Annotated in this window: 166 protein-coding genes, 3 tRNA genes and 5 pseudogenes (1 of these 174 running past the window's edge); 81 read left to right on the top strand and 93 right to left on the bottom strand. The window is 66.6% G+C overall.

Translation table 11 applies throughout. The features are described 5' to 3' along the window. Positions 1-124: pseudogene (locus AC5Y4H_RS03630) on the top strand (cutinase family protein); the annotation flags it as partial. A 22-nt stretch (positions 125-146) separates the two neighbouring features. Here the strand turns inward: AC5Y4H_RS03630 and AC5Y4H_RS03625 are convergent. The 4 genes from AC5Y4H_RS03625 to AC5Y4H_RS03610 all read right to left on the bottom strand — a co-directional run bounded on the left by AC5Y4H_RS03625 (position 147) and on the right by AC5Y4H_RS03610 (position 4,719). Continuing rightward, the gene (locus AC5Y4H_RS03625; protein ID WP_499978655.1) at positions 147-1,511 is read right to left on the bottom strand and encodes an aldehyde dehydrogenase family protein; all 1,365 of its coding nucleotides are present in this window, start codon (positions 1,509-1,511) and stop codon (positions 147-149) included. A gap of 35 nt (positions 1,512-1,546) precedes the next feature. Beyond that, positions 1,547-2,650, bottom strand: coding sequence for an acyl-CoA synthetase family protein (locus AC5Y4H_RS03620; RefSeq protein ID WP_499978599.1), 1,104 nt, complete (start codon positions 2,648-2,650; stop codon positions 1,547-1,549). Between the two features lie 160 nt (positions 2,651-2,810). After that, a complete protein-coding gene (locus tag AC5Y4H_RS03615; RefSeq protein ID WP_499978597.1) occupies positions 2,811-3,608 on the bottom strand; it encodes an SDR family oxidoreductase in 798 nt (265 codons plus the stop codon). A gap of 151 nt (positions 3,609-3,759) precedes the next feature. Beyond that, complete coding sequence (locus tag AC5Y4H_RS03610; protein ID WP_499978596.1) at positions 3,760-4,719, bottom strand: oxygenase MpaB family protein; 960 nt, start codon at positions 4,717-4,719, stop codon at positions 3,760-3,762. 173 nt (positions 4,720-4,892) lie between these two features. Between AC5Y4H_RS03610 and AC5Y4H_RS03605 the strand changes: the two genes are divergently transcribed. Together AC5Y4H_RS03605 and AC5Y4H_RS03600 are read left to right on the top strand one after the other, a co-directional pair. Then, the gene (locus AC5Y4H_RS03605; protein ID WP_499978653.1) at positions 4,893-5,510 is read left to right on the top strand and encodes a TetR/AcrR family transcriptional regulator; all 618 of its coding nucleotides are present in this window, start codon (positions 4,893-4,895) and stop codon (positions 5,508-5,510) included. Between the two features lie 187 nt (positions 5,511-5,697). Beyond that, positions 5,698-6,444 carry a methyltransferase domain-containing protein gene (locus AC5Y4H_RS03600; RefSeq protein WP_499978594.1) on the top strand — a complete coding sequence of 249 codons (747 nt, stop codon included), beginning with the start codon at positions 5,698-5,700 and terminating at the stop codon, positions 6,442-6,444. Positions 6,445-6,475: 31 nt separating this feature from the next. Here the strand turns inward: AC5Y4H_RS03600 and AC5Y4H_RS03595 are convergent, their stop codons facing one another. Both AC5Y4H_RS03595 and AC5Y4H_RS03590 read right to left on the bottom strand, forming a co-directional pair. Beyond that, entirely contained in the window at positions 6,476-6,925 is a 450-nt protein-coding gene (locus tag AC5Y4H_RS03595; RefSeq protein WP_499978651.1) for an SRPBCC family protein, read from the bottom strand. A gap of 243 nt (positions 6,926-7,168) precedes the next feature. Next, positions 7,169-7,864, bottom strand: a complete 696-nt coding sequence (locus AC5Y4H_RS03590) for an SDR family oxidoreductase (RefSeq protein ID WP_499978592.1) — start codon at positions 7,862-7,864, stop codon at positions 7,169-7,171. A gap of 148 nt (positions 7,865-8,012) precedes the next feature. Here AC5Y4H_RS03590 and AC5Y4H_RS03585 point away from each other — a divergent pair, with 148 nt between their 5' ends. Next, positions 8,013-8,558: a CGNR zinc finger domain-containing protein gene (locus tag AC5Y4H_RS03585; protein ID WP_499978649.1), complete on the top strand. Its 546-nt coding sequence runs from the start codon at positions 8,013-8,015 to the stop codon at positions 8,556-8,558. Positions 8,559-8,598: 40 nt separating this feature from the next. Here AC5Y4H_RS03585 and AC5Y4H_RS03580 read toward each other — a convergent pair whose 3' ends face one another. From AC5Y4H_RS03580 to AC5Y4H_RS03560, 5 genes are all read right to left on the bottom strand, one after another. Then, a complete protein-coding gene (locus tag AC5Y4H_RS03580) occupies positions 8,599-8,763 on the bottom strand; it encodes a hypothetical protein (protein WP_499978591.1) in 165 nt (54 codons plus the stop codon). A 153-nt stretch (positions 8,764-8,916) separates the two neighbouring features. Beyond that, positions 8,917-9,762, bottom strand: coding sequence for an SDR family oxidoreductase (locus AC5Y4H_RS03575; protein WP_499978589.1), 846 nt, complete (start codon positions 9,760-9,762; stop codon positions 8,917-8,919). 60 nt (positions 9,763-9,822) lie between these two features. Further along, a complete protein-coding gene (locus AC5Y4H_RS03570; protein WP_499978588.1) occupies positions 9,823-10,587 on the bottom strand; it encodes a DUF2127 domain-containing protein in 765 nt (254 codons plus the stop codon). A gap of 57 nt (positions 10,588-10,644) precedes the next feature. Next, positions 10,645-12,033, bottom strand: coding sequence for an MmgE/PrpD family protein (locus AC5Y4H_RS03565; protein ID WP_499978647.1), 1,389 nt, complete (start codon positions 12,031-12,033; stop codon positions 10,645-10,647). A gap of 95 nt (positions 12,034-12,128) precedes the next feature. Then, positions 12,129-12,995: a helix-turn-helix domain-containing protein gene (locus tag AC5Y4H_RS03560; RefSeq protein ID WP_499978586.1), complete on the bottom strand. Its 867-nt coding sequence runs from the start codon at positions 12,993-12,995 to the stop codon at positions 12,129-12,131. 248 nt (positions 12,996-13,243) lie between these two features. Between AC5Y4H_RS03560 and AC5Y4H_RS03555 the strand changes: the two are divergent. From AC5Y4H_RS03555 to AC5Y4H_RS03535, 5 genes and pseudogenes are all read left to right on the top strand, one after another. Beyond that, positions 13,244-13,525 (top strand): annotated as a pseudogene (locus AC5Y4H_RS03555) (zinc-binding dehydrogenase); the annotation flags it as partial. After that, positions 13,522-13,935, top strand: coding sequence for a nuclear transport factor 2 family protein (locus AC5Y4H_RS03550; protein ID WP_499978584.1), 414 nt, complete (start codon positions 13,522-13,524; stop codon positions 13,933-13,935). The pseudogene AC5Y4H_RS03555 and the gene AC5Y4H_RS03550, both read left to right, overlap by 4 nt. After that, positions 13,936-14,754, top strand: a complete 819-nt coding sequence (locus tag AC5Y4H_RS03545) for an SDR family NAD(P)-dependent oxidoreductase (protein WP_499978581.1) — start codon at positions 13,936-13,938, stop codon at positions 14,752-14,754. Positions 14,755-15,000: 246 nt separating this feature from the next. Continuing rightward, entirely contained in the window at positions 15,001-16,305 is a 1,305-nt protein-coding gene (locus tag AC5Y4H_RS03540) for a calcium:cation antiporter family protein (protein WP_499978580.1), read from the top strand. A gap of 47 nt (positions 16,306-16,352) precedes the next feature. Beyond that, complete coding sequence (locus AC5Y4H_RS03535; protein WP_499978578.1) at positions 16,353-17,189, top strand: SDR family oxidoreductase; 837 nt, start codon at positions 16,353-16,355, stop codon at positions 17,187-17,189. 25 nt (positions 17,190-17,214) lie between these two features. On the opposite strand, the gene AC5Y4H_RS03530 is transcribed toward AC5Y4H_RS03535, so the two are convergent. The 3 genes from AC5Y4H_RS03530 to AC5Y4H_RS03520 form a co-directional block, all read right to left on the bottom strand. After that, a complete protein-coding gene (locus AC5Y4H_RS03530) occupies positions 17,215-18,780 on the bottom strand; it encodes a flavin-containing monooxygenase (RefSeq protein WP_499978577.1) in 1,566 nt (521 codons plus the stop codon). Then, a complete protein-coding gene (locus AC5Y4H_RS03525) occupies positions 18,777-20,576 on the bottom strand; it encodes a flavin-containing monooxygenase (protein ID WP_499978576.1) in 1,800 nt (599 codons plus the stop codon). Before AC5Y4H_RS03525 ends, AC5Y4H_RS03530 begins: the two co-directional genes overlap by 4 nt. A 92-nt stretch (positions 20,577-20,668) precedes the next feature. Beyond that, positions 20,669-21,286, bottom strand: a complete 618-nt coding sequence (locus AC5Y4H_RS03520; protein ID WP_499978573.1) for a TetR/AcrR family transcriptional regulator — start codon at positions 21,284-21,286, stop codon at positions 20,669-20,671. A 129-nt stretch (positions 21,287-21,415) separates the two neighbouring features. Between AC5Y4H_RS03520 and AC5Y4H_RS03515 the strand changes: the two genes are divergently transcribed. Then, on the top strand, positions 21,416-22,048 hold the full coding sequence (locus AC5Y4H_RS03515; protein ID WP_499978572.1) for a TetR/AcrR family transcriptional regulator: 633 nt from the start codon (positions 21,416-21,418) through the stop codon (positions 22,046-22,048). Here AC5Y4H_RS03515 and AC5Y4H_RS03510 read toward each other — a convergent pair. Both AC5Y4H_RS03510 and AC5Y4H_RS03505 read right to left on the bottom strand, forming a co-directional pair. Further along, complete coding sequence (locus AC5Y4H_RS03510) at positions 22,010-22,495, bottom strand: DUF417 family protein (protein ID WP_499978570.1); 486 nt, start codon at positions 22,493-22,495, stop codon at positions 22,010-22,012. The genes AC5Y4H_RS03515 and AC5Y4H_RS03510 overlap by 39 nt on opposite strands. A gap of 67 nt (positions 22,496-22,562) precedes the next feature. After that, positions 22,563-23,177 (bottom strand): TetR/AcrR family transcriptional regulator, encoded by a 615-nt coding sequence (locus tag AC5Y4H_RS03505; RefSeq protein ID WP_499978645.1) that lies wholly within the window; start codon positions 23,175-23,177, stop codon positions 22,563-22,565. Between the two features lie 159 nt (positions 23,178-23,336). Here AC5Y4H_RS03505 and AC5Y4H_RS03500 point away from each other — a divergent pair, with 159 nt between their 5' ends. Then, positions 23,337-23,897, top strand: coding sequence for a pyridoxamine 5'-phosphate oxidase family protein (locus tag AC5Y4H_RS03500; protein WP_499978568.1), 561 nt, complete (start codon positions 23,337-23,339; stop codon positions 23,895-23,897). Here AC5Y4H_RS03500 and AC5Y4H_RS03495 read toward each other — a convergent pair whose 3' ends face one another. Beyond that, positions 23,898-24,368, bottom strand: a complete 471-nt coding sequence (locus AC5Y4H_RS03495; RefSeq protein ID WP_499978566.1) for an SRPBCC family protein — start codon at positions 24,366-24,368, stop codon at positions 23,898-23,900. 14 nt (positions 24,369-24,382) lie between these two features. Then, on the bottom strand, positions 24,383-24,553 hold the full coding sequence (locus AC5Y4H_RS03490) for a hypothetical protein (RefSeq protein WP_499978565.1): 171 nt from the start codon (positions 24,551-24,553) through the stop codon (positions 24,383-24,385). Between the two features lie 66 nt (positions 24,554-24,619). Between AC5Y4H_RS03490 and AC5Y4H_RS03485 the strand changes: the two genes are divergently transcribed. The 6 genes from AC5Y4H_RS03485 to AC5Y4H_RS03460 all read left to right on the top strand — a co-directional run bounded on the left by AC5Y4H_RS03485 (position 24,620) and on the right by AC5Y4H_RS03460 (position 31,621). Then, on the top strand, positions 24,620-24,832 hold the full coding sequence (locus tag AC5Y4H_RS03485) for a heavy-metal-associated domain-containing protein (RefSeq protein ID WP_499978563.1): 213 nt from the start codon (positions 24,620-24,622) through the stop codon (positions 24,830-24,832). Beyond that, positions 24,829-27,108: a heavy metal translocating P-type ATPase gene (locus AC5Y4H_RS03480; protein WP_499978561.1), complete on the top strand. Its 2,280-nt coding sequence runs from the start codon at positions 24,829-24,831 to the stop codon at positions 27,106-27,108. The genes AC5Y4H_RS03485 and AC5Y4H_RS03480 overlap by 4 nt, the downstream gene beginning before the upstream one ends. 174 nt (positions 27,109-27,282) lie before the next feature. Beyond that, positions 27,283-28,674 (top strand): alpha/beta hydrolase, encoded by a 1,392-nt coding sequence (locus AC5Y4H_RS03475; protein WP_499978560.1) that lies wholly within the window; start codon positions 27,283-27,285, stop codon positions 28,672-28,674. 260 nt (positions 28,675-28,934) lie between these two features. Beyond that, positions 28,935-29,744 (top strand): polysaccharide deacetylase family protein, encoded by an 810-nt coding sequence (locus AC5Y4H_RS03470; protein ID WP_499978559.1) that lies wholly within the window; start codon positions 28,935-28,937, stop codon positions 29,742-29,744. A gap of 135 nt (positions 29,745-29,879) precedes the next feature. Next, entirely contained in the window at positions 29,880-30,506 is a 627-nt protein-coding gene (locus AC5Y4H_RS03465; protein WP_499978557.1) for a TetR/AcrR family transcriptional regulator, read from the top strand. Next, positions 30,503-31,621: a glycosyltransferase gene (locus AC5Y4H_RS03460; RefSeq protein WP_499978555.1), complete on the top strand. Its 1,119-nt coding sequence runs from the start codon at positions 30,503-30,505 to the stop codon at positions 31,619-31,621. The genes AC5Y4H_RS03465 and AC5Y4H_RS03460 overlap by 4 nt, the downstream gene beginning before the upstream one ends. Before the next feature lie 47 nt (positions 31,622-31,668). Here the strand turns inward: AC5Y4H_RS03460 and AC5Y4H_RS03455 are convergent, their stop codons facing one another. Then, positions 31,669-32,127, bottom strand: coding sequence for a MarR family winged helix-turn-helix transcriptional regulator (locus AC5Y4H_RS03455; protein ID WP_499978553.1), 459 nt, complete (start codon positions 32,125-32,127; stop codon positions 31,669-31,671). A gap of 75 nt (positions 32,128-32,202) precedes the next feature. Here AC5Y4H_RS03455 and AC5Y4H_RS03450 point away from each other — a divergent pair, with 75 nt between their 5' ends. Next, entirely contained in the window at positions 32,203-33,147 is a 945-nt protein-coding gene (locus AC5Y4H_RS03450) for an extracellular catalytic domain type 1 short-chain-length polyhydroxyalkanoate depolymerase (RefSeq protein WP_499978551.1), read from the top strand. A gap of 19 nt (positions 33,148-33,166) precedes the next feature. Here the strand turns inward: AC5Y4H_RS03450 and AC5Y4H_RS03445 are convergent, their stop codons facing one another. Beyond that, the gene (locus tag AC5Y4H_RS03445) at positions 33,167-33,856 is read right to left on the bottom strand and encodes a TetR/AcrR family transcriptional regulator (RefSeq protein WP_499978550.1); all 690 of its coding nucleotides are present in this window, start codon (positions 33,854-33,856) and stop codon (positions 33,167-33,169) included. 210 nt (positions 33,857-34,066) lie between these two features. On the opposite strand from AC5Y4H_RS03445, the gene AC5Y4H_RS03440 reads away from it, so the two are divergent. Beyond that, positions 34,067-37,087, top strand: coding sequence for an MMPL family transporter (locus tag AC5Y4H_RS03440; protein ID WP_499978549.1), 3,021 nt, complete (start codon positions 34,067-34,069; stop codon positions 37,085-37,087). On the opposite strand, the gene AC5Y4H_RS03435 is transcribed toward AC5Y4H_RS03440, so the two are convergent. Beyond that, entirely contained in the window at positions 37,088-37,693 is a 606-nt protein-coding gene (locus AC5Y4H_RS03435) for a TetR/AcrR family transcriptional regulator (RefSeq protein WP_499978547.1), read from the bottom strand. Positions 37,694-37,760: 67 nt separating this feature from the next. Here AC5Y4H_RS03435 and AC5Y4H_RS03430 point away from each other — a divergent pair, with 67 nt between their 5' ends. The 3 genes from AC5Y4H_RS03430 (at position 37,761) to fadD1 (ending at position 41,537) form a co-directional block, all read left to right on the top strand. Then, a complete protein-coding gene (locus AC5Y4H_RS03430) occupies positions 37,761-38,591 on the top strand; it encodes an alpha/beta fold hydrolase (protein ID WP_499978545.1) in 831 nt (276 codons plus the stop codon). Positions 38,592-38,651: 60 nt separating this feature from the next. Further along, on the top strand, positions 38,652-39,422 hold the full coding sequence (locus tag AC5Y4H_RS03425; protein WP_499978543.1) for an SDR family NAD(P)-dependent oxidoreductase: 771 nt from the start codon (positions 38,652-38,654) through the stop codon (positions 39,420-39,422). A gap of 393 nt (positions 39,423-39,815) precedes the next feature. Next, positions 39,816-41,537, top strand: coding sequence for a fatty-acid--CoA ligase FadD1 (fadD1, locus tag AC5Y4H_RS03420; RefSeq protein ID WP_499978541.1), 1,722 nt, complete (start codon positions 39,816-39,818; stop codon positions 41,535-41,537). Here the strand turns inward: fadD1 and AC5Y4H_RS03415 are convergent. From AC5Y4H_RS03415 to AC5Y4H_RS03390, 6 genes are read right to left on the bottom strand one after another with little or no spacing between them, the layout of a single operon-like run. Next, complete coding sequence (locus tag AC5Y4H_RS03415; protein WP_499978539.1) at positions 41,476-42,126, bottom strand: PadR family transcriptional regulator; 651 nt, start codon at positions 42,124-42,126, stop codon at positions 41,476-41,478. The two genes, fadD1 and AC5Y4H_RS03415, sit on opposite strands and share 62 nt — an antisense overlap. Continuing rightward, a complete protein-coding gene (locus tag AC5Y4H_RS03410; RefSeq protein WP_499978538.1) occupies positions 42,123-42,557 on the bottom strand; it encodes a Zn-ribbon domain-containing OB-fold protein in 435 nt (144 codons plus the stop codon). The genes AC5Y4H_RS03415 and AC5Y4H_RS03410 overlap by 4 nt, the downstream gene beginning before the upstream one ends. Further along, entirely contained in the window at positions 42,554-43,708 is a 1,155-nt protein-coding gene (locus AC5Y4H_RS03405) for a thiolase family protein (RefSeq protein WP_499978643.1), read from the bottom strand. The genes AC5Y4H_RS03410 and AC5Y4H_RS03405 overlap by 4 nt, the downstream gene beginning before the upstream one ends. A gap of 31 nt (positions 43,709-43,739) precedes the next feature. Continuing rightward, complete coding sequence (locus AC5Y4H_RS03400) at positions 43,740-44,081, bottom strand: hypothetical protein (protein ID WP_499978536.1); 342 nt, start codon at positions 44,079-44,081, stop codon at positions 43,740-43,742. A gap of 1 nt (position 44,082) precedes the next feature. After that, on the bottom strand, positions 44,083-46,416 hold the full coding sequence (locus AC5Y4H_RS03395; RefSeq protein ID WP_499978535.1) for a CaiB/BaiF CoA-transferase family protein: 2,334 nt from the start codon (positions 46,414-46,416) through the stop codon (positions 44,083-44,085). A gap of 2 nt (positions 46,417-46,418) precedes the next feature. Next, the gene (locus AC5Y4H_RS03390; RefSeq protein ID WP_499978533.1) at positions 46,419-47,774 is read right to left on the bottom strand and encodes an amidohydrolase family protein; all 1,356 of its coding nucleotides are present in this window, start codon (positions 47,772-47,774) and stop codon (positions 46,419-46,421) included. Positions 47,775-48,073: 299 nt separating this feature from the next. Here AC5Y4H_RS03390 and AC5Y4H_RS03385 point away from each other — a divergent pair, with 299 nt between their 5' ends. Beyond that, positions 48,074-49,051 carry a LacI family DNA-binding transcriptional regulator gene (locus tag AC5Y4H_RS03385; protein WP_499978531.1) on the top strand — a complete coding sequence of 326 codons (978 nt, stop codon included), beginning with the start codon at positions 48,074-48,076 and terminating at the stop codon, positions 49,049-49,051. A 1-nt stretch (position 49,052) separates the two neighbouring features. Here AC5Y4H_RS03385 and AC5Y4H_RS03380 read toward each other — a convergent pair whose 3' ends face one another. The 3 genes from AC5Y4H_RS03380 to AC5Y4H_RS03370 are packed head-to-tail and all read right to left on the bottom strand — an operon-like array spanning position 49,053 to position 52,912. Continuing rightward, positions 49,053-49,445 (bottom strand): Zn-ribbon domain-containing OB-fold protein, encoded by a 393-nt coding sequence (locus tag AC5Y4H_RS03380; RefSeq protein ID WP_499978641.1) that lies wholly within the window; start codon positions 49,443-49,445, stop codon positions 49,053-49,055. A 21-nt stretch (positions 49,446-49,466) separates the two neighbouring features. Then, positions 49,467-50,675 carry a thiolase family protein gene (locus AC5Y4H_RS03375; RefSeq protein ID WP_499978530.1) on the bottom strand — a complete coding sequence of 403 codons (1,209 nt, stop codon included), beginning with the start codon at positions 50,673-50,675 and terminating at the stop codon, positions 49,467-49,469. A gap of 8 nt (positions 50,676-50,683) precedes the next feature. Further along, a complete protein-coding gene (locus tag AC5Y4H_RS03370; RefSeq protein ID WP_499978528.1) occupies positions 50,684-52,912 on the bottom strand; it encodes an acyl-CoA dehydrogenase family protein in 2,229 nt (742 codons plus the stop codon). A gap of 166 nt (positions 52,913-53,078) precedes the next feature. Between AC5Y4H_RS03370 and AC5Y4H_RS03365 the strand changes: the two genes are divergently transcribed. From AC5Y4H_RS03365 to AC5Y4H_RS03350, 4 genes are all read left to right on the top strand, one after another. Further along, positions 53,079-53,675: a TetR/AcrR family transcriptional regulator gene (locus AC5Y4H_RS03365; protein ID WP_499978527.1), complete on the top strand. Its 597-nt coding sequence runs from the start codon at positions 53,079-53,081 to the stop codon at positions 53,673-53,675. A 58-nt stretch (positions 53,676-53,733) separates the two neighbouring features. Further along, entirely contained in the window at positions 53,734-54,831 is a 1,098-nt protein-coding gene (locus tag AC5Y4H_RS03360; RefSeq protein WP_499978526.1) for a DUF1214 domain-containing protein, read from the top strand. Continuing rightward, the gene (locus AC5Y4H_RS03355) at positions 54,828-56,000 is read left to right on the top strand and encodes a sulfotransferase family protein (protein ID WP_499978524.1); all 1,173 of its coding nucleotides are present in this window, start codon (positions 54,828-54,830) and stop codon (positions 55,998-56,000) included. Before AC5Y4H_RS03360 ends, AC5Y4H_RS03355 begins: the two co-directional genes overlap by 4 nt. A gap of 79 nt (positions 56,001-56,079) precedes the next feature. Next, the gene (locus tag AC5Y4H_RS03350; RefSeq protein ID WP_499978523.1) at positions 56,080-57,153 is read left to right on the top strand and encodes a DUF190 domain-containing protein; all 1,074 of its coding nucleotides are present in this window, start codon (positions 56,080-56,082) and stop codon (positions 57,151-57,153) included. Between the two features lies 1 nt (position 57,154). Here the strand turns inward: AC5Y4H_RS03350 and AC5Y4H_RS03345 are convergent, their stop codons facing one another. The 3 genes from AC5Y4H_RS03345 to AC5Y4H_RS03335 all read right to left on the bottom strand — a co-directional run bounded on the left by AC5Y4H_RS03345 (position 57,155) and on the right by AC5Y4H_RS03335 (position 59,880). Further along, on the bottom strand, positions 57,155-58,048 hold the full coding sequence (locus AC5Y4H_RS03345) for a fructose bisphosphate aldolase (RefSeq protein ID WP_499978522.1): 894 nt from the start codon (positions 58,046-58,048) through the stop codon (positions 57,155-57,157). 153 nt (positions 58,049-58,201) lie between these two features. After that, positions 58,202-58,741, bottom strand: coding sequence for a cytochrome b (locus tag AC5Y4H_RS03340; protein WP_499978520.1), 540 nt, complete (start codon positions 58,739-58,741; stop codon positions 58,202-58,204). Then, complete coding sequence (locus tag AC5Y4H_RS03335) at positions 58,738-59,880, bottom strand: catalase family peroxidase (RefSeq protein ID WP_499978517.1); 1,143 nt, start codon at positions 59,878-59,880, stop codon at positions 58,738-58,740. Before AC5Y4H_RS03335 ends, AC5Y4H_RS03340 begins: the two co-directional genes overlap by 4 nt. 356 nt (positions 59,881-60,236) lie before the next feature. Between AC5Y4H_RS03335 and AC5Y4H_RS03330 the strand changes: the two genes are divergently transcribed. The 7 genes from AC5Y4H_RS03330 (at position 60,237) to AC5Y4H_RS03300 (ending at position 66,878) form a co-directional block, all read left to right on the top strand. After that, entirely contained in the window at positions 60,237-60,614 is a 378-nt protein-coding gene (locus tag AC5Y4H_RS03330) for an STAS domain-containing protein (RefSeq protein ID WP_499978515.1), read from the top strand. A gap of 59 nt (positions 60,615-60,673) precedes the next feature. Next, a complete protein-coding gene (locus AC5Y4H_RS03325; RefSeq protein ID WP_499978639.1) occupies positions 60,674-61,117 on the top strand; it encodes an ATP-binding protein in 444 nt (147 codons plus the stop codon). Between the two features lie 203 nt (positions 61,118-61,320). Continuing rightward, entirely contained in the window at positions 61,321-61,941 is a 621-nt protein-coding gene (locus tag AC5Y4H_RS03320) for a TetR/AcrR family transcriptional regulator (protein ID WP_499978514.1), read from the top strand. A 102-nt stretch (positions 61,942-62,043) separates the two neighbouring features. After that, positions 62,044-63,180 carry a phosphotransferase gene (locus AC5Y4H_RS03315; RefSeq protein ID WP_499978513.1) on the top strand — a complete coding sequence of 379 codons (1,137 nt, stop codon included), beginning with the start codon at positions 62,044-62,046 and terminating at the stop codon, positions 63,178-63,180. 139 nt (positions 63,181-63,319) lie between these two features. Then, entirely contained in the window at positions 63,320-65,080 is a 1,761-nt protein-coding gene (locus AC5Y4H_RS03310) for an N-acyl-D-amino-acid deacylase family protein (protein ID WP_499978511.1), read from the top strand. Between the two features lie 12 nt (positions 65,081-65,092). Next, complete coding sequence (locus AC5Y4H_RS03305; protein ID WP_499978510.1) at positions 65,093-66,433, top strand: aromatic ring-hydroxylating oxygenase subunit alpha; 1,341 nt, start codon at positions 65,093-65,095, stop codon at positions 66,431-66,433. A 184-nt stretch (positions 66,434-66,617) separates the two neighbouring features. After that, on the top strand, positions 66,618-66,878 hold the full coding sequence (locus AC5Y4H_RS03300) for a hypothetical protein (RefSeq protein WP_499978509.1): 261 nt from the start codon (positions 66,618-66,620) through the stop codon (positions 66,876-66,878). A gap of 4 nt (positions 66,879-66,882) precedes the next feature. Here the strand turns inward: AC5Y4H_RS03300 and AC5Y4H_RS03295 are convergent, their stop codons facing one another. Continuing rightward, positions 66,883-67,554 (bottom strand): response regulator transcription factor, encoded by a 672-nt coding sequence (locus AC5Y4H_RS03295; protein WP_499978637.1) that lies wholly within the window; start codon positions 67,552-67,554, stop codon positions 66,883-66,885. Then, a complete protein-coding gene (locus tag AC5Y4H_RS03290) occupies positions 67,536-68,753 on the bottom strand; it encodes a sensor histidine kinase (RefSeq protein WP_499978507.1) in 1,218 nt (405 codons plus the stop codon). The genes AC5Y4H_RS03295 and AC5Y4H_RS03290 overlap by 19 nt, the downstream gene beginning before the upstream one ends. 134 nt (positions 68,754-68,887) lie before the next feature. On the opposite strand from AC5Y4H_RS03290, the gene AC5Y4H_RS03285 reads away from it, so the two are divergent. Both AC5Y4H_RS03285 and AC5Y4H_RS03280 read left to right on the top strand, forming a co-directional pair. Then, positions 68,888-69,268: a hypothetical protein gene (locus tag AC5Y4H_RS03285; protein WP_499978506.1), complete on the top strand. Its 381-nt coding sequence runs from the start codon at positions 68,888-68,890 to the stop codon at positions 69,266-69,268. Then, positions 69,261-72,116 (top strand): MMPL/RND family transporter, encoded by a 2,856-nt coding sequence (locus AC5Y4H_RS03280; protein WP_499978635.1) that lies wholly within the window; start codon positions 69,261-69,263, stop codon positions 72,114-72,116. The genes AC5Y4H_RS03285 and AC5Y4H_RS03280 overlap by 8 nt, the downstream gene beginning before the upstream one ends. On the opposite strand, the gene eccCa is transcribed toward AC5Y4H_RS03280, so the two are convergent. From eccCa to AC5Y4H_RS03230, 10 genes and pseudogenes are all read right to left on the bottom strand, one after another. Further along, a complete protein-coding gene (gene eccCa / locus AC5Y4H_RS03275) occupies positions 72,097-76,311 on the bottom strand; it encodes a type VII secretion protein EccCa (protein WP_499978504.1) in 4,215 nt (1,404 codons plus the stop codon). The two genes, AC5Y4H_RS03280 and eccCa, sit on opposite strands and share 20 nt — an antisense overlap. Positions 76,312-76,314: 3 nt before the next feature. Further along, entirely contained in the window at positions 76,315-77,802 is a 1,488-nt protein-coding gene (gene eccB, locus AC5Y4H_RS03270; protein ID WP_499978502.1) for a type VII secretion protein EccB, read from the bottom strand. 2 nt (positions 77,803-77,804) lie between these two features. After that, positions 77,805-78,653 (bottom strand): transglycosylase SLT domain-containing protein, encoded by an 849-nt coding sequence (locus AC5Y4H_RS03265; protein WP_499978501.1) that lies wholly within the window; start codon positions 78,651-78,653, stop codon positions 77,805-77,807. Between the two features lie 287 nt (positions 78,654-78,940). Further along, positions 78,941-79,774: a hypothetical protein gene (locus AC5Y4H_RS03260; protein ID WP_499978633.1), complete on the bottom strand. Its 834-nt coding sequence runs from the start codon at positions 79,772-79,774 to the stop codon at positions 78,941-78,943. A gap of 191 nt (positions 79,775-79,965) precedes the next feature. Then, complete coding sequence (locus AC5Y4H_RS03255) at positions 79,966-80,616, bottom strand: DUF5631 domain-containing protein (protein WP_499978500.1); 651 nt, start codon at positions 80,614-80,616, stop codon at positions 79,966-79,968. Between the two features lie 1,507 nt (positions 80,617-82,123). Beyond that, on the bottom strand, positions 82,124-82,675 hold the full coding sequence (locus tag AC5Y4H_RS03250; RefSeq protein ID WP_499978498.1) for a hypothetical protein: 552 nt from the start codon (positions 82,673-82,675) through the stop codon (positions 82,124-82,126). A gap of 1,107 nt (positions 82,676-83,782) precedes the next feature. Then, positions 83,783-84,112, bottom strand: coding sequence for a DUF2563 family protein (locus AC5Y4H_RS03245; RefSeq protein ID WP_499978496.1), 330 nt, complete (start codon positions 84,110-84,112; stop codon positions 83,783-83,785). Positions 84,113-84,223: 111 nt separating this feature from the next. After that, positions 84,224-86,199 (bottom strand): annotated as a pseudogene (locus tag AC5Y4H_RS03240) (putative alpha/beta hydrolase). A 26-nt stretch (positions 86,200-86,225) separates the two neighbouring features. Further along, a complete protein-coding gene (locus AC5Y4H_RS03235; RefSeq protein WP_499978495.1) occupies positions 86,226-86,735 on the bottom strand; it encodes a pullulanase in 510 nt (169 codons plus the stop codon). Positions 86,736-86,759: 24 nt separating this feature from the next. Next, a complete protein-coding gene (locus AC5Y4H_RS03230; RefSeq protein ID WP_499978493.1) occupies positions 86,760-88,202 on the bottom strand; it encodes a CCA tRNA nucleotidyltransferase in 1,443 nt (480 codons plus the stop codon). Between the two features lie 170 nt (positions 88,203-88,372). Here AC5Y4H_RS03230 and AC5Y4H_RS03225 point away from each other — a divergent pair, with 170 nt between their 5' ends. The 11 genes from AC5Y4H_RS03225 to AC5Y4H_RS03175 all read left to right on the top strand — a co-directional run bounded on the left by AC5Y4H_RS03225 (position 88,373) and on the right by AC5Y4H_RS03175 (position 101,716). Next, a complete protein-coding gene (locus tag AC5Y4H_RS03225; protein WP_499978492.1) occupies positions 88,373-89,854 on the top strand; it encodes a putative alpha/beta hydrolase in 1,482 nt (493 codons plus the stop codon). Positions 89,855-89,989: 135 nt separating this feature from the next. Then, positions 89,990-90,217, top strand: coding sequence for a hypothetical protein (locus AC5Y4H_RS03220; RefSeq protein ID WP_499978631.1), 228 nt, complete (start codon positions 89,990-89,992; stop codon positions 90,215-90,217). Between the two features lie 91 nt (positions 90,218-90,308). Continuing rightward, the gene (locus AC5Y4H_RS03215) at positions 90,309-90,536 is read left to right on the top strand and encodes a hypothetical protein (protein WP_499978490.1); all 228 of its coding nucleotides are present in this window, start codon (positions 90,309-90,311) and stop codon (positions 90,534-90,536) included. Positions 90,537-90,650: 114 nt separating this feature from the next. Continuing rightward, positions 90,651-91,385: an NUDIX hydrolase gene (locus AC5Y4H_RS03210; RefSeq protein WP_499978489.1), complete on the top strand. Its 735-nt coding sequence runs from the start codon at positions 90,651-90,653 to the stop codon at positions 91,383-91,385. Continuing rightward, positions 91,382-93,772, top strand: a complete 2,391-nt coding sequence (locus tag AC5Y4H_RS03205) for a hypothetical protein (RefSeq protein ID WP_499978487.1) — start codon at positions 91,382-91,384, stop codon at positions 93,770-93,772. The genes AC5Y4H_RS03210 and AC5Y4H_RS03205 overlap by 4 nt, the downstream gene beginning before the upstream one ends. Further along, the gene (locus AC5Y4H_RS03200; RefSeq protein ID WP_499978486.1) at positions 93,769-97,413 is read left to right on the top strand and encodes a lipid II flippase MurJ; all 3,645 of its coding nucleotides are present in this window, start codon (positions 93,769-93,771) and stop codon (positions 97,411-97,413) included. The genes AC5Y4H_RS03205 and AC5Y4H_RS03200 overlap by 4 nt, the downstream gene beginning before the upstream one ends. Before the next feature lie 66 nt (positions 97,414-97,479). Beyond that, the gene (gene sigM / locus AC5Y4H_RS03195; protein WP_499978483.1) at positions 97,480-98,067 is read left to right on the top strand and encodes an RNA polymerase sigma factor SigM; all 588 of its coding nucleotides are present in this window, start codon (positions 97,480-97,482) and stop codon (positions 98,065-98,067) included. A 72-nt stretch (positions 98,068-98,139) separates the two neighbouring features. Beyond that, complete coding sequence (locus tag AC5Y4H_RS03190) at positions 98,140-98,910, top strand: RsmA family anti-sigma factor (protein WP_499978480.1); 771 nt, start codon at positions 98,140-98,142, stop codon at positions 98,908-98,910. A 93-nt stretch (positions 98,911-99,003) separates the two neighbouring features. Further along, on the top strand, positions 99,004-100,014 hold the full coding sequence (trxB, locus tag AC5Y4H_RS03185) for a thioredoxin-disulfide reductase (protein WP_499978478.1): 1,011 nt from the start codon (positions 99,004-99,006) through the stop codon (positions 100,012-100,014). Continuing rightward, the gene (gene trxA, locus AC5Y4H_RS03180) at positions 100,011-100,364 is read left to right on the top strand and encodes a thioredoxin (RefSeq protein WP_499978476.1); all 354 of its coding nucleotides are present in this window, start codon (positions 100,011-100,013) and stop codon (positions 100,362-100,364) included. The genes trxB and trxA overlap by 4 nt, the downstream gene beginning before the upstream one ends. A gap of 131 nt (positions 100,365-100,495) precedes the next feature. Further along, positions 100,496-101,716: an N-acetylmuramoyl-L-alanine amidase gene (locus AC5Y4H_RS03175; RefSeq protein WP_499978474.1), complete on the top strand. Its 1,221-nt coding sequence runs from the start codon at positions 100,496-100,498 to the stop codon at positions 101,714-101,716. Here the strand turns inward: AC5Y4H_RS03175 and AC5Y4H_RS03170 are convergent. From AC5Y4H_RS03170 to rpmH, 9 genes are all read right to left on the bottom strand, one after another. After that, positions 101,713-102,492, bottom strand: a complete 780-nt coding sequence (locus tag AC5Y4H_RS03170) for an acetyltransferase (protein WP_499978472.1) — start codon at positions 102,490-102,492, stop codon at positions 101,713-101,715. The two genes, AC5Y4H_RS03175 and AC5Y4H_RS03170, sit on opposite strands and share 4 nt — an antisense overlap. Positions 102,493-102,756: 264 nt before the next feature. After that, a complete protein-coding gene (locus AC5Y4H_RS03165) occupies positions 102,757-103,743 on the bottom strand; it encodes a ParB/RepB/Spo0J family partition protein (RefSeq protein WP_499978471.1) in 987 nt (328 codons plus the stop codon). Positions 103,744-103,760: 17 nt separating this feature from the next. After that, positions 103,761-104,777, bottom strand: a complete 1,017-nt coding sequence (locus AC5Y4H_RS03160; RefSeq protein ID WP_499978469.1) for a ParA family protein — start codon at positions 104,775-104,777, stop codon at positions 103,761-103,763. Further along, a complete protein-coding gene (gene rsmG, locus AC5Y4H_RS03155) occupies positions 104,774-105,514 on the bottom strand; it encodes a 16S rRNA (guanine(527)-N(7))-methyltransferase RsmG (protein WP_499978467.1) in 741 nt (246 codons plus the stop codon). Before rsmG ends, AC5Y4H_RS03160 begins: the two co-directional genes overlap by 4 nt. A 77-nt stretch (positions 105,515-105,591) precedes the next feature. After that, the gene (locus AC5Y4H_RS03150) at positions 105,592-106,158 is read right to left on the bottom strand and encodes a Jag family protein (protein WP_499978464.1); all 567 of its coding nucleotides are present in this window, start codon (positions 106,156-106,158) and stop codon (positions 105,592-105,594) included. Positions 106,159-106,239: 81 nt separating this feature from the next. After that, positions 106,240-107,334: a membrane protein insertase YidC gene (gene yidC / locus AC5Y4H_RS03145; protein WP_499978462.1), complete on the bottom strand. Its 1,095-nt coding sequence runs from the start codon at positions 107,332-107,334 to the stop codon at positions 106,240-106,242. Further along, on the bottom strand, positions 107,318-107,629 hold the full coding sequence (gene yidD / locus AC5Y4H_RS03140) for a membrane protein insertion efficiency factor YidD (protein ID WP_499978629.1): 312 nt from the start codon (positions 107,627-107,629) through the stop codon (positions 107,318-107,320). Before yidD ends, yidC begins: the two co-directional genes overlap by 17 nt. 32 nt (positions 107,630-107,661) lie before the next feature. After that, the gene (rnpA, locus tag AC5Y4H_RS03135; protein WP_499978460.1) at positions 107,662-108,021 is read right to left on the bottom strand and encodes a ribonuclease P protein component; all 360 of its coding nucleotides are present in this window, start codon (positions 108,019-108,021) and stop codon (positions 107,662-107,664) included. Between the two features lie 22 nt (positions 108,022-108,043). Then, complete coding sequence (rpmH, locus tag AC5Y4H_RS03130; protein ID WP_003874369.1) at positions 108,044-108,187, bottom strand: 50S ribosomal protein L34; 144 nt, start codon at positions 108,185-108,187, stop codon at positions 108,044-108,046. Positions 108,188-108,786: 599 nt separating this feature from the next. Here rpmH and dnaA point away from each other — a divergent pair. The 13 genes from dnaA (at position 108,787) to AC5Y4H_RS03065 (ending at position 130,225) form a co-directional block, all read left to right on the top strand. Beyond that, positions 108,787-110,322, top strand: coding sequence for a chromosomal replication initiator protein DnaA (dnaA, locus tag AC5Y4H_RS03125; protein ID WP_499978459.1), 1,536 nt, complete (start codon positions 108,787-108,789; stop codon positions 110,320-110,322). A 565-nt stretch (positions 110,323-110,887) separates the two neighbouring features. Then, entirely contained in the window at positions 110,888-112,087 is a 1,200-nt protein-coding gene (dnaN, locus tag AC5Y4H_RS03120) for a DNA polymerase III subunit beta (RefSeq protein WP_499978458.1), read from the top strand. Beyond that, positions 112,088-113,239, top strand: coding sequence for a DNA replication/repair protein RecF (recF, locus tag AC5Y4H_RS03115; protein WP_499978456.1), 1,152 nt, complete (start codon positions 112,088-112,090; stop codon positions 113,237-113,239). Further along, entirely contained in the window at positions 113,236-113,793 is a 558-nt protein-coding gene (locus tag AC5Y4H_RS03110) for a DUF721 family protein (protein ID WP_499978455.1), read from the top strand. Before recF ends, AC5Y4H_RS03110 begins: the two co-directional genes overlap by 4 nt. Before the next feature lie 257 nt (positions 113,794-114,050). Further along, positions 114,051-116,084: a DNA topoisomerase (ATP-hydrolyzing) subunit B gene (gene gyrB / locus AC5Y4H_RS03105; protein ID WP_499978453.1), complete on the top strand. Its 2,034-nt coding sequence runs from the start codon at positions 114,051-114,053 to the stop codon at positions 116,082-116,084. A 41-nt stretch (positions 116,085-116,125) separates the two neighbouring features. Beyond that, positions 116,126-118,642 (top strand): DNA gyrase subunit A, encoded by a 2,517-nt coding sequence (gene gyrA, locus AC5Y4H_RS03100; RefSeq protein WP_499978451.1) that lies wholly within the window; start codon positions 116,126-116,128, stop codon positions 118,640-118,642. Between the two features lie 89 nt (positions 118,643-118,731). Further along, positions 118,732-119,625 (top strand): DUF3566 domain-containing protein, encoded by an 894-nt coding sequence (locus tag AC5Y4H_RS03095; RefSeq protein WP_499978449.1) that lies wholly within the window; start codon positions 118,732-118,734, stop codon positions 119,623-119,625. Between the two features lie 70 nt (positions 119,626-119,695). Further along, positions 119,696-119,769 (top strand) — tRNA-Ile (locus AC5Y4H_RS03090). Positions 119,770-119,917: 148 nt separating this feature from the next. Continuing rightward, positions 119,918-119,990, top strand: a tRNA-Ala gene (locus AC5Y4H_RS03085). 398 nt (positions 119,991-120,388) lie between these two features. After that, positions 120,389-126,775 carry a sulfolipid-1 biosynthesis phthioceranic/hydroxyphthioceranic acid synthase gene (pks2, locus tag AC5Y4H_RS03080; RefSeq protein WP_499978448.1) on the top strand — a complete coding sequence of 2,129 codons (6,387 nt, stop codon included), beginning with the start codon at positions 120,389-120,391 and terminating at the stop codon, positions 126,773-126,775. 275 nt (positions 126,776-127,050) lie between these two features. Continuing rightward, positions 127,051-128,226, top strand: a complete 1,176-nt coding sequence (locus AC5Y4H_RS03075; RefSeq protein WP_499978447.1) for an acyltransferase — start codon at positions 127,051-127,053, stop codon at positions 128,224-128,226. Then, positions 128,226-129,482 carry a glycosyltransferase gene (locus AC5Y4H_RS03070; RefSeq protein ID WP_499978445.1) on the top strand — a complete coding sequence of 419 codons (1,257 nt, stop codon included), beginning with the start codon at positions 128,226-128,228 and terminating at the stop codon, positions 129,480-129,482. Before AC5Y4H_RS03075 ends, AC5Y4H_RS03070 begins: the two co-directional genes overlap by 1 nt. 11 nt (positions 129,483-129,493) lie before the next feature. After that, the gene (locus tag AC5Y4H_RS03065) at positions 129,494-130,225 is read left to right on the top strand and encodes a GAP family protein (protein ID WP_499978443.1); all 732 of its coding nucleotides are present in this window, start codon (positions 129,494-129,496) and stop codon (positions 130,223-130,225) included. A gap of 7 nt (positions 130,226-130,232) precedes the next feature. Here AC5Y4H_RS03065 and AC5Y4H_RS03060 read toward each other — a convergent pair whose 3' ends face one another. The 3 genes from AC5Y4H_RS03060 to AC5Y4H_RS03050 form a co-directional block, all read right to left on the bottom strand. Next, a complete protein-coding gene (locus AC5Y4H_RS03060) occupies positions 130,233-131,051 on the bottom strand; it encodes a rhamnan synthesis F family protein (RefSeq protein ID WP_499978441.1) in 819 nt (272 codons plus the stop codon). Between the two features lie 140 nt (positions 131,052-131,191). After that, positions 131,192-131,983, bottom strand: a complete 792-nt coding sequence (locus AC5Y4H_RS03055) for a class I SAM-dependent methyltransferase (RefSeq protein WP_499978440.1) — start codon at positions 131,981-131,983, stop codon at positions 131,192-131,194. A 50-nt stretch (positions 131,984-132,033) separates the two neighbouring features. Further along, positions 132,034-133,761 (bottom strand): AMP-binding protein, encoded by a 1,728-nt coding sequence (locus tag AC5Y4H_RS03050; RefSeq protein ID WP_499978438.1) that lies wholly within the window; start codon positions 133,759-133,761, stop codon positions 132,034-132,036. A 76-nt stretch (positions 133,762-133,837) separates the two neighbouring features. Between AC5Y4H_RS03050 and AC5Y4H_RS03045 the strand changes: the two genes are divergently transcribed. Both AC5Y4H_RS03045 and AC5Y4H_RS03040 read left to right on the top strand, forming a co-directional pair. Beyond that, the gene (locus AC5Y4H_RS03045) at positions 133,838-134,647 is read left to right on the top strand and encodes a phthiotriol/phenolphthiotriol dimycocerosates methyltransferase (RefSeq protein WP_499978627.1); all 810 of its coding nucleotides are present in this window, start codon (positions 133,838-133,840) and stop codon (positions 134,645-134,647) included. Between the two features lie 127 nt (positions 134,648-134,774). Next, complete coding sequence (locus AC5Y4H_RS03040) at positions 134,775-137,948, top strand: AAA family ATPase (protein ID WP_499978437.1); 3,174 nt, start codon at positions 134,775-134,777, stop codon at positions 137,946-137,948. 16 nt (positions 137,949-137,964) lie between these two features. Here the strand turns inward: AC5Y4H_RS03040 and AC5Y4H_RS03035 are convergent, their stop codons facing one another. Next, positions 137,965-138,522, bottom strand: a complete 558-nt coding sequence (locus AC5Y4H_RS03035) for a TetR/AcrR family transcriptional regulator (protein WP_499978436.1) — start codon at positions 138,520-138,522, stop codon at positions 137,965-137,967. A 197-nt stretch (positions 138,523-138,719) separates the two neighbouring features. On the opposite strand from AC5Y4H_RS03035, the gene AC5Y4H_RS03030 reads away from it, so the two are divergent. Beyond that, positions 138,720-139,940 (top strand): cytochrome P450, encoded by a 1,221-nt coding sequence (locus tag AC5Y4H_RS03030; RefSeq protein WP_499978433.1) that lies wholly within the window; start codon positions 138,720-138,722, stop codon positions 139,938-139,940. Here AC5Y4H_RS03030 and cwsA read toward each other — a convergent pair. After that, positions 139,937-140,371 (bottom strand): cell wall synthesis protein CwsA, encoded by a 435-nt coding sequence (cwsA, locus tag AC5Y4H_RS03025; RefSeq protein WP_499978431.1) that lies wholly within the window; start codon positions 140,369-140,371, stop codon positions 139,937-139,939. The two genes, AC5Y4H_RS03030 and cwsA, sit on opposite strands and share 4 nt — an antisense overlap. Before the next feature lie 170 nt (positions 140,372-140,541). Between cwsA and AC5Y4H_RS03020 the strand changes: the two genes are divergently transcribed. Next, a complete protein-coding gene (locus AC5Y4H_RS03020) occupies positions 140,542-141,090 on the top strand; it encodes a peptidylprolyl isomerase (RefSeq protein WP_499978430.1) in 549 nt (182 codons plus the stop codon). 27 nt (positions 141,091-141,117) lie between these two features. On the opposite strand, the gene AC5Y4H_RS03015 is transcribed toward AC5Y4H_RS03020, so the two are convergent. Next, positions 141,118-141,543: a PH domain-containing protein gene (locus AC5Y4H_RS03015; RefSeq protein ID WP_499978428.1), complete on the bottom strand. Its 426-nt coding sequence runs from the start codon at positions 141,541-141,543 to the stop codon at positions 141,118-141,120. Positions 141,544-141,698: 155 nt separating this feature from the next. Next, positions 141,699-141,980, bottom strand: coding sequence for a cell division protein CrgA (gene crgA / locus AC5Y4H_RS03010; protein ID WP_499978427.1), 282 nt, complete (start codon positions 141,978-141,980; stop codon positions 141,699-141,701). Between the two features lie 129 nt (positions 141,981-142,109). Between crgA and AC5Y4H_RS03005 the strand changes: the two genes are divergently transcribed. Further along, on the top strand, positions 142,110-142,853 hold the full coding sequence (locus tag AC5Y4H_RS03005) for a DUF881 domain-containing protein (protein WP_499978426.1): 744 nt from the start codon (positions 142,110-142,112) through the stop codon (positions 142,851-142,853). Positions 142,854-142,901: 48 nt separating this feature from the next. Beyond that, positions 142,902-143,588: an aminodeoxychorismate/anthranilate synthase component II gene (locus tag AC5Y4H_RS03000; protein WP_499978424.1), complete on the top strand. Its 687-nt coding sequence runs from the start codon at positions 142,902-142,904 to the stop codon at positions 143,586-143,588. On the opposite strand, the gene pknB is transcribed toward AC5Y4H_RS03000, so the two are convergent. The 7 genes from pknB to AC5Y4H_RS02965 all read right to left on the bottom strand — a co-directional run bounded on the left by pknB (position 143,566) and on the right by AC5Y4H_RS02965 (position 153,412). Further along, positions 143,566-145,446 (bottom strand): Stk1 family PASTA domain-containing Ser/Thr kinase, encoded by a 1,881-nt coding sequence (gene pknB / locus AC5Y4H_RS02995; protein WP_499978423.1) that lies wholly within the window; start codon positions 145,444-145,446, stop codon positions 143,566-143,568. The genes AC5Y4H_RS03000 and pknB overlap by 23 nt on opposite strands. Beyond that, positions 145,443-146,726: a serine/threonine-protein kinase gene (locus tag AC5Y4H_RS02990; protein ID WP_499978421.1), complete on the bottom strand. Its 1,284-nt coding sequence runs from the start codon at positions 146,724-146,726 to the stop codon at positions 145,443-145,445. The genes pknB and AC5Y4H_RS02990 overlap by 4 nt, the downstream gene beginning before the upstream one ends. After that, a complete protein-coding gene (pbpA, locus tag AC5Y4H_RS02985; RefSeq protein WP_499978420.1) occupies positions 146,723-148,201 on the bottom strand; it encodes a D,D-transpeptidase PbpA in 1,479 nt (492 codons plus the stop codon). Before pbpA ends, AC5Y4H_RS02990 begins: the two co-directional genes overlap by 4 nt. After that, positions 148,198-149,604, bottom strand: coding sequence for an FtsW/RodA/SpoVE family cell cycle protein (locus AC5Y4H_RS02980; protein ID WP_499978419.1), 1,407 nt, complete (start codon positions 149,602-149,604; stop codon positions 148,198-148,200). The genes pbpA and AC5Y4H_RS02980 overlap by 4 nt, the downstream gene beginning before the upstream one ends. After that, positions 149,601-151,109 (bottom strand): PP2C family protein-serine/threonine phosphatase, encoded by a 1,509-nt coding sequence (locus AC5Y4H_RS02975; protein WP_499978417.1) that lies wholly within the window; start codon positions 151,107-151,109, stop codon positions 149,601-149,603. Before AC5Y4H_RS02975 ends, AC5Y4H_RS02980 begins: the two co-directional genes overlap by 4 nt. A 52-nt stretch (positions 151,110-151,161) precedes the next feature. Continuing rightward, positions 151,162-151,629: an FHA domain-containing protein FhaB/FipA gene (locus AC5Y4H_RS02970; protein WP_007771646.1), complete on the bottom strand. Its 468-nt coding sequence runs from the start codon at positions 151,627-151,629 to the stop codon at positions 151,162-151,164. Positions 151,630-151,753: 124 nt separating this feature from the next. Then, positions 151,754-153,412 carry an FHA domain-containing protein gene (locus AC5Y4H_RS02965; protein WP_499978415.1) on the bottom strand — a complete coding sequence of 553 codons (1,659 nt, stop codon included), beginning with the start codon at positions 153,410-153,412 and terminating at the stop codon, positions 151,754-151,756. Positions 153,413-153,665: 253 nt separating this feature from the next. On the opposite strand from AC5Y4H_RS02965, the gene AC5Y4H_RS02960 reads away from it, so the two are divergent. Next, a tRNA-Leu gene (locus AC5Y4H_RS02960) sits at positions 153,666-153,748 on the top strand. Between the two features lie 170 nt (positions 153,749-153,918). On the opposite strand, the gene AC5Y4H_RS02955 is transcribed toward AC5Y4H_RS02960, so the two are convergent. The 4 genes from AC5Y4H_RS02955 to AC5Y4H_RS02940 all read right to left on the bottom strand — a co-directional run bounded on the left by AC5Y4H_RS02955 (position 153,919) and on the right by AC5Y4H_RS02940 (position 157,184). Then, a complete protein-coding gene (locus AC5Y4H_RS02955) occupies positions 153,919-154,248 on the bottom strand; it encodes a GNAT family N-acetyltransferase (protein ID WP_499978414.1) in 330 nt (109 codons plus the stop codon). Continuing rightward, on the bottom strand, positions 154,235-155,230 hold the full coding sequence (locus AC5Y4H_RS02950; RefSeq protein ID WP_499978413.1) for a pirin family protein: 996 nt from the start codon (positions 155,228-155,230) through the stop codon (positions 154,235-154,237). Before AC5Y4H_RS02950 ends, AC5Y4H_RS02955 begins: the two co-directional genes overlap by 14 nt. 62 nt (positions 155,231-155,292) lie before the next feature. Beyond that, positions 155,293-156,675, bottom strand: coding sequence for an acyl-CoA dehydrogenase family protein (locus AC5Y4H_RS02945; protein ID WP_499978412.1), 1,383 nt, complete (start codon positions 156,673-156,675; stop codon positions 155,293-155,295). A 92-nt stretch (positions 156,676-156,767) separates the two neighbouring features. Continuing rightward, complete coding sequence (locus AC5Y4H_RS02940) at positions 156,768-157,184, bottom strand: WhiB family transcriptional regulator (RefSeq protein ID WP_499978411.1); 417 nt, start codon at positions 157,182-157,184, stop codon at positions 156,768-156,770. 143 nt (positions 157,185-157,327) lie between these two features. On the opposite strand from AC5Y4H_RS02940, the gene AC5Y4H_RS02935 reads away from it, so the two are divergent. The 6 genes from AC5Y4H_RS02935 (at position 157,328) to AC5Y4H_RS02910 (ending at position 161,607) form a co-directional block, all read left to right on the top strand. Then, complete coding sequence (locus AC5Y4H_RS02935) at positions 157,328-158,110, top strand: helix-turn-helix domain-containing protein (RefSeq protein WP_499978410.1); 783 nt, start codon at positions 157,328-157,330, stop codon at positions 158,108-158,110. Beyond that, positions 158,107-158,937: a C40 family peptidase gene (locus AC5Y4H_RS02930; protein WP_499978408.1), complete on the top strand. Its 831-nt coding sequence runs from the start codon at positions 158,107-158,109 to the stop codon at positions 158,935-158,937. The genes AC5Y4H_RS02935 and AC5Y4H_RS02930 overlap by 4 nt, the downstream gene beginning before the upstream one ends. 48 nt (positions 158,938-158,985) lie before the next feature. After that, positions 158,986-159,345 (top strand): DUF4226 domain-containing protein, encoded by a 360-nt coding sequence (locus tag AC5Y4H_RS02925; RefSeq protein WP_499978406.1) that lies wholly within the window; start codon positions 158,986-158,988, stop codon positions 159,343-159,345. 135 nt (positions 159,346-159,480) lie between these two features. Continuing rightward, entirely contained in the window at positions 159,481-160,932 is a 1,452-nt protein-coding gene (locus tag AC5Y4H_RS02920) for a DUF4226 domain-containing protein (protein WP_499978404.1), read from the top strand. Between the two features lie 49 nt (positions 160,933-160,981). Continuing rightward, a complete protein-coding gene (locus AC5Y4H_RS02915) occupies positions 160,982-161,299 on the top strand; it encodes an ESX-1 secretion-associated protein (protein ID WP_499917397.1) in 318 nt (105 codons plus the stop codon). Continuing rightward, positions 161,296-161,607 carry a DUF2694 family protein gene (locus AC5Y4H_RS02910; protein WP_499978402.1) on the top strand — a complete coding sequence of 104 codons (312 nt, stop codon included), beginning with the start codon at positions 161,296-161,298 and terminating at the stop codon, positions 161,605-161,607. Before AC5Y4H_RS02915 ends, AC5Y4H_RS02910 begins: the two co-directional genes overlap by 4 nt. Positions 161,608-161,632: 25 nt before the next feature. On the opposite strand, the gene AC5Y4H_RS02905 is transcribed toward AC5Y4H_RS02910, so the two are convergent. Continuing rightward, positions 161,633-161,776 carry a hypothetical protein gene (locus AC5Y4H_RS02905; protein ID WP_499978401.1) on the bottom strand — a complete coding sequence of 48 codons (144 nt, stop codon included), beginning with the start codon at positions 161,774-161,776 and terminating at the stop codon, positions 161,633-161,635. Positions 161,777-161,858: 82 nt separating this feature from the next. Here AC5Y4H_RS02905 and AC5Y4H_RS02900 point away from each other — a divergent pair, with 82 nt between their 5' ends. Continuing rightward, positions 161,859-163,568 carry a DUF5632 domain-containing protein gene (locus AC5Y4H_RS02900; RefSeq protein ID WP_499978400.1) on the top strand — a complete coding sequence of 570 codons (1,710 nt, stop codon included), beginning with the start codon at positions 161,859-161,861 and terminating at the stop codon, positions 163,566-163,568. A gap of 66 nt (positions 163,569-163,634) precedes the next feature. Beyond that, on the top strand, positions 163,635-163,955 hold the full coding sequence (locus AC5Y4H_RS02895) for a DUF2710 family protein (RefSeq protein ID WP_499978399.1): 321 nt from the start codon (positions 163,635-163,637) through the stop codon (positions 163,953-163,955). A gap of 241 nt (positions 163,956-164,196) precedes the next feature. Here AC5Y4H_RS02895 and AC5Y4H_RS02890 read toward each other — a convergent pair whose 3' ends face one another. After that, on the bottom strand, positions 164,197-164,970 hold the full coding sequence (locus AC5Y4H_RS02890) for a TIGR03084 family metal-binding protein (protein ID WP_499978398.1): 774 nt from the start codon (positions 164,968-164,970) through the stop codon (positions 164,197-164,199). A gap of 50 nt (positions 164,971-165,020) precedes the next feature. Beyond that, positions 165,021-166,353 (bottom strand): annotated as a pseudogene (locus AC5Y4H_RS02885) (MFS transporter). 91 nt (positions 166,354-166,444) lie between these two features. Between AC5Y4H_RS02885 and AC5Y4H_RS02880 the strand changes: the two are divergent. Next, positions 166,445-167,050, top strand: a complete 606-nt coding sequence (locus AC5Y4H_RS02880; protein WP_499978396.1) for a YqgE/AlgH family protein — start codon at positions 166,445-166,447, stop codon at positions 167,048-167,050. Between the two features lie 20 nt (positions 167,051-167,070). On the opposite strand, the gene AC5Y4H_RS02875 is transcribed toward AC5Y4H_RS02880, so the two are convergent. After that, positions 167,071-167,412 carry a hypothetical protein gene (locus AC5Y4H_RS02875; RefSeq protein ID WP_499978394.1) on the bottom strand — a complete coding sequence of 114 codons (342 nt, stop codon included), beginning with the start codon at positions 167,410-167,412 and terminating at the stop codon, positions 167,071-167,073. 66 nt (positions 167,413-167,478) lie between these two features. Next, positions 167,479-168,612, bottom strand: coding sequence for an LpqN/LpqT family lipoprotein (locus tag AC5Y4H_RS02870; protein ID WP_499978393.1), 1,134 nt, complete (start codon positions 168,610-168,612; stop codon positions 167,479-167,481). Between the two features lie 185 nt (positions 168,613-168,797). Here AC5Y4H_RS02870 and leuS point away from each other — a divergent pair, with 185 nt between their 5' ends. Continuing rightward, the gene (gene leuS, locus AC5Y4H_RS02865; RefSeq protein WP_499978392.1) at positions 168,798-171,707 is read left to right on the top strand and encodes a leucine--tRNA ligase; all 2,910 of its coding nucleotides are present in this window, start codon (positions 168,798-168,800) and stop codon (positions 171,705-171,707) included. Here the strand turns inward: leuS and AC5Y4H_RS02860 are convergent. From AC5Y4H_RS02860 to AC5Y4H_RS02830, 7 genes and pseudogenes are all read right to left on the bottom strand, one after another. Then, the gene (locus tag AC5Y4H_RS02860; protein ID WP_499978391.1) at positions 171,704-172,375 is read right to left on the bottom strand and encodes an SDR family oxidoreductase; all 672 of its coding nucleotides are present in this window, start codon (positions 172,373-172,375) and stop codon (positions 171,704-171,706) included. The two genes, leuS and AC5Y4H_RS02860, sit on opposite strands and share 4 nt — an antisense overlap. Before the next feature lie 58 nt (positions 172,376-172,433). Next, positions 172,434-172,937: a MarR family winged helix-turn-helix transcriptional regulator gene (locus tag AC5Y4H_RS02855; protein WP_499978389.1), complete on the bottom strand. Its 504-nt coding sequence runs from the start codon at positions 172,935-172,937 to the stop codon at positions 172,434-172,436. A gap of 65 nt (positions 172,938-173,002) precedes the next feature. Next, positions 173,003-173,740 carry an amino acid ABC transporter ATP-binding protein gene (locus AC5Y4H_RS02850; protein ID WP_499978626.1) on the bottom strand — a complete coding sequence of 246 codons (738 nt, stop codon included), beginning with the start codon at positions 173,738-173,740 and terminating at the stop codon, positions 173,003-173,005. Between the two features lie 8 nt (positions 173,741-173,748). Beyond that, the gene (locus tag AC5Y4H_RS02845; RefSeq protein ID WP_499978388.1) at positions 173,749-175,563 is read right to left on the bottom strand and encodes an ABC transporter substrate-binding protein/permease; all 1,815 of its coding nucleotides are present in this window, start codon (positions 175,561-175,563) and stop codon (positions 173,749-173,751) included. A 49-nt stretch (positions 175,564-175,612) separates the two neighbouring features. Beyond that, positions 175,613-176,353, bottom strand: coding sequence for a GntR family transcriptional regulator (locus AC5Y4H_RS02840; protein WP_499978387.1), 741 nt, complete (start codon positions 176,351-176,353; stop codon positions 175,613-175,615). A gap of 114 nt (positions 176,354-176,467) precedes the next feature. Next, positions 176,468-177,280 carry an LLM class F420-dependent oxidoreductase gene (locus tag AC5Y4H_RS02835; protein ID WP_499978385.1) on the bottom strand — a complete coding sequence of 271 codons (813 nt, stop codon included), beginning with the start codon at positions 177,278-177,280 and terminating at the stop codon, positions 176,468-176,470. A 201-nt stretch (positions 177,281-177,481) separates the two neighbouring features. Next, positions 177,482-177,744, bottom strand: a pseudogene (locus AC5Y4H_RS02830) (oxidoreductase); the annotation flags it as partial. A gap of 52 nt (positions 177,745-177,796) precedes the next feature. On the opposite strand from AC5Y4H_RS02830, the gene AC5Y4H_RS02825 reads away from it, so the two are divergent. Then, complete coding sequence (locus tag AC5Y4H_RS02825) at positions 177,797-178,813, top strand: NAD-dependent epimerase/dehydratase family protein (protein WP_499978384.1); 1,017 nt, start codon at positions 177,797-177,799, stop codon at positions 178,811-178,813. Here AC5Y4H_RS02825 and AC5Y4H_RS02820 read toward each other — a convergent pair. From AC5Y4H_RS02820 to AC5Y4H_RS02780, 9 genes are all read right to left on the bottom strand, one after another. Next, positions 178,751-179,359, bottom strand: coding sequence for a TetR/AcrR family transcriptional regulator (locus AC5Y4H_RS02820; protein WP_499978382.1), 609 nt, complete (start codon positions 179,357-179,359; stop codon positions 178,751-178,753). The two genes, AC5Y4H_RS02825 and AC5Y4H_RS02820, sit on opposite strands and share 63 nt — an antisense overlap. A gap of 6 nt (positions 179,360-179,365) precedes the next feature. Next, the gene (locus tag AC5Y4H_RS02815; RefSeq protein ID WP_499978381.1) at positions 179,366-180,280 is read right to left on the bottom strand and encodes an Rv0045c family esterase; all 915 of its coding nucleotides are present in this window, start codon (positions 180,278-180,280) and stop codon (positions 179,366-179,368) included. 43 nt (positions 180,281-180,323) lie between these two features. Next, entirely contained in the window at positions 180,324-181,532 is a 1,209-nt protein-coding gene (locus AC5Y4H_RS02810) for a DUF1214 domain-containing protein (RefSeq protein WP_499978379.1), read from the bottom strand. A 2-nt stretch (positions 181,533-181,534) separates the two neighbouring features. Next, the gene (locus AC5Y4H_RS02805) at positions 181,535-182,338 is read right to left on the bottom strand and encodes a sugar phosphate isomerase/epimerase family protein (protein ID WP_499978625.1); all 804 of its coding nucleotides are present in this window, start codon (positions 182,336-182,338) and stop codon (positions 181,535-181,537) included. 1 nt (position 182,339) lies between these two features. Further along, positions 182,340-183,509, bottom strand: coding sequence for a sulfotransferase family protein (locus AC5Y4H_RS02800; RefSeq protein WP_499978378.1), 1,170 nt, complete (start codon positions 183,507-183,509; stop codon positions 182,340-182,342). After that, positions 183,506-184,633, bottom strand: coding sequence for an LLM class flavin-dependent oxidoreductase (locus AC5Y4H_RS02795; RefSeq protein ID WP_499978377.1), 1,128 nt, complete (start codon positions 184,631-184,633; stop codon positions 183,506-183,508). Before AC5Y4H_RS02795 ends, AC5Y4H_RS02800 begins: the two co-directional genes overlap by 4 nt. Positions 184,634-184,802: 169 nt before the next feature. Continuing rightward, a complete protein-coding gene (locus AC5Y4H_RS02790) occupies positions 184,803-185,900 on the bottom strand; it encodes an inositol-3-phosphate synthase (protein WP_499978375.1) in 1,098 nt (365 codons plus the stop codon). A gap of 56 nt (positions 185,901-185,956) precedes the next feature. Continuing rightward, a complete protein-coding gene (locus AC5Y4H_RS02785; protein ID WP_499978374.1) occupies positions 185,957-186,499 on the bottom strand; it encodes a PadR family transcriptional regulator in 543 nt (180 codons plus the stop codon). A 157-nt stretch (positions 186,500-186,656) separates the two neighbouring features. Beyond that, positions 186,657-187,535: a DUF1707 domain-containing protein gene (locus tag AC5Y4H_RS02780; protein WP_499978373.1), complete on the bottom strand. Its 879-nt coding sequence runs from the start codon at positions 187,533-187,535 to the stop codon at positions 186,657-186,659. Positions 187,536-187,655: 120 nt separating this feature from the next. Here AC5Y4H_RS02780 and AC5Y4H_RS02775 point away from each other — a divergent pair, with 120 nt between their 5' ends. The 3 genes in view from AC5Y4H_RS02775 to AC5Y4H_RS02765 are tightly spaced (each overlapping or abutting the next) and all read left to right on the top strand, a layout consistent with a single transcriptional unit that may run on beyond the window. Continuing rightward, entirely contained in the window at positions 187,656-188,090 is a 435-nt protein-coding gene (locus AC5Y4H_RS02775) for a DUF5318 family protein (protein WP_065029591.1), read from the top strand. Then, the gene (locus AC5Y4H_RS02770) at positions 188,083-190,752 is read left to right on the top strand and encodes a transglycosylase domain-containing protein (RefSeq protein ID WP_499978372.1); all 2,670 of its coding nucleotides are present in this window, start codon (positions 188,083-188,085) and stop codon (positions 190,750-190,752) included. Before AC5Y4H_RS02775 ends, AC5Y4H_RS02770 begins: the two co-directional genes overlap by 8 nt. Then, on the top strand, positions 190,749-190,985 hold the start of the coding sequence (locus AC5Y4H_RS02765) for a glycosyltransferase family 87 protein (RefSeq protein ID WP_499978371.1). 1,422 nt of this gene lie beyond the right edge of the window; only the first 237 of its 1,659 coding nucleotides appear in the window; the start codon lies at positions 190,749-190,751; its stop codon lies beyond the right edge, outside the window. Before AC5Y4H_RS02770 ends, AC5Y4H_RS02765 begins: the two co-directional genes overlap by 4 nt.

The raw sequence follows: 190,985 nt of genomic DNA, 5'->3' as shown, positions 1-190,985 counted from the left end.
CGACACCTACGCCGACGACGGCGCCATGATCGACAAGGGAGTCGCCTTCGCCTCCAGCCACCTGGCAATGGGCGGCCCGGGCGCGACGTCGGTCGCGTCGCCCCACGGCGGCTTCGGAGAATAAGGCGGCCAACCGGTCTCGCCGGCTAGTCCCTGATGTAACCCTTGTTGCGCATCAGGGCGTCGGCGAGAAAGCCGTCGTGCGGAATCTGTGGTGCTTGGAACCACGTCGGCCGGTGCCCGCAGTAGACGTTGCCGACGGTCGGCTCGGCGACCAGATCGTCGATCAGCGTCTCGTCGCCGGTGATCGCGGTGACCACCAGCGAATGCCGCAACGGCCCCAATCCAGCCTCGCGCGACCACCCCGACACCCACACACACGGGAAGGCCAGCTCGAGGTTGAGTTTGTGCACGTCGGGTTCGGTCATCAGATGGACGGCCGGACGCAGCGCGGCATAGCCGTCGCCGAGGTCGGCGACCACCTGGTCTGCGCCGAGCAACGGGGTTGACCCGGCGGCCTTGGCCGCCAGGAAGTTCGCCAAGGCCCGCGCCTTCTCGACGGGCTGCGTGGGCAGGCTCGCCCGCTCGTCATCGGTCGGCAGCGGCTCGAGTGCCGCCAATCGTTCGGCGATCGCCCGGGCCAGCGCCGTGGGATCGCCCTCGTAGAGCACCGCCGTGGTGTTGACGCACGCCATGCCGCCGTGGTTGGCGATCGAGTCGACGATGAGGTCGAGATAGTCGCGCCAGTCCCGGTCGGCGGTGATCACGATCTTGGTGCGTCCCGGTCCATTCACGATCACCGCCGGATCGCGGGCGTACTTGTCGACGACCTCCTGGCCGCCGTACACCATCGCGAGGTCAGCGCAGCGGACGATTTCGTCGGCGCCGGCATGGTCGGTTGGCAGATAGGCGGCGTCCTCGGCGCGAAAGCCGGCCTGGCGCAGCGTGCATACCAGGCGATGCGCCGTCAGCGGCTCACGCCGCGAAGGCCGCACCGCGACCCGGTAGCCCAGCGCCAGCGCCTGGGGCCAGAGCCCATGGACACCGGGGCCGTTTCCGGCCGCGTGCACTGCGAACACCTCGCCCCGGCGCACCCACAACGCGGCACCCGCGCGGGTGCGCTCATCGCGCCAATCCAGCGTCGCCCCCGCCGGCTGAGCCGCCCGGACGGCATCGAACGCCCCGGCGACGGCGTCGGCCACACCGCGCGCACCGGCCCGGGTGATCGCGACCGGCATGCCCGAGATCCGGCTGGCCAGCCTGACGTAGGTTTCGAAACTCAGGCCCGCGACCACGCCGTCGACGAATGTCTCGGCTGCCCCGGCGAGCGCGGCCGCACGCCGGGCGACCGGCAGCGGTGTGGCTTTGCGCTGCGCGGCCAGCGTCCGCGAAACGTAGAGCGCCGGAACAATGCTCAACTCGGCGACCGCGGTGCCTGCGGTCGTGGTGATGACCTCGCGTTTACGGGTTCGGTACTCGCCGTCCGCGCCAAGCGCGTCGAGGGATACCACACCGGTTGCGATCGAGCCGTTTTCACCGGCCATGCTCAGTACACGCCTTCGATGACGGCCTCGCCCTCGAAAGCGGTCACCGGTCGCACCTCGCTGACCGAATCGCTGAGGTCGCCCGCTGGGCCGGGCATCCTGATCGCCAGGTCGCGCTCCAGGTTGTTCGGGATGAACATGCCCTTGCTGACGTGGTTCATCACCACCTGACCGTGCTGCCCGTACGGCACGCGTTGCCCGGTATCGGGATCGACCACCCAGAACACCACATACGGGGTGCGCGGGTCGAAGACGAAGGCGTCGCCGTCGGCGGTTCGGGTGACCGCTTGCGACAGCACCATGGTGCTGCCGAACGCCATGGTGATCGTCGTCTCCGGGAAGATGCCGCGCAGCAGGTCGAGCGTGTCGACGTCCACATGCGCGCCGCTGAGCAACAGATAACGGATCTTGGCGTTGACCAGGTCGACCACCCGATCGTCGCGGGCGATCGCCTCCAGCAGCGGCGGGGTGGTGTGCAGGTTCGCGACATGCTGCGTCTGCAGCACGAAGACGGCCTGCTCGACGACGTGGTCGACGTAGGCCGCCACGTCGGCGGCGGCGCCGCGGGCCGCGACCTTCTTGACCCAACGCGGATCGAGGTCGATCGCGTGGAAATTCGCGCCGAGTCGCTGCGACACCAGCCGGGAGAAGTAACCGACGCCGTGCGGCCCGCTCGGCATCAGGCAGAGAAAGCCCTGGCCCCGCCGGAAGCCGCCCGCGGCGAAGTCTTCGGTTTGCCACTCGATGACCTGAGCGATCCAATCCGGCATTTGCACAGTGCGTTTCGGGGCTCCGGTGGTGCCGCCGGATTCGAATATCTGGGGCACCGGTACCGCGCATCCTTCGGCCGCGTAACCGCGAGGGATGAGGTCCTCGACTGCGACACTGCGTAATTCGTTGATCAGGTTCGGAAATCGCCGAAGGTCGGTGAAGGTGTTGATGTCCGTCAACGGGTCGAAGTCCAGCGTGCGGACGGCCCGCAGCCAGAACGGCGAGCCGGTGTCGTCGCCGAAGTGCCAGGCGATCGCGGCGCGTAAGTAGGCCTCGGCATCCTCGACCGGTTCCGCGCGTGGGACGTCCAACAACGAGAAATCGACATCGGCCATGTCCTCGATCCTGTCCCATCGTGGACCGGTACGCCAAGGACGCCGGCCGGCTGGTCCGGCGGCGCATGTCACCTTATGGCCTTATTTCACAGGGAGTTTCATTCGTGTGCACGCGGTGTTCAGCGCGATGACAGTGCGCAGAACCAGTCCGGGCCGCGGCCTAGAGGGTGCGGGCGGCGCCGCGCGGGGTTTGACTGCCGAGCATGGCCGTGATCGTCTCGTTGAAACGGGGATAGATGTCGTCGTAGGTGCCGTCACGCTCGGCGAACCGGAACATCTTGACGCGCTCCACCACGATCTCCTTGGCCTGCGGCTGCGTCTGCAGCAGCGTCATCGTCTCGGTGATGTACTCCTCCAGCGGCATCGCCCGGGGGTCGAATCCGCGCTCGCCCTGCAGCGCGGTCTGGACGTGCGGCGGGATGATCTCGATCACCTGCACAGAGGTGTCACGCAGCTGAAACCGCAGCGATTCGGTGTAGGAGTGCAGCGCCGCCTTGGCGGCGCAGTAGGTCGGGGTGAGGGCGCTGGGCATGAAGGCCAACCCGGACGTCACGTTCAGGATCGTGGCATGCCGCTTGCGCAGCAGCGCCGGCAACAGTGCCGAGGTCAGCCGGATGGGACCCAGCAGATTGATGGCGATGCTCTGTTCGGCCAATCCGGCGCCGCTGCTACCCGTCAGGTCCTCGACCCGCTGAATCCCGGCGTTGTTGACCAGCACGTTGAAGTCCGGGTAGTGGTCGGTGAGCTCGGTGGCGAATCGGCGGATGTCGGCGGGGTCACCCTGATCGAGCGACAGGGTCTGCACGCCCGGGTTGGCCTCTGCCACGGCCCGTAGGTGGTCACCGCGCCGCCCGGCGATGATGACCTGGTTGCCCAACCCGTGGAAGGATTCCGCGAGGCCGCGACCGATGCCGCTGCCGCCACCGGTGACCAGAACGGTGTTGCCCGTCATCTGCATCGCGGTTCTCCTCCGGGGTCGTCCTGCCATCGGCTCCCTCGACCGGCCACTCGGCCGACAGAGCGGAATGCCCCAATGCGGAGCCGGCTAACCACGATGCCCTATCCGCCCGCGCGGTGTCACGCGACAAACGCGCCCACGGACGATTCAGCTACGCGGCCGGGCGGTTGTGCAGCGGGCGCGGGTCGACCCCCGCGCGCCGCCACGCCGCGGCGGCCCAGCTCGTGTAGAGCACCCGGAGGGGCAGCCGATTGAGCAGCGGGTTGAGCGCTCGAATGGCCGCGGCGATGCGCTGGAAACGCTTCTCCTTCTTGGCATCCCAGTGCAGCTCGCACACCTCACGCATCTGCGGCGGCAGGGTTCCGACCACGATCAGCCGGGTGTAAGCATTCAGCGGCGCCGACAAGACCGTCCAGACCGGCTTGGGGATCCGGCGCGGACCAGGTATGCCTTTGCGGATGTAGCCTGTGCCGTACAGCACGGTCTTGTGTGGGACGAACCGGTCGAGCATCTCGTCCCAGTAGGCCACGAAGTCGTCGTAGGTCTGCGGCTGTCCCCGGTCGCTGACGCCGTACAGGCTGTACCAGAGTTTGCCCTCGTTGAAGATTTGTTCCTTCTCGGCGTGGGACAGCCGGCGGATGAACGTGTCCGTGTTGTAGATGACCTGGTCGACGAAGCTGGCGTGCGCCCAGTAGAACAATTCCGGGTTCAGCGCGTGGTATCTCGAGCCGTCGCTGATCGTGCCCTTGATCGCCTTGTGGAAGTCCCGCACCTTGCGGCCCCACTCATGTGGCTCGTCGGAGTAGACGGTGTTCATCAAGGGTGGCGCGGTCCGCTTGGCCCGCCCCAGCGTGTCGCTGAAGACGACGGAGTGGTCCAGCACCCCCTGGCCCAGCTGTTCGATGCAGTTCTCCACCCCGGCGGTGCGCTGGAACCCGAAGAGCTGAGTCCGAACGTCCCCGTAAAACTTCCAGATCAACGAATCCGGCCCCAGCCGCGGGGCGGCCTCGGGTACCTGGTCGTCGATGGGCATGGGCATCGCCTCGCGAACGCCCGTGTCGAAACGCCTCCCAGCGGTCGCCGTGGCCCAGCCGTCGTTCTGGGCGGTCATGCCCACCTCCCGTTGCGCGGCCCATCCACCGGGCGTTGTGAATCATTGACACAAAGTCGTATCTTTGTCCCACACCCTAGCAGCGCTGCCTACCGTCGCCCGTCCCGGGGGCTCGACGCCCGAAAAGTCGGCGCGGTGAACCAGGCCGAGGAGTTGATACGATGCCGCCAATCATGCAGTCCGAACCGGGCTCTCCCTCTGCGTCTGCCGCCGCCGGGGCGCTTACGGATCTGGACCGCACCATCCTGGACACCGCGCGAGGCGTGTTCGAGACCTACGGGGTGCGCCGCGCCAACGTCGACGACGTCGCCGCCCGGGCGGGAATCAGCCGCAGCACCATCTACCGTCGGTTTCCGACCAAGGAGAACCTGTTCGCTCAGGTGGTGCGGCGCGAGGCCGGACTCTTCTTCGTCACTCTGGACCAAGCGACAACGGGCTGTGACCCGCAGCAGGCCGTGGTCGAGGCCTTCGCACTCGGGGTGCGCCTGGTTCAGGATTCACCGCTGTACTCGCGCATCGCCGAAAGCGAACCCGAACTCTTCGGCATGTTTTCGCGGTCGCATGCCTTCCCGATTCGCCAGTTCGCCGACGGAATCGCGCATACCCTGCGCCGCTGCGGCGCCGACCTGCCCGAGCCCGACCTGGACAACGTCGCCGACATCCTGCTTCGCGTCGCCCTGGGCATCATCGTCTTTCCCACCGACCGGCTCGACACCTCGGACCCGGCCGCGGTTCGCGAGTACGCCGCCCGCTATCTGGTTCCGATCATCAGCCGCGACTGGGCCCGCTGACGCTCACATCGCCGGCATCGTGAACTGGCCTCCGTCGCCCATCGGTAACCCACCCGACAAATCGCAGCGGTCGAAGCGCCGGGGTCCTCGGCGTAGGCTGCGAGCGGGGACTTACTCCGAGCCGAAGCTTCGCGGCTTTCCGTTCGATTTCTGGCTTCCGGCTTGACATTTGATTGAAGGAGTACGCATGACCGACGTGCACATCTCGCTTCCTCCCGCGCTCCGGCGGGCGCTGGACCTGCTCATCGACCCTCCGGCCGATCCCGACGTGAGCCACGGTTATCTGGACCTGCTCGGCGCCGACAAGGGCGAGGACGGTGCAGTCGAGAAGAACACCGGCCCAATCCAGGCCGCCTGGGCCTCACCGATCGGATCGATGCTCTATGACAACGCGCAAGCGCTCTCCCGGCGCTGGATCAGCGCATGGCAGCTGCCGCTGGAGTGGTTGGCCGTCCCGAAGGGCGGCGTCGCGCTGGACGTCGGCTCGGGCCCGGGCAACGTCACCGCATCGCTGGCGCGTGCCGCCGGTCCGGACGGGCTGGCCCTCGGCGTGGATATCTCCGAGCCGATGCTTGCCCGCGCCGTGCGCAACGAGGCCGGGCCGCAGGTCGGCTTCATCAAAGCCGACGCGCAACGACTTCCACTGCGCGACAGCACCATTGATGTTGCGGTGTCGACCGCGGTGCTGCAACTGGTGCCGGATCCGGCGGCCGCCCTTGCCGAGATCGCGCGCGTACTGCGGCCCGGCGGCAGGCTGGCCGTCATGGTCCCGACCGCTGGGCGCCTGGCCCGCTATTGGCAGCTGCTGCCGAATGTCGGGGCGCACGCGTTCGACGACGACGAAATCGGCGATGTCTTGGAAGCCAACGGTTTTGCGAGCATAAGGGTGAAGAACCTGGGCACGTTTCAGTGGGTGCGCGGTAAGAAAGGCTGATCCATCGGGCGTCTGACGACACCAGCGAGACCTAGTCCGGCGCTTGCGCTAACACGGCGAGGCGGTCCATCGACTCACGCAACATGTCGGCCGTCGTCGCGCGGGCCCTTTCGACGCGGCTGGGATCGTTGAGCGCCGTCCAATCGTAGGTGTGGGTCACGGTGGTCAGCGTGGGGTTGATCTGGCTGACCTCCCAACGCCACAGGTGGCCCGGCGGCTGTTTCTTGGGTTCCGCTGGGCACCAAGCGATTTTGCTGCATTCGACGAATTCCACAACATGGTTTTCGCGCACCGCGCCATTGGTCAGGGTGGTTTTGAACACATCACCGACCTGATGAACACGCTGCCCCGGGGCGGCCGACGCGAGGTTGTTGTTGCCGTCCCAGCTCGGCTGACGCGACGGGTCGGCGATGAGTTCGAAGATACGAGCGGCGCCGGCCGAGATGACGCGGGTTGCGCTCACAATGCGCTCCTCTTCCATGCCGCTATCCAAACACGTCGGGCCGGTCGGCGCGTTCGTGACTTTGGGCCGGGGCATTGAGGACCTTTGGCCGTCGCGGCGCCGGCGGTGCGGGTGTGACGGTGGTGCTGCCGGGATAACCCGGTGGTCTGTCCGAAGTGCAGAGAGCCCAGTTCTGGGTTCCGAACAAGTGGGCCACCGCAAGGGCCTGCGTGCCCCGTCACGGGTTCGGCCTTCGGACAGACCTTCCACTTCCCAGGCGGTTCAGCCCATCCGGGGCAGCGCCTCAATCGGCCCGGACAGCCCCGCCTTGACGTAGCGGGTGTCGTCGTCGGCCAGCACCTCGGTGTCGTCTCCCTCGATGCCGTCGACGATCGCGCGTGCCACCTGGCGCGGGTCGTTCTTGGGCGCGTCAAAGCCGGAGGTCATATCGGTGTCGGTGAAGCTGAGGTGCGCGGCAACGACCAGGGTGCCCTGCTTCTCGAGCTCGACACGCAGCGAGTTCGTCGCCGACCACAGCGCGGCCTTGGAATCGCCATACCCACCGGATCCGGGCATCCAGGACAGGATCGAGGCGATGTCGACCAGTGCCCCGCCGCCGTTTTCCGCCAGGATCGGCGCGAAAGCCTTGGCCACGCGCAGCGCGCCGAAGTAGTTCGTCTCGAAGACCGCTCGCACCTCTTCGATGTCGCTACCGAGCAGGCTCCGGGCGCCGAGCACACCGGCATTGTTGACGACGATCTCGGCGTCCGACGCTTCGGCCGCCAGCGCGGCCACCGATTCCGGCTTGGTGACGTCCAATTCGACGCTGACCACGCGCGGATCCTGACTGGGCTTGGGTGCCCGCGCTGTCGCGTAGACCTTGGCCGCGCCCCGCTCCAACAACTCCGTCACGATGGCCTTGCCGAGCCCGCGCTGTCCACCGGTGACCACCACCGTCGACCCCTTGATGTTGACCATGATCTCGCTCCTTTGACTTAGGTAAAACATTTTTGCTTACGTCACCGTAGTTGACTGGGGCGACATAGGCAAGTAACATTCGGATATGTCTTCACCGTGGGGTGCGTCACAGCGGTACGGGTGCGCCGCGGCCCCCGGCGGTCTGGGCCTGGTCCAGGACTTCCTGAACACGAGGGCCATCGGCGAGTACGGACCCGACCTGCTGGGAGACCTGGACCTCGCCGGCCACTGGTTTGCCACGGCGGTGCAAGCGTGGTCGTCCCCACGCGACATGGACGTGCAGCCACCCGGGCTGGGCGACGCGGACCTGGTCAAGCTGCGCGGCCTGCGGGCCATCATCGAGCAGCTGGTGGCGGGCGAACCGCCGAGTGGGCGACGCCCACTCGGTGTCACCGCATCATTCAGGCTGTCCGATTCCGGTGAGGTGCGGCTGGATCCCAGCGGCAGCGGCTGGCGCTGGGTGGCGTCGGCGCTGTGGGGCGAGATCCTGTTGAGCCAACAAGCCGACACCTGGCGGCGGCTTAAGCGATGCCACAACCACCGGTGCGGGTCGACGTTCTACGACCGCTCGAAAAACAACAGCGGCGTTTGGCACGACGTCAAGACCTGCGGAAACGCCGTCAATCTGCGCGCCTCCCGGGCGCGGCGGCGCGAACGCGATCGGGCGGCGCAATCGGCCGTTCCGCCACAGTAGGCGGGCTCGGCGACGGACGCCTGCCGGCCCGATCGGCAAGTCAGCAGCGTTCGGCGCCTCTGGGCATCAGGCGCGGACCCGTGGCGGCCGGTCGCCGCGAGCTTCTGAGCACCGCGTGCACGACGTCGAAGGCGCGCGTCTTCAGCGGCGCCACCACGTCGAAAGTGGCGGGAGCCTGGCTGACCCAGGCCGGGAGTGTGGCCACAATGTTTCCTTTGTTCTTTCGGCATGTACGCCGACTCAGTCAATTGCACCGCAGCCGTTTTACGGCGACGCCGCGCCGCGGTAAACGTCACGAAAAGCCCGTTTGTGGCGTACGGCACAAACGTGACGCGACACAGGGTACGCAACAGTGCGTCTAGTGAAAACCCTTGAACCGGCGCAGATAACCCGGCAATCGGTGTGCCGGTACCGCTTTCGGCCAGTCATCGGGGCGGAAATACGCGTCGGTACCGCCGTCCACGAATACTACACTGCCGCAGAGAAAATCGGCGGCGTCCGACAACATGAAACACATCCAGTCGGCCATGTGTCCCGCGTCTCCGAAGCCGCCCAGGGGGACGGGGAACGAGCGGACGGCCTTGGCCTGCCGCGGGTTCGACAACTGTTCCTGCAGCAGCGGTGTCATGATCGCGCCGGGAGACAGCGCGTTCAGGCGCACGCCTGATCCGGCCCATTCCGGAAGCACCGCGTGCCGTCGCACCCAACGGCTGACCGCGATCTTGGACGCCCCATACATCATCGTCGGCGCCGCCGGACCCAACAGTCGCACCGCCCGCACCGCCTTGTCGGCATCATGGGCAAGTAGCGCTTTGACGGCGCGGCGCGGCACTGCGGGAATAGTCGTCGTCGAATTACTGGCAACGACAACGACTTTCGCGCGGCCGGCGGCGGCCAGCGCGGCACGCCAGGCGGCCAGCAGTTCGACAACCCCGAAGTAATTGACCGCGGCGATCTGACGGATGCGCTCGCGACCGGGGCTGGGACCCAAACCGGCCGCGAGGACGGCACCGTCGAGTCTGTTGCCCGAGGCCGCCAGGACGCGATCGGCCGCCGACTTGCGTCCATCGGGCGTCGACAGGTCGGCGACGATATCGGCGTCCTTGATGTCGACACCGATGATGCTGTGCCCGTTGTCCCGGAGGCGCGCAGCGGTCTCGCGGCCCATCCCGGAAGCCGACCCGGTGATGGCATAGGTCCCCATTGATTCCTCCGTTCCGAGGGAAGTATGCCTGTCGCTGCGGTGGGCGCGGCCCCGGGCGGGTCAGTTCGCCGCAGCGGCCTTCTCGACGTCGAGCAGCTGCTCGCCGCGTCGTTCCTCGTCGTAGGCCTTGCGCCCGCCCCGGAGCCCGAACAGTCGTTTCGAGACCAGCAGATAGATCACCGCGGCGACGTTGATGGCGAAGGTCACCGCCCGGGTCATGGTGATGCCCTTGGCCAGGTCGTGGATCTCGAGCGGCAAGAAGATTGAGGTGGCTATCACCGCGAAGTATTCGCCCCAGCGCTTCAGCAGCCAAAGGCCCACCCCTTCGACGACCTCGATCAGCGCGTACCCCACCAGCGCCAAGGTCAGCAGGGTCAGGGTGGACGGCTTGGCCGCGAGCGCCTTTTCCAATTCGTGCACGATCGTCATCTGATCGACCTTGAATCCGGCGGTGCGGAAGATCGGCAGGTCGCGATCGAGGGTGGCCTGGATGGCGCCGCGAGCCCCGCGGAACTTCCACACCGCGTAGGCCGCCAGCGCGATCACCACCGCCCGGAGCAAGCGTTCCACCGCCAATGCACGGATGATGATGGCCTGCCGTAAGGCCTTGCCGCGCATGATCATCGGCGCGTCTTCGGCGCGGCCGCGCCCGTGCGGCTCCCCCACGGTGAATTCGCCGCACCGCAAGCAGCGCCACACTTCGCCCAGTCCGGTACTGCCGCTCAGCCGCTCGGCGAGTGACTTCTCATCGGGTGCATAGGTGGCGTGGCCGGCTACGGCACAGGTGACCAGCTCCCACCGATTGCGGCGATGTTCTTTGCCCATGGCCGGATCATTCATGGCCGACGGTCGGCCACGCAAGGGGGGCGCGCGCAACCGGCGTCAGAAGCGCGGCTTGCTGCGGGCGCACCGCGCGGTGGGCAGCACCGACCCCAGGAGCCCGGTGAGCTCGGCGACCCCGATCTCGTCGAGGCGGGCCACCGCGGCGACGATGTCATCACGCAGCGGCTCGTCGCAGAAGGGTTCGGCGAGCCAGGCGAACTTGTCCACGACGCGTTCCCAGGACATCGGACGCGTGGGCGATCCCTCGTAATCCGACTGCTCGCGGCTGAATTCTCGCCCGTCGCTGGTAATCACGTGTACCCGCGCGGCGGTGCGCTGGGGATAGTCGGCCGTCAGATCGTCGGCCGCCTCGACGTGCACCCGCGACAACAGATCCTGGACGTCTCCTCGCGAAACGCGTTCATTCTCAAGCTGTTCGGGGCCTACGCCGCCGTCGAGCAGGGCGGCCGCGGTCAGGTACTTGAGGTTGTAGTCGGCCTGCTCCTTGGTGAGCGGATGTTGTTTGTCGCCGTACGCACCCCCACCGGCGAAGTCGTAGGCACCCTGAAAGACCTCGAGAACCACCCGCGCGACATCCGCACCGCGCAAACCGTTCTCGCCGCGAACGGCCAGGACCGCGTCGATGACGACCTGGCCGTGGATGAGTGAGCAGTACTGCTTCAAGTAGGTCTGCTCGACACAGGTGAGGCTGTGATCGGCGGTGTGGAGATCGATGGGCTGATCGAACAACTGCACCAACCCGTGCGGGCCCTCGAACAGTGACTTGGGCCCGGTGATGCCACGCGCGGCCAGCATCGTCGTGTACACCGCGCGCATGCCGGTGATCGCCGGCGAGATGCCCTTCCAGTTCGACACCGGTTCGGCATGGACCGTCGCCAGCGAGACGTTGTCGGCCGCCGCGGCGGCGATGGCGTTAGCGGTCTGGTCGGCGGTCAGCCCCAGCAGCCTCGCGCTGCCCGCGGCGACCGACATGGACAGCTGCAGCGCGTGGTTGAGGCCGCGGGCCATCACGGGAACCTGTGCGCTGAAACGGCATTGGACCTCGTAGGCGACAGCCAGTGCCAGCAGGAAGTCGGCTCCGGTGGCGCCGGTGTGCTCGGCCACGGCCAGAACCGCGCCCAGGTTGTCGGCGGGATGGCATAGCCCACCCACGGTCAGATACGTGTCGAGCAGATCGGGGTAGCGCACGAGAACCGCGTTGAAGAACGCGGCCTGGTCCACCGCTGCTCGCCCACCGCCCACCAGGGTGGCCGTCGGGGCGCCACCGAACTGGGCGGTGTGGTCACGAATCGTCGGGATGAGCTCGCCGTCCAGCGAGCCGACGGCGCATGCGACGCTGTCGAGCACGTTGCGTTTCAATAGCGCGCGCGGCTGCCCACTCAGATCGGCCGCCCGCGCGCCGACGACGAAATCGGCCAGCTCGTCCACAACATAGCTATCTGCCACCACTTTTCGCCTCCCAGGCGAGGCTACCCCCACCCGAGCCAGCGGTGGTCGCCCCGCGCGCCGGATCTAGCGCTGCGCTACATGGCGCAATCGGCGGCGGCCGGTCGCGGTGACGATCCGCTGAGTGCGACCGTCTCGTCGGTCATGCGCTTCCCGATGTCGCGGATCTGTCGCGCGCTCAGCGCGCACAGCGGGTGCACGGCCACCATCAGGGCGACGCGGCCCCGGTCGTCGAAGACCGGCGCGGCGATGGTAACCACGGGTTGCTTGCGCCGGCCCGGGTTGTCGTCGGAGAGAAACCCGATAGTCGTGAACTCGACCAGCAGCTGATCCATGATGTGGCGCACCGGCGTCGGCATCTCGCTGCTGTCCAATGTGCCGACCACCTGCACCGCCTGCGCGAGCGCCGGCGTCGTCCAGTCGACGTCGAATCCCCGTTCGCGCGTGTGCGCCAATACCTGCTGCAGACGCTGGGTGCGCTCGGCGTTGTCACCCGCCCCCCGCCGGACCCACGCGCGTTGTTCCTCCTCGGTGTCCCAGGCCGCCATCGCCACCCCGAACGGCGGCGCGTACGGAATGCGATCCCCCGGTATCCCCGATGGCTGTGTGGCCGGTTCGCCCTCGAAGGCGGTGACCACCAAGGAGTCACCGAACTTCTCCACCACCGAACATGCGTAGCCCACTTCGCGGGACAGTCGCAGCGCCGCGGATCGCGCCGCGTGCGCGAGCGGCCGGGCGGTGTCCGTGCGGGCGGCCACCACGGCGAGCGCGGGACCCAGCGCGAACGTCTTCGCGATCGGATCGCGACTGGCCCATCCGCGGTCGCACAACGTCTTCAAGATCGCGTGCGCGGTCGCCTGAGTGAGATCCAGCTCGCGCACGACGTCGGAGAAGCGCAGCCGCGCATTGGGAGACCGCGCCAGCAGCTCGACGACATCGAGCACCCTGGCGGTCGGCGCTGACGTCGAACCGCGAATCGCTTGACTCCTTCACTCCCGCATTTTTACAGTGGTGCGAACATTCGAGATCCTATATCGATTATTCGAGAAGGTTTAACGTTTGCGCGCTGTGGTGTTACGAGACGGCCGGTTGCAGGTCCGCGAGACGCCGCGCCCTGAGCCCGGGCCGGGTGAGTTGTTGCTGCGCACGCTGAGCACCGCGATCTGCGCGTCCGACGTGCATTTCATGGATCGAAATGGGCACCCGCATCTACTGCGCCGGCGGTTGGTACGCCGGCGACACCCTCGACATCACCACCGCCACCCGCCAGGGTGTGACCATTCAGTTCGGCGGCGGTCCGCACCCGCAGGACTGGTACGGCACGCTCGACGCCATCGTCTCGGGCCGGCTGGACCCGCTGCCGAGTGTCGGCAAGATCATCGGCCTTGACCAGGTGCCCGATGCCCTCGATCAAGCCCGCAGGTCCGACGGTCCACCCCGGATCGTCGTCCGTCCGAATGGAGACATCCCGTGAGCGAACGCGATGACCGGCAAGACATCTCCGAACTGCTGGTGCGCTATGCCACGTGCATCGACCGGCGCGACTGGCCGCTGTTTCGCACCGTCTTCACCGACGACTGCCAACTGGACTACGGCGAGATCGGCACTTGGAAGGGCGTCGACGCCGTCGCCGACTTCATGGAGCAGGTGCATGCCCTCGCGGGGCACACCCTGCACCGCCTGACCAACCAGGCCATCGCGCTCGAGGGCGACACCGCAACGGCACGCACCTACATCGACGGCCTGATCATGGCCGCCGACAACAACTCTGGCGTTAACGCCATCGGCTTCTACGACGACGACGTGGTCCGCACGCCGGTGGGGTGGCGCATCGCCCGCCGGCGCTACACCCAGGTCCGGATCACCACGGTCGAGGGCGGATAGATGACCTTCGCGACGAAATACGGGCCGTGGGCGCTGGTGGCCGGCGCCTCGGATGGCGTGGGTGCGGCGTTCGCCGAAGGCCTCGCCGAGCGCGGCGTCAACGTGGTACTGCTGGCCCGCAGGCAAGCAGTCCTCGACCGCGTAGCGGCCGACATCGAGACCAAGACGTCTGCGCAAACCCGCACCGTCGCAATCGATCTCGCGCAGCCCGGTGCGGCCGCGGCGATCGCCGCGGCCACCGGTGACCTGGAGATCGGGATGCTCGTGTACTGCGCCGGCGCCGACCCGAATTTCAAACCGTTCCTTGCCAATCCGATCGAAGCCGCCGAGGCGATGGTGCAACGCAACTGCATGGTGCCCATGCAGCTGTGTCACCATTTCGCGCCCGCGATGGTGGACCGAGGCAGCGGCGGCATCGTCATTTTCGGGTCGGGCGCCGGGCTGGCCGGCGGACCGAACATGGTCGCCTACGGCGCCTCGAAGGCGTTCGACATGGTCTTCGCCGAGGCCCTGTGGGCCGAACTGCACGACAAGGGCGTCGACGTCCTGGGCCTCATCCTCGGCAAGACCAATACGCCGGCACTACGCGAACTCGAATACAGCCGCGGCCAGATAGGTTCCCCCGACGAGGACCCGCCGGACGCGGCGGCCGTGTCCGACGTCATCGCCGAGGCATTCGAGAACCTCGGCAACGGCCCCACCCTGATGGTGGGCGACACCATGCGCGCCGCCGCACAACTGCTCGCGTCGCTGAACCGCAATCAGGCCGTCGAGCTGTTTGCCCAGGCTGCCGTCGCTGCCATGGGTCCGGACACCTAGGGGATGCAACGGGAACCGTGAGCGTTCGCTGTCCGTCGTATTGACTGACGGCGAGGTTTGCCAAAGTTCCAGATCAGGCCAGCCTAACTCTTCCTTCAGCAGCGCCCTGGGCAGCAAATATGGGTTCGCGCGTACGGCGTTCACGGTGGAACCGGTGCGTTGCTGACCGTGTAGGCCCCGCGTACTTTGGGTAACCGGTCGCCGCGGCGACCGAGCCGAAGAACCACCCGATCGCCAGTGCGAAGGATGACGATGCTCGCCATGGACAGGCCCGCCACCACCGTCTCGACGACGACGCGCTGGCGGCGCCGCACCCTGACCCGTTCTGGATTGATCACAGGTGCGTTCGTCGTCCCGGCCGTGGTCGTCCGCGTCGTGGGACTGCATACCGGCGCGGTGCTCGCCCTGCTGATCTTCGGGGCAGCGGTGGTGGCCGCCAGTTTCCTGCTGGCCTGGGCTGCCGAGGCGGCCCAGATCGACGTGTCCGGCGGGCTGGCGACGGCGCTGCTCGCCCTGATCGCGGTGCTGCCCGAATACGCCGTCGACCTCTACTACGCCTACGTGTCCGGCCACAACGCCGATTACACGCAGTACGCCGCCGCCAACATGACCGGGTCGAACCGGTTGTTGATGGGGCTGGGTTGGCCCGTCGTGGTGCTGGTGAGCATCATGGTCGCGCGCAAGTCCGGGTCGGCGAAGTCCACCGGTGTGACGCTGGAGCCAGCAAACCGGGTCGAACTCGGGTTCCTGTTGGTCGCCGGCGTCCTCGCCTTCGTGATCCCGGCGAGCGGCCAGATCCATTTCGGGCTGGGGCTGGCGTTGCTGGCCTGGTTCGGGTTCTACCTGTACAAGATCAGCCACGGTGACGTGGAAGAGCCCGACCTGATCGGCACCGCCGCCGCGTTGGGCGACCTGCCCGACGGCCGGCGGCGCGTCGCCGTTATCGGCCTGTTCTTGGTGTCGGGCGGGGTGATCCTGCTGTGCGCCAAGCCCTTTGCCGATAACCTGGTTGCCGCCGGCACCGAACTCGGCATCAACCGATTCCTGCTGGTGCAGTGGCTGGCGCCCCTGGCCTCTGAAGCGCCGGAATTCATCATCGCGACCATCTTTGCCGCCCGGGGCAAGGGCACGGCCGCCATCGCCACGCTGATCTCCTCCAAGGTCAACCAGTGGACCCTGCTGATCGGGTCGCTGCCGATCGCCCACATGCTGGGCGGGGGTGGATTCTCCCTCCACCTGGACTCCCGCCAGGTGGAGGAGGTGCTGCTGACCGCCACCCAAACAATGATGGGGGTGGCGCTGATCCTGGCGCTGCGGTTCCACCGGTCCGCCGCCTGCACCCTGCTCGGGCTGTTCGTGGTCCAATTCCCGATCTTCTCGACACAGGGGCGGCTGCTGCTCTGCGGTGTCTACATCGCGGTGGCCATCGTCGCGCTGATCATCAATCGCCGGCACCTGGTCGCCACTGTCCGGGCGCCGTTCTTCGGCACCGCGATTCGGCACAGCGGCCACCCCCACCACAACGCGGAACAGGCCGGCCGCCCGCAGTAGCGCCGCCGCCCCGCGCCCGGAATGACGCTGCGTATACGGTCCCAGGTATGAATCGAGTGTCGGTGATCACAGGCGGCGCGGGCGGCATGGGCCTGGCCACGGCGAAAATCGTCGGCCGCGACCACACCGTCGTGCTGTGCGACGTCAGGCGGGACCGGCTGGCGGCCGCGGCCACGACCTTGGAAGACCACGGGATCACTCCGACGGTCGTCGACTGCGACGTGACCGATCGGCGCGCCGTCGCGGACCTGCTGGGCAACGCTAACGACGTCGGGACCGTCGTCTCCGTCATCCACACCGCAGGGGTCAGCCCGAGCATGGGCACCGCCGACTACGTCATGCGAACCAACGCCCTGGGCACCGTGAACGTCAACGAGGAGTTTTTCGCGGTCGCGGGCGGGGGCGCCGTGATCGTCAACGTGGCATCGATGGCGGCCCACATGCTGCCCGCGGAATTCGTTCCAGCAGAACAGTTTCCGCAGGCGATGGACGACGCGGACGCGTTCATGGACGCCATGCTGGCAGTGTGCAGCAGCGCTCCCGAGGAGGCGCGATCCGGTCTCGCCTACGCCGTGAGCAAGACCTTCGTAAAGTGGTACAGCCAATCGCAGGCCGAGCGTTTCAACAGCCGCGGATTGCGTATCGTCTCCGTGTCACCGGGGTCCATCGACACGGAGATGGGCAGGCTCGAGGAGCAGGCGGGCGCCGGCGCGATGGTGGCCAACGCCGCCGTCCCGCGCTGGGGAAAGGCGGAAGAGATGGCCGAGCTGCTCGCCTTCTGCGCCAGCGAAAAGGCCGGATACCTCACCGGCACCGACATTCTCAACGACGGCGGTGTGATCGCCTCGATGACCGAGCGGGCGCGGGTGGCGGCCGGCGGCTAGCTCCGGACGTAGCGAATTGCGTCAGCTAGTCCTCGGCACCGACGACGACTCCCGATACAGCGACGCCGTCGCGCACCCTGCCGTGGGTCCACTCCCGCGCCCGCAGCCGCCAGGTCCGGCGCGCATACTCCAGCTCGGTATAGGGCCATTGGGTGACGATTCGGCCGGACGGCGACCGGAAGTAGCTGTCGCACTGCGTCCAGATGGTGCGTTCCAGGTCCGCGGAAAGTGCCTTGTTGTAGCGTTTTTCGGCCTCGGGCCGCACGTCGAGGTATCCGCCCCGGCGCGCCAGTCGGCTTACCGCGCTGGCGACCAGTCGCGCCCCGGCCTCCAGGATGTAGACGATGGAGTTGCCGCCCTGATTGGTGTTGGGGCCGTAGAGCATGAAGAAATTGGGGAATCCACTGACCGCTACCCCCAGGTAGGCGGACGGGTCCTCGCCCCAATGCTCGTGCAGCCGGCGTCCGCCGACGCCGACGACATCGATGCCGGACAGATAGCGAGACGTCTCGAAGCCGGTAGCCAGCACTATCGCGTCGACGCCGACGTCGGTGCCCGATGTGGTGATCACCGATGCTCGGCCGATACGCGCGATGGGCTCGGTGACCAGCTCGACGTTGTCAAGCTGCAGGGCGCGGTAATAGTCGTCGCCCAGCAGCACCCGCTTGCAGCGGAACGGATAGTCGGGTGTCAGTGCCCGGCGCAGCGGCTCGTCGTCGACGGTGCGCTCCAGGAACGACGTCGCGATCTGCGTGCGCGCCATCACCACGGGATCGTCGGCGAAGGTAGCGGTGTTGTCGTGCTGGAACTTCCAGATCTGCCAGCGGGTGCGGCGCAACGCAAGGAAGCTTCGCCTGAAGCGCGCCAATTCGGTTGCGGTATAGGGGCGGTCGTCCTTGGGCACCATCCAGGGCGGGGTCCGTTGAAAGACCGTGACACGACCTGAAGTCTTCGCCAACTCTGGCACGAGCTGTACCCCGCTGGCCCCGGTACCGATCACCGCGACGTTCCGGGCGGCCAGGTCGAGGTCATGATCCCAGTGCGCGGTGTGCAACACCGGGCCGGCGAAGCCGCTCAGCCCCTCGATGTCGGGAAGCTTGGCCGAACCGAACAGGCCTACCGCACACACGACGACGTCGGCGGTCAGGGCGACGGGTTGCCCGTTCCGGCTTAGTTCGCAATGCCACGCCGCGGTGTGCGGGTCCCATCGCACGGAGTGCACCGTGGTGTCGAGCAGCAGATGGCGCCGAAGGTCGAAGTCGTCCGCCACCGATTCGAGGTAGGCCAGTATTTCCGGCTGCCGCGCATAGGTGCGGCTCCAGGATGCGTTGGGGGCGAAGGAAAACGAGTACAGGTGGCTTTGGATATCGCAGGCGGCGCCGGGGTAGGTGTTGCGTCGCCAGGTACCCCCGACGCCGTCGCTGCCCTCGATGATCACCAGATCATCGATGCCCGCGCGGCGCAGCGCGACGGCCGCGCCGAGCCCACCGAAGCCCGCGCCGATGATGGCCACCTTCGGCCCGCGCCCGCGCCGGGTCGCGGCCCGCATCCGCCCGATGGCGTAGAGCGCGCGGGCTTTTCGGCTTGTCACGGCCGATCCCCGATGCGACGGACCAGCAGTCCGTCCAAATTCCCGTCGGTGCGCCACTGCTGCAGGATGTCGGCGTACTCGGTTGGGGCGCCGAAGAAGAAACTGCCCTGCCGAGTCTTGGCGTCGGCCTTGCCTTCCCGGTTGTAGTAGCCGGGCGTACACGTCTTGGCCCGCTCGGCACTCGCGACCGACCGGGCCACCACCGTGTCGACCCAGGCGGCTTCGGCGTCTGGCGCGGCTTCGATTTCGGTGATCCCGTCGGTGAGTGCGGTCGCGATGATCCAGGCGACGTGGCGAGCCTGCACGTCGAGCAGGTAGGGGAAATTCACCGTCAGCCCGGCCTGGGCGATGCTCTCGATGAAGCAGTTCGGGAAACGGGTCGTGCAGAGGCCTTGAAAAGTGCGCACGCCGTCGTTCCAGTGGTCGGTGAGTGTCACGCCGTCACGACCGATCAGCTCGAATCCGGTGCGGCGGCAGTAATCGGTGCCCACCTCGAAACCCGTTGCGAAGATGAGGCAGTCGAGCTCGTACGCCGCGCCGACGACCACCACGCCGGTTTCGGTGATGCGCTGCACCCCGAGGCCCCGGGTGTCGACCAGGGTGACGTTGTCGCGGTTGAATGTCTGCAGATACTCGTCGTGGAAGCAGGGCCGTTTGCAGAAGTAGCCGTACCACGGTTTGAGCGCCTCGGCGGTGGCGGGATCGGAGACGATCGCAGCGACGCGGGCCCGGATCTCGTCCATCTTGGCGAAGTCGGCCAGCTCGATGGCGCGGCCGCGCTGCTCGGGATCTGCGAGGCCGTCTCCGTTCTGACGCATGACCGGCAGCTTGCGGGTGATGCTCGTCCAGGCGTCCGCGACCAGATCCTGGTCGGCTTGGCCTCCGGCGGTGAGGATCTGAAAGTTCTGTATCCGCTCGCGCTGCCACCCGGGCTGTAAAGTGCTGGCCCACTGCGGGTCCGTGGCTCGGTTGGCGCGGACGTCCACCGACGACGGGGTGCGCTGAAAGACGTAGAGCCGCTGGGCGGCGGCGGCGAGATGCGGTACACACTGGATCGCCGTGGCGCCTGTTCCGATGATGCCGACGCGCTTGTCGGCCAGATTCTGCAAGTTTTCTCCGGTGTAGGAGTAGTCCCAGCGGCTGGTATGAAACGCGTGCCCGCGGAAGGCGCCGAGTCCTTCAATGCCCGGCAATTTCGGTTTGGCCTGATAGCCGTTGGCCATGGAGACAAACCTGGCGCGCATTTCGTCGCCGCGGTCGGTGCGGATGATCCAGCGTGATTCGGCCGAATCCCAACGGATTTCGCGGGCCTCGGTCTGCAGGCAGGCGTCGCGGTAGAGGTCGAAGTGCTCGGCGATGCGCCGGCAGTGCGCAAAGATCTCCGGGCCCTTCGCGTACTTTTCGGTGGGGGTGTAGCCGAGCTCCTCGAGCAGCGGCATGTACACGTACGACTCGACGTCACAAGCGATTCCGGGATAGCGGTTCCAATACCAGGTGCCGCCGACGTCGGCCGCCCGGTCGATCAGCCGCACGCTTCCGACGCCGAGCTGTCGTAGCCGCGCGCCGGTCAACAGGCCGCCAAATCCGGCGCCGATGATGGCGACGTCCACCTCGTCGGTGAGCGGCTCACGGGCCAGGTCTCCGTCCGCCCATGGGTCTTCGGCGTATCGGGCGAACGGGCCGGCCATCTCGACGTACTGGCCGATCCCATCGGCGCGGATACGGCGCGCGCGTTCTTCGGCGTATTTGCGGCGCAGCGCGTCGACGTCAAGCGCCTGGCCAACGGTCTCGGTCACGGCCTCGGGTTCCTCTCCGTGGCCTCGACCCTATAATCAATCGCTTGATCATATCAAGGGCAAGGCCACACAGCTGTCCGGTTTACGGGCGGCTAGGACCTCGGGGCGAGCAGGGTGCCCCTGATCAGCTGCCTGGCCGAGCCCAGCGCCGCGTGATAATCCTCGGGCGGCAGCGTGGCCGCCAACTCGGTGAGGCCGTAGATCAGCGCATAGATCGCCTCGGCAACCCCGCCGCGGTCGGCATGGCCGGCGAGCCCGCCCTCGCGGGATGCGTCGTCGACGATGCCGTCGATGATTTCGCGGAACACGTGAAACCCGCCCGTCGTCGAGGCATCGACGGCGATCGCATTCTCCGCCCTCAGCACCCACTCGAACGCCGCCAGGTCGGGGTATTCGCGCATCAGCCGGCCCGATTCGTCGAGGACCGCTTCCAGTCGCGCGATCGCATTGCCCGGCCGGGCGGCCGCCTGGCGCAGTCGCGGGACCGCGACGTCGGTCCGCGCCGCCACGGCGGCGTTCATCAGTTCTGACTTGTTCGGAAAGTAGTTGTAGAGGCTCGCACTGGTCACGTTCGCGGTGCGCGCTATCTCGCGAATTGTTGCCCGCGCGTACCCCTCCGCGGCCACGCACCGCATGGTGGCGACGATTATCCGCTGGCGAGTCTCCTCGCCGCTGGCACCGATCGGTCGCCCGCGTTGCGCCCGCGTCACGGTGCTGCCTGCACTGGTCGCATCCCGTCCGTCGGCCGTTGACGCCGACGCATCGAATATAATCGGGCGATCGATTCGGTGTTCGGCGCGGAGGTGCCCGGTGCGTGACCGACGGAGCCGCGAGGCGCCATGACCGTCACTCCGCCACCATTGGGTCGCCCGGTGGGCGCCGACGGTGAGCAGACCCGGGCGCGCATCCTCACTGCGGCGATGCGCTGTGTGGGCGAGTTGGGCTGTAACCGCGCGACTATTCGTGAGATCGCCCGTGCGGCCGACATGACCAGCGGCAGCTTGTATCACTACTTTGCGAACAAGTCCGAGTTGCTCGAGGCCACCGTTAGCGAAATGGACCAGATCGCGCTTCCCCGGTTGCGGGCCGCGGCCGCCGAGTCCGGCCACCCCGTCGATCGCCTCGTTGCGGTGTTCGACGAGTCAAGCCGGTTCATGCGCGACCATCCCGGCCTGGCCGCCTTCGAGCGCGCCATGCGCGTGGTCGGCCAGGAACAGCGCGGGGGAAACCGATTGAAGCACCCCGGATTGAAAGCGTTGCGCGACATCATCACTGAGATCGTCGACGATGCGCGAGCGCAGGGCGCGCTGCCCGCCGGTACCGATGTGGCCGCCGCGGTGAATGCGATCCATGCGCTAGCGCGCGGTCTGACGGAACGGGCGGCGAATCTGGGACCGGACGCCTACGCCGCAACGCTCGATTCGGCCAACGGACTACTGCGGGGAGCGCTCTTCGCCGACGGCCAGCAGTGAGTCACCCAGCGTCCACAACGCGACGCCGAACAAGACCAGATCCTTGAGCAAGAATTGACCCGGCAGCGCCGAGAGCACCGGAAAGCCGTGGGCGTAGGCCATCACCACTCCGGGGGTGGTGAACAGAAAGCTCAGTGTGCCGGCGAACAGCACCAGCGCCAGCGCGCTGCCCGCGGCCGAGACCCGCGGCCACCGGGGCCGTAGCGCGATGAGAAGGGCGGCAACGATTTCCATCGTTCCGAGTGCGCGCGCGACGAAGGTGAAGCTGAAAAGGTCGTAGACCCAGCTCATCAGCGGGCTGTGCTGAATGAGCACGCGGGCTTCCATCTTCACGTACTTGCCCACCCCGATCCACGCCAAGACGAGCACCAGGCCATAGCGGCTGACAATCTGGCCAAAGCGGGTTAGCGCCTGCGCCGTCGTTGGCGCAAGGGTGTGACCGATCATCGAGGGACATCCTTTCGCGAGCACAGGCCGGCTTTCACCCAACCCACGTTTCAGAGCCCGATCGCGTTCACTTTCGCATCCGCTCGAGCCCGGAGACGATGAGCCGCAACCCGAAAGCGAATTCGTCCCCCAGCGGGACGGGCAGGTCGTCGGCAACGGTGACCGTCGCGGGAAGGCGGGACGGATCGAGCCGCTGAAAAGCCATGGAGAGTGCGGCGTCCCGTCGATCCCCCTCCGCCGGCGCTGAAGACAGCTGTATCGCAAAACCCAGGACATAGCGGGCCAGCGTCGCGTACGCGCGGGCCGCGACCGCCGGCCGAAAACCACTGTCGAGTAGGACGGCAAGGCAGCGCTCGCGATTGGCCAACGCGTTCGGCCCCATCGGGGTGTACTCGATCAGCAGGGGCGCCACATTGCCGTGCCGGCTCAGCGCGTCAAACATGTGCTGCGCGAACAGGATACAGGCGTCTTGCCAGGACAGGGCGGTCAGCTCGTCCGCGTCGAGGTCGACCTCCCCGAGGATGTGGTCGATCACCAGCGAGACCAGCTGCGACCGGTTGGCGAAGTGACGGTACAGCGTGGCGGTACCCGACTCCAGGCGCTGCGCCAGCGACCGCATGGACAGTGCCTCCGGCCCCTGCTCGTCGACGAGTTCGACAGCCGCGGCCAGGATGCGGTCCACGGGCAGCGCCGGGCGGCCGCGGGAACGGCGCGCCCGGTTGACGTCGCTCACATCACTCAACGTGGCGCTCCCACCGCTTGACACTCCGACACATTTCGGAAACACTGTATCCGTAAATGATACAACCGCCAACCCTCCTCACAGCAAGGAACTTTCGTCATGCTCCTCCCCTTGGCGGCAGAGCCCTTCACCGCTCCCACCGATCGCGACATGCTTCCCTCCGAACGGCGCGAATTCGTGCGCACACACCGCACCTGCGTGTTCGGGTACCGCCGCCGCAACGACGGCCCGGCCATGTCGATCGTCTACTACATCCCCACCGACACCGGCGAATTGCTGGTCTCCACCATGGCCGGTCGCGCCAAAGCCCGCATCGTCGAACGCGATCCCAAGGTGAGCCTGTGCGTCCTCGACGAGCGGTGGCCGTTCGCCTATCTGCAGGTGTACGCCGACGCCACCATCGATCAAGACCGCGATCTGGCGGTCGACGTGATGATGGCGGTCGGCGGTCGGATGTCCGGTCAACCACTCGGCGACGACGCCCGGCCGCACATCCGGGACATGTGCGAACGCGAAGATCGTGTGGTCATCCGCTGCCGGCCGTATTCCACTTTTGCGACGCCGCCGCGCCATCTGCACCGCAACGACCAAGCCCAGGAACTCACCCATTGGGTGTCCGGCGTGATGCCTTGGGACGCGGCAGATCCGGTGACGGGCTGATCAGCCTGCGTAGCGGTCGCGCAGCTTGCTCAGCGTCGCCTCGATGCCCGAGGCATTGGCCTTGGCAAAGCCCATCCGCTCGTAGTAGTTCAGCTTGTTCTTCAGCGCACCTGCATCGCGGTAGTCGAACGTCTCGGTGACCTGGGTCAGCGTCGGCGACAGCTTCTCGAATTCCCACCGCCAGCGGTGACCCAACGGGTGGCGCCATTCGATGAGCTCGTTTTGCGTCAGCGCGGTGATCGTGCTGGTGATCCGGTAGGGAAGCCCGAACATCTTCATATGCGTCGAAAACTTCGAACCCTCAAGCAGTTGTGCCGGCACGGTGATGTTGTCGCGCACCGTGCCCGACCCATCCAGCTCGTGGTGCCGGCGGGGATCGGCGACCAAGGCGAACAGCTCCGCGGCCGGGGCCGCCACCTCGACCCTGCGGCTCACCTGTCGAGGTCCTCGATCGACAACCGTGACGGTCATGATGTCTCCTTCCGCTACCGGGCAGCGTAATCGCCATTGCACAGCCCGAAGACATCGCTGGCGCCGCAGCGTGGCTGGGCTGCGACCAACGCCAGATTGGTCACCGCAAGCCAGGTGCCGGTCGATATCGGCGCCAGCTGCATCGATGTGAGGTCTTTCACCCAGGCGGCGGATCGCACCGTCAACAGGCCGCTCCGCCGAGCAGGCAGAATGGTGTGGTCACGACTGCCGGGGGATCGAAAAGGAGCGGCATGCCCACCAGCGAATATCGGGTGAGCGGAATGAGCTGCGGCCACTGCGAGGCCGCGGTCCGTAGCGAGGTGGGCCAGATCCCGGGCATCGACGACGTGACAGTGAGCGCCGTCACGGGCAAGCTCGTCGTCACCAGCGCCCAACCCATCGACGCGGACGCCGTCCTCGGCGCGGTCGACGAGGCCGGCTACGAGGCCGTCTTGGTCGCATGAGCACGCCCCCGATCAACGAGGGCGCCGTCGGCGACACCGCCGGGTCACCCCGGATCGAGCTGGAGATCACCGGGATGACCTGCGCCTCCTGCGCGGCACGGGTCGAGAAGAAACTGAACAAGCTCGACGGCATCGCCGCGGCGGTCAACTACGCCACCGAGAAGGCCACGATCACGGCTCCTGCCGGTTACGACGCGCAGATTCTCATCGGCGAGATCGAAAAGGCCGGTTACGGGGCCGCCCTGCCCCAACCCGCGGCGGAGCCAGCCGGCGCCGAGGCGACACCCGACCACGAACTCGCCTCGCTGCGCCGGCGTCTGGTCACCGCGATCGTGTTGGCGGGCCCGGTCATCGCCATGGCGATGTTTCCCGCCCTGCAATTCCCTCGCTGGCACTGGGTCTCGCTGGCCCTGACCACCCCGGTCGTCGTGTGGTGCGGCCGGCCCTTCCACGCGGCCGCCTGGACCAATCTCAAACACGGCGTGGCCACCATGGACAGCCTCGTCTCGCTCGGCACCCTGGCGGCATTCCTATGGTCGCTGTACGCCCTGTTTCTCGGGACGGCGGGCCAACCCGGCATGCAGCACGACTTCGAACTGACCGTCGGGCGCGACGGCGCCCCGTGCCACGTCTACTTCGAGGTCGCCGCGGGCGTGACTCTGTTCGTCCTCGCGGGCCGCTATTTCGAACGGCGTTCCAAGCGGACGGCCGGTGCCGCGCTGCGCGAGCTGCTGACACTGGGCGCCAAGGACGTCGCGGTGCTGCGCGACGGCACCGAGTCCCGCGTCCCGATCGAACGGCTCGCGGTCGGTGACGAATTCGTGGTGCGCCCCGGGGAGCGGATCGCCACCGACGGGATCGTCGTCGCCGGTTCCTCGGCCGTGGACGCCTCCATGCTGACCGGCGAGTCTTTCCCGGTCGAGGTCGGCGAGGGTGACGCCGTCACCGGCGCCACCGTCAACGCCGGCGGTCGGCTCGTCGTCCGCGCCACCGGGGTGGGCGACGACACCCGGCTCGCGCAGATGGCCAAGCTCGTCGAGCGGGCCCAGTCCGGCAAGGCCCGGGCACAGCGACTCGCCGACCGCGTCTCGGGAGTGTTCGTCCCCGTCGTCATGGCGCTGGCCGTAGCGACCCTGGCCGGCTGGCTCGCGGCGGGCTTCTCGCTCACAACCGCCCTGACGGCCGCCGTCGCGGTGCTGATCATCGCCTGCCCATGCGCCCTGGGGCTGGCCACTCCCACCGCCCTGCTGGTCGGCACCGGCCGCGCCGCTCAGCTCGGCGTGCTCATCAACGGGCCGGAGGTGCTCGAGTCGACCCGCGACGTCGACACGATCGTGCTCGACAAGACCGGCACCGTCACCACCGGCAGGATGACCCTGGTCGACCTGGCGACCGCTGCCGGCACCGACCCCGCTGCGCTGTTGCGCTACGCCGGCGCCGTGGAAGACGCCTCCGAGCATCCGGTCGCGCAAGCAATCGCGCGCGGCGTCACGGCGCGGCTCGGTGCGCTACCCACAGTCACCGACTTCAGCGGGGTCAACGGCAGGGGCGTGCGGGGCACGGTCGACGGTCGCGCCGTCGTCGTCGGGCGCGAGAGCCTGCTGACCGAATGCGGAATGCGCCTCGACGCCACCCTGTCCGCGGCCAAAGCCCGCGCCGAGAGCGAGGGCAAGACAGCCGTCGCCGTCGGCTGGGACGGCATGGCGCGGGGCATCCTGGTGATCGGCGACACCGTCAAACCGTCGAGCGCGGAGGCGGTGCGGCAACTCATCGGCCTGGGTCTGACGCCGGTGCTGCTGACCGGGGACAACGCCACCGTCGCCGCCCATATCGCAGGCGAACTCGGCATCGCGCGGGTCATCGCCGACGCCACGCCCGCCGACAAGGTCGCCGCCGTCAAACGTCTGCAATCCGAGGGCAAGGTGGTTGCCATGGCCGGTGACGGCGTCAACGACGCCGCGGCGCTGGCCGCCGCGGACCTGGGCCTGGCCATGGGCACCGGCAGCGACGTCGCGATCCAGGCAGCCGACCTCACGGTGATCCGCGGCGACCTACGCGCCGCCGTCGACGCGATCCGGCTCTCCCGTCGAACACTGTCGACCATCAAGACCAACTTGCTGTGGGCGTTCGGGTACAACCTCGCGGCGATCCCCCTGGCCGCGCTCGGCATGCTCAACCCGATGTTCGCCGGCGCCGCGATGGCGGTCTCCAGCCTGCTGGTCGTCGGTAACAGCCTGCGGCTGCGGTCGTTCACCAGCGTCATCGCCGACGCATGATTCAGTAGCCGGACCGGGCACATCTGGTCCGCCCACACGCAGAAACGGTCGAATGACGAGCCGCGATCGTATGGGATAGTTGGTCCGGCCGCCCGCCGCCTTCGGTGACCCCGACCGGCCCCGCGATACTCATCCACCCGCGCGTAGCGATCGATCTAGCAAAGGTCACGACCGTTGGAGCAGTTCTTCGGACAACTGTCCCTGCTGCACGGCTGGTTTCCGCCGGCCGTGCAGGGCCTGGCTCTGCTCGTGTTGATCGTCGCGATCCGCTGGCGTTCGCGGCGCTGGCTCAGGCTGGTGCTGCCGGCGGCGCTGGTCGCGGCCGTAGCTGTGACCGCGCTGGCGTACTGGTACATCACCTGGCTCGGGGTGGCCGGGGATCCGGCACCGACGGCGCTGTGGCTATGGATCGCGCTGGGCGGCTTGGCCGCCGCGGTCACACTGGTGGGCTGGCCAGGTACCCGCTGGTGGCGCCGCGGGCTCGCGGCGCTATCGGTACCGCTGTGCCTCCTGTGCGCGGGCCTGGCACTGAACGGATGGGTCGGCTACTTCCCCACGGTGCTCGCCGCGTGGAATCAGCTGACATCGGTCCCGTTGCCCGATCAGATCGACCGGCTGCGGGTCACCGAGATGCAGATCGCCGGTACCAGGCCGACGAAGGGCGTGGTGGTGCCCGTGGACATCGACGACAATGGCTCCCACTTTCGCCACCGTCGCGAATTGGTCTATCTGCCTCCGGCGTGGTTCAACAGCAATCCCCCGCCCCGGCTCCCAACGGTCATGATGATCGGCTCCGCCTTCAACACCCCGGCGGACTGGCTGGGCCCCGGCGGCGCATTCACCGCGATCGACGATTTCGCCGCCGCGCATCACGGGTTTTCCCCGGTGCTGGTGTTCGTCGACCCCACCGGCTCATTCGACAACGACACCGAGTGCGTCAACGGCGCCCGGGGTAACGCCGCCGACCATCTGACGAAGGACATCGAGCCGTTCATGGTGTCGAACTTCGGTGTAAGCCCGGACCGGGCCAACTGGGGCGTCGCCGGATGGTCGATGGGCGGTACCTGCGCCGTGGACCTGGCCGTCACGCATCCGGAGATATTCAGCGCGTTTGTGGACATCGCCGGGGACCGCGGGCCGAGCATCGGCTCCAAGGAGGCCACCCTCGCCAAGCTGTTCGGCGGCAACACCGCCGCGTGGGCCGACTTCGATCCGATCACCGTCATGAACAGGCATGGCCACTACACCGGGCTGTCGGGATGGTTCGACATTCCCTCCTCATCGGAGGCCCGCAACGTCGCCGAGGAAGCCAGTCCGACACTCAGCGCCGCCATGGCCGATCCGGCAGCGAACCCGGAAGGGCAGGACGCCGCCGCCAACGCGCTGTGCGCCAGCGGTACCGCCCACGGAATCGCCTGCGCGGTCGTCACGCAGCCCGGCAAGCACGACTGGCCGTTCGCCGCTCAGGCGTTTGCCACGGCGCTGCCCTGGCTGGCCTCGACGCTGGGCACGCCCAATGTCGAGACGGTACAGTTGCCGCAACGGGGCGCCGGGGAACCGCATTGATTTCGCTGGTCGCTTTGCGTTCACCAGCTATAACCGAGGAAGATCAGAATTCACAGCTGACCCTCCCGTAACGGAGCCGACATTCGGCCACGGCGAATGGTACGGTTCGCGGCTGTGGCCTCGATGTTGTGCACCAACGGCGGTTCCTGCGGGAACCCGCTCATTGCGCAGCGCGCCGCAATAATCGGGCGAGCATTCGGGCTGGATTCGCCGTTTCTGTCACGCCGCGATCATCTGATCGATGCACTCGCTTGTCAGCCATGAACCGCCGTCAGTTCCTTGGATCGCTCGCCGCGTCAGTCGTCGCCGGCGTCGGTGCTGCGCGGCTCATCGTCGATCCGCAGCCGCGCACGTTTGCCCAAGCCCCGACGGCCGACATACCGACCTCCGGCCCGACCGCCCCGCAGGCCTTGTTACCCCCACCGCCGCTCAGTGCCCGCATCCCGCTGCCCGGCGGCGGTGCCCTGACGAAAATCCCGGGCGAAGGTGACCTGCTTGCGCTCACGGTCGACGACGGCGTCAACAGCGAGGTGGTGCGGGCCTATACGCAGTTCGCCAAGGACACCGGAATACGGCTGACGTATTTCGTCAACGGGATCTATGGCTCGTGGACCGAGAACCTGGACCTGCTGCGGCCATTGGTGGACAGCGGGCAGATTCAGCTCGGCAACCACACCTGGTCACATCCGGACATGACCACACTGTCGAAAGAGCAAGTAGCCGAACAGCTCTCGCGCAACGACGCGTTCTTGAAGAACACGTATGGCATCGGCGCCAAGCCGTATTGGCGGCCGCCGTACGCGAAGCGCAACGCCGCCGTGGACGCGGTGGCCGCCGACCTCGGGTACAAGGTCCCCACCTTGTGGTCGGGCTCGCTGTCCGATTCGACGCTGATCACCGAGGAGTACATCGTGCAGATGGCCGATCAGTACTTCACACCGCAGGCCATCGTCATAGGTCACCTCAATCACCTGCCGGTGACGCACGTCTATCCGCAACTCGTCGATTTCATCCGTGATCGGAACCTGCGCACCGTCACGCTCAACGACGTCTTTCTCAAGACCCCATAGGGGCGGGGTCGTGGCGTGATTGCCGCCCGCACTGCTTGATTGCGGTCCGTCCGCCCTGCCGCCCGCATCACCGAATCGGGCTCAACCGCGTCCGCAAATTGATGTCTATTGCCAGGGACATCAAATGGTGATTTCATGTACATCATCATGGACACGAAAACGCGGCGTTACGACATGCGGGCTCGTCAGGAGTCGACGGCGGCCACCCGCAACACCATCGTGGACGCAGCCATCGACGTGGTCGTGGCGGAACGCTCCCTGGGTATCACGCTCGGCGCGGTAGCCGAGCGCGCCGGCGTCACGGTGAAGACGGTACTTCGGCATTTCGGTAGCCGGGAATCGCTTATCGAGGCCGCATATCTGGCTGTCCGCGAAGCCGTGCTGGCCGAAAGAATTCCGCCACCCGGGGACCGCGCAGCCGCAATGACGGTGCTGATCGAACACTACGAGGCGCGCGGAGACATGGTGCTCGGCCTGCTCGGCGAGGAGGATGACGATCCGCGCGCGCGACTGATGTGCGAGGGCGGGCGGACCCTGCACCGCGAGTGGGTGGCGGAAGCGTTCGGCGCCGAGTTGCCCCTCGAACCCAGAGAACGGGATCGGATCATCGATGCGCTCGTCGTGGCCACCGACGTATACAGCTGGAAGCTGCTCCGGCGTGACCGGGGTTTGACCGTCGCCGAGGTGCGCGACCGCATGCTGCTGATGATCGACGGCATACTCGCGGTGTCTCGGGGCGCCGGCGCGCGGGTGGCGCTATGAAGATCTTGTTTGTCGTATTCGACGGCGGCGGCAACATTCCACCGCAGCTGGCAGTCGCCCGGTCACTGCGCGCCCGCGGCGCCGAGGTTCATTTCCTCGGTCACCACGGCGTCCGCCAGCGTGTGGAGGCCGACGGGTTCCCGTTCGAGACGTTCGCGTCCGGAACCACATTCGACCCGACCGTGCAGCACCCGCTGCTGCGCACGATGGCCAGCATGGTCCGGGTCGCAATGGACCGCCGACTGGGCCGCGAGGCGGTGCGAGCCGCACACCGCCAGCAGGCCGATGTGGTGGTAGTCGACGTGCTATTGACTGCGGCCGTTTACGCAGTTGCGGCGCAGGGCATCCCGACAGTCGTCTTTGGGCACTGCTTCCATCGGACCATCCAAGACCTCGCGGCCGGTCCCATCGGATGGCTGATGCGCCTCAAGGGCCTGCCGCCCGACCGCCTGGAACGAACCGGGGCACTGCACATCGTCACCGCCCGCGCCGAACTCGACCCGATGCGCGGTACCCCCGAAGTCCAACATGTCGGCGTTGTCTGGCAAGGCATTCCGACTGCGGCGTCCCCACTACCGGTGCCACGGATTCTCGTCAGCTTGAGCACCGTCGCCTACGCGGGCCAGCGGCGCATGCTGCAAAGGATCCTCGACGCCATCGAACCGCTGTCCGTGCATGCGACGGTAACGGTCGGACCGGCCATCGAGTCATCCGGGCTCCGCGTGCCGGCGAACTCGTCGCTGCACGCCTGGCTCGACCATGACGAGGTCCTGGCAAACGCCTCCCTGGTCGTCGGACATGGTGGTCACAGCACGGCGATGCGGGCGCTGTCTTTCGGTGTGCCGCAGGTGATCATGCCCGCCAACACATTGATCGACCAGCGGCGCGTTGGCGCCGCCATCCAAAACCTCGGCGCTGGCATCCTGTTGCGCAAACACGCAGGCGTGCGACGTATCCGTGCGGCGATCAGCGAGGTGCTGCGGGATTCGGCCTACCGGGAGGCGGCTGGGATTTACGGTGAGGAGATCCGCCGGTGCGACGGAGCCGACGTGGCGGCCGCTGCGATCAGCCGATTCGCGGCGGCGTCTACTCATGCACTCCGGCAAGGACATTGAGAAGGCCCTTCTGCGAAGCGCCGGTTACCGACGGCATCTGGCGGACGTCAATCACCGGCCGACTGGGCCTCACTCGCGAGCAGGATCTTCAGGGTCTCACGCAACTCCCCCAGTCTCCGCTCGCCTAGCACTTCGGTCCACCGTTTCTCCAAAGCGACCGCGTTGGAACGCATTACCTGCAGCGCCTGCCGACCGCGCGCGGTCAACTCGATGATGCGGGCGCGGGCGTCGCCCGGATCGGGCACCCGGGTCACGTAGCCATGCCGCTCCAAAGCCGCCATCGCCTGGGCCACCGCCTGCCGGCTCACCCTGAGACGGTCGGCGAGATCGGAGGCGTGCAATCCGCCGGCCGCCAGCGGCACCAAGGCGACCGATTGCGCGGGGCGGATCCCGTCGAGGCCGGCCGCGGCGAACGCCGCTCGCAGATGCGGTGCGCCGGCCGCGGTGACCAGGTTCACCAGCGCCGGCACGGTGGGCCCCCACCCGGCGTCCGGTCCGTTTCGCATGCCGATCAGTGTGCCACCCTACGGAGAATTGACAAGCTACTTGTCAAACGTGGAGATCGGTGCCAGGCTGTGCGCATGCGATGGGGATGGGTCCGGGCGGCTGCCGTTTTTCTACTGCCCGTTCTGGTGGTCGTGCTCGCCGGATGCGTCGGCGGCGGTCATGCGTTGGGAACCCCTGGCTTGCAATCGATCCCGGTGGGGCGATCCACGCAGAGCATCGAATCGGGCGGGGCGAGAAGGACTTTCCACCTCTATCGGCCGCAGGGACTGACCGACGCCGTGCCGATGGTGGTCATGCTGCACGGCGGCTTCGGCAACGGCGCGCAGGCCGAGCGTTCCTACCACTGGGACGCCGAAGCCGACAACGGACATTTTCTGGTCGCCTACCCCGACGGCCTCAACCGCGCCTGGAACGCCGGAACCTGTTGCGGCGAGTCCGCACACGTCAACGCCGACGACGTCGGATTCATCAGCGCCATGGTCGGCGCCATCGAACAAGAAATCCCGGTCGATCGCGCGCGAATCTACGTCACCGGCATGTCGAACGGCGCCATGATGGCGCTTCGCCTGGGCTGCCAGTCCGACACGTTCGCGGCGATCGCCCCGGTGGCCGGCACGCTGCTGACCGACTGCGCTAACGCACGGCCTGCATCGGTTCTGCAGATCCACGGCACCGCCGACGACAGAGTCCCGTATAACGGCGGTCCCGGAAAAGCCCTCGCGATCAACGGATCCCCCCGCGTCGACGGCCCGTCGGTGGAATCGGTCAATGCCACCTGGCGCGCCATCGACGGATGTGCAGCGCCGAACTCGACCACCGCCGGTGACGTGACAACGCAGACGGCAAGCTGCGCCGACGGGCGCACGGTGGAGCTGATTTCGGTGGCGGGGGCCGGCCATCAATGGCCCGGTGGTGAGCCGAGTCCGCTGGCGGAAAAGATCGCCGGAATTCCGGCGCCGTCGACGGCGCTGGATGCCACGGACACCATCTGGCAATTCCTCAGCCGGAGTCATCGGTAGCGAACACTGATCCAAGGCGTCATCTCGGGCGTCGCCGAGGTGCGCGGCGCCTAGAGATCCTTGCGCCCGGTGCGGTTTCGGGCGCGAGTTGGCGTTCAAGCGCGCCCGCGATGTCGGTGGTGGTCACGACCAGGGCGGTCATGAACTCGATCAGCCGCGGTTGGCTGACCTTGATCTGGTTTCGGTACCACTGCGTGGTCAACTCGAGCAGGCCGCCGACGACCGTCAGTGCGGTCAGCATGACGTTGTCGTCGGTCCCCGCGGCCTCACCGAGCAGCGCGCGCACCTGCCCGATCATGACCTGGGTGAGGACGTCGATCACCTCGTGCCGGCGCTCGACGAGCGCCTCGGCCGTCTGCAGCTCGATCAGGAGCCGGGGCCGGCGCGGGTCCTCGTCGATGAACGCGAACGCGAACTCGAGGACGGCCCGAACGCGGGGCTTGAGTTCGTGTGGTGACTCCGCGACGGTCGCCATGATCCCCGTCAGTGCACGGTTGAACTGGTCCTCGAAAGTCGCGATCAGCAGTTCGTGGCAGTCGCGAAAGCTCTCGTAGAAGTAGCGGTCGTTGAGCCGGGCCCGCGCGCTGACGGCGCGCACCCGGAGATTGCCCACCCCGTGCTCGGCGATGGCGTCGAAGGCGGCCTCGATCAGCTGCCCGCGGCGTTGCTCACGTCGCTGATCCGCGGTCATGCCGCGATGCACGGCCATACGGGCTGCACCCCCTCCTTGGCGCGCGGACTTGCGCCCGCGCCGATGTTTGGTGAAGTATCTCACCAAATACTTTGGTGAACCTCTTCACCAATCGATCATTGGGGGAACGGTGTCACGGGGGATCCTTACGGGGAGCGGCGTGAGCGGCCGCAGGTACGAACACGTCAATGGCGCTTGTGGGAAGTTGCCCGTCGGCCGGGGACCGCAATGACCACCTACGTCGGCGCGCCACGACGTGCCGGGCCGCCGGGTGAACGCACCGGTGAATTCAGCGCGCGCCTTGCCGCCTTGGGTGGCTTCGCCGTCCGCCACAAGAGATTGGTGATCGGGGCGTGGGTCGGCGTGGCGGTGGCCCTCGCCGTGGCCTTCCCGCAGCTGGAGACCGTCGTGCGCCACCAGTCGGTCCAGCTATTGCCCGGCGACGTGGCGTCGTTTCAGGCGCTCGACCGCATGGCCACCGCGTTCGGCGAGCGAGGCGCGAAGACCTCGATCGTCATCGCGATGGAAGACCCGGCCGGGCTGACCCCACCCGCTCGGCAACGCTATGACGCGCTCGTGGCCGCACTGCGCGCGGACCAAACTCACGTCCTGCTGGTCCAAAACCTCCTCGCAGATCCCACCATCAGGAGCCACGCGTTGAGCGAGGACGGGAAAGCGTGGTTCCTGCCGATCGGTATCGCCGGCACACTCGGCGACCCCACGGCGGCCGCATCGGTCGACGCCGTGCGAGCGCAGGTTTCCTCCGTCTTCACCGGATCCTCGACCATCGCCTACGTCACCGGCCCGGCCGCGACATTCCGCGATCAGATCGCCTCCGGCGAGCACGAACTGCTGTTGATCTCGGTCGCGACCGCCGCCCTCATCGGGCTCATCCTGCTGCTGGTCTATCGGTCGGTGGCCACTGCCCTGCTGCCGTTGCTGGTCATCGGCGCGAGCGTGGCCGTCGGCCGGGGCGTGTTGTCGGCGCTGGGTGAATTCGGCTTTCCTGTATCACAATTCACCATCGCGTTCATGACCGCGGTGCTGTTGGGCGCGGGCACGGACTACAGCGTGTTCCTGATCAGCCGGTATCACGAGCAACGGCGACACGGTAGTCCCCCGGAACAGGCCATCATCCACGCGTGCGGCAGCATCGGGCGCGTCGTATTGGCTTCGGCGGCCACCGTTGCGTTGGCGTTGGCGTCCATGGTGTTCGCGCGCCTGAGCGTCTTTCAAGGCGTCGGGCCCGCCTGTGGCATCGCCGTCTTAATCGGATTCCTGGCCACCATCACACTGCTTCCACCGCTGCTGGCGGTGGCGGCCACCCGCGGCATCGCCGAACCCCGCGCCGACCTGTCGCGCCCCTACTGGAATCGGATCGCGGTCATGGTGGTTCGACGACCAACGCCATTGCTGGTCGCGAGCCTGGTGGCATTGCTGGCATTGGCCGGGGTAGTGACCACCATGACGATCAGCTACGACGACCGCACGGGGCAGCCCGCCGGGACCGCCAGCAATCTCGGGTACCGGCTGTTGGATCGCCACTTTCCCAAAGACACCGTCATCAACGAATTCCTGCTCGTGCAGTCCGGCAGCGACATGCGCACGGCGAAGGGCCTCGCCGACCTCGACGGGCTGGCCTCGCGGGTCGCCCAACTGCCCGGGGTCACCCGTGTCTCCGGCGTCACTCGCCCGACCGGGAACCGACTCGATCAGGCCCAATTGTCTTGGCAGAACGCGCAAATCGGCAACAAGATGGCGGGCGCCGTCGCCGACGGGCAGGCCCACCGGGACGACCTGGCCAAGCTCACCAACGGAGCGGACCAACTGGCGGCCGGCTTGGGCCAGCTCGACGCCACACTGCGCCGCGCACTTGCGCCGCTGACCGATCTCCTGAACCGGGCCCACGGCAGAGGCCAATCGCTGCAGGGCGCCCGGCCCCTGCTGCAACAACTCGACGCCACCGCACCCGCCGTGGATCAGGCCGTACACAACGGCGCGGGACTGCGGCCACTGGCTCAGCAGGCCACCGGGGCCATTGCGGCAATCGAGCCCCTGGTCGACGGCCTTAACACCTCAGCCTGGTGTGCGGCGACACCGCAATGCGGGCAGCTGCGGGACGAGACCCAGGTAATGGTCACGCTACGCAACGGTGGATTCTTTGACCGGGTGGCCGGTCTCAGCGATCAGTTCAACCAGAACGTCTCCCTGGCAAGCACACTCACTGATGTCGAGAGCGCCGCCGCCGCCCTGCAGCAGACGCTCGGCGCGACCGGCGACCCCGGTGACCTTGCGGCCAACGTCCACCGCCTCCAAGACGGTGTGAGCCGGCTCGCCTCGGGCGCCCACGCCCTGGCCGCCGGGGTACATGCCTTGGCCGACAGCAACATTCGGCAGCTCAGCGGCATGAGCCAAATCGCCACCCAGCTACAGAATTCCGCACGCGCCACGGCCGGATCCGACGCCGCCTCCGGCTTCTATCTCCCCCCCGACACATTCGAGAATCGCCAATTCGGTGATCTGGCACGCCAATTCATTTCCTCCGACGGACACACCGCCCGGTTCGCCATCACCTCTTCATTCGATCCCTATTCCGCTGCCGCAATGGACCTGAACCACAAGATCATTGACACGGCCGACGCAGCCCGGCCCAACACCTCGCTGGCCGGCACGACCATTTCCATGGCCGGGTTCACCGCGGTCAATTCCGACCTCCAGCACCTGCTGTCCGCCGATTTCAACCGGCTGGCCACCACCACCCTGCTGATCGTCGGCCTCGTGTTGATCCTGCTGCTGCGCGCCCTGGTCGCCCCGCTCTACCTGTTGGGCACCGTCGTCCTGAACTACTTTGCCGCCCTCGGCCTGGGAGTGCTGGTGTTCCAGTATGGTTTCGGCCACGACATCGCTTGGCCTGTGCCGCTTCTCGCGTTCATCCTGCTGATCGCGGTCGGCGCCGACTACAACATGCTGGTGATCTCCCGCCTGCGCGAAGAATCCGTCCGCAACATGCGCGTCGGCGTCCTTCGCACCGTCACCAGCACCGGCTCGGTCATCACCTCCGCCGGGCTCATCTTCGCCGCCAGCATGTTCGGGCTCATGATCGGATCGCTCGACATGATGATCCAAGCCGGCTTCATCATCGGCTGCGGTCTCCTGCTCGACACCTTCGTGGTGCGAACGCTCACCGTCCCCGCTATCGCCACCCTGTTACAGGAGCGGAGCTGGTGGCCGCAGCGACGAGGCGCGTGATCATCCGTCGAACATCGCATTGATCAGTCGATGCAACACCTGCCCGACCTCGAGGTGGGTCCGCTTCGGGTCGTCGGCGGTCGCGATGACCATCGCCGCCTCGTCCAGCGCGCCGATAAGCACATGCGCCAGCGGCCGCACCGGTTGCTCGGCCAGTTCGCCGGCCCGGATGGCCTCGGTGAGCATCTGCTCGGTCATGCCGAGGCTGTACCGCTGCGCGACATCGCGGAATTCGGCCCAGCCGAGCACGCTCGGTGCGTCCAACAGGATCAGCTGGCGCACCTCAGGATCGCCCGAGACGTCGAGCCACGCGTCCACCGCGGCCCGGACCGCGTCCGCCGGTGTCGTCGCCCCCGACTCGGCCACCATGACGGCCATCCGCGCCATGACGTCCTGCTCGACGGCCTCGACGACCTCGCGGAACAACGCTGCCTTGTCGGCGAATTGGTGGTACATCGCTCCCCGGGTGACTCCGGCCGCGCTGGCAATCTCCGGCGTGCCCACCTCGGCGTAACCCCGCAGTCCCCACAGCTTGCGGGCGGCCGCGATCAGCGCGTCGCGGGTCGCCGCGGAGCGCTGTTCCTGGGTGCGTCTCTTGCTTTCCATACAGCCTGTTGGTAACTTACGAACAGGCAGCCTGTTTGTAAGTGTATCCCTGAATTAGGAGTTTGCTATGTCGACGATCGACATTAGTGCCGGAACCATCCATTACGAAGCAACCGGACCCGAGGACGGCAGGCCCGTCGTCTTCGTGCACGGCTACATGATGGGCGGCCAATTGTGGCGCCCGGTCAGCGAACGCCTGGCCGCTCGCGGATTGCGGTGCATCGCCCCGACCTGGCCGCTGGGCGCGCATCCTGAGCCGTTGCGCCGCGGCGCCGACCGGACCATCACCGGCGTCGCCGGCATGGTCGCCGAGGTACTCGACGCTCTCGACCTGCAGGACGTGGTACTGGTCGGCAACGACACGGGCGGCGTCGTCACCCAGCTGGTGGCCGTGCATCATCGCGAGCGACTCGGTGCGCTGGTGCTCACGAGTTGCGATGCGTTCGAACACTTTCCGCCGCCCATCCTCAAGCCCGTCATCCTGGCGGCGAAGACCAAGGCGACCTTCCGCGCCGTGGCCCAGGCCATGCGCGTGCCGGCCGCGCGCAAGCGGGCATTCGACGGACTGGCGCACCGCAACATCGACGAGCTCACCGAGCTTTGGGTGCGCCCGGGGCTCGCGCTTCCAGCGGTCGCCGAAGACCTGCGGCAGTTCACGCTGTCGATGCGCACCGAGGTCACCATGACGGTGGCGGCGCGGCTGTATGACTTCGACAAGCCGACGCTGATCGCATGGTCGGCCGACGACGTGTTCTTCGAACAGGAAGACGGGGCACGACTGGCGGCGACCATTCCCAATGCCCGGCTCGAAGTCATCGAGGGCGCCCGCACCTTCTCCATGATCGACCAGCCCGACCGGCTCGCCGATCTCCTGTCGACGATCGCGGTCCGCACCTGACCGTCGGGCCTCCAAGACGCTGCCGCTGCCGGGTGCGCCGGTGGCGGTAGCGTCTTGGCCATGTCAGATGCAACGCCGCCCTTGCACGGCCGGCGAATCCTGGTCACCGGCGGCGCCACCGGCATCGGCGCGGCTGCCGTCGAAGTCCTCACGGCGGCCGGAGCCAAGGTGGCCGCGACATATCACCAGACACCACCGCCGAAAGAGTTGGCGGCCGAGTGGATGCAGTGCGACGTGCGCGAGGCCGAGGCCGTCTCCGCGATGGTCGCCGAGGCGGCGCAGCGGCTGGGCGGCCTCGACGTTCTGGTGAATGCCGCGGGTCTGTGGCAGGCAGGGATTCCCGGTTACATCGGCGCCGACGACATCTCATTCCTGTTGGACACCAACATCAAGGCGACCATACTCACCAATCAGGCCGCCTACGCGGTGATGAAGGACCAAGACCCCAAGGGCGGTCGCATCATCAACTTCGGGTCATCCGAAGCCGTGATGGGCAGCCCCATTTCCGCCGTCTACGCCGCGACCAAGGGCGCGGTGCAGGCGTGGACGCGATCGGCCGCCAAGGCTTGGGCCTCCGACCACATCACCGTCAACGCCCTGGCGCCCGCGGTGCACACGGCGGGCGCCGACCGGCTCCGCGATTTCCTCGGTCCGGATGCCGCGGCCCTGATCGACCAGCAGATGCAGATGATGATCCCGCTCGGCGGCACCCTGGGCGAACCCGCCCGCGACGTCGGTCCGATTCTGGTGTTCCTGGCCGGCCCCGGGTCGGCTTTCATCACCGGTCAACTGCTGGCGGTGGACGGCGGCCTGATGATGGTGGGCGGTTAGGCGGCCGCCGAGCGATGGCCTCGACCGCCAAAGACGCTGTGCGGCATCACCTTTGGTCGTTGTCGGTGCATGCGCCTGACTGGTCGCGACGACGACGGCGGGCGGAGACGCCCGCGGACCGCGATTCTGCGACCTCGCGCCGATATTCGCGTGCTCGATTCCTGAGCAGGATCAGCGATCTGTGCAACTCGAAGAGCATGGTCCAATGATGGCCCGTGGACGTGAACGAACCCGCTATACACGCGGTCCCCGATCGGGAATCCTGGGCGAAATGGGCATGAAAAGTTTCACAACGCGAGATGGTGCCCGCGGTTTGCGTTGCTGGACCGGCCGCTACCATAAGACGGACCGTCTCGTCTCGCAGAAGGGGCGGAGTGAGGGTGAATCCGACGGATGACTGACGACACGATTCAAGCGCTGCTGCGCAAGCGCTTATCCGATCCTGGGATCGCGGTGAAATACCGCGAGACGCAATGGACTTGGCGTCAATATCTGACCGGCGCCACGACGCGGGCCGCCGCCCTGTTGGCCGCCGTTGATCCGCAGCGCCCGATGCACATCGGCGCCCTGCTGGGAAACACCCCCGAGATGGTCAGCCAGATGGCCGCCGCCGGGCTCGGCGGCTACGTCCTGTGCGGCCTGAACACCACGCGGCGCGGCGAGGCATTGGGCGCCGACGTTCGGCGCGCGGACTGTCAGTTTGTCGTCACCGACGCCGAACACCGGCCGCTGCTGGACGGCTTGGATCTCGGGGCAACGCAAATCCTCGACTCCTCGACTCCACAATGGAACGAACTCCTCGACGCCGCAGGCGAGCTGAAACCGCACCGCGAGGTCACCCCGACGGACGCGTTCATGATGATCTTCACCTCGGGAACGAGCGGAAATCCCAAGGCGGTGCAGGTATCACACCTCATGGCGACGTTCGCCGGTCTCAACCTGGTCCAGCGCTTCGCCCTCACCGAACACGACACCTGCTATGTCTCGATGCCGCTGTTCCACTCCAACGCGGTCGTGGCCGGATGGGCGCCCGCGGTGTGCTCCGGTGCCGCCATGGTGCCGGCGAAGTTCTCGGCGCGCAGTTTCCTCGACGACATCCGCCGCTACGGTGCCACCTACATGAACTACGTCGGGAAGCCGCTGGCCTACATCCTCGCCACCGTGGAACGCGACGATGACGCCGACAATCCCTTGCGGGTCGCCTTCGGTAACGAGGCCAACGACAAGGACATTGACGAGTTCGGCCGCCGATTCGGCGTGCAGGTCGAGGACGGGTTCGGCTCCACCGAGAACGCCGTCATCGTGATTCGCGAAAACGGCACCCCCAAGGGCTCGATCGGCAAAGGCGTGGACGGGATCGCGATCTACAACAGCGACACCGTCACCGAATGTGCGGTGGCCCGGTTCGATGCCGACGGGGCGCTCGTCAACGCCGACGAAGCGATCGGCGAGTTGGTCAACACGGCCGGTTCGGGTTTCTTCAGCGGCTACTACAACGACCCGGACGCCAACGCAGAACGCATGCGCCATGGCATGTACTGGTCCGGCGACCTCGCCTACCGCGACGCCGACGGCTGGATCTACCTTGCCGGGCGCACCGCCGACTGGATGCGGGTAGACGGCGAGAATCTGGCCGCGGCTCCGATCGAGCGGATTCTGTTGCGCCACAGCGCGATCAGCAGGGTCGCCGTGTATGCGGTCGCGGACGGCCACGTCGGCGATCAGGTGATGGCCGCGGTCGTCCTCAACGACGGTTGCACCCTTGCGCCCGCCGAATTCGAAGCGTTCCTGGACGCGCAGCCCGACCTGTCACCGAAGGCCCGCCCACGCTACGTCCGCATCGCGGCCGACCTGCCCAGCACCGCGACTCACAAGGTGCTCAAGCGCCAGTTGATCGCTCAGGGAACGGATGTCGGGGCGGGCGAGGTGTTGTGGGAGCGCGAACCCCGCGGCACGGCCTACACGGCTCGTGGCGTTCGCAAGGGCGGCGGAGCCGGGCGCGGCGGGTCGGCACCATCGGCTCGTGGCGAGCGCATGGGCGGGTCGCCGTCGGCTACGCCGGATTCTTCGGTGTCCGGCGCCGGATCTGACCCTTCGACCGTCGCACCCGTTTAACAGGGTCTCGCGCTGTGCCGCCAGCGATCTCGTCGCGCAGTTGCGAGATGTTGGAGATCTCCGCGTACAGGCCGCGGATCGCGTAGTCCAACACCGCAAAGGAGTAGCGCTGCTCGGGGTCGTCGGTGATGCCGAGGTCGACGGACCGTTGTCGCGACCATAGCGCCTCGTCCAACCGGGCCCGCGTCGCGTCGAGGTGCCGCTCCAAGGTGTCGATGACGTTTTCCGGGTCCTGGCCGCGGGCCAGCCAGGTCTTGAGAATCACGGGGTGTTTGATCACCACCTGGTCCTGCCCCGGGAAGTGCTGCACCCAGCGACGCAGAGCGTCGAGGCCGACATTGGTGGTCTCGTACAAGGTGATGGCGCGCTTACCCGATTGCGCGCCGGTCTCGCTGACCATGCCCCGCTGCAGCAGCCGGGTCAGTTCGCGGCGCACGTGGCTGACCGATGGAGACCAATAGAAATGGCCGACCGACAGCTCGGCGCGCATCTTGATCTCTCCGGCGGTGAGTTGCTCGTCATTGGCCGCCAGCACCCCGAGGACCAGGTAGGCGGTTACCGGCAGGCCGTTGATGGTTCTGGGACTCACGAACCGTCCGTTTCGGCGCCGGTGAAGTAGGGCAGCGTCACGTCGGGCCCGGTGGCGTGGAACTCCACAGACACCCGCATGCCGACGGCCAGTTCGTCCGGTGCCACGCCGACGACATTGGTCAGCATCTGGTAGCCCTCGTCCAGGGTGATGATGGCCGGCGCATAGGGTGGTGCGAATTCCGGTGTGACTGGCCGATAAACGACCGTCCAGCTGTAGATCTCGCCGCGGCCGCTGCCCTGCTGCCAGCTGATGTCCTCCGAAACGCATTGCCGGCAATGCTCGGTCGGCGGGAAGTTGGCCAATCCACAAGTCGCGCAGCGCTGGTAGCGCAGCTCGCGTGCCCTGCATCCCTCCCAGAACGGACCACTGACGGGGCTGCTCGCGTGCGGGACGGGGCCGTTCTGGGGCCGCAATGGGTCTGAAGTCACCGTGGTTCATCTCCCAGGATCAGGACCGTCGTGAACAGGGCCCCCGCTCCCCCGTTGCTGCACAACGCGACATGGGCATCGGGGACCTGAAGGTCGCCGGCCTCACCGCGCAGCTGTTGCACCGCGCGGATCGCCCGTTGCATCATTTGTGGATTGGCGCCCGCGTGGCTGAAAGACATGGTTCCTCCGTCGGTGGTGATCGGATGGCTGCCGTCGATGGCGACGTGGCCTGCTGCGACGAACGGCCCACCCTCGCCGTCGCCGCAGAAGCCGAAAGCCTCGAGCTGACGGATGATCTCGAACGAGAACGGGTCGTAGAGTTCCAGCACATCGACGTCGTCGCGGCCCAGCCCGGCGTGCTTGAACGCGCCCTCTGCCGCGCGCCGACCCACCACGCCGTTGACGTGGCCGCCACGCCGACCCGAGAGGTCGTACGCCGGGGGGTGCTGGTAGGAGGGGCCGTGAAAATCCGCGCCGCTGCCCAGGACGTAGATGGGTTGACCCGCAACGTCGATGGCGTCGATGTTGGCCACGACGAGCGCGCACCCGCCCTCTGAGGTGGTGGCGCAATCCAGAAGATGGAACGGGTCGGCGATGGGCCGGGACGCGGTGATGTCGTCGGGGCCGAACGGGCCGCGGTCGTAATAGACGGCCTCGGGATTGCGGGATCCGTTGTTGCGAATGGTCGCCGCCACCATCGAAAGCTGTTCGCGCGTCGTGCCATAGACGTGCATGTGGCGCCGGGCGATGAGCGCGAACTCGGCGGCGGTGAACATGCCCCAGGGAGCGACGAATTCGTTTTCGGGCCGGGTCCAGGGCGCGGTGGCCTCGTGATCCCGGTATTCACCGGCCTGGGCCGCGACGAGCACAACGACGTCGGCCATGCCGTGCTCGATGGCGGTGACCGCTTCGGTGATCATGCCGATCCCGAAAGCCAGGCCCTGCCATGCCGGCCCGATACGAAGGTCGTAGATCAACGACGTCGAGTGTGGGCTGGCGCTGATGCCGTCGACGTCGTCGAGGGTCAGCCCCGCATTGTCGAGTGCTCCCAGAATCGCCTTGATCGCCAGGCCGCGCGAGGTTTCGCCGTCCAGGCGGCGCCCCTGGCGGGTGTTATGCACGCCGACGATTGCCGCGGTGCGCTTCCCCACCGTCACCGAGATCTCATTCTGTTCCAGCCCTTCAGTTTTCGTCCGCCACGACGCCCAGGTAGGTGCCGCGGACCTCGTATTGCCGGCCGTCGCGGGTGATGGTGCCGATCGTCCTGGCGCGCGCGTCGGCCTTTCCGGTGCCGGCCGCCGAACCTATTTCCACGACGTCGATTCGCACGTCCACCGGCCGTGCGGTCTGTGGATCGGTGATCTCGACGACCATCGCGACGGCGCGCTCGTCGTCGTCCCATTCGACGCCGGTGATGCGGTGACGGGCGGTCAGCTCCATCACCACGGAGTCCTGGCGCACCAAAAATCGCACCGGTGCACACAGCTCCCCGGGGCGCGGCGGTACGCACAGGCTGACCGCCATGTCACAGACCCGCGGGCCGGGCGCTGATGGTTCCCGACTGCCGCAAGGCGGCCAGCTCGTCGTGGCTGTGCCCAAGGACCTCGGTCAGCACCTCGTCGGTGTGTTGACCGTAGAGCGGCGGAATCCGCCGGATCCAGCGCCGCGGCCTGCCGCGGAACGCGAACGGCATTCCGGTGCAAAGGAAGGATCCCGCGACGGGATGGTCGACCGTCTCCCAGAAGCCGCGGGCCCGCAGCTGCGGATCGGTCAGCAGTGCCGCCGCGGGTGTGACGCGTGCGGCGGCCAGCCCGGCCCCGCGCAGCGACTCGACGGCGTCGGACACCGATTGTCGTGCGGCCCAGGCGGCGATCAGTTTGTCGTAGTCGTCTGGCCGCTCGGCCCAGCCGGATTCCTCCAGCCCGGGCTGGCCGAGCAGGTCTGCCAGCGCCGCGCGGGCGGCGCCGTCCGCGGCGGCCAGCGCGACCCACTCGTCCTCACCGCGGCAGCGGTAGACGCCCTGCGGACTCGCACCTGGGCCACGGTTCCCATTGCGGCGCATCGCGATTCCGTTGCGTGAATACTCGACCAGCATTTCGGCCGCCACATTCAGCGCCGCCTCGACCATCGTCGACTCCACCTGCATTCCGGTGCCCTGGTGGTCGCGGATCGCCAGGGCCGCGACGGCGGCGAAGGCGGCGTGCAGCCCGGCGATCGGGTCGCACACGCCGCGCGGGATCACCGGAGGGCCGTCGGCGTGTCCGGTCATCCACGCCATGCCGGTCGCCTGTTCCATCGTCTGCGCGAAGCCGACCCGATCGCGCCACGGGCCGTCGAGGCCGAAGGCGGGCATCCGGACCATGATCGCGCGCGGGTTGGCCGCGCGCACCGCATCCCATTCCAGACCGAAGTTCGCCATCACCCGGGGGGAGAAGTTCTCGACCACGAGGTCGCTCGCGGCGATCAGCTCGAGGGCGAGCTGTCGTCCGGCGTCGGTCCCGAGTTCGACGCTGACGCCCCGCTTGTTGTTGTTGCTGCACAAGAACACCGGGCCCCATTCCCACCATTGGTCCCAGTCGGGCGGGCGACCGGCGGAGAACCTCATGCCGTCGGGCCGACGCACCCCCTCGATCTTGATGACGTCGGCGCCCAGGGCGCCTAGGAGTTGGGTGGCGACCGGACCGGCCCAGAAGGCGGTGAAGTCGGCGACTCGGACGCCGGACAATGGCAGCTTGCCGGCGTCGTCGCCGCGCGGCGGCTCGGGACGCGCGGGCCATCGCACGCGCCCGTTGTCGGCGCCGAGTTGCGGCGGTTCCGCGGGCGCACCGGTCACCATCGCGTCGCTGCGATACGGCACCCGCGGCACCAACACCCCGGCCTGCGATTCGACGAATACGCCGCGTTGCACGAAGTGGTCGATCTCGGGGAGCATCTCGGGAGTCGCGATGGGGGCGACCGGAATCCGGAATGCCACCGCAAGATCGATGATCTCCTGGGTGGTCCGGCGCCGCGTCCATTCGGTGACGATGCGCAGGAACTCGTCGCGGCGCTCGACCCGCCCCGCGAACGATGCCAGGTCGGCGTCGTCGACGAGATCGGCACGCTCGATCATCACCAGAAAGTCCTGGAATTGCTGCGCGGTAATGGTGCAGAAACCGACCATGCCGTCGGCGGTCGGGACGATCGACGGCAGCTCCAAACTGCGTTCGTGCAGCAGCGAATCGGCACCCAGGACGCTGGCCGACATGGCCGACAGTCCGCCCATGGCGATCGCCATGGCCTCGTATGTCGAGACATCGATGACCTCGCCGCGGCCGCTCCGGGCGGCATGCCAAATTGTCGCCGCAGCAACCGCCGCCGCGAAGGTGCCCGCCAGCCACTCGCCGAGCCTTCCCCCCGCTTGGACCGGTTCGTCGTCGGGCCAACCACGGCCGGCGATCGATCCGCACAACGCCTGGAGGACGAACTCGTTGGCGGCGACCTGGTTTTCGACATACGGGCCGGTGGTGCCGAACGGCGTGACGGCGACCACCACGGCCGACGCGGCGGTGCGTGCCGTGACGGTGTCGAGCGTCCATCCGTCGGTGAGGTCGGTGATTATCAGGTCGGCGCCTGCCAGCAGCGACGCGATCTCGGCCTGGCCGTGATTGACGACGGACTTCTTACCCGCGGCAAGATAGCCGAACAACGCTCCGGGCGGTCCCCCGGCCGACCAACCGCGCACCGAATCACCCTGCGGCGACTCGACTTTCACCACGTCGGCGCCGGCGTCAGCGAACATCTTGCCGCAGTACGACGCCGCCAGGCCGTTGCACAACTCCAGCACGCGCCACTGGGCGAAGGGCGGTTCGGCTCCCACGCTCAGTTGCCCAGGGTGGTGGCGCGTCCGGCGATGCCGGACACCTCGACCGTCACCGGCGCCTGCGCCGAGACCTGTGCCTGCAGCGCGAACTGCGTCATCCGCGTCCACGCGTCACGGTCACGCTGGCTGGCCCGGCGGCCGACATGGGTGACCACATCGACGTCGGTGGCCTGCGCGCGCAGATACCCGGCCCGCGCATGCTCCTTTGGGATGTACCGGAAAGGGTCGAATGAGTATGCGGTCATGGCATTTTGGTGGGTGATCTTGTCGATGACCGAGTCGTCGAGGTGGCCCATGGTGGCGACGATGTCCTCCGGCGCGAAGGGCCAGTTGCTGTCGGAGTGTGGGAAGTCGGACTCCCAGCACAGCATGTCTTCGTTGAACCAGTTCATGTTCTGCACACCGACTTTGTCGCTGATGAAGCACGTGTAGAAGTGCCGCTTGAAAACATCGGTGGGCCCGTCATAGCCGGGTGGGAAGGTCGCCAGCGTCCAGCCCGAGTGCCGGTTATAGACGTGCTCGGCCCGCCAGAGGAAGTACGGGATCCAGCCGACGTCGCCCTCGGTCAGTGAGAACTTCAGCTGCGGGAAGTCGGCCCAGAACTGGGCCCAGATCAGTTCGGTGAAGGTGAACATGCTCATCATCGACGAGGCCGTCATCTGCACGCTGGGCGGGGCGTCCGTCGACACCTGCGGAGACCGCGACGCGGAACCGACATGGGTGCACAGCACCGTGTTGTTCTCGCAGACGGCCTCGAAGAGCGGGTACCAGTACTTGGTGTGAATGCTGGGCATCTCCAGCGCCTCCGGGTTTTCGGAGAACGTGACGGCGTGACAGCCCTTGTCGGCGAGCCGTTTCACTTCCTTGGCGGCCTCGGCCACGTCGAACAGGGGCAGGATGCCGCACGGGATGAACCGGCCCGGGTAGGCCCCGCACCATTCGTCGACATGCCAGTCGTTGTAGGCCTTGATCATCACCAGGTTCGTCTCGCGGTCGGGGCCCTGGTTGAGCACCTGACCGGAGAAGCCAGTGAAGTTCGGGAAGTTCAACCCCGCGAGTTGGCCGCCGGCGTTCATGTCCCGCACCCGCTCGTCCACATTGAAGCAGCCCGGCCTCATCTCGTCGTAGCGTGAGGCGTCGATGTTGTACATCTCGCGCGGTTTACCCGCCACGGCATTGAGGCCCATGTTGCGTCCACGGATCTCGCCGTAGTACCACTGCTGGACACCGTCGGGCTCGAGAACCACCCGGGGGGCGCGGTCCCTATATCGTGCGGGAACGTGCGCGTCGAACATGTCGGCCGGCTCGGCGATGTGATCGTCCACGCTGATCAGGATCAGATCGTCCTTGTTCATGCCCGCGCTCCTCGGTCAACTTTTCAGCGACTAGTAGATAATGGCGTGCATCACAGTGTCAACCAGGCCCGATGCGCGATCACGGGGCGCATATGCGCGAACCCCACTGATACACAATGCGACGCACGCCCCGCTAACCACATCGTCAGGCGAAATACGGATTCCTACGGCTGGCTGGAATTGGCGACTATTAGTCAGCATCGTAAGCACGGCTGTGGCCGTCGGGTGTGATACGGCGCGATGCCGGCGAGGATCGCGTGCCACGATGGAGCATGACCGGGACCGGAGGGTAACGGAAGTTGAGCACGAGTAAGCCTGCGCGTCCGACCACCGCAGACGTCGCCCGGTTGGCCGGCGTGTCGACCGCCACGGTCAGCTATGTGCTCAACAACGCGCGGGGCCGGCGCATCTCTCCGGAAACCCGCGACGCGGTGTACCGCGCGGCAAAACTGCTCGGCTACCGGCCCAACCTCGCCGCCCGCAATCTGGCGCGCGGCAAAAGCGGGGTGGTGCTCTACGTGGTGCCGCACGTCGCCGTCGGCGAGATGCCGATGCAGGCAGGCAGCCGGATGACCACCGCGCTGGCCCGCGAGGGCTTTCTGCAGGTGCAGGTCTTCGAGACCGACGACGACCAGCACGTGGTCGACGCGATCGAGAACCTGGATCCGGTCGCCGTCACCAGCCTGTTCCCGCTGAGCGCGGCCGCGCGGCAGGCGGTGACGACCGCGGGCATCCCCCATATCGAGATCGGCACACTGCCCGCGCTCAAAGACCCGCACCTGTCCGTAGGCGAGATGCGGGTCGAGCACCTGATCGAGCGGGGCCATCGACGGATCGCGTTCGCCTACACCGGGATTGCCCGGTGGAGGCCGCTGGGCGACTACTGGTTCGAGGGAGTTTCGCGAGCGGCGCAGTTGCGCGACCTGCCCGCGGTGCGGGTCGGCGAGGTCACCCTGGACAACGCCGCCGACGTGGTCACTGGCTGGGTGGGCGACGGGGTGACCGCCGTGTGCGCGCAAAGCGACGAGATCGCCTGCCTCGTCCTGTACGGACTTCACCAGGCACGGCTGCGCTGTCCCGGCGACCTCGCGGTGATGGGCGTCGACGCCAGCCCGATGGGAGTGGTCAGCACGCCGCCGTTGACCACCGTGCAATTCGATCCCTGCGCGGTGGCCGACACGGCGCTCGCCGCGGTCTTCGAGCGGCTGGGGCACCCCGCACCACCGTCGCCCGAGCTGACCGACATCGCCCGCCTGGTGGTGCGGTCGTCGACCTAGCTCAGTCGGCGGGCTCGTAACGCAGCAGCGTGACCTCGTGTTCCGGGTAATCGCAGAACACCGGCTTCACCCGCATTCCGACTTTGAGGCGGGCCGGGTCGACGTTGACCATTTCGGTGGAAAACCTTGGGCCCTCGTCCCATTCGACGATGGCCAGCAGCTGGGGCACGGCATCGGCGAAGTGCGGGCTGACCGGCCGGTGGGCCACCGTGTAGGAGTACAGGGTGCCCATCCCGGAGATCTCGCGCCATTCCAGGTCGTCGGCCAGGGTGCGGGGCGCGCGCACCCGCGGGTAGAACACGTAGGCCTGTAGCGATGGCGAGTACTGGATGACGATGCGATGCTGCGCGAGCCCATCCCAAAACGGCGCGCTGGTCGGGGTTTTCACGGGCATCGGTCGTTCGAGTTTCACCTGTCAGTCTCCTTGCAGAATCAAGGTGGTCTGCTCGGACAGGATGCCGCCGTTGCCGGACACGAAGGCCCGGTTGCAGTCGGCGACCTGTGCTGCGCCCGCGCGGCCCATGATCTGCCGGCTCGCGTCGCAGACGTGGTGCATCCCGCCCGCCAATCCCGCTTGGCCGAAGCCCAATTGGCCGCCGGCCGTGTTGAGGGGGAAGTCGCCGCGGAAGGTCAGGTCGTGGTTGTTGACGAATTCCATGCCTTTGCCCTTCTCGCAGAAGCCGGCGTCTTCCAGCGAGAGCAGCACGGTGATCGTGTAGCAGTCATAGATGGAGACCATGTCCATCTGGTCGCGGGTCAGGTCGGTCATGGCGAAGGCGGTGTCGGCCGCGGCGGCGATCGGGGTGTTGAGCAGATCCTGGGCGTACGTCGGGGTCTTGAACGGGACGTGTTCGCCGAATCCCCTTATCCACACCGGACGGTTGCGCGACCTTCTGGCGAGGTCGGCGCTGGCGACGACGACGGCGGCGCCGCCGACGCAGGGCATGACGATCTCGAGCATGTGCAGCGGGTCGGCGATGACCGGGCTGGCGAGTACGTCGTCGGCGGTGAGCGGTTTGTCCTTCCAGATCGCGCCGTCGGTGTGGTTGGCGTTGACCCGGGTGTCGACGACGAGCTTGGCCATGGCCCGCTCGTCGTAACCGTAGACCGCCGCGTAGCGTTGGGCCACCTGGCCGTAGGGCCCGTTCTGGCCGAGATTACCGTAGGGGATCTCGAATTCTGCTTGCGGAGAGCCGTATTGGTTGCTCGATGAGCCAAAGTACAGCGCATCGCCATAGGCTTTGGGCTTCTTACTGGACATCGGCGTGATGTAGCGGGCGGGCAGTGCGCACAGCACCGCGTCGCAGATCCCCAATTCGATGGCCGCGGCGGCGCGCCACACCATGGCGGCCGCACTGGCTCCGCCCAGGTCGACATGTTCGGCGAATCGCGCTCCCACACCGAGGTATTCGGCGATCGTGGAGGGGACGAAGATCTCCGACTCGGCCAGGTGTGATGCGACGATCCCGTTGACGACGTCTCCCGGCAGGCCCGCATCCTCGAGCGCGGCGGCGCTCAGCTCCGCCCATTGTTCGAGGACGAACGGCGCGGGCGAGGCCTTGTTGAGCCGCTCGGGCGGCAGCTCGACGTATCCGACGATCGCGGCTTCTCCACGTAATCCCATGCTGTGCCTTACTTTCGGGGTAGGCCGAGGATCATCTGCGCGATGATGTTCAGCTGGATCTCCCTGGTTCCACCGCCGATCAGCTCGGCCGGCAGATGCAAATAGGGTTCCACGACGGCGGCGTCGGCGTCATCGACCATCGCGACTTGCCCGGTCAACTGCAGCGTGGCCTGAAAGGTGCGGCGCAGCAGCACATTCATCGCGACCTTCGCGATGCTGGACGCCGGACCGGACGCCTGGCCGTCGAGCAGCCGAATGGTTTCCCGTACCCCGAGCGCCCTGATCGCGTTGGTGTAGGCGTCGAGCTCGCCGAGCTCACGCAACGCGTCGTCACGGTCGGGACCGGGTCGAGCGGCGAGCCGGCGCAGGGCGACGGCACGGTCGAACTTGACGTATCCGCCAATGGCCGAACGCTCTTCGGCCATGGTGGCGATCGCGAGGCTCCACCCGTCGGTTGGGCCACCCAACAACATCTCGTCCGGAATAAAGACGTCGTTGAGGAACACCTCGTTGAAGTGCGCCTGCCCGGTTGCCGTCTTGATCGGTTGGATCTCCACCCCGGGGGACCGCATGTCGAGGATGAAATAGCCGATGCCGCGGTGCTTGCTGGCCTCGGGGTCGGTGCGCGCGAGCAGCGCACCCAGGTCGGCGTACTGCGCCAACGACGTCCAGATCTTGTGGCCGTTGATCCGCCAGCCGCCGTCGACCTTGGTCGCCCGGGTGGCCAGCGACGCGAGGTCGGAGCCCGCACCCGGCTCGCTGAACAGCTGGCACCACAGGATGTCGCCACGCTGCGTCGCCGGGATCAGTCGTTCCTGCAATTCTTTTGGTGCGGCGGCCAACACCGAGGGCAGGATCCATTCCGCGATGTTCAACGACGGCCGAACCAGGCCGGGCCGCTTGGCGAACTCCTCGTCGATGATGAGCTGTTTCAACGGATCCGCATCGACGCCCCACGGCGCCGGCCAGTGCGGCGCCATGAGACCTGCGTCGGCGATCAATGTGCGTTGCGGCCCGGTGGCGAGGTGCTCGTAATCGCCGTGCGGTGCGGGCTTGTCGTTGCGCAACTGTGCCGCCGCATCCAGCGTCTCGGCCACCCAGGTACGGAATTCGGATTCCGCGTCGCCGAGATTCACCGACATGTCACGCGTCTGGGTGCAGGTGAGTTCGCCCAGCCGTCGCGCCCAGCGGTTCGCCGGACCTATCGATCCCGCCAGGCTGATGGCCCGCCGCCAGTACAGGTGCACGTCGTGTTCCCAAGTGAAGCCGATGGCGCCGAGCATCGTCAGGGCGTCGAGCACCAGGTCGGGAATCGGCGAGATGGCGATCACCGCCGCGCCGCCCGCTGCGATTCGGTGCTGCTCTCGTGGTTCGTCCACGGCACGTATCGCGTCCCAGGCGGCCGCGGTGGCCAGTTCGCTGTTGACCAACAGCATCGCCGCGTTGTGCTGCAGCGCCTGGAAGGTGCCGATCACCTTGCCGAATTGCTCCCGGATGCGAAGATGCGCGGTGACGGCCTGCACGCACCACTGGACGATCCCGGCCGTCATGCTGGCGACCATTCCGATGACCACACAGCGGGCCCGCTCCGGATCGATGCCGCTGAGCACGTCGGCGTCTTCCGCCCGATAGTCGGCGAGGCGCAGGATTCCGGCGTCGGCGACGAGGTCGGTGCCGGAGATGCCTTCGACTGTGGCCGTTAGCTTTTCGCGGTCGACGAGCGCCCAGACGATGTCGGCGTCCGGCGTGCGGGCGCCGACCAGGATGATCCGCGCGGCGCATACGCCCGCGGTGACCGGTGATGCGCCACTGATCAGCCAGTGCCCGTCCGCGGCCCGGGCCTGCAGGCCGCCGTCGTCGTCGGGTAACACAACCGCCGCGATGAGGCCCGACGCGAGGTCGCGCAGGAACGATTGTGCGCTCGGCGTCGGATCGGCGAGTAGGCCGACTGCGCCGGCCGCCACGGTCGGCAGCAGCGGTCCGGGCAGCAACGACTTGCCCGCCGCTTCGAGCACGCACGCGGCATCGATCGGCCGTCCACCCTGTCCGCCGAGATCTTCTGGCAGATGTACGGCATGAAAACCGTTGGCAACCAGCGCGTCCCACCATCCCGGGATGTGTCCGGCCGCGAGGTCGTCGAAGCTGTCACGCGTCGCGGCGATGGGAGCGTTCCGGGCGGCGAATTGCCCCACGGCGTCGCTGAGCTCCTGCTGCTCCGGGCTCAGTCCCAGGGTCACGAGGACGGCCGAGGGATAACGGGCGTTGGCCGCACGGACTGCTATCCTTTCGCTACAAGACGGACCGTCTCGTCTTGTGGAAGACTACCGGCGCGAATCAAGATATGTAAAGCGCGTCCGCTCACCCGGCTTTCGATCGTCAGTTCGCAGAAGCGAGGACCACCAGATGCCAACCGATCTGAGCGCAGCGGACGCGCAAGCGAATTCGCCCAGGCGGCGCAGCGAGAAGTCCCGCACAGCGATCGTCACGGCCACCCGGGAACTCCTCCTCGAGCGCGGCTTCGACGGCCTGACCATCGAGGCGGTCGCCGCGCGCGCCGGTGTGGGAAAGCAGACCATCTACCGCTGGTGGCCCACTCGCCCCGCGCTGGTCGCCGACGTCATGCTGGAAGACGCCGACAAGCTGCTCGCGTCGGTCACCCACAGTGGCGACCTCAGCGCCGATCTCGTCGCCTGGGTCGGCAGGCTGTTCGCCAGCCTGACGACGCCGCGGGGTTCGGCCATGCTCCGAACCCTGACCGTCGCGTGCATGGAACACGAGGACACCGCCGTCAAACTGCGCGCCGGCTTCAGCGCACCACTGCACGACAGCGTGCGGGCCAGGCTGGTGGCCGACGGCATCGACGAGGCCGCCGCCGAATCGGCAGCGGACGCGATCGTCGGCGGTGTGGTGTACCCGATTCTGTCCGGCGCGCAGCCGTACTCACGACGGCGAGCCGAACGGACCACCCGGCTGATCGTGGCAGCGCTCACCGGAAACTGAGCGGTTCGACCGATCGTGATTGCGGCCAGCCCGCGGCTCACAGATTTAGCATGAGACGATGCCTCAGCCCCCCGATTCCTCCGATCAGCCGGCATCCAAGTCACGGGCCGCGTGGGAGTTCTTCCAGCAGATGCTGACCGACGTCACCACGATCGTGACCGAGGACGCCGAGTCGGAGCGGGAACTGGCCGAGGGACTACGCCTGCTCGCGCGGGTGTCGTCGCTGTGTGCGCAGATGACGGTCGAGTCCGACCCCGAACGGCCGTCGTTCTTCGACATGTGCTCCGAGAACCGGATGGTCGGGGGCCCCAACCCCGACGGCAATTACTACCTCGCGATGATTCGCGGCGACCGCCCGTACCGCATCACCGGAACCCGCGGCACCAGCGCCTACCTGGGATTTCAGATCTTGGCCGGCACCGGCCTCACCCCTCGGCGGATGGCCGGCTACGTCAGCGACGTCGACCTGGCGCTCAGCTCGGGTGAATTCGCGCTCGTGCTCTCGGCGGACGAGCCTTCCGACCTGGCCGGCGCCCAATGGGTCAAGATCCCCGACGACGCCTCGTCGGTGGTCGTCCGGGAATACATCGGCGATCGCGCGAGCGAGGTTTTGGCCACACTTCGTATCGAGGCCGTGGATCCCGGGCCCGTGACGACGCTGACCGACGACCAGCTCGCCGATCAGTTCACCGCGATGGCGTGGTCGCTGATGAAACTCTCGACGCTGCACCGCACCATCAAGCCCGAACTCCTGCGAACGCCGAACACCTTGCTGACGGCCCAGGCCGCCGATCTGGGTGCCGCCGACACCACGCCGGACAACCTGTACATGATGGGTACCTTTCGGCTCGAGCCCGGCCAGGCGCTGATTCTCGACATCGTGCCGCCCGACACCCGCTACTGGAACGTCACGCTGGAAAGCATCTGGCACGAGTGCCTGGAGCCGCGTCGCCGGCACAGCTCCGTGACGAACCGGGGCGTACAGCCCGACGCCGACGGACGGGTGCGGATCGCGGTAGCTGCCAAAGACTTCGGGGTTGGCCATTGGCTCGACACCGGCGGCCGGCACCGTGGCTTCGTCGTGCTGCGCTGGCTGGACAACCCGAGCCCGCCCGAAGTCACCGTATCGGTGCGTGATGTGCAGGAGCGGATATGACATTGCAGGACCGATTCGCCCCGGAAAGGCTGATCGCCGCCGCCTGCGAGGAAGTGGGCAGCGACGATTTCGGCGACGAGGGCTGGCGGCCCGGGCTGCATCGGATCACCGACGGGCTGGTCAACGATGCGCGGCTGTCCGATATCGGCGTCGAGATCGCGCACCTCGACCTCATGCGGGCATTGAAGAACCGGCTCGGCGTAATCGATTGGCGCAAACAACATCCCGAGGTCGCCAGCGAAGCAATCAAGGCGCCGATCTTCATCGTCGGGCAGCCGCGCACGGGCACCACGATCCTCTACGACCTGCTCGCCCAGGATCCCGAGCTACGCGCACCGCTGACCTGGGAGGTGGACGAGCCCTGTCCGGTGCCGCGGCCAGAGACCTACGACAGCGATCCGCGGATCGCCCGGACGCAGTCCAGCATCGATCTCTCCGAACAGATCATGCCGGGCTTTTTGGCCTTCCACCCGATGGGCGCGCTGGTCGGGCAGGAATGCGTGCGCATCACCGCGTCCGAGTTCGTCAGCATGATCTTCTCGGTGCAGTACCGCCTGCCGAGTTACTACCGTTGGCTGATGTATGAAGCCGACCATGCCGGCGCCTATCGATTCCACCGAATCTTCTTGCAGCACTTGCAATCCGGTGTCCCGGGCCAGTGGCTGTTGAAGTCGCCGGCGCATCTGTGGCAGCTGGACGCGTTGCTCGCCGAGTATCCCGACGCGCTGATCGTTCAGACGCACCGTGACCCGCTCAACGTCATCTCGTCGATCGTCGCGCTGACTCACCACCTGCGCCGAATGTGTAGCGACGAATCCAGCATCACCGAATGCGCGGCCCAGTCCTACGAGGAGATCGTCGTCGGCTTGGAACGCGAGATGGCTTTGCGCGACAGCGGTGCCGTGCCCGCGGGCCAGGTGATCGATGTGCAATTCGCCGACTTCATGAATGATCCGTGGACCACCATCAAAGACGTCTACGAGCGCCTGGACCGTGAGCTGCGGCCCGGGGCCGAGCAGCAGATGCGCGACTTCCTCGCCTCTCACCCCTCGGACGGCGGGCGGAGCCGGTACACCTGGGCGGACACCGGGCTGGACGCCGACGAGGTACGCGAGCGGGTGAGCGCCTACCAGGCCCGCTACGGGGTACCGACCGAACTGCTGCGCTGAGGAGTCCGCCTCGAACACCGCTGCGGCGCTTGACGTCTGCGAGCGGGGTAGGCTCGCCGGCAAGGCGACGGGAGCGGCGATGGACGATGATTGCCTGAAGCTCACCACCTATATGGCCGAGCGTAGGCGGACCGGGGGTAGCTTTGTCTCCGATGTCCTGCTCGGCTTGTACGCACAGCACCGAATCGCCTGCGGCATCCTGCTGCGGGGGATCGGCGGATTCGGCACCGGGCACTACTTGCGCACCGACGAGTCCCTGACGCTGTCCGAAGATCCGCCGGTGGCGATCATCGCCGTCGACACGAGAACGAAGATCGAGGCCCTGCTCGACCCGGTCCTGGCCGTCAAGCAGCGCGGCCTGGTCACCCTGGAGCGCGCCCGGCTGCTCCACGAAAACATCGGGGCTCTGCCGCCGGCCGAGGATCTGGGCGACGCCGTCAAGCTGACCGTCTATGTAGGCCGCAAGCAACGCGTCAACGGCTCACCCGCCTACATCGCCATCTGCGATTTGATGCACCGCCGTGGGCTCGCCGGCGCCACGGTGCTTCTCGGGGTGGACGGCGTCGCGCACGGAGAACGCCAGCGTGCCAACTTCTTTGGCCGCAACGCCGACGTCCCGATGATGATCGTGGTCGTCGGGTCCGGTGAGCGGATCGGTCGGGTGTTACCGGAGATCGCCGAATTGCTTCGCAGGCCCCTGATCACTCTTGAACGCGTCCGGGTATGCAAGCGCGACGGCCAGTTCCTGGAGCGGCCGCACGCGCTGCCCGGTGTCGACGAACGCGGCCTGCCGCTGTTCCAGCAGTTGACGATCTACACCTCCGAGGCGGCGCACCACGGCGGCGCGCCGGTTCACCGGGCGATCGTCCAGCGCCTGCGCCAGGCCAAAACCGCCGACGGCGCGACGGTATTGCGCGGCGTCTGGGGCTTTCACGGCGACCACCAACCCCACGGGGACAGACTGTTCTCGCTGACCCGCCGGGTCCCCGTTGTCACCATCGTCATCGACACCCCGGCCAGCATCGCCGAATCCTTCGCCATCATCGACGAATTGACCCAACATGCGGGGTTGGTGACCAGTGAAATGGTGCCGGCGTTGGTCTCCGACGAAGGCGACACCGGGCCACCGCGCATGGCCCGGCACCGCTACTAGGTCAGCCGGCGACCGAGGCGTCGTAGATCGACTGGATCGCCTTGTCCAGGGTGGCGTTGAACTGCTCGTCGGACTGGTCGACGGTGAGGCCCTCGGTCAGGGCGCGGCTGAAGCTGGCGATCAACCCGGTGTTCTTCGCCAGCAGCTCATTGGCTTCCTCGCGCGAGTAGCCACCGGAAAGGGCCACCACCCGCATCACCTTCGGGTGCTCGATCAGGGGACGGTAAAAGTTGACCTCGGTGGGCAGGCTCAGCTTGAGCATGACGCGCTGGCCCTCGGGCACCGCATCGAGCTGCTTGGTGATCTCGTCGCGCAGGATGCCTTCGGCCTCGGCCTTGTCCGAAATCGAGATGGTCACCTCGGGCTCGATGATGGGCACCAAGCCGTGCGAGAGCACCTGGTGGCCGAGCTCGAACTGCTGGGCGACCACGGCAGCGATGCCGTTGGGGTTGGCGCCGCCGATCACCGACCGCTCCTTGGTCCCGAAGACGCCCAGGCCGGCGGCCCTGTCCAGCAGCCCGTCGAGGCCCGGAATCGGCTTCATCAGCTGGACGTCATCCGACGCGTCCGCCAGACCCTTGTCGATCTTGAGAATGGGCACCACGCCCTTGGTCTCCCACAGGTAGGTGGTCGACTGCTTGCCCGCAATCTCACGGTCCATCGTCTGCTCGAACAGGATGGCCGCCAGCACGCGGTCGCCGGTAAACGCCGGAGACGTGATGATCCGCGAACGCATCTGGTGAATGAGGTCGAACATCTCCTCCTCGGAGGAGTACTCGTTGTCCTCGATGCCGTAGAGGCGCAGCGCCTTGGGCGTCGAACCGCCGCTCTGGTCGAGCGCCGCGATAAAGCCCTTCCCCGACGTCATCCGTTCCGCTTGCTGCTGGTTCGACATTGAACTCTCCCAGTTCCTCATTGCCCTCTTGGGCACCGCACGCCCGGCCCGCGCCCGCGCGTCCAAGTCTGGATCGTGCCGATCATATTCGGCCACGCCGAGCCCGAGCAGACAGGTCTTCAGACTGCGATTTCGGTCTCAGCGCCAGTTCGTTCAGCGCCACAGCGCCATGCGGTCGAGGAGCCGGTCACGCAAGACGAGCGTGTGGAAGAGTACCGCCGTCATGTGAGCGGTAAACGCGAGGAAGAGCAGCAGCGCAAAGGCGCCGTGGCATTCCCGAAGCACCGCGAAAACGTCGATTTTGCGCGGCGCGATGCCGGGCAGGGCAACCTGCCCGAGCAGCGTGATCGGGAATCGCGCCGCGGACAACATGGCCCAACCGGTCACCGGCTGCACCAGCAGCAGGCCGTAGAGCAGGTACTCCGACCACGTCGCGATGCGGCGTTCGGTTGCGCTCATGGTGACCAGGAACGCCGGCGGCCTATGCCTGAGCCGGTTCACCAGCCGGACCAGCGCGAAGGCGAGAATCAGCAGGCCTAGGGGCCGATGGATGGCAAGCAGCAGCGGGTAGTAGCTCAGCGCGGCGATCATGGTCACGCCGATCAGCAATTGCGCAACAACCATCGGCGCCATCACCCAGTGCAGAATGCGCGACGGCAGGGCGAAGCGCGCCGGCGCGGCCGCACGCGTCATTGGAGGACCGCTTCCACGTCGACCGCGCTGGCCGCCTTGGGCTCCCGGGCGCGGCGGGTGAACGAGCGCGCATACACCGCCGATCGGGCTGCCAGCAGCGGATCGTCGGAGGCGGCGATGCCGTCGGGCAGCACCAGCGGGTCGAAGTTGATGTCGCGTGCGTTGCCGGCGTCCTCCGTCTGGACCGCGGAGATGGTGACGGTGCCGGCGTCGACGGTGCGCCGCGACGACGGCCAAGGTTTGGTGGCGTCATCGGTCGGATCGCCGGGCTCGCCGACCGTGATCACCAACCGCCAGCTCAGCGACGTGTGCGCCAGCGTGCGGATGAGGGCGTCGAACAGGTAGTCCTTGGCCGGCGGCGATGCCGTCACGTCGACGCCCTGCTGGGGAATCGCGGACCAGCGCACCGGCACCGTCGCACCCCCGCCGTTGGTGAATCGGAAGGCATTCAGCCCGTAGAACGAGCTGTCGGCGAACCCCGCGCTCGGCGGTTCCCGCTTGATCAGGCGCATGGCCGCGACGGTCTCCGGATGGCGCTGCAGGAACGCCGCCATCTGCTGTGGATCGGGCTTGCCCGTGCCGGGTAGCGGTTTGGATGCGAGCAACCGGTCGTAAAAACCTTGCGGCGTGCGGTCCGGAAACACCGGAATGTTGATCATCGCGGTGCGCCATTGCCTGCCTTCGGGCCCGTCGAACAGCAACCCAAGCCCGCGGACGGTGTCGACCTTGTCGGCCTGATCGGGCAGCCCACCGGACAGCGAGAACCGCCCGACCAGCGGAACGCTGCCCCGCCGGAAGACCGCGGCCCGGCATATCGCCGCGGCCGCTCCGTTGCTGACGAACGTCCCGGTGGCGCTCAGACCCTTGGCGTGGTTTCGCCGGAAGCCATCATGGCGGCCGTAGACGTGCTCAAAGCGATCCGCGATCCGGGGCGGGGTCAGCGCGCCGGGGCGCAGCCAGCCGCCGGCATACGCGAACCCGCCCACGTCGACCGCGGCGACTCCGGCTACCGCGCCCATGCCCAGTAGCGCCCGCCGCCGGTTCAGCGCGCCGAATTGCGGCGGCGTGGGCGCGGCCTCCGGCGGGTCGTCTGGCAGCTCTGGACCGTGCTGCCCGCTGCCGTGTTCACCGGGTCCCACGGCCCACCGCCCTTCGCGTTTGTGCAGGCCACGCCGTACAAGCTGAGGACGAAGCCGGTGGAAGCAATTCACGCATGGGCCGAGGCCCCGTGCAACTTCTGCGCTGCCCGTGACGCACATCCGGACCACGGCGCGACGCCCGAAATAGTTCAGCGTTTTGAGCGCGGTACGCCGCGTGTCCTACCATTGACTAAACACTTGTAGCTGTATCTGCATTTATGTAGCGCAGATCGACGGAGTGCGTCTCCTCCGTAGGCAAGCGTGTTCCCGAGGGGTTGAATCAACAGCCCCCGGATATGGCAGTGGCTGTTAAAGCTAGCGGTGTCCCGCACGGGACCGAATGTGAGTGGTAGACCATGGGCGAACAATCCGGCGATTTTGTCGATCCAACCGCTTTTGAAGTAGGCAAACACCAGGTAGATCAGGCGGTTGTGCTCACCGTCTCCGGCGAGGTCGACATGCTCAGCTCGCCGCTGCTGGCTGACGCCATTCAGACCGCGCTGGCCACCAAGCCGGCGGCACTGATCGTTGATCTGTCCAAGGTCGGTTTCCTGGCATCGGCCGGGATGACCGTCCTGGTGACCGCGCAGGCGGAGATCGAGCCCCCGACGCAGTTCGCGGTGGTCGCCAACGGCTCGGCCACGAGCCGGCCGATCAAACTGATGGGAATCGACAGCGTGCTCTCGCTCTACAGCAGCCTTGACGGTGCGCTGAGCGGTATCGCTGGTGAGTGAGCCTCGGCGCAGTGAGGATGCAACTGGGGACGATGGGCCGCTCTGATCAGCCGCAGAACGTGTCGAACATTGATGACCGATCCCGCTTCGTGCGGACGCGAGTGGCCGCCGACGCGCGGAGCGCGGCTTGGACCCGCGCCGAGTTCGGGGTGTGGCTCGAACGATATTTCTCGCTCGACGACGACCGCTTCAGTGATCTGCTGCTCGCGGTGAACGAAGCGATCGCCAACGCCGCGGAATTCGCCTACGTCGACGCCGCGGAGCGTGGGACGGTCGACGTGCGGGCGGCCTACGACGGCGACTCGGACACCCTTGCGGTGTCCGTCGACGACCGCGGCCGGTGGCGACAGAAAAAGCCGGTCCAGTACCAGCAGCAGATGCGCGGCCGCGGCATCCCGCTGATGGAGGCGCTCGCCGACGACGTCACCATCGACCGCACCCAGCAGGGCACCCGCGTCACGCTGACGTGGACCGGCCTGACGAGGCCCGGCTGTAACGCCTGATCAGGTCGACTGCGCTGCTGGGTGCGCTGTTGGCGTGGCAGCACCGGGTGAAGTATTCGTCCGCGGCGGAGTACCCGATTAATCGCGCTCTTCTTAGGCTAAGACGTTGTGCTGCACTAGGATTCATCGGGGAAACTGCCCCCGCCGGAGTCTGCCCGCGTCAGAATGCAAAGCAGCACAACGCATCCCGTAACATCGCCGGCATGGAACCGAGCCGCCGGTGGGGCGACGACCGCGCGATCCTCGACGACGAGGAGGCGCGTGCGCGGATCCTCGACGCCGCGGGACGCTGCATCGTCCGGCGCGGCAACACCCAGTTCCGGGTGGGCGAAGTGGCCGACGAGGCGGGGGTGTCCCGGTCGACGGTGTACCGGTATTTCGCGGGTCGCGACGATGTACTGCTCGGCCTGATGTTGACGCGCGTGGACAGCGCGGTCTCTGAGTTGGTGCGTAAGCTGCCCGCGCCCGACGATCCCGTTCGATCGGTGCCCGAGATGGTGTTGGCCCGGGCGGAATCGGTGGACGGCAATCCGCTGAACGAAGCGTTGTTCGCCGCCGAGAGCACTGCGGTGGCCTCGGCGCTCGAAAAGGGTGCCGAACCCATTGTGGAGTTGCTGCTGCGACATTACGGGCCGCTGCTGAAGCGGTGGAAGGCGGCGGGGTTGCTCTACCCCGACCTCGATTTCCGGTCGGTCGTCCAGTGGTTGCACACCACGACGCTGTTCTTACTGGCGCCTTCGTGGCGATATCGCCCCGCCGCGGACAAGCGAGAATTCGTCGAGCAGTTCGTGGTAAGGGCCCTGGTGCCACAGATCAGACAATAACCGTATATTGTCTGATGTCCATACGATCTGTCGGTTTTGCCCGACGCCACCGGTGTTGAGAACGCAGCACCGCGGCCGACCCGCAAATCAGGATGGATGGACATGAAATCTTCTGTTGGGCAAGCATTCTCGGTTCTCGGTCTAGCCGCCCACCTGGGCCGCGGTGCGGGCCGGGTGGCCACCGACGCAGTAATGGGCGGCAGGTTCGGTCTACCGCGGACGGTCGAAGGAATACGTCGCGCGGCCCTATCCCGGGTCATGGGCACCACCGTGCGGTCGGTCCGCGTTCTGAGCCGGGACGCGGGCACGTCCTCGCGTGGCCGGTTGGTCTTGACCGGCAAGGACGTCCCCGACTCGGTCTTCGTCAAGATCGCGGCGCAGAGCGCCGCCACCCGGATGATGGGCGAACTCGGGCGCCTCGGGCACACCGAGGTGCGGTTCTACCGTGAGCTCGCGCCGCAGGTCGTCGGTGTCCCCTATTGCTACGGCGCGGCATTCGACGCCTGGACTGGTCGTTACCTGCTGGTCCTAGAGGACCTGCCGGCCGAGTCGTGCGAGTTCCCGGACACCTTGCATCCGCTGTCGGCCGATCAGGCGAGCCTGATCATCGAGCTGCTGGCCGAACTCCACGCCACCTTCTGGGGCCGGCTGCCGCGCGATGGACGCGGTTCGATGGGCTGGCTGTACACCCCGTCCGGCGACGTCACGTCGTTGCTGACCGGTTCGCTCATGCACGCCTCGGCCAAGCGCCTCGCGGGGCACACCACGATCCCCGTCGATGCTGGCAACTTCATCGCCGACAATTACCGCGCCGTCGCTGCACTCATCGACCGTCCTCCTCACACCGTCGTGCACGGTGACGCCCACCCGGGCAACATGTACTTCCAGGGCGGCAAGGCCGGGCTGCTGGACTGGCAGGCGGTGCGCCGGGGACACCCCTCGCGGGAACTGGCCTACACCCTGATCACCAGCCTGACGCCGGAGGACCGCCAGGCCAACCAGCGCGAACTCCTCGACGACTATCGGCGGGCGCTGGTGGCGGCCGGCGGGCCCGAGTTGGACCGCGACGACTTGTGGCTGCGGTTCCGCCAAGGAGCGCTCTACGCCTACGTCGCACCCCTGATCACCGCCGGCATGGGCGGGATGCAGGTCGAGAACATCGCCATGGAAGGCCTGCGCCGCGGCGTCGCGGCGCTCGATGATCTGGAAACCGTCGCTGCCCTGAAAGGTTCTCTGTAAGACCGAGTAAGACCGAACCAATTCGGCTGAGGCTATTGCCTGCACCGCGCGAAGAGTTACGCTACTTTCCGTAGCGAAATGCTGCGAGTCTCAGCGCTCAGCCCTCCCGAGACAGCCCACGGCGGCGAAGAGGAGTCTCATGTTCGACCTCAAGATCATCGGTGGAACGGTCGTCGACGGCACGGGCGCGCAGCGCTATGCCGCCGATATCGGCATCAAGGACGGCAAGATCGTCGACGTCATGCGACGCTCAGCCGACAGCCCCGCGATGAGCGGGGAGGCGGCCGAAACCATCGACGCGACAGGGCATGTGGTGGCCCCCGGCTTTGTTGACATCCACACCCACTACGACGGACAGGTCAGCTGGGACAGCCTGCTCGAGCCGTCCAGCGGCCACGGTGTGACCACGATCGTGACCGGCAACTGCGGCGTCGGCTTCGCCCCGGTACGGCCCGGCACCGAGCAGTGGCTGATCGAACTGATGGAGGGCGTCGAGGACATTCCCGGCACCGCGCTCACCGAAGGCATCACCTGGGGCTGGGAAACCTACCCCGAGTACCTCGACGCCGTCGGCAAGCAGAAGTTCGCGGTCGACGTGGGCAGTCAGGTCGCACACGGCGCGGTCCGCGCCTACGCGATGGGCGAGCGGGGCGCCCGCAACGAGCCGGCCACCCCCGAGGACATCGAGGCGATGGGACGGCTGGTACGCGAGGCGGTCGAGGCCGGCGCGCTCGGATTCTCCACGTCGCGCACGATGGGCCATCGCGCGATGGACGGCGAACCGGTCCCGGGCACGTTCGCCGCCGAGGAAGAGCTGTTCGGTCTCGGCCGCGCCATGGCCGCCGGCGGTCAGGCGGTGTTTGAGCTGGCCCCGCAAGGGGCAGCGGGCGAGGACATCATCGGACCCAAAAAAGAACTGGACTGGATGCGGCGATTGAGCGGCGAGATCGATCGGTCGGTGTCCTTCGCTCTGATCCAGGTCGATGCCGATCCGAACTTGTGGCGCGAGATGCTCGACCTCTCCGCGGACGCACACGCCGCGGGCGCCCGCCTCTACCCGCAGATCGCGGCGCGCCCATTCGGCATGATGATCGGCTTCCAGGGCCATCACGGTTTCAGCCACCGGCCCACCTATCGGCGGCTGAAGGCCGAGTGCGACCGCGCCGAGCTCGCGCAGCGGTTGGCCGATCCCGCGGTGAAGGCGGCGATCCTGTCCGAGGACGACCTGCCCGCCGACCCCACGCTGTTGTTCGACGGGATGTTCGCTCTGGTGCAGCACTCGCTGGGAAGGCTGTATGCGCTCGGCGATCCGCCGGACTATGAGCCCACGCCGGACCGCACCGTCGCGGCCATCGCCAAGGCGCGCGGCGAGGATCCGTTGTCCACGCTGTACGACCTCATGCTGGAGTCCGACGCGACCTCCATGCTGATGCTGCCGTTGTTCAACTACGCCGACGGCAATCACGAGGCGATCCGCGAGATGATGCTGCACCCCGCCGGCGTGCTCGGACTCTCCGACGGCGGTGCCCACTGCGGGATGATCTGTGACGCGTCCTACCCGACGTTCCTGCTCACGCACTGGGCACGAGACCGCCACCGGGGCGAGAAGCTGTCGTTGGAATACGTGATCCGCAAGCAATCTCGCGACACCGCCCACCTGTTCGGCCTCACCGACCGCGGCACCATCGAGCCCGGCAAGAAAGCCGACATCAACGTCATCGACATGGACGCGCTGACCCTGCACCCCGCGGCGATGGCGTTCGACCTGCCCGCCGGCGGAAACCGGATATTGCAGGGAGCCAGCGGTTACGCCGCGACCATCGTCAGCGGAACGGTGACCCGCCGCAAAGACGTCGACACGGGGGCCCGCCCCGGCCGCCTGGTCCGCGGAGCTCGCTAAGAGCTCGCCTCGATGGCAACGGTGGCCGGCAATCCGGCGCGGGCCCGCGACGAGGATGCCATCGGCACCCCGCCGGAAAACCCGACGCTGGTGCCCGCCGAGCGCTACTACTCCCCCGCCTTCGCCACGCTCGAGGCGCAGCGGATGTGGCCGAGGGTGTGGCAATTGGCCTGCATGATCGACCACGTGGCGGCGCCCGGCGACTATTTCGAATACCGGTGCGGCCCGTACGGTGTGCTGATCGTCCGTGACGACGACGGGACCCTCCGCGCGTTCCAGAACGTCTGCCGGCATCGCGGCAATTCGCTGTGCACCGGATCCGGTTCGGGCCTGAAAGAACTCAAATGCGGCTATCACGGCTGGACCTGGGACCTGGGCGGGGCGCTCAAACGAGTGCCCAACCGCAAGGGCTTCGGCTCGCTGCGGATGTCCGATTTCCCGCTGATACCTGCGCGGGTGGACACCTGGGCCGGGCTCGTCTTCGTCAACCTCGACCCAGGCGCGGTCTCGTTGGCCGAGTACCTGGAGGCGGTACCCGACGACATCGCCTGGTGCCGCCTGGAGGATTTCCGCTGCTACGCCACGCTCACCGTCGAGGTCGACGCGAACTGGAAAACCATCGCCGACGGATACAGCGAGACGTACCACATCCAGACCCTGCATCCCGAGCTGCTGCGCTGCGTCGACGACATTCATGCGCCGCAACAGATTTGGGGTCACACCGGAAAATCGGATCAGCCCTACGGTGTGCAAAGCCCGCGCTTTGACGGCGCCCTGTCCGACGAAGAGGTCTGGAACGCTTACGTCTACACGCAGGGCGCGCTGATGGGCGCGACCGAAGGTACACCGTTCCCTGCCGACGAACGGCGGCCCGGGCAGACGGTTGCCGACCTGATCGCGGAACGGACCCGGGCGTTCGCCGCGGGGCGCGGGGTCGACCTCGACTGGGCCGATACCGACCGGATGACGCGCTTGCACCAGTACAACGTGTTTCCCAACTTGACGCTGCTGACCAATGCCGATCACCTGACCGTCATGTGCTCACGGCCCGCCCCCGATCCCTCCCCGGACAAGGGCGAGCTCGTCATGTTCTTGATGACACGAATGCCGCCGGGTGCGCCGCGAACAAAGCCGACGGATGTCCGCGTCGACGCCGATGCGGCCGAGCCGGGCGTGGTCCTCACTCAGGACATCGCGGTGCTTCCAGGCTTGCAACGCGGCATGCATCAACCGGGCTTCACACACCTGATGTTGTCCAGCGAGGAACGCCGTGTGATCAACATGCATCGCAACCTGGAGCGCTACCTCGAGCTGCCCGCGTCCCAGCAAATGAGCGGCGGCGCGCCGAAGTGATATCTCGCAACATAATGCGCGTTCACGGCGCGAAAGCGGTGCCTAGCGATTTAGAATCCCGCTTGTGATGACCCCGTCTTACCCCTGGGGGGGCGATCGAGGGCAACTTGCGCGGCACCTTCGGCTGCGGTATTACACGCTCCGGCGGCGGCGGACGCGCCGGCTGTGTGACAGTTTCAATCGGGTGGGCGTTCGAACGGCACCGGAGCGGCTGCGGGAAATGCTCGCGGGCGCGCCGCTGGCCGCGCACGAAATGATCAATGTGAACTTCGCGTTGATCGCGATCCAGCTGGACCGCGAATCTCGCGCCGCCCGCTACAAGCGGCTCAAGAAGCGCGGTGCCCGTTCGCTGATGTTCGCGGGCCTGATCGTGGTGGTGCTGAACTTCCTGATGTGCATGGCCTACGTAATGCTGAACCTGGCAGAGCAGTCGGCGCCCTACTAAGTCTTCAGCGCGGCGCGACGATGCCGTTGTCGTAGGCGTAGACGATCGCTGCGGCCCGGTCGCGCAGATCGAGCTTCCCGAAGATGCGCCCGACGTGGCTCTTGACCGTGACGCCGGAGATGCACAGTTTGTCGGCGATCTCCGTATTCGACAAACCCTGGCCGATCAACGTCAGGACGTCGAGCTCGCGGGTGGTCAGCTCGCCGATTGCGGTGCCGCGGGGACCGGGCGCGGCCTTGCGGTACGTGGTGAGCACGCGCGAGGTGACTGCCGGATCGAGATAGCTGTCCCCCCTGGCGACCGCCCGCACCGCACGGATCAACTCCTCGGCCGAAGAGTCCTTGAGCACGAAGCCGGCCGCCCCGGCGCGCAGCGCTCCCGACAACAGCTCGTCCTCGTTGAAGGTGGTCAACGCGAGCACCGGCGGCCTGCCACCCAACCTGCGCGTAGCCTCGATCCCATCGAGGCGACGCATCCGCAGATCCATCACGACGACGTCGGGCCGGTGCTCGGCGACTGCGGCCGGCACCTCGTCACCGTCGGCGCATTCCGCGACGACAACAAAACCGTCCTTGCGGCGCAGGATCCGGCGCAGGCCCGACCGCACCAGGTCCTGATCGTCGACGAGCAGCACGGTGATCTCGGGCGTTGCGTCGATCACGCCTTGCACCACCATGGGCGCCACGCGGCGTCGCCCTCGTGCAGCGGTATTTCCGCGCACACCGACCACCCGTCGCGGGTGGGGCCGACGTCGATCGCGCCGCCGAGGAGCTCGACCCGCTGGCGCATGCCACGCACGCCGCGTCCCTCGGCCGAAGGCGCCGCCGCCACCGCCGCGGGAAGCAGATTGGTGATGGCGAGCCTCGCCGACATCGGCGAAATATCGAGCACGACGCCGGCTTTCGATTCCGGCGCGTGCTTGGCGATGTTGGCCAGCGATTCCTGGGTGATGCGGTACAGCGCGAGGCCGACCGCCGCCGACACGTGATCGGTAGGCCCTGCGACGCACAGCGCGACGGTCAAACCGGCCCGCTGAAAACCTTCGACCAGCACGGCGATGTCGTCGATGCCAGGTTCGGGAGCGGTCTGCGCGGTCTTGGTCGGCCAGTTGTCGAGCAGCCCGACGGTACGCCGGATGTCGGCCATAGCCTGACGGCCGAGCCGCTCGGCCTGCTCCAGGGCCTCGACCGCGTCATCGACATCGCGGTCCTGCTGCAGCGCCCGGCGCGCACCGGTCACATGCAACAGGGTGATGCTCAGCGAATGTGCGATGACATCGTGCACTTCGCGCGCGATGCGGCGACGTTCGTCCGCGGCGGCGTGCTCGGCCAACATGTCCTGCGCCTCAATCTGTTCCGCCAGCAGCAGCCGCTGGGTGCGCATGAGGTAACCAAGCAGCCATCCCGTGCCGATGAAACCCAGGTACAGCGCCACCCCGTCGAGGCGGTGCAGCGCGGACGCGGTCAGCAACAGCGCGGCCGCCGACATAGCAGCAAGGAATCCGCCCAACACCGACGCCAACGTCGCGACGACCAAGACCATCAGGACCAACAACGCCGGCGCGAAATCGGCGTGGATGGGCGTGGACGTACCGAACAGCGTCAGCGCGGTGGACGCCGTCCAGGTCGCCCACAACGGCCCCGGGGTCATCTTCATGTTGAGAACGACGAACGCGAGCGAGGGCGACAGCGCCAGGGCGAACGCGGCCAGCGCCACGGGCAGATCGGCGGCGGGCCGCTGCAGCGTTCCGATCGTGCCGCCCAGCACGAGTGCGAGATCGACGGCGATCAGCGCAGCCCAGGTGATACCGACGGGAATCAGCTCGCTTCGTCGGCGAACTTGTTCCCGCAGGTAATCCGCTGCGGCATGCAACATCGTCCAATCCTAGAAGAGCTCGCGGCGTCATCACATCCTCCTGCGGTCGGCACCCGCCTCCGCCCGTGGTAGGAGACAAAGACTGCACTTCGGGACGACGCGCCGCGGGCCGCTGCTTTCCTAACGTTCCAGTCATGACATGGACACTGCTGCACGACCGCATGGCCTTCATGGCCGAGGTGATACGAGCCGCGGAGACGGACCCCGACGCGGCACTTGCGTTGATCGACAACTCATCCGAGGTGTCCGAGCTGTTCGGCGACGAGGAGGGCTTGATGCTTTCGCTCGGCCAGCGCTGGATCACGATGCTGGTGGCCAAGCTGGATCAGGCGGCCCACGAGGGCGCACCGACCGAACAGGTGCGTGCCGATCTCGAGACCGCCCATCCCGGGCTGCACGCGTTGGTGAAGATCGGCGCCCGTCGCTCGCTGCGCGTGCGCTCGCTTACCCGCGGCGAGCATGTGGCCGTCGGCTTGTTCGGCGGCCCCACCGGTGATCGGCAGACCGTTGCATGACCGGATGGGCAGCTTTGCGCGGCTGACCAGCCGGTACGCGGTCCTCATCGTCGGCCTCTGGATCCTGGCGGCGGGAATCGCCAATGTCGCGGTGCCGCAACTGGAGCGGGTCGTGGACTCCCATGCCCGGTCCTTCATGCCGCCCAGCGCGCCGAGCGCGACGGCCGCCGCGCGGGCCGCCCGGTTGTTCAACCAGACGCCCAGCAATAACTTCGTTTACGTTGTGCTGGAACGTGTTCAGCGGCTGACATCCCAGGATCGCCAGTTCTACGACGCGCTGACGACATCTCTCGGCTCGGATCAGCGCCACGTGTACGCGGTGACCGACCTGTGGTCGCAGCCGGCCACCGCGGCGGGCGCGCAGAGTACCGACGGCAAGGCGGTCAGCGTGATGGTGCGGCTGGCCGGCATGCTCGGAACCGCCCAGGCGCGCGACTCCGTCAACGCCGTGCGCGGGACCGTCCACAAGCTTTCACCGCCGGCCGGTCTTACAGTCCATGTCACGGGTCCCGGAGCCACGATCGTCGATGAGTTCTCCGCGATCGATCGGCAGATGCTCGGGATCACCGCCGCCACCATCGGACTCATCCTGCTGTTGCTGCTGGTGGTCTACCGATCACCCATCGCGGCGGCGATCCCGTTGATCTCGGTCGGACTCGCGTTGGCCCTGGCCCGCGCCGTCGTCGCGGCCCTGGGCCAGTCCAATGTGGTTGAGGTATCGCTGTTTTCGGTGGCGCTGATGGCGGCCATGACGCTCGGGGCCGGAACCGACTACGCGATCTTCCTGGTCGGCCGCTACCACGAAGGCCGGCGCCGCGGCCTGGCTCCGGCCCACGCCTTGACGCAGGCGTACCGGTCCATCGCACCCGTGGTGATCGGATCGGCACTGACCGTGTCGGTGGCGCTGGCGTGCCTGGTTTTCGCGCAGGTCGGCTCATTCCGCAGCGCCGGGTTGCCGTGCGCCATCGGCATTTTGGCGACCATGGTCGCGGCGCTGACCCTGACGCCCGCGCTCATGAGCTTGGCGATACGCCGCGGGTATCTCGAGCCGCGCCCCTCGAAAACCGCGCGTCGCTGGCGCCGCGTCGGAACGGCGGTGGCGCGCTGGCCCGGGCCGATCCTGGTCACCGCGCTCGCGTTGACCCTGCTGGTCGCCCTGCCGTTGGTCAGCATGCGGGTCGGCTTCAACGAACCCGCCGCCACGCCGTCATCCACCGACTCGAACCGTGGCTATGCCAGCGCCGACCGGCATTTCGCGGCCAACGCGCTGCTGCCCGACGTCATCGCGGTCCAGGCCGACCACGACCTGCGCAACCCGGCCGGTTTGATCGCCATCGAGCGAATCACGCGCCACATCATGGCCGTGCCGGGCGTGCGCGCGGTGCAGTCCGCTAGCCGCCCCGACGGCAAAGTGCCCGAACAGGCGACGTTGAGCTATCAGGCCGGTGTGCTCGGCCATCAGTTCGGTGAGTCCGTGGATTCGCTGACCCAGCGTCTCAAGCGGGTCTCCGAACTGGACAGCGCGCTGGCGCAGACCCAGGCTGCGGTCGACGGGCTGGACAACGGATTGCGCGGTGGCAGTGCCGGATTGGCCGATATGTCGAGCGCCGCTCAAGACATGCGGGCCGGGATGGACGGGCTGCAGAACAACGTCACGACGGTGTCGGCGTACCTCGACCCGCTGCGGGACTTCGTCGGGCGGACCCCAGACTGCGCCACCAATCCGATCTGTTCGACGGTGGACCGTGTGCTCCAGCCCGTCGATAGCTTGGTGCAGACGTCCACGCGCCTGGGTTCGGGCGCGGCGAAACTCACCAGCGGATCGAACACCGCCGCCGCGGCGGTGGCGACCCTGCCTCAGAGCGTCGCGTCGATGAAAGATGCTTTGGCGCAGGCGCGTTCGGCCACGCACGACTTGCTGAGTCTGTCCGACACGCTCGGGCCGCAAATGCGTCAGCTGACCGATTACCTGAACGAGATCGCCACGCAGTTTCAGGGTAGCGCCGCGGCGGACTTCTACATGCCGCAGCGGGCCTTGACCGACCCGCGCTACACCACCGCGTTGGGCCACCTGATCTCCGGGAACGGGCGCGCCGCGTACCTCCTGGTGTATGGCGATGGGTCGGAGTGGGGTGCCGACGGCGCCAAGCGGGCGGGCCAGGTGCGTGCCGCCATCAAGGAGGCCACCAAGGAAGGCACCCTGACACCGACCGAGGTCGACCTCGCAGGGGTCGGCCCGGTGACCGCCGACCTGCAGCGCCTCGTGGCCCGCGACACCACGCTACTGGTGGGTGCCGCGCTCGTCCTCATCTTCCTCATCGTCACGGCCATGCTGCGCAGCCCGGTCGCCGGACTGGTGGTCGTCGGGACCGTCGTCACCTCGTACGCGTCGGCCGTCGGTGCCAGCGTGCTGATCTGGCAACACCTGCTCCATCGCGACCTGCACTGGGCCGTGGCCCCAATCGCCTTCATCGCGCTGATCGCCGTCGGTGCCGACTACAACCTACTGCTCGCGTTGCGCATCAAACAGGAAGCGGCGGCGGGCCTGAAGACCGGCATCGTCCGGGCGTTCGGCGGTACCGGCGGGGTAGTCACGATCGCCGGCATCATCTTCGGGCTGACCATGCTGGCGCTGCTCACTAGCAGCGTGCTCAGCATCGCCCAGATCGGCACGACGATCGCGGTCGGATTGCTGCTGGACACGCTGGTGGTGCGGGCGTTCGTCGTGCCGTCGATCGTGGCCCTGTTGGGCCGCTGGTTCTGGTGGCCGAGTCCGCTCCCGCGCCGCACAGCCGCGTCAGCGGTGAAAGCACCCGAGCCGCAACTGGTTACTGCTGGGGCGGTATGACCGACGACGGCAATCCGACCAGCACGCCTTCGACGTCTCCGTCGACGCTGACCAACAGTCCACGCCCCGGCGGCAGTGTCTGGGCCCGGACGTCTCGGTTGATCCGGTTCTGTGGGTCGTTGTCCATGTAAAGCTGCGCCACCTTCGCCGAGTTCTGGAAGCGCATCCACGGATCCATTTGCAGCGTCGCCCAGTTCGCGCTGTTGCGCGTGGTGAACACGTGCAATCCAATCTGCCGCGCACGCTCCATCAGCTTCCACAGCGCCGCCCCCACCGGGGGTTTGGGCGGGTAGCTCTGATCCGGGCGCAGATCCTGGATGTCGTCGATGAGGACGAAGTGCCGCGGGCCTTCCCAAGGTTTGAGCGCGCGTAACTCCTCCTGGCTCAGGCCTTTCGGAGGTAGCCGGGGCAGCAGGACCTGCTGGGCCAGCGCGGTGATCACCTCGTCGATCTCATCCTGGTCATAGGCGTACGCACGCACATAACCCGGTGCGTGCAGATCGCGCAGACCGTGCGGTGCGGTCTTGGGGTCGATCAGCGTCAGCTGCGCTTCCTCGGGGCTGAATCGGTTCATGACCGCCTCCCCAATGGCCACGAGCGACATAGTCTTTCCGCACCCTTGCCGTCCCAAGATCATCAGCCCGGGACTCTCGCGCAGCTTGATGGGAACGGGCCCCAGTTCGTGACGCTCACCGATGGCGAAGGCGATCGACAGGTCGTCGCCGGTGGGATGTGCGGCCTCATAGTCCAGGATCGCCTTCAGGGCCACCCGCTGCGGCAGTCGCTGCAGGGTGGCGTGCTTGGTGACCCCGGCGACCTCCGCGATGCGGGCGCCGACGTCGACGATGCTCACCACCGCGCCGGTATTCAAATCGGTCAGGGCCGGAACGCCCACCCGCAGCTCGTGCAGGCTGTCCGTCAGACCGAAGCCCGGCCGGTTCAGCGTCCGCCGCGCCGCGTCGCGTGACTCGAGCGACGAGTGGCCCATCTGGCTTTCGCTGGGGTCGGCCAGCCGCAATTGGATCCGCGCCGTGGCGTTTTGCAGCAGGCTCTGCCGCTGGCCGTGAATCCAGCCGCCGGCGCTGCACATCACGTGCACCCCGTATTCGGGGCCGCGGCTGCTCAGCGAAATGATCCGGTCGCCCAGCACGGTGTCCTTCGAGTACAGGTCGTCGTAGTCATCGACCACCACGAACACGTCGCCGAACGGGTCGTTGGCGTCGGTGCCGCCCAATCCGTCGCTGCCCGGAGCGAAGCGGCGTTCACGGAAACCGTCGAGGTCGATCTTCAGGCGCCGGAACGAGTCCTCGCGAGCGTCGATCAGGGCGTCCATGCTGCTCAAAATGCGCTCGAGGCCCTCGGCGTCCTTCGGCGAGACGATGTCGGTGACGTGGGGAAGTGAAGCGACCTGGGCGAGGGTCGCGCCGCCGATGCAGAAGAACGTCACGCGCGACGGGCTGTACATGGTCGCGGCCGAGCACATCAGAGTCATCAGCGTGGTGGTCTTGCCCCGCTGCTTGGCACCTACCACAATAACGTTGCTGCGCAACGCATCCACCGCATGGACAATCTGCTTGGACTCTTCGGGGATGTCCATCACACCGACCGGGAACATCAGCCCCGCGTTGCGCCCATAGTCGACGTGCCAGGGTTTGCCGCGGTACCCCGCAACCAGAGCGTCGATGGACTCGGGTTCCTCCAGCGGCTCCAGCCAAGGCCGGCGCGGCGAGCGATGGGGTACATCGTGCAACGACTCGCGCAGCACGTCGACGATCTTCTTCCGTTTGAAACCGTCGTCGTAGTAGAGGAATTCGTCGGGCTCGGCGTCGACCGCGGCAGCGGCTTCCAATGCCGACGCGTCGGAGGCGTCCAGCGGCTGGAACTGCCAGTTGTACAACCGCGGCTTGGTCAACGTCATGTCGACTGTGGTGGCAACCTCCTTGGTCTTCGGCACCACAAACGGGGCCGAGAGATAGAAGCAGCGGAACGGTTCGAGATCACGCGGTCCCACCTTGAGCAGACCGAAACCGTTTTCCTTCGACGGCAGGTGATACGCGGCGTCCGAGCCGATCACCTCGCGGCTGTCATCACCGGATTCGGCGCGCAACGCGATGCGGAACGCGATGTTGGACTTGACCTTTTGCAGTGACGACAGGTCCAGCCTCTGCCCACCCAGCATGAAGAAAACGTTGGCACCGCGGCCCTCCTGGCCGATGTGGATGATGAGATTGACCCACTTCTCATAGTTGGCGAACAGTTCCAGATACTCGTCGACGATGACGAGCAGGACCGGTACCGGTGGCAGATCGCGTCCGGCAAGGCGGATCTCTTCATAGTCGTTGGCGTCGCGGGCACCCACCGAGGTGAACAGTTCGTAGCGCTGCTTGATCTCACCGTCGATGACCCTGCGCATCCGCTCGGCCAGGTGCCGTTCGTCCTTGCCGAGGTTCGACAGCGCGGCAACCACATGGGGAATGCCCAGAATGTCCTGCGCCGCCGATTCGAACTTCATGTCGACGAAGATGACGTTGAACGTCTCCGGGGAGTGCGTCAGCGCGATGCCGTAGACCAACGACAGGAAGAACTCTGACTTCCCCGAGCCACTGGTACCGATGACCACGGAGTGAAACCCGAAGCCGCCGAAGTCTTTCGCGCGGATGGTGATATTCTGCAGCTCGCCGTTGGGCTTTGCGCCGACCGGTACCTCGCACCAACGCTCGTCACCGCGTCCCCGCCGCTCGGCCCACAACCGGTCGACGTCCAGATCGCGTGGGTCGTTGATGCCCAGGGCCCGCAGGAGTTCGGTTGCGCCGCTGACCGAGTCGGCGATCTCGCTGCGGCTGGTCGGTGACCAACGGGCCATCGCCCGCGCGTACCGGTAGGCACGGTGCACGGAAAGCTGGTCGGCGTGGGCGAAGAATTTGTTGCGCACCCGCAGCAGCGGTGCCGGGCGGTCGTCTTCGCCGTCGGCGTCGGAGCCGTTGCGGTGCAGGGCGATTTTGCCGTCGATCGAACCGTTGGGCGAGCTGTGACGTTCGCTGAGGTCGAACACCTGGTCGTTGGCGAAGCCCACACCGGTGCCCACGCGTGAGGCGATGCGCAGCAAAGTGATTCCCGCCTTGCCGACCTGTCCGACCACGCTCTCCCAGGCATCGGGGCTGCCGGTGTTGTCGTCGATGATCACCAGGTGCGGGCCGAGATCGACCGCGTCGGTGCCGGTTTCCAGCGTCGAGCCCATCGCGGTGGGGCTGGCCGCGGCCAGTGGTGTCCAGGCGCCACGCTTGCCCTTCATGTGCAGCTGGGCTCCGAGGGTTTCCTCGAGCTCCTCGGGCGTGGCGAAGACCAGGCGCCGGAACCCGCACGCGTCGAACAGCTCATCGTGCAGGTTGTGCGGCAGCCACACGATCCACGACCACACCTCGGGGTTGCGGGTCACCACGAGCAACTTGACATCGCGCGGGTTGTGGAAGACGGCCAGGGAGCACAGCACCGAGCGCATCAGCGATCGCAGCCGGTCGAGATCCTCGCCGACGAAGCTGAAGCCGGGCGCCGAGCGCAGGTTGACCACCTTGGCGATGTCGCGAATCTTGCGCTGCTCCAAGATGAAATCGCGAAGGGCCTGCCCGGTGACGGGCTCGAGTTCCTCGTCGGAGGCGATGTCGGGCCACGTCACCGACAGCACCGAGTCCGGTGCGTGCTGCACGCCGGTGCCGAGCCGCACCTCCAAGAAGTCGACGTCGCCGCGCCCGCGTTCCCACATCCGGGGGCCGCCGATGATGGCGCCGAGCCCGCGCGGATCGGAGTGCACGGAGTTCTGCCATTCGCGTTGCGCGCAGACCGCGGTCTGGATCTCATCGCGGTTTCCGTCGAGGTCGCGGAGATAGCGGCGACGGCCCTTTTCCATTTCGCCCCAAGTGATCTTGCGGGCACGACCGAAGCGGCCGGAGAACGCCAACATGCTGAAGGCGCCGATCCCCATCAGCGGGAAGAAGCCGGTGGTGAGGCTGCGCACGCCCGAGACGTAGAGCATGACGATGGTGCCGATCAGCGCAACGATGAGCGCCGGCACTCCGATCATCACCCAGATGTTGCGCGGCTCGCGTTCCGGCAGTGCGATCGGCGCACTGGGCGCTACCCGCACGGGCTTCGGTGGTTCGATCTTTTCGCGGTTGATGGGGAACGCTTTCTTGGACATTCTCTAGCCTCCCGGCTTCGCCGATGTCGTCACTACAGCCACCTTGCCGAGCGCCGGGACGGTGTCCCGCGCCAAAAGCGCTGCCTCCCTTGACAGCGCCGGGCCGGCGGCGAAGGTTCGCAGCAGCGGCCAGGGGGCCTGGACCGCCGATCCCGGATCCAGCCCGAGCGCACGCAACGTCGTGTCGTCATTGGTGATGCCGAACCGCACCCCGTTGTCGGAAACCCAGAACAACGATTCCCGGGAGTCGGAGGTGACTACGCCGCTCGTCGACGTGACGAAGTTCGCCGCGCTTGGCAACACGAGCACCTGGTTGGCGACCACCGAGGCCGGGTCGCGGTCATCACGCACCAGGTGGACGATGCGGTTGTCCAGGTACGACGGTGTCGGAAGCCCGCGGCCGTTGTAGACCACAACACGCGCCTGCGGATCCGTCGAGCCTTTCTCCCATCCCACGCAGGTGGTCGGATCGGCAGCGCTGTCAATGAAATTCAGGCGCTTGGTCGGGTAGTAGTCAACCGCCAACGAGGACACTTCGGGGATGTTGACCAGCACGTCGGGAGCCACCACGCGGGGCGCCGTCGAGCCGTAGGAGTTGGCGCTGCGCAAGAGGTCGGCGACGAAACTGGTGATTTTCTGCACCCCGTCGGGCAGCAGCACGTAGAACTGCTTGCCGCCGCTGGCGGTCTGGGCCTGCAGCACCGCTCCGACCTGTGAGCCCGAGACCCACGTCGAAGGCGTGCCCGCGAGGGGCACCGCGGGCACACCGAGCGGTTCGGTTGCCGGCAATGCGTCGTGAAGGGCCCGCGAAATCTCCACCGGCAGCGTCACTCCCGGATCGAGACCCAGGCTCAGCGTGACCGCCCTGTTCGACGGATCGATCTGCGAGCGTTTGCCGCCCCAGATCACGAAGGTGTTGCCCTCGAACGTGACCAACACCCCGGCGTCATCACCCAGCGGTGTCGCGCGGTCGAAGCCCTCGAGTGGTCCGGCGATCGAGGTCACCACCGGACGCTCCGGGCTGCGCGGTCGCCCCGCCGTGTCGCACACCGCCCACGCCGACGTCGCACCCCGATGAACCGGCATCGCCGCCGGAGCGCCTGGGATGCCGACCAGCGGCCCGGTCGGATACTTCGCTATCTCAGCCGGTTTCACCCACGTCGGCTGATTCGCCGTGCCGGTCGCCAGCCGCGCGGACGTTAAATTCAGCACCGGGTACAGGCGTCCGTCGATCCTGGCGTACAGCGCCCCGGAATCGCGGTCGCCGATGATCGCGGAATCACCCACAATGCCAGTGGGTTTCAGCACATTCAGCAGCAGCATCCAGCCCGACGCGATGGCCACCAGAAGCACCGACAACACCAGCGCGGCCGTCTGCTTGCGATCGTCGTGTTTCATCCGCACCGAAAAGCGGGTGGTCGCTGCGCGCAGCCGCCGGTTGTAGAACAGATGCCCGGAGTTCTGGTCGCGGTTAGACAAACTCAGCGGCATGCTCAGTACCCCTTGGGTGCTCGGTGAGGATCGGCCTGCTGAATCCGATCGGCCAGGTTCGAGGCGTCGAGGGCCACCCCGTAGCGGCCCATCGCATAGTTGATGAACGCGCACGCCTGCGCTACCAGATTGTGAATGTCGCGCGAGGTGCCCGGCTGGTGATACGCCGCGAAGGTCGGCGCGATGAACTGCCAGGCGCCCTTACTCGGTGTGCCGCGTGCCGCGTTGGAATCCCAGTCGTTGACCGCGTTCGCGCTGTAGTTGGACTCGCGGCGGGCCACCAGGTCCATGCCGCGCTCCCAGCGAGCGCGCGCGGCCGGGTCGTGAATACCCTTGATATCCAGAGCTTTACGGATGGCGGCCAACACCGCCGGGCGTCCGCCGGGCTGATTGCTGTGCATCGACCGTCCTCGAAGGTAGTGCAAGCGTCGCAGTCTGCGCGCGAGCAGCTTTGCCCGGCGGCGCGATCCGGCGACGTGGCCGTGTTGGGTCCGCAGCCGCCCCACCATGCGGGCGGCCGCCTCGCGTCGGCCCATCGGCGTATCGGCGGCCGGCGTTGTGTCGGTCAAAGCGGCGTCGAGCACCGTTCGCGTCGCCGCGTGGCCCTGCGTGTGATCGGCACGCGCCGCGGTGATGATCTGCCCCAGCATCCGGTCCGCATGGGCCAAGCGCGTCAACTGCGTTGCCGAGGAACCCGACCGCGTGGCCGCCGCGCCGGAAAGCCCACAGGCGTGACCCGTGATCGTTTCGGCGCGCGCCCGCGTCTGCGCCGGTGCGTCACCGACGCCGTGATCTGTGGTGATGGATCCGAACAGATTGTGGGCGCGAGACAACGCCGTGACCGCTCGCATTTTTAGAGAATCGGTCACCGCTTTCCCCGCCGTGATTCACTTGCGCGCCCTCTTGGCGCCGCATCCTTGCCGGACACTTCGCGCTAGTACTCCCACACCCTTCTGGCCGCGTATTCCGCGGTCGCTGCAGACGTACCAATAGCATGCACGTATCGACAGTTCGGCTGTCAATAACGGGCAACCCAACTTGATCCGTGCGTTGGGATCGGCCGGCCGCGATTACGTAGCGACCTTACTGCGGCGCGAATTGCCCGACCACTCACCTTCCGATGGGCTAAAAAACAGGCCTAATCTTTCGGCTCGCCCTCGGACGGCATGATCACGATCCGGCGATTGGGCCTGTTGGTGACCACGGTCGGCTTAGCCTCACCGGATTTGTTGCCCGGGGCACTCGGCGGGATGGTCAACCGACCTTTGACCGGCTGGCCGTTGGGCACACCCGGGGCAGTGACCCGCTTCTCGACGGGCTTGTCCTTGGTGCCGGCCTCGCCACCGGCGCCCATCGCGCCCGGCGGCATCATCGGCATACCGGTCATGCCGGATTGCCCTGGCATGGCGGGCATCCCACCAGTTGGCGGCATCATGGCCGCCTTCGCGGCGGCGGGCGTGGTGGGCGGGGACGACGTTGGCACCGGCGGCGGACCCAGCGAGCTGGCCGGAGTGGTGCCGCCGCCCCCGAGGCCTCCGCCACCGCCGCCCAGTCCGGAGCCGCCGCCCAGTCCGGAGCCGCCACTGCCGACGTTGTCGACTAGATGCGCGCTGTCGGCAAGCCCGGCTCCGTGGGCGCCCTGCATCGCGCTCATCAGCGGCTGAAGGGCGCTTTGGCCAGCCTGCATCGCCTGCTGTGGCAGCTGCGTCATCGGCCCCATGATGCCGCCGATCGCGCCGCCGATCGCACCGGTCACGCTCTGCAGCATCTGCTGGATCGCCTGCATTTCCTGCTGGCCGTTGGCCTCGTTAGCGGGGAACTTGCCTTCCGCATCGGCGGCGTGGGCGCGCCGATCCGCGTCTGCTGCGGCCGCGTCTGCTGCGTCTTTGGGGACACCGGCGTTTCCTGCTCCCCCTAAGGCCCCCTGCCAACCGTCGGCGAATGAGGTGCCGCCGGGCGGAGCAGGCCCCACGGTCGGCGTTGCCACTGGAACCCCGTCATGCGTCGTGCCGGGGGTGAATTTTGTTTTCGGCTCGCCGGTCACAACCCACCTCCACCCCGTTCGCAGATCCCACAAGAGCTTGAGCCGCTTGGCGCAGCACTCATATGTCGCACTATTTTGTCACAGCGCCGCGAAATCGGTATTCAGGTCGTCATTCGGCCCTAGTGGCCACTCCGACGGTTGATCGCGTCAAACCATGCCAAGTGATAGTTCGCGAGGTATTCATGGCCATCGATCAGCGCCTCGATGGCCGCCAAGAGCATCCAATCTCCGACCACCGCTGGGTCGTGATTGGGATATGCGGCCAGCACCGAGCGCTGAATCGCTGCGGCGCATTCGCGCAACATCTCGGTTTCGCTTTCCAACACACCGGTTTTTCGCACCGCGGGCGCCGCGACGGCCTGAGCGATACGTGGCAGGCCGTCCCGGCGCCGCACCGCATCGACCAGGGTGGGACCCAGCTCATCGACTAAAGGCGCAGCCGAGCGGGCAGGCCGGTCACCGCTGAGTGCGGGCTCGTCCGGGCCCGGCTCGCCGACATATGTGTTGGCGTGATGCGCAGCCGCGACTGTGATCGCGCCTAGCAAGTCCACCACGTTTGCATCATGGCGTCGTGTTGTCGGCTCGAGCAGGGTTACGTGGGCGGGCAACCGGACGTGCGGGGGAATCCAGCCGCCAGCGAGGTCGGTGACCAGCAGCGTCGTGGTGCCGTCGTCCCGTAGCCCCGCCGCCCACGACAGGCGCGGTTCCTGACGGGCGACCGCGTCGACGAGGCGCTGTAAGCGCTGCTGCTCGGCCGTCCGTGCTGACACCGTGCCGGCGGTCGCGCCCGTCGCCGCGGAAGCTGCCGATGCGCCAGCCATTGTCGATGGCCCTGCGCCGGCCTGACCCGCCGCGGCCCCGGAGGCCGTCCGTTCCACCGGAGAGACAAGTGGCCCACCCGTCCCGCCTGCCCCGCCTGCAGAGGGGGATGATGCCGGCGAAGACGCTACCGGCGCACCCGACACAGGACCAGCCGGCGCAGAAGGCACTGATGGGGGCGCCACCACCGGCGGACGCAGGTCAGAACCGTAGGCGGGCAATGGTCCTGAGGGAATGGACGACGCGCCACCAAGCGTCGGTGCGGGCGACGACCATGAGCCGCCGGTTACTACTGGCGCAACTGATGTGGCGCCCCCGGTGGCTACTGGAGAGGGTGACGGCGGCGGGGGCGCGTCGACCGGTGTACCCGTTGGGATGAATGCTCCCCCACTGGGTACGGTCGGCGTCACTGACGGCGCCGCTGGAGGAGTTTGCGGCCCCCCGGCCTCCATCGCTTGTATCGGACCGGCCGTAAAAGCTTGCCCGCCAGGCCCTGTCGCCTGCCCGGTCGCCAAGCCGGATGTGAAGGCTTGTCCTAGTCCGGGCTGAAGTCCCTGTCCCATACCGACCGGTGAGGTCGAGATAGGCGCGCCGTGTACGCCGGGTATCGCTGGCGATACGGGTCCGCCACCGCCGGGCATTTGCACGCCTGTCGACGGGGCTGCTGGTGGTGCGCCTGGCGCGGGTCCCCCACCGCTCCAGTTAGCACCACCTGCCGCCGGAATCGCCTGTTGCCCACCCGCGCCGTGGATGCTGCCCGGGTTGATTCCACCACCGCCCCTATTGACGGTGCCTCCCGCCGGCGGTGACTGGGGTCCACCGCCGCCCGCACCGCCACCGCCACCACGATTGCCACCACCCACACCGCCGCCAGCCGAATTTAAGTCATGCTGGCTGATCGGTTTCGGCGGTGAGGCATCCTCGACATTGAAACCATTTGCCTTCGCCCAACTCCGAGCGTCTCCCCCGCCTTCAGCATCGAGGATCTTCTGCGTCGCGGCCATGAGCTTGTCGGCCGCGTCCCGACTAGCATTCGCCGCATCGGCGTTGCAGCGCGCCTGGATAGCTTGCACTTCTGCCAATTGCTCGGGGGGCGGCTTCTTCGAAGCAAGGATATCGTCTATCTCCTTGTTGCCCGTATTCGCAATCTCCGACAAGCGGCTGCGCAAATAATCGATCGCGTCCGCGCCTAAATTAAAGGCCGCCGCCTTCGTCTGGTACTTCTCCGCGAGATCAAGGTGGAACTTCTCGCCCTGTTGATATCGGGATATAAGGTCGTCAGCCGTGTGGCCCTCGTTGTGGGCCGTGATCTTCGTCCATAGATTACGCAAGTGTTGCGAATAACCCTGCTGCTCCGCAGAAGCATGGCTCCAGTGTTGTGCGCCTGCGCGCAAAGTCGTCGACGGCGTTGGCCACCATGCACCGACGAGCGCAGCTGACCACTTGCCAGGCGGAAGATCAACCGCCACCGCATACCTTTTTCATCGCGGCATCCTTGGCGTTCACGTCGGCGACCGCCTCTTGGAATTCCGACTCAGTAGCGGCTCCTTCGCTGCTTTTCGCCGTGTCCGTCAGGTATGCCGTCGCTAAAGCCTGGGCGGCGCTCCGATGCTGGTCGTCGAGAGCCGGGTCATTAGAAACGTTGTAGAGCAAGACGGCGGAATTCGTAAGCGCGATGCGTGCGAACGCTTTATCGCTGCCATTGGTGTCAACTTGCACAGCCCGCGCGGCCACCCTGTAAGTGTCACAAAGTCGCTGTTGCGCTGCGGCGGTCTCCGCCTGCGTATGGGTGGGCGTCGTAGTGGTAGTGGCTGACGACTGCAAAGCCGTCGGCCGTGTGAGTGCTACGACCAACGCAGCAACAGCTACTGCGGCGGTCACAACTACCGCGATCGCCATCCATGGGCGTGGACGGGATACTGGCTGCGAAGGATGCGGCGGCGGCCAGCTTCCAGCTGGCTTCGGGACCGATGGCCCTTCACCATGGCCCGAAGGCCGGTCTCCCATCATATGTTCTCCTCTAGTCGGCAAGCCCGTGTGCGCCACCATTGTTCAGGCGACCTTTGCCTTTCCTTCAATAGTGGAGCAGGCGGCCGCACATCAGCAATTCACTGTGGGGCGTTTTCCTTCGCTGGGTTCGTATTCTGACGGAGCACTTTCTCATGGAGGCTGAACGACTTGACGAATGATCTTGCCAGCGCACGACTTACACCGAGTCGCTAAGAGCTTAGCCATCGAGCTGCTACCGGCCATGCACCGAGCCGTCTAGCGGGCTAAGGGAGGACGGGCCGCCGGGCGATTGTTGGCCGGCGGCGCAGGTCCGAAGTCAGCCACCGCACACCTTCGTCATCGCAGCGTCCTTCGCATTGATGTCGTCAAGTGCGGCTTAAAACCGTGTACCGGTGACAACGTCCCTATTTCCCATAGCCGTTCCCTCGCGATATGAAGCGGCTAACGCGTGGGCGGAATCGCGAATCGCTGCGCCGAGGGCTGGATTGCCGGCCGCATCATCGAGCATTGCCGCAGCATTAGTAAGTGCGATGCGGCCTAATGAAACATCGTGGCCGTTCGTATCAGCTTGCACTGACCGCGCGCCGACCGTTTATGTGTCGCACAATTGGCGTTGCGCTGCAGTCGTCTGGGCCGCACTGAAGGTCGGTGGACTAATTGCAGGTGTTGGTTTCGTAGCTATTGGTCGATTTAGAGCCACTATCGTGGCTAGCCCAGCCAAGACCACCGACGGCCATGTCCGCGAGCGTAGTTGCGGCTAAATCGGAAATCCGGCTGACCATTGCGCTGGGCTGGGAGCGCTTGCGGCTGGTCCATTTCCAGGAGTTGGAGGCAAACCGGCCGCCATAAACCCTCCTTCAATCGCCGCGTAGCTTTCAAAACAGTATCCCGAGTATGGGGATACACGAGCCGACTACCTATTGAACAGTTCGCCAATCACCGAGATTTTGCGAGTCGGATCGCTACCAGCGCACCCACAGCGATCGCCGGCCACATGCGTGAACGTGGCTGCGGCGCGGTATGGCCCGGCACCCATTGCCGCACAGGCGGAACGACATGCGACCCCGAGTCCGGATGTGAAGGTGGGTCCTCCGTCACTGGCGCTCTCTACACGCTCCGTGTGGAAGGACCAGCATTCGGTCGCAACGCCTGCATTTCGGTGGCGTTGTTCTTATCCATGTTGGTGAATCCGTTGGCCGCATGGTGTGCCTTGGTGCCGACGCCTGTGAGCGTTTCACTGTGGGCTTGCAACGTTTTCACATGGTGCCCGTGCGCGGCCGAAACCGCCCCGTGAAAGGCATTGGCCGCGTCGAAGTCCCCGAACATTCCCGATGCCACGGTTCCGCCTGCCAGCTGATCCGCCCCTTCCTGGGCGTGCCCTCCCGCGCGGTGGGACTGGTTGCCTCCGGAATGCAAAAGCTCCGTATCGACGAACATCGGCACTCCTTCCGAGTCTCAACTGCCTGCTGACGAGGCTAAATGCCGGTTCAGGGGTGGTCAATTCACCACCGGCGACCCCGGCCAGCACCGGCCCGCGGCAAAGGCGCACTAGAACCCATGACCGTTGGTGACCGCCCGCGCGGGTCGGTCCCATTCCGGGTCGACAGTGACGGGCACCTGGATCCCGACACGCGGCAGCGAAACCGTCCCCAAGGGCGTGCGCACCTCGAGAGGAAAGGCGATCCGACCTGCGGCTCGATCCCGCGCCAGCATCCCTTCGCCAGCAAGGCGATCGCCGTGCCCGATGACGATCTCGGTCACGTTGTGCAGCGACTCGCTGCCCACGTCGTAATAATGCGAGTGGTCGGTGAACCATGGAATGACGCTGTGCGACCCGGCGACCTCGGCGTGGAACCGCACCGCCCCGAAACCCGCATGCGCCGGGTCAGTGCCTAAGCCGGCCAAAGGCCCCACCGGTCCGCCGAGCGCCTCGTTCAGTCCGTTCGGGAGGCCGCTGCGCGCCTCGCCGATCCAGCTGATCGCATCGGTCGAAGCGGCACCCACATACACCCTGCCGCCATCGAGATGAAAGTCTGCGGCGCGATTCGCCAAATCTGTTCCCGGGCAACCGGTTAGCACCGCATCGTGGGCGCGCATGCCGCTGTTCGCGAACGCATCGGCCACGGTCGTGGAGCCGTAGGAATGTCCGAGGACTGTGACATGCGCCGGCGTCGGTCCGTCATGCGTCGCAGCCAGGCCGTTGACATCGGCGGCCAGCAGTGCACCCGCTTGCCTCGCCCGCCAAGGGGTTCCGACCTGTTCCAATGCGGAGGGGTCGGTAATGGCTTGTTGCCAGTGCGGTTGACCGAATTCGGGTGCGTCATAACCCATCCAGGCCAACACCGCGGTGGAACGCTGCGGGTCGGCCCTCGCAGCCTGTTCGTACAGGTTGGTGGCGTCGTCGGTCCCGTCGGACATCCACCCTCCCCGCACGCTGCTGTTGGTGCCGGGGACGATCACCGCCGTGTTGCGGGATTTGTCCGGGTTGCCGATCGCCACGGCGGCCCTGCCCTTGCCGTTGAAAGCCAGCGGGTCGTAGGCCCACAACATGACGGGTAGCCCGCCCGGTAGCTCGGATCTTTCGTCGCGCTCGAGGAAGTCACTGGTTTTCACCGCGTTTTGGTATCGGGTGATATCGGCGGCGCACAGTCCGTAATCGCCGGGATTGGTGAACACATCAGCGTTCCGGTTGTTGAGCGCGTCGTCGCGGAGCGTCGAGGGGATTAGCCCGCGCCGACGCGCGGCGTCTTCGACCCGGCACAGGTCGTCTTCCATCGCCGCCCGATTCACCGAGTCGCGCACGTCGGCCGGCACGCCGTTGAGGTTGCCCAACTCGTCGGGGTGTTGGTCGATCAGCAGGCGCTTTTGGTTGGCCCTCAACGAGTCCCACCATCGCCTGACTTCCTCCGGATCGCCCGACCACGGGATCAACAGTTCGTCGACGCCGCGGATCTCGGCCGGGTCCGCCCCGTCGGCACGCAGATCTGCTAACCCGGCCGTGAGCACGGCCGAGTACCGGTCGCGAACCTGGCTCAGCACCAGCACTATCGCCGTCGTCTCGGTAACCGCGTCCACGCGCAAATCGTCGGCCGCGCAGCGGTCGTCGTCTGCGAGGGCATCGCAAAGCTCGTAATCGATGTCCTCGAGGTCGTACTCCAGCGCTGCGAGGTACCACGCGGACGCACGTTGAGCCTCGGCCAGTGCGGCGGCGATATTCTCCAAACCGATTGCGATCTTTGGCAGTTGCTCGGCCTGCAGACCCAATGACCGGGCGACCCGCTGTACCTCGTCGCCGTCGTTGATCGGATGCTCGCCGTTCTGCTGGTTCCAAGACGCCTCGAACCGGCGCCGGGCGTTCTCGAATTCGTGGCCGGCCTCCGCCGTACTTAACCCGGCGTCACGGAACGCCTGCGCCAGCGCGAGATCTGTGCGGGGCGACCGGCTTGCAGGCTGGCGTTGGTCGACCATGGATCGCCGCGCGCCTCGGCGACGAGGAAGGGAATGCTCAAGTGGCGCAGTAACATGCGCCGTCGCTAGGTCGACACCATCCTCACAGGGAACTTGCGCCGTCGGCGAGACCGTCGGCGTCGGTGTCGGTCAGCCGGACGTTCCATTTGCCATCGCCATCGGTGTCGACATATCCGGTCACGCCGTTGTCATCAGATCGCAGGACACGGTCCGCCAGCCCATTGCCGTCCGTATCGATGAGGCGCGCGTCGGTGCGCCCATGCCCGTCGAAGTCAACCAGGGGACCGCCGGTGTGTTCGACGCCGTCGAGGCCGAACCAGCGCAATTGACCACCGCGGTCCATGGCCACAGCCCACGTCCCGGAACCGTCGTCGGTGAAGTACGCCTCGGGGCTGCCGTCGTTGTTGAGATCGAGCACCGCATGATCCACGAGGCCGTCGCCGTCGAGATCCGCGAGCGCGTCGTCGCGCAGACCGTCGTGGTCGAAATCCAGCCCGATCGATTCGAATCGACCGTCGCCGTTCAGATCAAGGTCGGGTTGCGCGTGCCAAATGGCGGCAGCGCCGCTATCGCTTGCCATGCAGTAATCCATGCGTATTCCGACGCGTGGATGCCGCTACTCGTTCCCCCGAGATCGCCACCACGCCAACAGTTCCGCGGCGGCCTCGTCGCTGTCGAGCGGTCCGCGCTCCAACCGGAGCTCTTTCAAAAATCGCCATGCCTCGCCGACTTCGGGGCCGGCGGGGATGCCAAGTAGCTCCATGATCTGGTTGCCGTCCAAATCGGGGCGTACCCGCGCCAGGTCCTCTTGGGCGGCCAGCTCGGCGATTCGCGCCTCGAGCCGGTCGTAACTGGCCTGCAGCCGTGCGGCGCGGCGCTTGTTGCGGGTCGTGCAGTCGGCTCGCACCAGCTTATGCAGCCGGGGCAGCAGCGGGCCGGCATCGGTGACGTAGCGGCGCACCGCGGAATCGGTCCACTTCCCGTCCCCGTAGCCGTGAAACCGCAGATGCAGATACACCAGTTGCGAGATGTCATCGATCATCTGCTTGGAATACTTCAATGCCCGCAACCGTTTTCGGACCATCTTGGCGCCGACGACCTCGTGGTGATGAAAACTCACGCCGCCGTTGGCTTCATGACGCCGAGTCGCGGGCTTGCCGATGTCATGCAGCAGCGCTGCCCAACGCAGCACCAGATCCGGGCCGCCGTCCTCCAAGGCGATCGCCTGGCGCAGCACGGTAAGCGAATGCTGGTAGACGTCTTTGTGTTGGTGATGTTCATCGATGGCCAGCTGCATGCCACCGACCTCGGGCAGGACCACCTCACCCATGCCCGTCTGCACCAGCAGGTCGATGCCGGCCGTCGGGTCCTGGCCGAGCACCAGTTTGTCCAGTTCGGTCGCCACCCGTTCGGCGCTGATCCGCGCGAGCTGCGAGGCCATCCGATCGATCGCCTCTCGCACGCGAGGTGCGACAACGAAGCCGAGCTGCGAGACGAACCGCGCCGCGCGCAACATCCTCAACGGGTCGTCGCCGAAGGACACCTCCGGCGCCGCAGGGGTGTCCAGCACCCGCGCGCGCAGGGCCGCCAAACCGCCTAGCGGATCCAGGAATTCGCCCGGTCCCTCCGGCGTGATGCGCACGGCCATCGCGTTGGCCGTGAAATCGCGTCGCACCAGATCGTCCTCGAGGCGCTCGCCGAAGCGCACCTCGGGGTTCCGCGACACCTGGTCGTAGGTGTCGGCGCGGAAGGTGGTGATCTCGAGGCGCTGGTCGTCCTTGCCGACGCCGACGGTGCCGAATTCGATTCCGGTGTCCCAGAGATTGTCGGCCCAGCCCCGCAGGATTTGTTGCACCTGCTCGGGGCGTGCGTCGGTGGTGAAATCCAGGTCGGGACTCAACCTGCCCAATAAGGCGTCCCGTACCGAACCGCCGACGAGGTAGAGCTGGCGGCCCGCGGTATCGAAAGCGGAGCCGAGCTCGGCCAGCATGGGCGCATGCCTATTCAGGGCGACCGCGGCGGCGGTCAGCAGGTCGGCATCCCGGGCAGCGTCAGGCACGTTCGATCAGCCTAGTCGGCCGCAGACGAAAAGCCCCTGTGAGGAGCCTCGCACGTCACCAAAGGTGAATTGACCCGGCGCAGCCTGTCAGTAGCCTTACGTCCGACGAGAAAGGTGAGCGGCGGGACGATGCGGTGCATCTCCGATACATAAGCAAGGGCGCACTAATCATGTTCGCGGGTGGGGACCCGTGGAAGATCAATGCCACACTGCAGAGCGGCCGGCCGGCCCAGATCTCGAACCTCGCAAAAGCGTTTCATGACGCCGGACACTCCACGGGGGAAGCGGAAGCCGCGTTCAACCTGGCGCGGAGTCGCTTCGAGAAGGCTTGGACACGCGAGAACGGTGAGAATCCAGTCAGCGATTCTGCCGAGGTACAGCGGGCCACGAATTCACTCGGGGTACAAGCAACTCAGTTGCCCAAGATCGGTGCCGATCTGGAAAACGTGGCGGCCACATTGGCCGAGGCCCAACGGTCCGGAGAGGGCGAGATTTCATCGCTCGAAGGAGCGCTCCAAGATCTCGATGACCAAATTGGTGAGGCGATCGAGCTGGAGAACAGCTCTCAACTAGCGGCCTCCGAGAGGCGACTGCTCAAGCACTACATCGATGGACTCGAGAAGGATGCGATCGACGACACCAAGGCGTCGCTGAGCAAACTGACGCAAATCCGTGATCGGTATTCTCAACAGTTGCGCCGGTCGATGACCAATCTCCGAAAGCAAGACGGATACGACGCGCCGATCCAGGCATTCGATGCCGACATTCCGGAATCGCCCTCGCAGGACCAACGCCGCCAGAACCAGATCGAGGCATTCAAGCAAGTCTTCGGCCGAGAGCCGACATCGGCGGCTGATTGGGAGACCGCGGCCGCTTTGGACCCACAGACCTATGATCCGAAGTTCAAGGGCGCTCAATCGCAGATCGAGGTGGTAAAGATTCGCCCAGTGCCCGGACAGGGAGTAGTGCGCGTCTCACAGTGGATCGAGCAGCGGGATGTGACGAGTTCCCTTACTGGAAAACGGGATCTTGGTAACAACCGTGCGGCCGATCAACATTTCGACCCCGAGGACACCAAGGTAACGACCTACATCGACTACGAAAACGGGCTCGTGATCCTGCGTCAGAATCCGTCTGTCGAAGAAACTTCTACCGGGGCGCCGGGCACGGTCAAGGTTGGCACACCGAAAGGCAGCGTGACCCAGCTAGCCGACGGGTCGGTTCGCGTCAAATATGATGCAGGCAATCCATTCGCTCCAAGCATTACCGCCGATACAAATGGGCCATTGGCGGGCCACACGATCACCGTCAACGGTGACCTAGTTTTCACCCCAGGGCCGCAAGGTGTCCAAGTCAATGGCACCCGCACTGATTACCCGTCCCTCGAGGCTTATCAGGACTTTCCGGGCGGCGGTACACGTATGTTGTTGATCGACCCAGCTCAGGCAGGCAGCTCCGTGGGGCCGATGTTCAACCTTCCCTTCCACCACGACGTCGGCGCACTGGGCGGCAGGGCATTCGCTCCGTTCGATAGTGGGGGTTGGAATCCCGAATACGACGTGCCCACGCCGCTGCCGCCAACGGAATTCGGCCCAGTGACCCAGCCCCCGTCGGTTCCTCCCCTGCCAAGCGGAGCGGCAGTACCGGCCTGATCGTCCACAGACAGGAAAGCTACTCAGATGCCTTTGTTCGACCGGCTACCCGTACTCGATGCGCGCGCCTGGCGCACGGCAACATGGTCGGCACCTTTTGTCGTCCAACTGATATGCGCGACGCTGCTTGTCACGATGTGGTTGCTGGGCAAATGGCCGTTCGAAACCCATAGTGCGTACGCAGGTGAACGAGCGTGGATGCTGACCTCAACCGTCATCACGACCTTGGCGGCGCTGCTCCTCGGCATCGCGCTGCTGAAGTCGCCCGCACCGCGTAGTCGTGCTCTTGGCATCAGCATTTCGAGCTGCTCGGTGGTAGTGCTCGTTGGTGGAATACTGTTCGCCTACGTATTCCTGCGCTAGAAGGTCACCAATGGCAGAAAGACCTTACGCGGGCAGAGCGAACGATCGGTATGGGCCACTGACTTTCGCCATAGCGATAGTCCACCTTTTCGTGGTCGATCTCATCACCTGGCTCATCGCCGTGTCGATATGGCCGCTCCTCATCTTCGTTCTTCCGATAACGCTGGCATACGTCGCAGTCAGCGCCCTTATTGCGAGGGCGCCCGGTAGATGGGGGCAGGTCGGCCGCGGAATGATGATCGGCAGCCTGTCAGGACCAATCTCAATCCTGATCTTCGTTCCCGCTTTTGTTCTCGCCCACGCGTTAGGCCCCATCTGACCGAAGTCACGGGCCGGACACCGGGCAGAACCTGAACCCGCGCCGTGACCTCGAGCGTTCACCCCGCGGCGAGTATCTCCGGGAGAACATGTCGTGCCAGCTACTATCGCTTGGGTGTCGGACGGCGAACAAGGCAAACCACGTCGGCGCCGGGGGCGTCGCCGCGGCCGTCGCACCCCGCCTTCGTCCGAGAACCAAGCCGTCGGTCAAGCGACCGGGGATTCGACAGCCACCAAAGCGCGCCGACCGCGGCCGTCTCGGCGCGGACCGGACCAGCTGCGGACCGTGCACGAAACCTCCGCCGGAGGCCTGGTCATCGACGGTCTCGACGGACCGCGCGAGTCTCAGGTCGCCGCCCTGATCGGACGGATCGACCGGCGCGGACGGATGCTGTGGTCTCTGCCCAAAGGACACATCGAACTCGGTGAGACCGCCGAGCAGACCGCCATCAGAGAAGTAGCCGAGGAGACCGGGATCCGGGGCAGCGTGCTGGCCGCGCTGGGACGCATCGACTACTGGTTCGTCACCGATGGCCGTCGCGTGCACAAGACCGTGCACCACTACTTAATGCGCTTCTCCGGCGGTGAGCTGTCCGACGAGGATCTCGAAGTCGCCGAGGTGGCCTGGGTGCCGATGGGCGAATTGCCGTCGCGGCTGGCCTACGCCGACGAACGCCGCCTCGCTCGCGTGGCCGATGAGCTGATCGACAAGCTGCAAAGTGACGGTCCGGCTTCCCTTCCTCCGCTGCCGCCCAGTTCGCCGCGGCGCCGCCCGCAAACGCATTCGCGGACTCGGCATTCTGACAAACCGGCCGCGGGCCGGAAGAACGGCCACGGACCGGGGCCGTGACAGCTCCGCGTCTCCGGTGGGCCGGCTTGATGCGTATCGCCGCCGTGCTCGCCATCGTGGCCGGACTCGCGGTGCTCACCGGGCCGGTGATGCCTCGCGCGTCGGCGGGCGAGCCCGGGGTGACACCGTTCGTCCGGGTTCGCATCGATCAAGTCACTCCCGACGTGGTCACCACGACCAGTCCGCCCGTCGTGACCGTCAGCGGCATGGTGACCAACATCGGTGACCGGCCGGTCCGCGACGTCATGGTCCGCCTCGAGCACGCGGGCGCCGTCACCGCCTCCGCGGGCTTGCGCACCACGCTGGACGGTGAGACCGATGGATATCAGGCCGCCGCGGACTTCCTCACAGTGGCGCCCGAATTACAGCGCGGCCAAGAAGTCGGCTTCACCCTGTCGGCCCCGCTGCGCGCCCTGACCAAGGCGTCGCTGGGAGTGGAGAAGCCCGGCATCTACCCGGTCCTGGTCAACGTGAACGGCACGCCGGACTACGGCGCACCCGCCCGGTTGGACAACGCGCGATTTCTGCTGCCGGTCGTGGGAGTGCCGCCCGACCGCGCCGACGACCTGGGCTCCGCCGTCGCTCCCGACACCTCTAAGCCGGTGCTGATCACCATGCTGTGGCCGCTGGCCGACCTGCCAAGGCTGGCTCCCGGCGTGCCGGGCGGAACCATCCCGGTGCGGCTGGTCGACGACGACCTGGCCACCTCGCTGGCCGGCGGCGGCAGGCTCGACATCTTGCTGGCCTCCGCCGAAGTCGCCACCAGTCACGATATCGACCCCGACGGCGCCGTCGGCCGGGCGCTGTGCCTGGCAATCGACCCCGATCTGCTGGTCACGGTGAATGCGATGACGGCCGGCTATGTCGTGTCCAACTCCCCGGACGACTCGGCGCAACTGCCCGGCACCCCCACCCACCCGGGCGCTGGGCAGGCCGCGGCGACCGACTGGCTGAACCGCCTACGCGCCCTGGCGCACCGGACCTGCGTGGCCCCGCTGCCCTACGCGCAAGCCGACCTGGATGCCGTCCAGCGCGTCAACGATCCGGGACTGAGCGCCATCGCCACCACCAACGCCAACAGCATCATCGACAAAATTCTGGACGTCTCCTCCATTCGCGGCGCCACGCTGGTGCCGGACGGTCCGCTGACGAGCCGCGCTGCCAAGTTGCTCAGCGCCAACGACAACACTGTCGCCATCGCCGCCGCCGACCTGTCAGCCGACGGGTCGCAGGGCTCCTTTGAGGGCGGCGTCGACACCGCCCCGCGACGATTGTCTCCGCAGGTCGTGGTCGCGCCGTTCGACCCCGCCGTCGGGGCCGCGCTGGCCGGGGCGGGCACCACCCCCGGGGTCCCGACGTACCTGGACTCGTCCCTGACGGTTCGTCTGGGACACGACTCGGTGACTGCCCGGCGCCAAGACGCGCTGGGCTCGATCTTCTGGCACGCGCTGGATCGAGACGAGCCGCGCACCCAGATCCTGGTCCCGCCGTCGACGTGGAATCTGCAAGCCGACGACGCCCAGGTCATCCTGACCGCGCTGACCACCACCATCCGCTCCGGCCTGGCACTGCCGCGCCCGCTGCCGGTCGTGGTCGCCGACGCCAACCAAGCCCGTACCGAACTGCAGGGAAAGGTCGGCAACTACGCCTCGGCACCCGGCCAGTTCACCGACGACGTCACGGCCGGCATCACGGGGCAGGTCGGCCGGCTGTGGGGATTGACGTCAGCACTGATGGCCGACGATCGCACCGGGCTCACGGGCGTCCAGTACACCGCCCCGCTGCGCGAGGACATGCTGCGCGCGCTGAGCCAGTCCGAACCGCCCGACACCCGCAACGGATTGGCCCAGCAACGCCTGGCGGTGGTCGGCAAGACGATCAACGACCTGTTCGGCGCGGTGACGATCGTCAACCCGGGCGGCTCCTACACCTTGGCCACCGAGCACAGCCCGCTGCCGCTGGCGCTGCACAACGGCCTGGCCGTGCCGATTCGGGTGCGGCTGCATGTCGATGCCCCACCGGGGATGAACGTCACCGACATCGGCCAGATAGAACTGCCGCCGGGCTACCTGCCCCTGCGCATCCCGGTCGAAGTGAACTTCACCCAGCGCGTCGCCGTCGACGCGACCCTGCGGACCCCCGACGGTCTGCGGCTGGGCGAGCCGGTGCGGTTGTCGGTGCATTCCAACGCCTACGGCAAAGTCCTGTTCGCCATCACGCTGTCCGCCGCGGCGGTCCTGATCTTGCTGGCCGGCCGGCGGCTGTGGCACCGCTTCCGTGGCCAGCCCGACCGCGCGGACCTGGACCGCCCCGACCCACCCGATGCCCGGCACGCCGCTGACCCCGACGACGCCGACAACCGGGTCGAACACGAGCACCGCGTATGACGCCCACTTATCGGCAGGCCCAACCACACCACCGCCTGCCCGAGCCGTCGCGGCATTCCCGGGTGCCGGGGTCACCGCCGACCGGTCCCCTGCCGCCCGTTGCCGCCGAGATCGATCGTCGCCGCCCCGAGTTGTCTGACGCCGCGCTGGTGTCGCGGTCGTGGGCGATGGCGTTCGCCACGTTGATCAGCCGGCTGACGGGCTTCGCCCGGGTGGTGCTGTTGGCCGCGATCCTGGGCGCCGCGCTGTCGAGCGCGTTCTCGGTGGCCAACCAGCTGCCCAACCTGGTGGCGGCGCTCGTGCTGGAGGCGACGTTCACCGCGATCTTCGTGCCGGTGCTGGCGCGCGCGGAGCAAAACGACCCCGATGGCGGGGCGGCGTTCGTGCGACGCCTGGTCACGCTGACGACGGCGCTGCTGATCTTCGCCACAGCGCTGTCGGTGGTGGCCGCCCCGCTGCTGGTGCGGTTGATGCTGGGCCGCAACCCGCAGGTCAACGAGCCACTGACCATCGCCTTCGCCTACCTGCTGCTCCCCCAGGTCCTCGCGTACGGGCTGACATCGGTGTTCATGGCGATCCTGAACACCCGCAACGTGTTTGGGCCCACAGCGTGGGCGCCGGTCGTCAACAACGTCGTCGCACTGGTCACCCTCGGGGTCTACGCGCTGGTTCCCGGTGAGCTGTCGGTCGATCCCGTCCGGATGGGCAATGCCAAGCTGCTGGTGCTCGCAGTCGGCACCACCTTGGGCGTGTTCGCCCAAACCGGGCTGCTGCTGGTGGCGCTGCGGCGCCAGCGCGTCGACCTGCGCCCCCTGTGGGGAATCGACCAGCGCCTCAAGCGCTTCGGCACGATGGCCGCCGCCATGGTGCTCTACGTACTGATCAGCCAGCTCGGCCTGGTGGTCGGCAACCAGATCGCCAGCACCGCAGCGGCATCGGGCCCCGCGATCTACAACTACACCTGGCTGGTCTTGATGCTGCCGTTCGGCATGATCGGCGTGACGGTACTGACCGTCGTGATGCCACGACTGAGCCGCAACGCCGCCGCCGACGACACCGAGGCTGTGCTCGGCGACCTGTCGTTGGCCACCCGGCTGACGCTGATCACGCTGATCCCGATCGTGGCGTTCATGACCGTCGGCGGCCCCGCCATGGGCAGCGCCCTGTTCGCCTATGGCCATTTCGGAAACGTCGACGCCGGATACCTGGGTGCCGCGATCACCCTCTCGGCCTTCACGCTGATCCCCTATGGGCTGGTGCTCCTGCAGCTGCGGGTGTTCTACGCACGCGAACAGCCGTGGACGCCGATCGTCATCATCCTGGTCATCACGGCCGTCAAGATCGTCGGCTCGGTGCTGGCGCCGCACCTCACCGACGACCCCAAGCTGGTGGCCGGTTTTCTGGGGCTGGCCAACGGCGTCGGATTCCTCGCCGGCGCCATCATCGGCTATGTCCTGCTGCGACGCGCCCTACTGCCGGCCGGTGGCCACCTGATCGGCGTCGGCGAAGTCCGGACGATCCTGGTGACGCTCACCGCGTCCATGCTGGCCGGGTTGATCGCCCATGTGGTCGATCGCCTGTTCGGCCTGGAAACCCTTACCGACCATGGCGGTGCCGGTTCCCTGGTTCGCCTGTTCGTGCTGGGACTGATCATGCTGCCCATCACTGCCGCGGTCATGCTGCGCGCACAGGTGCCCGAGGCGCGCGCGGCGCTCGACGCCCTCCGGTACCGCATCACAGGCCGCGGACCGCGCCCTCGCAAACCGAGTGCGAAGGATCGATCGTCTCACCGGCGCCCGGTCACGTACCCTGAGCAGAGGAATTCGTCCCCGCCTGGGGTAAGTGCGGTCCAGGAGCCGATCCGGCGCAGGCCTCCGGAGCGGGCAAACCGAGCCCGGCTAGTGAAAGGACCGGAGGTGACTGACCGCCCGATGGAGAGCGCAGCCCCCAGCTCTGGGCCTGGTGCAGGCTCAGGCGCCCCACTGCCGCGCCCGATCGCCGACGACTTCCAGCCCGACATTCCCTCCGACGAGCCAAAGCGGCCCAGCCTTCCGCGCCCGTCGGACAAGTCCAACGGCGATATCCCTGGTTCCCGGCACGCACAGACCCCGTTCGAAGCGCCGCGCGGCCGTGCGGCGGACTCCCCGGGAGACGACCTGCACCTGGTCCCCGGCGCACGCATCGCCGGCGGTCGGTACCGACTGCTGGTGTTCCACGGCGGCGCCCCGCCGCTGCAGTTCTGGCAAGCGCTCGACACCGCGCTGGACCGGCAGGTGGCGCTGACCTTCGTCGACCCGGACGGCGCCCTGCCCGACGAGGTTCTGCAGGAGATCCTGTCGCGCACCTTGCGGCTCAGCCGCATCGACAAACCCGGTATCGCCCGCGTCCTCGACGTCGTCCACACCGGGTCCGGCGGCCTGGTGGTCTCCGAATGGATCCGGGGCGGCTCGCTGCAGGAGGTCGCTGACACCGCACCGTCGCCGGTGGGCGCCGTACGAGCCATGCAGTCGCTGGCCGCCGCCGCCGACGCGGCCCACCGCGCCGGCGTCGCCCTGTCCATCGACCACCCCAGCCGAGTGCGAGTCAGCATCGAAGGCGACGTCGTCCTGGCCTACCCGGCGACCATGCCCGACGCGAACCCGCAGGACGACATCCGCGGCATCGGCGCCGCGCTCTACGCGTTGCTGGTCAATCGGTGGCCCATCGTGGAGAGCGGGGTGCGCAGCGGACTCGCGGCGGCCGAACGCGACTCCTCCGGCAACCCCGTCGAGCCGATGACCGTCGACCGCGATATCCCCTTCCAGATCTCCGCGGTCGCCGTTCGGGCGGTCCAAGAGGACGGTGGAATACGCAGCGCCTCAACGCTTTTGAACCTGCTGCAGCAGGCCACCGCGGTCGCCGACCGCACCGAGGTCCTCGGTCCCATCGACGATTCGCCCTCACCCTCGACAGCTTTGATCTCGCCCGCTCAAGGGCAGGAGACCTTGGCCCGGCGGCGGCGCAACGTGCTCATCGGGGTCGGCGCCGGACTCGCCGTCATCGTGGTGGCACTGCTCGTGCTGGCGTCGATCGTGAGCAAGATCTTCGGCAACGTCGGCGGTGGCCTGAACAAGGACGAGCTCGGGCTGAACGGCCCCTCGTCGTCCTCGTCCGCGCCGGCGTCGTCGAGCGCCCCGCCGGCGGCCGCGGGCAGCGTCGTCAAACCCACCAAAGCGACGGTCTTCTCCCCCGACGGCGACGCCGACAACGCGGGGACGGCCGGGCAGGCCATCGACGGCGATCCCTCGACGGCCTGGGCGACCGAGGTCTACACCGACGCTGTGCCCTTCCCCAGTTTCAAACAGGGCGAGGGGTTGATCCTGCAGCTGCCCAGCCCCACCGTCGTCGGCCAAGTCAACATCGACACCCCGAGCAGCGGGACCAAGGTCGAGATCCGGGCGGCATCCTCGCCGTCGCCGTCCAGCCTCAACGACACAACCGTCTTAGCCCCTGCCTTCACCCTCAAGCCCGGGCACAACGCAATCCCGGTCAAGGCGGGCTCGCCGACGTCGAATCTGCTGGTGTGGATCTCCACACTGGGGTCCACCAACGGCAAGAGCCAAGCCGGTTTTTCGGAGATCACGGTCCAGGCCGCGTCCTGAGCCGCCCACTCACATAACCGTTCCGAGTGAAGTGCCGCGCGATAGGCGATTAGTTAATGTCCGGCCGTGGGCCTCGGGAGAAATGCCAAGCACGAGCGCAGCGACGCCGAACTCCTGGCAGCCCATGTGGCCGGTGACCGGTACGCCTTCAGCGAGCTCTTCCACCGTCACCGGCGCCACCTGCACCGGCTTGCCCGGCTGACCACCCGCACCCCCGAGGACGCGGAAGACGCACTGCAAGATGCCATGCTTTCCGCGCACCGCGGCGCGGGCGGGTTCCGGCATGACGCCGCCGTCGGCAGCTGGCTGCATCGCATTGTCGTCAATGCCTGCCTGGACCGGCTTCGTCGTACCAAAGCGCACCCGACCGTGCCCCTGGAAGACATCTATCCGGTGGCCGATCGCACGGCTCAGGTCGAGACCAAGCTGGCGGTGCAGCGCGCCCTGATGCGGCTTCCCGTCGAGCAGCGCGCCGCGGTGGTGGCCGTCGACATGCAGGGTTACTCGGTGGCCGACACCGCCCGCCTGCTCGGCGTCGCCGAGGGCACGATCAAGAGCCGGTGTGCTCGCGGCCGGGTTCGGCTCGCCGAGCTGCTGGGCTACCTCAACGCCGGCACCCACGCCCTGCCCGACGCCGCCGCCGGCCAGCCCTGACCGCTCGACATGCGGCCAGCCCCGCGGGGCCATGCATGGCCATCGGCGCGTGCATGACGGACACTGGGTCCGATGAATGCAGCGGGCGACGATCCGGCGGATGACCGCGGCGCGGGATCAGACCCACCGCTGACCGTCGACTTGCTCGCCGACCTACAGGCTGGCCTACTCGACGACGAAGCCGCCGCGCGCGTTCGCAGTCAGGTCCGCGCCGATCCACATGCCGCCGCCGTGCTGGGCGCCCTGAATAGGGTGCGCCGCGACGTCGGCGCCGTCGGCGCAGATCCGGGCTCCGCGCCCGACCCGCCCCCGCAGGTAACGGGCCGAATTACCGCGGCGCTGCGCTCCGCGCCGCCCGCTTCCCCTGACACGTCGGAACCGGCCGCTCACTCCGCCCGCAAACACATGCGTCCGGCCCGGGCCATCGCGGCCACCGCGGGCCTGTGCGCGGCGCTCTGCGCAATCGGCTTCGGGACCGTCGCCCTCCTGCATGCTCCCGAACCCGTCCCGGACACCCCTGGCGACGTCCAGCACATAACGCTGTCCACACCTCCGATGGAGATCCCGCTTTCGCAGCACGAGCTCCTCGGCCTGCTCGACCGCAGTCCCGACTACGGAACGCTGAGCGACCCGGCGCGGCGTGCCTCCTGCCTCACCGGCCTCGGCTATCCGGCGTCCACCCCGATCCTCGGTGCGCGCCCGGTCGAGATCAACGCCCGGCCCGGCGTCGTTCTCGTGATACCCGGCGACAGCCCGCACATTTTGGCCGTCTTTGCGGTCTCCCCCAACTGCAGCGCCGCCGATACCGGCCTACTGGCCAACACCCAGGTTCCCCGCCCTTAATGTGGTGCCATGGCTGGTGCGACACAGCCGGGAACAGCCGTGCCTACGCTGGCGTTTACACAAATCCACAGACGAATCGCTTGAAAGGCTTTCATGACCGCCGACACTGTGCATGACGTGATCGTTATTGGTTCGGGTCCTGCTGGGTATACCGCGGCGTTGTATACCGCGCGGGCGCAGTTGGCGCCGGTGGTGTTTGAGGGGACGTCGTTTGGTGGGGCGTTGATGACGACGACCGAGGTGGAGAATTTCCCGGGGTTTCGGGATGGGATCACGGGTCCGGAGTTGATGGATCAGATGCGTGAGCAGGCGTTGCGCTTTGGTGCGGATCTGCGGATGGAAGACGTCGAGTCGGTCTCACTCGAGGGTCCGGTCAAGACGGTCACCACGGCGGAGGGTGAGACGGTGCGGGCGCGCTCGGTGATCTTGGCGATGGGTGCGGCGGCACGGTATTTGGGGGTGCCCGGTGAGCAGGAGTTGCTGGGTCGTGGGGTGTCGTCGTGTGCGACCTGTGATGGGTTCTTTTTCCGGGATCAAGACATCGCGGTGATCGGTGGTGGGGACTCGGCGATGGAGGAGGCGACGTTTTTGACCCGGTTCGCCCGCAGCGTGACCCTGGTGCATCGGCGCGAGGAGTTTCGGGCGTCGCGGATCATGCTGGACCGTGCGCGGGCCAATGACAAGATCACCATCGTGACCAACAAGGCGGTCGAGGCGGTCGAGGGCAAGGAGACGGTGACGGGGCTGCGGTTGCGCGATACCGGTACCGGGGAGGTGTCGACGTTGGCGGTGACCGGGGTGTTTGTGGCCATTGGTCATGATCCGCGCTCGGAGTTGGTGCGCGAGGTGTTGCAGACCGATCCCGAGGGTTATGTGCTGGTGCGCGGGCGCACCACCAGTACGTCGATTGATGGGGTGTTCGCCGCCGGGGATCTGGTGGACCGCACCTACCGCCAGGCCATCACCGCCGCGGGCAGCGGCTGCTCGGCGGCCATCGACGCCGAACGCTGGCTCGCCGACCACGTAGAGTCCAGCGTCGCCGCGCAAGGCGACGCAACCGAATTTCCGGGCAGTACCGACACATTGATTGGAGCACCACAATGACCGATGCCGAAAAAGCCGGTGCCACAATAGAAGTCTCTGACGCGTCGTTCTCTACCGACGTGCTGTCGAGCAATAAGCCTGTGCTGGTTGACTTCTGGGCAACTTGGTGCGGCCCGTGCAAGATGGTTGCCCCGGTTCTCGAGGAGATCGCCAGCGAGCGAGGCGAACAGCTCACGGTCGCCAAGCTCGACGTGGACGCCAACCCCGAAACCGCACAGAGCTTCCAGGTGGTCTCCATCCCCACTCTGATCCTGTTCAAAGGCGGGCAGCCGGTGAAGCGCATCGTCGGGGCGAAGGGCAAGGCGGCGTTACTGCGTGAGCTCTCGGACGCGGTTCCCGACCTCAGCTGATTTCATTTAATTCTTCGCACCACGCCCCGCGCACAGCCTGCGGTTTTCCCGAATTTACGAAGCGTCTGCGACAATACCGTTAGCTGTTGCCCACATCTGAGCTTGTCAATTAGTCCCGGAGGGCCCTTGGTATGCCGAGTCCGCGCCGCGAATACGGCGACGCGCTGCGCTGTGGTGATCACAGCGCTGCCGTGACCGAGATCCGGGCGACCCTGGCCACACTGGGCCTGCTGGACAGCTCCGAGGACGATCTCAACACCGGCCGGCACGTGGCCCTCGAACTCTTCGATGCCGAACTCGACCAAGCGGTACGTGCCTTTCAGCAGCATCGCGGTCTGCTGGTGGACGGTATCGTCGGCGAGGCCACCTACCGGGCGCTCAAAGAGGCGTCGTACCGGCTTGGTGCCCGCACGCTGTATCACCAATTCGGCGCACCCCTGTTCGGTGACGACGTGGCCACGCTGCAGGCGCGACTGCAGGATCTGGGCTTCTACACCGGCCTGGTCGATGGATACTTCGGACTGCAGACGCACAACGCGTTGATGTCGTACCAGCGTGAGTACGGCCTGTCCGCCGACGGTATCTGCGGCCCAGAAACGTTGCGCTCCTTTCATTTCCTGAGTTCGCGAGTCACCGGCGGATCTCCGCATGCGCTCCGCGAAGAGGAGCTGGTGCGCTCATCCGGTCCCAGATTGTCGGGCAAGCGGATCATCATCGATCCGGGCCGCGGCGGCGCGGACCACGGCACCATCATGCAGGGCCCGTCGGGGCCGATCAGCGAAGCAGATGTGTTGTGGGACTTGGGCAGCCGCTTGGAAGGACGGATGGCCGCGATCGGCATGGAGACCTTCCTGTCGCGACCGGTCAACCGCAGTCCCCTCGATGCCGAACGCGCCGCCACCGCCAACAATGTCGGTGCCGACCTGATGATCAGCCTGCGCTGCGAAAGTCAGGCCAGCGCGGCCGCCAACGGGGTGGCTAGCTTTCACTTCGGCAACTCGCACGGTTCGGTGTCGACCATTGGGCGCAACCTCGCCGACTTCATCCAGCGAGAAGTGGTGGCCCGCACCGGTTTACGGGACTGCCGCACGCACGGCAGGACGTGGGATCTGCTGCGCCTGACCCGGATGCCAACCGTACAGGTCGACGTCGGCTACATCACCAACCCTCGGGACCGCTCGATGCTGGTCTCGACGCAGGCCCGCGACGCCATCGCCGAGGGCATCCTCGCCGCCGTCAAGCGGCTCTACCTGTTGGGCAAGAACGACCGCCCCACCGGCACCTTCACTTTCGCCGAGTTGCTGGCCCACGAACTGTCGGTGGAACGCACCAGCCAACTCGGCGGTTCCTAGGTACTAATCACCCCGGGGGTTTCGGGCGCATTCGCTGTTGTAGACCCGGCGCCCGAGGTCGTGGACCCGGCGCCGACCGGCTGCTCCAGGTGCGCGTTTTCCAGCAGGCGCTCCAGGGCGGCCTCCACCTCCGCCTTCCAGCCGAGGCCCTTGTCGAGTTCGAGCCGCAGCCGAGGGAAGTACGGATGTGGCGCTACCACAACGAAACCCGTGTCTTTCAGGAATTCTGCATCCATGACGCAGTGGTCCACCGAGCAATCACCGACGGCTTCCAACACCGGCCGAACGTCGGGACCGACCAAGCGCGGATCCTGCAATTCCGAAGCGGCCGGGGTACGGCCGAACGCCTCGAGCGCGCGCACGCCGCGGCGTACCAGTTCATCGATGACCCGGGCGATCAAGCCGTGCGGCAGGTCATCGGCCGCCGGGCCGGGTTCGATGCCCATCGACGTCAACAGCACCGCGTCGGCGGACACCGGACCGGTCGGGAACCGCTGTGCCCGCGGCACCGCTCGCGGCGGGGCGTAGAAGACATAGCCCAGGCACGGGGGCTCCGCTTGGCTCCGCTCGTCCGGAACCGCGGTCGCAACTTGCCCGCACGATCCCCACTCCAGCATCACCATCGACAACCACGCTTCTTTTTCGAATTCGGGGTCGGCGAGGTGATCCTGATTACCGAGGGTCGCGGGATCAACTTCCCAGAAGACGCACCGGCGTGCGTGCTTGGGAAGCTGCTCGAATGCCTCGAGCCTCAGCGGCATGATTCGAGCGGACACTAGCCTCCTGGCTCTTGTGCGGTACTGCAGCCGTCTGCACCTGCAACCCCTCCAGGATAGGAGAGGTGGTCCTCATCGGGCCAGCTTTGGCCTGGTCATCGGGGTCGACGCGCCCGGACGGCCGACGCCGGGCCGCCACCACGCGCCTTTCGTCGAGAGTTGTTGATACGCACGCCGTTTCGTTGAGCCGCGGTGTCCGGGGTGGCCGGATCGCGGGAAAAGTCGCCCGGTTGTCACAGTGACGTAATTACACGGTGTCCTAGTTCACGCCTTGGACGGGGACATAACGTCGAGAATCCGTTGTAGATCGTCCACCGACCCGAACTCGACCACGATCTTGCCCTTGCGCTTCCCCAGGCTGACCGTGACGCGCGTATCGAAGGCGGTCGACAGCCGGTCGGCAACGTCTTGCAGGCCCGGCATCTGGATGGGCTTGCGGCGCGGAGCCGTCGGCGTGGCCGCACCGCTCCGGTTGGCCAACGTGACGGCCTCCTCGGTTGCCCGCACCGAAAGTCCTTCGGCAACGATCCGGGCGGCCAGCTCCTCCTGTGCTTCGGGACCGGCCTCCAGCGACAGCAGCGCTCGCGCGTGACCGGCGGACAGCACTCCGGCGGCCACCCGCCGCTGCACCGCGATCGGCAGCTTGAGGAGTCGGATCATGTTCGTGATCAAGGGCCGCGACCGGCCGATTCGCGCCGCCAGTTCATCGTGGGTGACACCGAACTCGTCGAGCAGCTGTTGGTAGGCTGCCGCCTCTTCCAACGGGTTCAGCTGCACCCGGTGGATGTTCTCCAACAGGGCGTCGCGCAGCAAATCGTCGTCGCCGGTCTCGCGCACGATGGCGGGGATGGTCGCCAGGCCTGCCTCTTGCGCCGCGCGCCAGCGCCGCTCCCCCATCACGATCTGGTAACGCGCACCGCTCGCGGAATCCTTGGTCGCTCGAACCACGATCGGCTGCAAGAGGCCGAACTCGCGAATGGAGTGCACGAGCTCCGACAGGGCTTCCTCGTCGAAAACCTGCCGCGGCTGACGCGGGTTACGTTCGATGTCGGCCGGTGCAATCTCGCGATAGACTGCACCCAACGGCGATGCGTCTTGCGGTGGCGGTCCCCCGATCAAGACGTCAGCGGCGGCGTCGCCCATCCGCGGGCCAAGCGTCGCCGGACCCGAGTCGCCCTCCGCGGGGCCGGTCGGGATAAGCGAAGCCAGGCCCCGGCCGAGGCCACCCTTCTTGCGTAACGGCTGTGTCATGGTCGTCCCTTCGGTGGTCAGTCGCGCTCGGCGAGCTCGCGGCTCGCATCGAGGTAGCTCATCGCCCCGCGTGAACCGGGGTCGTAATCGATGATGGTCATGCTGTAACCCGGTGCTTCGGAGACCTTCACGCTGCGCGGAATGACGGTGCGCAACACCTTGCTCCCGAAGTACCGGCGCACCTCTTCCGCGACCTGGTCCGCGAGCTTGGTGCGGCCGTCATACATGGTCAGCACCACGGTGCTCACCTCGAGCTTGGGATTGAGGTGCGCCTTCACCATTTCGATGTTGCGCATCAATTGCGAAACGCCCTCGAGCGCGTAGTACTCGCACTGAATCGGGATCATGACCTCCGGCGCAGCGACGAGCGCATTGATCGTCAGGAGCCCGAGCGATGGCGGGCAATCGATGAAGACGCAGTCGAAATCCAGGTTCTCGAGGTCGGCCAGCGCGGTGCGCAGCCGGTTCTCGCGCGCCACCATGCTGACCAATTCGATTTCGGCGCCCGCCAAATCGATTGTTGCCGGGATGCAGAACAGGCGCTCGTTGTGCGGGCTCTGGCGGAGGGCGTCGTGCACGGCGACCTCACCGAGTAAGACTTCGTACGACGAGGGTGTCCCCGATTGCCGATCGGTGATGCCGAGTGCCGTGCTCGCGTTGCCCTGTGGGTCGAGGTCGATGACAAGGGTCTTGAGTCCCTGCAGCGCGAGCGCCGCCGCTAGGTTGACGGCGGTGGTCGTTTTTCCGACCCCGCCCTTCTGGTTCGCGACGGTGAAGACTCGACGACGGGACGGCCTGCGCAGCGGCGGGTAGGTGGTGTGCAGCACGCGCATCGCGCGTTCGGCCGCCGCCCCGATGGGGGTGTCGAAATCGTCCACCGTTTCACGTGAAACATTCGCCGTCGCCGTCGGCGCCGCGGCAACCGCGGGCGGTGTGGATGCGTCCGGCCCCGCCAGCGCCGGCGTGGGTGCCCCCGCTTGGTGAACGTCTGCCGGCGCCTGAGAAGCCGCCGGCCAATCTGCTGAAGAAGTCATCGGTTTCCGGCCTTCCCGGTCCGTGCCGGTTTGTGGTGCGGCGGCTTTCCGCGTCGCGCTGAAACTACGGTTGCGGGGGGACGCAAATAGGTCGCGCCACATGTCACCACCCTGACATCAGCGGCGCCCGATGCGGCCATCACACGCCGGAATTGGTCAACTTCATCCAAAGCCCGCTCCCCCTTGATGGCAAGCATCCGCCCGGCGGGCCGTAGCAATGGCAAGCTCCACTTCGTCAACTTGTCCAACGATGCAACCGCTCGCGACACCGCAGCATCCCTCTCCCCGAACCGGTTGCGCACTCCCGGTTCCTCCGCACGGCCACGGACCACCTCGACGGCTAACCCTAGTTCGTTGACGACCTCGTTGAGAAATTCGCTGCGCCGCAGCAGCGGTTCGAGCAACACGACCTCGAGATCGGGCCGCGCAATCGCCAGCGGTATTCCGGGCAGGCCGGCCCCGCTGCCGATGTCGATGATCCGCTCGCCCCGGCCGAGGAGTTCGGCGAGGGCCGCGCTATTAAGTATGTGGCGCTCCCAAATGCGGTCCACTTCCCGCGGGCCGAGCAGCCCCCGCTCCACCCCTGCGGTCCTGAGGAACTCCGCATACCGCTGCGCGCTGTGGAGTCGATCGCCGAAGATCGCTATCGCGGCGTCTGGGGGGCTGCCGTTGTCGGCGCCCTCCCCCGAGTGGCCCGTCGCTGCATCCGCGGGGCCGCCATGTTTCACGTGAAACATCCTCTAGTTGGCGCGCGCACTTTCAACCTTCGGAGGCCGGTGGACGACGGGAACTACACGGCTGTAACTCTGTGCGGTCAGTCGTGCAGGACGACCACGCGGCGCGCGGGCTCAACGCCCTCGCTCTCGCTGTGCACTCCGGGGACCGCGGCGACCGCGTCGTGGACGATCTTGCGTTCGAACGGCGTCATCGGCGCAAGCTCTTCGCGCTCGCCGGATTCGAGCACCCGGCGCGCGACCTTGTCCCCCAGCGCCGCCAGTTCCTCCCGGCGCCGGCGGCGCCAGCTCGCGATGTCGAGCATCAATCGGCTTCGCACTCCGGTCTTCTGGTGCACCGCCAGCCGGGTGAGTTCCTGTAGGGCGTCCAGCACCTCGCCGCCGCGACCCACCAACTTGGTCAAGTCGTCGCTGCCATCGATGCTCACGATGGCGCGGCTGCCCTCGACGTCCAAGTCGATGTCCCCATCGAAGTCCAACAGGTCCAACAACTCTTCGAGGTAGTCGCCGGCTATTTCGCCCTCGGCGACCAACCGCTCCTCCAGATCATCGATCTCGTCCGCACCGGCATCCGGGGCATCGGCGGTGGCGGTTTGCGTGTCGAGCTGTGTATCAACGTCGCGCTCGGTGGTGTCGGCGTCTGTCATGTCTTCTCTCCCTCAATCCATGGGCCCCAGCCCAATTGGGGTCGCCCTCTCCGGGCGGCCCCGCTAGCTATTACGCCCGTATCAGCGTTTGCGTTTCTTCGGTCGCGCCCCGGGCCGCGGCGTGCGGTTGGTCGGGCCACCGCTCGCGTCAGGCGGAGCCCCGTCGGCCACTTCGGAATCCGCCGCGGCGGAACCGGATGCGTCGGTCTCGCTGCCGGCCGTCGCCGAACCGTTCCCGCCCGGCGATACGGCCTTCGGATTGCGCTTCGGCTTGGCTCCCGGCGCGGGCGCGTTCGCCGCCCTGCGCTGGATCACTTCCTGCTTCTTGGCCTCGTCCTCTTTCTCGATCATCCCGAAGACGTAGTGCTGCTGCCCGAAGGTCCAGATGTTGTTCGCGAACCAATACAGGATGATCGCGAGGGGAAGGAACGGCCCACCGACCACCACGCCGAGTGGGAACACGTACAGCGCGAGCTTGTTCATCATCGCGGTCTGCGGGTTGGCGGCCGCCTCCGGGCTCTGCCGCGCCACCGACGCCCGGCTGTTGAAGTAGGTGGCGACCCCGGCCAGGATCATCACCGGCAGGCCCACCGCGATCACGGCTGGCCGGCTGAAGAAGGTGAACGCATCCAGACCGGTGCGCTGCGTCATGAAAGCGCCGATCGGTGCGCCGAACAAATTGGCGTCCAGGAAGTGCCCGACATCGGTCGGGGTGAAGACGTAGTTTCCGGTCATACGGTTCTGCGCCACCGACAAGTGGGGCTGGCCGAAGCCGCCGGTGGTCCGGTTGAACGAGCGCAACACGTGATACAGGCCGATGAACACCGGGATCTGCGCCAACATCGGCAGACAGCCCAGGATCGGGTTGAAGCCGTGTTCGCGCTGCAGCTTCTGCATCTCGAGCGCCATGCGCTGGCGATCCTTGCCGTACTTCTTCTGCAGCGCCTTGATCTGCGGTTGCAGCTCCTGCATCTGGCGCGTGGTGCGGATCTGCCGCACGAAAGGCTTATAGAGCAGCGCGCGCAGGCTGAAGACCAAGAACATCACCGACAGCGCCCAGGCGAAGAAGTTCGACGGCCCCAGCATGGAGGCGAACAACTTGTACCAAACCCACATGATCCACGACACCGGGTAGTAGACGAAGTCGAGGCTGAAGAAATCAAACAAAAGATCCACTCTCCCCTCGCGACGCTCGGACGGCCCGGGCGTCGCTGGCATCTCGGCAATTCACGTGGTTTTGGGGGCGGTCCGGTATCGGATCCCATCCGCCTTCATGCCACGGTCCGCACTTGGCGAGTCTGGCCGCAGCCAGCCAGCTCCCCCGAATCAGGCCGTACTCATTGAGCGCATCGACCGCATACTGGCTGCAGGTCGGAACGAAACGGCATGTCGCCGGGCGTAGCGGCGACACCATATGGCGGTACAGCTGGATCGCGAAAACGGCGCCGCGCGCGGCCGACCTTCCGGCCATACGTACGAACGCGCGCAGCCGCGCCGGCGCCGTCACCCCTTGCTCCCCGCCGCCGGAACTCGTCGCAGACAACGGCGCAGTTCCTGCTCGAGTCGGGCCGAGGACGCGGTCCGGCTGCTGGGCAGCGCGCGGATCACCAACTGATCCGACTGACCCAGCTCGTCCAGCAGCGTGCGAGCTACATGCCGCAGACGCCGAGCGACGCGATGCCGTTCCACGGCGGACCCGACGGGCTTGCCCACCACCAATCCGACGCGCGGGGCGTGGGTTTCGTCGCGAGCGGGTCCGCGGCGCAGATGCACGACAACGTCGGGCTGTGCCAGACGAATCCCGTGCTTCACCGTCGCGTCAAAGTCAATTGACCGCGTCATGCGGTTGCGTGCGGAAAGCACCGCTGAAGACCTGGCGCTGCGATCAGGCAGAGAGCGCGCGACGACCCTTGCGGCGCCGACCGGACACGATGGCGCGCCCGGCACGTGTGCGCATCCGCAGGCGGAAGCCATGCACGCGGGCTCGGCGCCGGTTATTCGGCTGGAAGGTCCGCTTGCCCTTGGCCACGACGTTCTCCTCGTTGTGTTGCCGTCCGGCCGCTCAGACGTTTCGCATCGAGCTCGTCTGCGGTTCGACCGGAGGTGGTCTTGGTGCTGCTGGCCGGCGCGGTCCCCAAGTGGTTCTGGTCGCAGCCGTATCGCCGACTTTCGGGCGACTGTTTGAGGGTACTGACGAGGCTTCGCCTGGTCAAACCTGGCTTCCCCCAACGGACCCACGCGAAGGCGTGAAAAAAGATCTCCGTTTCGATCACACTCGCCGCAGTCGTCGCTACCATAACGAGCCGAAGCAAGCCCCACGTACCCTAAATGACCTGACTGGAATGCAGCAGAACTGTTGGCAGCCGAACGGAAAACTGTTAGCTTCTGCGAAGTCGTTTTAGACGACAAGCAGCGCTCGGCAACGAAGCGAGGATGGTGGATCGACTAGCTGCTTAGACAACCTTTCGAGGTTCTCTTCCAGCGCGTCGATCGCGAGCCGGCCGGTAGGTTCTGGCTCGCCTATGATCATCCTGTCCACACCTGTGTATAACTATGTGGACAGTTATTTTGTCGCTCAGCGCGGTTGTAACTCGGGTCGGGACGTTCGAGAACCAGGGAGATGCGTCGTTGACCGATGACCCCGGTTCCAGTTTCACGACAGTGTGGAATGCGGTCGTTTCCGAGCTCAACGGGGAACCCACCGCAGACGGCATGGCCGTCAACCGCACGACCCTTGTCACTCCCCTGACTCCGCAGCAACGAGCGTGGCTGAATCTGGTCCGCCCGCTGACCATCGTCGAGGGATTCGCTCTGCTGTCGGTGCCGAGCAGCTTCGTCCAGAACGAGATCGAAAGACATCTCCGGGCGCCGATCACCGACGCGCTCAGCCGCCGGCTCGGGCAGCAGATCCAACTTGGAGTCCGCATCGCTCCCCCGCCTGACGATGTCGACGATGCGCTCATCCCGGCGGCGGAACCGTTCCCCGGATCCGACCCGTCCTCGGCCGCCGGCGAAACGGTCATCGACACCGAGGAAGCCTTCGAAAACAGCGAGACCGTCAGCGACAACCAGCCGGGCTGGCCCAACTACTTCACCGAGCGGCCGCACGCGATCGATCCGGCAGTCGCCGCCGGAACGAGCCTCAACCGCCGCTACACCTTCGACACTTTCGTCATCGGCGCCTCCAACCGGTTCGCGCACGCCGCCGCCCTGGCGATCGCCGAAGCGCCGGCCCGGGCGTACAACCCGTTGTTCATCTGGGGTGAGTCCGGCCTCGGCAAGACCCACCTGCTGCACGCCGCGGGCAATTACGCGCAGCGGCTCTTCCCGGGAATGCGAGTCAAGTACGTCTCCACCGAGGAATTCACCAACGACTTCATCAACTCGCTCCGCGACGACCGCAAGGTGGCGTTCAAGCGCAGCTATCGCGACGTCGACGTGCTACTGGTCGATGACATCCAGTTCATCGAGGGCAAGGAAGGTATCCAGGAAGAGTTCTTCCACACCTTCAACACCCTGCATAACGCCAACAAACAGATCGTCATCTCGTCGGACCGGCCGCCCAAACAGCTGGCCACCCTGGAAGACCGGCTGAGAACGCGGTTCGAGTGGGGCCTGATCACCGATGTGCAGCCCCCCGAGCTGGAAACCCGCATCGCCATCCTGCGCAAGAAGGCTCAGATGGAGCGGCTGGCGGTCCCCGACGACGTGCTGGAACTCATCGCCAGCAGCATCGAACGCAACATTCGAGAGCTCGAAGGGGCCTTGATTCGGGTGACCGCGTTCGCCTCGTTGAACAAAACACCGATCGACAAGGCGCTGGCCGAGATTGTGCTGCGGGACCTGATCGCCGATGCCAGCACCATGCAGATCAGTGCTGCCACCATCATGGCGGCCACCGCCGAATACTTCGACACCACAGTGGAGGAACTTCGTGGCCCCGGCAAGACTCGGGCACTGGCCCAGTCACGCCAGATCGCCATGTACCTGTGCCGCGAGCTCACCGATCTCTCGCTGCCCAAGATCGGGCAGGCATTCGGCCGTGATCACACGACGGTCATGTACGCGCAGCGCAAGATCTTGTCCGAGATGGCCGAGCGGCGTGAGGTTTTTGATCACGTCAAGGAACTCACCACTCGCATCCGCCAGCGCTCCAAGCGCTGAGCCCTCATCTGCAGCGTCGCCAACGACCGGTTTTCGGGCTTCGGCCGCCGATGTTGGTAATTTTTTTCGAGAAACTTCACGCGCGCCTGTCACACCCGTCTCACCGACGGCATGTGGGCAGGGCTGTGCACAACGCAATTAAGCACCGGTGTAGTAATGCGGCTTGGGTGCACAGCCGTCGTTCGTCCCCACGCTCCCAACACGTCACCCACAGGCGTTCACGACGCGATGCACAGCCCGATCGCTGCGCTAGCTGCGCCGAGACGGTGCTATCCCCAGAATGCACAGGCCTTAATACTGGTACTGAGATATCTTCATCGGTTCTTCTTTGGAATACAGGCTTGGGGACGCACGGCTCACACCTGCCGTCTGAGGCTTCGTAAGCCCGGGTTGTCGGGCTTTGCGATTAGCTTTCAAGATGGCCTCGAAGGATCTACGGTTGTTCTTCGACTGCCGTTGCGGTCGTCGTTGGCATTACCCGCCACCGGCGTTCGCGGCGGAGCCCCGTGCTAGCGGGGGGCGGCTAGCCAATGGATTCGAAACGCTGGGTAGGTGAAGGGACGCTATGGACGCGGCGACGACAACGGCTGGCCTCAGCGACTTGAAATTTCGTTTGGTTCGGGAGTCTTTCGCAGACGCGGTGTCATGGGTGGCGAAGAACCTGCCGTCCAGACCCGCCGTACCGGTGCTTTCCGGCGTGCTGCTGTCGGGGACCGATGAGGGGCTGACGATCTCCGGATTCGATTACGAGGTTTCCGCCGAAGCGCAGGTTCCAGCTGAAATAGCTTCTCCGGGAAGCGTTTTGGTGTCCGGGCGGTTGTTGTCGGACATCGTGCGGGCCCTGCCCAACAAGCCGATCGACTTCTACGTCGACGGGAATCGGGTGGCGCTGCACTGCGGAAATGCCAGGTTTTCGTTGCCGACGATGGCGGTTGAGGATTATCCGACGTTGCCGGCGCTGCCGGAAGAGACCGGGATGCTGCCCGCTGATCTGTTCGCCGAGGCGATCAGCCAGGTCGCCATTGCGGCCGGCCGTGACGACACTTTGCCGATGCTGACCGGGATCAGGGTTGAGATTTCGGGTGACACCGTGGTTTTGGCCGCCACCGACAGGTTCCGCTTGGCAGTCCGTGAGCTGACCTGGTCGGCGGCCTCACCCGACATAGAAGCCGCGGTCCTGGTCCCGGCCAAGACACTGGCCGAAGCGGCGCGGACGGGCGGTGACGGCTCCGAGGTCCGGTTGTCATTGGGTGCGGGATCGGGCGTCGGAAAAGACGGGCTGCTGGGCATCAGCGGTAACGGCAAGCGCAGCACCACGCGTCTGCTTGATGCGGAATTCCCGAAGTTCCGTCAGCTGCTGCCGGCCGAGCACACGGCGGTCGCGACCATCGACGTGGCGGAGCTGACCGAGGCCATCAAGCTCGTCGCATTGGTGGCGGATCGGGGCGCCCAGGTGCGGATGGAATTCAGCGAGGGGTCGCTGCGGCTGTCGGCGGGCGCCGATGACGTCGGCCGGGCCGAGGAAGATCTGGCGGTCGATTTTGTCGGAGAGCCGCTGACGATCGCGTTCAACCCGACGTATCTGACCGACGGGCTGGGATCCGTCCATTCGGACCGGGTATCGTTCGGTTTCACGACTCCGGGCAAACCGGCGTTGCTCCGGCCGGCATTGAGTGACGACAGCCACCCGACGGGTACCGGGCCCTACAGCGCCCTACCGACCGATTACGTCTACTTGTTGATGCCCGTCCGGTTGCCTGGCTAGGTGTACGTCCGGCATTTGGGACTGCGCGATTTCCGGTCCTGGGCACACGCCGACCTCGAGTTGCAGCCTGGTCGGACGGTCTTCATCGGATCCAATGGGTTTGGAAAGACGAATCTTCTTGAAGCCCTGTGGTATTCGAGCACCATGGGGTCGCATCGAGTGGGCACGGACGCGCCGTTGATACGCGCGGGTGCCGACCGGGCGGTGGTTTCGACGATCGTTGTCAACGAGGGTAGGGAGTGCGCGGTCGATCTGGAGATCGCGGCCGGCCGGGCGAATAAGGCGCGGCTGAACCGATCGCCGGTGCGCAGCACCCGCGAAGTCATCGGGGTCCTACGGGCGGTGTTGTTTGCTCCCGAGGATCTGGCCCTGGTGCGGGGCGACCCGTCCGACAGGCGGCGATACCTGGACGACTTGGCGACGGTGCGCCGCCCGGCGGTGGCCGCGGTGCGCTCCGACTACGACAAAGTCCTGCGGCAGCGCACGGCGCTGTTGAAATCGCTGTCCGGCGCCCGCTATCGCGGCGATCAGAGCGCGCTGGACACGCTTGACGTCTGGGACAGTCGCCTGGCCGAGCACGGCGCGCGACTGATGGCCGCCCGCCTCGATTTGGTGAATCAGTTGGCACCCGAGGTCGAAAAGGCCTATCAGCTCTTGGCCCCCGGATCACGTGCCGCTTCGATCGGCTATCGCTCCGGCCTGGGCGCCCAAGCGGATATCGCCGATGCCGACCGCGACTTCCTGGAAGCCGCCCTGCTGGCGGCTTTGTCGGCGCGCCGCGACGCGGAGCTGGAACGCGGGATGTGTCTCGTCGGGCCGCACCGCGACGACTTGGAATTGTCGCTCGGCGACCAGCCCGCTAAAGGCTTTGCGAGCCACGGGGAATCGTGGTCCTTGGCGTTGTCGCTGCGCCTGGCCGCCTACGAATTGCTGCGAACCGAAGAAAGTGAACCCGTGTTGTTGCTCGACGACGTGTTCGCCGAACTGGACGCGGCCCGTCGTCGCGCGCTGGCCACGGTGGCCGAATCGGCCGAACAGGTACTGGTCACCGCGGCGGTGCTCGAAGACATTCCGACGGGCTGGGACGCCCGGCAGATCCATGTGGATTTGCGCGACAGCGACGCCGGGCGGGTATCGGAGATGCACTCATGACGGGCATGGATGAGGATTCGCGTCCCACCGAACCGTCGAATGCCCTGAGTGGCATTGATTTGGTCCGGCGCACGCTCGAGGAAGCCCGAGCGGCCGCCCGCGCGCAGGGGAAAGACGCCGGCCGCGGCCGAGCGGCGGCCCCCGCCCCGCGACGTGTGGCGGGCCGGCGGCGCAGTTGGTCGGGACCGGGACCGGACGCGCGCGATCCCCAGCCCCTGGGCAGGCTGGCGCGCGATCTGGCGAGGAGACGTGGTTGGTCCGCGCAAGTCGCCGAGGGCACCGTGCTGGGCAACTGGGCGACCGTTGTCGGCCATCAGATCGCCGACCACGCCTCCCCGACCGCGCTGAACGACGGGGTGCTGAGCGTGGCCGCCGAATCCACGGCATGGGCCACCCAATTGCGGATGATCCAGTCGCAGTTACTGGCCAAGATCGCCGCGGCCGTCGGCAACGGGGTGGTGACGTCGCTGAAGATCACCGGACCGGCCGCGCCGTCCTGGCGCAAGGGACCGCGCCATATCGCGGGAAGGGGCCCTCGCGACACCTACGGTTAGCAAGTCGGACAACCGCCGCCGATCCCCATACCGGGGTTCGTCCACAGGCCCCTGAAATCCGCCAGGACGACGCGGACCCCCTCGACATACGTCGGGACGCGGCCAGAATAGAGAAATCGTGCGCACGGCGCGGTTAGCTGGGTAGAAACGCGGCCAGAAAATCGGTGCGGGCGGACGATCACGCTAGACTGACGGGATGCGACTGTTGCGGTGATGAGGAACCGCCCGCATGAAACCCCAAGGAGAGCATTCCGACCGTGGCTGCCCAGAAGAAGAAGGCACAAGACGAATACGGCGCTTCAGCGATCACCGTGCTCGAAGGTCTCGAGGCCGTCCGCAAACGCCCGGGCATGTACATCGGGTCCACCGGTGAGCGTGGTCTGCACCACCTCATTTGGGAGGTGGTCGACAACTCGGTCGACGAGGCGATGGCCGGCTACGCCGACAAGGTCGACGTCCGCATTCTCGACGACGGCAGCGTAGAGGTCTCCGACAACGGCCGCGGCATCCCGGTGGCGATGCACGCCACCGGCGCTCCCACCGTCGACGTCGTGATGACGCAACTACACGCCGGCGGCAAGTTCGGCGGCGAAAACAGTGGCTACAACGTCAGCGGCGGTCTGCACGGCGTCGGCGTGTCGGTGGTCAACGCACTCTCGACCCGCCTCGAGGTGGACATCGCCCGCGACGGTCATGAATGGTCGCAGTATTACGACCGTGCCGTACCCGGAACCCTCAAACAGGGCGAGGCCACCAAGCGCACCGGCACGACCATCCGATTCTGGGCCGATCCCGAAATCTTCGAGACCACCGAGTACGACTTCGAGACCGTCGCGCGCCGGCTGCAGGAGATGGCTTTCCTCAACAAGGGCTTGACGATCAACCTCACCGACGAACGGGTCAGCAACGAAGAGGTCGTCGACGAGGTCGTCAGCGACACCGCCGAAGCCCCCAAGTCCGCGGAGGAAAAAGCCGCGGAATCGACTGCGCCACATAAGGTCAAGCACCGCACCTTCCATTACCCCGGCGGGCTCGTCGACTTCGTCAAGCACATCAACCGCACCAAGAGCCCCATCCAGCAGAGCATCATCGACTTCGACGGCAAGGGTCCCGGCCACGAGGTCGAAATCGCGATGCAGTGGAACGGCGGCTACTCGGAATCGGTACACACCTTCGCCAACACCATCAACACCCACGAGGGCGGTACCCACGAGGAGGGCTTCCGCAGCGCTTTGACGACGGTGGTCAACAAGTACGCCAAGGACAAGAAGCTGCTGAAGGACAAGGACCCGAACCTCACCGGCGACGACATCCGCGAGGGCCTGGCCGCGGTGATCTCGGTCAAGGTCAGCGAACCGCAATTCGAGGGCCAGACCAAGACCAAACTGGGCAACACCGAGGTCAAGTCGTTCGTGCAGAAGGTCTGCAACGAACAACTCACCCACTGGTTCGAGGCCAACCCTGCGGACGCCAAGGTCGTGGTCAACAAGGCTGTGTCGTCGGCCCAAGCCCGCATCGCCGCGCGCAAAGCGCGAGAGTTGGTGCGCCGCAAGAGTGCCACCGACCTCGGCGGGCTGCCCGGCAAGCTGGCCGACTGCCGCTCCACCGACCCGCGCAAGTCGGAACTGTATGTGGTGGAGGGTGATTCGGCTGGCGGCTCCGCCAAGAGCGGCCGCGACTCGATGTTCCAGGCCATCCTGCCGCTGCGCGGCAAGATCATCAACGTGGAGAAGGCCCGCATCGACCGGGTTCTGAAGAACACCGAAGTCCAGGCGATCATCACCGCGCTGGGCACCGGCATCCACGACGAGTTCGACATCACCAAGCTGCGCTATCACAAGATCGTGCTGATGGCCGACGCGGACGTCGACGGCCAGCACATCTCCACGTTGTTGTTGACGCTGTTGTTCCGGTTCATGCGGCCGCTGATCGAGAACGGGCACGTGTTCCTGGCGCAGCCGCCGCTGTACAAGCTGAAGTGGCAGCGCAGCGATCCCGAATTCGCCTACTCCGATCGTGAGCGCGACGGCCTGCTGGAGGCCGGCCAGAAGGCGGGCAAGAAGATCAACAAGGACGACGGCATCCAGCGCTACAAGGGTCTCGGCGAGATGGATGCCAAGGAGCTGTGGGAAACCACGATGGACCCCACCGTCCGGGTGTTGCGGCAAGTCACCCTCGACGACGCCGCGGCCGCCGACGAGCTGTTCTCCATCCTGATGGGCGAGGACGTCGACGCGCGCCGCAGCTTTATCACCCGTAACGCCAAGGACGTTCGCTTCCTGGACGTCTGAGCGATCAGACCTGCCACCGTTGACCGACCAACGAGGAATACATGACTGACACCACGCTGCCACCAGGTGACGACTCGGTAGACCGGATCCAGCCGGTCGACATTCAGCAGGAGATGCAGCGCAGCTACATCGATTACGCGATGAGCGTCATCGTCGGCCGGGCGCTGCCCGAGGTGCGTGACGGTCTCAAGCCGGTGCACCGCCGGGTGCTCTATGCGATGTATGACTCCGGGTTCCGCCCGGACCGCAGTCACGCCAAGTCGGCGCGGTCGGTGGCCGAGACGATGGGTAACTACCACCCGCACGGCGACGCATCGATTTACGACACCCTGGTGCGAATGGCGCAGCCGTGGTCGCTGCGCTATCCGCTGGTCGACGGGCAGGGCAACTTCGGTTCGCCGGGCAACGACCCGCCAGCCGCCATGCGCTACACCGAAGCGCGGCTGACCCCGCTCGCGATGGAGATGCTTCGTGAAATCGACGAGGAGACAGTCGATTTCATCCCAAACTATGACGGTCGCGTGCAAGAGCCGACCGTGCTGCCCAGCCGCTTCCCCAACCTGCTGGCCAATGGCTCCGGCGGTATCGCGGTCGGCATGGCGACCAACATCCCCCCGCACAACCTGCGGGAGCTGGCCGAAGCCGTCTACTGGTGCCTGGACAACAACGAGGCCGACGAAGAGGCCACACTGGCCGCGGTCTGCGAGCGGGTCAAGGGCCCGGACTTTCCCACCTACGGTCTGATCGTCGGGTCGCAAGGCATCCACGACGCGTACAACACCGGACGCGGATCCATCCGGATGCGTGGAGTCGTTGAGGTGGAAGAAGATTCACGTGGTCGCACCGCGCTGGTGATCACCGAGCTGCCGTACCAGGTGAACCACGACAACTTCATCACCTCGATCGCCGAGCAGGTGCGCGACGGCAAGCTGGCCGGCATCTCGAATATCGAAGACCAGTCCAGTGACCGGGTCGGTCTGCGCATCGTGGTGGAGATCAAGCGCGACGCCGTGGCCAAGGTGGTGCTGAACAACCTCTACAAGCACACCCAGCTGCAGACCAGCTTCGGCGCGAACATGCTGTCGATCGTTGACGGGGTACCGCGCACGCTGCGGCTCGACCAGATGATCCGCTACTACGTCGCCCATCAACTCGACGTCATCGTCCGGCGCACCACCTACCGGTTGCGCAAGGCGAACGAACGCGCACACATCTTGCGCGGTCTGGTCAAAGCGCTCGATGCGCTCGACGAGGTCATCGCGCTGATCCGCGCGTCGGAGACCGTGGAGATCGCGCGCGCCGGCCTGATCGAGTTGCTGGACATCGACGAGATCCAGGCCCAGGCGATCCTGGACATGCAGCTGCGCCGGCTGGCCGCGCTGGAGCGCCAGCGCATCGTCGACGACCTGGCCAAGATCGAAGCCGAGATCGCGGACCTCGAAGACATCCTGGCCAAGCCGGAACGCCAGCGCCGGATCGTGCATGACGAGCTCGCCGAGATCGTCGACAAGCACGGCGACGAGCGTCGTACCCGGATCATCGCCGCCGACGGTGACGTCGCCGACGAGGACCTGATCGCGCGCGAAGACGTGGTCGTCACCATCACCGAGACCGGCTATGCCAAGCGGACCAAGACCGACCTGTATCGCAGCCAGAAGCGCGGCGGCAAGGGAGTCCAGGGCGCCGGGTTGAAACAGGACGACATCGTGCGGCACTTCTTTGTGTGCTCCACGCACGATTGGATTCTGTTCTTCACCACTCAGGGCCGGGTGTATCGGGCCAAGGCCTATGACCTCCCGGAGGCCTCGAGAACCGCTCGCGGGCAGCATGTCGCGAACCTGCTGGCCTTCCAGCCCGAGGAGCGGATCGCTCAGGTCATCCAGATCAAGAGCTACGAGGACGCGCCCTATCTGGTCCTGGCGACCCGCAAGGGTCTGGTCAAGAAGACCAAGCTGACCGACTTCGACTCGAACCGGTCGGGCGGGATCGTGGCGGTGAACCTGCGCGACGGTGACGAGCTGGTCGGCGCCGTGCTCTGCTCCGCCGAGGACGACCTGCTGCTGGTGTCGGCCAACGGCCAATCCATCCGGTTCTCGGCGACCGACGAAGCGCTGCGCCCGATGGGCCGCGCCACCTCCGGGGTGCAGGGCATGCGGTTCAACGCCGACGACTACCTGTTGTCACTCAACGTCGTCCGCGAAGGCACCTATCTGCTGGTGGCGACGTCGGGCGGATACGCCAAGCGGACCGCGATCGAGGAGTATCCGGTGCAGGGCCGCGGCGGCAAGGGAGTCCTGACGGTGATGTACGACCGCCGGCGTGGCAGGCTGGTTGGTGCGTTGATAGTCGATGAGGACAGCGAGCTCTACGCAATCACCTCGGGAGGCGGTGTCATCCGGACCGCAGCGGGCCAGGTTCGCAAGGCGGGACGCCAGACCAAGGGCGTGCGCCTGATGAACCTGGGTGAGGAGAACACGCTGTTGGCCATCGCCCGCAACGCCGAGGAGAACGCGGACGAAGTCGTCGAGCAAAGCGACGGTGCGGAGTCAGACAGCTAGTCGGTAGCGAGCCACTAGACTCAGCCCGACCACACATAATGTGACTGCCACCGCTTGGGCGGCCAGGGTAGGAGACCAAAGGAGTCGGGGTGACCTCACCGAACGAGCCGGGCGCCCCCAAGCAGGGGGATGGCCCCAACGGGGAAGGTTCGGTCGAACGCGCCGGTGCGCGCCACGGGGCGCCGCCCGCACAGGGCGGCCGCACCCAGGAGGGTGGGGATGGACCACCGTGGCAGCGCGGTGGCGCCCGTCCCCAGGACCCGGGCCCTCGACAGAACGAGCCCTTCACAGAGAAGCGACCTTCGGGCCCGGCCGGTGGCGTCGAAGCTCGGCTGAACCGCTTCATCTCCGGTACCGCGGCGCCGGGGACCGGTGCTCCGGCGCATGCCAAAGAGCCGGAGCCGGCCGGCACGCGCGGTGAGACTTCGCCGACCGAGGCCTACGCCAGCGAATTACCGGACCTGTCCGGCCCCGTGCCGCGCGGCCCGCACCGCAAGCCGGCCCCCGAGCGGCCTGCGGAGTCGTCGACCTCATCGGGAGGTGGACGCCCGGCCACCGCCGAAAGCCGGGAGGGCCGAGAAAATCGCGATAACCGGGTACAGGTGTCACGCCGGACGCGCGGCCCGGTGCGCGCCAGCATGCAGATCCGCCGCATTGATCCATGGAGCACGTTGAAGGTGTCGCTGCTGCTCTCGGTGGCGCTGTTCTTCGTCTGGATGATCGCCGTCGCGTTTCTGTACCTGGTGCTCGGCGGCATGGGCGTGTGGTCGAAGTTGAACAGCAACGTCGGAGACCTCCTGAACAACACCAGCGGCAGCAGCGGTGAACTGGTGTCCAGCGGCACGATTTTCGGTGGTGCCGTCCTGATCGGCCTGGTGAACATCGTGCTGCTGACCGCGGCGGCCACCATCGCCGCGTTCGTCTACAACCTGACGACCGACCTGATCGGCGGCATCGAGGTCACGTTGGCGGATCGCGACTAGCGTGGGTGCAGCGCTTTTGGGAGTAGGGCCAGGATTGCGGTAATCTCGTCGCTCGGCCGTACGCGAGTACGGGCCTATAGCTCAGGCGGTTAGAGCGCTTCGCTGATAACGAAGAGGTCGGAGGTTCGAGTCCTCCTAGGCCCACAACCATGTGCCCGTCAAGACGTTGCTTAAGACTCGCACTGCCGCTGGGACTTATCGCCGTATTGGCAGCGGTGGCGTGGTCCCGGCGCGGGGTCGAGGTCTGGCACGTGGCCGTGGATGACCAAGGTCAGCCGCTCGATCACGACGAGGGGCCTTAGCTCAGTTGGTAGAGCACCGCCTTTGCAAGGCGGGTGTCAGGGGTTCGATTCCCCTAGGCTCCACAAGCCTCAAGCGCACGCGGCCGCCCCGGTGTCCCTTCGCAAGCCCTCCCCAGATACGGTTCGCGCGGCTCACGCAGCCGAGCCTCTGCACTTCAGTTAACTCGGGTGCACTCCAATTAGTGGTCGCAGATACCGCGACGGTCCGATGGTTTTTCGCTAACATCTGTAAGCACTGAACGCATGACCAGTAAGCCGCAGCCGCCCTGAGGCGACTGACCTGCAGAAAAGCTCCAGCCCGACTACACATTCGCAATATCGGCGTCGCAGTAGGCAGCCTGACAACCGAGTGGTTACTACCCCGCGATAAGGCAGACCGCAGCGCAGCTCCGCCTTTGCTATGAGGAGGAAACGGCATTGTTCGGGCTCATCCGCACTGGGTCGGGAACTCGGGATCGGCGATGTCCACGGTCCAGATAGTCAGGGAGCCTGTCACCCCCGTCGCCGTCATCGGCATGGCGTGCCGGCTGCCCGGCGGCATCACCTCGCCGGACCAGTTGTGGGAGGCGCTGCTGCGCGGCGACGACCTGGTCACCGAAGTTCCACCGGAGCGGTGGGATGCCGACGAATACTACGACCCGCAAGCCGGCGTGCCGGGACGGTCAGTGTGTAAGTGGGGCGCATTCCTCGACGACGTCGCGGGCTTCGATGCCGAGTTCTTCGGCATCACCGAGAAAGAGGCGACCGCGATGGATCCGCAGCATCGCTTGCTGCTGGAAACCTCATGGGAAGCCATAGAGCACGGCGGCCTCACGCCGCGTGCGCTGACCGACTCGCGCACCGGCGTGTTCATGGGGTTGATGCATGACGACTATCAATTCGTCCATGCCGAGGCCAACGCGTTGGAGGGGCCATACGGATACATGGGCAACAGCTTCGCCATGGGCTCCGGGCGGATTGCCTACACGCTGGGGCTGCGCGGTCCGGCGATGACGGTGGACACCGCGTGTTCGTCCGGCCTCGCTGCGATCCACGTGGCCTGTCGCAGCTTGCATGACGACGAAAGCGACATCGCCCTGGCGGGCGGTGCGTCGGTGTCGCTCGAACCCCGTAAATCTTGTTCGGGTTCCGCCATCGGCATGCTGTCGCCGACCGGACGCTGCCACGCGTTCGACGTCGCGGCCGACGGATTCGTGGTGGGCGAAGGATGCGTCGTCCTGCTGCTCAAGCGGTTGCCGGACGCGCTCCGCGGCGGCGACCGGATCCTGGCCGTGCTACGGGGTACGGCCGCGAACCAGGACGGCCACACCGTGAATATCGTGACGCCGTCGAGGACGGCACAGGTCGAGGCCTACCGGTCGGCGTTGGCCCTTGCCGGGGTCGACGCCCGCACCATAGGCATGGTCGAGGCGCACGGCCCCGGAACTCCCGTCGGCGATCCCATCGAATACGCAAGCCTGGCAGAGGTTTACGGCCTCGACGGGCCGTGCGCGCTGGCATCGGTGAAGACGAACTTCGGGCACACCCAATCGGCCGCCGGGGCGCTGGGGTTGATGAAGGCTGTCCTCGCGCTGCAGCACGGCGTCATTCCACGCAACCTGCACTTCACCCGACTACCTGATGATCTCGCCGCGATCGAAACCAACCTCTTTGTGCCACAAGAGAATACCCGGTGGCCCGGCAACGGTCGGCGAAAGCCCCGGCGGGCGGCGGTGTCGTCGTACGGCTTCTCGGGAACCAACGTGCACGCGATCGTGGAACAAGCACCCGATACGACCGCACCCAGCCCTCCTGGAATCGACGGCCCGCTGCTGTTCGCGCTGTCGGCCACGTCTTCCACCGGACTGCGGCAGACCGCGGAGCGTCTCGCCGACTGGGCGGCCACGCGGGCGTTCGATTTCGCGCCAACGGATCTGGCGTACACGCTCGCCCGCCGGCGGGCGCACCGGCCGGTGCGGACGGCGGTCATCGCACGCAGCATCGACGAGCTGACCGAGGGTCTGCGCGCGATCGCGGCGGGCGATTTTCCCTACCAGCCCGCGGCCGGGCAGGACGATCGGGGCCCGGTGTGGCTGTTCTCCGGACAGGGGTCGCAGTGGGCGGCAATGGGCGCCGGGCTGCTCGCGACCGAACCGGTGTTCGCCGCGACCGTGGCCAAGGTAGAGCCGCTGATCGCCGAAGAGTCGCGATTCTCTGTCACCGAGGCTATTTCGGCCCCCGAGACGGTGAGCGGGATTGATCGGATTCAACCCGCGCTGTTCACCATGCAGGTCGCACTCGCGGCCACGATGAGGGCATACGGAGTTCAGCCGGGCGCGGTGATCGGGCACTCGATGGGCGAAGCCGCGGCCGCGGTGGTGGCGGGAGCGTTATCGCTGGAAGACGGCGTCCGCGTGATCTGCCGCCGATCGCGGCTGATGTCGACGATCGCCGGCTCCGGCGCGATGGCGTCGGTGGAGCTGCCCGCCGAACAAGTCCTTTTGGAACTGATGGCCCGCGGCATCGACGATGTCGTGCTGGCGGTGGTGGCCTCGCCGCACTCGTCGGTCATCGGCGGCGCCGCATCGACGGTCCGCGATCTGGTCACCGCGTGGGAGCAACGGGAAGTGCCAGCGCGCGAGATCGCGGTCGATGTGGCCTCGCACTCGCCGCTTGTCGATCCGATCCTCGGCGAGTTGGCCGGCGCGCTGGCCGAGATCGCTCCCAGGACACCGGAGTTGCCCTTCTACTCCGCGACCGCGTTCGACCCGCGTGAGCAGCCCGTGTGTGATGCCTGGTACTGGTCGGACAACTTGCGGCACATGGTTCGCTTCGCCGCGGCGGTTCAGGCGGCGTCGGAAGACGGCTTCCGGGTCTTCGCGGAGTTGGCTCCCCACCCTTTACTCACCCACGCGGTCGAGCAAACCGCCGCCAGCGTCGGCATGCCGGCGGCAGCGCTCGCCGCAATGCGCCGAGAGCAAGCGCTGCCGCACGGACTGCGCGGGTTCTTGACGGATCTGTTCGGTGCCGGTGCCGCACTGGACTTTTCGGTGATCCTGCCGGGCGGGCGGCTGGTGGACGCACCGCTGCCGGCGTGGAGTCACCGGCCGATGCTGCTGACCCGCACGGGTCCGGATCTGCGGGCACGCGGCGCCTGCACGGTTGCGGTGCACCCGTTGATGGGGGCGCATGTCCGGTTGCACGAGGAGCCGGAGCGCCACGTTTGGCAGGGCGAGGTCGGCACCGCGGCGCAGCCCTGGCTGGGCGACCACCGGGTACACAATGTCTCCGCACTCCCGGGCGCGGCCTACTGCGAGATGGCGTTGGCCGCGGCTCGCAACGTTTTTGGCGAGAGGTCCGAAGTCCGCGACATCCGCTTCGAGGCGATGCTGTTGCTGGACAACGAGACACCGGTATCGGCGGTTGCGGCGGTGACCGCGGCGGGCGCGATCGACTTTGCGGTGGAGACCCTCCAGGACGGCACGCAGGTTCGCCGGGCGACCGCGATGCTGCATGCGGGTGTGGACGAAGAGCAGCCACCGGCGTACGACATGGCCGCCCTGATCGCGGCCCACCCATGCCGGCTCGACGGGACCGAGCTGCGGAAGCAGTTCGACCGGCACGGTTTGCAATATGGTCCTGCGTTCGCCGGACTGGCTGCGGTTCACCGCTCAGACGAAACTGTCGAGACGGTGCTGGGTGAGGTGGGCCTACCCGGACCCATCCGCTCGCAACACAGCGCCTACGCGGTGCATCCCGCCTTGCTGGATGCCTGTTTCCAATCGGTCGCGGCCCATCCCGGCGCCCACATCGCAGGCAACGCCGGTCTGCTGCTGCCGCTGGGGGTGGGCCGAATCCGTGCCTACGGGTCCGCCCGCACCGCGCGCTACTGCTTTACGACGGTGACGCGGGCGGACCTGGCAGGGTTGGAGGCCGACCTCGATGTGCTCGACGAGTCCGGCACGGTCCTGCTGGCCGTGCGCGGATTGCAGCTGGGGACCGGGGCGACCGAGAGCGTAAACCGCGATCGCGTGCTGAACGAGCGGCTGCTGACCGTCGAGTGGAAGCAGCGCACATTGCCGGACGTGGAACACATCGCCCCGGGAACGTCCTTGCTGATCAGCATTTCCGCCGGCGCCGGCGCGATGGCGACACGACTGGCCGACACATTGAAGCTCGAGGGCGCCCGATGCGCGACCATGACCTGGCCGGAGCATGCCGATCACGGGGCGAACACCGAAGCGCTCCGCATCCATCTTGCCGAGCAGATCAGCGGAGTCGTCATACTGACCGGCCCCCAAAACGGCAACCCGGAGGAAAGGTGGGACCGGCTCGGCGAGGACCATGTGCGTCACCTGGTGCGAATTATCCGCGAGATCACGGACATTGACGAAGAACCCCCCCGCCTTTACGTCGTGACACAGAAGGCACAGAGCGTGTTGCCGGGCGACGTGGTGAACCTCGAGCTATCCGGGCTGCGCGGCCTGTTGCGCACGATCGGCACTGAATATCCGCATCTGCGCGCCACCCAGATCGACATGGAGGAGGACAGCGGGGCCGAGCAGCTGGCACGGCAACTGCTAGGCGACGCGGAGGAGGACGAGACAGCCTGGCGGAACGGCCAGTGGTATACGGCACGGCTGAGCCCCGCACCGCTACGCCCCGAGGAGCGGCGAACCACCGAGGTGAATAACCAGCGCGATGGCCTGCGCATGCGGATCCGCGCGCCAGGCGACTTGGAAACGATGGAAGCTGCTGCGTTGCAACGCGTTCCGCCGGAGCGGGGCGAGATTGAAGTCAGGGTGAGCGCGTCCGGCGTCAATTTCGCGGACGTCCTCTTGGCCCGCGGACGATATCCCAGTCTCGACGAAGACGCACCCCGGCTCGGCATGGATTTTGCCGGCGTGGTGACCGCCGTCGGTCCCGGCGTGACCACCCACCGTGTGGGTGACCGTGTCGGCGGGTTCTGCACAAACGGTTGCTGGGCCACGTTCGTCACCTGTGACGCCCGCCTGGCCGTGGAGCTGCCGCCGGGCCTCACCGAGGCCCAGGCTGCAGCGGTGACCACCCCGCATGCCATCGCGTGGTATGCGCTGCACGATCAGGCCAGGATCGCCACCGGTGACCGGGTGTTGATCCACTCCGCCACGGGCAGCGTGGGACGGGCGGCGATCGCGATCGCGCGCGCCGCGGGAGCCGAGATTTTCGCCACCGCAGGCAGCAAGGAGCGCCGGAAATTACTGCATGGCATGGGCATTCAGCGCGTTTACGACTCCCGCAGCACCGATTTCGCCGACCAGATCCGCCGGGACACCGACGGTGGCGGGGTGGACATCGTGGTCAACTCCCTGGCCGGCGCCGCCCAGCGTGCCGGGCTAGAACTGCTGTCCATCGGCGGACGATTTGTGGAGATCGGTAAGCGGGACGTCTACGCCAACACCCGGCTTGGCCTGTTCCCGTTCCATCGCAATCTCACGTTTCACTACGTCGACCTGGGACTGATGTCGCACAGCCATCCACAGCGCGTGGGTGACCTGCTGAGCACGGTGTACCGGCATGTCGCAGACGGCGAGTTGCCGTTACCGGAGATCAGCCACTATCCGCTCGGTGATGCCGCCAGCGCTGTCCGAGCGATCAGCGCGGCAGAGCAGACGGGCAAGGTAGTGCTCGACGTGCCCCAGTCCGGACAAACCAACGTGGTGGTACCGCCCGAGCAGGCCCGGCCCTTCCGCCAAGACGGCTCCTACATCGTCACCGGCGGGCTGGGTGGCATAGGACTCTTTCTCGCCGAGAAAATGGCCGAGGGTGGCTGTGGCCGCATAGTGCTCAGCTCCCGTTCTGAGCCCAATTCCAAGGCGCTGGAAACGATCGAGCTCATTCGGGCGATGGGCACCGACATCGCGGTTGAATGCGGTGACATCACCGACGTCGACACAGCGCCGCGTCTGGTGAGGGCGGCGACCGCCACCGGGCTTCCGTTGCGCGGCATACTGCACGCCGCCGCGGTCTTCGAAAACGCGATGCTGGCCAATATGACCGACGAGCTCATCAGCCGCAACTGGGCCCCAAAGGTTCACGGCGCGTGGAACTTACACCAAGCGACCGCCACCCTTGCCTTGGATTGGTTCTGTTTGTTCTCCTCGGCCGTAGGGCTGCTGGGTTCGCCCGGGCAAGGGGCGTACGCCGCCGCCAATGGTTGGCTGGACGCATTCGCGCGCTGGCGCCGAAGTCAGGGCCTACCCGCCACTGGGATCGGATGGGCGTTGTGGACCGAGGTGGGCCGCGCGGCCGAAGTCCAAGCCGAGGCCGGCGAACAAACGACCCCCGGCCGCGATGGCGAAGGCACCGCCCTCGCGCATTGGCGTGATACCGCTTTCACCGCAGACGACGGCGCCTATGCGTTCCAGGCTCTGTTGCGCCACGGCCGCCCGTACTCCGGGTATGCAACGTTGGCGGGAACGCCGTGGTTCGCCGCCTACGCCCAACGCAGCCGGTTCGCTGAACTGTTCCGGTCCAGCGACCAAAGCGCCTCGGACGCGGGCGAACTGTTGAACGAGTTGTACGGGCTGCCATCGGAGGAATGGCCCGTCCGACTGCGTCGAATAATCTCCGACGCGGTCAGCCTGATTCTGCGCCGCACCATCGATCCTGACCACCCCCTCTCCGAATATGGCCTCGACTCCATGGGCAACCTCGAGCTGCGCACCCGCATCGAGTCCGAAACGGGCATTCGCGTTACCACCAATGACATCACCACCATTCAGGGCCTGGCCGGCCTCTTGTGCGAAAGGCTCGCTCCCTCAAATGGTCTCGGCACCGTGGAGATAGGCCATGGCGTCCAAGCGTCAGCCGAGCCGCAACTGGACTGAAGGAGGGATGTGTGTTCATAGGTGCGGGGCCAGCGCGCGGGCTGTTCGTGGGGACAGTCCATGACTGGGCACCAGAGGCGGGCAGGATCGTTCTTTGGCAGGCCTCGCCCGCCGCGCTGGCTAAGGCCCGGCAAGCTCCGATAAGTGAGGTACCGCTTAGCGCAATGCAAGACGCGCACCTTCGCGGCTTTTCCCGTTACGCGGCCCGCGGACTCGACTATGCGAGGCTGGTGATCGGTTCGGGAGATGAATCCGGCCGATGCGATGTCCGAGCCATGAGCTACGTCATCAACTCTCACCTCCGCCGGCACAAGACGTATCACAGTTGGTTCGAGTACGGCGACGCGGGAAACATTGTGCGGCACACGATCGTTGACCCAGCCGACATCGAATTCGTCCCGATCCGGCAGGACAACATGACGCGAACCGAGTGGCACCAGCGTGTGCTGTCCACTCCGGATCCGTTGCAGTGGGATTGCTTCAGGTTCGGCATCATTCAGCGCGAAGGCCACTTCACCATTTTCGCGATCGTCGATCATCTCCACTGTGACCCGACGATTATCGCGGGCCTGTACACCGAAATCGTGATGAACTACCGCCTTCTGGTGGCTGGGCGTGCGCTGGCTCAGGCGCCGCCCCCGGCCAGTCATGACGACTTCTGCATACGGGAACAGCAGCACGTGGCATCCCTGACCTTGGACTCCGCCGAGGTTCGTAAATGGATCGAATTCGCCGAGAACAACGGCGGAACCCTACCGGACTTCCCGCTGCCGCTCGGTGATCTCTCGCAGGCCACGGGCGGCGACGTGGTAGTCGATCGGCTGATGAATCAGGAACAAACGGCCGAATTCGAATCCCGCTGCATCGCGGCGGGGGCCCGTGTCAGCGGAGGTTTATTCGCCTGTATCGCACTCGCGCAGTACGAGTTAACCGGAGCCACAACATATTATGGCCTCGCACCCACTGACAAGCGCAGGTCCCTGGCAGAATTTGCGACGATGGGCTGGTTCACCGGTGTCGTGCCCTTCACCGTGCCGGTAAACCCGGCTTCCTTCGCAGAGACCGCCCGTGCGGCGCAGGCATCCTTCGATTCCAATATGGACCTCGCCAACGTGTCGTTCAACGAGATATTGAAGTTGGCACCGTGGCTCAGGTCATGGGGCCCGAACTGCACGATGGTCAACTACATGGATGCCGGCCTGCCACCCTTCTCTGCCACCGTCACCTCCCACATGAAGGACGCGAACGTCAGCATCTACTGCGACCCCAGAGATCCGGCGCACCTTTACTTTTCGGTGATCCGTCTCTTCGATGAGGTGTCGATGTGGGTGAACCTGCCCAAAAACGCGATCGCCAAAGACTCCGTGCTCCGCTACGTGAGTGCCATGAAATCCGTGTTGCAGCGTGTCGCGGACGGACGTTTCGTGGGTGCAGCGGTTCAGGTGTCCTGATGAAAATCGTCTTGGCCGCCCATGGAACGCGCGGTGACGTCGAGCCCTGCGCCGCGGTCGGTTTGGAATTGCTGCACAGAGGCCATGAAGTGCACATCGCGGCTCCGCCCGACCTGCTTGACTTCGTCGAGTCGGCCGGCCTTCGCGCGGTCGGATACGGACCGGATTCGCAACGGCAGGTCAGCGCGCTCGCCGACGTCGTCCATCACGCCTTCACGCTGCAGAATCCCATCGACTTCGTGCGCTCAGTCAGCGAGCTTTTCGTCGAGGGTTGGGCGCAGATGGGCCGGACGCTGGCCGCGCTGGCGGACGGGGCCGACATACTTGTCACCGGCCAGACGTACCACGGTGTCGTAGCCAATATCGCTGAGTACTACGACATTCCGCTGGCGGCGATCCACCACATGCCGATCTGCGTCAACGGACAGCTCGCCCTGCCTTCCCTACCCTCTCCGCCACCCCTGGTCCGCTCCACCTTGAGGGCGGCGTGGTGGCTGTACTGGCGCATCACCAAAGACGCCGACGACACGCAACGACGCGAACTGGGCTTACCGCGGGCAGCCGCCCCCGCGGCGAAGCGAATGGCAGAACGTGGATCGGTCGAAATCCAGGCCTACGACAAAGCTTGCTTTCCCAACCTGGCGGCCGAATGGAATGGTCGGCGGCCCTTCGTCGGCGCGCTGACCATGCGGTTGCCGACGGATGCCGACGCTGAGGTGGCGAAGTGGATCGGTGCGGGCACCCCGCCCATCTACTTCGGCTTCGGCAGCACACCGGTACGATCCCCCGCAGACACGATCGCCATGATCGTCGCGGCCTGCGCGGAGCTGGGCGAACGCGCACTGATTTATGGTAATGCGAGCGGCTTTCCGTGCGTTCAACAGGCCGATGACGTGAAGCTGGTGGGCCAGGTGAACTATGCGGCCATCTTTCCGCTCTGTCGCGCGGCCGTCCATCACGGTGGCGCGGGCACCACCGCGGCAGCCCTTCGAGCCGGAATCCCGATGTTGATCCTATGGGACGTGGCCGATCAGCCGATATGGGCGGCGCAGACGACCCGGATGAAAGTTGGTTGCGCTCAACGCTTGTCGACCAGCACCCAAAAGTCGCTGGTCGCACAGCTACGCCGCATCCGCGCCCCGCAATACGCCGCTCGCGCCGGCGTGATCGCCACCCGAATGACCGATCCTGCCGAAAGCATCACCGCGGCGGCAGATCTGATCGAAGGCGTCGTTCACCGGAAGCGCGCTGCCTGATGTGGGCCACGGTGCTGGCACTCGCGCTCTGGGTGGCAACGGACCCGACGCGTCTGGTCGTCGTCGCGGCCCTGATGTCGCGCGCGCGTCCGAAGCACAACCTGGTCGCGTACTGGCTGGGCGGCCTGGCGGCCGGTATCGCACCCGGAATCGGGGTTCTTGGCCTGATGATGGTGAGGGGCACGTCGGTACCGCTGGTCATGGAGAATATGAGGTCCGCGGTCTCCCGATTCACAGGCGGGTCCTTCCAGATCGCCGTCGGTCTGGTCGCGCTGGTGATCGCGGCACTGCTCTCGGCGAGGATTCGGACGCGTCGGCGTGTCGAAATGCCAACGTACGGCGGCTTTGCGGTAGCCCCCGATCGCCGACCAACCACATCGATCGCAATCGCACGGATAAGAACCCGCGCCGGCCGCGCGTTGCAGGGCGGCAACCCATGGCTCGCGTTTGGGATCGGCCTGGTGTCGACAATGCCGCCCATCGATTACCTGGTCGTACTCATCGTCATCGTCTCCTCCGGAGCCGCGATCGGTACCCAGCTCACCGCAGTTGTGACATTCACGCTCGTGGTGCTTGCCCTTGTGGAGATCCCACTCGTCTGCTACCTGGTCCTGCCGGCAAAAACTCAGGCGGTCGTGCTGAAGCTGCAGAGGCTTGCGCTGGCGAACCGTCGGCGGATCTTGATCGCCGTCACCGCAGCGGTGGGGGTTCTGTTGATTGCTGCCGGCCTGGGCAGCGTCTGAACCCTACCTAGGAGGGGGAATAGCTTCTGCGGCCGAGCCTTTCGACGTTCGACTGGATGAGTCCGTAGGGGTATTGCGTGTGCTGCTCGATCAGGTCGCGCAGGTGCGTCACGGACGTGCGCCGGCGCGGGTCACGCACCACGCTCGCCTTGAGGAACGGGAAGCGGAAGTCCTTGATAAGGCCGTCCCAAAAGTAGAGGGTGGCGTTGTTCCGTCCGGTGCGTTTGCTATCCCACAGCCGCGATGGGCGGCCTCCCGCGGTTCTGATTGCGGCGGCGGAGACGAACGGTTTGACGCTCAGACCGGCCCTCCGCGCACGCCTGGACACGCCGACCTCGTACCGCCAGATGACGGTACCTTTGTGGACGGCGTACCGGAACTCGTCCCACAGATCATTGAGGAAGGGGCGGGTTCGCGAATTGAGATCCCAAGCCAGGAAAAAGGACTGGAGGTGGGAGAACATCTGGGTGTTTTCGATTGCGCCGTACATGTCAGCTCCGTGGAAGGTTGCCCACATCTCTTCGAGAGGAAAGAGCGGACCGAAGACGCTGTCGTTGGCGATGACGAAGCGGTCGAACTGATCGAGCGACCAGCCGCGCTGCCTGAGGACGCACCACGCGAGGTGCCACGAGCCGAAGTCGAAGGAAAGCGTGCGACGCGTGTAGATGCCCGCACAGAAGGGGCGGATGGTAGCGACTGATTCCGGCGAGAGGACGGGTGAGGCGGAAACGAAAACGATGGTCGCTCCGAGTCGGTGCAGCGCCTTCAGGTAGTAGGCGACGTGAGGATCGACGATGCCATGGACATCGAAGTGTGCGAACAGCACAAGGATGCGACGACCGGAAGCGGGCTGCGGTGGGAGCTCCAAGTGGCTTTCGCAAAGGAATCGGAGGGCGTTGGGATTCAACCGGTATCGAATCGCGGCCGAGGCGCGCTCGCATTGCGTGCCCAGCGCGTTGGACCGTCTCACGGCGCCCCGATGACGTCCCGTGCGCGCCGAGTGGGCAGCGTAGCCGCCGCGCCGGTGTTCATTGCGAGCGCGAAAAGGTCGGTTCGTGTGGTTGTCAGATCCACGATCCCCAATCCAACGCGGTCCAGCATCTCTTCGATCAGCTCGACATCAAACACGTGATGGTGAAGGGTTCGGTTCTGGAAGTTCCTCAGGCTTCGTTTCCTGAATTGTTGACGTCCGCCTGCCGCCCAGTCTCGGCGCAAGTCGTGCAGGGCCAAGATTTCATCGAGGTGAGTCAGGTCGTCCTCACCGACGTCGCGGGCGAAATCATCCAGCAGGTGTTCGAACGTCGTGACCGGGCGCCGGTGGTCGAAGTTGTTCTCTCTGTTCGGGACCACGAGTACCACTGCCCCACCCTCCTTGATGATCCTTTTCCACTCCAGCAGGGCTTTCAAGGGGTTCGCGGTGTGCTCTAAGCAATTCGAGGACAATAGGAAATCGTATCGGGCAGTGGCGAACTCAGGCAGATCGGTGGCATCGGCGATGAATTGGCGGCCGCGTTTGTTCCGGTGGTAGTGATACCCCGCACCGGCTTCGATAGGTCCCTCCCAGATGGTGTCCGCGGAGAAGTTGACGCCATCCAGTCCGCTGACCTTTTGATAGAGGGGAAGCACAGTCCCGAAAAGCAGACTCGGACCGCCGATCTCGACACCATACCTGCCCTCGACCAATGACTGATAACGCTGACGGAGTGGCAAGCGCCATCGCGCATGTTTGGTCTTGAATCCCGGCCCGTTTTCCCGCAACGAGTACTGGTACCAATACGTGAACTCCGCGAGCGTCCTTGGCTTTGGCACTAAGCGTCCAAGCGGGCGAACTGGTTCTGGCGATAGCGCTCGACGCAGGCCGCTCTCCTGACCTTGCCGCTGGTCGTGATCGGAATCGAACCCGGAGCTACCACAACGAGGTCTGCGACACTGACCCCGTGCACGTCGGAAATCGCAGAGGTGACTTTGCGTTTGACAACGTCGAATCCGTCCCCCGGCCCGTCGGTTGGGCCGGCCCGATTCTTGAGCTCGATAATGGCGACGAGCTTCTCGGTTCCCTTGTCCGGAATCGCAATCGCCGCGCACCGTCCCGGCGCGACGCTCTGAATCGTCCCCTCCAGGTCGTCGGGACAGTGGTTGCGCCCATAGACGATCAAAAGATCCTTGGTGCGACCGATCATGAACAGCTCTCCGTCGGAGATGAAGCCCAAGTCCCCGGTTCTCAACCAAGGCCCTTCGGGGGTGCCGGCCGATGGGGCGGCAAGCGTTGCGCCGAAGGTGTGCTCAGTGTCGCTTGGTTTCTGCCAGTACCCGCTGGCGACGTTGTCTCCGTGCACCCAGATCTCACCGGTCGTTCCCGCCGGACACTCAACACGGCTCTCCGGATCCACGATGCGCACCAACGGCGACCGCGGCACGCCGTAACTGACGAGCGCTGTGCCGCCTGCGTCCGCCTGACGCTTCGCGTGGCCCGCCGTCAGCTCTTCGGAGTCGAAATGAACGATCTCCGGTGGTTGACCGGCTTTGCGGGTTGCGACGTACAACGTGGCTTCTGCCAATCCATACGATGGCCGTAACACCTTGGCCTGAAGGTTGAAGCGGGCGAACCGTTCGGCGAAGCGCCGCAACGTGGCGGGCTGTACCCGCTCGCCTCCGTTGAAGATGCAAGACACGTTGCCAAGGTCAAGTCCGGCGAGGTCGTCATCCGAGGTTTTCCGAACCGCCAGTTGGAAGGCAAAGTTAGGCGCTGCCGAATGTGCCCGACTGTTCTGCGCCAGCAATTGCATCCATCGGGCCGGCCGCTGCAGGAAGGAAACCGGACTCGTGAGCACGCTGCGAAATCCCGTCAGGACCGAAAACATAACTCCTAACTGCAAACCCATGTCGTGATAGAGCGGCAACCAGGACACCATCGTGCTGTCCGGTGGGGCGACTCCGCCGTGGTCCCCGAAGAAGGCGGCATTCATGTGCGCGAAATTGGCCAGGATGTTCTTGTGCGACACCATGACCCCGGCGGGGGCCCGCGTCGACCCCGAGGTGTATTGCAAATACACGGTCTCCGTTGAAGTCTCGACCCGCGCAGCGGGCGCCTTCTTCGAATCGAGGTCCAACAGGTCGACTTCGATCAGCGATGGCGCCGGTTCGCCGGACTTCGGTGCGAGATGGCCGGCGACACCGCCCGCGACTGAGGATGTCGTGAGAATGGTCGAGGGGGAAGCGTCGTGCAGCACCGAGCTGACCCGTTCGTCGCTGTCGGCACCTAACGGAACCGCGATGAATCCGGCCTGTATTGCGCCGAGAAACGCGGTGACGTAGTCGAGCCCCTGGGGCGCCAATATCAGGGCGCGGTCGCCGGTTGACCCGTGCGACCGAAGCTCGTGCGCAAGGTTCAGCGCCCGCCGATACAGCTGCGCCCACGTCAAACTCTCTTCAATGCCGGCCCAATCGTGTTCATAATTCATAAACGTGAACGCCGTCCGATTCGGCGCCAGGCTGGCGCGTTCGCGCAGCAGGGCCGGAATGGGAGACTTGAGCATGGGCGTCAGGTTACCTCGGCCGTTATCACCACGCCGGATTTGCAGCAAAGACGATGCGCGGCTCCGACGCACACCGATCGAAAGCGTCATCGATCGGCTGAATCGCAACCCAATCTCGCTGAGGCTTCTGAATTTGCGCTTTAAATACGGCTACCGATTTCTTAGCCGCCTCCTCCTGAGGGACGACGTGTTGTTCCTGAATTACGGATATGAGGAGGACCCGCCAATGTCGTTGCCGCTTACCGCGGCTGATGAGCCCGATCGATTCCCCATTCAGCTCTACCACCGCACGGCCACGCAGATCGACCTCGCGGGCAAGGACGTGCTGGAGGTGAGCTGCGGCCACGGCGGGGGCGCATCGTATCTGATGCGGACTCTGCGCCCGGCTTCCTACACCGGCCTGGATCTGAACACCGTGGGCATCGAGTTCTGCCGAAAGAGGCACACCATGCCCGGCCTGAACTTCGTGCAGGGCAACGCCGAAAGCCTGCCGTTCCCGAATCGGTCCTTCGACGCAGTGGTCAATGTCGAAGCCGCGATCAACTACCAAGACGTTCCCAGATTTTTCGCGGAGGTCGAACGCGTCCTGCGCCCCGGCGGGCGGTTCGTGTATGCCGATATTCGCTACGCCGACGAGATCGCCGCGTGGGAGGCGGACCTGGCCGACATCCCGATGCACCTCCTGTCGGAACGGGTCATCAACGCTGAGGTCATGCGCGGGCTGGAGCGGAATCGGTTCGTCGACCAAATCACTCGTCGGCTACCGAATATCGCGTTTCTGCGCGGGATAGCCGTTGACTACGCGGGTGGGCCGGGTTCGTTGATCTATCGCCGGCTGGGCAACGGCGAGGCCTCCTACCGGCTGTTTTGCTTCGCGAAAGACTGACGCCTGCGTCACCAAAATTTTGTGCCGCGAGCATCCGAGTGGGAATTTAAGACTCCCTCATGGAGTACCCGACGGCCTATCCTTTGAGGAGCCAGCAAACGCTGGGCAAGGATTGGCGGAGGGTCGGATGGCGGCCGTAGGAGCGTGCCAGGCGTGCGGCACCGAACTCCTTGAGGATGCGCGGTTCTGCCACGGCTGCGGCACGCCGGTTGCTGAATCCGCCGCACATGCGGAATACAAGCAAGTCTCGGTGCTGTTCGCAGACGTGGTGCATTCCATGGACATCGCCGCGGCCGTCGGCGCCGAGCGCCTGCGCGAAATCATGGCCGCACTTGTCCACCGCTGCACCAAGGTGGTGCACCGCTACGGGGGCACGGTGGACAAGTTCACCGGCGACGGGATCATGGCGGTATTCGGCGCGCCGGTGACGATGGAGGACCACGCCTTCCGCGCCTGTCTAGCGGCCCTGGGCCTTCAGGAGGAGATCAAGCCGCTTGCCGTCGACGTCCGCGAGCGCGACGGTGTGGATCTTCAACTGCGGGTGGGGCTCAACTCCGGTCAGGTGATCGCGGGCGAAATCGGTTCGAAAGCGTTGGGCTACACCGCCATCGGGGAGCAGGTGGGGATGGCGCAGCGGATGGAATCCGTGGCGCCGCCGGGTGGAGTGATGCTCAGCGAATCCACCGCCCGGCTCGTTGCGCACACCGCCGTGTTGGCCGACGCCGAACAGGTGCATATCAAGGGCAGCGTTGTCCCGGTGTTGGCTCGTCGTCTCATCAGTCTGACCGGCGGGCCGCAACGAAGTGGTGACTTACAAGGCGCATTGGTCGGGCGAGAGCTGGAAGTCACGACGATCGCCGGCCTCCTGGATCGATCGAAGAGCGGGCGCGGATGTGTGGTCTGTGTTGCGGGGCCGGCGGGCATCGGCAAGACGCGACTCGCTGATGAGGCTGTCGCGTTGGCGCTTGTTAAGGGCGTCGAGGTGGTTTCAGCCTTTTGCGAGTCACACACCAGCGATGTCCCCTTTGTCGCGGCCGCGGCGTTGTTGCGCGCAGGGCTCGGAATAGCCGAGCTCGACGACGAGGCGGCGCGGGCGCAGGTGCGTGCCAGGATCCCCGACGTCCCCGACGAGGATGTGCTGCTGCTCTACGACCTGGTGGGCATTCGAGACCCCGACACGCCTCCTCCGACGATCCATCCGGACGCGCGGCGACGGCGGTTGACCGCACTGATCAACTCGATGTCGCTGGCCCGCACTCAGCCTGTCCTCTACGTGATCGAGGATGCGCACTGGATCGATGAGGTCAGCGATTCGCTGGTGGCAGACTTCCTCAGCGTCATTCCCCGGACACCGTCAATGGTGCTGATCACTTACCGGCCCGAGTACAGCGGTCTACTCGCGAGTGTGCCTGGGGCGCAGACGATTTCGCTCTCACCCCTGAGCGAGGCGGAAACCGCCGCGCTGCTCGACGAGTTGCTGGGCCCCGATCCGTCAGTCGCCGGGATCAAAGCGCTCGTTGCCGATCGGGCCGGGGGGAACCCGTTCTTCGCCCAGGAGATGGTGCGCGAGCTCGCCGAGCGGGCGGTGCTGGAAGGTGACCGCGGCGGTTTCACCTGCAGCACGGATCTGGCCGAGGTGACGGTCCCGGCGACGCTGCAGGCCACCATCGCCGCGCGCATCGACCGTCTGGATCCCGATGCCAAGCAGACGCTGAACGCCGCGGCGGTGATCGGCTCGCGGTTCACGGCCGAACTGCTCGAGGCGGTGGGCAATGCACCCGTCCTCGAAGCGCTCCTGAAGGCCGCGCTGATCGATCAGGTCCGTTTCACGCCCAGCGCTGAATTCGCCTTCCGCCACCCGCTGATCCGCAGCGTGGCTTATGAATCACAACTGCGGTCTGATCGGGCGACGATGCACCGGCGGCTGGCCGGCGCCATCGAGGCGCGTGAGCCGGAGGCCGCCGACCAGAACGCGGCGCTGATCGCCGAACACCTGGAAGCCGCGGGCGACTTGCGGGACGCCTACGGCTGGCACATGCGGGCGGCAGCGTGGGCGACGTACCGCGACATCGCCGCGGCACGGCTGAGTTGGGAAAGTGCCACGCGGATCGCCGACGCATTGACCGCCGACGACCCGGACCTGGTAGCCATGTGCATTGCTCCCCGCACCATGTTGTGCGGAATCGCCTGGCGGCTGCATGTGAACGACGTCGGGGACCGGTTCGACGAGTTGCGGAAGCTGTGCAACGCCGCGGGGGACAAGCCGTCGCTGGCCATTGCGATGGCGGGGCTGGTCGTGGATCACGCGTTCCAGGACAGGGTGCGTGAGGCGTCGCGGCTGGCATCCGAGGCGATCGCCCTCATCGAGTCCATCGGGGACCCGACTTTGACGGTGGGGCTGTCCTTCACTGCGATCCGCGCCAAGATCGGGACCGGCGAGTGGACCGAGATGCATCGCTTGTCGCAGCGGGTCATCGACCTGGCCGACGGCGACCCCACCAAGGGGAACTTCCTCTTCGGCTCTCCCCTGGCGCTCGCGTTCGCCCAGCGGGGCACCGCCCGGTGGGCCCTGGGTCGGCCCGGATGGCGAGACGACCTGCAGCGCGGCCTGGCCATGGCGCACGGCGCCGACTCCCTTTCCTACGTCACGGTCGTCAGCTACGTGTACACCACGGGCATACCGGCCGGCGCGCTTCGGCCCGACGATTCCGCGGTGGGCGAGATCGAGGCTGCGCTGGTGATCGCTCAGCCGTCCGGCGACAACCTCCAGTTGGGTGTCGCCTGGCTGACCCTGGGGCTCGCGCTGGTGCACCGCCACACCGACGACGAGCGTGATCGCGGACAGCAGTTGCTGGCCGAGGTCCGCGAAGTGTTCCGGCGTGGGGGGCACTTCCTGTGCGATATCCCGATGCTCGACGTGTACGTGGCCCGTGAGCAGGCGCGCCGCGGCGATCGCGACGGGGCGATACCGCTGATGCGCGCTGCGGTCGACCATCTGATGCTTGGGGGACAAGCGCTTTCGTGGGGAGTGTTGACGACGGGCGTGTTGGTGGAGACACTGCTCGACCGCGGGAGCGAAAGCGACATCACCGAGGCCAAGGCCGCGATCGAACGGGTGGAGACCGAGCCGGCCGATGGGCACCTGGCGATGCGCGAGACATGGCTGCAGCGAATGCGGGCTTTACTGGCGCGCACACAAGGTGACGTCGAGGCTTACGCGCACTTCAAAGATCGCTACCGCGAGATGGCGAGAACGCTTGGCTTCGAAGGACATGTCGCGTGGGCCGAGGAGATGCCATAACGATCGAAACTGCGCGCTAGTCCCGCTGCCTCGCGTAGGACGAGCCCAGAAAGCGTTCCACCAGGGCGCGTTCAGCGGCCGGATCCTTGAGCGGCCACCCCCACAGCGCCAGGAAGACGCGGATCAGCCATTGCGCGGCCAGCGGGTCATCGTTGTCGGGCCCCAGCATCTCGGCGGCCAAGGCCGTCACGGTCGGTGAGTTGATGACCCAGTCGCTGACGGGCGCCGCATGGATCGACCGCATGAGTTGAGCCAGTGGGTCGGAGCGCAGGCGTTCCAGCGCCATGATCGTGGCGGTCACGACGCGCTGCGGGCCGGCGAGGTCCTTGATGGCTTCGCGGGTGGTGTCCACGATGCGAGCCGCCTGAATACCGATGACGGCGTCGCGAATGGTCGACTTGCCGCCGGCACGCCGGTAAATCGTCGCGGGCGAGCAGTGAACCCGGGCGGCCAAGGCTTCGATGGTGAAGCCCTCGTATCCCTCGCGGGTAATGAGGTCGGCGGCCGCGGTGTAGATCCGTTCGGCGGCTTCGCTACGGCGGTCGCGACCCACCAACCAGTCGTCACGCGGCATCCACCCATGCTCCCCCGATATTGCGGGGCACGGAAGCGCTTCTCGCAGCGTGAGAAATTTGTGATGATCTCTCTCACGCATACGGCCTGCTAGTGGCGGTGCACGCGATCATCACTGCTGGCCGTGCGATCACGGCCGCTCCTCAACTTTTCGGCATTCCATTGACCGCGCGGTGAGCCGCGGCAAGCCTGAAGTTCATGGCGGTCTTGGACAGTGCGACCCGGTTCTTCGGTCGCGAGGCGATACAGGATCCGTACCCGCTGTATGACCGGATGCGCGCCGAGGCGCCCGTACACCGGATCGGTGACTCGGTGTTCTACGCGGTGTGCGGTTGGGATGCTGTGCAAGAGGCCGTGGACCGTGTCGAGGATTTCTCGTCAAACCTCACGGCGACCATGGTCTTTCATGAAGACGGCGCCGTCACGCCCTTCGACATGGGGCAGCCCGGAGGCCCGATGCACACGTTGGCCACCGCGGACGACCCTGCGCACGCGTTGCATCGCAAGCTTCTGCTGCCGCACTTATCGGCCAAGCGCGTGCGGATCATCGAGGAATTCGCGGTCGAGACCGCGGACCGGCTTTGGGAAGAGAACGCGCGCGACGGCCACATCGAATGGATGAGCGCGATCGCCAACCGGTTGCCGATGATGGTGGTCTGCAAGCTGCTCGGCCTTCCCGACGACGACGCCGACAAACTCATTCGACTCGGCTACGCCACCACCACACTGCTCGACGGGATCGTCACTCCCGAGCAGCTCGAGCAGGCCGGGCTGGCCGCGATGGAGCTGTCCGGCTATGTGCTGGAGCATTTCGAAAAGGCCAGCGGCAAACCAGAATCCGGACTGATAGGTGACTTGGCGGCACGCTGCGCTTCGGGCGAACTCGAGCAATTGCCGGCGTTGGGCATCATGCTCACGCTGTTCAGCGCCGCCGGAGAATCGACCGCATCGCTGCTGGGCAGCGCGGCGTGGATCCTCACCGATCGCCCCGCGATCCAACGACAGCTTCGCGAGACACCTGAATTGCTAGGTGTTTTCATCGAGGAGACCTTGCGGTTTGAGCCGCCGTTTCGGGGTCATTACCGCCACGTATGGCGCGACACCACGCTGGGTGGGGTCCAGGTGCCGGCCAATTCTCACCTGCTGCTGATGTGGGGCGCGGCCAACCGCGACCCGGCACACTTCGACGCACCCAACGAATTTCGGCTCGACCGCACCGCCGCCAAGAGTCACGTGAGCTTCGGCAAGGGCGTGCACTTCTGCGTTGGAGCGGCGCTGGCTCGGTTGGAAGCCAATGTCGTGTTGCGCATGCTGCTCGAGCGCACCGCGTGGATCGATGCGGCGGACATCGGGGATTGGCTACCGAGCATCCTGGTCCGGCGCCGCGAACGGTTGCGGTTGGTCGTGCGAGGAGCCTAGGGACGCGGCTGCACGTCAACGCTGGGCGGCCGCGACTGCGGCTCCTGAGGCTTCGCCCGGACGGAGCGCCGGACGATGCTGAACGCGGCGGCGCCCCCGACGAGGACCGCGACGGCGACCCCCGCGAAGACCAAGGGGCGCTTGCGGTGGCGCTGCGCGCGGCGCGCGTCCTGCAGCGCTTGGGGCAGGCCCGTGACGACTTCCTGCGCGGCGGCCAACTCCTGGGCGAGGGTTTCTTGGGCGGCGGCGAGGTCACGGGCGAGCCGCCCCTCCTGGTAGCGGCGACGCAGCTGTGCGGCTGTCGACTGCGCGGACTGGACGCTCAGGCCGACGACTCCCCGGGTGACGTCCACCGGTCCCTGCGCCGAATAGGTCAGGCCGCGGGCCAATCGCTGCCGCGGGGTCAGCCGGGAATCCATCTTCGCCCTCATCTGTCGCCTTTCTGTCCCGCTGGATGAGCCTGCCGTGAAGCCCGGCCCAGGAAAGTCCGGTATCCGAACAGACTGCCAGCATAGGGACGTCGCCGTCCGCGGTATCCGCTCGCCGCGTTTCGCGCATGGTCCGCCTTCGGTGACACCGCGTGCGCCGACGCCCGCCCGTAGTGGCAGACTCTCATGCCGTGACCAACAGCCCCTTTCAGACTGCTACCGCCACGCTCCACACCAACCGCGGCGACATCAAGGTCGCCCTCTTCGGAAACCACGCCCCCAAGACCGTCGCCAACTTCGTTGGCCTGGCGCAGGGCACCAAGGAGTACTCGACGCAGAATGCATCGGGAGGCTCCTCCGGCCCCTTCTACGACGGCGCTGTCTTCCACCGGGTGATCCGGGGCTTCATGATCCAGGGCGGCGACCCGACCGGAACCGGTCGCGGCGGCCCGGGCTACAAGTTCGCCGACGAATTCCACCCCGAACTGCAGTTCGACAAGCCCTACTTGCTGGCGATGGCGAATGCCGGCCCGGGCACCAATGGCTCGCAGTTCTTCATCACGGTGGGCCAGACCCCGCACCTGAACCGGCGCCACACGATCTTCGGCGAAGTGACCGACCCCGAGTCACAGCAGGTCGTCGACGCGATCGCGACGACGGGCACCGACGGTAACGACCGCCCTACCGAGCCGGTCGTCATCGAATCGATCACCATTTCCTGAACCCCGGCCCCTTAGGGTGGGGGTCGATCAGCCCTGCTGACGGCCCGCGTAGCCGGCTTCGGTAAGCGCGTCGAGCACCTCGACCGGATCTGTCCCGAGGTCCCACCGGGAGAACAGCGCCAGGTCGCCGCCGGACGTCTCGACCTCGAGTAACCGCACCTTGCGGCCGTAGCGCCGGAACTCGACGATGCGGATGATCTTGATGTCGGAATGCTGCAATACCTGCGTTCGGAACCACCCGCGCAGCATCAGGCCGCCGGACGTGATTGCCAGCTTGGGACGCGCGTACCAAGAGACGCCGGCAAACAAGATCAGACCTGCCGCGGCAACGCCCGCGAGAATGCGCCCCGGCGGGTCTGTGACCACGGTCACAGCGGCGATAGCCATTAAAATGCCCGCGACTCCACAACCAGCGATTCCGGTCGTGCGCGGCTCCCATTGAGTTTGCTGCATGTGGTCCTTGACCCCTCCCACCACGGCCTATGCAGTTATCCACATCAGCTATCAACAGTGGGGATAAATCACACGCGTGTGATTGGGTGCCTGGAAAGTTGCTGACGCAGTAACGAATCAGACCAAAAATGAATTCATAACGTCGACAGCTGTGGTCAGTGCCAGCGCATCGTGAGCAACAAGCCGGTGATCATGAAAGCGAACGCGATGGCGTAGTTCCACGGCCCCAACTGCGCCATCCAGTTCAGGGCGGTCGGCGCGTTGCTCCCGACCGCGGCCAACTGGAACACCATCAACCAGACCAGACCGATCAGCATGAGACCGACGAACAGCGCGACGAACCACACGCTCGATGGTCCGACCTTGACTTTCACCGGGGTGCGGCTGACCGCGCTGACGGCGAAGTCGTTCTTCTTGCGGACCTTTGACTTGGGCATGATTACCTCGCGGATTACCTCAACGACACGGTGAGCGGGACGGGGTGCAACGATAAACACTGCAACTGCACCAATGGCTTGGCTACGAGACTAACTCACCTGGGACGGTGACCAGGAAACGGAGACGCGATGATCCAGACGCGCCGGTCGCCATGGCGCTTTGGCGTCCCGGTCGTCTGCCTGCTGGCCGGGCTGCTGCTCGCCGCCACGCACGGAGTCTCCGGTGGTGCCGAAATCCGCCGCAGCGACGCTCCCCGGCTGGTGGATTTGGTCCGCGAGACCCAGTCTTCGGTGAACCAGCTGAGCGCCCAGCGCGAGGCGCTGGCAGGCAAGATCGACGCCGCACACGGCCGATCGTCGGATGCCGCACTCGCGGCGATGCTGCGGCGCTCCAGCCAGCTCGCCGGCGAGGCGGGGATGAGTCCGGTCCATGGGCCGGGCCTGGTGGTCACCCTCGCGGATGCGCAGCGCGACGCCAACGGCCGGTTCCCCCGCGACGCGTCCCCCGACGACCTGGTGGTGCATCAGCAAGACATCGAGGCAGTGCTCAACGCGTTGTGGAGTGCCGGCGCCGAGGCGATCCAGATGCAGGATCAGCGGATCATCGCGACGTCGGTGCCGCGCTGTGTCGGCAACACCTTGCTCCTCAACGGGCGCACCTACAGCCCGCCGTACACGGTCACCGCGATCGGCAACGCCACGGCCATGCAGGCCGCCCTCGCCGCCGCTCCCCTGGTGGTCCTCTACAAGCAGTACGTCGTCCGCTTCGGCCTGGGCTACCAAGAAGAGGTCAAGTCCGACGTGCAGGTCGTCGGCCATTTCGAACCCGAGCGGCTGCATTCCGCGCAGCCCGACGGCCCGATCACCTACTGACGCCCACTGACCGGCATCGCGACCACCATGGGACGGTAACCTGGCACGATGCGGATCCTGGTTGTCGACAACTACGACAGCTTCGTGTTCAACCTGGTGCAGTACCTCGGCCAGCTGGGTGTGGACGCCGAAGTCTGGCGCAACGACGACACCCGGCTCGCCGACGAAGCCGCAGTGGCGCGCCGGTTCGACGGGGTGCTGCTGAGTCCGGGGCCGGGCACCCCGGAGCGCGCGGGCGCGTCGATTCCGATGGTTCGGGCCTGTGCGGCCGAGCGGACTCCGCTGCTCGGGGTTTGCCTCGGGCACCAGGCCATCGGCGTCGCATTCGGTGCGACCGTCGACCGCGCCCCCGAACTGCTGCACGGCAAGACCAGCAGCGTCCACCATGGCAATGTCGGTGTGCTGCAAGGACTTCCGGATCCGTTCACGGCGACCCGCTACCATTCGCTGACGATTTTGCCCGAGTCGCTGCCCCCGGTGCTTCAGGTCACGGCCCAGACCCGAAGTGGCGTGATCATGGCCGTGCAGCACAACGAACTGCCGATTCACGGTGTCCAGTTCCACCCGGAGTCGATCCTGACGGAGGGTGGCCATCGAATGCTGGCGAACTGGCTCGTCGAGTGCGGGTGGGAGCGCAACGACACGTTGGTGCGGCGGCTCGAGAACGATGTGCACGCCGCGGTGCGGCCGTATTTTCCGGCCGATCCGACGGCTACTGACCGAACTTCAGCGTGATGATGCCGTCCCGGTTGACCCCGGCGCCGGCCGGCGGATTCTGATACACCACGCGGTGGGATTGGGGGCCGCCGGCGTCGACGTCGGCACCCTTGTCCAGGATTCCCGTCCAGCCCAGGGCCCGTAGCCGTGGCTCGGCGTCGGTCCAGAACATGCCGGAGAGGTCGGGCATGACGAACTGATTGCCCTTGGACACCTGCAGTTCGATCACCGAGTCCACCGGGACCATCTGACCTTTGGGGGGATTGGTCCCGATCACCTCGCCGGCCGGGCGGGTGCTGTCCACCTGCACCTGGGTGACCTTGCTGAAGCCGTATACGGTCAGGTTCTTCTGCGCGATGTCGACCGTTTGGCCCGCGATGTCGGGAACCTGTTTGGTCTCCGGTCCGGAGCCGACGATGAGGGTGACGACGTTGGTGATCGCCGACGTCTGATTGGCCGGCGGGTTGGTCCCGATCACCTTGCCCAGCAGTTCCGGGGTCGACGGGGAGTTGGCCTGCTTGAACTTGCTGAAGCCGGCGGCCTTCAGCTTGCTGACCGCGTCGGAGTAGCTCAGCGAGGAAACGTCGGGCACCTCCCGCTGTTCGGGTCCGGTGGAGACGTTGATGGTGATCTCATCGCCGGCATTGACCGACGCGTTGGCGCCCGGATCGGTACCGATGACGTGGTCGGGCGGGATGGTCGAATCCGGCTTCTGCAGGGTGCGGGTCTTGAAGCCGCGATTCTGCAGCGCCGCGATGGCATCGGCGGATACCTGGCCGCGCACGTCGGGCACCTGCACGTCGCGGGCACTGCCGCCGAAGGTGTTGAAAGCGATGACAACAACGATCGTCAGGACTGCGAGCGTGGCCACGGCGATAATCCAGCGGCCGACGGAACCCACGCTGCGGTCCTCGCCTGCGTCGGCAAGGACCTGACGTGGTAGCGGGTCGGTGCGCGACGGGCCGGAGTTGCCCACGTTGGACGACAGCAGCGAGCTTCGATCGGCATCGGTGAGTACTTTGGGGGCCTCGGGTTTCTCCCCGTTGTGCACCCGAATCAGATCGGCTCGCATCTCGGCCGCGGTCTGATAACGGTTGTCCGGATTCTTGGCCAGCGCCTTGAGCACCACGGCGTCGAGGTCGGCCGAGACGCCATCGTGTCGCTGCGACGGCGGGACCGGATCTTCCCGAACATGTTGGTAGGCAACGGCTACCGGCGAGTCTCCGGTGAATGGCGGTTCGCCCGTGAGGATTTCGTAGAGAACGCAGCCCAATGAATACACATCGGAACGCGCATCGACGGCGTCGCCGCGAGCCTGCTCGGGGGAGAGATACTGCGCGGTTCCGATCACCGCGGCGGTCTGGGTGACGCTGTTGCCGCTGTCGGCGATCGCGCGGGCGATGCCGAAGTCCATCACCTTGACCGCGTTGGTGGTGCTGATCATGATGTTGGCCGGCTTGACGTCTCGGTGGATGATGCCGTTCTGGTGGCTGAAGTTCAGTGCCTGGCATGCGTCGGCGATGATCTCGATGGCCCGGCGCGGTGGCATGGGGCCGTCAGTGTGCACGATGTCGCGCAGGGTGACGCCGTCGACGTACTCCATGACGATGTAGGGCAGCGGCCCGGTGGGCGTCTCGGCCTCGCCGGTGTCGTAGACGGCGACGATGGACGGGTGATTCAGTGCGGCGGCGTTTTGCGCCTCGCGCCGGAAGCGAAGGTAAAAGCTGGGGTCGCGGGCCAGATCCGCGCGCAGCACCTTGACCGCGACATCGCGATGCAATCGGACGTCGCGGGCTAGGTGAACCTCGGACATGCCTCCGAAGCCGAGGATTTCGCCTAGTTCGTAGCGGTCGGACAGGTGCTGCGGCGTGGTCATTGCGGTGTTCCGTGTCGGGCCGGCACGTTGCGGAAGCCGGAGGTCCCTATTGTCCCGTCATCCGGCCAATTGAGACGCATTTCGGGCCGGGCGCCGGCGCCGGTCGGGGTCTTGGTCGGCGGGGGCGCCGAGGCGGGCGGGGTCCCGGTGTCTGTCACCGTCGGTGGCTGCTGTTGCTGATCCGCGCGCGAATTGATGACGATCAGCACCGCAATGATGATCGCCAGCGCGCCCAGCACCCCGGCGGCCCACAGCAACGCGCGCTGACCCGAGGAAAAGGTGCGACGGGCGGGGGGCGTGCGGTGGCCGCCGGTGGCCGGCCGCGACCGACGGGGTGCGGCGCTTCGGCTCGGAGACACGGCGGCGGCGCGGGTCGTCGGGCTGGATGGGATGGCTGCCGGCGATGCGCGGCCCGGTGGCGGTGACTGGCTTGGCCGCGGCGGACGGCGGCCGGCGCGCACCGCGGCCACGGCGTCGGCGAACGGGCCGCCGCTGCGGTACCGCATCGCGGGGTTCTTCACCAGCGTGATCTCGATGAGTTCGCGCACGTTGGGCGGCAGCTCCGCGGGCAACGGCGGCGGCGGCTCCTTGATGTGCTTCATCGCCACCGTCAGGGCACCATCACCGGTGAACGGTCGCTTACCCGAGACAACCTCGTAGCCGACGACTCCCAGCGAGTACACGTCGCTCGACGGGGTGGCGTCGTGGCCCAGGGCCTGTTCGGGTGCGATGTATTGGGCGGTGCCCATCACCATCCCCGTCTGGGTCACCGGAGCGGCGTCGACCGCCTTGGCGATACCGAAGTCGGTGATCTTCACCTGGCCGGTCGGTGTGATCAAGATGTTGCCGGGTTTGACGTCGCGATGCACCAGCCCGGCGGCATGCGCCACCTGCAGCGCACGACCGGTCTGCTCGAGCATGTCCAGCGCGTGCCGCAGCGACAACCGGCCGGTGCGCTTGAGCACCGAGTTCAGCGGCTCGCCGTTGACCAGCTCCATCACCAGGTAGGCAGTCCGGCCCTCCCCGTCCAGCTGGCTTTCGCCGTAGTCATGGACGGCCGCGATGCCGGGGTGGTTGAGCATCGCGGTGGTACGCGCCTCGGCGCGGAACCGCTCGATGAACTCAGGGTCTTGGGAGAACTCCTGCTTGAGCACCTTGACCGCGACGCGCCGGCCCAGCCGGCTGTCTACCGCCTCCCAGACCTGACCCATGCCGCCGGTGGCGATCAGGCGCTGCAGACGGTATCTGCCGGACAGCGTCACACCAACTCGCGGGCTCATGGTCCTCCCTGTAGCGCGGCCTGGATCACAGCCCGTCCGATCGGCGCGGCGAGTGCACCCCCCGTCGCGGACAGGCGGTCGGCGCCATTCTCCACCAACACCGCCACAGCGACCTTCGGGGTCTGTGCGGGCGCGAAAGCGATGTACCAAGCATGCGGCGGTGTGTGCCGCGGATCGCTGCCATGCTCCGCGGTACCCGTCTTCGATGCGATCTGCACGCCGGGAATGGCCCCTTTCTGCTGTGCGACCTTCTCGGCGCCGACCATCAGCTCTGTCAGCTTAGCGGCGACCTGCGGCGACACGGCGCGCCGCTGCTCATACGGTGCCGTGGTGCTGATCGTGGTGAGGTCGGGCCCCTTGAGGCTGTCGATCAGGTACGGCTGCATCGTCACCCCATCGTTCGCGATGGTCGCGGCGATCTCAGCGTTCTGTAAGGGCGTCAGGGCGACATCCTTCTGGCCGATGCTCGACATACCCAGCGCCGCGGCGTCCGGGATGATCCCCACGGTCGACTCTGCGACCTGCAGCGGAATGACGCTCGGCGTGCTGTCCAGCCCGAACGAGCGCGCCATGTTGCGCAGCGCATCGGACCCGGTGAGGATCCCGAGCTGGACGAATGCGGTGTTGCAGGACAGGGCGAAGGCCTGTCGCAACGACACCGTCGGCTCGTTTCCACACGGCTCCCCGCCGTAGTTCTCCAAACTTGCGGTGCTGTTGGGCAACGGAATGGAGGGGGCGGCGGTCAGCTGTTCGGTGTCGGAGGCACCGGCCTGCAGTGCGGCCGCCGTGGTGATCACCTTGAAGGTGGACCCGGGCGGGTACGTCTCCGAGATCGCGCGGTTGGTCAGCGGATTGTTCGGGTCGTCCCGCAGCTTCTGCCACGCCTGCGCCTGGACCTCGGGATCATGTGAGGACAGCAGGTTGGCGTCGTAGGACGGCGATGACACCATCGCCAAGATCTTGCCGGTCGCCGGTTCGAGGGCGACGACGGCGCCCTTGCACGGCGGACCGCCGCAGTCCTGTTGCATCGCATCCCAAGCGGCCCGCTGTACCCGCGGCTTGATCGTGGTGTCGACGTTGGCGCCGCGCGGGTCGCGACCGGTGAAGAAGTCGGCCAGCCGGCGGCCGAACAGCCGCTCGTCGGACCCGTTCAACAAGGGATCCTCGGCGCGTTCCAGACCGGTGCTGGAATAGCGCAACGAATAGAAGCCGGTCACGGGCGCGTACTCGGCCGGGTTGGGATACACGCGCAGGAAGCGGTAGCGGTTGTCGGTGGCGACCGAATACGCCAACAGCTGGCCGCCCGCCACAATCTGGCCGCGCTGGCGTGAATACTCATCCAGCAGAACCCGCTGATTGCGCGGATCGGCGCGCAGTGAGTCCGCGGCGAAGACCTGCGTCATCGTGGCGTTGATCAACAGCAGCACGATCAACGCCATCACGGTCACCGAGATCCGGCGCAGAGAGGCGTTCATACTTTCTCGATCACCTCGGTGCTGGCCGCCGCGATCGACGGCTTGCGGGCGCGGGTGCGCAGGGGACGACGGGCGCTGTGCGAAATGCGCGCCAGTATGGCCAGCAGCACATAGTTCGCCAGCAACGACGAGCCACCGTAGGACATCCACGGAGTCGTCAGCCCCGTCAGCGGAATGAGCTGGGTTACCCCGCCTACGACGATGAACAGCTGAAGTGCCAGCGTCGACGCCAGGCCGGCGGCCAGCAGCTTTCCGAAGCTGTCGCGCGTGGCGATTGCCGTGCGCAGACCCCGCACGATGACGATGGTGTAGAGCATCAGGATGCTGGCCAGGCCCACCAAACCCAGCTCTTCGCCGAACGCGGCGATGATGAAATCGGTTGAGGCCGCGGGCACCGTGTCGGGCTGACCGTTACCCAGGCCGGTCCCGAAGATTCCCCCGGTGGCAAAGCTGAAGAGCGACTGGACGATCTGATAGCCGCTGCCGTCGGGGTCGGAGAATGGGTCCCACCACATCTGCACCCGCACCCGGACGTGGGCGAAAATGTAATACGCGACAACGCTTCCCGCGGCGAACAGCACCAGCCCGATCCCCACCCAACTGAAGCGCTGGGTGGCGAGATAGACCACCACCAGAAACGAGGTGTACAGCAATAGCGAAGTGCCGAGGTCTTTTTCGAAGACCATCACGCCGACCGAGATCACCCACGCCGCCAGCAGGGGCGCGAGGTCTCGGGGCCGGGGCAGTGTCAAACCCATGAAATGCTTGCCTACACTCGTGAACAGGCCGCGCTTGGCGATCAGGACCGCGGAGAAGAAGATCAGCAGCAGAATCTTGGAGAACTCGGCGGGCTGAATTGAGAAGCCGGGCAAGCGGATCCAGATCTTGGCGCCGTTCTGTTCGGACAGCGATGCCGGCAACAGGGCGGGAATCACCAGGAAGATCAGACCGACCAGTCCGCAGATGTAGCCGTATCGCGCAAGCTGCCGATGGTCTTTCAAGAACGTGACCACCAGGGAAAAGGCCACGACGCCGATGAGGGTCCACAGCATCTGCTGGGTTGCGCTGGGGTGGTGCCGGCCGCTGAGCTGATTGGTGACCAGATCCAATCGGTGAATCATCACCAGGCCAAGGCCGTTGAGTAACGCCACTATCGGCAGCAGTAGCGGATCGGTGTAGGGCGCGAACCGCCTGATGGCCATGTGCGCCGACCCGAAGACGACAAGGAACACCAACCCGTAGCTGATCGCGGTCCAGTGCAGATCGCGTTCCTGGTTGGCTTCGACTATCAGCAGCGCGGCGACGGTGATCAGTGCGGCAAAGCCCAGGAGCAACAACTCGGCATTGCGCCGGGTAGGCAACGGGGGTGTGACCGCGACCGGCGGCTGAAGTTGTGTCGTCATGCCACCGTCCGGCAATCGATGCCTGGTTGAGGTGGCGGCCCGGGAAGCGCGGTCACTGTCTGCGACGTGGTCGTCGGACCTGCCGGCGCAGAATTCGCGGGGCCGTTGGCGCTCGTGCTCGGTGGCGGGCCGGCGCTCGGAGAGTTGGTGTTCGGTGGTGCCGGTGACGCTGTGGTGCTGGATTCTGGTGTTTCGCCGCGGGTGCTCGGTGAGCCGGGCGGAGACGTGGCGCGCGGAGGAGGACAGATCGGCAGAAGATATTCGGCCAACAGCTGCCGCAGCTGTGACTCGGCCTGGTCCAGGCTGCCGCCCGGCAGTCCCGTTTGAACTTGGACTTGTCCGGGGCGGCGCAGGTCTTGCAGCGTCATCAGCTGGCAGTCGGAATGGCCACCGGATTGCCCGTAGCTGACCAGGGAGAGCTCGTTGCGGGTGTTGACGCAGCCCACCAGATAGGGGTGCTGCAACGGGATTCCCAGCAGGGTGCCCTGAATTCCGCGGACGATGGAGACCCGGCCGTCGTATTCGGCGACGTAGTAGTTGCGTTGGATGATCCACCATCCGACGCCGAGGCCCGCCAAAACCAACAGCACCGCCAAGCCGCCGGCAAAGAACATCTTCCGCCTCGGCCAGCGTGGGCGATGCGGCGCTTCCGGTTGCGGCGCAACGCGTTTGGCGGACTCATCGCGCGGCCGGATCGCTGAGGCACGCCCGGCGGAGGTGTTGGGCAGGGTCATTTGATCTTCGTCGCCCGACACCGCGCCGGCGAGGATCGGCTGGGTCTGCCCGTAGTCGTAGTCGACCACGTCGGCAACCACCACGGTCACGTTGTCCGGGCCGCCGCCACGCAGCGCCAACTCGATGAGGCGGTAGGCCGCCTCGGCGACGTCGGGTATCTGCAGGGCTTCGAGGATGGTCTCGTCGCTCACCGGATCCGATAACCCGTCCGAGCACAGCAGATAGCGGTCACCGGCACGCGCCTCGCGCATGGTCAACGTCGGCTCGACCTCGTGACCGGTGAGCGCCCGCATGATCAACGAACGTTGCGGGTGGCTGTGCGCCTCTTCCCGCGTGATTCGGCCTTCATCGACCAGGGTCTGAACGAACGTGTCGTCTTTGGTGATCTGGGTCAGCTCCCCGTCGCGCAACAAATAGCCGCGCGAATCGCCGATGTGCACCAGCCCGATGCGGTCACCCGCGAACAGGATCGCGGTGAGGGTGGTGCCCATCCCCTCGAGCTCGGGCTCGGCTTCCACCTGGGCGGCGATGGCCGCATTGCCGGAGCGGACCGCATTGTCGAGCGTGGCCAGCAGATCGCCGCCGGGCTCGTCGTCGTCGAGGTGGGCCAGCGCCGCGATCACCAGTTGGGATGCCACCTCGCCCGCGGCGTGCCCGCCCATGCCGTCGGCCAGCGCGAGCAGTCGTGCGCCGGCGTACACAGAGTCTTCGTTGTTGGCGCGTACCAGGCCGCGATCACTCCGCGCGGCATATCGCAGAACCAAGGTCACGGGCGGCACTCCTCGATCCCGGCTGCGCCGGCAGCCTCGTCGTAAGCCCGGGTCACGGACGCAACTCAATCGCCGTTTTGCCGATTCGAATCGGCGTTCCGATTGGAACTCGTACCGCAGTCGTCACCTTCGCCCTGTCAAGGTAAGTACCGTTTGTCGATCCTAGATCCTCGACGTACCACTCCGAGCCGCGCTGAGACAGCCGGGCGTGCCGCGTCGAGGCGTAGTCGTCGGTGAGCACGAGCGTGGAGTCGTCAGCCCTGCCGATCAACACCGGTTGTCCGCTGAGGGTGATCCGTCCCCCCGCCAGCGCGCCCTCGGTGACAACGAGATAGCGCGCCGCATGCCGGCGCTGGCGTGACGGCAGCAGCGTGCTGCGCAGCGCCAGGCCGCGGCGCACCATGACAGCACCCGTGGGCGCATAGATGTCGGTCCGAAGGATTCGCAGCACGGACCAGATGAAAACCCACAGCAGCATTAAAAAGCCGGCGCGCGTCAGCTGCAGTACCAGTCCCTGCATCTGGCGTCCTTTCCGTCCTAGCGTCGCATCCCTGGCGCCCGTGACTCCGAGCACATCGGCTACGTCACGATACTTGGACGGCGGATGACACGGGGCGAAGCACGGCAGCGTTAAGCCCAGTGGCTTAGTGGATCCGGACGATGATCTCCGAGTGGCCCAAGCGGATCACGTCGCCGTCGGCCAGCTGCCACTCCTGGATCGGTGCGTTGTTCACCGTGGTGCCGTTGGTCGAGTTCAGATCCGACAGCAGCGCGACCTGTCCGTCCCAGCGGATCTCGAGGTGACGCCGTGACACGCCGGTGTCGGGCAACCGGAACTGGGCGTCCTGTCCGCGGCCCACGATGTTGGAGCCCTCGCGCAGTTGATAGGTGCGACCGCTGCCGTCGTCGAGCTGAAGGGTGATGGTGGTTCCACCGGCGCCATAGCCGCCCTGGCCGTAGCCGCCGTAACCACCCGGTTGCCCGTAGTCGGCGGACTGGCCGTAGTCAGCCTGCTGACCGTATTCCGGTTGCTGGCCGTACTCCGCCTGCTGGCCGTAGTCGTACTCGGGACTGGCGGCCTCCGGGTAGCCGCCGGCTTGACCGCCGTACCCGCCGCCCTGCACATGCTCGGAATACTGCGTGTACTCGGCGGAGCCATAATCCTGGCGGCCGTATCCCCCGCCCTGCTGGTAGCCCTGGTCGTACCCGCCACCCTGCTCGGGGTACCCGGGCCGCTGCTCGGGCGGGGCGTAGCCGCCCTCGTCCTGGCGGGCCGGACCGCGACCGTAATCGCCGTAGCCGCCGTAGCCCTGCTGACCACCGCCCGGCTGACCGCCCGGAGGTGCATAACCGCCACCCTGGCGGTACCCCTGGTCGTAGCCCTGGCCGCCATAGCCGCCGGGCGCGGGGGGACGCTGCTCGTACGACTGCGGATAGCCGCCCTGTCCCTGTTCGGGATAGCCGCGCTGGTCTTGGTAGCCCTGCTGCTGCGGGGCATAGCCGCCCTGACCCTGCTGGTCGGGGTAGCCGCGCTGGTCCGGGTACCCGCCCTGTTCGGGGTAGCCCTGTTGCGGAGGGTAGCCGCCGCCATGTCCTTGCTCGGGGTACCCGCCCTGTTCGGGGTAGCCGCCCTGCTCGGGTTGGCGGGGCGGCGGGTAGCCCTGTTGCGGCGGGTAGCCGTGCTGCTCGGGTGGATATCCGCCACGCTGGTCGGGCGCTCCCTGCGGATCTGGGCCACCGCGCGCGTCGTCCTGCGGGCGCCCGTAACGGTCGTCGTAGTACTCGTCGCCGGATCGGCCCGGCCCCTGACCCCCGCGGTAGCCAGAATTGTCAGTCATTGGTGCTACTCCTCGTTCTTCGCCGAACGCGTTATTTGATTGTGGCCGGACGGGGTCGTCGACCGTCGGGCGGGGCTGGACATCAGGGTTGACAGCACCGCGGGCGCGGTACTGGCCGGTGCGCAGGTTCGATGACTGCTCGAACCGAACGACAACCTCACCATACGTTTGCCACCCCTGTTCGTGGATGTAGTCAGTCAAGTGCCTCGCAAAACCGCTCGACGTGAGATTCGAATCGGCGTTCACCTTCTCGAAGTCGTGCATACCGAGGGTAATGATGTATTCGTTCGGGGCCAAAAGGCGGTTTCCGTGAAGTTTCTGGACTCCGTCACGCGCCTCGCGGCATAACAAAGCTTCGACCTCTTGCGGAACGATCGATCCACCGAATACCCGCGCGAAGGCGTTGTCTACCGCCGCCTCGAGCTTGCGCTCGATCCGCGTGGCCAGCCCCCGTTGGCTACTCATGTCCTACCGTTCGCGTGCACTTGCCATCAGGTATTGCCATTGGACGGCAAACGAATCACCCCGGTGCTGGATCACTTCCGCATCGTATCGGGACATCGCGTCGCCGCGGCACTTTCGAAATCGTGAGAACTGCATCAGCCCAGTTCAGAGCCCTGTGGGGGGCAGGCTGCAGGGTGCGGTACGGCTTCGGGTCCCGCTTCGCCGGTTCGGGAATCGGGCCATTAGAGTGATATGGTCCATCGGTTGTTTTTCCGGGCGAGTGGCGGAATGGCAGACGCGCTGGCTTCAGGTGCCAGTGTCCTTCGGGACGTGGGGGTTCAAGTCCCCCTTCGCCCACACTGAGCGGTTCTACGAAACGTCACGGCCTCGAACGGGGTCGTGACTTTCGTTTTGTGCGGATGAACGCGGCGCCGCGCCGATCAAGGCTTGTTCGTCTGCCGAATCGGCGGATCGCGCTGTACGCGCTGGATCGGCGATTCGAAATCCGACCGAGGATCAGCGCCCACCTATGAGCGCACCCACTGGGTGATCTCTGGAGTGACCGGGTCGGTGATGTCGTCGAATTCGGGATGCTTCTTGAGCACCGTGCCGATCATCGAGCACACCGGAACGATGCGCTTGCTCTCGGCGCGCGCCTCGTTGAGCGCCTCCTCGATGAGGATGGTCGCCAGCCCGCGTCCGCCATACGCCGGATCGATTTCGGTGTGGTAGAAGACGCGCTGATCGCCGCGGTCGGCGAAATCGGCCAGCCCCACCGTCTTTCCCTCGACGGTGATCGTGTACTTGCCGTCCTGAAGGCTAACCGTGGCTTCCGCGCCGGTCTTATCGGTTGTCATCTGTGCTTCCCTTTCTTTGCGGTGTAGGCCGGGGCCGCAGCCGAGCGGTCGGCAGCGGCGGGGCGGGCAGCCGGGCGAGCGCTCCCCGGTATCCAACGACGGCGCCGAATCGGTCGTCGGCGTCCTCCCACAGTCGGCGGTAGTCGACGATGTCTTCGTGGCTTCGTCCGACGAAGTTCCACCACATCACCAACTCTTCGGTGAACGGCGTACCGCCGAGCAGCAGCACCCGCGCGGGCCCCTCCCCCGCGTTGTGCACCTGCAGCTGTGCCCGGCCGGGACTTCGGTACGCGAACTCGGCGACGGTCAGGGCCGCCCCGTCCACGTGGACGGCCCCGGAGTCACACAACACGCCGTGCTCAAAGGCCGGGTCCACGTCGATGTCCAGGGCGGCTGCCGCCTCCAGGTCAATTTGGACGCCCAGCAACGGCGTGAATGTCGGCACCGGTGACCGGGTGCCGACCAGCTCACCCAGAAAGACGCGTGCGTTCGCGCCCGGCAGCGCTACGGGCGCGGGTGCGTAATGGGCGAAATCTCGCCCCGCGTCGCGATCGGATGCGGGCAACGCGATCCAGAGTTGGACTCCGTGGAGCGGGGCCCCAGAATCAACCGAGACCTCCGAATGACAGATGCCGGCGCCCGCGGTCATCAGATTCAGCTCGCCGGGCCGAACGGCCGCGTGTACGCCGGCGCTGTCGCGGTGCTCCACTCCCCCACTAAACAGCCAACTGACAGTTTGCAGTCCCGTGTGGGGGTGCGGCGGGACGTCCATTCTCGCGTCGACGGGGCCGTAATGGTCGACGAAACACCATGCTCCAACGAGCGAACGCTGGCGTTGTGGAAGCGTGCGTCGCACTCGGATCGCCCTGGGACCACCCAACGGAACCTCCCGCGGTTCCAATACCTCCACCGTCGGGGAGGCGCCCAGGTGTTGTGAAGCAGCGCAGGCGACTTCGGCCGGGGCGGCTTCAAGATTGCTCATCGTCCACCCTCCGTCGCGGGGCCCTCGGCGGCGCCTTCATCCGCGACCGTACCCCGGCGCTCTTACTTGCGCGGGGGCCGCAGCACCTTCATGGCGAGCCGCATGACGGGCTCGGGCACGCGATCCTTCACCGATAGGGCATTGTCGGCAATGCGGGATCGCAGCGGGGTCCCCCGCCCGAACACCCGGTTCAGCGGTCCACCGGACGGCTCCAGCACCACGTGCAACGGCGGCGTACCGACGGCGGCGCCCAGCGCGTTGGAGATGACCATCCGCTGAATCTCGCTGGTTCCTTCAAAAATGGTGTACAGCTTGGCATCTCGATACCACTTCTCAACCGGATGATCCGTGATGTAGCCCCACCCGCCCATCGTTTGGATCGCGCGTTCGGTCGCCTTGACCGCGACTTCGCTGGCGGCCATCTTCGACATCGAACCCTCGCCCCGCTCGAAGGGGACGTTATTGGCCGCCATCCACGACGCACGCCAGGTGAGCAGCCGAGCGGCGTCGATCTGGGTCGCCAGTTCCGCCAGCGGGAATGCGATGCCCTGGTTGTCGATGATGGGGCCGCCGAACGCCTCGCGTTCGGTGGCGTACGCGGTCGCGTACTCGAGCGCCGCGCGGGCGATGCCGATGGCCTGGGCGGCGACCATGGGCCGGGTCTGCTCGAAGGTGCCCAGCGTCGCCGATCCGGAGCGCTTTCCGCCCGCCACGACTTCCCGGGCTTTGGCGAGCTTGTGCTCGAGCTTTTCTTGTCCGCCAAGCAAATTGGCGCCCGGTACGCGCACACCTTCGAGGAGCAACTCGGCGGTGTGAGACGCCCGGCAGCCCAGTTTGTCCAGTTTCCGCAGCATCTTCAGGCCGGGTGTACCGCCCGGCACCACGAACAGCGCTTGACCGCGATGGCCGAGCTCCTCGTCGACGACGGCGTTGACCACGTGCACATTGGCGATGCCGCCATTGCCGATCCACATCTTGTGCCCGTCGATGATCCAGTCGTCACCATCGCGGCGCGCATGGGTGCGCAGGTTGCGCACGTCGCTGCCGCCCTCGGGTTCGGAGATGGCGAGCGCGGCAAGTTTGAGATCTCCTGGCGTGCCGAAACATTCGGGCGCCCATTCCAACATCTGCTCCGGGGAGGCGGCCTGCCCGATCGCCGATAGCGCCAACGCCGGCATGACGATGGCCAAGCCTATGCCGGCGCAACCCCAGAAGAGCTCCTCCATGAACATGGGCAACGAGACGCCGGTTGGATCGCCGATCAGATCACGGTAAAAGAGCGGGCTGTAAAAACCTTGCTGGGCCGCCTCTTCCAGCACGGCCCAGGGAAATTCCTGTCGCTGGTCGTAGTCCAGCGCTACAGGGCGTATCACAGATTCGGCGAACTCGTGCGTACGCCGGGCGAGGTCGTGTTGTGCTGCCGTCGGGGTCAGGTCGAACGTCATGGGGCGCCTCTGGGTCGACAGACTGGTCTTGCCGAACCGGACTACCCCGTCGAAAGGGCTAGCAAACTGCCACCACGGCTTTCGAACGGATGTCAGGCGGCCGACCGGGGTTTGGCTTGCGCCAGGGGCAGATGGAGCACGACTGCGGCCACCGAGACAGGCTCGTGCTCGTGACGTGCCAGCAGAGCCGCGTTCTCGGGCAGCTGCCGAGGATTGATCTCGCCTGCGGCGATGCGCCGCAGGACGTCGTGCGCCCGGGCGAGCTGGTCACGCTTGCGGTATTGGCCACCCGGCAGCTTCACCCCGGCCCACACGCCGTACTCCTCGCGGTGCGCGATGGCATGCGCGGCGCAGCGGCGCTGCTGCGCCAGCGGGCAGCGGCGCAGGCACTGGATGCGTGCGTCGGTGGCCGACCGTTCGTATGCGCGCGCCTTGGCGGCGCCGTCCCCACCGTCGTCGTCGGGGTAGCCGAACCAAAGTTCCGGGTTGGCTGCGCAGGGGTGTCCCATGTCGGTCTCCTTGTCAAGCGTGAAACGTAGGCAGAAGCGTATACAACGGGGGACTGCTAGCGCAAGAGAAACGTGACAAAAACGTATATGTCGATATCGGTGCCCCGAGCTGTGTAGTATCCGGCCCATGGCCGGAGCGTGCGGTGACCCGTGAGTCGGCCGGTGCGGCTATCCGCGCGTTGCGTGAATCACGCGATTGGTCGCTGGCGGACCTCGCCGCCGCGACCGGGGTCAGCATCATGGGGCTCAGCTTCCTTGAGCGTGGTGCCCGAAAGCCGCACAAAAGCACAGTTCAGAAGATTGAGAATGGCCTCGGCCTGCCGCCGGGCACGTATTCGCGGTTGTTGGTCGCCGCCGACCCAGAGGCCGAGCTGGCGCGCTTGATGTCCGCGCGGCCGCCGGCTCCGATGCCCGCGCGGCGCAGCGGACCGGTGGTGGTTGACCGCCATAGCGACACAGAAGTGCTGGAAGGTTATGCCGAAGCGCAGCTCGATGCCCTCAAATCCGTCATCGATCGCTTGCCTGCGACAACATCAAACGAATATGAGACGTATATTCTGTCTGTGATCGCGCAATGCGTGAAGGCCGAGATGCTCGCCGCCAGCTCCTGGCGGGTGGCTGTCAACGCCGGTGCCGACTCGACCGGCCGGCTGATGGAGCATCTTCAAGCTTTGGAGGCGACGCGCGCGGCGTTGTTGAAGCGCATGCCGACCAGTCTGAGCGCGCGTTTCGACCGGGCCTGCGCTCAATCGTCGTTGCCGGAAACCATCATTGCCGCCCTGGTCGGAGTGGAAGTCGACGAGATGTGGGACATCCGGAATCGCGGGGCGATCGCGCCGGATGCTCTCCCCCGCGTCCGCGCCTTCACCGAGGCGGTCGAGTCGGGCCGCAAAGTGGCAAGCGAACACGATGAGGGGGCATCGTGAGCCAATCCGAAGTCGAAGCGCTGAGCCGCGCCCATCTGCTCTTCGCCGGCAGCACCCAGCCGTCGTCCGTGCACGCCGATGTCAGGCATTACCGCGACCTGTTGCAGCGAGCCGCGATGTTGAGCGACAAGATGGCGCACGGCGGTTACCAGCTCGCGGTGGACCACGGCCGGCAACGTCTCACCGCAGCGGCCGACACCGACGCCGCGGCCACCGACGTCATCGCCGGAGCGCACCGCGATCGAGCCCTCGCCGGTGACCTGACCCGACGCGTGCTGGACGCGGCCCGAGCGGATGCCGCTAAACCGGCGACGCCATTGGCCCGGCGGGAGGCGATGCGGCGCCGCGTGACTCGCCTTCGGGCCCAGCGGGCACACGTGGTGTCGGCGCGCTCTCGCGCGAGCCGCCGCTACGCCGACCTACTGGCCTTGCGTTATCGGCTCCGGCATGACCGTCGGCTGGGGGTAGCAGGACTGCGTGGGCTGCCGAACGATCGCGCCGGTCTGGTGGTGCGTGCCGCACTGTCTCGGCTGGGCCGACCATATGTCTGGGGCGCGACCGGCCCCGACCGGTTCGACTGTTCCGGGCTGGTGCAGTGGAGCTACGCGCAGGCCGGTATCCACCTGGACCGCACCACATATCAGCAGATCAACGACGGCATCGCGGTGCCCCGCTCCCAGGTGCGGCCGGGCGACCTGGTGTTCCCGCACGCCGGTCATGTGCAGCTGGCCATCGGGAACGGCCTCGTTGTGGAGGCGCCCTATTCGGGCGCTTCGGTGCGAATCAGCCGACTGGGCAACAACGTTGCGGTCCGCCGACCGATATGACCAGCCGAGACCGCCCGGTGACACGGGCACGACGAATGGGGTGAGCCGATGGAACAACCGGGGCCCTCATTAGAGGCCGTTGAGGCGCGGCGGTCGGCGCTGGTGAGTCAGCACGGCATCGCGTCCGAAGCCGATCGCGTGCTCAACGAGGTGCTGACCAGCGCTCACGAAGCGGCCCGCGAGAGCGTCAGGCGACTGGATTCCATAGCCGAGCAGATCGACCGCGCAACCGTGAGCCAGGCGGATCTGGCCCTCGATACGCCCATGGGCGCGCGAGAGTTCCGGAAGTTCCTGATGGCCAAGCAGCGCGAGATCGCATCGGTCGTGGCCGAAGCGCGCGAGTTGGGCCAGGCGAAAGCCGCTGTGTTGCAAAGCCTTCGGGCCCAGTACGCCGCCGATAGCGGCTAGCCGGAAATTGTCCACACCGTGCAGCACAGTGAATTGTCGGCAACTATGCCCCTGAGTACCGTCGCCGGACATGGAGGGGTCGCGTCACTTCCCGCAGCAGCGTTCCAGCGCGCTGCGGCGCCGCTTGTTTGGCTGATGTCCGCCTACGACGATCTGCTTGCGGCGGTCAAATACATCCGGGATCGCACCGGTGATCCGAGCGCATGGCAGACAGGGTTGGCGCCTGCGGAAGTGACCGCCGTGCTCACCCCGACCACCCGCCCCGAACAGATCGAGGCAATTTTGCGCAAGATCCGCCAACAACACGCCAGCGTGTTCGGCGCCGCAACGACGACCGACCCGCCCGTGCGGCCGTCCGCCGAAGCCGCGGCGCCGCCGGATCGCGAAACGGGCGAGGCGGCCGACGCCATCGCCAACGCCGAAGCGGCTCTCGCACAACAGAACTCCGCAAGCTCGCAGCTGGACCTGCAGGTAATCTCGGCGATCCTGAACGCCCACCTACATGCGGTCGACGGCCGCGAAGCCCTCACCAGGCTGCAGCACGATACCGAAGTCGCTGTGCGGACCAGGTCGGATCTGGACACCCCGGCGGGGGCGCGTGACTTCCAGCGGTTTCTCGTCGGCAAGCTCCGCGACATTCGCGAGGTTGTCCTGAGCGCCAGCCTGGACGACACGTCGAAGTCGGCCCTGATGGCCGCCTGGACGTCCCTGTACGACGCCTCCAAAGGCGAACCGAATGCCCCAGCCGAACGCGCGCGAGCTCCAGTGCCGGCCGGCGATGCGGCCGCGGGCGACGCGACCGATTATGTGGACGCCGACTGGGATCCGCTGCTGGACTCCCTGCTAGCCGATGACGATGCACTGGCCGGCGATGGTCCAGGACCAGGTCCGGCCGGCATGGCGGCGATGCCGGCGGTACCGCAGCAGCCGACGGCGCCCGCCATGCCCACGTTCGGCGGCGGATCGCTCCCGGGTTTTGGTTCTTTGCCCGCATCGATGGCCGGTTGGGAAGGGCGCGGCGGACTTCCGCTGTCCGAGCTGCAGGGCCGCGACGGGACCGATCCTGCTCTGGACGATCTGGCCGACGAGGAGCTGCCGAACGACCAAGACCCCAGCTCGCCCGACGCCCCGAACGAACCGGGAGACGGGACCGAGGCCCCGCCCGGCGAGGCATCCGACGAGCCGTCTGGTGGTCCGACACCGGTGACGCTGCCCGACGGTGAGATAGTCACCGCTGCCAACCCACAGCTGGCAGCGGCGATCACGGCCGCCGTCAACGGCACCCCGATAGCCGAGGCCTTCCATCAGCAGGGAATGACCATTCCCCCGCCGGGAACCGCCGTCCCCAGCCCCATCGATTCCCTACAGGTCGCGCCGGGCGACATCGGCATGTTCACCGATCGTCACGCACTCGCCCTTGGCCCGGGCAAGGCGCTTCTCGATGGCCAAATTCAACACATCGCCACCGTGAGCGGGCCGAACTTCCTAGGCTGGGAGCATCCGCCGGCGTCGAACGCGGCAGTTACGACGCCGGCCAAGCCAGACCCACCGACACCTACCCGGCCGGCGACTACGTCGACCACCTGACAAAAGTGAACTCACCGGGGAACCGGCGATCGTCAACAGGAGACAGCGGATGGCGGATTCGATTCATGTAGTGCCTGCGCACCTGCGTCAGGCTGCCGCGCATCATCAGGACACCTCGGAGTACTTGCGTACCGTCCCGTCGTCGCATGCCGCGATCCAGGAGAGTCTCGACTCGCTTGGGCCGATCTTCAGCGAGCTGCGCGACGCGGGCCGTGAGCTTTTGGAACTTCGACGCCAGTGCTACGAGCAGCAGGCTGCTGACCACGCCGATCTGGCCGACAAACTGAACGTTTCGGCGACGATGTGGGAACAGCACGAGCAGGAGGCGGCAGGGAAGTTCGGTGACATCGTCGACCGCGGTCGATGACCGACGCGAATCCCGCTTTCGACACCGTTCACCCGAGTGGACACATCCTCGTCCGCTCTTGCCGCGGCGGCTATATGCACAGCGTCGCGCTGAGCGAAGAGGCGATGGAGACCGACGCTGAGACGCTGGCGCAGGGCATCCTGCTGACCGCCGACGTGTCATGCCTCAAAGCGTTGCTGGAAATCCGCGACGAGATCGTCGCGGCCGGGCACACCCCCTCCGCGGTGGTCCCGACCCCCCGAGACCTCGATGCGGCTATCGAGAAGTTGCTGGCGCACAAGCTGCGTCGCCGCACCGGTGCGAGCTAGGGGACTCTCAGGAGAGCCGTGCGGCCTAGCGTAACCGTGGCTTGGCCGCGCTGGGATCTGGAGCGATACCGGTCGGCGGCTCTACCGGGTTGGGGCCGAACAACTCTCGCGCGCGAGCGAGGAAGGCACGCACCTCATCGAGTTGCTGCTGCAGTGCAGAATCAGCCATGTCCTCACGCTACCCAGGGCCGTGCGACCGCACAATTCACCGACCGCACAAGTCGCCCGCCGTGTCCCGGTACGCTTAGCCGGTGGCGGTCTTCGGTCGGATGTCGGCGCGTCAGCGCCTTCGGAGAGCTACCCGGGAATCGCTGGCGATGCCGGCTTTCAGCTCCCCGATCGACTGCACCCCATGGGTGACAGGTGGATTGTGGCCTGCCGAACTGTCGACGGTCACGCCCGAAACCGCCACTCTCGCTGAGCATCTCAAGGCCGATCTGCAACGAATTGCTCACGCGGCCAACGACGAACTGAAGTTACTCAAGCGATCGGGAATGACCGACCTTTCCCGCCAGTCCGCGGAGGCGCGAGTCATCGACGAGGCGCGCGGCCGCGCGGTACGTCGAGTCGAATCGACGATTCGCTATTTGCACGCCATGCGAAGCGGAGCCCAAGCACCGGCTATTCCCCCACCGCGGCCCGAGCCGTCCGACGCGGACATGGAGAAGACGCAGGTACTGCCGATAATCCCCGAGGCCGCGCCCGTCGCCGAGGCGCCCACGCCGCTCGCACCAACCGAGGCGGCCCCGCGCCCGGGAAGAAGGCGGCGTCGAGAGTCCGGGTTCGAGCCGCTCAACGGCCCCGGTGCGCCGCGCCCGGTCCCGCAGGAATCCCCTGCCGCCGACGCCGCCCGCACCGCCGAAGTGTCGCATCTCGGCGAGACTCAGGTTATCCCGGTGGTCCGGGACGACCCCGGTTCACCGACGGCGGTGCAGCCCGCCCCCGAGCCGGTTTTAGACCAGGCCGACTCCGGCCGACACCACGCCGTCGTCGAGCCGTCCGCTGAGGCCGAACAGGAGTCGACCGCTACCGGGGATGCGCGTGCGGGCGCCGCCGGTGCCCCGCACCTCGAGCAGACGCAGATCATTCCGGTGGTCACCAGGGCGGACCCGGTGTTGGAGGCGCCGGTGCAGCGTGCGGCCAAGCCGGTTCCGGACCAGGCCGACTCCGGTCGCCACCACGCGTTAGCCGACGAGCGGGTCACCGTCGAGGCCGAGTCGCAGGTGGTGGCGCAGGAACGCGTCGTCGGGAAGCCTGTCGGTGCGGACGCGCCGCCCGTCGTTGCTGAGAGTGAGAGGCCTTCCGCCTCCGCTAGCGGGTCTAACACCGAAAAACGGTCAACCTCAACGGGTTTCGATATTGAACGACTGAACCGGCTGCTCGAGTTCGTGGTCCGGCAGGAGCCGCGCTTGAATTGGGCGCTCGGAGAGCGTGCCAATGGCACGACGGTACTGGTCACCGATCTCGCTCACGGGTGGATACCTTCAGGCATCACCCTTCCGGCCGGTGTGCGCTTGTTGGAACCCGAGCGTCGCAGCGGCAGGGTTGCCGCACTGATCGGCGAAACGGCGCGCGTCGTCACTTACGCTCCCGGTGATTCGTTGCACCGCTCAGTCAACTTCGCCGCGACGAGGTCGTCGGTGGAGCCGCGCACGCTGCCCGCCATCGATGATTTGGCGAGCGTGCTGAGTGCGGCCACGCGTGGGCGGGACGATCTGCCCAAGATCGTGCCGAGGTTGGCGCAAGCGGCCGCCGCGGGGACGGTCGTCGTCGACCAGGAGGTCGACGTGCTCCGGGTCCATCTCGACACCTCGCGCTACCAACTGCTGGTTCAATATCCGAACGTCAACCCCGCGCTCTTGCTCAAGTGCCTACTGATGGCCGCCACCGAGGGCATCGCCAGCGGAGACGCTGTCTCCGCGAACTACCACCTCGCCTGGTATCAAAAGCTCGCCGGGTGAGCGCCCGGCGGGTTGGCTCTGCTCGCATATGAATTGACGCTGGTCGGAGGGGCCGACGATACTGTCATGGTGGCGCGTTCGGGCAGTCGCGCGAATCTCAGCGAGAAGGATCTCGTCGAATCGGTACTTCGGGAACTGAGCGAGGCGGCCGACAAGTGGGAAGCCCTTGTGGCGCAGGCCGAAGCCGTCACTTACAGCGTCGACCTGGGTGACATCCACGCCGTTGCGAATTCCGATGGCCGGCTGCTGAGCCTGACTCTGCATCCCGGGGTGATGACCGGATACGGGCACGTCGAGTTGGCCGAAAGGCTGAACCTGGCAATCACCGCGCTGCGTGAGGAGGCTGAGGCCGAGAACCGGGCGAGTTACGGCGGGCCGATTCACTGACGCGCGTTTCACGCGCTCATCGACCGGCGCATGAGCTGATGGGCCCCGGCTCTCTTCGCGCGTTTCACGCGCTCATCTACCGGCGCATGAGCTGATGGGCCCCGGCTCTCTTCGCGTGTTTTCACGCGCTCATCGACCGGCGCTTGAGCTGATGGGCCCCGGCTCTCTTCGCGCGTTTCACGCGCTCATCGACCGGCGCTTGAGCTGATGGGCCCCGGCTCTCTTCGCGCGTTTCACGCGCTCATCGACCGGCGCCGGGAGGCCCCGCGAAAGCTTGGGCGATCCCCAACCAGCGGTGGGCGTCGGCGCCCTGGGCACTGATGTCGAGAGCACTCAACGGACGCCGCTGGGTGACCAGGAAACAGAAATCCTCAGCGGACCCACTGACCCGCTGCTCGGCGTCGGCCGGCCCCCACGTCCACGTGTCGCCACCGGGACCGCGCAGCTCCACCAAAAAAGGTTCGGCCGGTGGCGCCAGGTTGTTGACGGCGAAGGCGAAATCGCGGGTGCGCACCCCCAGGTGAGCGATCGACCGCAGGCGTTCGGTCGCGGGTCGCGTCACGCCCAGGGCGTCAGCGACATCGAGACCGTGTGCCCAGGTCTCCATCAGGCGCGCGGTGGCCATCGAGGCCGCGCTCATCGGTGGTCCGAACCACGGGAGCTTGCGACCGGACTCCACCGTGAGCAGCGCGTCGTGCAGCCGTCCCCGGGTAAGCCGCCAGTCGGCGAGCAGCTCGGCCGGCGCCAGCTCCGCCAGCTCCTCGGCGCCCTTGTCCACGAAGCCCGCCGGGTCGGCGGCAGCGTCCGCCAACACATCGGCGAACCCGGCCTCGTCGGTCACCGCGATCAGAGCGACCCGATCGGTCCACAGCAGGTGGCCAATCTGGTGTGCGATGGTCCAGCCGGGCGCGGGCGTGGGCTCCGCCCAGCGGTCGGGCGACAACGGCGCGACCAGCTCATCGAGCGCGTCGCTTTCGGCGCGCAAATCATCGACCATGGGGGCCGGAGCGGTCATCGCAGCCCCCGACCGTCGCTCGCGGCCATCGAACAGCTCACGTGTGTACCCTAGCGATCGCTCGCTGCCTCACCGCTGCGAACGATGATGCTGTGCACGGCTAAACCGACCAGGTAGAGCCCGGAGCCGAACAGCGCAAACGTTGGCGCGTGCCCGTCGTCGGGAATCAAGATGCCGGCCACCGTGATCGAGACGATGAACGCGACCCAGAAGAGCGCGTCCTGCACCGCGAACACGTGCCCACGAAGCGCGTCGTCGACGTCCATCTGGATCGCGGTGTCGGCGCAGAGCTTGACCATCTGCCCGGTGATGCCCAACAGGAAGCCGCACGTGACCATGACCGGGACGAGCAGCTCGGCGCCCGCGACCTCGATGATCGCCGACGCCGCCAACGCGCCATTCGCCGTCGCGTAGCGCCCCCAGCGCCGGATCGCCGGCGGGGTCAGGACGTTGGCCAAAAAGGCGCCCAGCCCTGCCGCGCCGAAGAACATCAGGGCGGTGCCGAATCCCCCACCCTTGAGGTTGGGCATGTGATGAACCAACAACAAGACCAGCAGCGAGTTGATGCCGACGACCATCCGGTGGGCAGCCAGGCCAGACAGGGTGGCGGCGACCGTGGGACGTTGCGCCACCGTGCGTGCGCCGTGCAGCCAGCCGGTGATCACCGCGTAGATGACGGGTCCGTGGATCGCCCGCCGGGTGTCGTCGGGGCCCAGCGCCCGCGCGCCGAACCGCCAGGACAGCAGCAACGCGATCGACACGGGAATCGCCGTGATGAACACGATCACCGAGGCGCCCTTGTCGCTGGCCCCCAGGATGAATCGTGGGACCAGCATGAAGTTTGCTCCGAAGAACGCCGCGATGGCGCCGGCTGCGGTGGCGACCGAGTTCATCGTCACCACCTGCTCGCGCGGCACCACATGTGGCAGCGACGCCGACAGCCCGGAGCCGACGAACCGGGCCAAACCGTTGGCGAACAGGGCGCCCAACAGCAGCGGCACATCGCCGGCCCGGACCGCCAGGATCGTGCCGATCGCGGCGAAGAGGACAAGCCGGCCCACGTTGGCGCCGACGAGCACCAGCCGCCGATCCCAACGGTCCATCAACGCACCGGCGAACGGACCCAGCAGCGAGTACGGCAAGAATAGAACCGTGAAGGCGCGCGCTATGGAAAGTGGATCGGCGGCGCGATCGGGGTTGAACAGCAGGGCCCCGGCCAGCGCCGCCTGAAACAAACCGTCACCAAACTGGCTCGCGACGCGCACCTGTAGCAGCCGCCAGAAATCTGGTAGACCGCGCACCGAACGCCAAATTTCGACGGGTGCGCTGGACTGTATCCGGGTTGGGATCACCGAAACCGACTTCCACGATTGGGGCTGGCAGAGATCAGAGCCGTCCAACCACAGTACAAATCTTCATGGCCCACGGTCTCGATTGCCCTGGGCCGTGATGCGCCGGATGCGATGATGGTGGGGTGCCGCCGCCGGAGGATCCAGAGGACTACGTCGCACCTGCCGCGCAACGGGTGCGCGCGGGCACTTTGCTGCTCGCCAACACCGACCTTCTCGAGCCGACGTTTCGGCGCAGCGTGATCTACATCGTCGAGCACAACGACGGGGGCACGCTGGGCGTCGTCCTGAATCGCGCCAGTGATACCGCGGTGTACAACGTGTTGCCGCAATGGACCAAGTTGTCGGCCAAGCCGAAGACGATGTTCATCGGCGGCCCGGTGAAGCGGGACGCGGCGCTGTGCCTGGCGACGCTGCGGGTCGGCGCCGACCCATCGGAGGTGCCGGGCTTGCGCCACGTGGACGGGCGGGTGGTCATGGTCGACCTGGACGCCGACCCCGACGCGATCGCCCCATCGGTCGAGGGGGTGCGCATCTTCGCGGGATACTCGGGCTGGACTATCGGTCAGCTGGAAGGCGAGATCGAACGCGACGATTGGATTGTGTTGTCCGCCTTGCCATCCGACGTGCTGGTCGGACCGAGGTCTGACCTCTGGGGCCAAGTCCTGCGTCGCCAGCCGCTGCCGCTTTCGCTGCTGGCCACCCACCCCATCGACATCAGCCGAAACTAGGGCCCCTCCCCCAGTTCAGATCAGTGGCAGGACTGCGTGCAGCCGACGCAGCTGCCGGCGCAGGCGGGCGCCGCCGCTACCTGGCGCACCGCGAAGCGCGCGCTCTGCCACGAGCCCGCGGCCAACGTTCCCAGCGCGCCGACCACACAAACGACGAGCACAACCAGCGCGGTGTCCGGGACCGCGGCCACGGCCACTGCGCCACCCGCCGCCAGCATCACGGCGGCCGCCAACTGTGTCGGAGCCATCGCCCGCAGCGCCAATGCGGTGGCGCCGAAGTCCCGGTTTCGCGCAAGCGACCAGGCGCCGAACCCCGCCGAAGCCACCGCCGCACACATGCACAGCACGCCCGCAATCAGCATGGGCTCACAATACGAGCCGGGTCACCGGCCCGCGCACCCGGCTCTGCGGGTGCCGGCGCGCCGCGCTTAGTGCTGGAGGAACGAGAAGTTCGGTAGCGGCGGCAGTCCCGGCACCATGGCCAACAGGCTGGGCGTGCGCTGGGGATTCGTCATCGGCGGCTGCGCGGGAACCCCGACCGGCGCCGCGGGTGACGTCTGAGCCAGCGGTACCAGCGGAGCCGCACCGGGCGCCGGGGCGGTAGGCGCGACCGGAGCTACTGCCGGTGCGGGGGCGACCGGAGCGGCGGGTGCCGGAGCGGCAGGCGGGACCGGTGTGGCGGCGGGAGGCTGCGCGGGCAGGCCGACCGGAGACGCGGCGGGAGCCTGGGCCGGTGCCGGGGCTGCCGCGCCGGGGACGCTGACACGGAAGCCGTTGACGATGGCGTCGGTGGCCGGTGCGTCGGCGACGCTCACCGCGCGATCGGTGGTCACCGACAGGGACACCAGGTACTTGTCGTGCCCCGACGTCGCGATGACGTGGCGCCGCGACGTGTTGAGCGTCAAATCACCGTCCCGGTAGGTGCCTTCAACTATTGAGGACGGGAAGCCGCCGAAATCGGCCATCGAGGCGTTGGTGGGTTGCCAGGCCAGCAGCTTCTGGCTGTCGACGTAGCCGTGCGTGATGGCCTCTTTGGGATCGAAGGCGCCGACCAGTTTGTACACCACGACCTGCGCGTTCGACGAGTAAATGCTGCTGCCGTGCCGATCGGCGATGACCGCGAACGCGTCGGGGACGTTGGGATCAGGCACCTGGGTCCAGCGCGGCGGCACCGGCAAGGTGATGTCAAGGGCAGTAAAGCCCTGGGGCTTTTGCGCCTCGAGTTTCACACCCTTCGACTGCAGGAATTCGTGGATCGTTCCCGACGTCGCCGGAACCGGCGCCGCTGGGGTGACCGCGGCCGGTGGCGTGGCGCCCGGGGCCGGAGCGGTGGCCCGCGGGGCGATCTGATTGCCGGCCGGCGGGGCCGCGAGGTATCTGCTCGGCGGCACCAGCTCGGGCCCGAGGTTCTGCGGTGCCGGCGCGGGAACTGTGGGGACGGGCGCGGGCGCCGGGGGCAACGGGTCTGCCGATGCCGTGCCGCCCGCTACAACCGCCAGGCCGACCAGGCCAGCGACCACACCGCCGAGGAGTGCCCGGTGGACGGGGACGATCTCAATCATCTGCGTCGGTCCTTCCAATGGCTCTGCTACCCGAAGCCGTCGATAGTGGCTGACTGTAACTAGAGGTCAAAGGTGGTGAATAGCCTCGAAACACACCTGGGATGAACCCCTGATCGACGCGCAACGGAACCGAGACCAACCTGTGGCCGGCAAACCCGTCGTGTCGGCCCTTATACCCTGTTCAGGTGACCGACTCCCCGACCGCTTCGCGAGCGAGCAGCTCTGGTGCCGCCGCGCCCGACCCTGACGCGCCGCCGCATCGCTACACCGCGGCGCTGGCCGGTCGTATCGAGGGCGCGTGGCAGGAGAACTGGGCGAAGCTCGGGACGTTCAACGTGCCCAACCCGGTCGGTTCGCTGGCTCCCGCGGACGGAGCCCCGGTCCCCGACGACAAGCTGTTCGTCCAGGACATGTTTCCCTACCCGTCGGGGGAGGGGCTGCATGTCGGGCACCCGCTCGGCTACATCGCAACGGACGTGTACGCCCGCTACTTCCGGATGACCGGTCGTAACGTGTTGCACGCGTTAGGGTTTGACGCCTTCGGGCTGCCCGCTGAGCAGTACGCGGTGCAGACCGGAACGCATCCGCGCACCCGGACCGAGGCCAACGTGGTCAATTTCCGGCGCCAGCTGGGACGTCTGGGCCTCGGACACGACAGCCGGCGCAGCTTCTCCACCACCGACGTCGAGTTCTACAAGTGGACCCAGTGGATCTTCCTGCAGATCTACAACGCCTGGTTCGACACCGCCGCGAATAAGGCCCGCCCCATCGCCGAATTGGTCGCCGAATTCGAGTCCGGAGCGCGCCGCCTCGAGGACGGGCGGGACTGGGCCGCCCTGTCGGCGGGGGAGCGCGCCGACGTGATCGACGGCCACCGGCTGGTCTACCGGGCCGACTCGATGGTGAACTGGTGTCCCGGTCTGGGCACCGTGCTGGCCAACGAAGAGGTGACCGCCGACGGCCGCAGCGATCGCGGCAACTTCCCGGTGTTCCGGAAACGGTTGCGGCAGTGGATGATGCGCATCACCGCCTACTCCGACCGGCTGCTCGACGACCTCGACGTGCTGGACTGGCCCGAACCGGTAAAGACCATGCAGCGCAACTGGATTGGCCGGTCCACCGGCGCCAAAGCGCTGTTCGCGGCGACGGGCGCCGATGGCGCGACGATCGATATCGAGGTGTTCACCACCCGGCCCGACACGCTGTTCGGCGCCACCTACCTGGTGCTGGCGCCCGAGCACGACCGGGTCGACGAATTGGTCGCGGCTGCCTGGCCGGACGGCACCGACGCGCGCTGGAAGTACGGCGCCGCGACACCGCGTGAGGCCGTCGCCGCGTACCGGCAGGCGATTGGATCGAAGTCGGACCTCGAGCGCCAGGAGAGCAAGGCCAAGACCGGCGTCTTCCTGGGTGCGTACGCGACCAATCCCACCAACGGCAAACCGGTACCGATCTTCATCGCCGACTACGTGCTGGCCGGGTACGGCACCGGGGCGATCATGGCGGTCCCCGGCCACGATCAACGCGACTGGGACTTTGCCCACGCGTTCGGGCTTCCGATCGTGGAAGTCATTGCGGGCGGCGATATCTCAGAGTCCGCCTATGCCGGCGACGGGGTGCTGGTCAACTCGGGCTACCTCGACGGATTGGATGTGGCCGCGGCCAAGGAGAAGATCACCGCGCGCTTGGAGGCCGAGGGTCGCGGCCGGGCGCGCATCGAATTCAAGTTGCGGGACTGGCTTTTCGCTCGTCAGCGTTACTGGGGTGAACCGTTTCCCATCGTCTACGACGCGAACGGGCGCGCGCACGCACTCAGCGAAGCCGCACTGCCGGTGGAGCTGCCAGACGTGCCGGATTACTCGCCCGTGCTGTTCGACCCCGACGACGCCGACAGCGAACCCTCGCCGCCGCTGGCCAAGGCGACGGAGTGGGTGCACGTCGAACTGGACCTCGGCGACGGCCTCAAGCCCTACAGCCGCGACACCAACGTGATGCCGCAGTGGGCCGGCAGCTCCTGGTATGAACTGCGCTACACCGATCCACATAACTCGGAAAGGTTCTGCGATAAGGAGAACGAGGCCTACTGGATGGGTCCGAGGCCGGCTGAGCATGGGCCGCAGGATCCCGGCGGCGTCGACTTGTACGTCGGCGGCGCCGAACACGCGGTGCTGCATCTGCTGTATGCGCGGTTCTGGCACAAGGTCCTTTACGACCTGGGCCATGTGAGCTCTCGGGAGCCCTATCGCCGGCTGGTCAACCAGGGCTACATCCAGGCATTCGCCTACACCGACGCGCGCGGCTCGTACGTCCCGGCGGAAGACGTTCTCGAACGGGACGGACGTTTCGTCTACCCGGGGCCCGGGGGAGAGGTCGAAGTCTTCCAGGAGTTCGGGAAAATCGGTAAGAGCCTGAAAAATTCGATCTCGCCCGACGAGATCTGCGACGACTATGGCGCCGACACGCTGCGGGTCTACGAGATGTCAATGGGCCCGCTGGAGGCCTCCCGGCCCTGGGCGACCAAGGACGTCGTCGGGGCCCACCGCTTCCTTCAGCGCGTGTGGCGGTTGGTGATCGACGAGCAGACCGGTGACACGCGCGTGGTCGACGGGCCGGCACAGGAGTTGGCCACCGATACGCTGCGAGCACTGAACCGGACGGTTGCCGGGGTCGCGGAAGACTATGCCGCACTGCGCAATAACACCGCCGCGGCCAAGTTGATCGAATACACCAACCATCTGACCAAGGAGCACCGCGATGCGGTTCCGCGGGCGGCCGTCGAGCCGCTGGTGTTGATGTTGGCGCCCCTGGCCCCGCACATGGCCGAGGAGTTGTGGCTGCGACTGGGCCACCAAACCTCGCTGGCGCACGGTCCCTTCCCCACCGCCGACCCCGCCTATCTGGTCGACGACACGGTCGAGTATCCGGTGCAGGTGAACGGCAAGGTGCGGGGACGAGTGTTGGTGGCCGCGGACGCCGATCAGGACACGCTGAAGGCCGCCGCACTCGCCGACGAGAAGGTCCAGGCGTTCTTGGCGGGTACCAATCCGCGCAAGGTGATCGTGGTCCCGGGCCGATTGGTCAACCTGGTCGTCTAGCGGCCGGCGGGCCGCAGCACCACCTCATGCATATGACCGTCGGGCGGGGTGGCCACGGCGTTGGCGACCGCGGCCGCGACGGTTTCGGGCTTCAAAAAGTTGGCGGGGTCATAGGTGCCACCTTCGAACTCGACGAGTTCTCGCTGCATGTCGCTGTCGGTCCGTCCCGGATAAACGGTCGTCACTCTCAAGTCCGGTTCACTGCTGCGCAGCGAATCCGCGAAGGCGCGCAGCGCGAACTTACTGGACGAATAGGAGGCCATACTCCGCGACGCGGTGCGGCCCGCCCCGGAGTTGATGAACACCACCTGTCCGCGCGCCCGCCGCAGCGCCGGCAGCAGGGTCAGCGTAAGTTCCACCGGTCCAAAGACGTTCACGGCGAAGGTGGCACGCCATTCGTCGACGTGGGAGTCGGCCACACTGCCGGGTATGGACAATCCCGCGTTGTGCACCAGCACGTCGAGTTCGTCCACGATTTCGCAGGCGGCCTCGATATCGCCGGAGGCGGTGAGATCCAGCGGAAACGTAGTGGCCCCGAGTCGCTGCGCGACCGCGTCGAGCCGATCGGACGGCCGGCCCGCCAGCAGCAGGGTATGTGTGGGTGCCAGCGCTGTGGCGATGGCCGATCCGATACCGCCGCCGGCGCCGGTGATGAGTGCATTGGGCATGCCCTGCAGTTTACCGACGCTGCGGACACAACTGAAAAGGCTTGATACGGAGTATTTTTCAAGCTTCCTGGCGTTCGGGTGGCACGCCGGCCGGTCCGGACGTCGGGTCGCCGGACGCCAGCCGTTCCAGCGGCGCCAGCGCCTGCATCAGGGTGTTGAGGTCGGACGTCGGGAGCTGGCTGAGCATCGCGGCCAGCGAAGCGCGCCGATTGGCCAGCGATTCACCGTGGACCGCCCGCCCCCGCGGGGTAATGTCGACGAGCACCGCACGCAAGTCGGACGGGTCGCGGGAACGCTTGACCAGCCCCACCTTCTCCAGCCGGCGGATCGCCACGGTCGTGGTGGGAGTCCGCACCCGTTCGTGTGCGGCGAGATCGGTCATCCGGATCGGCCCCTGGTCGAGCAGCGTGACCAGGATCGACAACTGGGCGAGGGTCAACTCTCCAGCCGCCGCGCCGCTGGGGTCTCCACGACGGAGAATGGCAAACAATTTGGACAACGCGCGGTGCAAACCTTCGGCGAGTTCGGCTACCTCGGCCGGGGTTGATTCGCTGTCTGCCATAAATCGGGAGTCTATCCCGATATGAGGTGCTTACAAGGGAGCTATTGCGTACTGGACAGGTGAGGTCAAAGCACTTGGGACAAGAACCGCTGCAGCCGTTCGGTCTCTGCGGCGTCGAATATCCGCTCAGGAGGGCCGGATTCCACGACCTTGCCGTGATCCATAAACACGACGGCGTCGGATGCCGAGCGCGCGAAACCCATTTCGTGGGTTACCACAACCATTGTCATGCCATCGGCGCCAAGATCGGCGATGAGTTGCAGTATTCCCTTGACCATTTCGGGGTCCAACGCCGAGGTCGCCTCGTCGAAAAACATCACCTGCGGTGCCATTGCCAGCGCACGGGCGATCGCCACCCGCTGTTGTTGCCCGCCGGACAGCATGCCGGGCCGGGCGCCGGCCTTATGTCTCAGGCCAACTCGATCCAGCTGCGTCAGCGCCAAGTCGCGGGCCTCGTCGGCCGGCAGACGTCGCAGCTTTCGTGGGGCCATCGCCACGTTGTGCAGAACGCTAAGGTGCGGGAAGAGATTGAAATGCTGGAACACCATGCCGATACGCTGGCGCAGCTCGTCGGGATCATCGCGCAGCACCGATCTGCCATCGAGCAGAATGTCCCCGCTGTCAGGCTCATACAAGCGGTTCAGCGTACGCAGCAGCGTCGACTTGCCCGAGCCGGACGGCCCGATGATCGCCACGGTGCTGCCCGCGGGTGCCTCGATGTCGACGCCGCGCAACACCTTGCTGGCGCCCAGAGTTTGGTGAAGGTCTTTGGCCGCCAGCGAGACTGACGCACGCCCGTGAATGCCAGGGGTCACGTGATTTCCTGGCCGAATGTCGTTGCAAGCATGTCGGCACCGTCGTCTGGTGCGGTGGCGCGGCGGCCACGGCGAAGCCGGGTGTCGATGTAGTTCACCAAATGCGTTAGTGGGATGGTCAATAGCAGGTAGAAGAGACCGGCGGCCACCAACGGCGACAGGCTCCCGGTCTGCGCGTTGAGGTCTCGACCAACCTGGAACAGCTCTCGCTGGTCGGCGATCAGACCGAGGAAATACACCAGCGCGGAGGCCTTCAACAACCCGATGGCCTGATTGACCAGGGCCGGGAGCACACGGCGGATTCCCTGCGGTACCACCACCAGCCGCATCGCGGTGACATAGCTGAAGCCCAGCGCCCGGGACGCTTCCAGTTGCCCGGGATCGACGCTTTGGATTCCGGAGCGCAGAATCTCACCGATGTAGGCGGCGGCCATCAATCCCAGTGCGGCGATGCCGAGCGGGTAGGGATTCTTGTTGGTGAGCCCGCTGACCAACGGGCCGATGCCCATCCCGATCAGCAAGATGATCACCACTTCGGGCAGGCCGCGGAAGATGTCGGTGTACACCCGCGCGGGCCAGCGCAGCCAGCGCCGGTGCGAGATCCCCGCCATCGCCAACACCATCCCGAGCCCCAGGCCGATGACCAGGGCGCTGTTGGTCAGAATCAGCGTATTCGGCAATCCGGTGGTGAACAGGATGGGAATGGCTTGCCGGTACATGTCCCAGTCGAAGAACGAGTCAGCCAACTGGGCCAGTGGTGATTTCGGGGCGGGCGGCCCCGCGGCCGCGTGGTGTTGTTTGGCGATGGCGGCGAAGTCCGGCAGGTTGGGGACGGGCGCGGCTTTGGAGCCGGGCTTCCACCCGGGCGGCATCGTCCGCGGCACCCATTGCGTGTACAGGTGAGCCCAGGTGCCGTCGGCGATGACGGCGTCGAGCCCGGAGTTGAGCGCATCGATCAAACCCTTGTTGTCTTGGGCCACTGCGTAAGCCACGAAATTGCCTGGGCTGTAGGTATTCGCGGCGACTACCGCCGGATCACCCGGGCGGATGACGGTCGCCGCGAGGGTTCCCGGTGCCACCCACGCGTCGATCTGGCGGGACTTGAGGCTGGCGTACAAGGTGGCAAAGCCCGGATACTTCACGGGTTGCATGTGCAATACGTCGACGACGTACGACTCCTCGACGGTGCCTTGCACGACGCCGATGCGCTGGCCGGGGGCGAGGTCGCTGAACTTGTGGATGGCCGAACGGGGCGGAACCACCAGCGAATAGAACCCGAAGTCGTAGCCGTTGGTGAAGGAGACGGTGCGCCGACGGGCGTCGGTGGCCTTGACCGCAGCCGAGCCGACGTCGAACCGCCGGGACGCCACCTGGGCCAGCAGCGCGGAAAAGTCGGTGCTGACGAAGCGGACCTGCAGGCCCAGCTTGTCGGCGATGGCCCGCAGCAATTGGTTGTCGAAGCCGCTGAATTCGCCCGTGGGATTGATGCAGATGTTGGGTGGGGCGTCCGATAGCGTGCCGACCGTGAGGACGCCCGGCGTGCCGAGGCCCAAGGCGCCGACGTCGACCGCGCTGATCGGTTCGACCGATGCCGTGGTGTCGCGGTCGTCCTCGCCGGTGGTCGGGTTCTCGGCCAGGTCCTTGGGCAGGGTCCGCGCGCTGTCCACGCCGGCCGGCGCGCATTGATTCCAGTCGGCGGCCGCCGGCGCAGCCAGTCCGCCCGACGCGATGCCGCCTACCAAGAGGATTGTCGCGGCGAGGCCGAACGCCCTTCCGCGGCGCTTGGTGTGCCGGCCCACACGCGAACTCATCAGTGCCACCGTAACGACTGAAGGGCGGCACGGCCCGCTCAGCGTCGGTTCAAAGTGACAGCGACGCCCCGCGGCGGACGGTGTTCTCGTCTGAGATGACCCGCAGCGGGCTCGCAGCGACCCGACTGAGATCGTCGGGCGGGGTGAAGACCCGCCGCCGGAACAGTTCGGCCAGCATGGTCTGGGCCATCAGGTACGAGCGGGCCACACACGCAGCCCGCGCGGCTTCGGGGTCGCGCCGCTGTATTGCCGCGGTCTCGTCTTCGTAGAACGGAAGCATCTCGTCGCGCCCGCTCTGAAAAGTCGTCCAAAACAGGCGGGGGATGAGGTCCTGCGAGGCGCGGATCGTGGCGTGCAGGCGGGGGCCGGCGTACTCGTCGTTGACCGTGCGCCGGTATTCGGCCGCCGTGTCGGTGAAGGCACGCGCATCCTTGGCGCTGCGCAGCGAGCGCAGGAGCCTATCGAGCTGTCCCAAAATCCGCGGCGTGGGGCTGGTCGCCGCGCGGGCGGACGCAATCCCGTTGAGCAGCCCCTCGAGCTCGTGGTGCTCGAGGACAGTGGCTTCATCGAACCGCTCGACAAACGCGCCACGGTGATAACGCGTGGAGACAATTCCGTCGTGTTCGAGTTGGACCAGCGCCTCTTGAATAGGGACCCGGCTCACTCCCAACCCCAGCGCTATTTCGTTGCGGTCGACGCGGTCCCCAGTGCGCAGCTTCCCGGTCAACAAAAGGTGGAGGATGTGCGAAACAACCAGGTCCTTTTCTTTGACCCCGTATTTCTTCGGCATCTTTTGTTGAGTCTCTTTCACACCCGGTTCGGCCAGCCAGCGGTCAGAGTTTCTCACGAATTGGCGCGCGCGTTTAGGTGTTTGGCCGATGAACTTGGTGTACGCGCGGCCGGTTTAACGGCTATTGCGCCATTTGCACAGCGCTTCGGCGGCGGTCAGGTCGTAGTCGGGACCATTCACGCCGACGGTCAGCAGCGTCACGCCCAGCGAGGTGAGACCGTCGGCGTTGGCGATCAATCCGTCAAGGCCTTCACCGCGGCGCACGCCGCTGTTGTTCTCGACGCCGGCCGACCTCTCGATCGTGGACGGGTCGCGCCCGACTGCGGCGCAATGTTCTTCCAGCACGGCCGCCGCGGCCGGATAGGTGTCGACGGTGGTGAAGCCGTGCCAGATGTCGCCATACTCGGCGACCATCCGCAGCGTCTTTCGTGGCCCCTTGCCGCCGATCAGGATCGGGAGGTCGCGGGTGGGAGCCGGGTTGAGTTTGGCCAGCCGAGCCTGGATTCGCGGCAGTGCGGCCGCCAGGTCGTGGAGGCGGCTGCCAACGGTACCGAATTCATAGCCGTATTCGTCGTAGTCCTTTTGTTTCCAACCCGAACCGATGCCCAGGATGAGCCGGCCGTCGGAAATGTGGTCGATGGTGCGGGCCATATCGGCCAGCAGCTCCGGATTGCGATAGGAGTTGCACGTCACCAGCGCGCCGATCTGGATGCGCGATGTCTGCTCGGCCCAGGCCCCGAGCATCGTCCAGCATTCGAAGTGCGGGCCGTCGGGATCGCCGTAGAGCGGGAAGAAATGATCCCAGTTGAAGGCGATGTCGACGCCGATGTCCTCGCAGCGGCGCACGGCGTCGCGGATCTGGCTGTACTGCGGTGCGTGTTGCGGCTGCAGCTGGACACCGATACGCACGGGACGGTCAGAAGTCATCTGTCCACCGTAGGCTCCGTCAACCTGCCGGTGCCGCCTCGATCTGTCTGCGAACGACGCAATGGGTTCCGCTGTAGACGGTGGGCATGCATTTCATGCAGTGGATACACCGCCCTTCTGCGGCCGTCTCCGCGCGAAATCGCTTGACAAGGTTGGGATCTCGAAGCAGCGCACGGGCCATCGCCACGAGCTGGAATGGGTGTCGGTCAAGCGGCACAGCTGTGACACCCGATCGCGATCGAGCACGACCGTGTCGCGGTGAACCCGCCCACCGGGCGAAATTGGGCAGTAGGCGACAGTCGTCATGGCAACCCCGCCGCGCGCCACTTCGCTGTGAAAATCGATCAGCGCGTCGCTGACGCGGCCGCGCGGCATCACGCCCTCGAAGGTCGCCGCCTTGACGAAGCGGTTTTTCAGGGTCAGGGCCCCAGGCGCAACGGGGTGAATGCTACTTTCGATACCATTGGCACCGAAATATAGCAGCACGATGGGCGGACCACGGGTGGAGAGCGAACAGTGCATGTAGCGGTGACGGGCGGAACCGGATACCTCGGGGCGCATACGGTACGCGCATTGCTCGAGGCCGGTCATCACGTGAAGCTCCTGGCGGCCCCCAACGAGCCAACCACCGCCATCGACCGGCTACGAACGCTCGGGCCGATGTCGGTCGTCGTCGGTGACGTGCGGTCGGCCTCGACAACCGAGGAGCTGCTCACCGGAGCCGACGCGGTATTGCATGCCGCCGGCGTCGTGGGCACCGACGAACGCCGCGCCCAGCTGATGTGGGACGTCAATGCGTATGCGACCGAGGCGATCTTGACCCGCGCAGTCGACCTCGGGCTCGACCCGGTGGTGTTGGTCAGCAGCTACAGCGCGCTGTTTCCCCCACCGGATGGCGTTATTTCGCCCGACACTCCCACGGCATCCGGCCGCAGCGCGTACGCCAAGACCAAGGGGTACGCCGACCGCGTCGCTCGGCGGTTGCAGGACACGGGTGCGCCGGTCGTGGTGACGTATCCCGCGAGCGTCGTGGGGCCGGCCTTTGGCACCGCCGCGGGTGTCACCGAGCAAGGATGGGCACCGATCGTGCGCTGGGGTATCGCCCCGACAGTGCGCGGGGGCATGCAGATGGTCGACGTGCGGGACGTGGCCGAGGTGCATGCGCGAATCATGCGAGCCGGTCGGGGCCCGCGCCGGTACGTCTGCGGAGGGCGGCTGCTCACCTTCGACGAGATGGTCGACGCTCTCGAAGAGGGGCTGGGCCGACGGGTGCGGCGGGTTCCCATATCACCGGGTGTGCTGCGTATTATCGGTCGCCTCGCCGACGTCGCCGGCCGGTACGTCGCGCTCGGCGACGGGCTCAGTTACGAAGCGGCGGTGCTGCTTACCGCCGCCACACCCACCGACGACAGCAAGACCGTAAAGGATCTCGGCGTCACGTGGCGATCGCCCACGGCGGCGATCGTCGAGTCACTGCTCGCCGGTGGACGCGCTGACGGAGGCGATCAACAGGGCCGCGATCCGGCGCCGTAGCGCTTCGGAGTCGTCGTCCCGCGCAACTGTGGTGACGAACAGCGCCGCACCGGCCGCCATCGCGAGCGACGCCCGGGCGTCGAGATCGGCACGCCGCCGTTGCGACGGCGTATTCGGATGCACTCGCTCCGCGAACAACTGCACGGCCGGGCCGCTGAAGCTTTCCCACAACCTTTCCCGAAGGCCATCATTTTCGCGTAACGCCAGCAGCAGGCCCGGCACCGCCGCCCGCACGTCGGGTCTGCTGAACAGCTCGTGACTGCCGCGCACCACCCAATCAATCCAGCCACGCAGATCGGTGCCGGAAAACGGTGCCAAATCGGGGGATTCGCCCAGAATGGCGTGCAGCACGAGCTCCGCCTTGGACGACCAGCGACGGTTGAGGCTGGACCTTCCTACGCCGGCGCGCGCCGCGACCAACCGCACGCTCAGCTCGTCCCAGCCAACCTCAACCAGCAGGTCACGCGTCACCGACAGAACACGGTCGTCGATCGAGGCGTCGCGCGGCCGCCCGGTGGCTTTGGTGCGGCGGTCGTGGTCAGTCATGATGGTTCAGCGTGCGTCGAGCACCCCACGCAGAATGTCGATCAACGCGCGGGGCTGGTCACTTTGGACGGAATGGCCCGAATTCTCGACGACATGCGCAGAGCGGAATTGCTTTGCGCGACGCCTGAGCTCGTCCGCATCCTCGTCGCTGACGAAGCCCGATGAGCCGCCGCGCACCAGGGTCACAGGCGCGGACAAAGCGTCCACGTCGTCCCACAGACCGGCGAAGTCAGGGAAGGTGCGGATGGCGTCGTAGCGCCACGTCCACTTGCCGCTGTCCAGCTTGCGCGAGTTGTGGAACACCCCGCGGCGCAGGGCCTTCACCTCGCGGTGCGGCGCCGCCGCGACCGTCAGGTCGAGCATGGCCTGGAAGCTGGGGAATTCGCGTTCCCCGTGCATCAGCGCCACGGTGCCCTGCTGCTCCTTGGTCATCTCGGAATGGCGTTGCAGCGCCGACGGGGTGACGTCGATCAGCACCAGCTCGTCGACCAGCTCGGGTGCCACCGCCCCCAGCCGGATCGCGGTCAATCCGCCCAGTGACATGCCGACGATGAGGTCGGCCGACGCGGCGTGTTCGCGCAGGATCGGCAGCAAGGTGTCGGCATTGCGCTGCGGCGAATAGTCGCCGTCCTCGCGCCAGGCGGAGTGGCCGTGGCCGGGTAGGTCGACGGCCAGGGCGGGTTCGCCGATGCCGACGACGATGGTGTCCCAGGTGTGCGCGTTCTGGCCGCCGCCATGCACGAACACGATCCGTGGGGGAGCGCTGCCCCAGCGCAAGGCGCTGATTCTGCTTTCGCCCGTGCCGGACTCGACGCGCTCCGCTTCGGGCAGGGGACCGGAGACTCCGGCCTGCTCGGCGTTTTCGGACAGCAGCGAGAATTCGGACAGCCCGGCCAGTTCGTCTTCGGAGATCTCGGTCACGATCTTTGAGACTAGCGGCGCCGTCTAGGGGCGATCGCAAGCGCTAGAGGATATAGCGGCGGCGAATGCCATGGAAGCGTTCCCACATCGCGTTGGCTCGATCGGATTCGGTCACCATGGTCGTGTCTCCGGGCAGGGCGCCGAGCAAGTCGTCGTGCTTGACCACGCGGGTGTCCAGCGCGGCGGGTTCGCCCTCGAGCATGTGCCGGTAGGTCAGATTGCCGCGCTCGAAACCCTGGGTGTCCAGCCAGTTGTGCACCCCGGGATCACGGTGCGCCATAACGAGCCGGATGCGGCCGTCGTGGTCGATTCGGGTGCGGCTCGGTGTGTAGCTCACCGGGCGATACAGGTAGTCCATGCTGTTGAAGAAGACACCCATGTTGGTGAACATCCACAGCCCGTCATGGGCGTCGAATTCGACGATCAGTGCCTCGTCGGCCGCCAGCTCCCAATACATGTTGGCGGCGGCCCGGCCGCGTTTGTTGTCGGCGTCGGTAGCGCCGACGCGCGGAAACGTGTTCGGGCGCTCGGCGTCCACGCCGCCGTAGTTGAAGGGGAATTCGGGCCAGTCGGACATCAGGCCGGTGACGAAATCACCGGCCCAGCGCATCGCGTCGACCATGTCGGTGGGGGTGGGCAACGGCTTGGGGGAGGCCATGTCGACGCGTTCGATGCACATCTGCGCCGGCGATTCGTCCCACCGGTCAAACCCTTGGCGCACGAACAGCTTTCGCGACTCCAGCGTGGTGGGCAACCAGTTCGGCGCCCGCTCGGGGCCGCCGATGTAGAGCTCGAACCGCCCGTCGTCATCGATATCGAGCTGGTGGCCCAGCAGGTTGGCCTGCGGTATGTCACCGAACGGTTCGTGCAAGACCCCCGGGCCTGGTGTGCGGCGCCCCTGCACGGTGACGTTGAAGAAGCGCGCGGTCCCGCGGGTGCCGGTGAGCCGGTAGGTCGAGCTCCCGTCGATCCATGCTTGCTGATAGGTGAAGTCCGCGCAGTCCCCGCCGAGCTTGCGGGTGGGGCCGCAGAAGGTGTGCAGCACCGGGTAGCCGGTGTCGCGGGTTTCGAGCGCCAGGTCGAAGGCCTGGCCGAGATTCTGGGTGAGAAACCGGTATGCGTCGACCCGCTGTACTCCGGCGGCCGGATTGGCGTCTTTGAAGACTCGATCGCCCGCGCGCTGCAGCCGGGCACAGAATTCTGTCCATGCCGATTGCAGTGCCGCGTCGTCGAGGCCATCGCCGAAACCCATTGTCAGGCACCCAATCTGTTCAGTATCGCTCCGACGGCGTCGCAGGCACGTCGCGCGGATTGCAAGCGGCCCTCCGCGTCGATGCGGGGCCCGATCAGTTCCAGGTCGAATCCGTGCGCGTAGCCCCCTGCCAGCGCTTGGGCGATGAACGTTTCGAGCGGGATCGCACCGTCGCCGGGCACCGCGCGACCCGGAAGCGCCCGGTCACCCAGCACGTAATCGCTCAGTTGGATGAGCTCGGTTCGTGGCAACGCCCGCTGCACCATCGCTTCGAAATCGCCCTCCGCCCAACAGTGGAACAGCTCGATGCAGATGCCGAGCCCGTTCATCTCGGCCAGCGCGACGGTGTCGCGCAGGGTGTGGGCGAGGTGAATGTCGGCGTACAAGCTCGAGGCGTTCTCGATCGCCAGCGCCACGCCGGCCCGCTTCGCGTGCTCGACGCAGGGAGCGATCATGGTGCTGAAGCGGTCGGCGGCCTGCGGCCAGGTCAGTGCGCCCCGACCACCGGTCAGCATGTAGACCACGCGCGCACCGACCCCGGCCGCAGCGTCGATCACCGGGAGCAGCGCGTCCCGCGCCGCCTGTGCAGCGGCGTCCAGCCGGCCACCGCCGAAAATGTGGCAGACCGCCTCGACGGTGTAGGTGTTGCGCCGCAATAGCTTTGGGAATTGGGGATCGAGCAGCTCGCTGTCCAGGACGCTCAATCGCGACACGCCGAGGGCCCCCCAGTGCTGTTCCAGCTCGGGCAACGAAGCGCCGAGGAAGGTGACGTCGTGGACCGAAAGACGCTCGTGGGTCGCCGCCACGTCAGGCACGGGTTTCGATATCGACGCCGAATCGTTCTCGAAAGGGCCGGAATTCGGCGTGCAACGCATCGAGGTCTTCGCCGATATCGACCAGCAACTGGGTGGAGTAGCGGAACTTGCCGTACCGGTCGCCGCGATTGTTGGTCAGGTAGTCGCGCATGGCGGATTCGGCTTGGGGTGTGACCTCGCGGCCCGCGAATGCGTAGTAGCGCCGCAGCGTGCCCACCTGATCGGCGACGAAATCGGTGTAGCGGACGTGCAGGATGCGCGGATCGTCCACCATGGGATTGCTCATCGTGTTGGCCACGCCGGCGCGTGTCAGCTCCAGGTGCAGCTTGGCCAGGGCGTGGAGGTCAACGGGACCGACCATACCTTCGGCGATGTCGGCCATCATCATTGTGCGTGACGCCGCGACCTGCACCGGATCGCGGTGCAGCCACACCAGCGTGGCGTCGGGGTAGGCCTCGAACATCTCTTTGAGTCGGAAGCCGTGAAAACCCTTGAGTACCCAATACTTTCGCGGCCGCCCGTATTGCAGCTGCTGCAGCATGGCCTTGTGCAGCCGATATTGCGCAGTCGGGTCGGTCGCCAAACCGCCGACCAGCGACTGCATCGGTACCCGCCACCATGCAGTGGGCGTCATCACCCGGAAGTCGAATGCCCAGGTGCGTTCGTCCTCGGGAAGGCCGTCGCCCAACATGTCGTTGTAAGGGTGGCTGTGCAGCCACTTCGGCATCTTGGCGTTGATCTCACGCCAGTCGGCGTCGGCGCGCGCCCGGCGGTCGTCGTCGGGGGCGGCCAGCCCCGGCGGCGGGGATGGATACATCACCTCCCAGAACCGCAGCGCCCTGGCTTGCGGGTCGACCGACATCATGGCGTGCATAAGCGTTGTCCCCGAACGTGGTTCGCCCGTGACAAACATTGGTGATTCGATCACTTCGGCGCCGATCGGGTAGCGGTTGCGGTCCTCGATGAGTTCGAGGCGCGACGTCAGCAGCCAACGACACACCTGTGCGGCTTCGAAGCGGCCATCGGCATCCATGCCCAGATCGTTCAGGTGCTCGACGGCGACGGTGAAGCGTTCGGGCAAGGTGGGATCGCCGTAGTCGCACAGCCCGGTTTCCGCCTCGGCGGCGGCGAGCAGTTCCGCGGCGTCCAAACGCGTCCTCACGGCAGGTCTCCGCAGAGTCGCACCAGTTCGTCCTCGGCCGCACGTACGTTCGCTGCCGAAGTCTGTGCGTAATCCAAGCCGGCCATAGCGCCGTAGTCGAGGATCTTGGGCACGCGCAGGCCTGCGTCGACGTATGTCTTGACGATCTTGGCGACCTGTTTCGGTGTGCCATGGGGCACAACGGATAGGACCATCTCGGGACGCACGTTGTCGAGAAACTCCACGATCCGCTCCCGGGTGAGGACGGCCGGGTCGATGTCCTGGAATCCACGCCAGTTCTCACCCATCGGGTGTTCAAATCCGAAGTCGCGCAGGGTGGTTGCAGAAACCTGCAGCAGAAAGGCCTTGACCAGGGGCGCCCGCAGGATCTCGGCGAGCGCGGCGTCGTCCGCACCGATCAGGCACACCTGGATGAAGCAAGGGGTGATCGCCATCGGATCGCGGTCGGCGCGTTCGGCCGATGACCGCACCGCGGACAGCATCTGGGCGTAGTGCTCCGGAGTCCAGGCGCCCGCCGGCCACCACCCGTCGGCGTACCGGCCCGCGATGTCCAGCATTCGCGGACCGCTGGCGCCGATCCAGATCGGCGGGAACCGACCTTCGTAGGGTTCGGTATCCAGACGGGCATGGTGCAGCGAATAAAACTGCCCGTCGAAGTCGACCGGGCCGTCGCTGCGCCACAGCAACTGGATCACCGCCAGCGCTTCCTCGAAGCGGCTGACGGACCGTGCGAAGTCGAAGCCGTAGGGCAGCGTGTTTTCGCTCTCGCCACTGCCCAGTCCGAGGATGAAGCGCCCCTTGGCGAGGTGATCGATGGTCAACGCCGTCTGCGCGAGCATGGCGGGATGGCGGCGCACGGTATCGACGACGGCGCTGACCAGGGGAACCCGCTGGGTCAGGACGGCCGCCGCGGCCGCCACCGCGAGCCCGTCCAGGTGGCGGTGCGGTGAGGGGGAGGCGGTGGCCAGGTCGGTGAACTCGGGTGTCCACATCGAATCCGGCCAGAAGCTGACCATGTGATCGGGCAGCCAGATGGAGTGGTAGCGCCCGCTGTCGAGTCCGGCGAGTCCGGACAAGTCGAGGGGGAGCGTGGTGCGCAGGAATGCTGCGGGCTGAACGGCCATCGAGACATGATGCTAAGCAGCCGCACAGCATCGTGTCGATGGTTTGGGCGCGGCGCCTGGGCCGAGACAACAGAACGCGCCCCGACCACAAGGTGATCCACGAATTCCTCAGCGCATGTGCTGGCGCTTTGGACAGTCACCCAAATGATCGGGGCGCGCTTCTGCGGTCTTAGCCCGAGATGATGAACTCTTCGAGCTGGGTGCGGGCGATGTCGTCCGGCAGCTGCTGCGGTGGGCTCTTCATCAGGTAGGCCGACGCCGGGATCACCGGGCCGCCGATGCCACGGTCCTTGGCGATCTTGGCGGCGCGCACCGCGTCGATGATGACGCCCGCGGAGTTCGGCGAGTCCCAGACCTCGAGCTTGTACTCCAGGTTCAGCGGCACGTCACCGAAGGCGCGGCCCTCGAGCCGCACATAGGCCCACTTGCGGTCGTCGAGCCAGCCGACGTGGTCGGACGGGCCGATGTGCACGTCCTTGGTCTTGAACTCGCGCTGCAGGTTGGAGGTGACCGCCTGCGTCTTGGAGATCTTCTTGGACTCGAGGCGCTCGCGTTCGAGCATGTTGAGAAAGTCCATGTTGCCGCCGACGTTGAGCTGCATGGTGCGGTCGAGCTGCACGCCGCGGTCTTCGAACAGCTTGGCCATCACGCGGTGGGTGATGGTCGCGCCGACCTGGCTCTTGATGTCGTCACCGACGATCGGCACACCGGCGTCGGCGAACTTCTGGGCCCATACCGGGTCGGAGGCGATGAACACCGGCAGCGCGTTGACGAACGCCACGCCCGCGTCGATGGCGCACTGGGCGTAGAACTTGTCGGCTTCTTCAGAGCCCACCGGTAGGTACGACACCAGCACGTCGACGTTGGCCTCGCGCAGCGCCTGGACCACGTCGACGGGCTCGACGTCGGACACCTCGATGGTGTCGGCGTAGTACTTCCCGATGCCGTCCAGCGTCGGGCCGCGCTGCACCGTCACGTTGGTGGGAGGCACGTCGGCGATCTTGATGGTGTTGTTCTCCGACGCGAAGATCGCCTCGGACAGGTCGAAGCCGACCTTCTTCGCGTCCACGTCGAACGCGGCGACGAACTTCACGTCGCGGACGTGGTACTGGCCGAACTTCACGTGCATCAAGCCGGGCACGGTGCTGTTCGCGTCGGCGTCGTAGTAGTACTGCACGCCCTGAACCAGCGAAGACGCGCAGTTACCGACGCCGACAATGGCGACTCGTACCTCCGTCGACGCCTGCGGCGCGTTCTGCTCACTCATATGGGCGTTCTCCTAACCTCTAACCACTGACTGGGATGCTGGGTTCGTGCAGGGGTTTACGTTTGCTCGGAGAGGCCGGGCATGGCCCGCTCCGCAGCGATGAGCTCGTTGAGCCACTTGACTTCGCGTTCACTGGACTCGAGCCCCAATTGATGAAGCTGACGGGTGTAGCGGTCGAACGAGCTACTGGCTCGCGCAACGGCTTCGCGCAAACCTTCCCGCCTTTCCTCGACCTGACGTCGGCGGCCTTCCAGAATGCGCATCCGCGCCTCTGCCGGAGTCCGGTTGAAGAAAGCCAGGTGTACCCCGAAGCCGTCGTCGGTGTAGTTGTGGGGACCGGTGTCGGCCACCAGCTCCCCGAAGCGTCGGCGGCCCTCGTCGGTCAGCTGGTAGACGCGCCGGGCCCGCCGAACCGGCGTCCCGGCTGGGGCGGCGTTCTCGGCAATCAACCCCTCGCCCTGCATGCGCCGCAGGGCCGGGTAGAGCGATCCGTACGAAAACGCCCGGAACGCGCCGAGTAGGCCGGTCAGCCGCTTGCGTAACTCGTAGCCGTGCATGGGCGACTCGATCAGGAGACCCAGGATGGCAAGCTCCAACAATCGACTCACCTCCCTGAAAAAGATTTGCGTGGCTGGTTACGACGGTTCGACGCCTCGCGCAATCGTATCGTCTCGATATATTAGCCACAACACCACCAACTGTTGGTTTGGCGTTCGTCACAGCGTCAGGGCGTGGAATGCGCCGGGGGAGCGGCGTTTACGTGGGCAAACTCGTCTGCTTGACGATGCCGTCACCCGAGAAGGTGAGGTGTCCGCCGCCGTAGTCGCTCGAGACATAAACGGACAGCGACAGCGCGCCCGGTGTGGTCGGGTCGGTCGCCGGCTCGACGATCAGGTAGGTGGTTTTGACGTCGGACGCCCTCATGTGCAGCGTCTCGGGGGCGCCACGCATGATTCCCACCGCCTTCGTCACGTCGAAACTGCTCAGGTCGACGGTGGCGGGACCGTCCGTGGAACCCTTGGCCGAACTGGTCGGGTCGCCCCAGCCGCCGCGGTAGGTATAGGCCAGTATCCGGCGGTCGTCCGAGGGGTCCGGGCGGTCCAACACCGCGTAGGTCGGGTAGATCACCAACCGGTAGCCGACGGTGTCGCCCATCCGCTTGCGCATCTGCTCGAACAGCCCGGTGAGCCCGCCCACCGAGTGCAGCTGGGTGGGCGGCGTCAGCACAACTGCGTTGACTCCGTCCGGCTTGGCTCCGGGGTCGGTGGTGAAGTCCAGCGGCGAGCGGGTGTTCCCGTATAGCCCCCACCCAATGCCCATGCCCAGCAACACCGAGACGACGAAGGCGGCGGCCAGCACCCCCCACCCGCCGGCCCGGGGGACCTTGGGCCGCGAGTCGAGGCCGGGCGCTGGCCGCCCGGCGTTGGTCTGCAGATCGTTCACCAGGGCGTGCAAGTCGCCCAGCGTCACCGCCTTGGTGGCCGCGCTAACCCTTTCCCGGTGTTCTTCGGCGGAGAGCTCGCCGTCGGCCAGGGCGTCATCGAGGACCGTGCAGGTGTTCTGGCGATCGGTGTCCTTGGCGCGGGTAGTCGTCGTCGCGCCGCCGGCCAGCGGTGTCCCGAGCCATTTCGCCACGGGGATGATCGTAGAAGTCCGGTCCCGGTTTGGCGCCGGAACCACCATCGATTACCCCGGACGGACTGCCACGGTTCGGTTGCGTATCCCTCGCTGGGATGGCGACGTACTCTGGTGGGCGTGCGACTGCAGCGACAAGTGGTGGACTATGCGCTCCGGCGGCGCTCACTGCTGGCCGAGGTGTACTCGGGCCGCACTGGCGTGTCCGAGGTTTGTGACGCGAACCCGTATCTGCTGCGCGCCGCCAAGTTTCATGGGAAACCGAGTCAGGTCATGTGCCCGATCTGCCGCAAAGAGCAGTTGACGCTGGTGTCATGGGTCTTCGGGGAACACCTGGGCGCGGTGTCGGGCTCGGCTCGCACGGCCGAAGAATTGGTGATGCTGGCAACCCGTTTCGAGGAGTTCGCCGTCCACGTGGTGGAGGTTTGTCGGACCTGCAGCTGGAACCATCTCGTCAAGTCGTATGTGCTCGGTGCGGCGCGCACGGCACCTCCGCCTAGGGGCACCGGACGCACGCGGACGGCGCGCAACAACGCCCGCACGGCCATTGAATAACGAAGGACGCCACAGTCAGTCGTCCGGTGACCAGCGTGGGCCCGCGACTGAACGTGTAGGCAATCAGAGTTCTGACGGACGTCCGGGACCCGACCGCCCGGACGCCGATAGGCGGGATCCCGAACGCCGGGAGGCGCCGCCGACGATCAACCGTCGGCGTCAGGCCCCGCCCGATGACCGGATGACGACGATCCTGCCCCCGGTCAAAGATGATCGGGCGCCCCGGCGCTCCGATCCCATCGAGGAAGTCAAAGCCGCGCTGGCCGGCCCCCCTTCGACGCCCTTGCGGCGCGACGCGCTCGACGAGGTCACGGCCGCACTGGACGGCAGGGGGCCGGCGTCCGGCCGGCAGGAGCGGGCCAGGCTCGGCGGTGGTCCGCCCGGCGGGCCACCTCCACCGCGGCGCCCCGGACGTCCGGACGGACCCGGTGGTCCCGGCGGCCGGCCCGCCCCACCGTGGCGCGACTGGGCCTGGACAGATCAGATCAACTGGCTGTGGGTCCGGCGAGGGGCGTACCTCAGCGCGGCGGTGCTGGTGCTGCTGCCGATCGTCACGTTCGCGATGGCGTACTTCATCGTCGACATTCCCAAGCCGGGCGACCTTCGCACCAACCAGGTTTCGACCATCCTGGCCAGCGACGGCTCGGAGATCGCCAAGATCATCCCGCCGGAAGGCAATCGGGTCGACGTCAACATCAACCAAGTTCCGGTGCATGTGCGCCAGGCGGTGATCGCCGCCGAAGACCGCAATTTCTACTCGAACCCCGGGTTCGATTTCAGCGGTTTCGTGCGGGCGGTGAACAACAACCTTTTCGGCAGCGGCGACCTGCAGGGTGGTTCGACGATCACGCAGCAGTACGTGAAGAACGCGCTGGTGGGTTCGGCCCAGCATGGAGTCAGCGGGTTGATGCGTAAGGCCAAGGAACTGGTGATCGCGACCAAGATGTCGGGGGAGTGGTCGAAAGACGATGTGCTGCAGGCCTATCTGAACATCATTTATTTCGGGCGCGGCGCCTACGGGATTTCGGCCGCCGCCAAGGCCTACTTCAACAAACCCGTCGAGCAGCTCACGGTCTCCGAAGGCGCACTGCTGGCGGCCCTCATCCGGCGGCCGTCCACGCTCGACCCGGCGGTCGACCCCCAGGATGCGCGTGCGCGCTGGGCGTGGGTGCTCGACGGCATGGTGGAAACCAAGGCGTTGTCTCCGAGCGACCGTTCCGCGCAGCAGTTCCCGCCGACCGTGCCGCCGGATCAGGCGCGCGCGCAGAACCAGACGACCGGGCCTAATGGGCTGATCGAGCGTCAGGTGACCAAAGAGTTGATGGAGCTGTTCAACATCGACGAGCGGACCCTGAACACCCAGGGACTGCAGGTCACCACGACGATCGACCCGAAGGCCCAGCAGGCGGCGGAGAAGGCGGTGTCGAAGTACCTCGACGGCCAAGACCCCGATATGCGTTCGGCCGCGGTCTCGGTCGACCCGCACGACGGCGCCATACGCGCGTACTTCGGCGGCACCGATGCCTTCGGTTTCGATTTCGCCCAGGCCGGGCTGCAGACCGGGTCGTCGTTCAAGGTGTTCGCGCTGGTCGCCGCGCTCGAGCAGGGTATCGGCCTGGGTTATCAGGTGGACAGCTCACCGCTGACGGTCGATGGCATCAAGATCACCAATGTCGAGGGCGAGAGCTGCGGCACGTGCAACCTCGCCCAGGCGCTGAAGATGTCGCTGAACACCTCCTACTACCGGCTGATGCTCAAGCTCAAGGGCGGCCCGCAGGCCGTCGCCGACGCGGCCCACCAGGCCGGTATCGCAACCAGTTTCCCCGGCGTGGAGCACACCCTGTCCGAGGACGGCAAGGGCGGACCGCCGAACAACGGAATCGTGCTGGGCCAGTATCAAACCCGGGTGTTCGACATGGCTTCGGCGTACGCCACGCTGGCGGCCTCCGGCGTCTATCACCAACCGCACTTCGTGCAGAAGGTCGTCAACTCCGACGGCCAGGTCCTCTTCGACGCCGCCAACTCCGACAACAAGAACGAGCAGCGAGTCCCCAAGGCCGTCGCGGACAACGTGACCGCGGCGATGGTCCCCATCGCCGCGTACTCCCGCGGCCACGCGCTGGCCGGAGGCAGGCCGTCGGCGGCCAAGACCGGCACCACCCAGCTCGGCGACACCACCTCGAACAAGGACGCGTGGATGGTGGGCTACACGCCGTCGCTGTCGACGGCGGTGTGGGTGGGCACGGCCAAAGGCGATAGCCCGCTGGTAACCGCTTCGGGCGGACCGGTTTACGGTTCGGGGTTGCCGTCGGACATCTGGAAATCCACGATGGACGGCGCGCTCAAGGGCACCTCCAACGAATCCTTCCCCAAGCCGACCGAGATCGGCGGTTACGCGGGCGTGCCCGTTGCGCCTCCGCCACCCCCGCCGCCCTCGGAGACCGTCATCCAGCCCACCATCGAAGTGGCGCCGGGCATCACCATTCCGGTCGGCCCGCCCACGACGATCACCGCGGCGCCACCCGCGCCCGGCGGTCCGCCGGGCGGTCCGGAGCCGGGCGGCCCGTTTGGTGGCCCCCCGGGCGGCGGCCCCCCGTTTGGTGGCCCCCCGGGCGGCGGCGTCCCGCCGGGTGGACCCCAAGCACCGCCACCGCCACCGTGACCGACGCCGCGGAGCACGGCGCGACCACTTCACCGGGGCCGCTGGCCGCGGATCCGCGCAGCGCCGACAATCGAGATTGCCCGAGCCGCAACGACTTTCTGGGCTCCGCGCTCGCCGACGTCGTCGGGGGACCGGTTGGCCGGCACGCGCTGATCGGCCGCTCCCGGCTGATGACCCCGTTGCGGGTCATGTTTCTGATCGGGCTGGTCTTCTTGGCGTTGGGCTGGTCGACG

Source organism: Mycobacterium sp. NGS58, from assembly GCF_059812385.1.
The sequence above is the reverse complement of the archived record's forward strand: the minus strand, read 5'-3'. Positions and strand labels throughout refer to the sequence as shown.

Bases quoted from the DNA above. Each gene is read 5' to 3' on its own strand.
- AC5Y4H_RS03620 (WP_499978599.1), bottom strand. From the start codon at position 2,650: ATGGCCGATGTCGATTTCTCGTTGTTGGACGTCCCACGCGCGGAACCG.
- AC5Y4H_RS03615 (WP_499978597.1), bottom strand. From the start codon at position 3,608: ATGCAGATGACGGGCAACACCGTTCTGGTCACCGGTGGCGGCAGCGGC.
- AC5Y4H_RS03610 (WP_499978596.1), bottom strand. From the start codon at position 4,719: ATGACCGCCCAGAACGACGGCTGGGCCACGGCGACCGCTGGGAGGCGT.
- AC5Y4H_RS03605 (WP_499978653.1), top strand. From the start codon at position 4,893: ATGCAGTCCGAACCGGGCTCTCCCTCTGCGTCTGCCGCCGCCGGGGCG.
- AC5Y4H_RS03600 (WP_499978594.1), top strand. From the start codon at position 5,698: ATGACCGACGTGCACATCTCGCTTCCTCCCGCGCTCCGGCGGGCGCTG.
- AC5Y4H_RS03595 (WP_499978651.1), bottom strand. From the start codon at position 6,925: ATGGAAGAGGAGCGCATTGTGAGCGCAACCCGCGTCATCTCGGCCGGC.
- AC5Y4H_RS03590 (WP_499978592.1), bottom strand. From the start codon at position 7,864: ATGGTCAACATCAAGGGGTCGACGGTGGTGGTCACCGGTGGACAGCGC.
- AC5Y4H_RS03575 (WP_499978589.1), bottom strand. From the start codon at position 9,762: ATGGGGACCTATGCCATCACCGGGTCGGCTTCCGGGATGGGCCGCGAG.
- AC5Y4H_RS03570 (WP_499978588.1), bottom strand. From the start codon at position 10,587: ATGGGCAAAGAACATCGCCGCAATCGGTGGGAGCTGGTCACCTGTGCC.
- AC5Y4H_RS03545 (WP_499978581.1), top strand. From the start codon at position 13,936: ATGACCTTCGCGACGAAATACGGGCCGTGGGCGCTGGTGGCCGGCGCC.
- AC5Y4H_RS03540 (WP_499978580.1), top strand. From the start codon at position 15,001: ATGACGATGCTCGCCATGGACAGGCCCGCCACCACCGTCTCGACGACG.
- AC5Y4H_RS03535 (WP_499978578.1), top strand. From the start codon at position 16,353: ATGAATCGAGTGTCGGTGATCACAGGCGGCGCGGGCGGCATGGGCCTG.
- AC5Y4H_RS03515 (WP_499978572.1), top strand. From the start codon at position 21,416: ATGACCGTCACTCCGCCACCATTGGGTCGCCCGGTGGGCGCCGACGGT.
- AC5Y4H_RS03510 (WP_499978570.1), bottom strand. From the start codon at position 22,495: ATGATCGGTCACACCCTTGCGCCAACGACGGCGCAGGCGCTAACCCGC.
- AC5Y4H_RS03500 (WP_499978568.1), top strand. From the start codon at position 23,337: ATGCTCCTCCCCTTGGCGGCAGAGCCCTTCACCGCTCCCACCGATCGC.
- AC5Y4H_RS03495 (WP_499978566.1), bottom strand. From the start codon at position 24,368: ATGACCGTCACGGTTGTCGATCGAGGACCTCGACAGGTGAGCCGCAGG.
- AC5Y4H_RS03485 (WP_499978563.1), top strand. From the start codon at position 24,620: ATGCCCACCAGCGAATATCGGGTGAGCGGAATGAGCTGCGGCCACTGC.
- AC5Y4H_RS03480 (WP_499978561.1), top strand. From the start codon at position 24,829: ATGAGCACGCCCCCGATCAACGAGGGCGCCGTCGGCGACACCGCCGGG.
- AC5Y4H_RS03470 (WP_499978559.1), top strand. From the start codon at position 28,935: ATGAACCGCCGTCAGTTCCTTGGATCGCTCGCCGCGTCAGTCGTCGCC.
- AC5Y4H_RS03465 (WP_499978557.1), top strand. From the start codon at position 29,880: ATGTACATCATCATGGACACGAAAACGCGGCGTTACGACATGCGGGCT.
- AC5Y4H_RS03460 (WP_499978555.1), top strand. From the start codon at position 30,503: ATGAAGATCTTGTTTGTCGTATTCGACGGCGGCGGCAACATTCCACCG.
- AC5Y4H_RS03455 (WP_499978553.1), bottom strand. From the start codon at position 32,127: ATGCGAAACGGACCGGACGCCGGGTGGGGGCCCACCGTGCCGGCGCTG.
- AC5Y4H_RS03450 (WP_499978551.1), top strand. From the start codon at position 32,203: ATGCGATGGGGATGGGTCCGGGCGGCTGCCGTTTTTCTACTGCCCGTT.
- AC5Y4H_RS03445 (WP_499978550.1), bottom strand. From the start codon at position 33,856: ATGGCCGTGCATCGCGGCATGACCGCGGATCAGCGACGTGAGCAACGC.
- AC5Y4H_RS03440 (WP_499978549.1), top strand. From the start codon at position 34,067: ATGACCACCTACGTCGGCGCGCCACGACGTGCCGGGCCGCCGGGTGAA.
- AC5Y4H_RS03435 (WP_499978547.1), bottom strand. From the start codon at position 37,693: ATGGAAAGCAAGAGACGCACCCAGGAACAGCGCTCCGCGGCGACCCGC.
- AC5Y4H_RS03430 (WP_499978545.1), top strand. From the start codon at position 37,761: ATGTCGACGATCGACATTAGTGCCGGAACCATCCATTACGAAGCAACC.
- AC5Y4H_RS03425 (WP_499978543.1), top strand. From the start codon at position 38,652: ATGTCAGATGCAACGCCGCCCTTGCACGGCCGGCGAATCCTGGTCACC.
- fadD1 (WP_499978541.1), top strand. From the start codon at position 39,816: ATGACTGACGACACGATTCAAGCGCTGCTGCGCAAGCGCTTATCCGAT.
- AC5Y4H_RS03400 (WP_499978536.1), bottom strand. From the start codon at position 44,081: ATGGCGGTCAGCCTGTGCGTACCGCCGCGCCCCGGGGAGCTGTGTGCA.
- AC5Y4H_RS03390 (WP_499978533.1), bottom strand. From the start codon at position 47,774: ATGAACAAGGACGATCTGATCCTGATCAGCGTGGACGATCACATCGCC.
- AC5Y4H_RS03380 (WP_499978641.1), bottom strand. From the start codon at position 49,445: ATGCCCGTGAAAACCCCGACCAGCGCGCCGTTTTGGGATGGGCTCGCG.
- AC5Y4H_RS03375 (WP_499978530.1), bottom strand. From the start codon at position 50,675: ATGGGATTACGTGGAGAAGCCGCGATCGTCGGATACGTCGAGCTGCCG.
- AC5Y4H_RS03365 (WP_499978527.1), top strand. From the start codon at position 53,079: ATGCCAACCGATCTGAGCGCAGCGGACGCGCAAGCGAATTCGCCCAGG.
- AC5Y4H_RS03360 (WP_499978526.1), top strand. From the start codon at position 53,734: ATGCCTCAGCCCCCCGATTCCTCCGATCAGCCGGCATCCAAGTCACGG.
- AC5Y4H_RS03355 (WP_499978524.1), top strand. From the start codon at position 54,828: ATGACATTGCAGGACCGATTCGCCCCGGAAAGGCTGATCGCCGCCGCC.
- AC5Y4H_RS03350 (WP_499978523.1), top strand. From the start codon at position 56,080: ATGGACGATGATTGCCTGAAGCTCACCACCTATATGGCCGAGCGTAGG.
- AC5Y4H_RS03345 (WP_499978522.1), bottom strand. From the start codon at position 58,048: ATGTCGAACCAGCAGCAAGCGGAACGGATGACGTCGGGGAAGGGCTTT.
- AC5Y4H_RS03340 (WP_499978520.1), bottom strand. From the start codon at position 58,741: ATGACGCGTGCGGCCGCGCCGGCGCGCTTCGCCCTGCCGTCGCGCATT.
- AC5Y4H_RS03330 (WP_499978515.1), top strand. From the start codon at position 60,237: ATGGGCGAACAATCCGGCGATTTTGTCGATCCAACCGCTTTTGAAGTA.
- AC5Y4H_RS03320 (WP_499978514.1), top strand. From the start codon at position 61,321: ATGGAACCGAGCCGCCGGTGGGGCGACGACCGCGCGATCCTCGACGAC.
- AC5Y4H_RS03315 (WP_499978513.1), top strand. From the start codon at position 62,044: ATGAAATCTTCTGTTGGGCAAGCATTCTCGGTTCTCGGTCTAGCCGCC.
- AC5Y4H_RS03310 (WP_499978511.1), top strand. From the start codon at position 63,320: ATGTTCGACCTCAAGATCATCGGTGGAACGGTCGTCGACGGCACGGGC.
- AC5Y4H_RS03305 (WP_499978510.1), top strand. From the start codon at position 65,093: ATGGCAACGGTGGCCGGCAATCCGGCGCGGGCCCGCGACGAGGATGCC.
- AC5Y4H_RS03295 (WP_499978637.1), bottom strand. From the start codon at position 67,554: ATGGTGGTGCAAGGCGTGATCGACGCAACGCCCGAGATCACCGTGCTG.
- AC5Y4H_RS03290 (WP_499978507.1), bottom strand. From the start codon at position 68,753: ATGTTGCATGCCGCAGCGGATTACCTGCGGGAACAAGTTCGCCGACGA.
- AC5Y4H_RS03285 (WP_499978506.1), top strand. From the start codon at position 68,888: ATGACATGGACACTGCTGCACGACCGCATGGCCTTCATGGCCGAGGTG.
- eccCa (WP_499978504.1), bottom strand. From the start codon at position 76,311: ATGTCCAAGAAAGCGTTCCCCATCAACCGCGAAAAGATCGAACCACCG.
- eccB (WP_499978502.1), bottom strand. From the start codon at position 77,802: ATGCCGCTGAGTTTGTCTAACCGCGACCAGAACTCCGGGCATCTGTTC.
- AC5Y4H_RS03265 (WP_499978501.1), bottom strand. From the start codon at position 78,653: ATGCGAGCGGTCACGGCGTTGTCTCGCGCCCACAATCTGTTCGGATCC.
- AC5Y4H_RS03250 (WP_499978498.1), bottom strand. From the start codon at position 82,675: ATGATGGGAGACCGGCCTTCGGGCCATGGTGAAGGGCCATCGGTCCCG.
- AC5Y4H_RS03245 (WP_499978496.1), bottom strand. From the start codon at position 84,112: ATGTTCGTCGATACGGAGCTTTTGCATTCCGGAGGCAACCAGTCCCAC.
- AC5Y4H_RS03235 (WP_499978495.1), bottom strand. From the start codon at position 86,735: ATGGATTACTGCATGGCAAGCGATAGCGGCGCTGCCGCCATTTGGCAC.
- AC5Y4H_RS03225 (WP_499978492.1), top strand. From the start codon at position 88,373: ATGTTCGCGGGTGGGGACCCGTGGAAGATCAATGCCACACTGCAGAGC.
- AC5Y4H_RS03220 (WP_499978631.1), top strand. From the start codon at position 89,990: ATGTGGTTGCTGGGCAAATGGCCGTTCGAAACCCATAGTGCGTACGCA.
- AC5Y4H_RS03200 (WP_499978486.1), top strand. From the start codon at position 93,769: ATGACGCCCACTTATCGGCAGGCCCAACCACACCACCGCCTGCCCGAG.
- AC5Y4H_RS03190 (WP_499978480.1), top strand. From the start codon at position 98,140: ATGAATGCAGCGGGCGACGATCCGGCGGATGACCGCGGCGCGGGATCA.
- trxB (WP_499978478.1), top strand. From the start codon at position 99,004: ATGACCGCCGACACTGTGCATGACGTGATCGTTATTGGTTCGGGTCCT.
- trxA (WP_499978476.1), top strand. From the start codon at position 100,011: ATGACCGATGCCGAAAAAGCCGGTGCCACAATAGAAGTCTCTGACGCG.
- AC5Y4H_RS03175 (WP_499978474.1), top strand. From the start codon at position 100,496: ATGCCGAGTCCGCGCCGCGAATACGGCGACGCGCTGCGCTGTGGTGAT.
- AC5Y4H_RS03165 (WP_499978471.1), bottom strand. From the start codon at position 103,743: ATGACACAGCCGTTACGCAAGAAGGGTGGCCTCGGCCGGGGCCTGGCT.
- AC5Y4H_RS03160 (WP_499978469.1), bottom strand. From the start codon at position 104,777: ATGACTTCTTCAGCAGATTGGCCGGCGGCTTCTCAGGCGCCGGCAGAC.
- rsmG (WP_499978467.1), bottom strand. From the start codon at position 105,514: ATGTTTCACGTGAAACATGGCGGCCCCGCGGATGCAGCGACGGGCCAC.
- AC5Y4H_RS03150 (WP_499978464.1), bottom strand. From the start codon at position 106,158: ATGACAGACGCCGACACCACCGAGCGCGACGTTGATACACAGCTCGAC.
- yidD (WP_499978629.1), bottom strand. From the start codon at position 107,629: ATGGCCGGAAGGTCGGCCGCGCGCGGCGCCGTTTTCGCGATCCAGCTG.
- dnaN (WP_499978458.1), top strand. From the start codon at position 110,888: ATGGACGCGGCGACGACAACGGCTGGCCTCAGCGACTTGAAATTTCGT.
- AC5Y4H_RS03110 (WP_499978455.1), top strand. From the start codon at position 113,236: ATGACGGGCATGGATGAGGATTCGCGTCCCACCGAACCGTCGAATGCC.
- gyrA (WP_499978451.1), top strand. From the start codon at position 116,126: ATGACTGACACCACGCTGCCACCAGGTGACGACTCGGTAGACCGGATC.
- pks2 (WP_499978448.1), top strand. From the start codon at position 120,389: ATGTCCACGGTCCAGATAGTCAGGGAGCCTGTCACCCCCGTCGCCGTC.
- AC5Y4H_RS03075 (WP_499978447.1), top strand. From the start codon at position 127,051: ATGAGCTACGTCATCAACTCTCACCTCCGCCGGCACAAGACGTATCAC.
- AC5Y4H_RS03070 (WP_499978445.1), top strand. From the start codon at position 128,226: ATGAAAATCGTCTTGGCCGCCCATGGAACGCGCGGTGACGTCGAGCCC.
- AC5Y4H_RS03050 (WP_499978438.1), bottom strand. From the start codon at position 133,761: ATGCTCAAGTCTCCCATTCCGGCCCTGCTGCGCGAACGCGCCAGCCTG.
- AC5Y4H_RS03040 (WP_499978437.1), top strand. From the start codon at position 134,775: ATGGCGGCCGTAGGAGCGTGCCAGGCGTGCGGCACCGAACTCCTTGAG.
- AC5Y4H_RS03035 (WP_499978436.1), bottom strand. From the start codon at position 138,522: ATGCCGCGTGACGACTGGTTGGTGGGTCGCGACCGCCGTAGCGAAGCC.
- AC5Y4H_RS03030 (WP_499978433.1), top strand. From the start codon at position 138,720: ATGGCGGTCTTGGACAGTGCGACCCGGTTCTTCGGTCGCGAGGCGATA.
- cwsA (WP_499978431.1), bottom strand. From the start codon at position 140,371: ATGAGGGCGAAGATGGATTCCCGGCTGACCCCGCGGCAGCGATTGGCC.
- AC5Y4H_RS03015 (WP_499978428.1), bottom strand. From the start codon at position 141,543: ATGCAGCAAACTCAATGGGAGCCGCGCACGACCGGAATCGCTGGTTGT.
- crgA (WP_499978427.1), bottom strand. From the start codon at position 141,980: ATGCCCAAGTCAAAGGTCCGCAAGAAGAACGACTTCGCCGTCAGCGCG.
- AC5Y4H_RS03005 (WP_499978426.1), top strand. From the start codon at position 142,110: ATGATCCAGACGCGCCGGTCGCCATGGCGCTTTGGCGTCCCGGTCGTC.
- AC5Y4H_RS03000 (WP_499978424.1), top strand. From the start codon at position 142,902: ATGCGGATCCTGGTTGTCGACAACTACGACAGCTTCGTGTTCAACCTG.
- pknB (WP_499978423.1), bottom strand. From the start codon at position 145,446: ATGACCACGCCGCAGCACCTGTCCGACCGCTACGAACTAGGCGAAATC.
- AC5Y4H_RS02990 (WP_499978421.1), bottom strand. From the start codon at position 146,726: ATGAGCCCGCGAGTTGGTGTGACGCTGTCCGGCAGATACCGTCTGCAG.
- pbpA (WP_499978420.1), bottom strand. From the start codon at position 148,201: ATGAACGCCTCTCTGCGCCGGATCTCGGTGACCGTGATGGCGTTGATC.
- AC5Y4H_RS02980 (WP_499978419.1), bottom strand. From the start codon at position 149,604: ATGACGACACAACTTCAGCCGCCGGTCGCGGTCACACCCCCGTTGCCT.
- AC5Y4H_RS02970 (WP_007771646.1), bottom strand. From the start codon at position 151,629: ATGCAGGGACTGGTACTGCAGCTGACGCGCGCCGGCTTTTTAATGCTG.
- AC5Y4H_RS02965 (WP_499978415.1), bottom strand. From the start codon at position 153,412: ATGAGTAGCCAACGGGGGCTGGCCACGCGGATCGAGCGCAAGCTCGAG.
- AC5Y4H_RS02955 (WP_499978414.1), bottom strand. From the start codon at position 154,248: ATGACAACCGATAAGACCGGCGCGGAAGCCACGGTTAGCCTTCAGGAC.
- AC5Y4H_RS02950 (WP_499978413.1), bottom strand. From the start codon at position 155,230: ATGAGCAATCTTGAAGCCGCCCCGGCCGAAGTCGCCTGCGCTGCTTCA.
- AC5Y4H_RS02945 (WP_499978412.1), bottom strand. From the start codon at position 156,675: ATGACGTTCGACCTGACCCCGACGGCAGCACAACACGACCTCGCCCGG.
- AC5Y4H_RS02940 (WP_499978411.1), bottom strand. From the start codon at position 157,184: ATGGGACACCCCTGCGCAGCCAACCCGGAACTTTGGTTCGGCTACCCC.
- AC5Y4H_RS02925 (WP_499978406.1), top strand. From the start codon at position 158,986: ATGGAACAACCGGGGCCCTCATTAGAGGCCGTTGAGGCGCGGCGGTCG.
- AC5Y4H_RS02920 (WP_499978404.1), top strand. From the start codon at position 159,481: ATGTCCGCCTACGACGATCTGCTTGCGGCGGTCAAATACATCCGGGAT.
- AC5Y4H_RS02915 (WP_499917397.1), top strand. From the start codon at position 160,982: ATGGCGGATTCGATTCATGTAGTGCCTGCGCACCTGCGTCAGGCTGCC.
- AC5Y4H_RS02910 (WP_499978402.1), top strand. From the start codon at position 161,296: ATGACCGACGCGAATCCCGCTTTCGACACCGTTCACCCGAGTGGACAC.
- AC5Y4H_RS02905 (WP_499978401.1), bottom strand. From the start codon at position 161,776: ATGGCTGATTCTGCACTGCAGCAGCAACTCGATGAGGTGCGTGCCTTC.
- AC5Y4H_RS02895 (WP_499978399.1), top strand. From the start codon at position 163,635: ATGGTGGCGCGTTCGGGCAGTCGCGCGAATCTCAGCGAGAAGGATCTC.
- AC5Y4H_RS02890 (WP_499978398.1), bottom strand. From the start codon at position 164,970: ATGACCGCTCCGGCCCCCATGGTCGATGATTTGCGCGCCGAAAGCGAC.
- AC5Y4H_RS02875 (WP_499978394.1), bottom strand. From the start codon at position 167,412: ATGCTGATTGCGGGCGTGCTGTGCATGTGTGCGGCGGTGGCTTCGGCG.
- AC5Y4H_RS02870 (WP_499978393.1), bottom strand. From the start codon at position 168,612: ATGATTGAGATCGTCCCCGTCCACCGGGCACTCCTCGGCGGTGTGGTC.
- AC5Y4H_RS02860 (WP_499978391.1), bottom strand. From the start codon at position 172,375: ATGCCCAATGCACTCATCACCGGCGCCGGCGGCGGTATCGGATCGGCC.
- AC5Y4H_RS02855 (WP_499978389.1), bottom strand. From the start codon at position 172,937: ATGGCAGACAGCGAATCAACCCCGGCCGAGGTAGCCGAACTCGCCGAA.
- AC5Y4H_RS02845 (WP_499978388.1), bottom strand. From the start codon at position 175,563: ATGAGTTCGCGTGTGGGCCGGCACACCAAGCGCCGCGGAAGGGCGTTC.
- AC5Y4H_RS02840 (WP_499978387.1), bottom strand. From the start codon at position 176,353: ATGCCGAAGAAATACGGGGTCAAAGAAAAGGACCTGGTTGTTTCGCAC.
- AC5Y4H_RS02835 (WP_499978385.1), bottom strand. From the start codon at position 177,280: ATGACTTCTGACCGTCCCGTGCGTATCGGTGTCCAGCTGCAGCCGCAA.
- AC5Y4H_RS02820 (WP_499978382.1), bottom strand. From the start codon at position 179,359: ATGACTGACCACGACCGCCGCACCAAAGCCACCGGGCGGCCGCGCGAC.
- AC5Y4H_RS02810 (WP_499978379.1), bottom strand. From the start codon at position 181,532: ATGGGTTTCGGCGATGGCCTCGACGACGCGGCACTGCAATCGGCATGG.
- AC5Y4H_RS02795 (WP_499978377.1), bottom strand. From the start codon at position 184,633: ATGGCCGTTCAGCCCGCAGCATTCCTGCGCACCACGCTCCCCCTCGAC.
- AC5Y4H_RS02790 (WP_499978375.1), bottom strand. From the start codon at position 185,900: ATGAGTGAGCAGAACGCGCCGCAGGCGTCGACGGAGGTACGAGTCGCC.